The sequence below is a fragment of the Achromobacter sp. EG18 genome (genome assembly GCF_059759395.1).
This window is the reverse complement of the sequence record NZ_CM186213.1, coordinates 1116661-1340079: the sequence shown is the minus strand read 5'-3', so window position 1 is coordinate 1340079 and position 223419 is coordinate 1116661. Positions and strand designations below refer to the sequence as shown.

The 223419-nt window shown below is 69.1% G+C and carries 202 protein-coding genes and 1 pseudogene (2 of these 203 cut by a window edge); 111 read left to right on the top strand and 92 right to left on the bottom strand.

Going from position 1 to position 223419, the window contains the following annotated elements; translation table 11 throughout:
- The 6 genes from AC6CR5_RS06330 to AC6CR5_RS06305 all read right to left on the bottom strand — a co-directional run.
- Positions 1 to 2334, bottom strand: the 5' portion of a protein-coding gene (locus AC6CR5_RS06330; protein ID WP_498085363.1) for a PEP/pyruvate-binding domain-containing protein. Its footprint begins 264 nt before the window's first position; 2334 of the gene's 2598 nt are visible here — the first part of the coding sequence; its start codon is at positions 2332 to 2334; the stop codon falls past the left edge of the window.
- Entirely contained in the window at positions 2331 to 2972 is a 642-nt protein-coding gene (locus tag AC6CR5_RS06325) for a TetR/AcrR family transcriptional regulator (protein ID WP_020927871.1), read from the bottom strand. Before AC6CR5_RS06325 ends, AC6CR5_RS06330 begins: the two co-directional genes overlap by 4 nt.
- 92 nt (positions 2973 to 3064) lie before the next feature.
- A complete protein-coding gene (locus AC6CR5_RS06320) occupies positions 3065 to 4222 on the bottom strand; it encodes an NAD(P)H-dependent flavin oxidoreductase (RefSeq protein WP_020927870.1) in 1158 nt (385 codons plus the stop codon).
- Between the two features lie 182 nt (positions 4223 to 4404).
- Entirely contained in the window at positions 4405 to 5793 is a 1389-nt protein-coding gene (locus AC6CR5_RS06315; RefSeq protein ID WP_020927869.1) for a tripartite tricarboxylate transporter permease, read from the bottom strand.
- Complete coding sequence (locus AC6CR5_RS06310; RefSeq protein WP_047990889.1) at positions 5790 to 6263, bottom strand: hypothetical protein; 474 nt, start codon at positions 6261 to 6263, stop codon at positions 5790 to 5792. The genes AC6CR5_RS06315 and AC6CR5_RS06310 overlap by 4 nt, the downstream gene beginning before the upstream one ends.
- 94 nt (positions 6264 to 6357) lie before the next feature.
- The gene (locus tag AC6CR5_RS06305; RefSeq protein ID WP_020927867.1) at positions 6358 to 7647 is read right to left on the bottom strand and encodes a hydroxymethylglutaryl-CoA reductase, degradative; all 1290 of its coding nucleotides are present in this window, start codon (positions 7645 to 7647) and stop codon (positions 6358 to 6360) included.
- Between the two features lie 140 nt (positions 7648 to 7787).
- Between AC6CR5_RS06305 and AC6CR5_RS06300 the strand changes: the two genes are divergently transcribed.
- Positions 7788 to 9218: an aminotransferase-like domain-containing protein gene (locus AC6CR5_RS06300; protein WP_054444746.1), complete on the top strand. Its 1431-nt coding sequence runs from the start codon at positions 7788 to 7790 to the stop codon at positions 9216 to 9218.
- On the opposite strand, the gene AC6CR5_RS06295 is transcribed toward AC6CR5_RS06300, so the two are convergent.
- The 7 genes from AC6CR5_RS06295 to AC6CR5_RS06265 all read right to left on the bottom strand — a co-directional run bounded on the left by AC6CR5_RS06295 (position 9209) and on the right by AC6CR5_RS06265 (position 16922).
- The gene (locus AC6CR5_RS06295; RefSeq protein WP_207384454.1) at positions 9209 to 10000 is read right to left on the bottom strand and encodes an anaerobic ribonucleoside-triphosphate reductase activating protein; all 792 of its coding nucleotides are present in this window, start codon (positions 9998 to 10000) and stop codon (positions 9209 to 9211) included. The two genes, AC6CR5_RS06300 and AC6CR5_RS06295, sit on opposite strands and share 10 nt — an antisense overlap.
- Positions 9966 to 10148 carry an anaerobic ribonucleoside-triphosphate reductase gene (gene nrdD / locus AC6CR5_RS06290; protein WP_054444748.1) on the bottom strand — a complete coding sequence of 61 codons (183 nt, stop codon included), beginning with the start codon at positions 10146 to 10148 and terminating at the stop codon, positions 9966 to 9968. The genes AC6CR5_RS06295 and nrdD overlap by 35 nt, the downstream gene beginning before the upstream one ends.
- Before the next feature lie 64 nt (positions 10149 to 10212).
- A complete protein-coding gene (locus AC6CR5_RS06285) occupies positions 10213 to 12213 on the bottom strand; it encodes a ribonucleoside triphosphate reductase (protein WP_498085362.1) in 2001 nt (666 codons plus the stop codon).
- A 139-nt stretch (positions 12214 to 12352) separates the two neighbouring features.
- Positions 12353 to 12703, bottom strand: a complete 351-nt coding sequence (locus tag AC6CR5_RS06280) for a DUF3325 domain-containing protein (protein ID WP_054444749.1) — start codon at positions 12701 to 12703, stop codon at positions 12353 to 12355.
- Positions 12700 to 14310, bottom strand: a complete 1611-nt coding sequence (locus tag AC6CR5_RS06275; RefSeq protein ID WP_054444750.1) for a PepSY-associated TM helix domain-containing protein — start codon at positions 14308 to 14310, stop codon at positions 12700 to 12702. The genes AC6CR5_RS06280 and AC6CR5_RS06275 overlap by 4 nt, the downstream gene beginning before the upstream one ends.
- A 185-nt stretch (positions 14311 to 14495) precedes the next feature.
- On the bottom strand, positions 14496 to 15488 hold the full coding sequence (locus AC6CR5_RS06270) for a Bug family tripartite tricarboxylate transporter substrate binding protein (protein WP_054514405.1): 993 nt from the start codon (positions 15486 to 15488) through the stop codon (positions 14496 to 14498).
- 12 nt (positions 15489 to 15500) lie between these two features.
- Complete coding sequence (locus tag AC6CR5_RS06265; protein WP_238874401.1) at positions 15501 to 16922, bottom strand: M20 family metallopeptidase; 1422 nt, start codon at positions 16920 to 16922, stop codon at positions 15501 to 15503.
- Between the two features lie 114 nt (positions 16923 to 17036).
- Between AC6CR5_RS06265 and AC6CR5_RS06260 the strand changes: the two genes are divergently transcribed.
- Positions 17037 to 17963: a LysR family transcriptional regulator gene (locus AC6CR5_RS06260; protein ID WP_024068986.1), complete on the top strand. Its 927-nt coding sequence runs from the start codon at positions 17037 to 17039 to the stop codon at positions 17961 to 17963.
- Positions 17964 to 17993: 30 nt separating this feature from the next.
- Here AC6CR5_RS06260 and AC6CR5_RS06255 read toward each other — a convergent pair whose 3' ends face one another.
- The 4 genes from AC6CR5_RS06255 to AC6CR5_RS06240 form a co-directional block, all read right to left on the bottom strand.
- Positions 17994 to 21062, bottom strand: a complete 3069-nt coding sequence (locus tag AC6CR5_RS06255; RefSeq protein WP_498085361.1) for an efflux RND transporter permease subunit — start codon at positions 21060 to 21062, stop codon at positions 17994 to 17996.
- Positions 21059 to 24136: a multidrug efflux RND transporter permease subunit gene (locus AC6CR5_RS06250; RefSeq protein WP_498085360.1), complete on the bottom strand. Its 3078-nt coding sequence runs from the start codon at positions 24134 to 24136 to the stop codon at positions 21059 to 21061. The genes AC6CR5_RS06255 and AC6CR5_RS06250 overlap by 4 nt, the downstream gene beginning before the upstream one ends.
- Positions 24133 to 25305: an efflux RND transporter periplasmic adaptor subunit gene (locus AC6CR5_RS06245; RefSeq protein ID WP_058664536.1), complete on the bottom strand. Its 1173-nt coding sequence runs from the start codon at positions 25303 to 25305 to the stop codon at positions 24133 to 24135. Before AC6CR5_RS06245 ends, AC6CR5_RS06250 begins: the two co-directional genes overlap by 4 nt.
- 90 nt (positions 25306 to 25395) lie before the next feature.
- On the bottom strand, positions 25396 to 26340 hold the full coding sequence (locus AC6CR5_RS06240; RefSeq protein ID WP_498085359.1) for a LysR family transcriptional regulator: 945 nt from the start codon (positions 26338 to 26340) through the stop codon (positions 25396 to 25398).
- Positions 26341 to 26466: 126 nt separating this feature from the next.
- Here AC6CR5_RS06240 and AC6CR5_RS06235 point away from each other — a divergent pair, with 126 nt between their 5' ends.
- Both AC6CR5_RS06235 and AC6CR5_RS06230 read left to right on the top strand, forming a co-directional pair.
- Positions 26467 to 27648: an FAD-dependent oxidoreductase gene (locus AC6CR5_RS06235; protein ID WP_498085358.1), complete on the top strand. Its 1182-nt coding sequence runs from the start codon at positions 26467 to 26469 to the stop codon at positions 27646 to 27648.
- 61 nt (positions 27649 to 27709) lie between these two features.
- Positions 27710 to 28564 (top strand): hypothetical protein, encoded by an 855-nt coding sequence (locus tag AC6CR5_RS06230; protein WP_478220153.1) that lies wholly within the window; start codon positions 27710 to 27712, stop codon positions 28562 to 28564.
- Between the two features lie 19 nt (positions 28565 to 28583).
- On the opposite strand, the gene AC6CR5_RS06225 is transcribed toward AC6CR5_RS06230, so the two are convergent.
- On the bottom strand, positions 28584 to 29834 hold the full coding sequence (locus tag AC6CR5_RS06225) for an NnrS family protein (protein ID WP_054514479.1): 1251 nt from the start codon (positions 29832 to 29834) through the stop codon (positions 28584 to 28586).
- A gap of 241 nt (positions 29835 to 30075) precedes the next feature.
- Between AC6CR5_RS06225 and AC6CR5_RS06220 the strand changes: the two genes are divergently transcribed.
- The 17 genes from AC6CR5_RS06220 to AC6CR5_RS06140 all read left to right on the top strand — a co-directional run bounded on the left by AC6CR5_RS06220 (position 30076) and on the right by AC6CR5_RS06140 (position 50021).
- Positions 30076 to 31335, top strand: coding sequence for an MFS transporter (locus AC6CR5_RS06220; protein WP_498085357.1), 1260 nt, complete (start codon positions 30076 to 30078; stop codon positions 31333 to 31335).
- Positions 31336 to 31354: 19 nt separating this feature from the next.
- Positions 31355 to 32740 carry a NarK family nitrate/nitrite MFS transporter gene (locus AC6CR5_RS06215; protein ID WP_024068977.1) on the top strand — a complete coding sequence of 462 codons (1386 nt, stop codon included), beginning with the start codon at positions 31355 to 31357 and terminating at the stop codon, positions 32738 to 32740.
- A gap of 149 nt (positions 32741 to 32889) precedes the next feature.
- A complete protein-coding gene (locus AC6CR5_RS06210) occupies positions 32890 to 36645 on the top strand; it encodes a nitrate reductase subunit alpha (protein WP_498085356.1) in 3756 nt (1251 codons plus the stop codon).
- Positions 36642 to 38204, top strand: coding sequence for a nitrate reductase subunit beta (gene narH, locus AC6CR5_RS06205; RefSeq protein WP_498085355.1), 1563 nt, complete (start codon positions 36642 to 36644; stop codon positions 38202 to 38204). The genes AC6CR5_RS06210 and narH overlap by 4 nt, the downstream gene beginning before the upstream one ends.
- A gap of 14 nt (positions 38205 to 38218) precedes the next feature.
- Complete coding sequence (gene narJ, locus AC6CR5_RS06200) at positions 38219 to 38866, top strand: nitrate reductase molybdenum cofactor assembly chaperone (RefSeq protein ID WP_076468678.1); 648 nt, start codon at positions 38219 to 38221, stop codon at positions 38864 to 38866.
- Between the two features lie 17 nt (positions 38867 to 38883).
- Positions 38884 to 39567, top strand: a complete 684-nt coding sequence (gene narI / locus AC6CR5_RS06195; RefSeq protein WP_175204546.1) for a respiratory nitrate reductase subunit gamma — start codon at positions 38884 to 38886, stop codon at positions 39565 to 39567.
- Positions 39568 to 39582: 15 nt separating this feature from the next.
- On the top strand, positions 39583 to 40353 hold the full coding sequence (locus AC6CR5_RS06190; protein WP_116791124.1) for a peptidylprolyl isomerase: 771 nt from the start codon (positions 39583 to 39585) through the stop codon (positions 40351 to 40353).
- Positions 40350 to 41393: a GTP 3',8-cyclase MoaA gene (gene moaA, locus AC6CR5_RS06185; RefSeq protein WP_238919455.1), complete on the top strand. Its 1044-nt coding sequence runs from the start codon at positions 40350 to 40352 to the stop codon at positions 41391 to 41393. The genes AC6CR5_RS06190 and moaA overlap by 4 nt, the downstream gene beginning before the upstream one ends.
- 3 nt (positions 41394 to 41396) lie before the next feature.
- On the top strand, positions 41397 to 42056 hold the full coding sequence (locus tag AC6CR5_RS06180) for a carbonic anhydrase (RefSeq protein WP_054505875.1): 660 nt from the start codon (positions 41397 to 41399) through the stop codon (positions 42054 to 42056).
- Positions 42053 to 42550 (top strand): molybdopterin-guanine dinucleotide biosynthesis protein B, encoded by a 498-nt coding sequence (mobB, locus tag AC6CR5_RS06175; protein ID WP_498085354.1) that lies wholly within the window; start codon positions 42053 to 42055, stop codon positions 42548 to 42550. The genes AC6CR5_RS06180 and mobB overlap by 4 nt, the downstream gene beginning before the upstream one ends.
- A 100-nt stretch (positions 42551 to 42650) precedes the next feature.
- The gene (locus tag AC6CR5_RS06170) at positions 42651 to 44588 is read left to right on the top strand and encodes a type IV pili methyl-accepting chemotaxis transducer N-terminal domain-containing protein (protein WP_498085353.1); all 1938 of its coding nucleotides are present in this window, start codon (positions 42651 to 42653) and stop codon (positions 44586 to 44588) included.
- Between the two features lie 13 nt (positions 44589 to 44601).
- Positions 44602 to 45273, top strand: coding sequence for a response regulator (locus tag AC6CR5_RS06165; RefSeq protein ID WP_498085352.1), 672 nt, complete (start codon positions 44602 to 44604; stop codon positions 45271 to 45273).
- 83 nt (positions 45274 to 45356) lie between these two features.
- Entirely contained in the window at positions 45357 to 46373 is a 1017-nt protein-coding gene (ubiU, locus tag AC6CR5_RS06160; protein WP_047990868.1) for a ubiquinone anaerobic biosynthesis protein UbiU, read from the top strand.
- The gene (locus AC6CR5_RS06155) at positions 46370 to 47260 is read left to right on the top strand and encodes a U32 family peptidase (protein ID WP_047991615.1); all 891 of its coding nucleotides are present in this window, start codon (positions 46370 to 46372) and stop codon (positions 47258 to 47260) included. Before ubiU ends, AC6CR5_RS06155 begins: the two co-directional genes overlap by 4 nt.
- Positions 47257 to 47691 (top strand): ubiquinone anaerobic biosynthesis accessory factor UbiT, encoded by a 435-nt coding sequence (ubiT, locus tag AC6CR5_RS06150; RefSeq protein WP_150100468.1) that lies wholly within the window; start codon positions 47257 to 47259, stop codon positions 47689 to 47691. The genes AC6CR5_RS06155 and ubiT overlap by 4 nt, the downstream gene beginning before the upstream one ends.
- Before the next feature lie 174 nt (positions 47692 to 47865).
- The gene (locus AC6CR5_RS06145; protein WP_024068964.1) at positions 47866 to 49161 is read left to right on the top strand and encodes an O-acetylhomoserine aminocarboxypropyltransferase/cysteine synthase family protein; all 1296 of its coding nucleotides are present in this window, start codon (positions 47866 to 47868) and stop codon (positions 49159 to 49161) included.
- Between the two features lie 5 nt (positions 49162 to 49166).
- Positions 49167 to 50021 (top strand): alpha/beta fold hydrolase, encoded by an 855-nt coding sequence (locus tag AC6CR5_RS06140; protein WP_020927832.1) that lies wholly within the window; start codon positions 49167 to 49169, stop codon positions 50019 to 50021.
- Between the two features lie 51 nt (positions 50022 to 50072).
- On the opposite strand, the gene AC6CR5_RS06135 is transcribed toward AC6CR5_RS06140, so the two are convergent.
- On the bottom strand, positions 50073 to 51014 hold the full coding sequence (locus tag AC6CR5_RS06135; RefSeq protein WP_498085351.1) for an AraC family transcriptional regulator: 942 nt from the start codon (positions 51012 to 51014) through the stop codon (positions 50073 to 50075).
- Between the two features lie 203 nt (positions 51015 to 51217).
- Here AC6CR5_RS06135 and AC6CR5_RS06130 point away from each other — a divergent pair, with 203 nt between their 5' ends.
- The 5 genes from AC6CR5_RS06130 to AC6CR5_RS06110 are packed head-to-tail and all read left to right on the top strand — an operon-like array spanning position 51218 to position 55694.
- On the top strand, positions 51218 to 51775 hold the full coding sequence (locus AC6CR5_RS06130; protein ID WP_020927830.1) for a carboxymuconolactone decarboxylase family protein: 558 nt from the start codon (positions 51218 to 51220) through the stop codon (positions 51773 to 51775).
- On the top strand, positions 51772 to 52884 hold the full coding sequence (locus tag AC6CR5_RS06125; RefSeq protein ID WP_054444768.1) for an acyl-CoA dehydrogenase family protein: 1113 nt from the start codon (positions 51772 to 51774) through the stop codon (positions 52882 to 52884). Before AC6CR5_RS06130 ends, AC6CR5_RS06125 begins: the two co-directional genes overlap by 4 nt.
- On the top strand, positions 52881 to 53693 hold the full coding sequence (locus AC6CR5_RS06120; protein WP_053499269.1) for an ABC transporter ATP-binding protein: 813 nt from the start codon (positions 52881 to 52883) through the stop codon (positions 53691 to 53693). Before AC6CR5_RS06125 ends, AC6CR5_RS06120 begins: the two co-directional genes overlap by 4 nt.
- Complete coding sequence (locus AC6CR5_RS06115) at positions 53683 to 54873, top strand: ABC transporter substrate-binding protein (protein WP_047990864.1); 1191 nt, start codon at positions 53683 to 53685, stop codon at positions 54871 to 54873. Before AC6CR5_RS06120 ends, AC6CR5_RS06115 begins: the two co-directional genes overlap by 11 nt.
- The gene (locus AC6CR5_RS06110) at positions 54870 to 55694 is read left to right on the top strand and encodes an ABC transporter permease (RefSeq protein WP_498085350.1); all 825 of its coding nucleotides are present in this window, start codon (positions 54870 to 54872) and stop codon (positions 55692 to 55694) included. The genes AC6CR5_RS06115 and AC6CR5_RS06110 overlap by 4 nt, the downstream gene beginning before the upstream one ends.
- Before the next feature lie 77 nt (positions 55695 to 55771).
- Here AC6CR5_RS06110 and AC6CR5_RS06105 read toward each other — a convergent pair whose 3' ends face one another.
- On the bottom strand, positions 55772 to 56359 hold the full coding sequence (locus tag AC6CR5_RS06105) for a surface-adhesin E family protein (RefSeq protein ID WP_045953161.1): 588 nt from the start codon (positions 56357 to 56359) through the stop codon (positions 55772 to 55774).
- 168 nt (positions 56360 to 56527) lie between these two features.
- Between AC6CR5_RS06105 and AC6CR5_RS06100 the strand changes: the two genes are divergently transcribed.
- Positions 56528 to 57901 (top strand): hypothetical protein, encoded by a 1374-nt coding sequence (locus AC6CR5_RS06100; RefSeq protein WP_498085349.1) that lies wholly within the window; start codon positions 56528 to 56530, stop codon positions 57899 to 57901.
- Here AC6CR5_RS06100 and AC6CR5_RS06095 read toward each other — a convergent pair.
- On the bottom strand, positions 57886 to 58587 hold the full coding sequence (locus AC6CR5_RS06095) for a GntR family transcriptional regulator (protein WP_446650443.1): 702 nt from the start codon (positions 58585 to 58587) through the stop codon (positions 57886 to 57888). The two genes, AC6CR5_RS06100 and AC6CR5_RS06095, sit on opposite strands and share 16 nt — an antisense overlap.
- A gap of 193 nt (positions 58588 to 58780) precedes the next feature.
- Here AC6CR5_RS06095 and araD point away from each other — a divergent pair, with 193 nt between their 5' ends.
- From araD to AC6CR5_RS06080, 3 genes are all read left to right on the top strand, one after another.
- Positions 58781 to 60511 carry an L-arabinonate dehydratase gene (gene araD / locus AC6CR5_RS06090; RefSeq protein ID WP_006385339.1) on the top strand — a complete coding sequence of 577 codons (1731 nt, stop codon included), beginning with the start codon at positions 58781 to 58783 and terminating at the stop codon, positions 60509 to 60511.
- A gap of 47 nt (positions 60512 to 60558) precedes the next feature.
- On the top strand, positions 60559 to 61269 hold the full coding sequence (locus AC6CR5_RS06085) for a ribonuclease activity regulator RraA (RefSeq protein ID WP_026383117.1): 711 nt from the start codon (positions 60559 to 60561) through the stop codon (positions 61267 to 61269).
- A gap of 64 nt (positions 61270 to 61333) precedes the next feature.
- Entirely contained in the window at positions 61334 to 62323 is a 990-nt protein-coding gene (locus AC6CR5_RS06080; RefSeq protein WP_026383116.1) for a Bug family tripartite tricarboxylate transporter substrate binding protein, read from the top strand.
- A 101-nt stretch (positions 62324 to 62424) separates the two neighbouring features.
- Here AC6CR5_RS06080 and AC6CR5_RS06075 read toward each other — a convergent pair whose 3' ends face one another.
- On the bottom strand, positions 62425 to 63399 hold the full coding sequence (locus AC6CR5_RS06075; RefSeq protein ID WP_498085348.1) for a tripartite tricarboxylate transporter substrate binding protein: 975 nt from the start codon (positions 63397 to 63399) through the stop codon (positions 62425 to 62427).
- A gap of 13 nt (positions 63400 to 63412) precedes the next feature.
- Positions 63413 to 64315 carry a dihydrodipicolinate synthase family protein gene (locus AC6CR5_RS06070; RefSeq protein ID WP_054444774.1) on the bottom strand — a complete coding sequence of 301 codons (903 nt, stop codon included), beginning with the start codon at positions 64313 to 64315 and terminating at the stop codon, positions 63413 to 63415.
- Between the two features lie 277 nt (positions 64316 to 64592).
- On the opposite strand from AC6CR5_RS06070, the gene AC6CR5_RS06065 reads away from it, so the two are divergent.
- Entirely contained in the window at positions 64593 to 65315 is a 723-nt protein-coding gene (locus tag AC6CR5_RS06065) for a GntR family transcriptional regulator (protein ID WP_006385345.1), read from the top strand.
- Positions 65316 to 65408: 93 nt separating this feature from the next.
- Here the strand turns inward: AC6CR5_RS06065 and AC6CR5_RS06060 are convergent, their stop codons facing one another.
- Both AC6CR5_RS06060 and AC6CR5_RS06055 read right to left on the bottom strand, forming a co-directional pair.
- Positions 65409 to 66395, bottom strand: coding sequence for a tripartite tricarboxylate transporter substrate binding protein (locus tag AC6CR5_RS06060; protein ID WP_006385346.1), 987 nt, complete (start codon positions 66393 to 66395; stop codon positions 65409 to 65411).
- An 82-nt stretch (positions 66396 to 66477) separates the two neighbouring features.
- Positions 66478 to 67602 carry a muconate/chloromuconate family cycloisomerase gene (locus AC6CR5_RS06055; protein ID WP_020927815.1) on the bottom strand — a complete coding sequence of 375 codons (1125 nt, stop codon included), beginning with the start codon at positions 67600 to 67602 and terminating at the stop codon, positions 66478 to 66480.
- 106 nt (positions 67603 to 67708) lie between these two features.
- Here AC6CR5_RS06055 and AC6CR5_RS06050 point away from each other — a divergent pair, with 106 nt between their 5' ends.
- Complete coding sequence (locus AC6CR5_RS06050; RefSeq protein WP_020927814.1) at positions 67709 to 68593, top strand: LysR family transcriptional regulator; 885 nt, start codon at positions 67709 to 67711, stop codon at positions 68591 to 68593.
- A gap of 99 nt (positions 68594 to 68692) precedes the next feature.
- Complete coding sequence (locus AC6CR5_RS06045; protein WP_026383109.1) at positions 68693 to 69190, top strand: hypothetical protein; 498 nt, start codon at positions 68693 to 68695, stop codon at positions 69188 to 69190.
- A gap of 19 nt (positions 69191 to 69209) precedes the next feature.
- Here AC6CR5_RS06045 and AC6CR5_RS06040 read toward each other — a convergent pair whose 3' ends face one another.
- Both AC6CR5_RS06040 and AC6CR5_RS06035 read right to left on the bottom strand, forming a co-directional pair.
- The gene (locus tag AC6CR5_RS06040; protein WP_498085347.1) at positions 69210 to 69878 is read right to left on the bottom strand and encodes a class I SAM-dependent methyltransferase; all 669 of its coding nucleotides are present in this window, start codon (positions 69876 to 69878) and stop codon (positions 69210 to 69212) included.
- 101 nt (positions 69879 to 69979) lie between these two features.
- A complete protein-coding gene (locus AC6CR5_RS06035; protein WP_112958070.1) occupies positions 69980 to 71137 on the bottom strand; it encodes a TGL-type protein-glutamine gamma-glutamyltransferase in 1158 nt (385 codons plus the stop codon).
- A gap of 301 nt (positions 71138 to 71438) precedes the next feature.
- Between AC6CR5_RS06035 and AC6CR5_RS06030 the strand changes: the two genes are divergently transcribed.
- Positions 71439 to 72047: a class I SAM-dependent DNA methyltransferase gene (locus AC6CR5_RS06030; RefSeq protein ID WP_498085346.1), complete on the top strand. Its 609-nt coding sequence runs from the start codon at positions 71439 to 71441 to the stop codon at positions 72045 to 72047.
- Between the two features lie 26 nt (positions 72048 to 72073).
- Here the strand turns inward: AC6CR5_RS06030 and AC6CR5_RS06025 are convergent, their stop codons facing one another.
- Positions 72074 to 72649 carry a hypothetical protein gene (locus tag AC6CR5_RS06025; RefSeq protein ID WP_498085345.1) on the bottom strand — a complete coding sequence of 192 codons (576 nt, stop codon included), beginning with the start codon at positions 72647 to 72649 and terminating at the stop codon, positions 72074 to 72076.
- A gap of 249 nt (positions 72650 to 72898) precedes the next feature.
- Here AC6CR5_RS06025 and AC6CR5_RS06020 point away from each other — a divergent pair, with 249 nt between their 5' ends.
- Entirely contained in the window at positions 72899 to 73543 is a 645-nt protein-coding gene (locus tag AC6CR5_RS06020) for a hypothetical protein (protein ID WP_150100461.1), read from the top strand.
- A gap of 29 nt (positions 73544 to 73572) precedes the next feature.
- On the opposite strand, the gene AC6CR5_RS06015 is transcribed toward AC6CR5_RS06020, so the two are convergent.
- Positions 73573 to 74511 carry a LysR family transcriptional regulator gene (locus AC6CR5_RS06015; RefSeq protein ID WP_047990850.1) on the bottom strand — a complete coding sequence of 313 codons (939 nt, stop codon included), beginning with the start codon at positions 74509 to 74511 and terminating at the stop codon, positions 73573 to 73575.
- A 138-nt stretch (positions 74512 to 74649) separates the two neighbouring features.
- Here AC6CR5_RS06015 and AC6CR5_RS06010 point away from each other — a divergent pair, with 138 nt between their 5' ends.
- Positions 74650 to 75048: a RidA family protein gene (locus AC6CR5_RS06010; RefSeq protein ID WP_006385355.1), complete on the top strand. Its 399-nt coding sequence runs from the start codon at positions 74650 to 74652 to the stop codon at positions 75046 to 75048.
- An 81-nt stretch (positions 75049 to 75129) separates the two neighbouring features.
- Here the strand turns inward: AC6CR5_RS06010 and AC6CR5_RS06005 are convergent, their stop codons facing one another.
- Complete coding sequence (locus AC6CR5_RS06005) at positions 75130 to 76671, bottom strand: hypothetical protein (protein WP_047990849.1); 1542 nt, start codon at positions 76669 to 76671, stop codon at positions 75130 to 75132.
- Positions 76672 to 76919: 248 nt separating this feature from the next.
- Positions 76920 to 77486: a hypothetical protein gene (locus AC6CR5_RS06000; protein ID WP_498085344.1), complete on the bottom strand. Its 567-nt coding sequence runs from the start codon at positions 77484 to 77486 to the stop codon at positions 76920 to 76922.
- A gap of 305 nt (positions 77487 to 77791) precedes the next feature.
- Between AC6CR5_RS06000 and AC6CR5_RS05995 the strand changes: the two genes are divergently transcribed.
- Positions 77792 to 78625 carry a DUF4189 domain-containing protein gene (locus AC6CR5_RS05995; protein WP_498085343.1) on the top strand — a complete coding sequence of 278 codons (834 nt, stop codon included), beginning with the start codon at positions 77792 to 77794 and terminating at the stop codon, positions 78623 to 78625.
- Positions 78626 to 78708: 83 nt separating this feature from the next.
- On the opposite strand, the gene AC6CR5_RS05990 is transcribed toward AC6CR5_RS05995, so the two are convergent.
- Positions 78709 to 79635: a LysR family transcriptional regulator gene (locus AC6CR5_RS05990; RefSeq protein WP_498085342.1), complete on the bottom strand. Its 927-nt coding sequence runs from the start codon at positions 79633 to 79635 to the stop codon at positions 78709 to 78711.
- Positions 79636 to 79728: 93 nt separating this feature from the next.
- Between AC6CR5_RS05990 and pcp the strand changes: the two genes are divergently transcribed.
- The 12 genes from pcp to AC6CR5_RS05930 all read left to right on the top strand — a co-directional run bounded on the left by pcp (position 79729) and on the right by AC6CR5_RS05930 (position 91549).
- On the top strand, positions 79729 to 80376 hold the full coding sequence (gene pcp, locus AC6CR5_RS05985; RefSeq protein ID WP_498085341.1) for a pyroglutamyl-peptidase I: 648 nt from the start codon (positions 79729 to 79731) through the stop codon (positions 80374 to 80376).
- Positions 80377 to 80389: 13 nt separating this feature from the next.
- Positions 80390 to 81277 (top strand): alpha/beta fold hydrolase, encoded by an 888-nt coding sequence (locus tag AC6CR5_RS05980; protein WP_498085340.1) that lies wholly within the window; start codon positions 80390 to 80392, stop codon positions 81275 to 81277.
- Between the two features lie 197 nt (positions 81278 to 81474).
- A complete protein-coding gene (locus tag AC6CR5_RS05975) occupies positions 81475 to 82500 on the top strand; it encodes a Bug family tripartite tricarboxylate transporter substrate binding protein (RefSeq protein WP_498085339.1) in 1026 nt (341 codons plus the stop codon).
- A gap of 105 nt (positions 82501 to 82605) precedes the next feature.
- The gene (locus AC6CR5_RS05970; protein ID WP_006385363.1) at positions 82606 to 83445 is read left to right on the top strand and encodes a transporter substrate-binding domain-containing protein; all 840 of its coding nucleotides are present in this window, start codon (positions 82606 to 82608) and stop codon (positions 83443 to 83445) included.
- A gap of 70 nt (positions 83446 to 83515) precedes the next feature.
- The gene (locus AC6CR5_RS05965) at positions 83516 to 84253 is read left to right on the top strand and encodes an amino acid ABC transporter permease (RefSeq protein WP_053499380.1); all 738 of its coding nucleotides are present in this window, start codon (positions 83516 to 83518) and stop codon (positions 84251 to 84253) included.
- Positions 84243 to 85061, top strand: a complete 819-nt coding sequence (locus tag AC6CR5_RS05960) for an amino acid ABC transporter permease (RefSeq protein ID WP_498085338.1) — start codon at positions 84243 to 84245, stop codon at positions 85059 to 85061. Before AC6CR5_RS05965 ends, AC6CR5_RS05960 begins: the two co-directional genes overlap by 11 nt.
- Positions 85048 to 85896 carry an amino acid ABC transporter ATP-binding protein gene (locus AC6CR5_RS05955; RefSeq protein WP_498085337.1) on the top strand — a complete coding sequence of 283 codons (849 nt, stop codon included), beginning with the start codon at positions 85048 to 85050 and terminating at the stop codon, positions 85894 to 85896. The genes AC6CR5_RS05960 and AC6CR5_RS05955 overlap by 14 nt, the downstream gene beginning before the upstream one ends.
- Positions 85897 to 85921: 25 nt before the next feature.
- Positions 85922 to 86548: a cysteine dioxygenase family protein gene (locus tag AC6CR5_RS05950; RefSeq protein WP_047990843.1), complete on the top strand. Its 627-nt coding sequence runs from the start codon at positions 85922 to 85924 to the stop codon at positions 86546 to 86548.
- Complete coding sequence (gene metC / locus AC6CR5_RS05945) at positions 86545 to 87750, top strand: cystathionine beta-lyase (protein WP_053499374.1); 1206 nt, start codon at positions 86545 to 86547, stop codon at positions 87748 to 87750. The genes AC6CR5_RS05950 and metC (AC6CR5_RS05945) overlap by 4 nt, the downstream gene beginning before the upstream one ends.
- Before the next feature lie 122 nt (positions 87751 to 87872).
- A complete protein-coding gene (locus tag AC6CR5_RS05940) occupies positions 87873 to 88220 on the top strand; it encodes a VOC family protein (RefSeq protein ID WP_047991613.1) in 348 nt (115 codons plus the stop codon).
- 13 nt (positions 88221 to 88233) lie between these two features.
- Positions 88234 to 89163, top strand: coding sequence for a CysB family HTH-type transcriptional regulator (locus tag AC6CR5_RS05935; protein ID WP_110058875.1), 930 nt, complete (start codon positions 88234 to 88236; stop codon positions 89161 to 89163).
- 178 nt (positions 89164 to 89341) lie between these two features.
- A complete protein-coding gene (locus AC6CR5_RS05930; protein ID WP_498085336.1) occupies positions 89342 to 91549 on the top strand; it encodes a rhodanese-like domain-containing protein in 2208 nt (735 codons plus the stop codon).
- 221 nt (positions 91550 to 91770) lie between these two features.
- Here AC6CR5_RS05930 and AC6CR5_RS05925 read toward each other — a convergent pair whose 3' ends face one another.
- Together AC6CR5_RS05925 and AC6CR5_RS05920 are read right to left on the bottom strand one after the other, a co-directional pair.
- A complete protein-coding gene (locus AC6CR5_RS05925; protein ID WP_045953158.1) occupies positions 91771 to 92925 on the bottom strand; it encodes a hypothetical protein in 1155 nt (384 codons plus the stop codon).
- Positions 92926 to 92950: 25 nt separating this feature from the next.
- Complete coding sequence (locus AC6CR5_RS05920) at positions 92951 to 94141, bottom strand: TolB-like translocation protein (RefSeq protein ID WP_498085335.1); 1191 nt, start codon at positions 94139 to 94141, stop codon at positions 92951 to 92953.
- 179 nt (positions 94142 to 94320) lie between these two features.
- Between AC6CR5_RS05920 and AC6CR5_RS05915 the strand changes: the two genes are divergently transcribed.
- A complete protein-coding gene (locus tag AC6CR5_RS05915; protein WP_498085334.1) occupies positions 94321 to 95604 on the top strand; it encodes a TolB-like translocation protein in 1284 nt (427 codons plus the stop codon).
- A gap of 290 nt (positions 95605 to 95894) precedes the next feature.
- On the top strand, positions 95895 to 97118 hold the full coding sequence (locus tag AC6CR5_RS05910; protein WP_131727199.1) for a hypothetical protein: 1224 nt from the start codon (positions 95895 to 95897) through the stop codon (positions 97116 to 97118).
- A gap of 113 nt (positions 97119 to 97231) precedes the next feature.
- Here AC6CR5_RS05910 and AC6CR5_RS05905 read toward each other — a convergent pair whose 3' ends face one another.
- From AC6CR5_RS05905 to AC6CR5_RS05885, 5 genes are all read right to left on the bottom strand, one after another.
- Positions 97232 to 97720: a GlcG/HbpS family heme-binding protein gene (locus tag AC6CR5_RS05905; protein ID WP_047990838.1), complete on the bottom strand. Its 489-nt coding sequence runs from the start codon at positions 97718 to 97720 to the stop codon at positions 97232 to 97234.
- 122 nt (positions 97721 to 97842) lie between these two features.
- Positions 97843 to 98457, bottom strand: coding sequence for a response regulator transcription factor (locus tag AC6CR5_RS05900; RefSeq protein ID WP_006385379.1), 615 nt, complete (start codon positions 98455 to 98457; stop codon positions 97843 to 97845).
- Complete coding sequence (locus AC6CR5_RS05895) at positions 98454 to 99893, bottom strand: sensor histidine kinase (protein WP_498085333.1); 1440 nt, start codon at positions 99891 to 99893, stop codon at positions 98454 to 98456. The genes AC6CR5_RS05900 and AC6CR5_RS05895 overlap by 4 nt, the downstream gene beginning before the upstream one ends.
- 68 nt (positions 99894 to 99961) lie before the next feature.
- The gene (locus AC6CR5_RS05890; protein ID WP_020927788.1) at positions 99962 to 101128 is read right to left on the bottom strand and encodes an HPP family protein; all 1167 of its coding nucleotides are present in this window, start codon (positions 101126 to 101128) and stop codon (positions 99962 to 99964) included.
- Positions 101129 to 101234: 106 nt separating this feature from the next.
- Positions 101235 to 101687, bottom strand: coding sequence for a MarR family winged helix-turn-helix transcriptional regulator (locus AC6CR5_RS05885; protein WP_006385383.1), 453 nt, complete (start codon positions 101685 to 101687; stop codon positions 101235 to 101237).
- Between the two features lie 97 nt (positions 101688 to 101784).
- Here AC6CR5_RS05885 and AC6CR5_RS05880 point away from each other — a divergent pair, with 97 nt between their 5' ends.
- A complete protein-coding gene (locus AC6CR5_RS05880) occupies positions 101785 to 103569 on the top strand; it encodes a chloride channel protein (RefSeq protein WP_054507485.1) in 1785 nt (594 codons plus the stop codon).
- Between the two features lie 73 nt (positions 103570 to 103642).
- Here the strand turns inward: AC6CR5_RS05880 and AC6CR5_RS05875 are convergent, their stop codons facing one another.
- Positions 103643 to 104539, bottom strand: a complete 897-nt coding sequence (locus tag AC6CR5_RS05875) for a LysR family transcriptional regulator (RefSeq protein WP_054507622.1) — start codon at positions 104537 to 104539, stop codon at positions 103643 to 103645.
- 127 nt (positions 104540 to 104666) lie between these two features.
- On the opposite strand from AC6CR5_RS05875, the gene argC reads away from it, so the two are divergent.
- A complete protein-coding gene (argC, locus tag AC6CR5_RS05870) occupies positions 104667 to 105611 on the top strand; it encodes an N-acetyl-gamma-glutamyl-phosphate reductase (protein ID WP_498085332.1) in 945 nt (314 codons plus the stop codon).
- A 77-nt stretch (positions 105612 to 105688) separates the two neighbouring features.
- Here the strand turns inward: argC and AC6CR5_RS05865 are convergent, their stop codons facing one another.
- Both AC6CR5_RS05865 and AC6CR5_RS05860 read right to left on the bottom strand, forming a co-directional pair.
- On the bottom strand, positions 105689 to 106570 hold the full coding sequence (locus AC6CR5_RS05865; RefSeq protein WP_054481432.1) for an MBL fold metallo-hydrolase: 882 nt from the start codon (positions 106568 to 106570) through the stop codon (positions 105689 to 105691).
- A 96-nt stretch (positions 106571 to 106666) separates the two neighbouring features.
- Positions 106667 to 107590, bottom strand: coding sequence for a LysR family transcriptional regulator (locus tag AC6CR5_RS05860; RefSeq protein ID WP_006384462.1), 924 nt, complete (start codon positions 107588 to 107590; stop codon positions 106667 to 106669).
- Between the two features lie 126 nt (positions 107591 to 107716).
- Between AC6CR5_RS05860 and AC6CR5_RS05855 the strand changes: the two are divergent.
- From AC6CR5_RS05855 to AC6CR5_RS05840, 4 genes and pseudogenes are all read left to right on the top strand, one after another.
- Positions 107717 to 109312: pseudogene (locus tag AC6CR5_RS05855) on the top strand (ATP-dependent acyl-CoA ligase); the annotation flags it as partial.
- Between the two features lie 35 nt (positions 109313 to 109347).
- Positions 109348 to 110661: an MFS transporter gene (locus tag AC6CR5_RS05850; protein ID WP_020927781.1), complete on the top strand. Its 1314-nt coding sequence runs from the start codon at positions 109348 to 109350 to the stop codon at positions 110659 to 110661.
- Positions 110658 to 111800 carry a thiolase family protein gene (locus AC6CR5_RS05845; protein ID WP_038503588.1) on the top strand — a complete coding sequence of 381 codons (1143 nt, stop codon included), beginning with the start codon at positions 110658 to 110660 and terminating at the stop codon, positions 111798 to 111800. Before AC6CR5_RS05850 ends, AC6CR5_RS05845 begins: the two co-directional genes overlap by 4 nt.
- Complete coding sequence (locus AC6CR5_RS05840) at positions 111797 to 112138, top strand: PhlB family protein (RefSeq protein ID WP_047990831.1); 342 nt, start codon at positions 111797 to 111799, stop codon at positions 112136 to 112138. Before AC6CR5_RS05845 ends, AC6CR5_RS05840 begins: the two co-directional genes overlap by 4 nt.
- A gap of 51 nt (positions 112139 to 112189) precedes the next feature.
- Here the strand turns inward: AC6CR5_RS05840 and AC6CR5_RS05835 are convergent, their stop codons facing one another.
- A complete protein-coding gene (locus AC6CR5_RS05835) occupies positions 112190 to 113014 on the bottom strand; it encodes a TlpA family protein disulfide reductase (RefSeq protein WP_047990830.1) in 825 nt (274 codons plus the stop codon).
- A 142-nt stretch (positions 113015 to 113156) separates the two neighbouring features.
- Here AC6CR5_RS05835 and AC6CR5_RS05830 point away from each other — a divergent pair, with 142 nt between their 5' ends.
- The 4 genes from AC6CR5_RS05830 to AC6CR5_RS05815 all read left to right on the top strand — a co-directional run bounded on the left by AC6CR5_RS05830 (position 113157) and on the right by AC6CR5_RS05815 (position 116790).
- Positions 113157 to 114245: an NAD(P)H-dependent flavin oxidoreductase gene (locus AC6CR5_RS05830; protein WP_047990829.1), complete on the top strand. Its 1089-nt coding sequence runs from the start codon at positions 113157 to 113159 to the stop codon at positions 114243 to 114245.
- 205 nt (positions 114246 to 114450) lie between these two features.
- Positions 114451 to 115242: an amino acid ABC transporter substrate-binding protein gene (locus AC6CR5_RS05825; RefSeq protein ID WP_006384525.1), complete on the top strand. Its 792-nt coding sequence runs from the start codon at positions 114451 to 114453 to the stop codon at positions 115240 to 115242.
- A 116-nt stretch (positions 115243 to 115358) separates the two neighbouring features.
- Positions 115359 to 116012 carry an amino acid ABC transporter permease gene (locus AC6CR5_RS05820; protein ID WP_006384524.1) on the top strand — a complete coding sequence of 218 codons (654 nt, stop codon included), beginning with the start codon at positions 115359 to 115361 and terminating at the stop codon, positions 116010 to 116012.
- 25 nt (positions 116013 to 116037) lie between these two features.
- Entirely contained in the window at positions 116038 to 116790 is a 753-nt protein-coding gene (locus AC6CR5_RS05815; RefSeq protein WP_457956817.1) for an amino acid ABC transporter ATP-binding protein, read from the top strand.
- A gap of 73 nt (positions 116791 to 116863) precedes the next feature.
- Here AC6CR5_RS05815 and AC6CR5_RS05810 read toward each other — a convergent pair whose 3' ends face one another.
- The 12 genes from AC6CR5_RS05810 to AC6CR5_RS05755 all read right to left on the bottom strand — a co-directional run bounded on the left by AC6CR5_RS05810 (position 116864) and on the right by AC6CR5_RS05755 (position 131579).
- Positions 116864 to 117688 (bottom strand): ABC transporter ATP-binding protein, encoded by an 825-nt coding sequence (locus tag AC6CR5_RS05810; RefSeq protein ID WP_238919479.1) that lies wholly within the window; start codon positions 117686 to 117688, stop codon positions 116864 to 116866.
- A complete protein-coding gene (locus tag AC6CR5_RS05805; RefSeq protein WP_238919480.1) occupies positions 117667 to 118725 on the bottom strand; it encodes a FecCD family ABC transporter permease in 1059 nt (352 codons plus the stop codon). Before AC6CR5_RS05805 ends, AC6CR5_RS05810 begins: the two co-directional genes overlap by 22 nt.
- Complete coding sequence (locus AC6CR5_RS05800; protein ID WP_227739929.1) at positions 118722 to 119759, bottom strand: FecCD family ABC transporter permease; 1038 nt, start codon at positions 119757 to 119759, stop codon at positions 118722 to 118724. Before AC6CR5_RS05800 ends, AC6CR5_RS05805 begins: the two co-directional genes overlap by 4 nt.
- Positions 119759 to 120874, bottom strand: coding sequence for an ABC transporter substrate-binding protein (locus tag AC6CR5_RS05795; protein WP_498085331.1), 1116 nt, complete (start codon positions 120872 to 120874; stop codon positions 119759 to 119761). The genes AC6CR5_RS05800 and AC6CR5_RS05795 overlap by 1 nt, the downstream gene beginning before the upstream one ends.
- 39 nt (positions 120875 to 120913) lie before the next feature.
- Entirely contained in the window at positions 120914 to 123118 is a 2205-nt protein-coding gene (gene fauA, locus AC6CR5_RS05790) for a TonB-dependent alcaligin siderophore receptor FauA (RefSeq protein WP_498085733.1), read from the bottom strand.
- Positions 123119 to 123285: 167 nt separating this feature from the next.
- Entirely contained in the window at positions 123286 to 124515 is a 1230-nt protein-coding gene (locus tag AC6CR5_RS05785) for a multidrug effflux MFS transporter (protein WP_054445010.1), read from the bottom strand.
- A 130-nt stretch (positions 124516 to 124645) separates the two neighbouring features.
- Positions 124646 to 125560 carry a helix-turn-helix transcriptional regulator gene (locus AC6CR5_RS05780; protein ID WP_020927768.1) on the bottom strand — a complete coding sequence of 305 codons (915 nt, stop codon included), beginning with the start codon at positions 125558 to 125560 and terminating at the stop codon, positions 124646 to 124648.
- A 202-nt stretch (positions 125561 to 125762) separates the two neighbouring features.
- On the bottom strand, positions 125763 to 126929 hold the full coding sequence (locus tag AC6CR5_RS05775; protein WP_150100442.1) for an aromatic ring-hydroxylating oxygenase subunit alpha: 1167 nt from the start codon (positions 126927 to 126929) through the stop codon (positions 125763 to 125765).
- Positions 126930 to 126968: 39 nt separating this feature from the next.
- Positions 126969 to 127718 (bottom strand): siderophore ferric iron reductase, encoded by a 750-nt coding sequence (locus AC6CR5_RS05770; protein ID WP_498085330.1) that lies wholly within the window; start codon positions 127716 to 127718, stop codon positions 126969 to 126971.
- Positions 127715 to 129562 (bottom strand): IucA/IucC family protein, encoded by a 1848-nt coding sequence (locus AC6CR5_RS05765; RefSeq protein WP_498085329.1) that lies wholly within the window; start codon positions 129560 to 129562, stop codon positions 127715 to 127717. The genes AC6CR5_RS05770 and AC6CR5_RS05765 overlap by 4 nt, the downstream gene beginning before the upstream one ends.
- Positions 129559 to 130164 (bottom strand): GNAT family N-acetyltransferase, encoded by a 606-nt coding sequence (locus tag AC6CR5_RS05760; RefSeq protein ID WP_024068913.1) that lies wholly within the window; start codon positions 130162 to 130164, stop codon positions 129559 to 129561. The genes AC6CR5_RS05765 and AC6CR5_RS05760 overlap by 4 nt, the downstream gene beginning before the upstream one ends.
- Positions 130165 to 130181: 17 nt before the next feature.
- Positions 130182 to 131579 carry a lysine N(6)-hydroxylase/L-ornithine N(5)-oxygenase family protein gene (locus tag AC6CR5_RS05755; protein WP_498085328.1) on the bottom strand — a complete coding sequence of 466 codons (1398 nt, stop codon included), beginning with the start codon at positions 131577 to 131579 and terminating at the stop codon, positions 130182 to 130184.
- A gap of 392 nt (positions 131580 to 131971) precedes the next feature.
- Between AC6CR5_RS05755 and AC6CR5_RS05750 the strand changes: the two genes are divergently transcribed.
- The 3 genes from AC6CR5_RS05750 (at position 131972) to AC6CR5_RS05740 (ending at position 134152) form a co-directional block, all read left to right on the top strand.
- A complete protein-coding gene (locus AC6CR5_RS05750) occupies positions 131972 to 132586 on the top strand; it encodes an ABC transporter ATP-binding protein (RefSeq protein ID WP_235442292.1) in 615 nt (204 codons plus the stop codon).
- Complete coding sequence (locus AC6CR5_RS05745; protein ID WP_026383065.1) at positions 132577 to 133377, top strand: ABC transporter permease; 801 nt, start codon at positions 132577 to 132579, stop codon at positions 133375 to 133377. The genes AC6CR5_RS05750 and AC6CR5_RS05745 overlap by 10 nt, the downstream gene beginning before the upstream one ends.
- 133 nt (positions 133378 to 133510) lie before the next feature.
- Positions 133511 to 134152: a VTT domain-containing protein gene (locus AC6CR5_RS05740; RefSeq protein WP_269876965.1), complete on the top strand. Its 642-nt coding sequence runs from the start codon at positions 133511 to 133513 to the stop codon at positions 134150 to 134152.
- A 146-nt stretch (positions 134153 to 134298) separates the two neighbouring features.
- Here the strand turns inward: AC6CR5_RS05740 and AC6CR5_RS05735 are convergent, their stop codons facing one another.
- Complete coding sequence (locus tag AC6CR5_RS05735; protein WP_498085327.1) at positions 134299 to 136527, bottom strand: NADP-dependent isocitrate dehydrogenase; 2229 nt, start codon at positions 136525 to 136527, stop codon at positions 134299 to 134301.
- A gap of 445 nt (positions 136528 to 136972) precedes the next feature.
- Here AC6CR5_RS05735 and AC6CR5_RS05730 point away from each other — a divergent pair, with 445 nt between their 5' ends.
- Together AC6CR5_RS05730 and ilvA are read left to right on the top strand one after the other, a co-directional pair.
- Entirely contained in the window at positions 136973 to 138514 is a 1542-nt protein-coding gene (locus AC6CR5_RS05730) for a winged helix-turn-helix domain-containing protein (protein ID WP_054444805.1), read from the top strand.
- Between the two features lie 195 nt (positions 138515 to 138709).
- Positions 138710 to 140287 (top strand): threonine ammonia-lyase, biosynthetic, encoded by a 1578-nt coding sequence (gene ilvA / locus AC6CR5_RS05725; protein WP_020927761.1) that lies wholly within the window; start codon positions 138710 to 138712, stop codon positions 140285 to 140287.
- On the opposite strand, the gene AC6CR5_RS05720 is transcribed toward ilvA, so the two are convergent.
- The 4 genes from AC6CR5_RS05720 to AC6CR5_RS05705 are packed head-to-tail and all read right to left on the bottom strand — an operon-like array spanning position 140284 to position 143813.
- A complete protein-coding gene (locus AC6CR5_RS05720; RefSeq protein ID WP_060720226.1) occupies positions 140284 to 141111 on the bottom strand; it encodes an ABC transporter ATP-binding protein in 828 nt (275 codons plus the stop codon). The genes ilvA and AC6CR5_RS05720 overlap by 4 nt on opposite strands.
- A gap of 4 nt (positions 141112 to 141115) precedes the next feature.
- Positions 141116 to 141574, bottom strand: coding sequence for an azurin (azu, locus tag AC6CR5_RS05715; protein ID WP_498085326.1), 459 nt, complete (start codon positions 141572 to 141574; stop codon positions 141116 to 141118).
- Between the two features lie 28 nt (positions 141575 to 141602).
- Positions 141603 to 142679, bottom strand: coding sequence for a FecCD family ABC transporter permease (locus AC6CR5_RS05710; RefSeq protein WP_049055079.1), 1077 nt, complete (start codon positions 142677 to 142679; stop codon positions 141603 to 141605).
- A gap of 12 nt (positions 142680 to 142691) precedes the next feature.
- Positions 142692 to 143813, bottom strand: coding sequence for an ABC transporter substrate-binding protein (locus tag AC6CR5_RS05705; RefSeq protein WP_498085325.1), 1122 nt, complete (start codon positions 143811 to 143813; stop codon positions 142692 to 142694).
- 193 nt (positions 143814 to 144006) lie between these two features.
- Between AC6CR5_RS05705 and AC6CR5_RS05700 the strand changes: the two genes are divergently transcribed.
- Together AC6CR5_RS05700 and AC6CR5_RS05695 are read left to right on the top strand one after the other, a co-directional pair.
- Positions 144007 to 144690 (top strand): response regulator transcription factor, encoded by a 684-nt coding sequence (locus AC6CR5_RS05700; RefSeq protein ID WP_026383057.1) that lies wholly within the window; start codon positions 144007 to 144009, stop codon positions 144688 to 144690.
- Positions 144683 to 146053, top strand: coding sequence for a sensor histidine kinase (locus AC6CR5_RS05695; protein WP_498085324.1), 1371 nt, complete (start codon positions 144683 to 144685; stop codon positions 146051 to 146053). Before AC6CR5_RS05700 ends, AC6CR5_RS05695 begins: the two co-directional genes overlap by 8 nt.
- A gap of 60 nt (positions 146054 to 146113) precedes the next feature.
- Here the strand turns inward: AC6CR5_RS05695 and AC6CR5_RS05690 are convergent, their stop codons facing one another.
- Complete coding sequence (locus AC6CR5_RS05690; RefSeq protein ID WP_173011026.1) at positions 146114 to 147694, bottom strand: aldehyde dehydrogenase (NADP(+)); 1581 nt, start codon at positions 147692 to 147694, stop codon at positions 146114 to 146116.
- 59 nt (positions 147695 to 147753) lie between these two features.
- Entirely contained in the window at positions 147754 to 148668 is a 915-nt protein-coding gene (gene kdgD, locus AC6CR5_RS05685) for a 5-dehydro-4-deoxyglucarate dehydratase (RefSeq protein ID WP_047990814.1), read from the bottom strand.
- Between the two features lie 250 nt (positions 148669 to 148918).
- Between kdgD and garD the strand changes: the two genes are divergently transcribed.
- Genes garD through AC6CR5_RS05670 form a run of 3 tightly spaced genes read left to right on the top strand, consistent with a single transcriptional unit; the run spans position 148919 to position 152603 of the window.
- On the top strand, positions 148919 to 150493 hold the full coding sequence (gene garD / locus AC6CR5_RS05680; RefSeq protein ID WP_498085323.1) for a galactarate dehydratase: 1575 nt from the start codon (positions 148919 to 148921) through the stop codon (positions 150491 to 150493).
- A gap of 58 nt (positions 150494 to 150551) precedes the next feature.
- Positions 150552 to 151601 carry an SMP-30/gluconolactonase/LRE family protein gene (locus AC6CR5_RS05675; RefSeq protein ID WP_020927752.1) on the top strand — a complete coding sequence of 350 codons (1050 nt, stop codon included), beginning with the start codon at positions 150552 to 150554 and terminating at the stop codon, positions 151599 to 151601.
- Between the two features lie 24 nt (positions 151602 to 151625).
- Positions 151626 to 152603: a Bug family tripartite tricarboxylate transporter substrate binding protein gene (locus AC6CR5_RS05670; RefSeq protein WP_054444813.1), complete on the top strand. Its 978-nt coding sequence runs from the start codon at positions 151626 to 151628 to the stop codon at positions 152601 to 152603.
- A gap of 90 nt (positions 152604 to 152693) precedes the next feature.
- On the opposite strand, the gene AC6CR5_RS05665 is transcribed toward AC6CR5_RS05670, so the two are convergent.
- Positions 152694 to 153395: a ProQ/FinO family protein gene (locus AC6CR5_RS05665; RefSeq protein ID WP_020927750.1), complete on the bottom strand. Its 702-nt coding sequence runs from the start codon at positions 153393 to 153395 to the stop codon at positions 152694 to 152696.
- Between the two features lie 109 nt (positions 153396 to 153504).
- On the opposite strand from AC6CR5_RS05665, the gene AC6CR5_RS05660 reads away from it, so the two are divergent.
- From AC6CR5_RS05660 to copD, 3 genes are all read left to right on the top strand, one after another.
- The gene (locus AC6CR5_RS05660; RefSeq protein ID WP_498085322.1) at positions 153505 to 153963 is read left to right on the top strand and encodes a DUF2946 family protein; all 459 of its coding nucleotides are present in this window, start codon (positions 153505 to 153507) and stop codon (positions 153961 to 153963) included.
- 166 nt (positions 153964 to 154129) lie between these two features.
- A complete protein-coding gene (gene copC / locus AC6CR5_RS05655) occupies positions 154130 to 154486 on the top strand; it encodes a copper homeostasis periplasmic binding protein CopC (protein ID WP_020927748.1) in 357 nt (118 codons plus the stop codon).
- Between the two features lies 1 nt (position 154487).
- On the top strand, positions 154488 to 155375 hold the full coding sequence (gene copD / locus AC6CR5_RS05650; protein WP_131728045.1) for a copper homeostasis membrane protein CopD: 888 nt from the start codon (positions 154488 to 154490) through the stop codon (positions 155373 to 155375).
- A 57-nt stretch (positions 155376 to 155432) separates the two neighbouring features.
- Here the strand turns inward: copD and AC6CR5_RS05645 are convergent, their stop codons facing one another.
- The 11 genes from AC6CR5_RS05645 to AC6CR5_RS05595 form a co-directional block, all read right to left on the bottom strand.
- Positions 155433 to 156908, bottom strand: coding sequence for a hypothetical protein (locus AC6CR5_RS05645; RefSeq protein WP_498085321.1), 1476 nt, complete (start codon positions 156906 to 156908; stop codon positions 155433 to 155435).
- Positions 156909 to 156976: 68 nt separating this feature from the next.
- Positions 156977 to 157690, bottom strand: a complete 714-nt coding sequence (locus AC6CR5_RS05640) for a glutamine amidotransferase (RefSeq protein ID WP_045953152.1) — start codon at positions 157688 to 157690, stop codon at positions 156977 to 156979.
- A gap of 185 nt (positions 157691 to 157875) precedes the next feature.
- The gene (locus tag AC6CR5_RS05635) at positions 157876 to 159252 is read right to left on the bottom strand and encodes an LLM class flavin-dependent oxidoreductase (RefSeq protein WP_047990807.1); all 1377 of its coding nucleotides are present in this window, start codon (positions 159250 to 159252) and stop codon (positions 157876 to 157878) included.
- Positions 159253 to 159310: 58 nt separating this feature from the next.
- Positions 159311 to 160177 (bottom strand): ABC transporter ATP-binding protein, encoded by an 867-nt coding sequence (locus AC6CR5_RS05630; RefSeq protein ID WP_251200584.1) that lies wholly within the window; start codon positions 160175 to 160177, stop codon positions 159311 to 159313.
- A gap of 18 nt (positions 160178 to 160195) precedes the next feature.
- Positions 160196 to 161020: an ABC transporter permease gene (locus tag AC6CR5_RS05625; RefSeq protein ID WP_251200583.1), complete on the bottom strand. Its 825-nt coding sequence runs from the start codon at positions 161018 to 161020 to the stop codon at positions 160196 to 160198.
- Positions 161017 to 161847, bottom strand: coding sequence for an ABC transporter permease (locus AC6CR5_RS05620; RefSeq protein ID WP_020927740.1), 831 nt, complete (start codon positions 161845 to 161847; stop codon positions 161017 to 161019). The genes AC6CR5_RS05625 and AC6CR5_RS05620 overlap by 4 nt, the downstream gene beginning before the upstream one ends.
- A 13-nt stretch (positions 161848 to 161860) precedes the next feature.
- Entirely contained in the window at positions 161861 to 162955 is a 1095-nt protein-coding gene (locus AC6CR5_RS05615; protein ID WP_498085320.1) for an ABC transporter substrate-binding protein, read from the bottom strand.
- An 81-nt stretch (positions 162956 to 163036) separates the two neighbouring features.
- Positions 163037 to 164557 carry an amidohydrolase family protein gene (locus tag AC6CR5_RS05610; protein ID WP_498085319.1) on the bottom strand — a complete coding sequence of 507 codons (1521 nt, stop codon included), beginning with the start codon at positions 164555 to 164557 and terminating at the stop codon, positions 163037 to 163039.
- 142 nt (positions 164558 to 164699) lie between these two features.
- Positions 164700 to 166841, bottom strand: coding sequence for a LamG-like jellyroll fold domain-containing protein (locus tag AC6CR5_RS05605; protein ID WP_498085318.1), 2142 nt, complete (start codon positions 166839 to 166841; stop codon positions 164700 to 164702).
- 120 nt (positions 166842 to 166961) lie between these two features.
- Positions 166962 to 167642 (bottom strand): hydrolase, encoded by a 681-nt coding sequence (locus AC6CR5_RS05600; protein WP_006384344.1) that lies wholly within the window; start codon positions 167640 to 167642, stop codon positions 166962 to 166964.
- A 129-nt stretch (positions 167643 to 167771) separates the two neighbouring features.
- On the bottom strand, positions 167772 to 168716 hold the full coding sequence (locus AC6CR5_RS05595; protein ID WP_006384343.1) for a LysR family transcriptional regulator: 945 nt from the start codon (positions 168714 to 168716) through the stop codon (positions 167772 to 167774).
- Between the two features lie 181 nt (positions 168717 to 168897).
- Between AC6CR5_RS05595 and AC6CR5_RS05590 the strand changes: the two genes are divergently transcribed.
- From AC6CR5_RS05590 to AC6CR5_RS05555, 8 genes are all read left to right on the top strand, one after another.
- Complete coding sequence (locus tag AC6CR5_RS05590; protein WP_006384342.1) at positions 168898 to 170103, top strand: aminotransferase class V-fold PLP-dependent enzyme; 1206 nt, start codon at positions 168898 to 168900, stop codon at positions 170101 to 170103.
- Positions 170104 to 170147: 44 nt separating this feature from the next.
- Entirely contained in the window at positions 170148 to 171701 is a 1554-nt protein-coding gene (locus tag AC6CR5_RS05585; protein ID WP_006384341.1) for an ABC transporter substrate-binding protein, read from the top strand.
- 10 nt (positions 171702 to 171711) lie between these two features.
- Complete coding sequence (locus AC6CR5_RS05580) at positions 171712 to 172668, top strand: ABC transporter permease (RefSeq protein ID WP_020927733.1); 957 nt, start codon at positions 171712 to 171714, stop codon at positions 172666 to 172668.
- The gene (locus AC6CR5_RS05575) at positions 172665 to 173495 is read left to right on the top strand and encodes an ABC transporter permease (RefSeq protein WP_054443375.1); all 831 of its coding nucleotides are present in this window, start codon (positions 172665 to 172667) and stop codon (positions 173493 to 173495) included. Before AC6CR5_RS05580 ends, AC6CR5_RS05575 begins: the two co-directional genes overlap by 4 nt.
- Positions 173492 to 174358: an ABC transporter ATP-binding protein gene (locus AC6CR5_RS05570; protein WP_024068886.1), complete on the top strand. Its 867-nt coding sequence runs from the start codon at positions 173492 to 173494 to the stop codon at positions 174356 to 174358. The genes AC6CR5_RS05575 and AC6CR5_RS05570 overlap by 4 nt, the downstream gene beginning before the upstream one ends.
- Positions 174355 to 175194 carry an ABC transporter ATP-binding protein gene (locus tag AC6CR5_RS05565; protein ID WP_498085317.1) on the top strand — a complete coding sequence of 280 codons (840 nt, stop codon included), beginning with the start codon at positions 174355 to 174357 and terminating at the stop codon, positions 175192 to 175194. The genes AC6CR5_RS05570 and AC6CR5_RS05565 overlap by 4 nt, the downstream gene beginning before the upstream one ends.
- Before the next feature lie 122 nt (positions 175195 to 175316).
- Complete coding sequence (locus tag AC6CR5_RS05560) at positions 175317 to 175715, top strand: DUF2946 family protein (RefSeq protein ID WP_020927729.1); 399 nt, start codon at positions 175317 to 175319, stop codon at positions 175713 to 175715.
- A gap of 87 nt (positions 175716 to 175802) precedes the next feature.
- The gene (locus tag AC6CR5_RS05555; RefSeq protein ID WP_498085316.1) at positions 175803 to 177872 is read left to right on the top strand and encodes a TonB-dependent copper receptor; all 2070 of its coding nucleotides are present in this window, start codon (positions 175803 to 175805) and stop codon (positions 177870 to 177872) included.
- Here the strand turns inward: AC6CR5_RS05555 and AC6CR5_RS05550 are convergent.
- Positions 177862 to 178776 (bottom strand): LysR substrate-binding domain-containing protein, encoded by a 915-nt coding sequence (locus AC6CR5_RS05550; protein ID WP_006384141.1) that lies wholly within the window; start codon positions 178774 to 178776, stop codon positions 177862 to 177864. The genes AC6CR5_RS05555 and AC6CR5_RS05550 overlap by 11 nt on opposite strands.
- 108 nt (positions 178777 to 178884) lie before the next feature.
- Here AC6CR5_RS05550 and metC (AC6CR5_RS05545) point away from each other — a divergent pair, with 108 nt between their 5' ends.
- The 9 genes from metC (AC6CR5_RS05545) to AC6CR5_RS05505 all read left to right on the top strand — a co-directional run bounded on the left by metC (AC6CR5_RS05545) (position 178885) and on the right by AC6CR5_RS05505 (position 190175).
- Positions 178885 to 180033, top strand: a complete 1149-nt coding sequence (gene metC, locus AC6CR5_RS05545; protein ID WP_006384140.1) for a cystathionine beta-lyase — start codon at positions 178885 to 178887, stop codon at positions 180031 to 180033.
- Between the two features lie 133 nt (positions 180034 to 180166).
- The gene (locus tag AC6CR5_RS05540; protein ID WP_020927727.1) at positions 180167 to 181288 is read left to right on the top strand and encodes an amino acid ABC transporter substrate-binding protein; all 1122 of its coding nucleotides are present in this window, start codon (positions 180167 to 180169) and stop codon (positions 181286 to 181288) included.
- A gap of 19 nt (positions 181289 to 181307) precedes the next feature.
- Positions 181308 to 182456, top strand: coding sequence for an amino acid ABC transporter permease (locus AC6CR5_RS05535; protein WP_498085315.1), 1149 nt, complete (start codon positions 181308 to 181310; stop codon positions 182454 to 182456).
- The gene (locus AC6CR5_RS05530) at positions 182453 to 183550 is read left to right on the top strand and encodes an amino acid ABC transporter permease (protein WP_020927725.1); all 1098 of its coding nucleotides are present in this window, start codon (positions 182453 to 182455) and stop codon (positions 183548 to 183550) included. The genes AC6CR5_RS05535 and AC6CR5_RS05530 overlap by 4 nt, the downstream gene beginning before the upstream one ends.
- Positions 183547 to 184302 (top strand): amino acid ABC transporter ATP-binding protein, encoded by a 756-nt coding sequence (locus tag AC6CR5_RS05525; protein WP_053501404.1) that lies wholly within the window; start codon positions 183547 to 183549, stop codon positions 184300 to 184302. The genes AC6CR5_RS05530 and AC6CR5_RS05525 overlap by 4 nt, the downstream gene beginning before the upstream one ends.
- Before the next feature lie 88 nt (positions 184303 to 184390).
- The gene (locus AC6CR5_RS05520; RefSeq protein WP_173001331.1) at positions 184391 to 184894 is read left to right on the top strand and encodes a sigma-70 family RNA polymerase sigma factor; all 504 of its coding nucleotides are present in this window, start codon (positions 184391 to 184393) and stop codon (positions 184892 to 184894) included.
- Complete coding sequence (locus AC6CR5_RS05515; protein WP_498085314.1) at positions 184881 to 185867, top strand: FecR family protein; 987 nt, start codon at positions 184881 to 184883, stop codon at positions 185865 to 185867. Before AC6CR5_RS05520 ends, AC6CR5_RS05515 begins: the two co-directional genes overlap by 14 nt.
- 162 nt (positions 185868 to 186029) lie before the next feature.
- Positions 186030 to 188411, top strand: a complete 2382-nt coding sequence (locus tag AC6CR5_RS05510) for a TonB-dependent receptor (RefSeq protein ID WP_498085732.1) — start codon at positions 186030 to 186032, stop codon at positions 188409 to 188411.
- A 90-nt stretch (positions 188412 to 188501) separates the two neighbouring features.
- Complete coding sequence (locus tag AC6CR5_RS05505) at positions 188502 to 190175, top strand: NAD(P)/FAD-dependent oxidoreductase (protein ID WP_200221296.1); 1674 nt, start codon at positions 188502 to 188504, stop codon at positions 190173 to 190175.
- Here AC6CR5_RS05505 and AC6CR5_RS05500 read toward each other — a convergent pair.
- Positions 190169 to 190309 carry a hypothetical protein gene (locus AC6CR5_RS05500; protein WP_153228214.1) on the bottom strand — a complete coding sequence of 47 codons (141 nt, stop codon included), beginning with the start codon at positions 190307 to 190309 and terminating at the stop codon, positions 190169 to 190171. The two genes, AC6CR5_RS05505 and AC6CR5_RS05500, sit on opposite strands and share 7 nt — an antisense overlap.
- A 162-nt stretch (positions 190310 to 190471) precedes the next feature.
- Between AC6CR5_RS05500 and AC6CR5_RS05495 the strand changes: the two genes are divergently transcribed.
- From AC6CR5_RS05495 to arsH, 6 genes are all read left to right on the top strand, one after another.
- Complete coding sequence (locus tag AC6CR5_RS05495) at positions 190472 to 191062, top strand: YceI family protein (protein WP_053074712.1); 591 nt, start codon at positions 190472 to 190474, stop codon at positions 191060 to 191062.
- Positions 191063 to 191315: 253 nt separating this feature from the next.
- Positions 191316 to 191642: an ArsR/SmtB family transcription factor gene (locus AC6CR5_RS05490; RefSeq protein WP_035181149.1), complete on the top strand. Its 327-nt coding sequence runs from the start codon at positions 191316 to 191318 to the stop codon at positions 191640 to 191642.
- 44 nt (positions 191643 to 191686) lie between these two features.
- Entirely contained in the window at positions 191687 to 192187 is a 501-nt protein-coding gene (locus tag AC6CR5_RS05485; RefSeq protein WP_006384123.1) for an arsenate reductase ArsC, read from the top strand.
- A 3-nt stretch (positions 192188 to 192190) separates the two neighbouring features.
- Complete coding sequence (arsB, locus tag AC6CR5_RS05480) at positions 192191 to 193273, top strand: ACR3 family arsenite efflux transporter (protein WP_047990795.1); 1083 nt, start codon at positions 192191 to 192193, stop codon at positions 193271 to 193273.
- Between the two features lie 3 nt (positions 193274 to 193276).
- Positions 193277 to 194476 carry an MFS transporter gene (locus tag AC6CR5_RS05475; RefSeq protein ID WP_498085313.1) on the top strand — a complete coding sequence of 400 codons (1200 nt, stop codon included), beginning with the start codon at positions 193277 to 193279 and terminating at the stop codon, positions 194474 to 194476.
- Positions 194477 to 194507: 31 nt separating this feature from the next.
- On the top strand, positions 194508 to 195272 hold the full coding sequence (gene arsH, locus AC6CR5_RS05470) for an arsenical resistance protein ArsH (RefSeq protein ID WP_235442290.1): 765 nt from the start codon (positions 194508 to 194510) through the stop codon (positions 195270 to 195272).
- A gap of 30 nt (positions 195273 to 195302) precedes the next feature.
- Here the strand turns inward: arsH and AC6CR5_RS05465 are convergent, their stop codons facing one another.
- The 4 genes from AC6CR5_RS05465 to AC6CR5_RS05450 all read right to left on the bottom strand — a co-directional run bounded on the left by AC6CR5_RS05465 (position 195303) and on the right by AC6CR5_RS05450 (position 198309).
- Positions 195303 to 195608: a hypothetical protein gene (locus AC6CR5_RS05465; protein WP_498085312.1), complete on the bottom strand. Its 306-nt coding sequence runs from the start codon at positions 195606 to 195608 to the stop codon at positions 195303 to 195305.
- A gap of 68 nt (positions 195609 to 195676) precedes the next feature.
- On the bottom strand, positions 195677 to 196903 hold the full coding sequence (locus AC6CR5_RS05460) for a hypothetical protein (protein ID WP_498085311.1): 1227 nt from the start codon (positions 196901 to 196903) through the stop codon (positions 195677 to 195679).
- A gap of 106 nt (positions 196904 to 197009) precedes the next feature.
- Positions 197010 to 197639 carry a glutathione S-transferase family protein gene (locus AC6CR5_RS05455; RefSeq protein ID WP_047990794.1) on the bottom strand — a complete coding sequence of 210 codons (630 nt, stop codon included), beginning with the start codon at positions 197637 to 197639 and terminating at the stop codon, positions 197010 to 197012.
- A gap of 52 nt (positions 197640 to 197691) precedes the next feature.
- The gene (locus AC6CR5_RS05450; RefSeq protein WP_047990793.1) at positions 197692 to 198309 is read right to left on the bottom strand and encodes a TetR/AcrR family transcriptional regulator; all 618 of its coding nucleotides are present in this window, start codon (positions 198307 to 198309) and stop codon (positions 197692 to 197694) included.
- 94 nt (positions 198310 to 198403) lie between these two features.
- Here AC6CR5_RS05450 and AC6CR5_RS05445 point away from each other — a divergent pair, with 94 nt between their 5' ends.
- Positions 198404 to 199525 (top strand): MBL fold metallo-hydrolase, encoded by a 1122-nt coding sequence (locus tag AC6CR5_RS05445; protein WP_047990792.1) that lies wholly within the window; start codon positions 198404 to 198406, stop codon positions 199523 to 199525.
- A gap of 34 nt (positions 199526 to 199559) precedes the next feature.
- On the opposite strand, the gene AC6CR5_RS05440 is transcribed toward AC6CR5_RS05445, so the two are convergent.
- Entirely contained in the window at positions 199560 to 200645 is a 1086-nt protein-coding gene (locus AC6CR5_RS05440) for a hypothetical protein (RefSeq protein ID WP_047990791.1), read from the bottom strand.
- A gap of 451 nt (positions 200646 to 201096) precedes the next feature.
- On the opposite strand from AC6CR5_RS05440, the gene mqo reads away from it, so the two are divergent.
- The 9 genes from mqo (at position 201097) to AC6CR5_RS05395 (ending at position 210824) form a co-directional block, all read left to right on the top strand.
- A complete protein-coding gene (gene mqo, locus AC6CR5_RS05435; protein ID WP_047990790.1) occupies positions 201097 to 202797 on the top strand; it encodes a malate dehydrogenase (quinone) in 1701 nt (566 codons plus the stop codon).
- A gap of 128 nt (positions 202798 to 202925) precedes the next feature.
- Positions 202926 to 203891 carry a hypothetical protein gene (locus AC6CR5_RS05430; protein WP_047990789.1) on the top strand — a complete coding sequence of 322 codons (966 nt, stop codon included), beginning with the start codon at positions 202926 to 202928 and terminating at the stop codon, positions 203889 to 203891.
- Between the two features lie 248 nt (positions 203892 to 204139).
- A complete protein-coding gene (locus AC6CR5_RS05425) occupies positions 204140 to 205465 on the top strand; it encodes an MFS transporter (protein ID WP_035181302.1) in 1326 nt (441 codons plus the stop codon).
- Positions 205462 to 206481, top strand: coding sequence for a histone deacetylase family protein (locus tag AC6CR5_RS05420; RefSeq protein ID WP_006384365.1), 1020 nt, complete (start codon positions 205462 to 205464; stop codon positions 206479 to 206481). The genes AC6CR5_RS05425 and AC6CR5_RS05420 overlap by 4 nt, the downstream gene beginning before the upstream one ends.
- A 64-nt stretch (positions 206482 to 206545) precedes the next feature.
- Positions 206546 to 207517: a LysR family transcriptional regulator gene (locus tag AC6CR5_RS05415; protein WP_006384364.1), complete on the top strand. Its 972-nt coding sequence runs from the start codon at positions 206546 to 206548 to the stop codon at positions 207515 to 207517.
- A gap of 175 nt (positions 207518 to 207692) precedes the next feature.
- Positions 207693 to 208319 (top strand): glutathione S-transferase family protein, encoded by a 627-nt coding sequence (locus AC6CR5_RS05410; RefSeq protein WP_058664436.1) that lies wholly within the window; start codon positions 207693 to 207695, stop codon positions 208317 to 208319.
- 136 nt (positions 208320 to 208455) lie between these two features.
- Positions 208456 to 208986 (top strand): GbsR/MarR family transcriptional regulator, encoded by a 531-nt coding sequence (locus AC6CR5_RS05405; RefSeq protein WP_006384361.1) that lies wholly within the window; start codon positions 208456 to 208458, stop codon positions 208984 to 208986.
- A gap of 111 nt (positions 208987 to 209097) precedes the next feature.
- Complete coding sequence (locus AC6CR5_RS05400) at positions 209098 to 210354, top strand: SDR family oxidoreductase (protein ID WP_498085310.1); 1257 nt, start codon at positions 209098 to 209100, stop codon at positions 210352 to 210354.
- Positions 210351 to 210824 (top strand): DUF2269 family protein, encoded by a 474-nt coding sequence (locus tag AC6CR5_RS05395; protein ID WP_498085309.1) that lies wholly within the window; start codon positions 210351 to 210353, stop codon positions 210822 to 210824. Before AC6CR5_RS05400 ends, AC6CR5_RS05395 begins: the two co-directional genes overlap by 4 nt.
- A gap of 71 nt (positions 210825 to 210895) precedes the next feature.
- Here AC6CR5_RS05395 and AC6CR5_RS05390 read toward each other — a convergent pair whose 3' ends face one another.
- The 10 genes from AC6CR5_RS05390 to AC6CR5_RS05345 all read right to left on the bottom strand — a co-directional run bounded on the left by AC6CR5_RS05390 (position 210896) and on the right by AC6CR5_RS05345 (position 219645).
- Entirely contained in the window at positions 210896 to 211876 is a 981-nt protein-coding gene (locus AC6CR5_RS05390; protein WP_006384358.1) for a Bug family tripartite tricarboxylate transporter substrate binding protein, read from the bottom strand.
- A gap of 101 nt (positions 211877 to 211977) precedes the next feature.
- Positions 211978 to 212778 (bottom strand): 2-oxo-hept-4-ene-1,7-dioate hydratase, encoded by an 801-nt coding sequence (gene hpaH / locus AC6CR5_RS05385; protein WP_006384357.1) that lies wholly within the window; start codon positions 212776 to 212778, stop codon positions 211978 to 211980.
- Between the two features lie 49 nt (positions 212779 to 212827).
- A complete protein-coding gene (locus AC6CR5_RS05380) occupies positions 212828 to 213235 on the bottom strand; it encodes a nuclear transport factor 2 family protein (protein WP_223308471.1) in 408 nt (135 codons plus the stop codon).
- An 18-nt stretch (positions 213236 to 213253) separates the two neighbouring features.
- A complete protein-coding gene (locus tag AC6CR5_RS05375) occupies positions 213254 to 214480 on the bottom strand; it encodes an NAD(P)/FAD-dependent oxidoreductase (RefSeq protein WP_038503541.1) in 1227 nt (408 codons plus the stop codon).
- Positions 214477 to 214797, bottom strand: coding sequence for a non-heme iron oxygenase ferredoxin subunit (locus tag AC6CR5_RS05370; protein WP_047990780.1), 321 nt, complete (start codon positions 214795 to 214797; stop codon positions 214477 to 214479). The genes AC6CR5_RS05375 and AC6CR5_RS05370 overlap by 4 nt, the downstream gene beginning before the upstream one ends.
- A gap of 2 nt (positions 214798 to 214799) precedes the next feature.
- Entirely contained in the window at positions 214800 to 216068 is a 1269-nt protein-coding gene (locus AC6CR5_RS05365; protein WP_024068861.1) for an aromatic ring-hydroxylating dioxygenase subunit alpha, read from the bottom strand.
- Positions 216069 to 216090: 22 nt separating this feature from the next.
- On the bottom strand, positions 216091 to 216582 hold the full coding sequence (locus AC6CR5_RS05360) for an aromatic-ring-hydroxylating dioxygenase subunit beta (RefSeq protein WP_070781639.1): 492 nt from the start codon (positions 216580 to 216582) through the stop codon (positions 216091 to 216093).
- A gap of 28 nt (positions 216583 to 216610) precedes the next feature.
- Positions 216611 to 217711 carry a cupin domain-containing protein gene (locus AC6CR5_RS05355; protein WP_054481335.1) on the bottom strand — a complete coding sequence of 367 codons (1101 nt, stop codon included), beginning with the start codon at positions 217709 to 217711 and terminating at the stop codon, positions 216611 to 216613.
- Positions 217712 to 217778: 67 nt separating this feature from the next.
- Complete coding sequence (locus AC6CR5_RS05350) at positions 217779 to 218777, bottom strand: ornithine cyclodeaminase family protein (RefSeq protein ID WP_054481333.1); 999 nt, start codon at positions 218775 to 218777, stop codon at positions 217779 to 217781.
- Positions 218778 to 218793: 16 nt separating this feature from the next.
- On the bottom strand, positions 218794 to 219645 hold the full coding sequence (locus tag AC6CR5_RS05345) for a fumarylacetoacetate hydrolase family protein (protein WP_024068858.1): 852 nt from the start codon (positions 219643 to 219645) through the stop codon (positions 218794 to 218796).
- 218 nt (positions 219646 to 219863) lie between these two features.
- Here AC6CR5_RS05345 and AC6CR5_RS05340 point away from each other — a divergent pair, with 218 nt between their 5' ends.
- Entirely contained in the window at positions 219864 to 220598 is a 735-nt protein-coding gene (locus AC6CR5_RS05340) for a GntR family transcriptional regulator (RefSeq protein WP_047990776.1), read from the top strand.
- Positions 220599 to 220713: 115 nt separating this feature from the next.
- On the opposite strand, the gene AC6CR5_RS05335 is transcribed toward AC6CR5_RS05340, so the two are convergent.
- Positions 220714 to 221061, bottom strand: coding sequence for a hypothetical protein (locus AC6CR5_RS05335; RefSeq protein WP_047990775.1), 348 nt, complete (start codon positions 221059 to 221061; stop codon positions 220714 to 220716).
- Between the two features lie 119 nt (positions 221062 to 221180).
- On the opposite strand from AC6CR5_RS05335, the gene AC6CR5_RS05330 reads away from it, so the two are divergent.
- The 3 genes in view from AC6CR5_RS05330 to AC6CR5_RS05320 are tightly spaced (at most 29 nt apart) and all read left to right on the top strand, a layout consistent with a single transcriptional unit that may run on beyond the window.
- Positions 221181 to 222326 (top strand): NAD(P)/FAD-dependent oxidoreductase, encoded by a 1146-nt coding sequence (locus AC6CR5_RS05330; protein ID WP_498085308.1) that lies wholly within the window; start codon positions 221181 to 221183, stop codon positions 222324 to 222326.
- A gap of 11 nt (positions 222327 to 222337) precedes the next feature.
- Entirely contained in the window at positions 222338 to 222715 is a 378-nt protein-coding gene (locus AC6CR5_RS05325; protein WP_006384223.1) for a RidA family protein, read from the top strand.
- Positions 222716 to 222744: 29 nt separating this feature from the next.
- Positions 222745 to 223419: the 5' portion of a M81 family metallopeptidase gene (locus tag AC6CR5_RS05320; protein WP_498085307.1), read on the top strand. Its footprint extends 771 nt past the window's final position; only the first 675 of its 1446 coding nucleotides appear in the window; it begins with the start codon at positions 222745 to 222747; its stop codon lies off the right edge, out of view.

Here is a 223419-nt window from a genome sequence, read left to right as displayed (position 1 = left end):
CGCCACCAGGATGGCGCCGGCCGGCATCGCCAGCGCCGCGTGCGGATCCTGGGCGACGAAGGCGGGGCCCTGCGCCCGGCCGCTGGCGACCGGCGTGCCGCGCCAGGAGGCGTTGCCACCGACCGGCGCGGCGGACGCGACCACGGGGGGCGCCTCGCCGTATTCGACGATCACGTCGCGATCGGGCGCTTCGGCCCACGCCGCCAGACGCGCGCGCCGGTCGGCGGCGCGGCGCGCGGCGGCCGCGGGGGCGAGACGGCCCGCGGCGAGCGCGAAGATCTCTTCGGCGGTCAGGTGGAAGATGTCGTCGGCGGCCGCCAGGCCGTCCGCGCCGCGCATGCGCGTGCCCAGCTCCAGCGCGCTGCGGCGCGCCGCCGCCAGGTACGCCACCAGCACGCTGCGCGCGGCTTCGCGCTGGGCGCCTTCACGGCGCGCGGCCGCCAGCAGCTTCGCGGCCAGCGGACGTTGCCACCAGGGCAGGGCGGCGCGCACCGCCTGCCATGCCTCGCGCGCGGCCCGTTCCTGGCGGGCGCGCAGCGCCGCGGGGTCGGCGCCGATCAGGTTCAGCACGCTGTCCAGCAGGTAGTCGGGCGCTTCGCGCCAGCGCGGATTGCGCAGGTAGGTTTCGTACACCGCGCGATGGCCGTAGCGCCCCAGGAAATCCGCCAGCGCCTGGCGGAAGGCGCTGTCCGGCGGCAGGCGCCAGGCCCAGGCGGCGCCATCGCGGCCCGGCTCGCGCAGCCAGGCCAGGGTGTGCGGTTCGCGCGCCGCCCGTTGCGCCAGCGCCATCAGGTCATAGCTTTGGGCCGCCGTCACGCTGGCTTCGCCGCCGGCCATCAGCGCCGCGGTCAGCGCATGGCCTTCGCCGGGACGGGCGCGTTCCACCCATTCCAGCAGTTTGGACAGGGCGCCGCCGCCCGAGCCTTGCAGGAAGAACAGGTCGTCGGCGGCGGCCACGGTGCGGAATTGCTCCAGCAGGCGCGCGCCCAGCGCCGCGCTGTCGGCCGGCGGCGTTTCATCCAGCCAGGCCCGCGCCCGCGCGAACTGGCGCGGCAGGTCGGCGTCGGCGCGGCGCCGCAGCGGCCCGGCCCGGCGCAGGTAGCGCAGCATGCGCAGTGCGTGGCGCCAGCGCTGCGCCAGGCCGGGCGCGGGCACCTGGATCTCGGGCTGCGGGCCGCCCAGCAGCGCGTTCATGGCGCTCGGGGCGATGCCGAGCGCATCGTGGCCGACCCACTGGATCACGGAGGCGTCCAGGTAGACGCGGCCGTCGAACATTGCCGCCAGGCGCGCGCCCGGCAGCGTGCGGTAGCCGCTCAGTTCGAAGCCGCGAGTCAGCATGCGCTCGGCCATCAGGCGGCCGCCGTCCCATTCCAGCGCGGACATGGGCAAAGGCAGCACTTCGCGGGTATTGCCGCGCGACCAGTAGGAAGGTTGCGATTGCAGGCCGGGGTAGGTGTGGCGCGCCATGGCGGTGACGGGCCTGGCTTGCACGATCCAGAAATCCTGGCCGTCGTGGACCCATTCCAGGTCATAAGGGGCGCCGGAATAGTCCAGGGCGCGGGCGGCGTCGCGCGCCAGGGCGGCCAGCGCGTCCACCTGCGCGGGCGTCAGGACGGGCTGCGCTGCCCGCGCCGCCGACTGCTCCACCAGTTGTGTGCCGCCGCCGGCAGCGGGCAGGGTGGCGCGGCGTTTGGCGCCGATGCGTTGGCGGGCCAGGGGCCAGGCCAATTGACGGGCATCCGCGTGCAAGTGGTATTCGTCACCCTCGGCCTGGCCGCCCACCAGGGATTCGCCCAGGCCCCAGTTGGCGTGGATCACCATGCGATCGAGGCGGCCGCCGAGCGGGTCGCAGGTGAAGGCGATGCCGGAGGCCGTGGCGGGCAGCAGGGGCATGACCACCACGGCCATGGGGCGTTCTTCGGCTTGCAGGCCGAGACGCTGGCGGTAGGCGTCCGCCTGCGGCGACCATGCCGAGTCCCAGATGTGTCGCACGGCGTCGACGGCCGCCGCCGCGCCGCGCACGTTCAGGCACGACAGATGGATGCCGGCGAACGATGCGGTGCGCGCGTCTTCCTGGGGCGACGAGGAGCGCAGCGCCAGGGGCAGGTCGAGCCAGCCGCGCTGGCGCAGGGCCTCGTGCAGCGCCTGCGCCAGCGCGTCGGCCACGGGCTCGCCGGGGCGTCGCGCGAGGCTGGCGGACGCCGCCAGCACGAAGCCTGGCGGCACCGGAATCCCGAGTTGCGCCATGCGCGCCAACTGCCAGCCCTTACCGCCCGCGCCCGCGACGCCAGCCTCGCGGGCGGCGGCCCAGTCCAGGATGGCCGCGGTGGTCACGCGGCGCTCCCGGATGGCGCCGCGCCTTGCAGGAACAATGAAAGCAGCGCATCGAATTCGCGCCGCAGGCTGGCGCCGGGCAGGTCGAGCCAGCGCAGCAGCGCGCCCAGGTGCAGGAACTGCAGTTGGTGCGTGAGCAGGTCGGCAGGCAGGTCGGCGCGCAATTGACCCGCCTGCTGTCCTTGCGTGATGAGGCTGTGGAACAGCGTCTGCAGGCCGCTGCGCGGCGAGCGGCCGTCGCCCTGGGCGTCGGGGCGCAGGGTCGACAGGCGGTAGCGCAGGTAGGGCCCGAGATAGGCGCGGTTGGCTTCGGACCAATGCGCGGAGGCGTGCAGGACACGTCTGAGCCGCGCGGCAAAGCCGGGCACCGCGCGCAGCCTGGGCAGCAGGTCCACCATGCTGGCGGCCAGCTCGGCGTGGAAGCGGTGCGCCAGCAGGGCTTCCTTGACCGGGAAATGGTTGTACAGCGTGCCCTTGGAAACGTCCGCCTGGGCCGCGATCTGCTCCATGGTGACGACCTCGTAGCCCAGGGTCTCGAACAGGCGGTAGGCGGTCTGGGCCAGATGGTCCAGCGTCTGCTGGCGCTTGCGCTCGCGCAGGCCGGGGGCGGGGGAGTCGTGCGGATCGGCGAGGGACATGGGGCGGGAAATTATTGAACGAAAAATAATATTATACGACGTTTAATAATTTTCCCGGCCCCGTATGAAGGGGGCAGCCGCGGGCCGGCCGGTCAGGCCGCCGTCGGCATCCTGCCGTTCAGCAGGTAGTCCATCAGCTCGCGCACGCTGCGCATGGCGTCGCCGAACGGCAGCTTGGAGGCGCCCCGGAAGAACAGGCCGCGACTGACTTCGCCGCGCATGGCGGCGGCCAGCTTCAGGTCGATGCAGAACTGGCCGAAGCGCGCGATGCCGTCGCGCAGTCCGCACTGCGTCAGGCAGTCCATGCGCTGGCTGCAGCGGCGCGCGTCGCAGCGGGTGTTTTCCTGCAGCGTCTTTTCCTGGCGCAGGTAGCGCGTCAGCCAGGGCGTCGGCACGGCGCGGGCGGGCAGGCCGGCGACGCTGGTGAATTCGGCCAGCTTGTCGGGGTCGGCTTCCATCAGGACACGCTTGAAGTTCTCGTGCGCGTCGCCTTCCCGGGTCACGGCGAAGGCCGTGCCGACCTGCACGCCGTCGGCGCCGTTGCCGAGCCAGTGGCGTACCTGTTCATGGCTGCCGACGCCGCCGGCCACGATCAGGCGCGGGGCGTCGCGGCCCAGTTGCAGGTCCTGGAACAACTGGCGGCATTCGGCCAGCACGCGCTTGAAGTCGAAGCGTTCATCGTGGATGTCGTCCAGGCGGGCCGCGCCCAGGTGGCCGCCGGCGTAGCCGGGGTGCTCGATGACCACGGCGTCGGCCATGCGGCCTTTCTTCATCCATTTCTTCAGCACCGCCGCCACGCCGCGCGCTTCGGACAGGATCGGCACCAGGGCCACCTTGGGATAGTCGGCGGTCATGTCGGGCAGGTCCAGCGGCAGGCCGGCGCCCATCACGATGGCCTGGGCGCCGCTTTCGCAGGCCTGGCGCACCAGCGCGGGATGGTCGCGCACCGCCTTCATGACGTTCACGGCCACCACGCCGCGCCCCTGCGCGGTGTCGAGCGCGGCGCGCACTTCACGGTCCAGGGCCACCAGGTTGGCGTTGTCGATCTGCTCGCGGTCGCGGCAGTCCTCGGTCTGCTCGATCAGGTCCGGATGGTGATGGCGCAAGTCCACACTGGCAATGGTGCCGACCGCGTTCTGGCTGGCGACCGCGCCGGCCAGGCGATGGGCGGATACGCCGACGCCCATGCCGCCCTGGACGATGGGCAGCAATTCGCGTCCGGCGAGTGTGAGGGATTTGAACCACGTCATGAAATGGGAGCCTTTATTGGGAACAGTGGCTCCGAGGCTAGAGCAAGGCATGCCGCGCCGCCTTGCGCGGGATCAAGCGGGCGGGGGAAAGCGGGGGGGATGAAGGCGCCGCGCCAGACGCGGTCGCCGCGAAAGCAAAAAAGGGGCGGAGCACGGCGGCTCCGCCCCTTGCCGCCGGTGAATCACGCCACCAGCTTGACCAGCGCCGGCACCGTCAGCACGGCGGTGTAGTAGCCCATGAACTGCACGCCGGTGTTAAAGCCGAACAGGCGCGACAGCAGGCCGCCGAACAGGCCCATGGTCAGGATCACCAGCAGGCCCAGGAACTGGCCTTCCCACACGCTGATCACGATGATCAGGCCGACGAAGGTGGCGATGATGGCCTCGTGGCTGACCTTGCGCGACACGAACAGCGCGGCGCGGCGCGCGAAGTTCATGGCGAACGGATACGACACGATCGCCGCCAGCAGCACCGCCAGCATGCCGTAGCCCAGGAACTCCCAGTGGTTCAGCAGGTTGTGCAGGTTGTGGGTCTGGCCGCTGGCCGCGTCCACCGTGAAGCGCGGCGGGGCGTTGAACAGCGGCGCGGCCGGACCGGCGGCCACCGGGCTGAGCGGCAGGCCGAAAGCGATCAGCGGGATCAGGGCCTCGGCGATGTAGGTGGCCTCGGTGACGCCGTTGCGCGCGCTCAGCACCGTGGTCAGGCGGTGATAGGCGTGCTTGACGCGCGAGCCCACCAGTTCGCCCAGCACCACCGTCATCGCCACCGGGCTGAACACGAAGGTGGCGCTGGAGATGGTGGCAGTGGCCAGGGTCCAGCGGGTCTGGATGCGATCCATCACCTTGAGCGGGTTGGGGAAGTAGCCCGACCAGCCCTTGACGTCCGGCGCAAGCGAGAACGTGCGCACCTTGTCGCGCATCATTTTGGCGCGGCCCTGCGGCGCGATCACGGTGAACAGGTCGGCGATCAGCGGGCCGATGGCGATGCCCAGGAAGTAGCTGATGCTGAGCTTGACGCCGTACTTGGCGGTCAGGCTCTGCAGCGCCACGATCACCACCACGAAAGGCACCAGCAGCGCCACCGCGGCCCAGCGGCCGGCCGAGAAATAGGCGATCAGCACCGCCGCGGCCAGGAAGATCCACGGCGCCGACTTGGTGATGGCGCCGCCGAACGGCGCCAGCAGCACGGCGAACAGCACCGCCAGCGGCACCGCCACGAAGGCGGCGACGATGGCGCCCGACACCATCTTGCGCAGCGCGATGTGCGGCACGCCGAGCTTGCGCAGCATGTTGGCGTCCTGCAGCAGCGGCGTGGCGAGCGTGTCGCCGGGAATGCCCAGCAGCGCCGTCGGCACCGCGTGGGTCATGTGCTTGGCCACCGCGCCGGCCAGGAAGAAGGTGAAGACGCCGGCCGGCGGCACGCCCAGCAGCACCACCAGCAGCGTCAGCGGCGCCAGCGTGGTGGTCTCGTCGGTGCCGGACACCAGGCCGATGGCGGCGAACACCACCGCGCCCAGGAGGCCCATGCCGGCGGCCACCATGATCTGTTCAAGCAACACGGGATCGCTCATGCCGGCACCTCTTCACGCACGTTGCGCGGTTGGGCCTGCGGCGCCGGCGCCGCGGCGGGCGCGGCGAACAGCTCGTACAGGTCCAGTTCCTTCAGTTCTTTGACCACCGCCGGCGGCAGGTCCGCCAGCGTGCCCAGGCCGCCCGGTTGCGCGGCCAGTTCGGCCAGCACCTCGGCGCGCCAGGCCGGATCGTGCGAGGCGCTGTGCTCGACCACTTCGCGCTTGGGCGGGAACAGGCGGGCGCAGATCACGCCCGCCAGCACGCAGCCGGCCAGGCCGGCCAGCATGGCGTAGGCGTGCGCCAGCTCGGGCGAGGCGACCTTGTCGCGCAGCCAGCCGCTGGCGGCGTAGAAGCCCGCCACGCTGACGGCGATGCCGATGGCGATGGCCCACGCCAGGTGGCGCAGGTCGACCGTGTCGTTCCATACTTCGGCCAGGCGTCCGGCGGACGCCTTGCTGTCTCTTTCCATGTCTGTCTCCTTGATGGACGGGCGGCGCGGGCGATTCCCGGCGCCGCCTCTGTTCTTGTGCGGCCGGCGTGCGTGCGCCGGCCGTGCCGCGCCGTCAGGCCGGTTTCCGCAGTTCCTCCAGCAGCGCCAGCGCGCGGTCGGCGCGCACGTCCTTTTCCTCGGCCATGCGTTTGGCCAATTGGTCGACCTCGGCGCCCACCGCGCCCACCGTCAGCGCGATGTTGCGCGCGTGCAGCGCCATGTGGCCGCGCTGGATGCCTTCGGTGGCCAGCGCCCGCAGCGCGCCCAGGTTCTGTGCCAGGCCCACGGCCACGGCGATCTCGCCCAGCTCCTGGGCCGAGCGCACCGCCATGATCTTGAGCGCCAGCCGCGCCAGCGGATGGGTCTTGGTGGCGCCGCCCACCAGGCCCACCGGCATCGGCATTTCCAGCGTGCCGACCAGGGCGCCGCTGGCGTCCTTTTCCCAATGGGTCAGCGAGGTGTAGCGGCCGTCGCGGCAGGCGTAGGCATGGGCGCCGGCCTCGACCGCGCGCCAGTCGTTGCCGGTGGCGACGATGACCGGGTCGATGCCGTTCATGATGCCCTTGTTGTGGGTGGCGGCGCGGTACGGGTCGGTGGCGGCGAACACGTAGGCGTCCAGCACGCCCTCGATGATCTCGGCGCCGCTGCGGTCCTTGGTGTCGAGGGTCTGCGGCGTCAGGCGCACGCGGGCCCGCGACAGGCGCAGGTCGGCCAGGTTCGACAGGATGCGCAGCCGCACCGTGCCACCGGTGATCTCCTCGACCAGCGGCGCCACGGCCTCGGCCATGGTGTTGACGGTGTTGGCGCCCATGGCGTCGCGCACGTCGACGATCAGGTGCAGCACCAGCATCGGGCCGCGCGGCGTGTCGGCGAACACGTGCGCCTCGATGTCCTGGCAGCCGCCGCCCAGGCCGATCAGCACCTGGTCGCGGCTATTGGCCAGCTTGACGATGCGCTCGCGCTCGCGCAGCAGGGCGACGCGCGCGCCGCGCGGGTCGCTCAGGCCTAGCACCTGCACCTGGGCGCGCATCAGCGGCCGGGTGCTGGAGGTTTCGAAGCCGCCGTTCTCGCGCGCCAGCTTGGCCATGAACGAGGCCGCCGCCACCACCGACGGTTCTTCCACCGCCATCGGCACCAGCACGTCGCGGCCATTGACCTGGAAGTTGCCGGCCACGCCCAGCGGCAGCTCGAAGGCGCCGATGACGTTCTCGATCATGCCGTCGGCGCGGTCCAGGCCCAGCGCGCCCGGCTCGGCCAGTTGCTGGTGTTCCTCGGGCGTCAGGCCGGCCGCGTCGGCGATGGCGGCGAGGCGTTGGGCGGGGGTGAGGGCGCGGAAGTTGGGCAGGCGTGAATCGGCCACCATGGCATGTGTCTCCATCGGAAATCTAAGAATTGGGTGGCCAGATTCTAGGTAAACTGTACCGGCATTCAGAGGTACAGTTTGGGCGAACAGTACCATCGCACTGCACCAATTTTCGACTTTTTCCCGCTGGAAACCACGCCGTGGACGCCGATAATTCCCCGGGCCGCGCCCCGCGCGCCGCGCCCATCGCCGAAAGCCTGGCGCGCCTGATCGGGCGCCAGATCGCCGAGGGCGTCTACCGCCCGGGCGATAAATTGCCATCGCTGCGCGAGCTGGCGCAATTGCACCGCTACGCCAAGAACACCGTGGTGGTGGCGTTCGAGATGCTGGTGGCGCGCGGGCTGGTGGAACCGCGCCGCGGCTCGGGCTTCTACGTGCTCGATACCGGTCCGGCGCGGCGCGCCGCCGACGAGGAGTCGGGCCAGTTGAGCCGCGCCATGGACATCGTCTGGCTGATGCGCGAGCAGCTCAAGACCCAACCCGACGCCATCGCCGCCGGCGACGGTTTCCCGCCGGTGGAATGGCTGGCCGACATGCGCATGGACCGCTATCACCAGAAGGTGGTGCGCACCGGCCTGGGCACGCTGTTCCGCTATGGCAGCCGCTTCGGCTACGCGCCGCTGCGCGAGAGCCTGGTGCGCAAGCTGGGCGACGTCGGCATCAGCGCGGCGCCGTCGCAACTGGTGCTGACGCACGGCGCCAACGAGGCCATGGACCTGGTGATCCGCTATTTCCTGCCGCCGGGCGCGGCGGCGCTGGTGGACGATCCGGGCTACTACCCGCTGTTCGGCAAGCTCAAGCTGGCGGGCGTGCGCATGCTGGGCGTGCCGCGCCTGGCGGACGGGCCTGACCTGGCGGCGCTGGAGGCCTTGTTGCAGCGCGAGAAGCCGCGCCTCTTTTTCACCCAGTCGCTGGCGCACAATCCCACCGGTTCGGACATCTCGCCGGCCAAGGCCTACAAGCTGCTGCAGCTGTCCGAGCGCTACAACCTGATCGTGGTGGAGAACGACCCGCTGGCCGACTTCAAGCCGACCTCGGCGGTGCGGCTGTCGGCGCTGGATCAGCTGGAACGCACGGTCTACATTGGCAGTTTCTCGAAGTCGTTCTCGGCGGCCTTGCGGGTTGGCTTCATCGCCTGCGGCGCGGGCCTGGCCAGCGATCTGGCGGACCTGAAGGCGCTGGTGCACGTCAGCAGTTCGGAATACTGCGAGCGCATGGTCGACGTGATGCTGCGCGACGGCCACTACGAACGCCATCTGGTGCGCCTGCGCCAGCGGCTGGAGGCGGCCACCGGCGACGCGCTGCGGGCGCTCGATTCGCTGGGCGCGACGGTCTACACGCGGCCCACCCGCTCGCTCTATCTGTGGGCGGCGTTTCCCGGCATCGACAATTCGCTGGCGCTGGCCGAGGACCTGATGCCGGAGAAGGTCATCATGGCGCCGGGCCGGGTGTTCAGCGTCGACCCGACCGCCGTGTCACCGTGGTCGCGCTGCAATGTGGGCGCGGTGGCGTCGCCGCGCTTTCACGCGGCGCTGGCGGCGCGCCTGGGACGCGCCAGCGCTCAGCGGTAGGCGAATTCCTCGAACCAGCCGCGCAGCAAAGCCTGTGCCTGCGTGCCCAGCAGCCGCGCCGGCGGCGTGCTGGGGCAGCTGCGCGCGCCCTGCACCGCGAAGCGCTTGACGCCGCGCCGCGCCAGTTCGCGCGCCAATCCCAGCAACCGGGTCTCGTCGAGCCAGTCGGGATGCCAGGTGATGCGGCATTCGAAATCCACGCCGGCCGTCAGCAACTGCGTCAGGCAGGCCTGCGCCGGGCGGTGCGAATCGCGTCGGCCGGTGATGTCGTCATAGCCCTGCGCGTCGGCCTTGATGTCCAGGCCGACCCAGTCCAGGTAGCGCAGCACGTCGGCCAGCCGCAGCGGATAGATGCCGGCCGTGTGCAGGCCGATGCGATAGCCCATGCGCCGCGCCTTGCGGATCATCGACGGCAGGCGCGGTTCGCTCAGCGGTTCGCCGCCGGAGAACACCACGGCGTCCAGCAGCCCCTGGCGGTTGTCGAGGAAGGCGCGCACGTCGCGCCAGTCGTAGCGCGCGTTGCGCGTCTGCAGTTCGGGGTTGTGGCAGTAGTGGCAGCGCCACGGACAGCCGGCGATGAAGATGACGGCGGCCAGCGTGCCGGGCCAGTCCACGGTGGAAAACGGCGTCAGCCCTCCCACCGCCGGGGAATGGCGCGGCAGCGGCTGGGCCGCCGGCCGCGGCGGCGCGGCATAGGCCATGCGCGGCGGGTGGCGGGCGGGGGCGGCCTTGCGGCCGCCGGCCGCTTCAGGCACGTTGTTCGACGAAGAAGCGGCGTTCATTGAATTCGCCTTGTTTGCCGGTATTGAAGGAAGACACGGGGCGGTGGTAGCCCATGACGCGGGTCCAGACTTCGCAGCGCACGCGCTGGCTGTCGTCCAGGCGCAGCGCCCGCGGGGCGGCGGCTTCGGGAGAGATCACGGTTTGCATAATGGCTCCTTGGGGAAAGGCCGGGCGGGGATCGCCCGGGGAAAAAAGCGGTCGACAGCGGCGGTCAGGCCGGCGCGCAGCAAGACGCCTGCTTGGCCAGCAATTCGGCGTCGCACTTCGGGCAGAACTCGTGGTGCCCGGCCAGATAGCCGTGGTTCGGGCAGATCGAGAACGTCGGCGTGACGGTGATGTACGGCAGCCGGAAATTCGACAGCGCGCGCCGCACCAGTTCCTTGCACGCGCTGGCCGACGACACGGCCTCGTTCATGTACAGATGCAGCACGGTGCCGCCGGTGTACTTGCCCTGCAGCGACTCCTGCAGGGCCAGCGCCTCGAACGGATCGTCGGTGTGGCCCACCGGCAGCTGGCTGGAGTTGGTGTAGTAGGGCTGGGCCTCGGTGCCCGCCTGCAGGATGCCGGGGTAGCGCTTGCGGTCTTCGCGGGCGAAGCGGTAGGTGGTGCCTTCGGCCGGCGTGGCCTCCAGGTTGTAGAGGTGCCCGGTCTCTTCCTGGAACTCGGTCATGCGCGCCCGCACCCGGTCCAGCAGGCGCACCGCCAGCGCATGGCCGGCCGGCGTGGTGACGTCCTCGGCGTCGCCGCTGAAGTTGCGGATCATCTCGTTGATGCCGTTCACGCCCAGCGTGCTGAAGTGGTTGCGCAGCGTGCCGAGGTAGCGCCGCGTGTACGGGTACAGCCCCTGGTCGATGTAGCGCTGCACCACCTTGCGCTTGGTTTCCAGCACGTCGCGGCCCAGGCCCAGCAGGTGATCCAGGCGCGCCATCAGCGCTGCCTCGTCGCCGCGGCAGGTGTGGCCCAGGCGGGCGCAGTTGACGGTCACCACGCCCACCGACCCGGTCTGCTCGGCCGAGCCGAACAGGCCGTTGCCGCGCTTGAGCAGTTCGCGCAGGTCCAGCTGCAGGCGGCAGCACATGGAGCGCACCATGTGCGGCTCCAGGTCGGAATTGAGGAAGTTCTGGAAGTACGGCAGGCCGTAGCGCGCGGTCATCTCGAACAGGCGCTCGGTGTTGGGATGGTCCCAGTCGAAGTCAGGCGTGATGTTGTAGGTGGGAATCGGGAAGGTGAACACGCGCCCCTTGGCGTCGCCGGCCATCATCACCTCGATGTAGGCGCGGTTGATCATGTCCATCTCGGCCTGCAGGTCGCCATAGGCGAACGGCATTTCCTCGCCGCCGACGTAGGGGATCTGCTCCTTCAGGTCGGCCGGGCAGGTCCAGTCGAAGGTCAGGTTGGTGAACGGCGTCTGCGTGCCCCAGCGGCTCGGCACGTTCAGGTTGTAGATCAGTTCCTGCATGCTCTGCTTGACCTCGGCGTAGGTCATCGCGTCGCGCCGGATGAAGGGCGCCATGTAGGTGTCGAACGAGCTGAAGGCCTGGGCGCCGGCCCATTCGTTCTGCAGCGTGCCCAGGAAGTTGACGATCTGGCCGATGGCCGCCGACATGTGGCGCGGCGGCGTGGCCTCGATCTTGCCGGGGATGCCGTTGAAGCCTTCGGTCAGCAGCTGGCGCAGGGACCAGCCGGCGCAATAGCCGCTGAGCATGTCCAGGTCGTGGATGTGGATGTCGCCATCGCGGTGGGCCTGGCCGGCCTCGGGGGTGAAGACGCTGGACAGCCAGTAGTTGGCGGTGACCTTGCCGGCCACGTTCAGGATCAGCCCGCCCAGGCTGTAGCCCTGGTTGGCGTTGGCGTTGACGCGCCAGTCGCGCTGTTCCAGGTATTCCTCCATGGCGCTTTCCACGTCCACCAGGGTGTGGCGCAGCGCGCGCAGGCGGGCGTGTTGTTCGCGGTAGACGATGTAGGCGCGGGCGGTGCGCCAGTAGCCGGCCTTGACCAGCGTTTCCTCGACCTGGTTCTGGATGGTCTCCACGCCGGGGCAGACGTTGCCTTCGGCGGCCAGCGCCTCGATCACCGCGCCGGTCAGCGCCTGCGCGACGTCGGCGTCCAGTTCTCCGGTGCCGCGGCCGGCGGCGGCGATGGCCGCGGCGATCTTGTCGCGGTCGAATGCGACGACCCGGCCGTCGCGCTTGAGGATGTGTTGGAGTTGCATCGCTGACACCATATGTTGTGGGGTAGGGAAACTCTACCACCACCTATGGTGTCGAAAGCCCGGCTATCGAGGCGTTTGTCGGCTTGTCTTGATGCCGGTCAAACGGCGCCGGCTGGGCCGGCGCGGACGCAATGCGGCCCTAGAAACCCAAGCCGACCCCGGCCAGCGAGATCACCAGCGCCAGGGCGGCGGTGCCTATGGCCGGGCGCGGTGCCCACGACAGCATGCCGACCCACAGCAACGCGCCGGCCGACAGCCAGCCCAGCCAGGCCACCACGCCCACGGTGTTGCCCCACAGGCCGACGCAGGGCAGCAGCGCCAGCAGCAACAGCAGGATGCCCGCGCCGCGCAGCACGCGGGAATGGCCGGCCGAGGGATCGCGGCCCCAGACCTGGTCGTAATGGCGCGGCATCGCCAGGCTCAGGCAGGCCATGCCGGAATAGGTCAGCAGCAGCGCCATGGCGATGCCGAAGGCGTCGTTGAGATTCATGCCGTGGCCTCCCGCGAAGCGCGCGTATCGCGCGGCGGCGGCGCCGACAGCGGTTTGCGGCCCAGCCGCAGCGCGGCCCAGCCGGCCGCCAGGCCCATGGCCACGGCCGTCAGTTCGACCCCGGCGCTTTCCCAGTCGCCGCGCGCGATCTGCGCCAGCGGATGGTCGCCCAGCGTCAGCAGGGACAGCAGCGGCAGCAGCAGGCACAGCGCCGACAACAGGCCCAGCTGCCACAGCCAGGCGCGCCGCGGACTGCACAGCCAGGCATGGGCCAGCGTCAGCGCCCAGACGATGAAGAAGGCGCGCAGTTCCCAGCCGGCGCGCTGCGGCAGCGACACCGGCAGCAGCCGGTTGGCCCACAGGTAGGCGACGCAGGCGATCGCCAGGCCGGCCAGGGCGGCCACGTTCAGGCCTTCGATCAGGCGGTAGACGCGCGCGGTGGCGGCGCCGAATTCGTCGCCCATCCTGGCGCGGCGCTTGACCATGAACAACACCGCGCCGGTGCCCATCATGGCGGTGCCGGCCAGGCCGCACACGAAGTACAGCCATTTCATCGCCAGTCCGCCGAACTTGACCATGTGCAGGTCGGACATCACCTGGCGCGTCAACGGCGCGGCGCCACCCTCGACGCCGCCGGGGGCGCGCAGGCGCAGCAATTGGCCGGTGGCGGCGGAGAATTCCGCCATGCCGGTGGTGCTGCTGATATGGACGTTCTGGTCGGCCTCCTCGTTCCAGCCATAGACCGCGATCCGCATCGAGCCGTCTTCGGGGTTGTTGATGACGATGGCGCGCGCGGTCTGCCCGATCAACCGTTCGGCGCGCGCGACCAGCGGTTCCAGGGCCGGCACGGCGAGCGCGGTGCCGGTCAGCGGGGGCTGGTCTTCGCGCGCCAGTTCGGCCAGGTACAGGCGGGCGGCCTCGGCGCCGGGGCCATAGGTCGCCGCGATCGGCGCCGGCATCAGGGTGAAGGCCGAGATCACGATGCCGGTATAGGCGATCATGAACTGGAAGGGCAGGGTCAGCACCGCGGTGGCGTTGTGCGCGTCCAGCCACGAACGTTGGCCCTTGCTGGCGCGGAAGGTGAAGAAATCCTTGAAGATGCGCTTGTGCGTCACCACGCCGGAAACCATCGCCACCAGCATCGCCATGGCGGCGAAGGCCACGATCCACAGGCCCAGGGGCTGCGCGTGCAGGTTGTAATGGAAGTCGACGAAGTGGTCGCCGCCGAAGGTGGCGCGGCCTGCCTCGTGGTGGTCCTCGTCCAGTTCGCGGCCGGTCTCGGGGTCGAGTTCGGCGTCGGCGTATGCGCCGTTCGAGTCGAACCAGTAGGCCACCAGGCCGTTGTCGTGGTGCCGGTTGACCGGCCAGATCTCCCACATGCCGGCGCCGGCGTGATGCCGCGCCATGTACTGCACCGCCAGATCGAGCCGGCGCGCGCGATCCACCTTCACGGGCTCGCGCGCCGCCGCCTCGGCCTCGGCCGCATGGTGCTCCGGCGTCATCCAGTGGGTGATGGGTTCGGCGAACACCGCCAGCGTCCCGGTCAGGAAGACGGCGAACAGCAGCCAGGAAAACCACAGGCCGACCCAGGTGTGGAGCCAGGCCATGGACAAACGGAAACTGGGTTTCAGAACGCGCCTCTTTCTTCTATCGACGCCGCCGCGAGCCCTGCCGCGGGTCTTTTATTGAGAATGGTTCCGATTCTAGTCGAAATGGGGTCGGAATAGGACGATTCCCGACGCCATCGTGCCGGCGGACCGTGGCCCGCCGGCGCCCGCGCGGGGCGGGCGCTTCAGTCCAGCTTGATGTCGGCGCGCCGGCCCACTTCGCCGAAGGTCTTGAGTTCCTGTTCCATGCGCGCGGTGAAGGCGGCGCCGTCCAGGTAGACCGGCTCCAGCGCCAGGTCGGCGATGGCGCGGCGTACCTGCGGGTCGGCCATGATGTCCGCGACCGCGCGGTTCAACGTGTCCAGCACCGGCGGCGGCGTGCGCGCCGGCGCCACCAGCCCGTACCAGCCCACCATCGAGACGCCGGGCAGGCCGCTTTCGATGAAGGTCGGCACGTCCGGCAACTGCGGCACGCGGTGTTCGCCGGTGACGGCCAGCGCGCGCACCTTGCCCGCCTTGACCTGCGGCGCGGCCGACGACACGGTGTCGACGCCCAGCGCGATTTCGCCGCCGATCAGCGCGGTGATGAACTGCGCGCTGCCCTTGTAGGGCACCGGCGTCATTTTGGCGCCCGCGGCCTCGGCGAACATTTCACCCACCAGGTGCGGCGCCGACCCTGGACCGAAGGTGCCGTACATCAGGCCGCCGCCGGCGGTCTTGTCGCGCGCCAGCTCGGCCGCCTGTTGCGCGGTCTTGGCCGGCAGGCTGTTCTGCGCCAGCAGCACCACCGGCGCCAGCGCCACGATGGCGATGTGCTCGAAGCTGCCGCGCGGGTCGTAGGGCAGGTCGCGCTTGAGCGCCGGCAGCACGGTGTAGGTGGTGCTGCCCGACAGCATCAGCGTGTAGCCGTCGGGCTGGGCCTGCGCCACGGCGTTGGCGCCGATGACGGTCGAGGCGCCGGGCCGGTTCTCGACGATCACGGCCTGGCCCAGCTTGCCCGACAGCCGGTTGGCCAGCAGCCGGGCCACGGCGTCGGTGGCGCCGCCGGGCGTGAACGGCACCACCAGCTTGATGGCCTGTTCGGGATAGGCGGCGTGCGCGGCGGGGGCGGCCAGGGTGGCTTGCAGGGCAAGGGCCGAAAGGCAGGCCAGCGCGGCGGCGCGGAGTCGGGCGATCATGGAAGAGTCCGGTCAGGAGGGAGAGGAATCGGTTTCGGCGGCGGCCTGGCGCAGCGCGGCGCCCTGGTCGCCCAGGTCCCAGAACAGGCCCGCCATGATGGCCAGGCCCTCGCGCGCCACGCTGCCCAGCAGATGCTCGTTGGGCGCGTGCTGGGCGCAGGCGGGGTAGGAATGCGGCACCCACAGCGTGGGCAGGCCGAGCAGGTCGGCGAAGATGTCGTTGGGCAGCGAGCCCCCCAGGTTGGGCAGCAGCGCCGGGCGCTGGCCGGTGCTGCGCTCGATCGAGGCGGCGGCCCAGCGTACCCAGGGGTTGTCGGGCGACAGGCGGGTGGCGCCGGCCTGCATGCCGACGCGGACCCGCACGTCGGCAAAGCCGGCCGCGTCCAGATGGGCGCGCACGTGCTGCTCGAGCGCGCGCCAGTCGGTGCCGACCACGAAACGCAACTGGCACCAGGCCGTGGCGACGGGCGGAATGGCATTGACCGGCTTGGCCGGATCGCCGGCGCCGAAGGTCAGCACGTCCAGGCTGTTCCAGCCGAACACCTGCTCCGAGGGCGACAGGCCGGGCTCGCCCCAGTCGTGGTCGATCGCGGGATCGTCGGCGCCGCCACCCACTTCCAGGTCCGCCAGCGCCGCCGCCACCGGCGCCGGGATGGGCGGCGGCCGCAGGCCCGGCACCAGGATGCGGCCACGCGCGTCCACCAGGGAGGCGATGGCGTGCGACAGGACGATGGCGGGATTGGCCAGCAGCCCGCCCCAGTTGCCCGAGTGGTAGCCGCGTTCGCGGGCGCGCAGGCTCAATTCGAAGTTCACCGCGCCGCGCGAGCCCATGAACAGGGTGGGGCGGGCGGCGGCCAGGCGCGGGCCGTCGCTGGCAATGAAGACGTCGGCGGCCAGCGCCTCGCGCTGCGCTTCGCAGAAGGCGGCCAGGCCGGGCGAGCCCGCTTCCTCGCCGGTCTCGATCAGCCAGGTGGCGTTGAAGCCCAGCTTGCCGTCGCGCGCCCGCAGCACCTGGCGCAGCGCGGCCAGGTTGATGGTGTGTTGCCCCTTGTTGTCGGCGGTGCCGCGGCCGTACCAGCGGTCGCCCTCGACCCGCAGGCGCCATGGATCGCGGCCGGCTTCCCACTTGGCCGCATTGCCGCGCACCACGTCGCCATGGCCGTACAGCAGCACGCCCGGCAGCGCCGGCGCTTCGATGCGCCGCGCCACCATGATCGGCAGGTCGACGCCCGCCGGGTTGGGGTGCACATGACAGGTGAAGCCCAGCTGTTCCAGCTGCGGCGCCAGCTCGTCGTTCAGGTAGGCGTGCTGGCAGGCGGCCTGGCCGGGCTCCTCGCTTTCGGTCTGGTAGGCGACGCGGCGGGCCAGTTCGGCCTGCAAGGTGCCGTCGTCATAGGCTTGGGTGGCGTGGAGGATGGCTTGTTCGCGGATCACTGCGGTCTCGGGGTAGCGGCACAGGCACAAAGTTATTACGCTTATGCGCATGCCACAATTAGATAATTCGCATTTGATCGTTGCCATTTAGGCAATGGCTTGGGGAAGCTTGCCATGATTTCGCTGGGCCTGAGGTATTTCCTGGAGGTGGCGCGCTGCGGCTCCATCGCCGGCGCCGCCGCCGCGCAGCACGTGGCGGCCTCCGCCGTGAGCCGCCAGATCGCCAAGCTGGAGGACGAGCTGGGCATTGCGCTGTTCGAGCGCCAGGCGCGCGGCATGGCATTGAGCGAGGCCGGCCGCCAGCTGGCGGCATACGCCAACGCCGCCGCGCTGGAGGCCGAGCGCGTCACCACCGGCATCCGCCAGCGCAGCGCGCTGGGCGACGTGACCATCCGGCTGGCCTGCACCGAAGGCTTTGCCCATCGCTTCCTGCCGCAGTGCATGGCCGACTTCAAGCGTATCCGCCCCGAGGCGCGCTTCCACCTGCTGGTGGAGCGGCCGGAGGAGGTCAACCGGCTGGTGCTGGAAGGGTTGTCGCAGCTGGCGCTGCGCTACACGGTGGCGCCGGACGAGCGCCTCAAGACCGAATTGCAATGCCGCGCGCCGGTCTACGCCATCATGTGCCGGCGCCATCCGCTGGCCGCGCGCCGCAGCGTCGGCGTGCGCGATCTGGCGCAGGCGCCGCTGTCGCTGGGCGACCCCGGCACCACGGTGCGCGACCTGTTCGACGCGGCCTGCGCCAATGCCGGCGTGCATATCGAGCCTGCCTACGTCTCGAACCATTCGGCGGCCTTCCTGCCGATGCTGCCGGGCAGCCAGATCGTGGCGTTGACGGGCTACCTGACAGTGATCGGCCTGCTCGCCAGCGCCGGCCTGGTGGCGGTGCCGTTCAGCAATCCCGAAATGCGCCAGCGCAGCATCCAGGTCGTGACCTTGCGCGGCGCCAATCTGCCGCCGCTGGCGCGTGCCTTTCTGGCGCTGTTGGCCGAACGCCTGACCGTGGCGCCGCGCGCCCCGGAAGTGGAACGGGGCGCGGGCTGAGGCGTCGGGCGCGGCGCGGACGGGCGGGGATCAGGCGCGCCGCGCCCGCCAGCCCGCCATCTTCAGCCGCAGCCGTTCCAGCGCCAGATACACGATCGGCGTGGTGTATAGCGTCAGGAACTGGCTGATCATCAATCCGCCGACGATGGTCACGCCCAGCGGCCGGCGCAGTTCCGAACCTTCGCCCATGCCCAGCACCAGCGGCAGCGCGCCCAGCAGGCCGGCCAGGTTGGTCATGACGATGGGCCGCAGGCGCAGCATGGCGGCGCGGTGGATGGCCTGTTCCGGCGTCAGGCCCTCGCGCCGCTCCAGGCCGAGGGCGAAGTCGATCATCAGGATGGCGTTCTTCATCACCACCCCCACCAGCAGGAACAGGCCGAGCAGGGCGATCAGGCTGAACTCGATATCGGCCAGCCGCAGCGCCAGCAGCGCGCCGACGCCGGCCGAGGGCAGGGTCGACAGGATGGTCAGCGGATGCAGCGGGCTTTCGTACAGGATGCCCAGCACCAGGTAGATCGCCACCAGCACACCCAGGATCAGCCAGGGCTGGTCCTGCAGGCTTTGCTGGAAGCTGCGGGCGTCGCCGCCCAGCCGCGTCTGGATGTGGGCGGGCACCATCAGCCGCGCCATGGCGGCGTCGATGGCGGCCAGGCCCTGCTGCAGCGAGACGCCCTCGGCCAGCGAGAAGCCGACGCCGACGGCGGCGAACAGCCCGTCGTGGAAGACGCGGTCGTTGACCAGGCCGTGCTCGTAGGTGGAGAACGCCGACAGCGGCACGCGGTTGCCGTCGGCCGCCACCACCTGCACCCGTTCCAGCACCTCGGGGTCCTCGGTGTAGCGCGGGTCCAGCTCCAGCACCACGCGGTACTGGTTCATGGGGTCGTACAGCGTCGCCACCTGGCGCTGGCTGAAGGAATTGCCGAGCACGCTGGCGATGGTGCGCATGTCCACGCCCAGGCGCCGGGCGGCGGCGCGGTCGATGTTGATGACCACCTGCTGGGTGGCGGCATCGCCCACCGCATCGACGTCGCGCAGCTCGGGAATGTCCTGCATCGCGCGCGAGATCCTGCGTGACCATTGCCGCAGCGCCGGCACGTCGCTGGCCATGATGGCCAGCTCGTGGTCGCCGGAATTGCCGAAGCCGCCCGGCATGCGCAGGTCCTGGTCGACGTTCAGGAAGAACATGCCGCCCGGCACCGGCGGGGCGTTGGCGCGCAGCCAGTCGATCACCTGGGCCGAGGATTCGCGCCGCTCGGAAGCGGGTTTCAGGCGGATCAGGAACAGCGAATTGCTGATGCCCAGGCTGCCGCCGTTGTAGCCGATCACGTCCTGCACCGCGGGGTGCTTGAGCACCAGCTGGCGGTAGACGTCGATCTTGGGCTGCATCACCTGGAACGAGAAGCCGTCGTCGCCGCGCACGAACCCCATCAGCTGGCCGGTGTCCTGCTGCGGCAGAAACCCCTTGGGCGCTTGCGCATACAGATAGGCGTTCAGCGCCACCACGGCGGCCAGCAGCAGCAGGGTCAGGCGCGCGTGGCCCAGCACCCGCGCCAGCGACGCGCCATACCATTGGTGGACGCGGGCGAACACGGCGCGCAGCCGCGAGGGCCGCGTTTGCGCCTCGGCTGGCGGCCGCAGCCAGCGCGCGCACAGGCTGGGAATGATGGCGACCGACACCACCAGCGAAATCAGGATGGCCGCCACCAGCGTGATCGAGAACTCGCGGAACAGCCGTTCCACCAGCCCGCCCATGAACAGGATCGACACGAACACCACCGACAGCGCCAGCGTCATCGCCACCAGCGTGAAGCCGACCTCGCGCACGCCGCGCAGGGCCGCCTGGCGCGGCCCCAGCCCGCGTTCCAGGTGGCGCGAGATGTTCTCCAGCACCACGATGGCGTCGTCCACCACCAGGCCCGCGGCCACGATCAGCGCCATCAGCGACAGGTTGTTGAGCGAGAAGCCCCACAGGTACATGACGGCGAAGGTGGCCACCAGGCAGACCGGAATCGCCACGCTGGGAATGGCGGCGGCGCGGGCGCTGCCGAGGAATAGCCACACCACCAGGATCACCAGCCCGACCGCCAGCCCCAGCGTGACGTGGGCCTCGCGCAGCGTGGCGTGGATGCCGGGCGAGCGGTCCAGCACCACGGTCAGGTCGACGTCGGCCGGCATCAGCGCGCGCAGGCCGGGCAGGGCCTGGTTGATGGCGGCGATGGTCTCGATGATGTTGGCGCCCGGCTGGCGGCTGATGGTCAGCACCACCGCCGGGTCGTGGTTGTGAAAGCCGCTGCTGTAGCGGTTCTCGACCGAGTCGCTGACGCGCGCGATCTGCGCCAGCCGGATGGTGGCGCCATCTTGGTGGCGCACGATCAGGCCGTTGTAGTCGTCGGCCGTGCGCGGCTGGCCGGGCGTGCCGACCTCCCAGCGCTGGCCGGCCGAGTCCAGCTGGCCCTGCGGTCCCATCGGGGCGGCGTCGGCGATGGACTGGCGCAGGTCGTCCAGCGCCACGCCATAGTGCGCCAGCGCGTTGGGGTTGACCTGCACCCGCACCGCCGGCAGCGAGCTGCCGCCCAGCGTCACTTCGCCGACGCCGACGATCTGCGACAGTTTCTGCGCCAGCACCGTGGCGCCCAGGTCGTAGAGCCGGCCGGCGGGTCGGGTGGGCGAGCTGAGCGCCAGCGCCATGATGGGCGCCTGCGACGGATTGACCTTGCGGTAGGTGGGGTTGCCGGGCATGCCGGACGGCAGCTCGGCGCGGGCGGCGTTGATGGCGGCCTGCACGTCGCGCGCGGCGGCGTTGATGTCGCGGTCCAGCTCGAATTGCAGCAGCACGCGGGTGGCGCCTTGGTTGCTGGACGAGCTCATGGCGCTGACGCCGGCGATGCCGCCCAGCGCGCGTTCCAGCGGCGCGGCCACCGTGCTGGCCATGCTCTCGGGGCTGGCGCCGGGCAGTTCGGCGCGCACCTCGATGGTGGGGAAGTCCACCTGCGGCAGGGGCGCCACCGGCAGCAGGTGCCAGGCCACCGCGCCCAGCAGCGTCAGGGCCAGCGCCAGGAAGATGCAGGCGATGGGCCGGTGCAGCAGCGCGCGGATCATGGCGCCGGCCGGTCCGCGGGCGCGGGCAGGGCCTTGCGGCGGCCCGCGCCCAGTCGGTGGAAGAACAGGTAGACGGCGGGCGTGGTGAACAGCGTCAGCACCTGGCTGACCAGCAGGCCGCCCACCATCACCCAGCCCAGCGGCTGGCGCAGTTCTGCGCCCGAGCCGGTGGCCAGCATCAGCGGCAGGGCGCCGAACAGCGCCGCCAGCGTGGTCATCAGGATCGGCCGCAGCCGCAGCAGCGCGGCTTCGCGGATCGCCTCGCGCGGCGCCAGGCCGCGGCTGCGTTCGGCTTCCAGCGCGAAGTCGACCATCATGATGCCGTTCTTCTTGACCAGTCCGATCAGCAGGATGATGCCGATCACGGCGATCAGGTCCAGCGGCCGGCCGGTGAGCAGCAGCGCCAGCAGCGCGCCCACCGTGGCCGACGGCAGGGTCGACAGGATGGTGACGGGATGGATCGCGCTTTCATAAAGCATGCCCAGCACCAGGTACATGGTGACCACCGCCGCCAGCATCAACCACAGGGTATTGGACAACGACGCCTCGAAGGCCGCCGCCGCGCCCTGCAGGCGCAGTTCGACGCTGGGCGGCATGGCGATGTCCTGGCGCGCCGCCTCGATGGCGGCGATGGCCGCGCCCAGCGAGCCGCCCGGCGGCAGGTTGAACGAGAAATTGACGGCCGGGAACTGGGACAGGTGGTTCACCGCCAGCGGCACGGCGCGCTCGCTGACCGTGGCCAGCGCCGCCAGCGGAATCGGCTGGCCGTCCGCGGTTTTCAGGTGGATGCGCTCCAGCGCCTCGGGGCTGGCGGCCAGGCGCGGGTCCACTTCCAGCACCACGCGATACTGGTTCGACTGCGTGAACAGGGTGGCCACCTGGCGCTGGCCGAAGGCGTTGTAGAGCGCCTGGGCCACGTCGTCCATGGTCAGGCCGAGCCGCGCGGCGGCGTCGCGCGAGACCTCCAGGTAGGCCTGGCGGCCGCCGCCCTGCAGGTCCGACGAAATATCGGCCAGCTGCGGCGCGGCGTCCAGGCGCTGGGCCAGCGCGCGGCTCCAGCGCGCCAGCAGGGCGGCGTCGGGCGAGGTCAGGGTGAACTGGTACTGGCCGCGGCTGACGCGGTCTTCGATGTTCAATTCCTGCACCGGTTGCAGGTACAGCGAGATGCCCCGCACCTGGCGGGCGCGGGCATCGAGCCGCGCCATGATGTCGGCCAGCGGCGCGCCGCGTTCGCTCCAGGGCTTGAGGTTGACCAGCAGGCGGCCGGTATTCAACGTGGCGTTCATGCCGTCGATGCCGATGAAGGACGACAGGCTGGCGACGTCGGGATCTTGCAGCAGGCTTTGCGCCAGCGCCTGCTGGCGCCGCGACATGGCCTCGAACGAGGTGCTTTGCGCCGACTGGGTCACGCCTTGCAGCACGCCGCCGTCCTGCACCGGGAAGAAGCCCTTGGGCACCGCCAGGTACAGCAGCGCGGTCAGCGCCACGGTGGCCAGCATCGCCAGCAGCGTCAGGCGCTGGTGGCGCAGGGTCACGTCGAGCCAGCCGGCATAGCGCGCCTGCAGGCGGTCCAGCAGGCCGGGCGGGCGCTCGGCGTGCGGCGGCAGCAGGCGCGCGCACATCATGGGGGTGAGCGTCAGCGACACCGCCAGCGAGATCAGGATGGCCACCGCCAGCGTGATGGCGAATTCGCGGAACAGCCGGCCGACCACGTCTTCCATGAACAGCAGCGGGATCAGCACGGCGATCAGCGACAGCGTCAGCGACACCAGGGTGAAGCCGATCTGCCCGGCGCCCTTGAGCGCGGCCGCCATCGGGCTGTGGCCCTGTTCGCGGTAGCGGGCGATGTTCTCCAGCATGACGATGGCGTCGTCGACCACGAAGCCGGCGCCGATGGTCAGCGCCATCAACGTCAGGTTATTGGTCGAAAAGCCCGCCAGGTGCATCACGCCGAAGGTGCCGATCAAGGACAGCGGCACCGCCAGGCTGGGAATCAGCGTGGCCGGCAGGTTGCGCAGGAACAGGAAGGTCACCAGCACCACCAGCCCGACCGCGAAGGCCAGTTCCCACTGCACGCCGCGCACCGAAGCGCGGATGCTCTCGGTGCGGTCGGTCAGCACGCGCACCTGCACCGCCGCCGGCAGGCTGGCGGTCAGCTGCGGCAGCAGCGCCTTGACCTGGTCGGCCACGGCGATGACGTTGGCGCCCGGCTGGCGCTGGATGTTCACCAGCACCGCCGGCTGGCGGTCGACCCAGGCGGCCAGGTAGCGGTCCTCGGCGCCGTCCTCGACCGTGGCGACCTCGCCCAGCCGCACCGGCGCGCCATTGCGCCAGGCCACGATCAGGTCGCGGTACTCCTGCGCGCTCTGCAACTGGTCGTTGGCGTCCATGATGACCGAGCGCACCGGCCCATCGAAGCTGCCCTTGGGCTGGTTGGAGTTGGCCTTGGCGATGGCCTCCTGCAGGTCGGACAGTTGCAGTCCGCGCGCGGCCAGCGCCATGGGGTTGGCCTGCACCCGCACCGCGGGGCGCTGGCCGCCGGCCAGGCTTACCATGCCCACGCCCGACAGCTGCGCCAGGCGCTGTGTCATGCGGGTGTCGACCAGGTCGTAGACCTGCGGCAGCGGCAGCGAATCCGAGGTGACGGCCAGCGTCAGGATCGGCACGTCGGCCGGGTTGACCTTGCGGTACACCGGCGGCGTCGGCAGGTCGGACGGCAGCAGCGAGCCGCTGGCGCTGATGGCGGCCTGCACCTCCTGCTCGGCCACCCCCAGCGAGACGTCGAGCGAGAACTGCAGCGTGATCACCGAGATGCCGCTGCCGCTGGAGGACGACATCTGCTTGAGCCCCGGGATCTGGCCGAAGCGGCGCTCCAGCGGCGCGGTCACGGCGCGCGCGGTGACATCGGGGCTGGCGCCCGGATAGGGCGTGGTGACCTGGATGATGGGGTAGTCGACCTGCGGCAGCGCCGCCACCGGCAGCATGCGCCAGGCAAGGATGCCCGACAGCAGCAGTGCCAGCATCAGGAACGAGGTGGCGACCGGCCGCAGGATGAAGGGACGTGACAGGCTCATTGGGTTTCCACGATCAGCACGTCGCGGCCGTCGTGCAGTCGATCCACGCCCTCGACCACCACGCGTTCGGCCACGGCCAGGCCCGAGCGGACTTCGACGCGGCCGGCGTTGGCGCGGCCCAGCGTCAGTTCGCGCCGAGTGGCGCGTTGGTCGTCGCCGATGACGAAGACGAAGGCGCCGTCGGCGCCGTACTGCACCGCCGCCGTGGGAATCGACAGCACGTCTTCCTGGCGCGCCAGCGCCAGGCGGATATTGACGAACTGGTTCGGGAACAGCGCCTCGTCGGCATTCTCGAACAGGGCGCGCAGCTTGACCGTGCCGCTGGCGGCGTGGATCTGGTTGTCCAGCGCCTGCAGCGTGCCGAGCGCGATCAGGCGGCGTTCGTCGGCGTCCCAGGCCTGCACCTGCAGGGCGCCGTCGCCGGCCTGCGCCTGGCGCAGCAGGTCCAGGCGGGTTTCGGCAAGCGTGAACAGCGCCGAGATCGGCCGCGTCTGCACCAGCGTGGTCAGGCCGTCGGCGTCGCCGGCGCGCACGTGATTGCCGGCGTCCACGCGGCGCAGGCCGATGCGGCCGTCGTGCGGCGCGACGATGCGCGTCAGCGCCAGCAGCCGCCGGGCGTCGGCCACGGCCGCCGCCAGCCGCTGGCGCTGGGCCGCGTAGCTGCGCGCCTGGGCCTCGGCGGTGTCCAGCTGCTGGCCCGCCACCGCTTCCTGGCGCGCCAGTTGCCGGTAGCGGCGCAGGTCGATCTCGGCGTTGCCGAGCAGCGCCTCGACGCGCGCCAGTTCGCCTTCGGCCGCCGCCAGCGCGGCCTGGTAGGGGCGTGGATCGATCTCGGCCAGCAATTGCCCGCGCCGCACGGCCTGGCCCTCGGTGTAGTGCAGGCGTTGCAGCTGGCCATCGACCTGGCTGCGCAGCACCACGCGGGCCAACGGCGTGATGGTGCCCAGCGCATGCAGGTCGCGCGGCAAGGGGCCGCTGCGCGCGGCGGCAACGCTGACCGCCACCGGCTGTTGGGCGTAGCTGGGAATGGCGGCGGGGGCGGGGCCTGGCAGGACGTAGCGCCATACGGCCCACCCGGCCCAGGCGGCCAGCATGGCGACGGCCACAAGGCCGGCGAGCGCCAGACGCCGGCGCACGATGGCGGGGCCAGCGGAGAAAGGCAGGGGCATCTCGGTACTGCCAGGGGATAAGTTGGGGACAGTGCGGATTCTATCTGAATAATAATTATTAGCGTTTTGGAATCAGCTTGTAGTCAGGTTTTATGCGGCTTCTTCCGACGCGGTTCCGGGCGGCGTTCCCAGGCCCATTTCGGCCAGGCGCGCCTGGATCAGTTCGAGCAATGCCCGGGCGCGCGCGCTGACGGAATGCCGATGGCTGTAGACCCCCAGCAATTGCAGGGGCGCGGGGCGCAGGTCCAGCGGCACCTCGCGCAGTCGCCCGCTGGCCAGGTCCTCCTGGCACGAGCAGGCCGCCAGGATCGCGAAACCGATGCCCTGGCGCGCGCCCATCAGCGCCAGTTCGCCGCTGTTGACGCGGTAGCGGCTGCGCACCGGCACCTTGACGATCTCGCCCGCGGCGTCCACGAATTGCCAGGGCATGCCCTTCAATGCGCTCAGGGTGGTGATGCAGGGCAGGGCCTTGAGCTGGCGCGCCTGGCGCGGCACGCCGACACGCGCCAGCAGCGCCGGCGCGGCGACCACGATGCTGGGCAGCGTGGCCAGTTCGCGCGTGATGAGGCTGCTGTCGTCCTGGCGGCCCCGGTGAAAGACGATCGACAGATCGACGTCCTCGCGTAGCGCGTCGATGCCGTCGAGGCGGGTGTCGCAGGCCAGCTCAATGCCCGGATGGCGGTCGCAGAATTCCGCCAGGATCGGCGCCAGCAGCCGCGGCGCTTCACCTGGCATGCACAGCGTCAGCGGCCCGCGCAGCTCCCGCCGGACCGCGCCCAGTTCTTCTTCGGTGGCGGCAAGCGTGTCCAGCAGCGGCTTGGCCCGCTGGTACAGCAACTGGCCGGCCTCGGTCATGCGCAAATGGCGGGTGCTGCGCTCCAGCAAGCGCACGCCCAGCCGCCGTTCCAGTCCGGCGACATGGCGGCTGACGTTCGACGACGGCATCGCCAGGCGCCGCGCGGCGCCGGCGAAGCTCTGTTCATCCACGACGGCGGCGTAGACGCGCACGCTGTTCAGATCCAGCGCTTGGCCCATGATTATCCCGATTCAGATATGAAACAAACCCATTTTTCCATACTAGTTATCGGATCCGGTGGAATCTACGATGCGGTTCCCGGTTCCGGCGTGGGACCGGCGCGGGGTTTGATGGAAGGAATCAGCATGGATATCGGAATACTGGGCGGCGGCATCGCCGGCCTGAGCGTGGCGCTGGCATTGCATCGGACCGGCCATCGGCCGCGGGTCTACGAACGCGGGGCCGCGCCAGCCACCATGGGCGCCGGCGTGACGTTATGGCCCAACGCCGGCTTCGTGCTGGACGCGCTCGGCCTGCTGCCGGACGTCGCGGCAGCGGGTGGGCGGCCGCGGGCGATGCGCCGCTACGACAACGCGGGCCATGCCCTGGGCAGCCTCGACATCTCCGCGCTCGACCGATTGATGGGATATCCGACCCACACGATCCTGCGCCGCGACCTGCTGGCCGTGTTGCTGGCGCACGCGGCGCGGGCCGGCATCCCGGTCGAGTACGGCCACCGCGCCGTGGCGATCGAACCCGACGCCGACGGCCGCGCCGCCGCCAGGTTCGAGAACGGCGCCGTGGCGCGCGCGGACCTGCTCGTCGGCGCGGACGGCCGCATGGATTCGGTGGCGCGGCGGTTCGTCGTCGGCGACAACACGCCGGTCTACCAGGGCTTCGTGAACTGGATCGGCATCGCCTCCGGCCCCGGCCTGGCCGAGGACATGGCCATCCAGGACTATTGGGGCGTCGGCGAGCGTTTCGGCTGCGTCGCGGTGCGGCCCGACCTGGTCTATTGGGCGGGGGCCGAGGCCCGTCCGCTCGCCGCCGCGGTCCAGGGACCCGACCCGCGCGCGGAGGTCGCGGACCGGTTCGCCGGCTGGGCCGACCCGATCGCGCGTCTCGTCCAGGCCACGCCCGCCGACGCGGTGCGCCTGATCGCCGTGCACGACCTGGATACCCCGGCGGCCTGGCACCGCGCCAATGTGCTGCTGGTGGGGGACGCCGCGCACGCGCCGCTGCCGACCTCGGGCCAGGGCGCCTGCCAGGCGCTGGAGGACGCCTGGCACCTGGCGCGTTGCCTGGCGGGCGCGCCGCGCGACCTGGACGCGGCCCTAAGCGCCTTCACCGCGCTGCGCCAGCCCAAGACGGCGGCCCTGACCGAGCAGGCCCGCGTGTACGCGCGCGGCCTGTTCGAGCGGGATCCGCAGGCCTGCCGCCTGCGCGACCAGCAGATCAAGGCCGTCGATGCCGGAGCGGCGCTGCGGGCGATGGCGAGCGCCTGGGGGCAGGGATTGGCATGCGGCGGGGGCGGCGAACGGGGATAATGCGGTTTTCCGACCAGATTCCGGCGCGCTTCGCGCCGGGCCGCTCGATAGGGTTTCATCCATGCAAGAGAACACGTCCGCCGCGTCCCGACCGCCGGCGCCGGGCTCATCGTCGCCCCGCCAGACCTGCGCCGCGCTGATCGACGCGTTGCACACCGACCGCGCCGCGTTGCAGCTGTGGCAAACCGTGGCGCGCCAATACCAGGACAAGCATGCCGAGGTGCTGGCGCCGCTGGAGGTCACCGAGATCGAGCTCAAGGCCAAGTTGGTGTTCTGCTTCGACCATGCCGCCAAGCAGAAGGAGCTGACCAAGGCGGAACGCCAGCTGGTGTCCGAGATTGCCGCGCAATTGGGGCAGGAGACGCTGTTCTCGATCCTGCTGGACGGCACGCCGGCCGAATGCGACGTGGAGCGCCTGAAGGCGGTCTACCGCAAGCACAGCGATTCCGACATCGACGTCGAAGTGGCCGAGGAACGCGAGGCCGAGGCGGGCGACAGGGCTGCCTCGGCGCAGGCGCCGGCAGACGAACCGGCCACCGCCGTGACGTTCGCGCCTGACGCGCTGGCGCAGGCCGAGGCCTTGCTGGCCCTGGGGCCGGACGGGTTGGACGGCGTCGCCGAAGACAAGCTGGCGCTGGCCATCCCGGTGCTGCAGGAACGACTGGCCGCCTTGAATCGCGAGCTGGCCGCGTTCGAACGCGACTTCAAGGCCGAATACCGCTTCGACCCGGAACAGCCGATCGACCCGGCCGACCTGATGGAAGACCTGGATGCCGAAATCGCCGACGTCCAGGACTACATCGGCGAACTGGAGTTCGAGCTGTCGCAGTTCGTCGACATGCAGCAGCTCAAGGCCTGGCTCAAGGCCATGAAGAAGCAGCTGGAAGCGACCCGCCGGCGCGAGGCGCGCGGCTGAGGCCGGGGCCGCCCGTACTTCAGGGCGCCCGGCGCGGTCCGGCGGGCACGATCTTCATCATCGGCGCGGCGGGCTTGGCCACGGCGTCCGCGCGCGGCCGGATCATCCACGGGAAGAAGCGCCACAGGTACAGGCCGAATCCCAGCGCCCAGGCGCCGGCCGAGGCATGCAGCAGGCCCAGCGTGGCGCTGGTGGGCAGCAGGGCGGCCAGGCGCAGCAGCGCCGCCAGGATCACCAGCGCATAGCTCAACACCATGCTGCGGTCGGCGCGCAGCGGCCGGCCCAGGTGGCCCATGGCGGTGCGCGTGGCCATGCCGATGATCAGCACCGAGAACCCGGCTATGCCGATGACGTGCGCCGGCCAGGCGGGCCGCGCCACGTACCCGGCCAGTTGCGCCGCGCCCACTAGCAGGCCGAAGCCCAGGCCCAGATAACCCGCATACAGGATCCACAGCAAAGGCACGCGGCGCGCGGCCCACGGCTTCCAGGCCAGCCACTGCACCAGCGCCAGGATGCCGGTCACCGCGAGCAGCAGCGCCGCGGCGCGAGGCGCGCCGGCCAGCAGGCAGGCGATGGCCAGCACGCCGGCGCCCAACTGCCAATGGCCGCTGCGGGTGTGGGGCGGAATCTCCAGGCCGGCGACGGCGCGCTTGGCGAAGAACGGCAGCACGCGGCGCGCGATCAGCAGCGTCAGCACCGCCATCACCAAAAGGCCGGTGTTGAAGTAGCGCATCAGCGCCAGGTAATCGCCCGCCAGCGCGGCGCGCAGATACAGCGCGTGGGCCGCGGCCAGCGCCAGCAGCAGCAATGGCACGCCGTAGTTGCGGCGATTGCGCGTGATCCAGACGGCGCGCGCCAGGGCAATGGCGGCGCACAGGAAGAACAGCAGGTCGGCCACGGCGGCGACGGTGAACGCCGTCATGCCGGGCGCCAGGTAGGCGCCGCGCGCCACCAGCCAGACCACACACAGCGCCGCCAGGGGAGCGCCGCGCAACGGATTGCGGCCGGTCCAGTTGGCGCCGGCCGTCATCAGGAAACCGACCGCGATGGTGGCCACGAAGCCCCACAGCATCTCGTGCGCGTGCCAGGGCATGGCGCTCAGCACGCCCGTCAGCCGGGCTGGCGCGAACACCCATAGCAGCACCGAGGCCAGCGCCCAGAAACAGCCGGCCAGGTAGAGGGGGCGAAAGCCCATTTCGGTGAAGGCGCGCCAGTTGGGCCGCGCGGCGCCGTCGGCGGCGGGTTCTTCCAGGGTGAGCAGGGTGGACATGTTGGCCTTTGCGCGGATGGCCGGCGGAGCGGCCTTGAATGTGTATTTGAAATACATATTAACGCCGCCGGACGCTTTCGGCCCATCGCGCGGATTTGATCCCGCGCAAACGCGGCGGCTTTTCCGGGGTGACTAGTCACATCGGCGGCGCCGATATGGTCGGCCGGCGAATGGTGGCGGCGGGCGCGGATGCCTAGGCTTGGGGCTGTCGTATTCCGTGTGCAAAAAAGCGAGAACCACCATGGCATCAACCCACCCCTCGGCCAGCGCGCCCATGCGGGTCCTGGTATCCAGCACCTTCGCCTTCACCATCTGCTTCGCGGTATGGATGATCTTCGCGGTGCTGGGCATTCCCATCAAGACGCAGCTCGGCCTGTCCGAGACCGAATTCGGCCTGCTCGCCGCCATGCCGGTGCTGACCGGCTCCCTGGTGCGGGTGCCGCTGGGCATCTGGACCGACCGCTACGGCGGCCGTCCGGTGTTCTTCGTGCTGATGCTGCTGGCGGTGGTGCCGATCTGGCTGCTGTCCTACGCCACCGAGTACTGGCAATTCCTGGTGCTGGCGCTGTTCGTGGGCCTGACCGGCGGCTCGTTCTCGGTCGGCACGCCCTACGTGGCGCGCTGGTTCCAGCGCAACAAGCAGGGCCTGGCCATGGGCGTGTTCGGCGCCGGCAATTCGGGCTCGGCCATCACCAAGTTCGTGGCGCCGGCGCTGATCGCCGCCGCCGGCGGCGCCTGGGTGATCGTGCCGCAGGTGTACGCGGTGGCGCTCCTGGTGACGGCGATCCTGTTCTGGCTGTTCTCGGCCTCGGATCCGTCGCACCGGGTGGCCGGCGGCGCCAGCCTGAAGGCGCAATTCGCGATGCTGAAGGACCCGCGCGTGTGGCGCTACTGCCAGTACTACTCGGTGGTGTTCGGCGGCTACGTGGCGCTGGCGCTCTGGATGACCAAGTACTACATCGGCGAGTATGGCTTCGACATGAAGCTGGCGGCGCTGCTGGCCGCGTGCTTCTCGCTGCCGGGCGGCGTGCTGCGCGCCATGGGCGGCTGGATCTCGGACCGCTACGGCGCCTACAAGACCACCTGGTGGGTGATGTGGGTGTGCTGGGTGGCGTTCTTCATCCTGAGCTATCCGCAGACCCACTTCACGGTCATGACCACCGGCGGCCCGCGCCAGTTCGACATCGCCCTGGGGCCGGTCAGCTTCACCATCCTGCTGTTCATCGTCGGCATCGCCATGGCGATTGGCAAGGCCTCGGTCTTCAAGTTCATCTCGGATGAGTTCGGCCAGAACATCGGCGCGGTCTCGGGCATCGTCGGCCTGGCCGGCGGCCTCGGCGGCTTCATCCTGCCGATCCTGTTCGGCGTGCTGCTGGACCTGACCGGCGTGCGCTCCAGCGCCTTCATGCTGCTGTACGGCACGGTCTGCGTCTCGCTCATCTTCATGCATTTCAGCTTCCGGCCCGAAAGCGCCGCCACCGCGCGGCGCCAAGCCGCCTGACCCCAACCGGAGAACACCTATGACTTCCCATGTCCTGGCGCGCTGGGAGCCGGAAAACCCCGGCTTCTGGAAACAGACCGGCGCCCGCATCGCCAACCGCAACCTGTGGATTTCCATTCCCGCGCTGATGCTGGCGTTCAGCATCTGGATGCTGTGGAGCGTGGTGGTGGTCAACCTCGACCGCGCCGGCTTCATGCTGTCCAAGAACCAGATGTTCTGGCTGACCGCGCTGCCGGCGCTGTCGGGCGCCACGCTGCGCATCTTCTATTCGTTCCTGGTGCCGGTGTTCGGCGGCCGCAAGTGGACCGCGATCTCGACCGCCTCGCTGCTGATCCCGGCGCTGGGCATGGGCTTTGCGCTGCGCGACCCGACCACCTCGTTCCCGACGCTGCTGATCCTGGCGCTGCTGTGCGGCCTGGGCGGCGGCAACTTCAGCTCCAGCATGGCCAACATCAGCTTCTTCTTTCCCAAGGACAAGAAAGGCCTGGCCACCGGCCTTAATGCCGGCATCGGCAACCTGGGCGTGTCGCTGGTGCAGTTCGTGGTGCCGGTGGTGATCTCGATGGGCGTGTTCGGCGCCCTCGGCGGCGAGCCGCAGACGATTACCGCCGGCGACGCACAGCGCAGCCTGTGGCTGCAGAACGCCGGCTTCATCTGGGTCATTCCCATCGCGCTGGCTTCGCTGGCGGCATGGTTCGGCATGAACGACATCGCCGACGCGCGCGCCTCGTTCGCCGACCAGGCGGTGATCTTCAAGCGCAAGCACAACTGGCTGATGTGCTGGCTGTATGTCGGCACCTTCGGCTCGTTCATCGGCTTTTCGGCCGGCTTCGCCATGCTGACCAAGACGCTGTTCCCGCAGGTCGATCCGACCACCTACGCCTTCCTGGGGCCGCTGGTCGGCTCGCTGACGCGGCCGGTGGGCGGCTGGGTCTCGGACAAGCTGGGCGGGGCGCGCGTCACGCTGTTCACCTTCATCGGCATGATCGCCGCGGTGCTGGGCGTGGTGATGTTCCTGCCGCTGAACGGGCAGGGCGGCGACTTCAACGGCTTCCTGGCCATGTTCATCGTGCTCTTCGCGCTGACCGGCGTGGGCAACGGCTCGACCTTCCGCATGATTCCGGTGATCTTCCTGCGCGAGCGCACCCAGGCCGCGCACGGCAAGGGCGAGGCCGCGCAGAAGCAGGCCCTGACCGACGCGGCGCGCGAATCGGCCGCGGTGCTGGGCTTTTCCGGCGCGATCGGCGCCTATGGCGGCTTTTTCATCCCGCGCAGCTTCGGCACCTCGCTGGAGCTGACCGGCAGCGCCCAAGCGGCCCTGTATTGCTTCATCGGCTTCTACGCCACCTGCGTGCTGATCACCTGGTGGTACTACGCGCGCCGCAACGCGCCCGTGCCCTGCTGACGGCAGGGTTGGCCGGGGTGACTAGTCACTCTGCCGCGCCCGCCCTGTGCCACCGGCGAATGGTCGGCGGGGCGGGCGACCACTAAAGTGATTTTGACAGCACAGATTGCAGTACGCGCCGGCCGGGCCGGCGCTTTTGGAGAAACGCAATGAGTCATTTTCTGGACCGGTTGAAGTTCATGTCGCGGGTGAAATCCACCTACGCGGACGGTCACGGCGAAGTGGTCTTTGAGGACCGCAAGTGGGAAAACGCCTATCGCGCCCGCTGGCAGCACGACAAGGTGGTGCGCTCGACCCACGGGGTCAACTGCACCGGCTCTTGCTCGTGGAAGGTGTACGTCAAGAACGGCCTGATCACCTGGGAAACCCAGCAGACCGACTACCCGCGCACCCGCCCGGACCTGCCCAACCACGAGCCGCGCGGCTGTCCGCGTGGCGCGTCCTACAGCTGGTACGTCTATTCGGCGCAGCGCGTGAAGTACCCGATGATGCGCGGCCGCCTGATGGAAATGTGGCGCGAGGCGCGCAAGACCATGGACCCGATCGCGGCCTGGGAATGGATCAGCCAGGATCCGGCGCGCGCCAGGCGCTACAAGTCGGTGCGCGGCCTGGGCGGCTTCGTGCGCACGGACTGGGACACGGCGACCGAGATGATCGCCGCCGCCAACGCCTACACCATCAAGAAGTTCGGCCCCGACCGCCTCATCGGCTTTTCGCCGATTCCCGCCATGTCGATGGTCAGCTACGCCGCCGGCGCCCGCTACCTGAGCCTGCTGGGCGGCGCCTGCCTGAGCTTCTACGACTGGTACTGCGACCTGCCGCCGGCCAGCCCGCAGATCTGGGGCGAACAGACCGACGTGCCGGAATCGGCCGACTGGTACAACTCGACCTACCTGATGGTGTGGGGCTCGAACGTGCCCCAGACCCGCACCCCGGACGCCCACTTCTACACCGAGGTCCGCTACAAGGGCACCAAGACGGTGGCCGTGTCCAGCGACTTCGGCGAAATGGTCAAGTTCGGCGACATCTGGCTGGCGCCCAAGCAGGGCACCGACGCCGCGCTGGCGATGGCCATGGGCCACGTCATCCTCAAGGAATTCCACCTGTCGGGCGCCTCGGCCTATTTCCGCGACTACGTGCGGCGCTACACCGACATGCCGATGCTGGTGCTGCTCAAGGAGCGCGACGGCTTTTACGCGCCCGACCATTTCCTGCGCGCCTCGCAGCTGGACGGCGCGCTGGGCGAACAGAACAACCCCGACTGGAAGACGCTGGTGTTCGACGAAACCAGCGGCGACCTGGTGGCCCCCAACGGCAGCATCGGCTTTCGCTGGGGCGAGGGCGCGGTCAACGGCGGCGAGAAGGTCGGCCGCTGGAACCTGGAAGCGCGCGACGGCGGCAGCGGCCGCGCGATCAAGCCGCGTCTGAGCCTGGTCGACGGCGCCGACGCCGTGGTCGGCGTGGGTTTCCCGTACTTCGGCGCCGAGCACGATGAAGTGCTGGTGCGCAACGTGCCGGTGCGCCGCATCCGCCTGGCCGACGGCAGCGAGGCCCTGGCGGCCACGGTGTACGACCTGCAGATGGCCAACTACGGGCTGGATCGCGGCCTGGGCGGCGGCAACGTGGCCACGTCCTATGACGACGACGTGCCCTATACCCCGGCCTGGCAGGAAAAGCACACCGGCGTGCCGCGCGCGCAGGTGATCCAGGTGGCGCGCGAGTTCGCCCAGAACGCCCACGATACCGAAGGCAAGTCGATGGTCATCGTCGGCGCCGGCCTGAACCACTGGTATCACATGGACATGATCTACCGCGGCATCATCAACATGCTGATGATGTGCGGCTGCGTCGGCAAGAGCGGCGGCGGCTGGGCCCACTACGTGGGCCAGGAAAAGCTGCGGCCGCAGTTCGGCTGGGCGCCGCTGGCGTTCGCCTCCGACTGGGTGCGTCCGCCGCGCCAGATGAACGGCACCTCGTTCTTCTACGCCCATACCAGCCAGTGGCGCCATGAAAAGCTGAACGTGCAGGAAGTGCTGGGCCCGACCGCCGACCGCGGCCGCTATGGCGATCTCAGCATGATCGACCTGAACGCCCGCGCCGAGCGCATGGGCTGGCTGCCGTCGGCGCCGCAGCTGCGCACCAATCCGCTGGACCTGACCGCGCAGGCCGAAGCCGCCGGCAAGGACCCGGTGGCGCACGCCGTCGAGCAGCTCAAGTCCGGCGAGCTGCGCATGTCGTGCGAAGACCCGGACGATCCCGCCAACTTCCCGCGCAACATGTTCGTGTGGCGCTCGAATATCCTGGGCTCCAGCGGCAAGGGCCACGAGTACTTCCTGAAGTACCTGCTGGGCACGCAGAACGCGGTGTTTGGCGACGAGGCCGACGCCATCAAGCCGGTCGAAGTCAACTACCAGGAAGACGCGGCCGAGGGCAAGCTCGACCTGTTGACGGTGCTGGACTTCCGCATGAGCACCACCTGCCTGTACGGTGACATCGTGCTGCCGACGGCCACCTGGTACGAGAAGGACGACCTCAATACGTCCGACATGCACCCCTTCATCCATCCCTTGAGCGAAGCCGTGCAACCGCTCTGGGAAAGCAAGACCGACTGGGAGATCTACAAGCTGCTGGCCAGGAAGTTCAGCGACATCGGCGGCCCCTACCTGGGCAAGCGCCGCGACCTGGTGCTGACGCCGCTGATGCACGACACCCCGGGGGAACTGGGGCAGGCCTTCGAGCCCAAGGACTGGAAGCTGGGCGAATGCGACCTGGTGCCGGGCAAGACCGCGCCCAACATGACCGTGGTCGAGCGCGACTACAACGACATCTACCGCAAGTTCACCTCGGTCGGTCCGCTGCTGGACAAGCTGGGCAACGGCGGCAAGGGCATCAACTGGAACACCGAGCATGAAGTGGGCGAGCTGGCCGGCATCAACGAGCGCGTGGCCGAAGCGGGCGTGAGCCAGGGCCGGCCGCGGCTGGACAGCGCCATCGACGCCGCCGAAATGATCCTGACCTTCGCGCCCGAGACCAATGGCCACGTGTCGGTCAAGGCCTGGGAAGCGCTGGGCAAGATCACCGGCCGCGACCACACCCACCTGGCGGTGGGCCGCGAGCACGACAAGATCCGCTTCCGCGACATCCAGGCGCAGCCGCGCAAAATCATCTCGGCGCCGACCTGGTCGGGCCTGGAAAGCGAAGAGGTCAGCTACAACGCCGGCTACACCAACGTGCACGAGCTGATCCCGTGGCGCACCCTGACCGGCCGCCAGCAGTTCTACCAGGACCACCGCTGGATGCTGGACTTCGGCGAGGGTTCGTGCGTCTACAAGCCGGCGATCGACACCAAGACCGTGGCGCCGATGCTGGGCCGCTATCCCAACGGTGAAAAGGAACTGGTGCTGAACTGGCTGACGCCGCACCAGAAGTGGGGCATCCACAGCACCTATTCCGACAACCTGCGCATGCTGACCCTGAGCCGCGGCGGTCCCCACGTGTGGATCTCCGAGGCCGAGGCCAAGCAGGCCGGGCTGGTCGACAACGACTGGGTCGAGGTGTTCAACGTCAACGGCACGCTGACCGCGCGGGTGGTGGTGAGCCAGCGCGTGCCGGTCGGCATGTGCCTGATGTACCACGCCCAGGAAAAGATCGTGAACGTGCCGGGCGCGGAGACCAGCGGCAAGCGCGGCGGCATCCACAACTCGGTGACGCGCACCGTGCTCAAGCCGACCCACATGATCGGCGGCTACGCCCAGCAGGCCTACGGCTTCAACTACTACGGCACCGTGGGCGCCAACCGCGACGAGTTCGTGGTGCTGCGCAAGATGAAGAAAGTGGACTGGCTGGAAGGCCCGCTGGTCGAAGATCCCGCCGTCCAAACGCAACAGGAAGAGAAGCAATCATGAGGATACGCGCCCAAATCGGCATGGTGCTGAATCTGGACAAGTGCATCGGCTGCCACACTTGCTCGGTCACCTGCAAGAACGTCTGGACCAGCCGCGACGGCGTCGAGTACGCCTGGTTCAACAACGTCGAGACCAAGCCCGGCATCGGCTATCCCAAGGAATGGGAGAACCAGGAGAAATGGCAGGGCGGCTGGCGCCGCACGGCGGCGGGCAAGCTGGAACCGCGCCAGGGCGGCAAGCTGCGCATCCTGGCCAACCTGTTCGCCAACCCGAACCTGCCGCAGATCGACGACTACTACGAGCCGTTCACCTTCGACTACGAGCACCTGAAGAACGCGCCGCTGTCGCAGACGCCGCCCACCGCGCGCCCGGTGTCGGTGCTGACCGGCAAGAAGATGGACAAGATCGAATGGGGCCCCAACTGGGAAGACGACCTGGGCGGCGAATTCGCCGCGCGCAGCCGCGACGCCCTGTTCGAGGGCGTGCAGAAGGAGATGTACTCGACCTTCGAGAACACCTTCATGATGTACCTGCCGCGCCTGTGCGAACACTGCCTGAACCCGGCCTGTGTCGCCAGCTGCCCGTCGGGCTCGATCTACAAGCGCGAGGATGACGGCATCGTGCTGGTCGACCAGGACAAGTGCCGCGGCTGGCGCATGTGCATCTCCGGCTGCCCGTACAAGAAGATCTACTACAACTGGCACAGCGGCAAGGCCGAGAAGTGCACCTTCTGCTATCCGCGCATCGAGGCCGGCCAGCCGACCGTGTGCTCGGAAACCTGCGTGGGCCGCATCCGCTACCTGGGCGTGATGCTGTACGACGCCGACCAGATCGAGCGCGCCGCCGCCGTCGGCAACGAGCAGGACCTGTACGAATCGCAGCTGGACTTGTTTCTGGACCCGCATTCGCCCGAGGTGATCGCCGCGGCGCGCGAGCAGGGCATCCCGGAATCCTGGCTGGAAGCCGCGCGCCAGTCGCCGGTCTACAAGATGGCGGTGGAGTGGCGCGTCGCCTTCCCGCTGCATCCGGAATACCGCACGCTGCCGATGGTCTGGTACATCCCGCCGCTGTCGCCGATCCAGACCGCGGCCGAGGCCGGCAAGATGCCGCAGCGCACGCTCGGCACCAGCGCCATGATCCCGGACGTGGCCAGCCTGCGCATCCCGGTGCGCTACCTGGCCAACCTGCTGACCGCGGGCAAGGAAGCCCCGGTGCTGCAGGCGCTGGAGCGGATGCTGGCGATGCGCGCCTACAAGCGCGCCGAGACCGTGCACGGCGAACACGACACGGCCCTGCTGGAACAGGTCGGCCTGTCGGAAGAAACCGTGCAGGACATGTACCGCATCATGGCCATCGCCAACTACGAGGACCGCTTCGTGGTGCCCAGCAGCCACAAGGAAATCGTCGAGGACAGCTTCAACGAGAAGGGCAGCTGCGGCTTCACCTTCGGCAACGGCTGCTCGGGCGGCGTCTCGGAAGGCACGCTGTTCGGCCGCAAGCCGCAGGGCAGCGAGATCTTCATCGACATGCCGAAGTCGCGCAAGAAGGCCGCGGCCTGAGACCGGAGAACATCATGAGCCTTTATCGACTGCTTTCCGCGCTGCTCTGCTACCCCGAACAGGAGCTGCTCGACGCCCTGACCGAGGTCGAGGCCGCCCTGGCCGCCCATCCCGAGGCCGAGGAAACCCTGCAACCGCTGATCGGCCACCTGGCCAGCCAGGACCTGATCGCGCTGCAGGAAGCCTACGTCGCCACCTTCGACCGCAACCGCGCCCATTCGCTGCACCTGTTCGAGCACGTGCATGGCGAAAGCCGCGACCGTGGCCAGGCCATGGTCGACCTGCTCGAGACCTACCGCCAGCACGGCTTCGAGCCGGTGGTGTCGGAACTGCCGGACCACGTGCCGCTGTTCCTGGAGTTCCTGGGCGTGATCGACCCGGCCGTGGCGCGGGACCTGCTGGACGACGCCATCCACGTGCTGGCCGCCATCGGCTCGCGCCTGGCGCGCAACGAGAGCCCGTACGCCAGCGTCTTCGTCGTGCTGCGCGGCCTGTCGCGGGTTACGCCGCGCGAACAGACCGCGCCGCCGGTGCGCGACATGGACGAGGCCATGGAGACCTTCGGCGCCGGCGCCGACGGCGTCGAGCCGCTGCTGCGCCCGTTCTCAGGCGACGGCGCGCAGGCCGTGCGCTTCTATCCCCGCGCGCCGGTCACCCGCTAATTTCCAGGACACGCATCATGAATTCCCTGAACCAGTTCTTCTTCGGCATCTACCCCTACATTGCCCTGACGGTGTTCCTGCTGGGCAGCCTGGCGCGCTTCGAGCGCGAGCAGTACACCTGGAAGACCGACAGCTCGCAGCTGCTGCATCGCGGCCAGCTGCGGCTGGGCAACATCCTGTTCCACGTCGGCATCCTGGGACTGTTCTTCGGCCACCTGGCGGGCCTGTTGACCCCGGTGGCGGTGTGGGACACGCTGGGCGTGTCGCACACGCTCAAGCAGACCGTCGCCATGGTGGCCGGCGGCGTCATGGGCGGGCTGTGCCTGATCGGCCTCTTGATCCTGATCCACCGCCGCCTGAGCGACCCGCGCATCCGCAAGACCACCCGGCCCGGCGACAAGCTGTTGCTGCTGTGGATCCTGGTGACGCTGCTGCTGGGCCTGTCGACCATCGCGCTGTCGGCCGGCCACATGGACGGCGAGATGATGGTGCGCCTGATGCACTGGGCACAGCACATCGTCACCTTCCGCAGTGGGGCCGCCGACTTTGTGGCCGAGGTGCCGCCGCTGTTCAAGGCGCACCTGTTCATGGGTCTGACGCTGTTCGTGATCTTCCCGTTCACGCGCCTGGTGCACGTGTGGAGCGGCTTCGCCTCGGTCGGCTACCTGGGCCGCGCCTGGCAACTGGTGCGTCCGCGCTGACCCGAGGAGGCCGACATGCCTGTGACGATCAATGGCGTCGAACTGACCGACGCCGACATGGAGCAAGAACTGCCGCTGCACGCGGACGCGCCCAACCCGATGCGCGCCGCCACCACGGCGCTGGTGCTGCGGCGGGTGCTGCTGGACGAGGCGGCGCGGCTGGGGCTGGGGTCGGAATCGGAGCCCTTGTCCGAAGACGACGCCATCGGCGCCTTGCTGGCCCGCCAGGCCCAGGCGCCCGAGGCCGACGAGGCGGCCTGCCGCCGCTACTACCAGGCCAATCCGCAGCGCTTCATCGTGGGCGAGCTGATCGAGGCCGACCACATCCTGTTCCAGGTCACCCCCGGGGTCAACCTGGACATGCTGCGGGCCCACGCCAGCGCGGTGCTGGCGGACCTGCTGGCCGACCCCTCCGGCTTTGCCGAGGTGGCGCGGCGGCAGTCCAACTGCCCGTCGGCGGCGGTGGGAGGCAACCTGGGGCAGCTGGGGCGCGGCGACACCGTGCCCGAATTCGAGAAGGCGGTGTTCGCCTTGCCGGCGGGCGGCTTGCTGCCGCAGGTGCTGGAGACCCGACACGGGCTGCACATCGTGCGCGTGACGCGGCGCATCGAAGGGCGCCTGCTGCCGTTCGAGCAGGTGCGCGAATCGATCGCCTCGGCCCTGGCCGCCGCCAGCCGCGACACCGCCTGGCGCCAGTATGCCCGGCTGCTGGTGGAGCGCGCCGACGTGCGCGGCATCGACCTGGGCGGCGCCGAGGACGACCGGGTGTTCGGGAGCCCGTCATGACACCCGCGCCGGCCCTGGCGGCGGTCCCGGTGGCCAGCGGGACCGCGGCGCCCGCCGAGCCCCTGGGGCTGGTCGACAGCTTCGGCCGCCGCATCGACTACCTGCGGGTCTCGGTCACCGACCGTTGCGACCTGCGCTGCGGCTACTGCATGCCCAAGGGCTTCAAGGGCTTCGAGGAGCCCGCCAACTGGCTGCGCCATGACGAAATGGCGCGCCTGGCGGGCCTGTTCGCCGGCCTGGGCGTGCGCCGCTTGCGGCTGACCGGCGGCGAGCCGCTGCTGCGCCGCGGCGTGGCCGGCCTGGCCGCCGCCATCGCGGCGCTGCCGGGGGTGGATGACCTGTCGCTGTCGACCAACGGCACCCAGCTGGCGCGCCATGCCGCCGCCTTGCGGGCGGCGGGCGTGCACCGCCTGAACATCAGCCTGGACACCCTGGACGCGGCCGAGTTCGACCGCATCACCGGACGCGATTGCCTGGATGCCGTGCTGGCCGGGCTGCGGGCCGCGCGCGAGGCCGGTTTCGCGCCGATCAAGCTCAACAGCGTGGTGCATGCCGCCACGCCCGAGGCCGACGTGCGCCGGCTGCTGGACTACGCGCTGGCGCAAGGCTTCATCCTGCGCCTGATCGAGCCGATGCCGGTGGGCGATTGCGGCCGCCGCTATGCCCATGCCGACCTCGGCGAGTTGGGCGCGCGGCTGGCGGCCGACGCCGGCCTGGTGCCGGCGCTGGCGGGGCAGGGCGCGGGCCCGGCGCGCTACTGGAGCAGCGGCGGCGGCGCGCCGGTGCTGGGCGTCATCACGCCCATGTCGCGCCATTTCTGCGCCGCCTGCAACCGCGTGCGGCTGGGCGTGGACGGCACCCTCTACCTGTGCCTGGGCCAGGAAGACCAGGTGCCGCTGGGGCGGCTGCTGCGCGAGGGCGCCAGCGACGCCGACCTGGAACGGGCGATCCGCGCCGGCATCGCCGCCAAGCCGGAACGCCACGAATTCACCACCCGGCCCGAGCGCATCGTGCGTTTCATGTCGCAGACCGGAGGCTGAACCATGCGCGACATCGAACGGCTGGTGGACGGCTTCCAGCGCTTCCAGCATCAATACTACGAAGAGGCGCCGTCGCTGTACCGCAACCTGCGCGACGGCCAGCACCCCAGCACGCTGCTGGTGGGCTGCTGCGATTCGCGGGTCGATCCGGCCATGCTGCTGGGCTGCGATCCGGGCGACATCTTCACCGTGCGCAACGTCGCCAACCTGGTGCCGCCGCCCGACCGCGACCAGGGCCACCACGGCGTGCTGGCCGCTATCCAGTTCGCGGTCGAGCAACTGGCGGTCAGCCGCATCATCGTGCTGGGCCATGCCCAGTGCGGCGGCATCCGCGCGCTGATGGAGCGGCCGGCGCGCGCCGACGGCGAGCCGGACTACCTGGACCGCTGGATGGATATCGCCGAGCCGGCGCGCCTGCGCGTGTTGAGCGAGATGCCGACGGCGTCGCTGGCGGAACACCGGCGCGCCTGCGAGCAGGCCTCCATCCTGATCTCGCTGCGCAACCTGGAGCGCCTGCCGTGCGTGCAGCGGCGCCTGCAGGCCGGCGACCTGACCTTGCACGGCTGGTACTTCGACCTGGTGGCGGGCGCTTTGCTGGCATACTCGGCCCGGGCGGACGCTTTCCTGCCCATTGTCTGTCCCTTGTTCACGGAGCCCGCATGACCCCCGTTTTCGGCATTGCCGGCCGCTCAGGCAGCGGCAAGACCACCCTGATCGAGGCCATGCTGCCGCTGCTGCGCGCGCGCGGCCTGAAGGTCAGCGTCATCAAGCACAGCCACCACGACTTCGAGATGGAGCCGCCCGGCAAGGACAGCGCGCGCTTTCGCCAGGCCGGGGCGCAGGAGGTGATGGTGGCGTCGCCGTTCCGCTATGCCATCGTGCACGAGCTGCGCGGGGCGCCGGAACCGTCGCTGCAAGAGCAGTTGCTGCGCCTGGCGCCGGCCGACCTGGTGCTGGTGGAGGGTTTCAAGCAGGCGGCCATTTCCCGCATCGAGGTCTACCGTCCGGCGCTGGGCAAGCCGCCGCTGCATGCCGAGGACGCCGGCTTCCTGGCGATCGTGACCGACGCGGCGCTGGCCACGGACCTGCCTTGCCTGCCCCTGAACGACCCGGCCGCGGTGGCCGATTTCATCATCCGGGCGGTGCGGCAGGGTTGAGCGGAACGACTACACTGGAGTCTGCCAGCCGCGCGGCGTGCGCCTCACGGCTGGCAACCGCCCAACCCGCTTCAGGCACGCCCGCGCGCAAGCCCAGTTCATGACCACACCCGATTCCCCCTCCGACGCCCAGGGCCTGCCGTCGCCACGCCACCGGCTGTCGACGCGCATCGTCGCCAGTTCGCTGCTGGCGTTGATCGTGGTGCTCGGCATGATCGGCCTGACGCTGTGGCTGTCGTGGCAGCTGGAAGGCGCGGGCGCGGCCATCAACGACACCGGCAGCCTGCGCATGCGCGCCAACCGGGTCGCGGTGGAGCTGATGCGGCCCGAGGCCGGGCGCCAGGCGCGCACCGAAGAGCAGGTGCAACTGATGGACGACACCATCGCCCGCCTGGCGCGCGGCAACCCGGCCCGGCCGCTGTTCATTCCCAACGATCCGACCATCCGCCAGCATTGGCTGGGCGTGGCCGACTACTGGCGCGACATCATGCGGCCGGCGGCGTTGCGCGCCATCGCCCGCGAGGATGCGGCCGAATACCTGGAGACGCTGCCCGATTTCGTCGCCAAGGCCGACGGCCTCGTGCGCATGATCGAACAGGACAACGCCGGCAAGACCACCTCGCTGCGGCTGTCGCAGGGCGTGCTGGCGGCCATCGCCAGCGCCGGCACCCTGGCCATGATCTACCTGCTGTACCTGTGGATCATCGCGCCCGTGCTGCGCCTGCGCGACGGCCTGCAGCGCATGGCGGCGCGCGAGTTCAGCACCCGCCTGCCGGTCGAGAGCCAGGATGAATTCGGCGTGCTGGCGCGCGGTTTCAACCGCATGGCCGACGAATTGCAGAGCCTGTACACCGGCCTGGAACAGCGGGTGGGCGAAAAGACCGCCCAGCTCGCGGCGCAGAACCGCGACATCGGCGCGCTGTACGACATGGCGGCGTTCCTGAACCAGCCCAACGAGATCGAGGCAATGTGCCAGGGCTTCCTGCGCCGCGTCATGCTGCAGTTCGACGCCGAAGGCGGCAGCATCCGCGCGCTCGATCCCGACAACGAAAAGCTCAACCTAGTGGTGTCGGTGGGGCTGTCCGAGGAACTGGTCGAGTCCGAGCACTGCATGCGGGTCGACGACTGTTATTGCGGCGTGGCCACGCGCCAGGCCGGCGTCGTCGTGATCCAGGATTTTCGCCAGGCGCCGCCGCAGATGGACCTGAACTGCCAGCGCGACGGCTTCGCCAGCGTGGCGGTGTTTCGCATCGTCACGCGCGACGAGGTGCTGGGCTCGTACTCGCTGCATTTTCGCAGCCAGCGCAAGCTGGCGCCGTCCGACTCGCAACTGCTGGAAACCCTGGGGCAGCACCTGGGCGTGGCGCTGGACAACCGCCGCCTGGGCGCTCAGGCGCGCCAGCTGGCGGTGGTGCAGGAGCGCGGCCTGGTGGCGCAGGGGCTGCACGACAGCCTGGCGCAGGGCTTGAACTTCCTGAACCTGCAATTGCAGCTGCTGGACGCGGCCGTCAGGCGCGGCGACCAGGCCGAGGTCGAGGAAATCCTGCCGCTGCTGCGCACCGGCGTGGACGAAAGCTACAAGGACGTGCGCGAGCTGCTGACCAATTTCCGCGACAAGCTGGGCCAGGGCGACCTGAAGACCGCCATCCAGGACACGGTCGAACGTTTCCGCCGCCAGACCGGCACGCGCACCGAGCTGGCCTTCAGCCAGGGCGTCGGCGCGCCGCTGGCCCCGGAGCAGCAATTGCAGGTGCTGTTCATCCTGCAGGAAGCGCTGTCGAACGTGCGCAAGCATTCCGAGGCCGACCGCGTCGACGTGGTGGTGCGCAACGACCGCGATTTCAACCTGCTGATCGCCGACAACGGCCAGGGCTACGATCCGGACGAAGTGGCGCAGCGCGGCGAGGCCCACGTCGGCCTGCACATCATGCGCGAACGCGCCGCCCGGATGCATGCCTTGATTACAATGAAATCCCGGCCCGGCGGCGGCACGCGCATTGCCTTGACGTTGCCCGACGCCGAACGCCAGGCCGCCTGACCCTTTCAAGACCATGCCCATCCGTATCCTGCTCGTCGATGACCACACCCTGTTCCGTTCGGGCATGCGCCTGCTGTTGCAGCGCCAGCCCGATTTCGAGATCGTGGCCGAGGCCGGCGATGGCGTCGAAGGCCTGAAGCGCGCCAAGGAACTCAAGCCCGACGTGGTGCTGCTGGACCTGAACATGCCGGGCCTGTCGGGGCTGGAGACGCTGCAACTGCTGACGCAGGATCTGCCTTCCTGTGCGGTGATCATCCTTACCGTGTCGGAAGAAGCCGACGAGCTGGGCCAGGCGCTGCGCGACGGCGCCCGCGGCTATCTGCTCAAGAACATCGACGCCGAGGCCCTGACGTCGGCCATCCGCCGCGCCGCGGCCGGCGAACCCGTCATCGCCGAGAGCATGACGGCCAAGCTGGTCGAGCAGTTCCGCGGCCAGGCCAGCCTGGCCGCGCAGGCGCTGGCGGGACAGGCCGAACGCCATCGCCTGACGGCGCGTGAACGCCAGATCGTGCAGTGCCTGGCGCGCGGCGCCAGCAACAAGGTCATCGCGCGCGAACTCGACGTCAGCGAAAGCACGGTCAAGATCCACGTACAGAACGTGTTGAAGAAGCTGAACCTCACCAGCCGCGTGCAGGTCGCGGTCTACGCCGTCGAGCACGGCCTGCACGGCGACGATCCGGTCTGAAATCGCGCGGCGTGGCGCGCCGCCGCCGGACGGTTTGATCTGCGACAAGGCCACCCGCCGCGCCGGCCCCTAGACTGGCCGGCATGCAAACCCGAACCTCCCCCCTGGAACTCGTGGCGCCGGCCGGCAGCCTGGCCGCGCTGAAGGCGGCGATCGAGGCAGGCGCAGACACCGTCTACCTGGGCCTGAAGAACGCCACCAACGCCCGCAACTTCGCCGGGCTCAATTTCACCGAAAACGACATCCGCGCCGGCGTCGAACTGGCGCACAGCCGGCAACGCAAGGTGCTGTTCGCCATCAACACCTTCGTGCAGGCCGGCCGCGGCCATGAATGGCGCGAGGCGGTCGATGCCGCGCACGGGCTGGGCGCGGATGCGGTCATCATGGCCGATGCCGGCCTGCTGGCGTATGCCCGCGACCGCTATCCCGACCTGCGCCTGCACCTGTCGGTGCAGGGCTCGGCCACCCACACCGACGCCATCGAACTGATGAAGGAACAGTTCGGCATCCAGCGGGTGGTGCTGCCGCGCGTGCTGACCCTGGCCGAGATCGCCCGTATCTGCGCCAACGTCAGCGTCGAGGTCGAGGTGTTCGGCTTCGGCAGCCTGTGCGTCATGGCCGAAGGGCGCTGCCTGTTGTCGTCGTACGCCACGGGCGATTCGCCCAACAACAAGGGCGTCTGTTCGCCCGCCAGCGCGGTGCGCTGGGTCGAGCAGGACGGCCGCCTGGATGCGCGCCTGAACGGCATCCTGATCGACCGCTATGGGCCTGGCGAGGCCGCCGCCTATCCGACGCTGTGCAAGGGGCGCTTCGAGGTCGACGGCCATGCCGACCATGCGCTGGAGGAACCGACCAGCCTGAACGCCATCGGCCTCTTGCCCAAACTGGCCGAGATGGGCGTGGCGGCGATCAAGATAGAAGGACGCCAGCGCAGCCCGGCCTACGTCACGCAGGTGGTGTCCACGCTGCGCGCCGCGCTCGACAGCGCGCACGCCGATCCCAACCGCTATTCCCCCCGTCCCGAATGGAACGCCATGCTGGCGCGCCATGCCGAGGGATCCCAAGTCACGCAAGGCGCATTCGAACGTCCATGGAAATGAAACCCAAGGCTTTCCGCATCTCGGTCGGACCGTTGCTGTACTACTGGCCGCGCCAGCGCACGCTGGCGTTCTACGCTGAACTGGCCGACAGTCCGGCCGATATCCTTTACGTCGGCGAAACCGTCTGTAGCCGGCGCCACGAATTGCGCGCCGACGACTGGCTCGACCTGGCGCGCGACCTCGCCGCGACCGGCAAGGAAGTGGTGTTGTCCGGCCGCACCCTGATCGAGACAGGCGCCGAGGCTTCGGCGCTGAGACGCCTGTGCGAGCAGCGGGATTTCATGGTCGAGGCCGGCGAGGCCGGCGCCATGCGCCACCTGGGCGGCCGGCCGTTCGTAGCCGGTCCGCACATGAACGCCTACCACGGCGGCACGCTGGAATGGCTGGCCGCGCGCGGCGCGACCCGCTTCGTGGCGCCGCTGGAAATGCACGTCAATGCGCTGGCGCGGCTGCTGGCCGAGCGGCCGGCCGGTTTGCAGGCCGAGATCATGGTGTGGGGCCGCATGGCGCTGGCGTTCTCGGCGCGCTGCTTCACCGCGCGCCACTTCCGGTTGAAGAAGGACGAGTGCGGGTTCCGCTGCATCGAGCATCCCGATGGCCTGGACATGCGCACGCGTGAATCGCGTGAGTTCCTGGCGATCAACGGCATCCAGGTGCAGTCGGCCGCCTGCCTCGACCTGCTGGACCAGGCCGCGTACCTGGCCGACATGGGCGCCGACGTGCTGCGCGTCAGCCCGCAGTCGGCCGGCACGCTCGAAGCCATCGCGGCGCTGGACGCCGCGCGCGGCGGCCGCGCGCCGGAAACGGTGCAGCCGCCGGCCGGCATCGGCCGCTGCAATGGCTATTTCCATGGCCAGTCGGGGATCGCCTGGCAGGAGGGGCTATGAGCGACAGCCGATTCGCCGTGCCGGGTCTGGTCGCGCGCCTGGGGCGGCGGTTGCCCGCGCCGCTGGTGTCGCTGCACTTCGTCGCCGGGCTGGAGTTGGCGCGGCGCCTGAACTGGCTCAGCCCGCCACCGGAACTGGAGGGCCGTAGCTTCGCCATCACCATCGAGGACCTGGGCCTGTGCAGCCGCTTCACCGTGCGCGGCGGCGTCTTTCGACCAATGTGGAATCGCGAGGCCTGCGAACTGGAGCTGGGCGCGGGCGTGGCGGAACTGCTGGCCCTGATGCGCGGCGAGACTGATGCGGACACCTTGTTCTTCCAGCGTCGGCTGCGTATCTCCGGCGACACCGAACTGGGGTTGATCGTCAAGAACTGGCTGGATGCGGCGCCGCGTCCGGCGTGGCTGGAACGGCTGGGCGCGCGCGGGCACTAGGCCGTGTCGTCATATGGTTATAAGGACTTGGTTATTTCAAAATTCGCGTCATATACCTAGAATTGCCCAGGACTGATCCACATGATCGAAAAAGGTGCGCATGCCCGCCAGACGCCGCGCGCGGGCCCGCCATCTGGCTCGACCATCGACAACCTGCGTTCCAGGGAAAACCACATGACCGAACCGAAGAAGCCCGAGTGGCGGCTGGAAACCATTGCCGTGCATGGCGGCTACAAGCCCGACCCGACCACGCGCGCCGTGGCCGTGCCGATCTACCAGACCGTGGCCTACGCCTTTGACGACACCCAGCACGGCGCCGACCTGTTCGACCTGAAAGTGGCGGGCAACATCTACACCCGCATCATGAACCCGACCACCGACGTGCTGGAACAGCGCGTGGCGGCGCTGGAAGGCGGCATCGCCGCGCTGGCGCTGGCTTCGGGCCAGGCCGCGGTGACCTACGCCATCCTGACGATTGCCGAGGCGGGCGACAACATCGTCTCGTCCAGCACGCTGTACGGCGGCACCTACAACCTGTTCGCCCACACTCTGCCGCAATACGGTATCACCACGCGTTTCGCCAACCCGAGCGACCTGGCCGCCTTCGAGGCGCAGATCGACGAGCGCACCAAGGCCATCTTCGCCGAGTCGGTCGGCAACCCGCTGGGCAACATCACCGACATCGCCGCGCTGGCCGAGCTGGCCCACCGCCACGGCCTGCCGCTGATCGTCGACAACACCGTGCCCTCGCCGTACCTGCTGCGCCCGATCGAGCACGGCGCCGACATCGTGGTGCAGTCGCTGACCAAGTACCTGGGCGGCCACGGCACCAGCCTGGGCGGCGCCATCATCGACTCGGGCAAGTTTCCCTGGGCCGAGCACAAGGCCCGCTTCAAGCGCCTGAACGAGCCCGACGTCAGCTACCACGGCGTGGTCTACACCGAAGCCTTCGGCCCGGCCGCCTACATCGGCCGCGCCCGCGTGGTGCCGCTGCGCAACACCGGCGCGGCGATCTCGCCGTTCAATGCATTCCAGATCCTGCAAGGCATCGAGACGCTGGCGCTGCGGGTGGACCGCATCGTCGAGAATGCGGTCAAGGTGGCCGGCTACCTGCGCGAGCATCCCAAGGTCGAGTGGGTCAACTACGCCGGCCTGCCGGACCACCCGGATCACGCCCTGGTGCGCAAGTACCTGGGCGGCAAGGCGCCCGGCCTGTTCACCTTCGGCGTGAAGGGCGGCCGCGAAGCCGGCGCGCGCTTCCAGGATGCGCTGCAACTGTTCACGCGACTGGTCAACATCGGCGATGCCAAGTCGCTGGCCACGCATCCGGCGTCCACCACCCATCGCCAGCTCAATCCCGAAGAGCTGCAGAAGGCGGGCGTGCGCGAGGAAACGGTGCGCCTGTCGATCGGCATCGAGCATATCGACGATCTGCTGGCCGACCTGGACCAGGCCCTGGCACAGGTGTAAGCGGCATGAGCATGATTTCCCGCAGGACCTTGTTGCAACTGGCGGCGGGGCTGCCCGCCCTGGCGGCTGCGCCGGCCGGCGTGGCGCGGCCCGCCTCGGAATCCGCAGCCCAAGTTACAGCCCAACCCGCGTCCGGCCGCGCCAAGACCTACGTGCTGGCGCACGGCTCGTGGCACGGCGGCTGGTGCTGGCGTCCGGTGGCCGAGCGGCTGCGCGCGGCCGGCCATCGCGTCCACGCGCCCAGCTTCACCGGCATGGGCGACCGCGCCCACCTGCTGCACAAGGGCATCACCATCGACACCTTCGTCGAGGACCTGGTGCAGGTGATCGAGAGCGAAGAACTGAACGACGTGATCCTGGTGGGCCACAGCTTCGGCGGCATCCCGATCTCGGGCGTGGCCGACCGCATTCCCGAAAGACTGGCGCACCTCGTGTACTTCGATTCGATCGTGCTGCAAAGCGGCCAGAACGCGTTTTCGGTGTACCCGAAGGCCGAGGCCGACGCGCGCATCGCCGCGGCTTCCAAGGCCACCAACGGCCTGGCCGTGCCGATTCCCGAGCCCTTGCCGGCGGCCTGGGGATTCAAGCCCGGCAGCGCCGACGAGGCCTGGGTCAAGCGTCGCCTGACGCGGCATCCGCTGGCCAGCTACACCACGCCGCTCACCCTCCGGCATCCCGTGGGCAACGGCCGCCCGCGCACCTACATCCATTGCACCCAGCCGGAACTGGAAGTGCTGGAGGCCTCGCGCCAATGGGTGAAGTCGCAATCGGGCTGGAACTGGGTCGACATCGCCGCGCCGCACGAGGCGCACATCACCCACCCGCAGTTGCTGGCGGAACTGTTGCTGGGGCTGTCGTAAGGCGCCGCGAGCCGGGACGCGAGGGGTCGCAAGGCAGGGGCGCGGCGGCCTTCAGCCGGGCGCGCCCGGCAAAGGCGAGCCCTTGCGCCAGGCCGAAGGCGCCACGCCCTCGGTGCGCTGGAACACGCGGCTGAAGGCGGCTTGCGAGCGGTAGCCGACCTGTTCGGCGGCCTCGGCGATGGCCAGGCCTTGCGCGAGCAGGCGCCGCGCCACGCGCATGCGCAGCAGTTGCAGCAGTTGCGCGGGCGTGGTGCCGCTTTGCAGCGTGAAGCGGCGATGGAAGGTGGCCTTGGACATGTGCACGTGGCGTGCCATGTCGTCCATGCTCCAGGGGTCCGCCGGCCGCGCCAGGATCGCCTGCAGCAGGCCCGCCATGGCCGGGTCGCGCGCCAGCACGAACAGGCCGTGGGCCTGGCGGTCGTGGATCGCCAGGTGGCGTAGCATGAAAAAGACCAGCATGTCGGTGAGCCGTTCCAGCACCACCGTCGAGGCGCCGCCGTCGCGCCGGGTTTCGCCCAGGATCAGGTCGAACACGCCGCGCGCGCTGGCGTAGCGGGCATCGTCGGCGCGCAGCACCAGCACGTCGGGCAGCGTATCGGCCAGCAGATCGGCCAGGCCGGGGCGGAACTGGAAGAAGCCGCAGGCCAGCCCGGTGCCGTCGGGCTGGCGCGGCAGGAGCGGCCGCATCTCGCGACACACCGGCGCGACCGATCCGGGCGGATCCAGCGGCGTCAGCGCGTGCGGCAGGTCGCGCAGGAAGAACACGCCGTCGCCGGCCGCCAGCGTCAGCGGCGCCTGGCCCGGCCCCAGGTCGACGCGGCAACGGCCGTGCAGGATCAGGTGGAAACTGGCGCGGGCCCGGCCGCTGGTGCTGGCCGACCAATTGCCGCAGTACTGCCCCAGGTGATACAAGCTGGACTGCACCTCCAGGCTCGACAGCAGCAGGGCGTCGACGGCGGCTTGATCGGCGTTCGGGGCGGGCGAGGGCGGCATGGCAAGGGCAGGCGAGTGGCGGCCGCGCTGGTATGGCGGAACGACCGGATCAGTTTGGCGCGATGATGGCGATCGCGCCTGGTTATAAGCGCATAGCTGAAAGTCGATAGGATCGAGCATCAGCTTGCGATCCCCGTGCATTGTCGCGCGGGGCGGGGCGCCCGCACAATCGAGTTTTCGTTGACAGTCTTCTGGAGACCTTCATGGCCCGTCTGCCCGTCCATACCGCGCAAAGCGCCCCCGAACCCACCCGCGCCGCGCTGGCCGCCGCCGAACAGGGCGCGGGCTACCTGTCCAACCTGCTGGGCGTGCTGGCCAACGCGCCGGTGGCGCTGGAAGCCTACCAGACGCTGTCGCAGATCAACGCGCGCGCCGGGCTGACACTGCAGGAACGCGAGGTGGTGCAACTGGTGGCGGGTACCCGCCACGGCTGCACCTTCTGCGTGGCCGGCCACACCGCGCTGGCGCGCAACAAGGCCAAGCTTTCGCCCGAAGTGGTGGAGGCGCTGCGCGCGCAGGGCACGCTGCCCGATGCCCGCCTGCAGGCGCTGGCCGCGTTCACCGAAGCCGTGATCCGTACCCGCGGCCGCGTCAGCGACGCCGAGCTGCAAGCCTTGCGCGAGGCCGGCTACAGCGACGGCAACGCGCTCGAAGTGATCGTCGGCGTGGGGTTGGCGACCATCTGCAATTTCGGCAACAACCTGGCGCAGACGCCGCTGAACGAGCAGTTGGGCGCCTACGCCTGGAGCGGCGCGCAATGACGGCGCGGCAACCGGACCCGCGCCTGTCGCCCGGGCTGGCCGCCTGGCTCGACGCCCATGCCGGCGCGCTGGACGACGGCAGCCATGACGCCGCCGAGGTCCTGCCGCGATTGGCCGACGCGGGCGTGTTCCGCCTGGGCGTGCCGGCCGAGCAGGGCGGCGCGCCGGGCACCGATATCGGCGACGCCATCGAGGCAGTGTCGCAGGTGGCCGAGCATTCCGTGGCCGCGGCCTTCGTGGCCTGGGGCCAGCGCGTTTTCATCGAATACCTGCTGCGCAGCCCCAACGCGGCCTTGTCGCGGGCGTGGCTGGCGCCATTGCTGGCGGGCGAAACGGCCGGCGCCACGGCGCTGTCGAACGCCATGAAGTTCCTCAGCGGCATCGAATCGCTGCAGATCGGCGCGCGCCAGGACGGCACGGATTGGCGGCTGGACGGCCGCATGCCGTGGGTGACCAACCTGCGCAAGCAGGGCTTCCTGGTGGCCGCGGCCGTCTCGTCGCCGGACGGCACGCCGGCGGTGGTGGCCTTGCCGCACGACATCGACGGACTGACGCGCAGCGCCGACCTGAACCTGCTGGCCCTGCAGTCCAGCAACACGGCGGCGCTGGACGTGCGCGATGTACGCATCGGGCCCGAATGGCTGATCCATCCGGACGCGCGCCAGTATCTGCCTCGAGCGCGGCCGGCCTTCGCCGGGCTGCAATGCGGCCTGTCCATCGGCCTGGCGCGGCGCGCCTTGCGCGCGGCTGGCGAGGCCGGGCAGGGCCAGGCCTCGCGCGGCATCCTCGCCGAACCCCTGCAGGCGCTGGCGCGGCAGCTCGACGAAGTGACCGCGCGCCTGGTGGCCGGCGTGCGCAGCGAACGTTTCGTGGCCGAACCGTGGCTGCTGTTCGAGAGCCGCATCGCCCTGGCCGAGATCGCCAGCCAGGCAGTGCAGCTGGAACTGCAGGCCAGCGGCGGCGCGGCCTACCTGAGACCGGCTGGCGACGGTTTTGCGCGCCGCTGGCGCGAGGCGGCCTTCCTGCCCATCGTCACCCCCAGCCTGGTGCAGCTCAAGACCGAGCTGGCCAAGCGCCAGGCCCGGCTCGCGGCCGAGGGCGCCGCATGAGCGCGCCGCCGCGCCCCGTGTTGCAGGCCAGCGCGCTGGCGCTGCGCTACCCCGGCGCGCCCACCGCCGTGTTCCAGGACGTGGACCTGGCGCTGGATCGGGGCGAGGTGGTGGCGGTGCTGGGCGCCAGCGGCGCCGGCAAGTCCAGCCTGTTGCGGGTGCTGGCCGGCCTGCAACCGGCCAGCGCCGGCACGCTGTTGATGGAGGGCGCGCCGTTGACCGGCGTGCATCCGCGCGTGGCGGTGGCGTTCCAGGACCCCAGCCTGTTGCCGTGGCTGTCGCTGGAGCGCAATGTCGCGTTCGGCCTGGATTTCGTCCACCAGCCCGTGCTGGACGCGGCCGAACGGCGCCTGCGGATCGACCAGGCCATCGACGAGGTCGGCCTGTCGCATGCGCGCCACCTGCGGCCGGCGCAACTGTCCGGCGGCATGGCGCAGCGCACCGCGCTGGCGCGCTGCCTGGCGCGCCAGCCGGCGGTGCTGCTGCTGGACGAACCCTTCGGCGCGCTCGACGAGGTCACGCGCGGCGATATGCAGGCGCTGCTGCGCAAGGTGGTGGCCGACTTCCATACCGCCGCCGTCCTCATCACCCACGATATCGACGAAGCGCTGCTGCTGGCCGACCGCATCGTGCTGCTGGGCGGCGCGCCCGGACGCATCCTGGGCGTGTGGTCGGTGGACCTGCCGCAGCCGCGCGCCGATCTCTTGTCTGAAATGGGCGCGCTGCGCCTGGAAATCCTGACCCGCCTGCGCGATGCGCTGCGGGTTGCACGCGGCCAAGCCGCCAAGGAGTCTATCGATGTGCCTTGAACACATGTCGCGTCGCGACTGGTTGAAACTCTCGGCCCTGCTGACGGTGGGCGGCGCCGCGCCGCTGCTGTCGGCGTTCAACGCGCGGGCGCAGAGCGAGCCCGACGCCCCGGTGCGCATCGGCTACCTGCCGATCACCGACGCGGCGCCATTGCTGGTGGCGCATAACAACGGCCTGTTCGACAAGGCCGGGGTGAAGGCCGAAAAGCCGACGCTGCTGCGCAGTTGGGCGCAGGTGATCGAGGCGTTCATTTCGGGGCAGGTCAACGTGGTGCACCTGTTGTCGCCGATGACGGTGTGGGCGCGCTTCGGCAGCCAGGTGCCGGCCAAAGTGGTGGCCTGGAACCACGTCGGCGGCTCGGGCCTGACGGTGGCGCCGGCCATCAACGACGTCAAGCAGCTGGGCGGCAAGACCGTGGCGATCCCGTTCTGGTATTCCATCCACAACGTGGTGCTGCAATACCTGCTGCGCGAGAACGGCCTGGAGCCCGTGTCGCGCAAGGACGGCGCGCCAGCCGCCAACGAAGTCAACCTGGTGGTGATGGCGCCGGCCGACATGCCGCCGGCGCTGGCGCAGAACCGCATCGCCGGCTACATCGTGGCCGAACCCTTCAATGCCGTGGCCGAGACGCTGGGCGTGGGCAAGGTGCTGCGCTTTACCGGCGACGTCTGGCGCAACCACGCCTGCTGCGTGGTGTTCATGCACGAGCGCGACCTGCAGCAGCGCCCCGAGTGGTCGCAAAAGGTGGTCGACGCCATCGTCCAGGCGCAGCTGTGGATCCGCGACAACCGCGAAGAGACCGCCAGGCTGCTGTCCAAGGAAGGCATCAACCGCTACACCCCGCACGGCCTGCCGGCCTTGAGCAAGGTACTGGCGCCGCCGCCGTCCGACCGCGAGCAATACCTGGCCAGCGGCGCGATCCGCCACGCCGACTGGGATGAGCGCCGCATCGACTTCCAGCCATACCCGTTCCCCAGCTATACCGAGGAACTGGTGCGGCGCCTGCGCGGCACCGTGATCGAGGCCGATCGCGGCTTTCTGGCGAACCTGGATCCGGCGCGGGCGGCCGCCGAGCTGGTCGACGACCGCTACGTCAGGCGCGCCATCGAGGCGGCGGGCGGGTTGGGACGCTTCGGCTTTCCCGAGTCGTACAGCCGGGCCGAGATGGTGCGGGCGTGACGGCGCGCCAGTCGCTGGCCGCGGGCGGCGCGCAGCCCGTCGCCGTGCCTGCGCGCTCCCGCGCGCGGCGCGACGGCCCGGCCGCGCGCGCCGTGCTTGGGTTGGCCGGCCTGGCGGCGCTGCTGGCGCTGTGGTGGCTGGGCACCGAGGTACTGGCGCCCTCCGGCGGCATGGCGCGGCGCTTTGCGCCCGCCGCCACCTTCGCCAGCCTGTGGCGACTGCTGACCGGCTCGGACCTGCCGTTGCACGTGCTGGTGAGCCTGCGGCGCGTGGCCGTGGGCCTGGGGCTGGCGCTGGCCATCGGCGTGCCGCTCGGGCTGGCCATCGGCAGCTACCGGCGCCTGGAGGCGGCGTTGTCGCCGGCCATGCAGTTCCTGCGCATGATCTCGCCGCTGTCGTGGATGCCGATAGCGGTGATGGTGTTCGGCGTGGGCGACGACCCGGTGTATTTCCTGCTGGCCTTTGCCGCGGTGTGGCCCATCGTGCTGAATACGGCCGCAGGCGTGCAGCAGCTGGACGCGCGCTGGCTGCAGCTGGCGCAAAGCATGGCCGCGACCCGCTGGGAAACCCTGCGTCACGTGATCCTGCCTGGCGTCCTGGGCCACATCCTGACCGGGGTGCGGCTGGCCATCGGCATCCTCTGGATCGTGCTGGTGCCGTGCGAAATGCTGGGCGTATCGGCGGGGATGGGCTATTTCATCCTGGACACGCGCGACAGGCTGGCCTATTCGGAACTGATGGCCATGGTGCTGCTGATCGGGGCGCTCGGTTTCGCGCTGGACGCCGCGGCGCGCGCGCTCTACCGCTATTGGCGCGGCTAGGCCCTGTCCGTGCGACAGGCGCCTCGCATGGACATCCGGATGCGTGGCCGGGACGCGCGGCGCGGTCGCGGCAGGCCTTAGTCCTTGCCCGCCGCCGTGCCCTGGGGCGGCGCGCGGCGGCCGTCGGCCGGGCAGATCACGGTGCGCAGCGAGCGTTGCACCGGGTCGCGCACCACCGGCGCGCTCGACATGCCGGCCACGGGCAGCGATTCCACCAGGCTGCCGGTGGCGTTGGGGCCGGCGTAATGCTGGGTCTCGGTGACGGTGTAGGTATTGTTGCTGCAGTTCATGATCACGGCCTGCGTTACCGAGCCGTAGGGCTGGCCATTGGTTTCGGAGACCCGTGGCTGGGCGTAGAACCAGGCCACCGTGGCCAGCATCACCACCGGCCGTTCGGACAGCTGCGTGATGGAGGCGCCGTCATAGAACACCCCCGGCATGCTTTGCGGGGCCAGCGGCTGCCAGTCCGAGCCAGGGCTTGGCGCCAGACCGGTATTGTCCGCCTCGCGCGGCACGCTGGCGCCCGCGCAGGCGTCGGCCTGCGCTGCTTTGCCGCCACGCTGCGCCGCGGCGCAGGCGTCCGCCGCCGTGGCGGCCGGCTCGGCCCAGGCCGATCCCGCCAGCATGGCCAGGATCAGTGTGTGTAGCGCTTGCCTTGCTGTCATGAGGGCGTTTCCCGAGCGGCGTCCGTGTGAGTGGCCCCAGTATAGAGAAAGATCCGGCCACAGCCCGAGCGCGGCGCGGTGTGCGGCGCGGAGGTATAGTCTCGTCCGTCCGGATGGCGCTCATGGCGACGTCTGGCGCTGTCCCGCATCGCAGGAGTGACGAGCACGATGAATATCAGGGGGTTCGCGGGTGTGGCCGCGATCGCCGCGACCGGCCTGTTGGCCTACGGCCTGCACCAGCTGGTGCCGGAAGGCCAGCCGTTGACACGCAGCGAGGTCATTGGCGAACTCGACGGCCCGCCGCTGGCCGGCTATTCGCGCACGCGCCTGTACCGCTATGGCGATCGCCAGTACCTGACCGGTCAATTGATCTCGGGCGAGCGCGACCTGGCCGGGTTGGGCCGCGCGCCGGTGCTGGACGCGCTACTTCCGGCCGTGGCCGAGCGCCATGAACCCCGGCGCGCGTCGGCGCAGGGGACCGCGCCGGCATTGGCCGCCGGGCGGGCCGACCTGGCGCTGGATCTGTTGCGCGCCGGCGCGGCCTCGCGCGAGGTCCGCAACCTGGTCTATGGCGGCCGCGACAACGGCCGCTACGCGCTGCTGGGTTCGATTGCCGGCGACACCGGCGTGACGCTCATCGGCACGCCGGGCCAGACTCTGTATCTGGTGACCAGCACCTTGCGCCGTCCGGGCGACGGCGACCAACCGGCCGCGCGGGACGTCCTGCGTTCCGACGACCAGGGCGCCACATGGCGCTACGATCCGGAGGTCGCGCTGGGCGCGCCGCAACGGCACACCATGTTCCTGAGCGAGGCGCGCGCCGTGGCGCTGGAGGACGGCGCGGATGGCGAGCGCCTGCTGGTGAGCGAAGACGGCGCCCGGCGCTGGTCGGCGCTGCGGTTGCGCGAACAGGTCTGGCCCGATGCCGGCAGCTACGCCAAGGCCTTTCATGAGCAGGCGGGCGCGGGCGAGCAACTGGCCTACGGCTGGTCGCTGTACCCGGCGGCGGCCGACCGCGCGGTGGGCTGGAGCTGGCGCGAAGGCGTCACCGCCGACGGCGGCGCGCGGCGCATCGAGACGCGGCGCTTCGAGGTGCGGTTCCAGAGCGGCGCGTCGCCGGCATTCCGCATCACCCATGACGTGGCGCCGGTGCCGGCGCAGGACCCGCTATCGCGCCCGGTGCTGGGCCAGCCGGTGTATGCCACCCATGGCAACCGCATCTTTCGCTTGGAGCCGGACCAGGGCAACTGGCACGAACTGGCCGCCACACCCGACGTGCGGGGCCGGCCCACCTGGATCGGGCAGGCCTGGTTCGGCCGCAACGGCTGGGTGATCCAGACCTACGCCGACCACCTGTTTTCGTTTGGCGAATACACCCGCACGTATTTCCACACCCGCGACCAGGGGCGCAGTTGGCGGCCGTTCCAGCTGTCGCCCGACCAGGAGCGCGGGCTGCTCGGCCTGGACGCGGCGGGCGAGGGCCTGCTGGTGCATGCCGATCGAGACGGCAGGACCCTCATCGTGCGTTATGCGTTGGAGTAGGGCGCCAGCACGTAGTCCGGATAGCGCTTGCAGATCTCGGCCACCTGGCTGAGGGTGCCCGACAGGTGCTCGCGCAGCGCCTGCTGCGCCCGCGGCGCGTCGCCGGCGGCGATGGCGTCCAGCACCCGCTGGTGGTCGTCCATGATGCGTTCGGCCTTGCCGGCTTCCGGCAGGTGCAGGCGGCGCAGGCGGTCGACGTGGCCGCTGTAGCGCTGCTCCATGTCCCACAGCGCCGTGACGCCGGCGGCTGTGTGCATGTCACGATGGAAGGCCTGGTCGGCTTCCATGAACTGCTGGTATTGGCCGGCGGCGTGGCAGACGCGCTGGCGGTCGATGCTGGCCTGCAGACGCTGGATCAACAGGGGATCGGGCTTCTGCGCCAGGAGGTGCACGATTTCCAGTTCGATCGAACGCCGCAGGAAATGCGCCTGACGCGCCGCGGCGATGTCGATGCGGCTGACCACGGTGGTGTGCTGCGGATAGATCTCGACCAGCGCTTCCTCGGCCAGCTTCATGAGCGCATCGCGGATCGGCGTCTGGCTCAGGCCATAGGCCTCGGCCAGCGTCACGCGCGACAACGGCGCGCCCGGCGCCAGCGCCAGCGACATGATCTGTTCGCGCAGATGTTCGAAGACCTGGGGCGCGGCGTGCCGCGAGCGGTCCAGTCTGAGCTTGGGGCTGGGCATCGGAGCGGCATCCGGGAAATTTACGGAAGGTCGGTCGGAAGCGTCGGTCGTCAAGGTCGATCGTAAGGGGCAATCGTGGAAGCGGAGTGTAGCGGGTTTTCACCTAGCTGACGCACTAATGTATTAGTGTTTAAATGGTCCGGTCAACGATTTCTTCTCTTTCTCTTTTCGCATCCCTGGACCGCACTTGCCTATGAAACGCACCTACGAAAGCCTGCGCAGCGCCGCCTGGATGGCCAAGGACGACCTGCGCTCGTTTGGCCACCGCTCGCGCATGATGCAGATGGGCTATGGCCCCGACGACTGGGCCGGCCGCCCCATCATCGCCATCATCAATACGTGGTCCGACCTGAACCCCTGCCACAGCCACTTCAAGCAGCGGGTCGAGGACGTCAAGCGCGGCGTGTTCCAGGCCGGCGGCTTTCCGGTGGAACTGCCCGCCATCTCGGTGTCGGAATCGTTCGTCAAGCCCACCACCATGCTGTACCGGAACATGCTGGCGATGGAGGCCGAGGAACTGCTGCGCAGCCACCCGGTGGACGGCGCGGTGCTGCTGGGCGGCTGCGACAAGACCACGCCGGGCCTCTTGATGGGCGCCATCAGCGCCGGGCTGCCCTGTGTCTACGTGCCCGCCGGCCCGATGCTGCGCGGCAACTGGAAGGGCAAGATCCTCGGCTCCGGTTCGGATGCCTGGAAGCTGTGGGACGAGCGCCGCGCCGGCAAGATCACGCAGGAACAATGGACCGAAGTCGAAGGCGGCATCGCCCGCAGCTACGGCACCTGCATGACCATGGGCACGGCCAGCACCATGACCGCCATCGCCGAGGCCATCGGCATGACGCTGCCGGGGGCCTCGTCGATCCCGGCGGCCGACGTCAACCACATGCGCATGTCGGCCGAATGCGGCCGCCGCGTGGTCGAGATGGTGTGGGACGACCTGACGCCGCAGCGCATCCTGACGCTGGCCTCGTTCAAGAACGCCATCAACGTGGCCATGGCCATGGGCTGCTCCACCAACGCCATCATCCACCTGGTGGCCATGTCGCGCCGCGCCGGCCATCCGGTGGGCCTGGACGACTTCGACGCCGCCAGCCGCAAGGTGCCGGTCATCGCCAACATCCGGCCCAGCGGCGACAAGTACCTGATGGAAGACTTCTTCTACGCCGGCGGCCTGCCGGCGCTGATGTCGCGCCTGGAAGGCCACCTGGACCTGTCGGCCATGACCGTCACCGGCAAGACGCTGGGCGAGAACATCGCCGGCGCCGAGGTCTACAACGACGATGTCATCCGCAAGCTCGACACCGCCATCTACGACGAGGGCGCGCTGGCGGTCCTGCGCGGCAACATCGCGCCGGACGGCTGCGTCATCAAGCCCAGCGCCTGCGCCCCGCAGTACCTGCGACACACCGGCCCGGCGCTGGTGTTCGACGACTATCCCAGCATGAAGGCCGCGGTCGACGACGAGAACCTGGACGTCACCGCCGACCACATCATGATCCTGCGCAACGCCGGCCCGCAGGGCGGACCCGGCATGCCGGAGTGGGGCATGCTGCCGATCCCCACCAAGCTGGTCAAGCAGGGCGTGCGCGACATGCTGCGCCTGTCCGACGCCCGCATGAGCGGCACCAGCTACGGCGCCTGCATCCTGCACGCCGCGCCCGAAGCCTACATCGGCGGCCCGCTGGCGCTGGTCAAGACCGGCGACCTGATCACCGTCGACGTGCCGGCCCGCAGCATCCACCTGAACGTCAGCGACGAGGAACTGGCCGCGCGCCGCGCCGCCTGGACGCCGCCGCCCAAGCGCTACGAGCGCGGCTACGGCTGGATGTACTCGCAACACATCCTGCAGGCCGACGAGGGCTGCGACTTCGACTTCCTCGAGACCAGCTTCGGCGCGCCCGTGCCGGAACCGGAAATCTTCTGAACCCGCCATCCCCTGAATCGCTTTCCCTGGAGTTTTCCGTGTCAGACATGAATCCCGCCACCCGCGCCAAGCTGGCCGGCATCAGCACCGCCACGCTGTGCACCGCCTTGTTCAAGCGCGGCCTGCGCAACCAGTTCATCCAGGACGTGCGGCCGCTGAACGCGACGCTGCCCAACATGGTCGGCCCGGCCTTCACGCTGCGCTACATCCCGGCGCGCGAGGACCTGAACACCATCAAGGTGTTCGAGGACCGCGCCCATCCGCAGCGCGCCGCGGTCGAGACCTGCCCGCCGGGCGCGGTGCTGGTGATGGACAGCCGCAAGGACCCGCGCGCGGCCTCGGCCGGCTCGATCCTGGTGACCCGCCTGATGAAGCGCGGCGTGGCCGGCGTGGTCACCGACGGCGGTTTTCGCGACTCGCCCGAGATCGCCGAGCTCGGATTTCCCGCGTACCACAACCGGCCGTCCGCGCCGACCAACCTGACGCTGCACCAGGCGCTGGATATCAATGCGCCCATCGGCTGCGGCGATGTGGCCGTGTTTCCCGGCGACATCGTGGTGGGCGACCGCGAGGGCGTGGTGGTGATCCCCGCGCACCTGGCCGACGAGATCGCGGACGAAGCGGTGGAAATGACCGCGTTCGAGGACTTCGTCACCAGCCAGGTGCAGGCCGGCGCGTCGATCCTGGGCCTGTATCCGCCCACCGACCCGGCCACCAAGGACAAGTTCGCCGCCTGGCGCAAAGAACAGGGCCGTTGAGCCCTGGCGCCGGCCGTCCGGCCGGCGACCCATGCCTATAAAACACAGAGGGCAGGAGACAAGCATGAACAAGCAACGTCGCAGCGCGCTGGCCGCGCTGCTGGCAGGACCGCTGCTGGGCGCGTGGGCGCTGCCGGCTGCGGCCGCCGAGTGGCCGGCGCAGAAGCCGATTTCCTACGTGGTGCCGTTCACCGTGGGCGGCTCCACCGACGTGGTCGGCCGCGTGCTGGCGCAGAAGCTGGGCGACCGGCTGCACCAGAACGTCATCGTCGAGAACAAGCCGGGCGCCGCTGGCGGCATCGGCGCCACCTACGTGGCCAAGGCCGCGCCCGACGGCTACACGCTGTTCGGCGGCACCATCAGCACCCACGCCATCAACGCCAGCCTCTACAAGAACCTGAAGTACGACCCGGTCAAGGACTTCGAGCCGGTCTCGCTGATCGCCTACCTGCCCAACGTGCTGCTGGTCGACCCGAACCTGGGCGTGAACTCGGTGGCCGACCTGATCGCGCTGCTCAAGAAAGACCCGTCCAAGCGCACCTTCGCCTCGTCCGGCGCCGGCACCTCCACCCACCTGGCCGGCGAATTGTTTTCCAGCATGATCGGCGTGCCGCTCACGCACGTGCCCTACAAGGGCACGCCGCCCGCCATGGTCGACGTGTCCTCGGGCGCGGTGACGTTCATGTTCGACCAGATGACCGCCGCCTTGCCGCTCTTGCAGACCGGCAAGCTCAAGCTGCTGGCCGTCACCACCAAGGACCGCATCTCGCTGGCCCCGGACGTGCCGACCATGCAGGAGGCCGGCGTGCCCGGCTTCCAGATGGCCTCGTGGCAGGCGGTGTATGCGCCCAAGGGCACGCCCAAGCCGATCCTCGACAAGCTCGCCGCCGAGATCGCCGTGATCGTGAAGGAACCCGACGTGCAGGAAAAGCTCGGCAAGACCATGGGCATGGAACTGGTCGGCAGCACGCCCGAGGAACTGCGCGCCCTGATGGCCACGGAGATTCCGCGCTGGGCGGAGGTGGTGAAGAAATCAGGGGCGACGGTGGAGTGATGGCTGCCAATGGGCGCAAGCCTACGCCCCATCATGTAAGACCTGATTCCCACCCCGGCCTGGAGCCGGGGTTTTTGTTTTCCGCGTCCGGATTCGCCGCGTCAGGGTTTCAGGTTCAGCTTCGGCACCAGCGCGTTGAAGGCCTGTTCCTGCCGCGCCACGTCGGCCGCGAATTGCGGCTGGTCGGCGTATGACGGCGTCAGGTTCTGCTTGCGCATCAGGGCCTGGAAGTCCTGCGATTGCGCCACCTGGCGCGCGGCGGTGCGCCATTTCTCGATGGCGTCGGCCGGGGCCGACTTCGGCAGGCCGATGCCGCGCCAGACGCTGAACTGCAGATCGGCGCCGCGTTCCTTCATGGTCGGCACGTCCGGCAGGTTGTCGAGCCGTTTCGTCGCCATCACGGCCAGGGTGCGCAGCTTGCCGGTGTCCACGTGCTGCTGCAGTTCGGCATAGGCCACCGTGGTGGCCTGCACGTCGCCCGCCAGCAGGCCCATGATGGCCGGCGCCGATCCCTGGTAGGGCACGTGCACGAACTTCACGCCGGTCTGCTCGCCCAGCGCCGCGGCGGCCATGTGCGGCACGGTGCCGATGCCGGCGTTGGACACCGCCACCCGCTCGGGATTCTTTCGGGCGTAGTCCAGGAATTCCTCCACCGTCTTCCACGGCGCGTCGGCGCGCACCGTGACCGACGACGGATCATCGGTGAAGCGGGCGATGGGCTGGAAGTCCTTGACGGTGGTCTTGCCGATGCCCATCAGCGGCACCACCAGCATTTCCGGCGTCATCAGCACCAGCTTGTAGCCGTCGGGCTGGGCGTTGGCCACGTACGCCCAGCCTATCGAGCCGCTGGCGCCGGGCTTGTTGATGACCACGGTCGGTTGCGCCAGCAGCGGCGGGCGCACCGCCTCGGCGATGGCGCGGGCGGTGTTGTCGCTGCCGCCGCCGGGCTGGTAGGCGACCACCAGCTCCATCGAGCGGCTGGGATAGTCGGCCGCCATCGCGGCGGGGGCGGCCGCGACGCAGGCCAGGAAGGACAGGGCGCTGAAGGCCAGCGCGGGCAGGCGGGTGCGGGTCATGGTGGCTCCGGTGTCAGTAGCCCAGGGCTGAAAGATCCGCCAGTGTCTGGCGGGTGATGGCAAGGGTGCGTTCGCGTTCGGCGCCGGCCAGGTCCAGGCGCGGCGGCTTGACGGTTTCGGCGCTGCCGGTGATCAGGTGCTCGGCCAGCTTGATGTGCTGCACCAGCTTGACCACCGTGTCCAGGTGGAACAGCGGCGTGAGCGCCGCGTACAGCTTGCGGGCGCGCTTGAAGTCGCCTTCGACCGCCAGCCGCAGCAGGTCCACCGACGCTTTCGGCACGGCGTTGGCCATGCCCGAGACCCAGGCGGTCACGCCCAGCGCGGCGCTTTCCAGCACCAGGTCGTCGACGCCGCAGACCACCGCCAGGCGGTCGCCGAAGCGCGTGATCAGGTCGGTCACCCGGGTGGTGTCGTAGGACTCCTCCTTGATAGCGACGATGGTCGGTTCCTCCAGCAACTGCGCCACCAGGTCGGGCGTCAGGTCGACGCCGTAGCCGCGCGGGTTGTTGTACAGCAGGATGGGCAGGGGGCTGGCCTGCGCCACGCTGCGGTAGAACGCCACCGTTTCGCGCTCGTCCGACTTGTACGTCAGGCCGGGGAACACCATCAGCCCATCGACGCCGATCTGCGCCGCCTGGCGCGCGAAGGCCGCCGCGCGCGCGGTGCCGGTCTCGGCCACGCCCGACACCACCGGCACGCGGCCGCGCACGGTCTCGACCGCGATGCGCAGCACCTCCAGCTTTTCCTCGGGCGCGAGCTGGGCGTTTTCGCCCACCATGCCCATCATCACCACGCCGCCCACGCCATTGGCGATCAGGCGCTCCAGGCCCTGGCGGATGGCGTCCGCGTCCAGCGAGAAATCGGGCTTCAGTTTGGTGGTGACCGCGGGAAATACGCCTTGCCATTGAATGCTCATGCTGCCGCTCCTGTTGCGTGATCCGCCCGGCTTGTACTGTCGGGCTATTGATTGGATATTGGATCCAAAATAAAAGTGCCAGAAAAACGAGGCGCGCGGCCTCGAACCATCGCCCCGGCAAGGGCGTCGATTTTTGTTGGATCATGGATCCAATATACTCACATTAAACGGGTTCCGGACACCGGCTGTCTCTCGGGGTTTTCCTGGGCGTGGGGCAGGTGGAACGGATCCGCTGCCGTCCGGCGTCCGCCGGGCGGAATCTTCCACCGGATGTGACGTGTCCCAGAATTCCTCTCCCGCCAGCGCCACCCAACCCCGCGTCGCCGCCGGATCCGCCGGTCGCCTGGTGCGCAAGACCGCCGTCGACCTAGTGGTCGACGAACTGCGCGACCGCATCCTGTCTGGCGCGATCGCGCCGGGCTCCGCCCTGCGCCAGGAACTGCTGGCCGAGGAACTGGGGGTGAGCCGGCTGCCGGTGCGCGAGGCGATCCGCCAGCTCAGCGCCGAAGGGTTGGTGGACATGATCGCGCACCGCGGCGCCTACGTCTCGATGCTGTCGCGCGCCGAAGTGCAGGAATTCTTCGACATCCGCCTGCGGCTCGAACCCTGGCTGCTGCGCCTGGCGGTGTCGCAGCACACGCCCGAGGAACTGGACGAGGCGGCGCGCATCGTGGCTCGGATGGACAGCGCCGAACCGCAGCAGTGGGGCCGGCTCAATTGGCAACTGCACGAACTGCTGTACCGCGCCGCGCAGCGGCCGGCGGCGCTGGCCATGGTGCGCGCGCTGCATGAAAAATCCGAACGCTATTTCCGCTTCCAGATCGTCAACGCGCCGATCCGCCAGCAGGCCCACGACGAGCACAGCGCCCTGATCGCGTTCTGTCGCCAGGGCCGCGCCGGCGAGGCCGAGGCGGCGCTGGAACACCACATCGCCGAAGCCGCCGAGCAGATCCTGGCGATTGTCGATCACCTGCTCGATACGACCGCGGCGCCGGCGTAGCGGCACAGCCGACGCAACAACGCAGGCCGGGGAAACTCCCTCGGCCGGCGCACAGCGGGCGCGTGTCGCGCCCGCGCCGAGTCCGCGCGTGACTCAGTTGATCTTGATGTTGCGTTCCTTCACCAGCACCTTCCACTGCGCGGTTTCCTTGGCCAGGTAGTCGCGCAGTTCGTCGGGCGTGCCGCCGATGGATTCGGCGCCGATCGAATCCAGCGTCGCCTTGACCTTGGGCTCGTTCAGGGCCTGGCGCATGGCCGCGTTCAGTTTGGCCACGACCTCGGGCGGCGTGCCGGCCGGCGCGAAGGCGGCGAACCAGGGCATCAGCTCGTAGCCGGGCAGGCCGCTTTCGGCCACGGTGGGCACGTTGGGCAGCGCCGCAGAGCGCTTGGCGGTGGTCACCGCCAGCGCGCGCAGCTTGCCGGCCTCGATGTGCGGCTTGGCCGAGGTGATGCTGTCGAACATGTAGTCCACCTGGCCGCCCAGCAGGTCGGCGATGGCCGGGCCGCTGCCCTTGTAGGGCACGTGCAGCATGTCGATCTTGGCCATCGACACGAACAGCTCGCCCGCCAGGTGGATCGAGGTGCCGACGCCGGCCGAGGCGTAGGTGTAGTGGTTGGGCTGCGCCTTGGCTTTGGATATCACTTCGTCCACGCTCTTGACGTCATTGCGCGCGGGGTTGGTGACCAGCACGTTCGGCACCACCGCCAGCAGCGAGATCGGCGCGAAGTCCTTGATGGGATCGTAGTTCAGGTCGGCGTACAGCGCCGGGTTGACCGCCATGCCGTTGGCCACGATCAGGATGGTGTAGCCGTCCGGCTTGGAACGCGCCACGCTGGCCGCGCCGATGTTGCCGCCGGCGCCGGCGCGGTTCTCGACGATGAACGAGGTGTTCAGTTGCTTGCCCATCGATTCGCCCAGGGTGCGGGCGATGCTGTCCATCGCGCCGCCCGGCGGGAACGGCACGATCCACTTGACCGGCCGGTCGGGGTAGTTGTCGGCCAGGGCGGTGCCGGCGGCGCCGAGCAGGGCCAGGCCCATGCAGGCCCGGGCGAGGTGTTTGAAAGCGTGGCGCAAAACCATGTCGTGTCTCCGTGTGCTTGAATTATTTTTCCGCGCGCCGATGCGTGGCCGGCGCGCGGGAACAACCGTGGGGCAGGGCGCGTCAGCGGTCCCTGCGATAGAAAGCCAGTTTGTCTTCGTCCAGTTCCAGGCCCAGGCCCGGGCCGGTGGGGATCTCCATCTCGAAATCGGCGTAGCGCGGCGGGTTGGCGACGATGTCGTCCTTGAGCAGCAGCGGGCCGAACAGTTCGGTGCCCCACGACAGCCGCGGCAGGCAGGCAAAGCCGTGGGCCGATGCGATCGAGCCGACCGAGCCTTCCAGCATGGTGCCGCCGTACAGCGACATGCCGGCGGCGTCGCCGACGGCGGCGGTGCGCAGCATTTCGTGGATGCCGCCCGACTTGGCGATCTTCAGCGCCAGCACGTCGGCCGCGCCCAGGCGCGCGATGGCCAGCGCGTCCTCGGGGCCGTTGACGGCTTCGTCGGCCATGATGGGCACCACGAAGCGCGCCGCCAGCCTCGCCATGCCGGCCAGGTTGGCGCGCGGGATGGGTTGTTCGATCAGGTCGACGCCGGCCGCTTCCAGGCGCGCGATGGCGCCGGCCGCGTCGGCCTCGTTCCAGGCCTGGTTCACGTCCACCGTGACGCGGGCGCGCTCGCCCAGCGCCTGCTTGATGCGCGACACGTGGGCCACGTCGTCGGCCACGGCGCGGCGGCCGACCTTGAGCTTGAAGGTGTTGTGGCGGCGGCTGGCGAGCAGCGATTCGGCTTCCTCGATGTCGCGCGCGGTGTCGCCGCTGGCCAGGGTCCACAGCACCGGCAGGCTGGCGCGCACGGCGCCGCCCAGCAGGGTCGAGACCGACACGCCCAGGCGCTTGCCCTGGGCATCGAGCAGCGCGCTTTCCAGCGCCGACTTGGCGAAGCGGTTGCCGCGCGCCACGGTTTCCAGGCGCCGCATGGCGGCGTGGATGTTGGCCGCGTCCAGCCCGGCCAGCGCCGGCGCCAGGTAGGTGTCGATGGCCAGCTTGATGCCTTCCGGGCTTTCCTCGCCGTACGACAGGCCGCCGATGGTGGTGGCCTCGCCGATGCCCTCGATGCCGTCGCTGCAGCGCAGGCGCACGATCACCAGCGTCTGGCGCTGCATCACGGCCATGGCCAACTGGTGGGCGCGGATGGTCGGCAGATCCACCAGGATCGCCTCGACCGAATTTATCGTTACCGGATTCATACTTTCCAAAGCAGGTTCTTCAGGGCAAGCGCAGTATCGCTTGCGTTACGCCGCCAAGTCCAAGACTATATGGGTCTCCATTTATACCTATAGGGTTTGGATAGCCATGGAACTCAGGCACCTGCGGTATTTCCAGGCGGTGGCGCGCGAGGGCAGCTTCACCCGTGCCGCCGAAGCGCTGCACATGGCGCAGCCGCCGCTCAGCCGCCAGATCCGCCAGATGGAAGAGGAACTGGGTGTGGCGCTGTTCGAACGCACCACCCGCGCCCTGCGTCTGACCGAGGCCGGGCGCTTCCTGCTGGAGCAGTCGCGGCTGCTGACCGCAAGGCTGGACGAAGTGCTGGAGGGCACGCGGCGGCTGGGCCAGGCGCGGCGCCGCTGGTTCGGCATCGGCTTCGTGCCGTCGACGCTGTATGGCTTCGTGCCCGAGCTGATCCGGCAACTGCGCGGCGCCGACGCGCAGGTCGAGGTCGGCTTGATGGAGATGACTACGCTGCCTCAGCTGGAGGCGCTCAAGGCCGGCCGCATCGACCTGGGCATCGGCCGCATCCTGCTGGACGATCCGGCGATCGAGCGCCGCGTGCTGATGACCGAGCCGCTGATGGCCGCCGTGCCGCTGCGCCATCCGCTGGCCGGCTGCGACAGCGTGTCGGTCGACCGGCTGGCGCAGGAGCCGTTCCTGCTGTATCCGGCGCGGCCGCGGCCCAACTTCGCCGATCACGTGCTGGACCTGTTCCGCGCCGCCGGCCACGCGCCGCAGGTGGCGCAGGAGGCCAACGAATTGCAGACCGCCATCGGCTTGGTGGCGGCCGGACTGGGTGTGACGGTGGTGCCGGCCTCGGTGCAGCGCCTGCAGCGGCGCGACGTGGTCCACGTGCGCATCGACGCCGAGGCCTTCGTGTCGCCGGTGATCGCCAGCTACCGCAAGGACGACGCCTCGCCGTTCCTGGCGCAGGCGCTGGCCCTGGCGGCGCAATTGGCCAAGGGGTAACAAAGCGTAGACGGAACGGTTGCGGCGCGCCCGCTTGCGGCACACTACGCGCTTGCCATTCCCGTGCTTCCAATAACAACCGTCATAGGGACCCTCGCAATGCTGATCGTCAACATCCAGAACAAGGCCAAATGGCTGTTTTCCCAACTGGGACAACTGGTCATCGCCGTGGGCCTGCTGTCGCTGGTATTCAACTATGCCTATCGCTACACGGTCGACCGCGACATCAATACGCCGGGCTTCTATCTGGCCACCGTGGCGCTGGCGCTGGTCGTGTTCCTGGCGGTCCGCAAGGACTATGTGTTCGTGAACCGATACGCCTTCAGCGACAGCGAAATACAGGTCGGCACGCTGCTGGGCGTCAAGAAAACCTACCCCACGTCGCAATATGAATTCGTGCCGTCGCTGCACAAGGCGGTGAACGTGCCCGAGCAGAAGGCGTCGCTGTCCTTCTACGTGCGCGATGCGCAGAGCAGGAAGAACGTCCGCAACTACTCCTGGGCCGGCTTCTCGCCCGAGGATTTCCAGGCGGTTTCGCGCCTGTACGGGTATCGCGGCGATACCGATTTCAAGCAGAAGGATTTCGGCCGCGGCTGATGCGGCGCTGCGCGTGCCGTCAGGCCTTGCGGCAGACCCAGCCCTTGAACGTCAGCGCGGCGTAGAACAGCTCGATATCGGTAAAGCCGGCGTCGCGCAGGATGGCCTCGTCTGCCTGCGGATCCAGCACGGGCAGCTTGTCGCGCATCGCTTGCATGCCGTCGCGCGCCTGCGCGGCCGGCACGCCGGCGGCGGTGATGAAGGCGGCATTGCGCGTCAGCCACGCATCGCGCCGTTGCAGCGGAAAACTGTGGTGGGCGACGATGAATGGGGCGCCGGGGCGCAGGCGGCGGCTCACTTCACGCACCGTGCGCAGGCGTTCCTGGGGCGCCAGGAAGTGCAGCGTCAGCAGGCAGGTCGCGCCGTCGTAGGGGCCTTCGGGGGCATCGTCGATATAGCCTTGGCGCAAAGTGGCGCGCGGCGCCAGCTCGCCCAGCGTGGCGCGGGCCTGGCGCAGCATGTCCGCGGAGGGATCGACGCCGTCCAGGCGCCAGCGCGGGCCGTTTTCGGCCAGTGCTTTCAGTTCCAGGCCGCCGCCGGCGCCCAGCACCAGGAGATGGCCGTCGGCGGGCGTCTGCTCGGCCATCAGCACGCCGATCATGCGGTGCAGGTCGCGCAGGCCCGGCACATGGCGGGCGACGCGGTCGGCATAGTCGTCCGAGGCGCCGGGGGTTTGGGCAAAGGTCATGGGCGGCTCCGCGAGGACACTCGGAACAGTGTGTGCTTCATGAAACATATGATGTTTCATGAAACGCCGCGCGTCAAGCGATGCGCCGGCGTGATGCGGGGTCAGGCCGCGAAGGACCGTGACACCGCGGGGCGGGGAAAGTCGGGCAGCACGATATCGCTGTGGCCAGGACGCACCCAGCGCACCCGTTCGCGGGTAGCGTCGATGCAGCCGCCCTCGGCGTAGACGCCCTGCGGATCGCGGATCCGCATCATGCGCGCCAGGACGGCAGCGGTGGCCTCGGGGTCGGCCAGCGTCCGGTGCACATGTTCCTTGACGATGGCTTCGTCGATGAAGGGCTTGCCGGCCGCGTCGGCGCGCAGGCCATGGCGCCAGTGGAAGATCTCGACGCACTTGGAGGCCAGCGTGTAGGGCGCGCCGCGTTCCCAGAAATTGTTGAACAGGCCCCCGCCCAGGTAGAACACCCAGGAGCCTTCGTAGCCCTCGACGTCGGAGGACGCGGCGTCGGGATTGCGGAACCAGAGCCGGTCGCCCGGCACGTAGAAGCGCTGCGGCAGCGGCGCGTCCAGCGCGCCGTATTCCTGCAGGAAGGTCTCGTGAAAGCTGCCGGACATGACCGCGCGCGTTTCCCACTGGCGTTGCAGGCGCTGGCCCAATTCGGGATTGGCATCGCGCAGTTCCTGCGCGATGCCGAGCACGGTGACGTATTCGGTGGCGCGATAGCACGAGAACGCGTACAGCTGGCCCGAAGCCTCGGGTTGCGTGGCCTTGCGCAGGCCGTCGATCAGCGAGCGGCCCGGCAGCACAGTGAAGCCGCGCGCCTCGTCGTAGGTCCAGTAGTCTTCGGGCCGCTCGGCGTGTTCGGTGTCGAAGGCCAGCGCCGTTTTGGCGGCGGCGCGCACGATGTAGCGGCGGATGCGCACGGCCGATTCCAGTTCCGCGACCGTGGGAAAGGCGAAGGCGACCGGGCTGGCCAGCATCGCCAGCACGATCTCGCGATCGAGGTCGGCGTCGTTGGCGTCGGTGCGCAGGCTCAGTGCCCGCGCCACGCCCGTGGTGTCGTAGTCGGGCAGGTAGCTGGCGGCGAAACCCGGGGTGAGCGCGGCATGCGCGCCGGCGGCGCCGGGTTGCGCCTGGCAGTGGGCGGCGGCGAGCAGGCCCAGGTCGGACAGGAAATGTTGCGCCATCGCCAGCGCGCCGCTGGCGTGAATGACGATTCCGCCCGGATCGGGAAGGTGCTGCTGCGGGGTGGACGGCATGGGATACAAACCGGAAGGCAACGGACAGGATATGGATAGGCGCAAGCGGGGCCGGGTTCCCGCCGGGCGGCAAAGGCGCGTGAACATCTGTTTCAGGCCGCGCCCGCTCGTGGGGGCCGGCCCATGGGTCTGATAGATTGTAGGGGTGATGCCTTAATATCAGCTGTATGAATGCCGCACGCCGGGGGCATGATCGTCATGCCGCTGTCATGCGCGGGCGGGAGCCTCCGGCGCGTGGCATGATGGGCAAGGGCCGGCAGGTGCCGGTTCCAGGCCTGATCGACGCCAGGAGACGACGCACATGGCCCATCCCTTGTCCGCCGGTGTGATGGCCTTGTACCAGGCGCATGCGGCGGCGTTCGAGCGCGACCGCGGCAACACACTGATCGAGCGCGCGTGGCTGGCGGATTTCCTGGCGGCGCTGCCGGCGGACGCGCCGCGAGTGCTGGACATCGGTTGCGGCACCGGCATGCCGATCGCCGGCCACCTGATCGACATCGGCTGCCAGCTCACCGGCGTGGACAGCGCGCCCGCGCTGCTGGCTCGGGCCGCCGCGCGCTTTCCGCGGCACACCTGGATCGCCGCCGACATGCGCCGCCTGCCCTGCGCCGGACCGTTCGACGGCCTGATCGCCTGGCACAGCTTCTTTCACCTTGCCCCCGAAGACCAGCGGCCCATGTTCGCCCAGTTCCGACGCCTGGCGGCGCCGGGCGCGGCGCTGATGTTCACCAGCGGCACGACGCTGGGCGAGGCCATCGGCCAGCTCGACGGCCAGCCGCTTTATCACGGCAGCCTGGACAGCGCCGAATACCGCGAGCTGCTCGCGGCCAACGGCTTCGAGGTATTGCGCCACGTCGAATGGGACGCCGCTTGCGGCAACGCGACGGTGTGGCTGGCCACGCGGACCTGAGCCAGGCGGGGCGACGGGCCGTCAGGTCATAGATGCGGATCGCGCAGGATCGCCCGGATCCTGAGGAAGGCGTAGGCGGCGCAGCCCAGTGCGATCAGCACCACGAGCCAGGCATACGCCTTCTTGCGCTGCTTGTTGGACCAGGCGCTATCGTAGGTGGCCACCGGATCCCACAACACCTTGCCGTCCATCTGGCGCACCCCATGAACCCTGATGGGCACGTGCACGCTGAACATCTGGCCCTCGTAGACGTTCTTCAGGTCGTTCGGCTCGCGGTCGGTCAGCAGTTCCAAGGTCCGTGGCAGGACGAGGCCGGTCACAACGGCGCCCGCCTCGAACGCCACGTCGGGATAGTCGTTCGAGAAATAGCAAAGGGGCCTGTAGCCGCTGTTCTGCCGGGAACTGGCGGTCCGCGAGTAGGGGCATACGGCCAACCTGTCCACGCGCACGGTGATGGCGTGCAGCGTGGCGGGATCGGGCGGCAGGTACGCCTTGGCCGCGGCGTCGAAGAGATCGCGGGACAAAATCAGCAGCATCAGGCAGAGGAACAGCGCATTCAGCGGGCGCTTGAAGCGCGCCTTGATCTCGCTCCATTCGCTCATTGGCGTGGCCTCGCGGCGCGCGGCGCCAGCGCCGCCGGGGCGGGGCGGGACTTGGCGCGGCTGCGCATGCGGATGGCGTGTGTGTCCAGGTTCATGGCCCCTCGGTTCCCGGTATTGTTGCTGGCGGGTGAATGCTAGCGAATTTCCGAGGGCGCGGCGGGGCAAGGTTAAACATAACGTTGGTCGATGTTTCAAATTGCCTGGCGGCGGGCTACGATTTGCGGCCCGAAGCCATCGCTACAGGTTGCCATGCCACGAATCGACGCCCATCCCCGCCGCGCGCTCGTTGCCGTGGCGCTGCTGGTCCTGCTGCTGGCGGCGATCACGCCGCCCGGCGCCTGGGCGCCCGGGCAGTACGGACTGGTCATGCGAGTCGGCGCGCTGGTGCTGTTGGCCGGCTTGCTGTGGCGATATCACCGCTCGGCGCCACGCGCCGCCGCGGCCTCGGCCTTGTGGGCCGATATCGAGCGCCGCCGCGTGGCGCGCATGGGCCTGCACGTCCGCGAAGCGCTGGCGCAGGCCCGCAACCGTCATCTGGCGCAGCAGGCCGAGACACAGGCCCGCTGGCCGGTGCCGGGACAGGCGCCGGTGCCTGCCGTGCGCTACACCGCGGCCGATATCACGCTGGAGGACGCCGTACGGTCGGGAGACCGCATTCTCTACTTCCGAGCGCGCTGGCGCGATGACGGGCCGGGGCAGTTCGAAGGGCGCTATACCGAGCATGGCGATTGCGCCTATGACGGCCACGAGGTCGATCCTGCGACGGCCAGGCGGGCGCGGCTGGCATCGCTGGGCCTGGCGCTGCGGGAGCGCGCCACCTATGGATTGCTGGTCCCTTATGCGTTGGCCCTGTTGGCCATGGCCGCCTGCGCGCGGGGCCTGTTTGCCGCCTGATCCTGGCTGGATTGCGGCCGGAAACAGTATCAACCAGCAGCGCCCGCTCGGCCCGCGCCGCTCACCGGCGCATGCTCCGCCATCAGTTCCGCCACCCAGTCAATGAACACCCGCAGCTTGGCGCTGACGTGCCGGTTGGGCGGGAAGGCGATGTACAGCGGCATCGAATCAAGCCGCCAGTCCTCGAACAGCGGCACCAGTTCGCCGCGCGCGGCGTGGTCGCGGGCCATGTAGTCCGGCAGCCACAGAATGCCCATGCCGGCCAGCCCCGCCGCCAGGTAGGCGTTGCCGTCGTCCACCGCGACCACATAGCGTCCGTGCGCGTGGATGCTTTCGTCGCCGCGATGCATGGCGTAGGGCAGGGGCTTGCCGCTGCGTGACCAGAGGAAGCCGACGATGCGGTGGTGGCTGTCCTCGAGATCGCGCGGATGGCCGGGCGCGCCGGCCCGTTGCAGGTAGGCGGGCGCGGCATAGACGCGCAATTGCAGGTCGCCGACGCGCCGCGCCATCAGGGATTGGTCGGTCAGCTCGCCGCCGCGCACCACGCAGTCGACGTTCTCGCCGATCACGTCGACGATGCGGTCGCTCACGCCCATGTCGAGCTGGATGTCCGGGTAGCGCGCATGGAAGGCGGGCAGGGCGGGCACCAGGATCATGCGCGCCAGCGGACTGGGCACGTCGACCCGCAGCCGGCCGCGCGGCACGGACGCGGCGACGGAGAGGCTGGTCTCGGCGTCGTCCATGTCGGCCAGCAGGCGCAGCACACGTTCGTAGTAGACCGCGCCGTCGGCGGTGACGTTGACCTTGCGCGTGGTGCGGTTGAGCAGGCGCACGCGCAGGCGGGCCTCGAGCTGCTGCACCAGCTGGGTGACGCTGGTCTTGCTCATGTGCAGCGTCTCGGCCGCCTTGGTGAAGCTGCCGGTTTCCACCACGCGGGCGAAGGCCTGCATTGCGTCGAAACGATCCATCGCCACTCCAGGGATCAGGGGATTGTTTGCATTTTACAAACAGTGATGGACAGGCTTGCCCGTTTATCGGCGGCCGCGCCGTCCGTACAGTGCCTGCATCATCAATACGGGCTTGAGGCCCGGGACAGGAGAATGAGTATGGCAACGCGTGATGTGGTTTTTCCGGCCGGGCGCCAGGCGCTGTATGAACGCAACCGCTATTCGCCGGCAGTGCGGTCGAATGGCTTTCTGTTCGTGTCGGGCCAGGTGGGCAGCCGCGAGGACGGGTCGCCCGAACCCGACCTGCAGGCGCAGGTGCGGCAGGCGTTCGACAACCTGAACGCGATCCTGAAGGCAGCGGGCGCCAGCTTCGAGGACGTGATCGACGTGACGGTGTTCATGGTGGATCCGGCGTCCCGCTTCGAGACCATCTGGCAGGTGGTGCCCGAGTACTGGGGCCAGGCGCCGCATCCGACGCTGACGGCGGTGGGCGTGACCTGGCTGTACGGTTTCGATTTCGAGATCAAGGTGATCGCGAAGCTGCCGCGTGAGGCCTAGCCGCCGGGGGCGGCGGGGCAAAAGCGACGGGGCAGGCCGGCGCAATCGCCGGGCCTGCCCCGTTTCGGGTGCGTCGCCGTATCAGCCGCGCAGACGCGCCACGGCTTGCGCCAGGTCTTCCTGCTTGCGGATCAGGGCGGCCTCGACCTGGTCGCGCGGGGTGCGGGTGTCGTCGCGGTGGCTGGTCAGATCGGCCGCGCGCAGCAGGCCCATCAGGTCCTGGGTGCGGGTCTGGGTGGTGGGCGTGATGCGGCTCTGGTCGACCAGCTTGCCCTTGACGAACTTGCTCACCAGGGTCGACATCGTGCTGGACTCGGTGAAGGAGGCCTTGGCCAGTTCGCCGTCTTCGTAGGCGATGTCGGTGCGGTTGCTGTAATCGTCGCGGATCTGGTGGAACGCGTAGTTCTGCGACTCGGGGTCCTTGGTCAGGTTCAGCTTCTGATCGGGCGAGAGCGCGCGGTGGAAGCTGGCGTTCAGCGACGATTGCTGCTGTTGCGTGATCGCCAGGTCGAGCTGGGGCCGGCCGCTGGAGGTGGTGTTCTGCGAGGTCTCGTAGGAGAAGGTGTCGAATTCGCGCGGCTGCAGCGGATTGGACGCGACCGGCGCCTGGTTGATCGAGGCGGAGAAGTCGGCCAGGCCGGACAGCATGGTGCGATGCACTTCGGCCGGCATGCCCAGGCGCGTCGTGGCGGTGCCTTGCGGCGCCCAGTCGCCGTAGCTCTTGTGCAGGTCCGCGAAACCCGACTTGAACAGGGCCATCAGCGTGGCATCGCCTTCGCCGCGCTTCTGGGCGCTGTCGAACTTGCTCAGGTAGTTGTTGATGGCGGTCGTCTGCTGCTGGGCGCTGCCGTACTGGCTGGGCTGGCTGGCGTCGACGTTGATCTGGGCCGAGCCGGCCACGGTCTTGACCGTCAGCGAGCGTTGACCCGCATCGGCCTGGAAATTGAAGCTGACGCGGTCGGGGCCCTCGGCGCCGACCGTGGCTTCCAGCGACACCGACGACAGCACGCTGGTGTTGAACTTGGCCAGCGCGCCCAGCGCTAGCTTGGGCGGCACCGAGGCCAGGCCATCGACGGCGTCCTGGAACGATTTGGACAGGCCGGCGATGGCGCTGCGTTCTTCCTCGGTGAGCTTGGCATCGCCCACGTCGATCTGCACGCCCAGGCCCTTTTCATTGCTTTCCAGGGTAACCGTGACCTTGGCGCCGCTGGCGGTGGTGATGCGCAGCGCGACCGAGTTGTCGGCCACGGCCGCGCCCTGGGGCGCGGCGATGCCGTCCACCGGCGCGGCGGCGCGGGCCGGGGGAATCGTCAGCGCGTAGTTGCCGCCATCATTCTGCATGCGGCCCAGCAGGGCCGCGGCCAGGCCCTTGAACTGGCCGGTCAGCGAGGCGGCGCGGACGTTGTCGGACATCAGCGAGGAGAGCGCGTCGGGTTCCTGCACCTGCCCGGCGGCGACCGACTCGGGAGAATAGGTCAGCACGTTGGCCGGCTGGCCCAGCGTCACCGAGGTGGACGCGGGGATGTCGGGGCTGCGGTTGACGGTGGTGACGCGGGACACCCCGGTCGCCGGCGCCTGCGGGGCGATGACGAGCGGCGGGGTGTAGCTGGAGATCGTGGTCATGTCAGTGGTAGTCCTGGCGGGCAACAACTGCCCAATGAGGCTTGCCGGGGAGTATCACCATGACTAACGGCGGGCGCGGCGGAAAATTAATCTGCCGGTGATATTTATTTTTGCTTTTTTGAATGCATTTATATTCAGTTAAGTGACAGCTTTGGGGGATTCCCAAAATAATGTCGACAAAACAGATGCCACGCATCGCGAGATAATCGGTTCGCGCGGGCGACGCCTGTCATGCGCCGTCGCGGGCCTTATTTCACGACATAATTCTTCGCTTCATTTTCACCGGCCCATTTACGCAGCGCGGCGATGAATTCCGGGCAGACATTGCCGTCGACGGTGGAATCGACAATCACGCTGTCCTTCATGCGCATCAGCACCTTGCATTCATAAATGCGCGTGCGGCCCTGGTAATAACCGCTGCTGCTTTGCTGGAATACCGGCGTCGCGGCGGTCGTGTTGGTGGCCGGGATCATGCCGACGACCTGCTGGCTGGTGCCGGTCGTCACCCATTCCTGGTAAGGCGCGGCCTGGTAGTCGGACCACTCCAGTTCCATGGTGTTGCCGACTGCGCGTTTCCGGGACGGCTCGCCCAGCGCCGCGATGGCGTCGTTGATCGAGCGGCCCTGCATGTTGCGGGCGACGTTGACGCTGGGCGAGAACGACAGGCCTTCCGAGAAGACCCGGCTGAGCGAGGGCAACGAGGAGCTGCCGCCGGAGGGCATCGGGGCGCATCCGGCCAGGCTGGCGGCGGCGATCAGGCTGGCGGCCAGGCGCAGCATCGGACGGCGGGCGGAAAGGGGCAGGGGGAAGATCATGGCTTGTGGTCGGCGCTCCGTGTCGGTCGGGCGCGGCGGCTGCAATTGCGAGCCGGGCGCCAGGCGTTTTGTTTCTCTTCGTGACAGGCCGGGGCGGCCAGCCCTGCGACGGGAGAATGATTGCAGACTGACAGCCTGCTTACGAAATGTCCGCCATTTTTACCGATAAACGGGGCCAGCTTCCTTGCGCCAATGGTGAAATTTGTTACTCAATATGCCCGGGTCGTATCGGCAAAGGGGACGGACCGGCCGATCCGCTTTGCTAAGATCGTGGCCGCTGAATCCACCCGATCCGGACACCGACCATGCTATTTGCCCGATTTTCCCCGACTATCCGCGCGGCGCTCGGCGCGCTGGCGTTGATGGCCGGCCTGTTCGCGCCGCAGGCGCATGCCGACAAACTGTATGGCGGCATTGCGACGGATGGCAAGCACGCCAAGATCTATTGGGCGCTGCCCGAGGATTCGGAAAAGGCGGCCGAAGCGGCGGCGTTGGCGGCCTGCCGCCAGGGCGGCGGCAAGGACTGCAAATCGCTGAGCTGGTTTTCGGACAGTTGCATGACGTATGCCCGCAATACCTCGAACGACCTGTTCCCCGGCAACAGCGTGTCGCCGGAAATGGCGGCCAAGAAGGCGATCCGACGCTGCACCGCCGGCAGCCCCAACGGCAAATGCTGGCTGACCACGATGCCGCTGTGCGTCGGGCCGGGCTACAGTGCGCAGGACATGGAAGCGGCCAGAAGGGCCACGCCCGCCGAGCTGGAAGCTCTGTCCGCCAAGCTCAACGACCGCGAATACTGGGGCGCCGTCGCCGAGAAGGACTCGGGCGACCTGACCTACTCGGACGGCTACCCCAATGAGAAGGACGCCCTCAACCAACTGCTGGAATGGGATGAATGCACGGGCTGCACCAAGGTGCTGACCTACCGCGACACCTGCGTCGGCATGGCCTGGGCCAAGGGCGTGAAGGGGCGCGGCACCAGCTACACCGCGCTCGATCCGGATCCGAAGGCGGCGCGCGATGCGGCGCGCAACACCTGCAGCGCCAAGAGCGGCCTGCCCAATTGCGTGGCGATGGTGCGCTGCTCGGGCCGCCCCTACATCAGCGGCTATGCCGGCGAGGACGAAAAAGCCAATTGAGATCGCCGTGAGGCGGCAGCGCGCCGCCCGGCACGCCAAGCCGGCTCCCATACAGGGGGCCGGCTTTTTTCATGGGCGTCCGGTCAATCCGCCAGCCGCGCGGCGGCGTCGCGGACCACCTGTTGCAGCCACGCCAGCGCCGCGTCGCCGGGCGCGCGCCGGCTGCACACCATGTCGATATCGAAAGGGCCCGGGTCGACCTCGGGCGGCAGCGGCCGCAGCGTCAGTCCGGGGCCGGCCAGCCGCAAGGCGGCGCGCCGCGCCAGCGTGGCCACCAGGTCGGTGCCTTGCACCGCGTGCGGCAGCGCGACGATGTGGGCGAAGGTGCAGGCCACCCGGCGCCGCTGGCCCAGCCGCGCCAGGCTGGCGTCCACCACGCCGCGCGCCGAGCCGTCGTCGCTGGGCGTGAACAGCGCGTGCGGCAGCGCCACGTAGCGCGCCAGGTCCAGCTTGCGGCAGCGCAGCGCTGGATGCTGCCTGTCGGCGATGCAGACGAAGTGTTCCTGGTACAGCCGTTCGCGCAGCATGCGCTTGGGCGGCGCCAGGTGGCCGCCGATGGCCAGGTCGACGCTGCCGTTGTCCAGTTGCTCGTAGAGGGCGGCGCGGTCGAGCCGCGCGATGCGCAGGTCGATGCCGGGCGCGTCGCGCCGCAGCGCCGCGACGATGTGCGGCACGATCACCACGTCGGCGTAGTCGCTGGCCGCCACGGTGAAGCGGCGGCCGGCGGCGGCCTGGGGATCGAAGCCGGCGCCTTGCGCCAGCGCCTGGCGGATCTGGTCCAGCGCCGCGCTCACGGCCGGCATCAGCGCGACGGCCTTGGGCGTGGGCTGCATGCCGTCGGCGGTGCGCAGGAACAGCTCGTCCTGGAACAGCAGGCGCAGGCGGCCCAGCGCGCTGCTGACCGAGGGCTGGGCGCGGTTGATGCGCTGGCCGGCCAGGGTCACGTTGCGGGTGTCGTAGAGCGCCTCGAAGGCGACCAGCAGGTTCAGGTCGACGGCGGAAAGATTCATGCCATCAATAGTACGAATAGCAATTATGGATTTCAACAATTCCAGGGCGCGGTCCTACCATGGCTGGCAGCAATGGAATCGAAGGACTGCGCAATGACGACCGTACTGATTACCGGCATCGAACCGTTCGATGGCGAAACCCTGAATCCCTCCTGGGAAGCCGCGCGGCGGCTCGATGGCGCGCAAGTGGCCGGCGCCACCCTGGTGGCGCGCCAACTGCCGTGCGTGATCGGCAAAGTGGTGGGCGTGCTGCGCCAAGCCATCGATGACACGCAACCGGACCTGGTGATCTGCCTGGGCCAGGCGGGCGGCCGCGGCGACGTGTCGATCGAACGCGTCGCGATCAACGTGGTGGACGCGCGCATCCCCGACAACGAAGGCCGCCAGCCGATCGACGAACCGGTGGTGGCGGGCGGCCCGGCGGCCTATTTCTCGACCCTGCCGATCAAGGCCATCGTGCGCGACCTGCGGCGCGCGGGCGTGCCGGCGTCGGTGTCGTCGACGGCGGGCACCTACAACTGCAACACCATCTTCTACGGCCTGTCGCACTACATCGCCACCGAGCGTCCGGCGTTGCGCGGCGGCTTCGTGCACGTGCCGTACCTGCCGGAGATGGCGGTCCATCATCCTGGCCAGCCCAGCCTGGCGCTGGAGACGCTGATCGAAGGCGTGAAGGTGATGGTGGCGACTTCGCTGGCCGTCACGGCGGACGTCAAGGAAGGCGGCGGCGCGCTGCATTGAACGGAGACGGACGATGGATACCTTCAACGACGCCGACGCCTTCGCGCTGGACGGCGTGCCGTTCCGCCACCGGCAGGTGCGGGTGGACGGCCTGGGCTATCACGTGGTGGAAGGCGGCGCCGGGCCGACGCTGGTCCTGCTGGCGGGGTTTCCGCAGAGCTGGTACGCGTGGCGCCGGGTCATGCCCCTGCTGGCGCCGCACTTCCGCCTCTATGCGGTGGACCTGCCCGGGCAGGGCGACTCGGACAAGCCGCTGGACGGCTACGACACCGGCGCGGCGGGCGAGCGCCTGCGGGCGCTGTTCCACACGCTGGGCCTGACGCGCTACGCGCTGGCCGGGCACGACATCGGCGCCTGGATCGCCTATCCCTACGCGGCGCGCCACGCCGACGAGGTCGAGCGGCTGGTGCTGCTGGACGCGAACATCCCCGGCGTGACGCTGCCCGCCAGCTTCGAGTTGGGACCGGACAACTGGAAGCGCTGGCATTTCCTCTTCAACACCGTGCCCGACCTGCCCGAAGCGCTCTTGCAGGGACGCGAGCGGGTGCTGATCGAGTGGTTCTTCAGCCGCAAGACCGCCAACAAGCCCGGCGTGTTCAGCCGCGCCGACCTGGATGAGTACGAGCGCGTCTACCAGACGCTGGGCGGCTTGCGCGGCATGCTGGGCTATTACCGCGCGGCGCACCAGTCGGCCGAGCAGAACCGGGCGTTGCGCGAGACGCCGTTGACGCTGCCGGTGCTGGCGCTGGGCGGCGAACACGGCAGCGCGCCCGATCTGTACGAGGCGCTGGGGCCGCTGGCGCGCGACCTGCGCGGCGGGGTGCTGGCCGATTGCGGCCACTATTTGCCGGAGGAGCAGCCGCGCGAGCTGGCGCGGCGCATGCTGGCGTTCCTGGCGTAGCCGGGCGCGACCGCCGCGGCAGACGGCCGCCCCGGAAAACGGCGGCGCGGCAAGCGGCGGACACGGCAAGGGTCCGCCCCGGCGAAGGACCGCCCCGGCGGAGGGCCGCCCCGGCATTTCCACATTGCGCATCGGTATTTGTCCGGCGCGCGGCGCGCTCCTATCCTGGCCTGCTCCGAATTTCCGCAGGGAGCAGGATGATGGGCAATCGACGCAGATCCGTACTGAAGGCCGCGCTCGGCCTGGCCGGCGGCGTGGCGGTGGGCGCGGGCTTGTTGAGCAACATGACCGGCGCCGCGCCGGCCGCCACCGACGACGCCACGCGCTATCCGAGCCGGCCGGTCAAGCTGATCGTGCCGATCGCGGCCGGCGGCAGCGCCGACAAGCTGGCGCGCACCGTGGCGCAGAAGCTGAGCGAGAAGTGGGGGCAGAGCGTGGTGGTGGAGAACCAGCCCGGCGCCAGCAGCGCCATCGGCAATGCCGCGGTGGCGCATGCGCGCGGCGACGGCTACACGCTGCTGCTGGGCGGCGACGCCTTGTCGCTGAACGCGCTGCAACCCGGCAAGCCGTTGTACGACCCGTTGCGCGATCTGCGCGGCGTGACCAAGGCGGTGGTCAATCCGCAGTTGCTGGTGGTGCGCCCGGGCCTGGGCGTGAAGACCTTCCAGGAATTCGTGGCGCTGGTGCGCAGCCGGCCCGGCGAGATCTCGCTGGCGCTGCCCGGCGGCAACGGCAGCCTGCAGCACCTGGCGGTGGAACTGCTCAACGAACGCATCGGCGCCAAGACCAACCAGATTCCCTATCCGGGCGGGGGGCCGGCCACGCTGGATGTGCTGGGCGGCCACGTGGACGCCATGCTGATCACGCTGGCCGCCGCCACCGAGAACGTGCGCTCGGGCAAGCTGGTGGCGCTGGCGGTGACCACGCCGTACCGCTCCAAGGCGCTGCCCGAGGTGCCGACCATGCAGGAGGCGGGGCTGGCCGACTACGCGGTCGAGAGCTGGCAGGGCTTCGTGGTGCCGGCCTCGACCCCGGCGGCGTTGGTCGAGCGCATCCATCGCGACGTGGTGGCCGTGCTGCGCGAACCGGAGACCGCCACGCTGCTGGAGAACCTGGGCTTCGCCATCGCCGCCAGCACGCCGGAAGCCGTGGACCAGACCGTGCGCGACGACATCGCCACCTACCGGCGCGTGATCGCCACGGCCGACGTCAAGCTCCAGTAGACGCGCCGCAACAGCGGTTTCATATTCATATCTGAAAGTCTTCTTTGTGTTGTGCGGCGCCGGACCGCAGCATAGAACTTCGTTCAATGCCTACGACACAACAACATGAAGACTCGCAATATCTCCGGCCGTATCCTGCAGGCGGCCGTCGCGCTGGCCCTGGCGGCCGGCGCCACCGGCGCCCACGCCGACGCCACGCTGGACAAGATCAAGGAACGCGGCACCGTCACCATCGGCGTATTGGCCAACGGCGGCGTGTTCGGCTCGATCGACCCGGCCACGCAGCAGCTGGTCGGCTGGAACCCCGACCTGGCGCGTGAACTGGCCAAGGGCCTGGGCGTGAAGGCCGAGCTGGTGCAGGTGCAGACCGCCACCCGCACCCAGTTCCTGATCTCGGGCAAGGTCGATCTGCTGATCGCGTCGATGGAGCTGAATCCGGAGCGCGCCGAGATCCTGGGCTACGCGCCGACGCCGTTCTTCCGCGTGGGCGGCGCGGCCGCCACCCGCAAGGACAGCGGCATCGCCAAGTGGGAAGACCTGCGCGGCAAGCCGGTCTGCGTGTCGCAGGGCAGCAGTTTCGCGCGGCCCCTGCAGGCCGACTACGGCGCGGTGGTCAAGGGCTACAAGAGTTCTTCGGACTCGCTGCTGGCGCTGCGCGGCGGCCAGTGCGTGGCGGCGGTGCACGATTCGACCCTGATCCATCCGCTGCTGCGCACCAATCCCGAATGGGCCGACTACCACGCGCCCATCGCCACGGAAGTGCTGCCGGCCAATTCGGTGGTGTGGACCCGCAAGGGCGAGGCCGACACCATCGCCGCCGTCGACAAGGTGATCCAGGGCTGGCACCGCAGCGGCTGGCTGATCGCCACCGAGAAGCGCCTGGGCATCCAGCCGGCGCAGCCGCTGCTGCAGGAACTGCACGACAAGTACAAGCAGGGCAGCTGAGCCTGGCGAAAGAACCGATGAACAGACGAGCAATAAAGCGGGGCGCGGCGCTGGCGCTGGAGGCGGCCGCATGATCGAACAGGCATTGCAGGCCTGGGTGCATTTCTTCAAGCCCCTGGGCCTGAACTACGGCTTCGTGCTGGATCCGGGCGAGTTGTCCGCCTTCGGCCACGGCCTGCTGGTGACGCTGCAATTGTGCGCCTGGACCATTCCCGTCAGCCTGCTGTTCGGCGTGCTGATCGCGGCCGGGCTCACCAGCGGCCGGCCCTGGCTGGCGCGGCCGCTGCAGGCCTTCGTCGAACTGACCCGCAATACGCCGACGCTGGTGCAGCTGTATTGCGCCTTCCTGGTGCTGAACATGCTGATCACGCAGAAGCTGGGTGGCGGCAGCCCGATCACGCCGTTCATGTGGGTGGTGATCGTGGTGGCGCTGCACAAGGGCGTGTTCCATGCCGAGGCGCTGCGCGCCGGCATCGAGGCGGTGCCGGCGGTGACGCTGGAGGCGGCGCGTTCGCTGGCCTTCTCGCGCCGCCAGATCCTGGCGCAGGTGCAGCTGCCGCTGGCGCTGCGCTTCGCGCTGCCGGCGCTGGTCAACAATCTGGTGGACCTGGTGAAGATGACCGCGATCGCCTCGGCCATTGCGGTGGGCGACGTGACCTACGAGTCCATCATGATCTGGTCGCACCGCGACAACGTGCTGGAACTGCTGCTGCTGATCCTGCTGTATTTCGGCCTGCTGACCTGGCTGGTGAGTGTCGCCGGACGCTGGCTCGAAGCGCGCCTGAGGATGCCTGGCTATGGCCAATGAACTGGTATTGAATGCGGCCGCGGCGCGCCGGGCGGGTGGCGGATGGCTGGCATGGCTGCGCGATCCGTGGGTGGTGCTGCTGCTGGCCCTGGTGATCCTGGGCGTCGCCTGGGCGCTGACCGATACCGCCCCGCCCGCGGTGCGGCACCTGTGGCACTGGTCGCCGGCGCTGCTGCGTGGGCTGGGCATGAACGTGCAGATCAGCGTGCTGGCGATGGCGCTAGGCACGGCGCTGGGGTTGGTGGTGGGCGCGCTGTCGCTCTCGCCGTCCAGGCCGCTGCGGCGCCTGACGCGCGCCTATGTGCTGGCGTTCCGCAACGCGCCGATCCTGGTGCTGGTGTACTTCACCACCTACGTGTTCCCGTTCGAACTGAACCTGGGCGGCTGGAACCTGCCATTCCCGGACTGGATCAAGGTGGTGATCGGGCTGGGCCTGCCGGCCAGCGCCAACGTTGCCGAGATCTTCCGCGGCGCGATCCAGTCGATCCCCGAGGCGCAGTGGGAGGCGGCGCAATCGCTGGCGTTCCGGCGCGCGCAGATCTTCCGCATGATCGTGCTGCCGCAGTGCGTGCGGCGCATGCTGCCGTCGTGGATGAACCTGTACGCCAGCATCACCATGAGCACCTCGCTGGCCTCGCTGGTCGGCGTGCACGACCTGGTCGACACGGCCACGGTGGCCAGCAACACGGTGGCGCGCAGCGACTTCACCATCCTGGTCTATTTCACGCTATTGGCGCTGTTCTTCGCCTATTGCTATCCCATCGCGCGCTGGACGCGCCATCTGGAACGACGCTATGCGCATCATTGACAACGGCGCCCGCGCCGCCGAGATCCCGCTGGTCAGCCTGCGGGACGTGCACCTGGCCTTCGGGCAGACCGAGGTGCTCAAGGGGATCGACGTCGAGGTCCGTCCGGGCCAGGCTGTCTCCATCATCGGCCCGTCGGGCTCGGGCAAGTCCACCATCCTGCGCTGCATCACCGGCCTGCTGCGGCCGCAGCGCGGCGAGATCGAGGTCGGCGGCGTGCGGGTCGACGCGCTCAAGAGCGAGTCCGAACTGATCGCCTTGCGCAAGCGCGTGGGCTTCGTTTTCCAGCAATACAACCTGTTCCCGCACCTGAGCGTGCTGGAGAACCTGGTGATCTCGCCCATCAAGGTCAACGGCCAGCCGCGTGCCCAGGCCCAGGCGCTGGCGCGCGAACTGCTGGCCAAGGTGCGCATGGACCACAAGGAAAACGCCTATCCGGGCGAGCTGTCGGGCGGCCAGCAGCAGCGCGTGGCCATTGCCCGCGCGCTGGCCCTGCGGCCCGAACTGATCCTGTTCGACGAAGTGACCTCGGCGCTGGATCCGGAAATGGTGGGCGAAGTGCTGACCGTGATCCGCGACCTGGTGCAGGACGGCCTGACCTGCGTGCTGGTCACGCACGAAATGCGTTTCGCCCAGGAGGTGAGCGACACGGTGTACTTCACCGAGGCCGGCCGCATCGTCGAGCACGGGCCGCCGGCCCGCATTTTCGGCCGGCCCGACAGCGAGCGCACCCGCGCCTTCCTGCAACGCGCCTCGGCCGAGCCGCCGGTGAGGCGCGCCCAGGCCGATCCGATCGACGCCTACCTGACCTTTGACCCGCTGCGCCTCGCAGTGTGATGCCTTTCCGCAACCCGGAGCCGACATGACCACCGAATCTTCCGTTACTCTCGAACGCCGCCAGCAGGTGCAGGACGCCCTGGCCGACATCCGCGGCCTGCTGGCCGCCGCGCCGCTGACGCGCGACCTGCTGGCGCGGATTACCACGCGCCTGGAGCAACTGGCGCAACAGCGCGCGCTGTTTCCCGCCACCGAATTCGCGCCGCCCGCGCCGGGGCAGGGCGTGGGGGCCTCGACCCGTTACCGCCTCAATCCCGACGACGCCGCCGGCGAACCGGCGCTCTACCTGAACTCGATCAACCCGGGCAAGACCACCTTGCCGCACAACCACACCACCTGGGCGGTGATCGTGGCGCTGTCGGGCCAGGAGCTGAACCGCGTCTACCGCCGCAGCGACGACGGCTCGCAGGCCGGCCGCGCCACGCTGGAACAGGTGCGCGAAGTGGTGGTGCAGCCTGGACAGTCGGTGTCGTTCCTGCCGGACGACATCCACAGCATCCACGTCACCGGCGATGCGCCCACCCTGCATTTCCACCTGTATGGGCAGCCGCTGGAGACGCTGTCGGGCCGCATCGGCATCGACCTAGCCACCGGCGAGATCGTCAACTACAACGCCACCCAGATGAAGCCCGGCCAGGAGCAGCGCGCATGAGCCTCGACCACGCCCGTGTCCAGACCCGGCTGGTGCATGCCGGCAGCCCCGACCTGAAGCAGGGCGCCGGCCCGGTCAACGTGCCGGTGGTGCGCACCAGCACCGTGCGCTTTGCCGACACCGCCACCCATGCCGCGCTGAACGCGCAGCGCGCCGCCGGCGAACGCGTCGCCACCTATGGCCGCCATGGACTGGACACGCACCAGGCGCTGGAAGCGGCGGTCGCGTCGCTGGAAGGCGGCCACCGCAGCATCCTGGCTCCGTCCGGCCTGTCGGCCATTGTGCTGGTGCTGCTGGCCACCCTGACGCCGGGCGAGCATGCGCTGGTGTCGGACAGCGTCTATTCGCCGGTGCGGCGCGTCGACAAGGCGCTGCTGCAGCGCTACGGCATCGAGGTCGAATACTTCTCGCCCGGCCGCGACGATCTGGCCGAACGTTTCCGCCCCAACACGCGGCTGCTGTACCTGGAGTCGCCCAGCTCGCTGCTGTTCGAAGTGCTGGACCTGCCGGCGCTGGCCGCCCAGGCGCGCAGCCGCGGCGTGCTGGTTGCCACCGACAACACCTGGAGCGGCGGCCTCTACTACCAGCCGCTGGCGCTGGGCGCCAACATCTCGATCCAGGCCGCCACCAAGTACCTGGCGGGCCATTCCGACGTGATGATGGGCGTGGTCACGGTCGACAGCCCCGAGCTGGCGCGGCAGGTCGGCGCCACCTACGACGCGCTCGGCCTGGCGGTGGGCGCGGACGATGCCTACCTGACGCTGCGCGGCCTGCGCACGCTGGACGTGCGGCTGGCGCGCCACCACCAGAACGCGCTGAGCGTGGCCGAATACCTGTCGCGCCATGGCGATGTGGAGCGGGTCTTTTACCCGGCGTTGCCGCAGGATCCGGGCCATGCGCTGTGGCGGCGTGATTTCAGCGGCGCCAGCGGCCTGGTGTCGTTCGCGTTCAAGGCCGGCCAGCCGGGTGCCGCGGCCCGCTTCATCGACGCGCTGCGCTATTTCTCCATTGGCGCGTCCTGGGGCGGCTACGAGAGCCTGGCGCTGGAAGCGGCGCCGGAACGGCTGGCCGAGCACAGCGTGTGGCAGGGCGGCCATGAAGTGGTGCGCCTGCACATCGGCCTGGAGCATCCGCTGGACCTGGTCGAGGACCTCGACCGGGCCTTCGGCGCGGTCCGCGACGGCCTGCGCCGCAGCGCCTGACGCATATGCAAATGACCACATTTCTTTAGGGATTCTGATTATGTAGAAGCAATTACAACCTCTTTGTCCGGTTGTACCCTCGGGGTCTAGAATTTGCCTTGTTCCACGGTTGGCGGCAGGGCATGTCTTCTATTTCTTCGATCGGATCGGTACAGCTTTCCTTCGCGGCGCGGCAATTGGATGCCGTGCGCGAGTTCTACCGCGGCACCCTCGGGCTGGATGAAATGCCGGTCCCGGACGGGCGCCTGCTGTTCGCGCTGGGCGACGCGACCCTGTCGCTGTCGCCGGTGGCCGAGGTCAGCCGCGAGCTCAGGGCCGACTACCTGGCCATCCGCACCCGCGCCTACGACGATATCCTGCTGCGGCTGCGCGACGCCGGCTTTCATCCGGTCTGTTCGCTGCCCGACGCCTCGCCGCGCGTCATGTACGTCAAGGACCCCAGCGGCAATCAACTGGCATTTCTCGGCTAGGCGGCGGCATCCCATGAACTTCCAGCAACTGCGTTCCGTGCGCGAGGCCGTGCGCCGCGATTTCAACCTGACCGATGTGTCCGAAAGCCTGCATACCTCGCAGCCAGGCGTCAGCCGCCAGATCCGCGAGCTGGAGGAGGAGGTCGGCGTCGACATCTTCGTGCGCTCGGGCAAGCGCCTGATCGGCCTGACACCGCCGGGCGAGCAGATCCTGCCGCTGGTCGAGCAGATACTGCAATGCGCCGACAACATCCGTCATGCCGGCGCTGAGTACGCCGACAGCCGCAAGGGCGTGCTGTCGATCGCGGCCACGCATTCGCAGGCGCGCTACGCCTTGCCGCCGGTGATCAAGGAATTCCGCCAGCGCTATCCCGAGGTGGTGCTGCACCTGCACCAGGGTTCGCCCAAGCAGGTCTCCGAGATGTTGCTGGAAGGCGAGGCCGACATCGGCGTGGCGACCGAGGCGGTGGCCGACTATCCCGGCCTGCTGAACCTGCCGTGCTACCGCTGGAGCCACAGCGTCATCGTGCCCAAGGGGCATCCGCTCGCCGCGGTGGACGGCGGCATCAGCCTGTCGCAGCTATCGCGCTATCCCATCATCACCTACGGGCGCGGCTACACCGGCCGGGCCCATATCGACGAGGCCTTCGCCCGCGCCGGCATCACGCCCGACATCGTCATGACGGCGATGGACGCCGACGTCATCAAGACCTATGTCGAGCTCGAACTGGGCGTAGGCATCGTGGCCGCCGTCGCCTGGGACGCCGAGCGCGACACGCGGCTGTGCGCCATCGACGCCCGCCACCTGTTCGAGATCAACCTGACGCGCCTGGCGATCCGTCGCGGGGCCTGGCTGCGCGGGTATGCCTTCCACTTCATCGAGATGTTCGTGCCGACATTGACGCGCGCGGTGGTGGACCAGGCGCTCAAGGGCGAAGCCTGAGACCAGGCGCGGCCGCGCGGCTGCGTGGCCTGCGCGCCTGGCGCGATGCCGCGCCGTGCCGGCCGGCGGGCATGCGCGCATCGCCGTCCGCATAACCATAGACGCATTTCTACGTTGTCCGCGCCCGGTCGCGGACGTAGGCTGATCCGGTTCTTCAACCCCAGGAATGCCGGATCCCATGAGCACCCATCCCCACGCGGCCGCGGCCGCTTTCCGTCACGATACCGAACGCGCGCGCGCCGTGCGCGACTTCATCGCGCAGGTCAAGGCGCTGGTGCCGGACCCCGCGCGGGCCACGCCCGAACAGCTGGCGCCGGTGGCCCGCCTGCTCGAAGCGCTCGGACGCCGCGCGGAATTGTTTCCCGCCGAGGCCTTTGCGGTGGTGCCCGGGCGGCCCACCTCGATCTACCGCCTGGCCGAGGACGCCGACGGCGGCTACGCGCTGTATCTGTCGCTGGGCGAGCCCGGCAAGGCGCAGCCGCCGCATGACCACACAACCTGGGCCATCATCGCCGGCGTGGCGGGCAACGAGCGCAACGAGGTCTATGCGCGCAGTGCCGGCAATGAGCCGGGGCGCGACGTGCTGACCCACGTACGGCGGGTGGATGTGGCGGTGGGCGATTCCATCGTGCTGGGACCGGCCGACGTGCACACCATCGAACTGGTGGGCGACGCGCCCGGCGCGCACCTGCATTTCTACGGCCTGGCGCTCGACCGCCTGCACGGCCGCGTGGTGTTCGAGAGCACCGCCGGCGGCGCCTACCGCACCTTTTCGCCGCCCGCCGCGATCTACCATGCGCGCCTGTCGCCCGCCGGGTTGCAGGAGGCTTTGCGCGGCGAGGCCGAGATCGCCGTGCTGGACGTGCGCGAAGCAGGCCGCTACGCCCGCCGCCATCTGCTGTACGCGGTGCCGGCGCCGCTGTGGCGCCTGGAGGTGCTGGCTGACCGCCTGGTGCCGCGCCGCGACACCCGCATCGTGCTGGTGGACGACGACGAGACCCTGGCGCACCAGGCCGCCGCCAAGCTGACGCGCCTGGGCTGGACCGACATCTCGGTGCTGGCCGGCGGCACCGACGGCTGGGAGCGGGAAGGGCGCGAACTGTTCTCTGGCACCAACGTGCCCAGCAAGGCGTTCGGCGAAGTCATCGAACACGAAAAGCACACGCCGTGGATCGACGTCGACGACCTGCACGAGCGGGTCGCGCGCGGCGACGACATCGTGGTGGTCGACAGCCGCACGCCCGAGGAATTCCACAACTTCACGCTGCCGTTCTCGCACAGCCTGCCGGGCGCCGAGTTGGTCTACCGCATCCGCGAGCTGGCGCCGGATCCCAAGACCTTCGTGGTGGTGAACTGCGCCGGCCGCACGCGCAGCATTGTCGGCGCGCAGACGCTGATCGACGCCGGCATCCCGAACCGCGTCGCGTCGCTGCGCAACGGCACCATGGAATGGCTGCTGTCCGGCCGCGAGCTGGCCTATGGCCGCCAGGCGGCGCTGCCCGAACCGTCGGCCGACAGCGCCGCCGCCGCGCGCGAGCAGGCGCGCGGCGTGGCGCAGCGTGCCGGCATCGGCCATATCGACGCGGCCACGTTGCGCGCCTTCGAGGCCGAGCAGGGCACGCGCACGCTGTACAAGTTCGACGTGCGCACCCGCGAGGAATACGAGACCGGCCACCTGCCGGGCTGGCGCTGGGCCCCTGGCGGCCAGCTGGTGCAGGCCACCGACGAGTACCTGGCCACCCGGCGCGCGCGCGTAGTGCTGGCCGACTGGGACGGCGTGCGCGCCCAGACCACCGGCGCCTGGCTGGCGCAACTGGGCGCGGTCGAGGTCTACCTGTACCAGCCGCCGGCGCTGGCGCCGTTGGAACGCGGCGCCGAACCGCGGCGGGTGCTGCGGCACCGGCCCGACGTGCCGGCGCTGCGGCCGCAGGCCTTGCAGACGGCTATCGACGCGGGTTCGGCGGAGGTCTTCGACATCGAATCGCGCTTGGCCTACGAGCGCGGCCACCTGCCGGGCGCGCGCTACGCCGCGCCGGATCGCCTGCATGAGTTCCTGCCGGTCGACACGCAGCGCACGATCGTGCTGACCTCGCCCGACGGCGTGCTTGCCGCCGTGGCGGCGGCCGAACTGGCCTGGCGCACCGGCCGCCCGGTGCGCTACCTGCTCGGCGGCACCCGCGCCTGGCAGGCGCAGGGCCTGCCGCTGGCGCAAGGCGCCGATGGCGTGCTGACGGGCGACGACGACCAAAGCATCAGTCCGTACCTGTTCGACGATCTCTCGGCGCGCGACCAGGGCTTTCGCGACTACCTCGATTGGGAATTGGGGTTGGTCGCGCAGCTGGAGCGGGATGGCAGCGAGGATATCCGGCTGATTGCGGCGGCTTGAAGCCGACTCGACCACCTGTTTTCACGCTATCACGAGATATACGCGGGCAGCGAAATCTATCGGATACCTCGGAGGAGTGAAGTGGCGCCGACGCCGAATGTGTTCAACGGAATAAGCATGCCCAGACGCCATATCAGGTTGCGGAAAGCCAATCGCTTAGTTGCGCCATGACACTGTACTGCCCGTGCTCGCCGGATATCTTGATCGCAAGGGGATTTGTATCAGAGAAGGCTATCGCAAAAATCTGCCATATATTTGTCCAAGCCCGGTCTGTCACAATAGAACGAATCCCATGTTGCATTGGTCCACTCGTCCACGGGGTCCCCCTCGACCACGATAGACGGCGATGGCGACCCCATCAAGTCACCTGGACCCACGGGTTCTACTACCGTGGCAAAATAGTGGGGACTGGAGGCGTCGCCCCACGTATCCATCGCCTCTGTCGGAAAATCAGGGCCATCCACCAGGCCGAAATCCCCCGGAAATATTGGCCAATCATCTCCGACCCACGGCGCGATACTATCGGCCGAAGCGGGAGGCATTTTGTCCGTAAACTCGGACGGCGGCAGAGCGTCAGCAGCCCAGGGTGGCATCGTGACTGGGACGGATGCTCCAACTTGCACGAATACTGAACCATCTTCGAGGGTTGTAGTTATCGTTTCGCTCCCAGCAATGGCCGCCCCGTCGTGCAGAGAAGTAATGCTGTGGATCGCTGGATGAGCATCCTTGTAGTAAGTAACGGACACGCCCTGCCGGTTGGTTCCGGCGAGGGTCAGAGTGAACAACACATACGACATGGACTCGACATTTCCCTCACGATCAAGGCCCGTCACATTGCCGTGATAACTTGAACCACTCATGATCGTCCCGAACCGATCTGTGTAGATAAGGCGGTCGATACCTCCGAATCCCATTTCGATGGATGCCATCAGCTCGCCAAATGCGCTCTTCACCAATTGGTAGCCAAGGGCGGGAAGATCGAAATTCCAGATTTTTTCGGCGAAGGCGAAGACCATGAACTTGCTATAGGTCCGCTCAACCTCTGGCAGACTTTCCTGTTCCAGCTGAGAGAGCTTCGTCAAAAGATCGACGTCGGCCTTGAGCTTTTGCATGGCTTCATCCGGCCGGCCTTTGGCATCAAAATAGGCCAGATCGTGATCCTTGCACATCGCATCCAGCGGGCTGTCCTCCGTGATTCCATCGACTCCCGGGCGTTTGAGCACCGCTCCTCGAACAAGCTCGTCCCGACTCAGTTCTCCACCGCGCTGCCCCGCCGACCAATCGGGCCCGCACCAGTTGCCATATATAGGAACAAGACTGGCCAGCTCATCCCAATGCGGGTTGAGCAGCCTGATGTCGCCGTATTCGGAAGCCATCTTCGTTCACTCCAATCGTCAAGAACTACGGTTTCACTTCGCTATTGCCCAATGCAGATGAAGCTGCTACGGGGATGATCTCCGCATCTGCCCACGGGGGCAGGCGGATGGCGGACCATGTTGTGGTAGCGATATCCAGCAGAGCCATTCCTCCGAGCCTGTTGCCCCGCGTGGAGGGCTGATCCATGTAGATCGCCGCGATATAGTCGCCGCCGGGCGCGCATAGCAATTCGCGAGGCTCAAATACCGACCCTGAATTCCCAGGCATTAACTGCCACCCTTGCCGCACGCCTTGCGAGGACAGGCGGATCACACTCAATCCATGGCGACGCGTTTGTCCCTGGAGGCAAAGATGGCCAGCCCGGTCCTGCGACGGCAGTTCGGCATGCAAGATTCCATCAAAGGCACATGGGACCGGCACCCTGTCGTCTCCACGTCTCATTCGATAAATCTCGCTACGCCCATAGCGATCGTGGTAATCGGTGAAGAGCCCGGACGGGCCGTAGGACTGGAAGAGGATTTCGTCGTCCGAAACGTATTGCGCCTGTCCCCCTTCGACAAACTTGAACAAGCCCGAGAAAGGGCGTTCCGTGCCGCGCGAGAGGTCAAACTCCCACAGATCGAACTCCAGAAGGCGCACGCGCCGACCTGGTGGCAACAGGCGCGCACTGCGCCAGAATGCGATCCTCGTCTCGTCCAGAGACATGAAAGGGGATAACTTGTTTCCTCGCGCCGCCGGAATGATCGCCAGCACACCGCCTTCGCTGGGCATCAGCGCAATTTCAGATTCATCCAGCGAGCGGCGCTCTTCGTCTTCGGAGTCACCGGGAATCTTCCGACGAGACATTACGATGTAGCGTCCTTGCGGCGAATAGTGCGCGTACGTGTAGCGAAAGCCTTCAGGCAATCCGTAGCGATACAAACGGCCTGTCTTCAACTGGTAACGCATCACGTCACAGCGCTGATGAATCCGCTCAACGCACTCGACGAACAACCAGTCGCTGCCATTCGGATGAATGCTCAGCGAACGGATCTCACGGCCGCCATTGGGCGGCGAGAAGCGCGTCTGCGCGGTGGGCGTCGCCACCTCGGCCGCGGCCCTCGCTTTCACTTCGGTAGTCGAGGGCGGTGAGGCGAGGAAAGACCACCACAATGGCAAGACGCAAGCCGCCGTCAAAGCCGCGGCGAAGGCCCACCCTCGATTTCGTTTCATCATTGCGTCCGCTTGCCTTCAGACGCCCGCAGGACAGCGGGACGATGCCCAACAACGTATATCGATCGTCAAGGTGACGAAAGCGCCGATTCGGCTAAAGCGGACCAACCTCCGTCAAGCCGCCGTTGTCGTCGACGGGCGCCCGAACTCACGCGAGGCGCTATTAATAGGAGTTGTTCCTATTGTGGCCGTTCGAGTCTGGAGTTGTAGCGGGCATCGAGATACGTTGCCGAGGATTGTTCCGCCGCTTTGGCGGGCTTCTGACCTGTGCGAAGACGATGATGAAGCGAAATCGAGCGTGGATTTTCGCGGCAGGCGCGACGGTGGTCTGCGTGCTGCCCCTGTGGTGGTCGCTCTGGACTTCGGCTTCCCTGGGCGCGCACGAGAAAAAGGCACCTCTCGTGATGACGGACACACCGACCCTGCGCACGCCGTTCTCGCCGCCGAACGGGGGCAGGGACATCCGCTCCCTGAGTGTGCATCCGAACGGCGTGGATTGGCTGTTTGTCGAATGCGCCCAAAGCGGCGACAACCGTTGCGACGTCATGCGTTACCAACTCGATTCTGGCCGGCTGTATCGCTACGCGCTGCCGCCCGCTTATTCCTATACCTATGCGCGCTATTCGCCCAAAGGCAATTTCATTGTGATGTCGCGCATGCCCGTCTATGGAGATACCGAAGACGAGCTGCGCCGTTCGCTTCATGACCTGCAAATCGTACTGATGCGCGCGGACGGCAGCGCCTTCGAGGTTGTGCCGGTTGCGCCGGGCAATAAGTTGTCGCCGTTCATGTCTCCCGACGAGTCGCGGATCGCATTCTGGCGCAGCGAGCGCCTGGTTCCTCCGGGCCGGCGAGTGCGGCTGCTGGAGTTCGATATCTGGGAGTTCGACCGGCGCGGCATGCATGAACAGCCGTTCGCGGGCATCTTCAAATTTGTGGAAGGTGGCCAGGCGCAGTACATCTCGGACGATGAAATCCTGCTCGAATCCTTTGGTCCGTCCGACTTGTTTTCACGCTATCACGAGATATACGCGGGCAGCGCAATCTATCGGATGCGTCGGGGGAATGAGGTGGTGCCGATCCCCGTTGTGTTCGACGGAATAGAACATATCAGGATGCCTTCCATGGATCGCGCGGGAAATCTCTGCCTCTGGGGGCAGACGCCGCGCTATGGACTCACCGTCATCCGGATTTCCGCGGACGGGCGGCGCCAAGCCTGGCAAGACGGGCCATCGCAGCTCGGGCCATCGTTCGAACCTCGGGAAATGGTTTGCGATCAGGCAGGAAAGCACATCGTGTCGATCTATAGGGATCATCCTGTACGCCCGGGCGGCGGAACAGGGGGCATGGCCATGCTCGACATCGCAACTGATACATGGTCCACGCTTCCGCTTCCCTCAGCGTGGGAAGCGGAAGAAATCCCGGTCATTGTCTCGCGCGAAGAGATACGTCGTGCTGGGCATTGATCCTTCCAGACAGAGGAAACGCAATGGCATCCGATGACGGCAGTATTAGATTTCAAGATACGAGTTCGAATCCGACCAGCTGGCTTCCGGTATACGGACGATGGTGCGGGCCGGATTGGTCCGCGGGGGAACGGGGTACAACGAAGAGTGTGGCCGAGCTTGGTAACGAACCTGTTTTCCGGCGTATAGGTCCCGCAGGAGGGCTGGAGGTCGACAGTCCATTGGATTGGCTTTGCAAGCAGCATGACTTGGCCTATCTCAAAGCCGAGAGAAAGCCAGGCCTGGAGGCAATGCAGAAACTCACCGCGGATATTGATTTGCTCGGAAAAGTTGTCTCGCTCGACGAAACCTTGCTCACCAAAGATGAGAAAATCTACAGCAAGCTGATGGCGCTCGCTTTCGCCGAGAAGATCTTCCACGTCGATGTCCCCGCGCTTGGTTACGAGGCGGTCGTGACGGCCATGAAAGATCTGATTTACTCGCTGGATGACCTCTTCGAAAAAATCGGCGGACTTTCCTATGTGGATCAATTCGGAGCCATGATGTCAGGGGCGGTCAACGCCGGAGAGATCCTGGGCGTTGCCTACGATGGCGCGATCGAAGACATTCCCTTCAGGAGATTCACGCTGACCGCGACCGGTTCTGCGGGCGCCAGCGCGATAATTTCCTATTACGAAGACGAGTATCAGGCGGCCCATGGCATTGCCAGCATCGTCAATGGCAAGGTCATCGAAGACTCGGCGCGAACGATCACGATTGCGGATGACGGCTCCGTGTTCATGCAATCCGGCACGCAGGAACCGGTCGAACTCAACGGGCCGTCGACTGTGTTTTCGCCATGGATGTATTTCGATGATTTGCCGCTTTTCCCCGACGTGCCTGCCATGCCATCACCCGCGGGAACATCGATGCCGCCGTCAGACGATGTCGACTTGGTGACGGCGCCCATGCCTTCGATCAACGGCATTGGGCCGTCGATCTCGTATCCCTTGCCGGCACTGCCATGGCCGCCGACGATGGATCCCTCCGTAGGGGAGTCGCCGCCCAATGATGCCGACGGCGGTCCCTATTACGCGGAGCTGGTGGATCCTCCGTTTCCCGATGATGGGACTGGACCGAAAGGGCCGCCGTCTTCGCCGATCACGGTGTATGGCGATCCTCTCGATAATCCAAGTACGTTGGATGCCCTTTGGAGTTTGTATGGTTGCGACCAGGATTACGATTTTGTCTGCGCCATTCTCAACGATCACAGTACACCTCTCCCCCGCAGCATGGACATGCGTGGCGTCGTCCAAGCATTTGAGGTTCAACGTACTCCCGATCACCTAGCTGTCATCGACTCATTTGGTGCGTGGAAGACGCTTGATGACTGGAAGCAGGAGTCCGCCGATCCGGAGGGCCATGTCGCGGGCCAGTTCGTTGACGACCTGATGGAGATGGGTGTGCCGCCTGGCGCTAAGCCGGACGATGCGTTTATCCACGATTCGTATTGGACAGCCGTCGAGATATGGTAGGGTTTCAAGCACAAGTGCATCCGGTCAGGCCGCAGCCAAATTATCTTCGACGCTGATTGCGGACCTGATCCCGATCACCGGATCTCCGACGATCGGGATCAGGTCCGCAAGTTTCACTTGAACAACGCCGCGTTCTCTTCCAGCACCGCCTCCGCGCATTGCGCGTCCAGGTTGCCGCCCGGCGCGCCGGCCACGCCGATGGCGCCGATGACGTTGTTGCCGGCCTTGATGGGCACGCCGCCGCCCAGCAGCAGGTAGCCGGGGATGTCGGTCAGGTTGGCGGCGCCGGGGTTTTTCTGCGCGTTTTCCATGATGGCCAGGGTCGGCGCCTTGGCGGAGGCCGAGGTGAAGGCCTTGGCGCGGCTGGCTTCGATGGTGTGCGGGCCGGCGTTGTCGGCGCGCACGAAGGCCTTGAGCAGGCCGGCGCGGTCGACCACCGAGGCGCTGACGTTGTAGCCCTTGGCCTGGCAGGCGGCGACGGCGGCGCTGGCCAGCTTCTGGGCGTCGGCGGTCGAGATATTGCTTTCGGTGAGCACGGCGGCTTGGGCGGCGCCGCTGACGGCGAGCGTGGCAACCAGGGCGGCGAGCGGGTGGCGGGTCATGGTCTGCGTCCTTTTTTCGTGTGGGGATCAGGAGCAGTCAGTGTGGCCAAAAGGGCGGCGGCGCGGTATACGCCCGATTACCCACGCGCCTCCGTAGCGCTACGGAGGCGGCGGGCCGGGCTTCAGTCCAGCAGCGTGGCGTACTGGCGGATCAGCTGCGCCAGCGAGTCGGCTTCGAGCTTGGCGAAGACGTTGGCGCGATAGGTTTCGACGGTACGCGGCGACAGGTCGAACTCGCGCGCGATTTCCTTGTTGCTCATGCCCTGCACGATGCGCTCGAGCACTTCGTGCTCGCGCGTCGACAGGCGCGCCAGGCGGTCGGCGGCGGCCTGCGTCACGGCCAGCCGCTCGCGGCGGGCGATGTGGCCGCGCACGGCGGCCTGCACGGCGTCCAGGAACACGTCGTCGTCCACCGGCTTTTGCAGGAATTCCATGGCGCCACCCTTGAAGGCGCGGCGGCACAGGTCGACGTTGGCGTGGCCGGTCAGCATCACCACCGGCAGGTCGGACGTATCGGCCAGCCGCGCCAGCACGTCGAGCCCGCTGATGCCGGGCATGCGGATGTCCAGCACCACGCAGCCGATGGCCTGCGGCGCCAGCTGCGCCAGGAATTGCTGCGGGTCGGCATGGCTTTCGCTGCGCAGGCCGACGGTGCGCAGCAGCAGCGCCAGCGCGTCGCGCACGGCGTCGTCGTCATCGACCAGGTAGACCAGCGGCGATTGGGCGGACAGGTTCATGCGGCGTCTCCGGCCAGCGGCAGCGCCAGGGTGAAGCAGGCGCCCGCGGGTTGCAGGTTGCGCGCCGCGAGGCGGCCGTCCATGGCGCCGGCCAGCGTTTCGCAAAGCGCCAGGCCCAGTCCCATGCCCTGGGCGCGGGTGGTGTAAAACGGCGTGAACAGCCGGGGCAAGGCGTCGGCGGCGATGCCGGGGCCGTTGTCGCTGACGCTGAAGACGTAGGTGGCGCCCTCGGTGCGGCCTTCGAGCGCGATGTGGCGGGCGCCGGAGGCGCCGGCCAGCGCGTCGGCGGCATTCTGCACCAGGTTGTGCAGGATCTGTTCCAGCGCCACCCGGTCGGCCAGCGGCCGGGCCTGGGGGCTGGCGTTGCGCCAGCTCAGCTGGATGCCCTGGCGCGCCAGCTCGGGTTCACGCAGGAAACGCAGCGAGGCCACCAGCGCGTCCGGGTCCAGCGCTTCGCGCCGGCCCGGCGCGCTGGGCTGCACCAGGGCGCGCATGCGAGTGATGATGTCGGCGGCGCGCTTGGCCTGTTCGGCGCTGGCCAGCAAGGCGCGGCGCACCGTGGGGCGTTCCTCGTCGTCGTCCAGCAGGCGTTGCGCGGCGCGCGTCTGCGCCAGGATCGCGGTCAGCGGCTGGTTCAGCTCGTGGGCGATGCCGGCCGCCATTTCGCCCAGGGTACTCAGGCGCGCCATCGCGGCCACGCGCGCCTGTTCCTGCTGGCGTCTGGCCTCGGCGCGCGAGCGTCGGCCGGCCGCCACGCCCGCCACCAGCAGCGCGCTGGTCAGGGCCCACAGCAGCCACGGCAGCCAGGGCCAGGTGGCCGGCGTCAGCGTGCGCGCGCTGTGCAGCATGAAAGGCTGGCTGGCCGCGCCCAGCGGTTTGGCCAGCGCCAGCGGCCAGCCGGACGGGGCGGGTTCGGGCTGGCGTTGCAGCAGCGCCAGCGGCTGCGGGCCGATGGCAAGCGTCAGGTTGGCCAGGCCGGCGGGAAAGTCGGCCGCGGCGAGCAGGTCGCGCGCGTCCACCAGCAGGCTCCAGCTGGATGGCGACACCAGCCAGTAGCGGGCGGCGTCCAGCGGCAGCGTGACGGGGCGGCCCAGGCCGCGGGCCTGCTCCACGGCGGCGCGCAGGCCGGGCGGCTCCGGGGCGCTGCCGGCCCAGGCGCCGTCCGGCAGGTAGCCGAGCGCGCGCAATTGCGGCATGGCCGGGCGCAGGCTGGGAAACAGCCGTTCGGGCGCGGGCGGATGCGACAGCGCGGCCAGCGTGGCCAGCACGGCTTCGTGCTGCACGGTCTTCTGGCTCAGCATGCGTTGCGCCACGCTGGTGTCCTGGAAAAAACGGTCGTACTGGTCGACGTAGTGCTGGCGGCCGATCCAGAGGGCGCCAAGGCAGAACAGGACCAGCCAGTAGAGGAGGGCGCGGTGGCGCAAGGGGGGCTTCACGCTGGAATTATGCCCTGCGGGCGGCCCGCCCCGGAATCCGTAGGGCTACGGAGGCGGGCGCCGCCGCTTCAAGCGGCCAGGCGGTCGCTGTCGTCGGTGTCGGGCGCGGTCTGGGAAGCGGCCGACAGCGCCATCTGGTGCAGCGCGGCCACCAGGTCGGATTGGGTCACCAGGCCCACCAGCACGCGGTCCTCGCCCAGCACCGGCACGCAGTGCAGGCTGTCGGACATGGGGCGGGCCAGTTCGATCGCGGGCAGGTCGGGGTGGGCGAACGGCACTTCCGAGCGCATGCAGTCGGCCACCAGCAGGTCGGCGGGCGCGCCGCCGGCCGCGGCCACCTGGGCCGGCCGGCTCTTGCGCGCCAGCACGTCGCCCTGGGCCAGCATGCCGGCGTAGTGGCCGGCGGAATCAAGCACCGGCAGCCATTGCAGCCGGTGCTTGTCGAACAGGCGCACGGCGTAGTCCAGCGGATCCTGCTGCTGCACCGAGACCACGTCGCGCGACATGATGTCGGCGCAGCGCACGTCGCCAAAGCGGCGGCGGCTGGCGCGCAACTCGGCCGCCAGCACGATTTCCTCGAGGTCTTCCTTGCTGATGTCGAGCAGCTCGCCGCGCTGCGCCAGGGCCTGGTCGAGATCGGCGCGCGAGAAACCGAGCCGCGCGCTGGGCGCCGGATCGCGGGTCTGGTGATTGGTGGCCGGTTCGGCGTGGCGGCGCGGGTAGTTGCGCTTGAGCAGGCCGTTGAAGACCACGGCGATGCTGAGCAGGATGGCGGAATTCAAGGCCACCGGCCACAACGCGAAACCATAGCCCAGCGCCGCCACCTGCGGTCCGCCCAGCACCGCGGTCAGGGCCACGGCGCCGCTGGGCGGGTGCAGGCAGCGCAGCCAGAACATGGTGGCGATCGCCAACGCGGCGGCGGTAGCCGCGGCCACGCCGGGGTCGGCGATCGATTGGGCGCAGAACACGCCGATCAGGGCCGAGACGAAATTGCCCGCCATGATCGACCAGGGCTGGGCCAGCGGGCTGGCGGGCGCGGCGAACAGCAGCACGGCGGAAGCGCCCATGGGTGCGATGAACCACGGATTGGCGCTGCCCAGCGCATGGTGTCCGACCCATTCGGTGCAGAACAGCCCGACCAGCGCGCCTACCGCGCCATAGAGCTTCTCGCGTGTATTGACGCCGACCGGCGCTGGCGCGAACGCACCCAGCCAGCGCTTGATTGCCACACCCAAGACCTTCTCCTCGCCGTTCCAGATATATCGGGGGACGACAATTTATCACGCGGCGCGCCGGGCGGCGGCATGAGCTTATGCCTGCAAGTGATAAGAAACGCGGGAATCAGCGGTCGGCGGGATCGTCGCCGATGCGCGCCAGCAGCCGTGTCAGCAGCGGGCGCATGGCGCGCAATTCTTCCAGGTGGGAAGCCGACAGGCTGGCCAGGATGCGCTCGGCCTTGTCGGTCAGCACCACTTCGACGCGGCGGCCATCGGCGGCATCGGGTTCGCGGCTGACCAGGTCGAGCCGCTCCAGCCGGTTGACTAGTTCGGCGGCGGTGTGCGGTCGCACCAGCAGGCGTTCGGCGATCTCGCCCACGTACAGGCCGCGTCGGCCGGGCGCGCCGGGGCGGCTGCCCTTGATGGCCAGCAGCGCCTGGTGCTGCTGCGGCATCAGTTCAAGGCCGGCGGCGGCGTTTTCGCTGAAGGCGGCGAACTTGCGCAGCGCGTAGCGGAAATCGGCCAGCAGTTCGTAGTCCGAGGCGGAGGGCAGGGCGGGGGGCTTGGAACGTTTCACGGGCCGATTCTAATATATGTCGTGATACGATATATTTGATCTTTCGCAAATCTCCCTCCCGCCCGGCTTGCCGTTTTCTTCCCTTTCCCCTCGAATCATGCCTCCCGTTTCTTCTTCCGCCCGCGCCTTGCGGCTGGGCGACTTCACCACCGACAAACGTGTCGTGCTGCTGATGGCGCTGGCCGTGCCGACCGGCCTGGCCAGCGTGGCCGCCGCCTGGGCCCTGCTGCGCCTGATCGCGCTGTGCACCAACCTGGCCTACCACGGCCTGTTTTCGTTCGCGGACCTGCCCATCACCACCGGCCGGCTCGGGCCGGCGTCGGTGCTGATTCCCGTCGTCGGCTGCCTCATCATCGGCCTGATGGCCCGCTATGGATCCGAGAAGATCCGCGGCCACGGCATTCCCGAGGCGATGGAAGCCATCCTGATAGGCAAGAGCCGCATCGCGCCCAAGGTCGCGGTGCTCAAGCCGGTGTCGTCGGCCATTTCCATCGGCACCGGCGGCCCGTTCGGCGCCGAGGGGCCCATCATCATGACCGGCGGCGCCATCGGCTCGCTGCTGGCGCAGACCATCCACTTGAATGATGGCGAGCGCAAGACGCTGCTGGTGGCGGGCGCGGCCGCGGGCATGACGGCGATCTTCGCCACGCCGCTGGCCGCGGTGCTGCTGGCGGTGGAGCTGCTGCTGTTCGAATGGAAGCCGCGCAGCTTCCTGCCCGTGGCCACCGCCGCGCTGGTGGCCGCCGCCGCGCGCGCCTTCGTGCTGGATGCCGGGCCGGTCTTCAGCTACGCCGGCGCCATGTCGTTCACGCCGTGGCACTTGCTGGCGTGCGCCGCCGTGGGGGTGTTGGCGGGGCTGGGCTCGGGCGTGCTGACGTCGCTGGTGTACGCGGCCGAGGACCTGTTCGAGAAACTGCCGCTGCACTGGATGTGGTGCCCGGCCCTGGGCGGCCTGGCCATCGGCATCGGCGGCCTGATCGACCCGGCCGCGCTGGGCGTGGGCTATGACAACATCCGCCACCTGCTGGCCGGCGACCTGGCGCTGCAGGCGGTGTTGCTGCTGCTGGTGGTGAAAGTGGCGATCTGGTCGATCGCGCTGGGTTCGGGCACCTCGGGCGGGGTGCTGGCGCCCTTGCTGATCTTCGGCGGCGCCCTGGGCGCGTTGGCCACGCCGTGGCTGCCGCAGGCGGCGCCGGGCTTCTGGGCGCTGGTGGGCATGGCCGCGATGATGGGCGGCACCATGCGCGCGCCGCTGACGGCCACGCTGTTCGCGGTCGAGCTGACCGGCAACCTGGGCGCGTTGCTGCCGGTGCTGGCCGCCTGCGTGTTCGCCTACGGCGTCACGGTATTGCTGCTGCGCCGTTCCATCCTGACCGAGAAAATCGCGCGCCGCGGCCACCACATCAGCCGCGAATACCGGGTCGATCCATTCGACCTGCTGCGCGCCAGCCAGGTCATGACCACGCCGGTGCAGACCCTGCCGGACACCTTGACGGTGGCGCAGGCGATCGCGCATTTCACGATCGCGCAGCCGGTGCACACGAGCTATCCCGTCATCGATGCCGAGGGCGTGGCGGTGGGCGAGGTGACCCGCGCAGACAGCCTGGCCTGGGCGCTGGAGCCGGCGCGGCAGGAGCAGACCCTGGCGCAGGCGCTGCAAGGGCGCGAACTGGTCTACGGTTATCCCGAGGAACTGGCCAGCCAGATTGCCGACCGCATGGCGCTGTCCGGCGCCGGCCGCGTGCCGATCCTGGAGCGCGGCACCGGCCGGGTGCTGGGCATCGTCGGCCGCAAGGACCTGTTCCGCAGCCGCGCCCGGCGCCTGCGCGAGGAGAGCGAGCGCGCGGCATTCCTGCGGCGGGCGCCATCTTCCGGAGCCTGATGCGCCTGGCCCGCCAGCGGCTATTGCGCGAGCCGCGAAGGCCGGCGCGCGACGCCGTTCCCGACGGGCTGGATCAGGCGTGCCCGCCGGTCGCGCGCAACAGCCACAACGCATCGAGCACGTGCTGCGTGGCGCGCTCGACCTGGCCATCGCGATGCGCGATGCCCAGCGGCCGCCACAGTGCCGGACGCAAGGGCCGCATGACGATGCGCGGATCGGGTTGCGGCGCGGTGGCTTCGTGCGGCAGCAGGGTCGCGCCGTATCCGGCCGCCACCAGGCTCTTGATGGCGTCGTTGTAGTTCAGCTGGATGCGCGGGCGCGGGTTCAGGCCGGCGCCGGCGAACCATTCGCCGGTCTGGCGCGACAGCCGGGTGCTGGCGTCGTTCAGGATCAGCGGCCGTTCGCCGAGCCACGCGGGCGTGACGCGCGCCGGCGCGTCCCAGGCGGCGGGCAGGAAGGCCATGATGGGATCGCGCCGCCACGGGCGCAGCACCAGGCCGGGCACGGGCGGCTGCGGCAGCGCCACCAGGCCCACGTCGAGCGTGCCGTCGCGCAATTGCTGCAGCGTTTCCTGCGAGGTCAGGACCGCCACCTGCACGTCGATGCCGGGATGTTCGCGCCCCAGGGTTTCCAGCGCGCGCGGCAGCAGATGGGCGATGGCGCCGGTGGACGCGCCCAGCCGCACCCGGCCGCCCAGGCCCTGCACCTGCCGCTGCACGTCGTCGAGCGCCTGGTCGGCGTCGGCCAGCAGGCGGCGGGCGCGTTCCAGCAGGGTGTCGCCGATGGGCGTGGGCCGCACCTGGCCGCGGGTGCGCGTGAGCAGCGGCGCGCCGATGCGGGTTTCCAGGTCGGCCACGTGCAGGCTGACGGTGGGCGGCGCCAGGTGCAGCGCGCGGGCGGCCTCGGCGAACGAGCCCAGGTCGGCGATGGCGACCAGGGTGCGCAGGCGGTCAAGATTGATTTCACGCATGGCGGTCAGGAAATCTGAATTCAATCGTCATGATATTCGACTTTTCCTATGCCTGGCATTGCGCAATGATGGCATCCATCCCCGCAATCCTCCGGCAGCGCGCCGGTTCTTCCGCAAAGGCACGCACATGACGCATCCTCTTGTATTCATCGATGGCGACCAGGGCACCACCGGCCTGCAGATCCACGAACGGCTGCGCGGCCGCGCCGACCTGCGCCTGCTGACCTTGCCCGAGGCCGACCGCAAGGATGCGCGGCGCCGCGCCGAGGCCATCAATGCCGCCGACATCGCCATCCTGTGCCTGCCCGACGAACCGGCGCGCCAGGCGGTGGCGTCCATCGCCAACCCCGAGGTGCGGGTGATCGACGCCAGCTCGGCGCATCGCACCACGCCCGGCTGGGTCTATGGCTTCCCCGAAATGGAGTCGGCGCAGGCGCGGCGCATCGCCGAAGCCAAGCGGGTCAGCAACCCGGGCTGCTATCCCACCGGCACCATCGCCTTGCTGCGGCCGCTGGTGCGGGCCGGCCTGGTGCCGGCCGACTATCCGCTGGCGATCCACGCCGTGTCCGGCTATTCGGGCGGCGGGCGCGCCAGCGTCGACGCCTACGAGGCGCCGGGCGCCAAGGGCGGGCTGGCCTTCCAGGTCTACGGATTGGGCCTGGCGCACAAGCACACGCCCGAAATCGAGCGCCACGCCGGTCTGTCGCAACGGCCGGTGTTCGTGCCGTCGTACGGCGCGTTCCGGCAGGGCATCGTGCTGACCGTGCCGTTGCAACTGCGCCTGCTGCCGGCCGGCGTCACGGCCGCGCAATTGCACCAATGCCTGGCCCGGCACTATGACGGCAGCCGCCACGTGCAGGTGGCGGCGCCGCAGGAGGCCGCCGCGCAGACCCATCTGGATCCGCAGGCGCTCAATGGCACCAACGACCTGCGGCTGGCGGTGCATGGCAATGAAGCGCAGGGCCAGGTGCTGCTGAGCGCCGTGTTCGACAACCTGGGCAAGGGCGCGTCGGGCGCGGCGGTGCAGAACCTGGACCTGATGCTGGAGGCGCTGGCGCTGGCCGAGGCCTGAACGCAATTGGGGCGCGCCATCGGACGCGCCCCTTGGCGCCGGCCAGCACGGCCGGCGCCGTTTCCCCTTTCAGTGCTTCACCACTTCATTTCGCCCTTGGCCACCTTGGCGCTGATCTCCAGCGAAGCGGCGGCGCCGGCTTGCGGGTAGCGCGCGCGCATCGCCTGGATCAGCGCGGCGCCGTCCTTGGCCTGGGCCGCTTCGGCCTCGAAGGCGCGCAGGTAGCCCTGGGTGTAGTGCACCGAATCCAGCGTCAACGGCGCGCCGGGAGCGTAATGGCCCGGCACCACGGTGGTGGGCTTGAGGCCCTCGATGCGGGCCAGCGTTGCCAGCCAATCGGCGCGCGATTGCGGCGTCTGCGTGTCGGCGGTCCACACGTGCAGGTTGCCGAACACCACGACGCCGCCGACCACCGCCTTGCGCGACGGGATCCAGACGAAGCTGCGGTCGGGCTGCGGGCCGTCCAGCCCGGTGATCCGCAGCGTTTCGCCTTCCAGCGTCAGGGTGTCGCCTTCCAACACTTGCGGAATGACCGCCTTGCGCGGCGCGTCGGCGCCCAGCTTCGGACCCCAGAACGCCAGCTTGGCGTCCACGGTGTCGCGGATATGGCGCACGGTGGGGGCGGTGGCCACGACCTTGGCCTGCGGAAACGCCGCCAGGACGGTGTCGAGCCCGAAGTAGAAGTCCGGGTCGCCGTGGCTGATGTAGATGGTGGTCAGCGTCTTGCCGCTGGCGCGCACCAGCGCCACCAACTGTTCGGCCTGCGACTTGCCGAACTGGGCATCGATCAGGATCGCCTCGCGTTGGCCGCTGACGAGCACGGACGAAACCTGGAAGATGGCGTCGTTGCCGGGGTTGTAGGGCGTGAGGGTCAGTTCGGTGGCGGCGGCCAGGCCGGGAGTGGACAGGGCCAGCGCCAGGGCGGGCAGCAGGCGGCGCAGGGTGGGCAGGGGAGACATGGCGGTTTCCTGGAAAGAGAGGGAATGACGGCAGTCTAGTTGCGCCATTCGGTCAGATAAACCGCGATGCCTGCGCGAGTCTGTTGCGTTGATCGGTCAAATAGTGGCGGGCGGGGCGTCGCTGGCCGGATCCGCCAGGGTCTGCACCACCAGCGTGCGCAGCCAGCGCGTGCCGGGGTCGCTTTCGAAGCGCGCGTGCCAGTGCACGGTGACGCTCAGGGGCGGCAGCGCCAGCGGCAGCGGCCGGATCTCGAAGGCGCCGTCGCGGTTGAACCACACCGCCGCGCGATACGGCAGCGTGACCGTCAGGTCGGTGCGCCGCACGATTTCGGCGGCGGCCGAGAAATGTGGCAGTGTCAGGTAGGGCTGGCGGTGCAGCCCGGCCTCGCCGAGCACGTCGTCCAGCAGGCGGTGGGCGCTGGCGCGCGAGGCCACCAGGATGTGGTCCAGGCGCTTGAACTGGCCGCGGGTCAGGCCGGCCGCCAGCACGGGATGGCCGCGACGGCCCATGCAGGCGTAGCGCTCGCTGAACAGGTCGGCATGGCGCGTGTGGCGGCCCAGGCCGGCCAGGTTGCCGATGGCCAGGTCGATTTCGCCGTCCTTGAGCGCCTGCGGCAGTTGTTCCAGCGGCACCTCCACCACCTCGACCTGCAGGCGCGGCGCCAGGGCATGCACGCGCTCCATCAGGCTGGGCAGGAACACCATTTCGCCGATGTCCGACATCGACAGACGAAAGCGCCGCGTGCTGCTGCCAGGCTCGAAATGCTGCCGCAGGCTGACGGCCTCGGCAAAGCTGTGCATGCCGCGTTCGATTGGATCGGCCAGGGCGAAGGCCACCGGCGTGGGCCGCATGCCGGCGGGCGTGCGCACGAACAGCGGATCGTCGAATTTCTCGCGCAGCCGCGCCAGGGCATAACTGACCGCGGGCTGCGTCAGCTGCAGGCGCTGGGCCGCGCGCGTGACGCTGCGTTCGTGCATCACGGTCAGGAAAACCCGCATGAGATTCAAGTCGAAGTCCATGCCCGCCCTTGTTATCAGTCAGTCTTATGCAATGAATAATACCCATAAATTTGACACATAAATAGTTGATTCCTAGACTAATTTTCACGAGCCGCGGCACCGACCGCCGGCCGCCGACAACAAGGGGAAAAGCACGCCATGCAAGCGTTGACATTGCCGTCGCTGTTGCGCGACCAGGCCGCCCGCCAGGGCCGGCGTCCATGGGTCCAGGCGCCGGGTGGGGCGTTGAGCTATGCCGAGGCGCCGCAGCACGCGGCGCGCTGGGCAGCGCTGCTGGCCGCGGCCGGAGTGGCGCGCGGCGACCGCGTCGGGCTGATGGCGGGCAACCGCATCGAGTTCCTGTCGGTGGTGCTGGGCTGCGGCTGGCTGGGCGCGGTGGTCGTGCCCATCAACACCGCGTCGCGCGGCATGCAGTTGCAGCACATCCTGGCCAACAGCGGCTGTGTGCTGCTGGTGGCGGACACGGCCTCCTGTCCGGCGCTCGCCGGGCTGGACGCGGCGGGCCTGGCGTTGCGGCGCATCTGGCTGCTGGACGACGTCCCGCCCAGAGAAGCCGGCGCCGACGCCGGCCTGCCGGCGTCCGCCACCCCCGTGCCGCCGTTGCCCGGCGCGCCCATCCCGGCGGCCGAACTGGGGCCAGGCGACACGCTGGCGATCCTCTACACGTCCGGCACGTCGGGCCTGTCCAAAGGCGTGTGCTGCCCGCATGCCCAGTTCCATTGGTGGGGCGTCATCGCCGCCCGCAACCTCGGGATCGGCGCAGACGACGTCCTCTACACCAGCCTGCCGCTGTTCCACACCAACGCGCTCAACGCCTGCTTCCAGGCGCTGGCGACGGGCGCCGCCATCGTCTGCGACGAGCGCTTCTCGGTCAGCCGTTATTTCGAGCGGCTGGCGGCCACCGGCGCGACCGTGACCTATCTGCTGGGCGCCATGGTGCCGATGCTGCTGGCACGCGAACCGTCCGCCGCCGAAAGCGGCCACCGCGCCCGCATCGCGCTGGCGCCGGGCGTGCCGGAACGCTTCCATGCCACCTTCACGGGCCGCACCGGCATCGCGCTGCTGGAAGGCTATGGCTCCACCGAGACCAATTTCGCGCTGGGCGGCACGCTGGCCGAGCAGCGTCCCGGCACCATGGGGCGCGTGGCGCCCGAGTTCGAGGCCATCGTGGCCGATGAGCACGACGCGCCGCTGCCCGATGGCCAGGCCGGCGAACTGCTGCTGCGCGCGCGGCCGCCGTTCGCCATCGCCACCGGCTATTTCGGCATGGCCGACAAGACGGTCGAGGCCTGGCGCAACCTGTGGTTCCACACCGGCGACCGCGTGGTGCGCGACGCCGACGGTTATTTCCGTTTCCTGGACCGCATGAAGGACGCGATCCGCCGGCGCGGCGAGAACATCTCGTCGTACGAGGTCGAGCAGGTGCTGCTGGCGCATCCGTCGGTGGCGGTGGCGGCGGTCTACGCGGTGCGCTCGGAACTGGCCGAGGACGAGGTCATGGCGGCGCTGGTGTGCAAGCCGGGCTGCGCGCTCACGCCCGAAGCATTGCTGGACTTCTGCCAGCCGCGCATGCCTTATTTCGCCGTGCCGCGCTATCTGCGCGTGCTGGACGACCTGCCGCGCACCGAGAACGGCAAGGTTCGCAAGTTCCGGTTGCGCGATGAGGGCGTGACGGGCGACACCTGGGATCGCGACGCCGCCGGCTACCGCGTGGCGCGCTGAATCCCGTCCATATATATAAAACAAGGGGTAAGACCATGACGTTGGCATACCAGGGCGCGGCGCAGAGCGCCGACGAGCAGGCCCGCAGGAAGCGCACGCGGCGGGTGGTGATGGCGTCCGTCGCCGGCAACGCGATGGAGTGGTACGACTTTTTCATCTACGGCACGGCGGCGGCGCTGGTGTTCGGCGAGCTGTTCTTTCCCAAGGGCACCGATCCGCTGCTGGGCACCATGGGCGCCTTCGCCGGCTTTGCGGTGGGCTTCCTGGCGCGGCCGCTGGGCGGCGTGGTGTTCGGCCACATCGGCGACCGCTACGGCCGCAAGCTGGCGCTGGAATGGACGCTGGGCATCATGGGCGCGGCCACTTTCCTGATCGGGCTGTTGCCCACCTACGAGCAGGTCGGCATCTGGGCGCCGGTGGCGATGGTGGTGCTGCGCGTGTTGCAGGGCGCGGCGGCCGGCGGCGAATGGGGCGGCGGCGTGCTGCTCATCAGCGAGGCGGTGGGCGGCAGGCGCCGCGGCTATTTCTCGTCGTTCAGCCAATTGGGCGTGGCTGGCGGCTTCGTGCTGTCATCGGGCGTCTTCATGCTGGCGCAGCAGCTGCCGCAGGACGCCTTCATGAGCTGGGGCTGGCGCCTGCCGTTCCTGTTGAGCGTGCTGATCTTCGGCATCGGCCTCTACATCCGCAAGCACATCCCGGAAAGCGACGAATTCGTGCAGGCCAAGAAGACCGCCAAGCGCGGCATGCCGGCGGTGGAGGTGTTCCGCCGCTATCCGCGCCAGGTGTTCACCGCCATGGGGCTGCGGGTGGCGGAGAACGGCGGCTCATACATCTTCCTGGCGTTCGCGCTGGCCTACGGCAAGTTCCTGGGGATTCCCAACGACGTGATGCTGGGCGGGGTGCTGGCGTCCATGTTCATCGAATTGGGCACGCTGGTGTGGTTCGGCCACCTGTCGGACCGGATCGGCCGGCGCACCGTCTACCTGATCGGCTCGGCCGGGCTGATGCTGGCGGCGTTTCCGTTCTTCTGGCTGGTGCAGACCAGGGAGCCGGTGTGGATCTTCCTGGCGTTCTTCCTGGGCAACACGGTTTGCCACGCCGCCATGATCGGCACCCAGCCGGCCTATTTCGCCGAGCTGTTCCCGCCCGAGGTGCGCTACACCGGCCTGGCGCTGGGCCACGAACTGGCCTCGGTGTTCGCCGGCGGCCTGTCGCCGCTGATCGCCATGGCGCTGCTGCGCAAGTATGAATCGGCCACGCCGGTGGCGTGGTTCCTGGTGGGCATGGCGGCAATCACGGTCATCACGCTGTTGCTGACGCGCGAGCCCGCGCGACAGGAATCGGCATGAACGCCGGCCCCGGCATCGTCGGCGTGGGCGAGACGCCCGCGCTGCGCCATCCCGAGCCCGGCTGCGACACGGCCACGCTGATCGCGCAGGCGCTGCGCCTGGCGCTGGACGATGCCGGGCTGCGCCCGGCCGACGTCGACGGCCTGGGGCTGGCCTCGTTCACGCTGCGCCCCGATCGCGCCATCGACATGGCGTGGCGGCTGGGCCTGACGCTGAACTGGTGCATGCAGGACGAGATGGGCGGCGCCAGCGCCATCAACATGCTGCGGCATGCCTGGCTGGCGCTGCGGGCCGGGCAGGCGCGCACCATCGTGCTGGTGGCTGGCGACCATTTCAGCGGCGCGGATTTCGCCGAACTGGTGGGGCGCTACAACCGCAGCGCGCAGGATTACCTGAGCCCGCTGGGCTGCGCCGGGCCGAATCCCTTGTTCGCCATGCTGACGCAGCGGCAGATGGCGCAAACCGGCCTGCGGCGCGAGGACTATGGCGCGCTGTGCGTGGCGCAGCGCGCCTGGGCGGCGGGCAATCCCAACGCCGCCTATCGCCAGCCGCTGACGCTGGCGCAGTACCTGGAGGCGCCGATGGTGGCCGAGCCGCTGGGCCGGCTCGATTGCGTGCCGGTGGTCAGCGGCGCCTGCGCGCTGGTGCTGCAAGCGCGGCCGCAGGGCGTGCGCGTCACGCTACGGGCCAGCGGCGCGCGCTACAACGCCGACCAGCAGGAGGGCGACGGCCTGGTGACCGGCATTGCCGGGTTCGCGCCCGCGCTGTGGGCCGAGGCCGGCCTGGGGCCGGACGAGATGGACGTGATCGGCGTGTACGACGATTATCCGGCGATGGCCGTGGCCCAGCTGTGCGACCTGGGCCTGGCGCCGGCGGATGACCTGCCGGGCTTCATCGCGCGCCGCATCGCCACGCGGGACCTGCCCGTGAACACCGCGGGCGGGCAGCTGTCGGCGGGGCAGGCGGGCACGGCCGGGGGCATGCATGGGTTGGCGGAAGTGGCGCGCCAGCTGCTGGGCCGGGCCGGCGCGCGCCAGGTGGCGGGCGCGCGCCATGGCGTGGCGACCGGCTACGGCATGGTGCAGTTGCGCTACGGCATGTGCGCCAACGCGGCGGTGCTGGCCAGGGAGGACGCATGAGTTTCAGCGTGATGGAATGCGGGCAATGCGGGCACCGGGTCTACCCGGCGCGGCTGTGGTGCCCGGCCTGCGGGCACGACCGGGCCCGCGAGGTGGCGGTGGAGCAAGCCGAGCTGCTGGCGTGGACGCGCGTGTCCGGCAAGGCGGGCGAGGGCGGCAGCGTCTTCGCCACCGTCAATGCGCTGCCGCGCGGGCCGCTGCTGGTGGTGCGCCTGCCGCAGGCGCCGCGGCACGGCGCGGGCCAACGCCTGCGCCTCTTTGGGCGAACCGAGCAGGGAGTGGCGCTGCCCTGGGCGCAGGCGTTGCCCGGGATCGAAGCCGCCCCGGGCAAGGACTGACGTCCCGGGATGCTGCTGGCGGGGCCGGCTGGAACCTGCCGGCCCCGCGGCTCACTGGCCGGGGTCGGCCGTCCGGATCGCTTCCAACCGTTGCGCCAGCGTGGCGCTCGACAGTTCGCCGACGCGCAGGTCCATCAGCCGGCCCTGGGCGTCGAGGAACAGCGTCGCGGGCAAGCCGCGGTTGCTCATCTGGCGCGAGGCGTCGCCGGCCGGATCGAGCAGGGCGTTGGCCAGGGACGGCGCGTGTTCGTCCAGGTACTGGCGCACGGTGCTTGCCGCTTCGCCCTGATTCAGAAAGACGAAATGGATGTCGGGGTTGGCCGCCTGGGCCTGCTCGAAGGCCGGCATCTCGCGGCGGCATGGCGGGCACCAGCTGGCCCACAGGTTCACGACCGTGGGCTTGCCCTGGAAGGCGGCCAGCGTAGCGGGCTTGCCGTCGAGCTGTTGCAGCGACAGGGCCGCCAGTTGGGGCTGCGGCTGCGCCGATGGCGCCAGCAGGCGGCCGCCGCCCAGCCAGACGGCCGCGCCCAGCGCCATCGCGGCCAGCACGGCGCGGCGCGGGGCGCGGTCGCGCAGCACGGCGTAGGCGCCATAGAGCAGCGCCGCGGCCAGGCCGGCCGGGCCGGTCCAGCCGCCGTCGCGCAGGTCCAGGATCTTGATTGGATCCTGCAGGAAGTGATCGCGGTATTGCCAGACGAAGGCCAGCCGGGCCACCAGCAGGCCCAGCAGCAGGCAGCGCCACAATGCGCGGCCGGCGTCCTCGGCGCGCGCGCCGGCCAGCAGGCGGCCGGTGACCAGGCCGACGACGACGGTGGCCGCCAGCAGCGCCAGTTCGATGGGAAATACCAGGGGGCCAAGACGGAGGGCGGGGCTCATGTGGCGCGCTCCCGGCGCGCGGCCAGGGCGGAGCGGCCGTTGCTGCGAAATTCCATGGCGTGATGTGAGTAGGGGGAAGGCCCAAGCCTAGCATGTCGTTGCGATATGCTCTGACGTCCTCCATTGCCGTCGTGTGCCCCAGATGAAACCGCTGCCTTCGCTGTTGCCCCTGATCCAAGCGCCGATGGTCGGCTCCTTCAGCCCGCTGGCGATTGCCGCCTGCCGCGCCGGCGCGCTCGGGTCGCTGGCCTGTGCCGCGCTCGGTCCGGACGCGCTGCGCGAGCAGATCGCCGCCATCCGCGCCGAGACCGACGCGCCGTTCAACCTGAATTTCTTCAGCCACACCCCGCCGGCCACCGACGAGGCGGCCCAGGCCCGCTGGCGCGAGATGCTGGCGCCGTACTACCGCGAGGCCGGGCTGGACCTGTCGGCCGCCGGCAGCGGCCCGGGCCGCGCGCCGTTCGACGAGGCCATGTGCCAGGTGGTCGAGGAACTGCGGCCGGCGGTGGTCAGCTTCCATTTCGGCTTGCCGGACGAGGCGCTGCTCGAGCGGGTGCGGCGCGCCGGGGCCATGGTGCTGTCGTCCGCCACCACGGTCGAAGAGGCGCGCTGGCTCGACGCCCGTGGCGTGGATGCCATCATCGCCCAGGGCGTGGAGGCCGGCGGCCATCGCGGCATGTTCCTGACCGATGACATCGGCGCGCAACCCGGCCTGTACGCCTTGCTGCCGCAGGTGGTGGACGCGGTGGGCGTGCCGGTGATCGCGGCCGGCGGCATCGCCGATGGGCGCGGGATCGCCGCGGCCTTCGCGCTCGGCGCGGCGGCGGCACAGCTGGGCACCGCCTATCTGCTGACGCCGCAGGCGGGCCGCTCGGCCATCCACCGCCAGGCGGTGCGCGCGGCGCGCGACGACGCCACGCGCCTGACCAATCTGTATACCGGCCGCCCGGCGCGCGGGCTGTTGACGCGCTTCATGCGCGAACAGGGGCCGATGAGCGCGGTGGCGCCCGCGTTTCCACTGGCGACCGGGGCGGTCGATCCGCTGCGGGCGGCGGTGGAAAAGCGCGGCAGCGGCGATTTTTCGCTGCTCTGGTCGGGCGAAGCCGCCGCGCTGGCGCGCGAGACCGACGCCGAGGCCCTGACCCGCCAGTTGTGGGACGACGCGCTCGACTGCGCCGCCGGCCTGCGCGCGGGCATGGCGGCGCGGGCACACCGGGTCGTCAAGGCGTAGCCCGGACGCCGGCCCCGGGCGGGGGCCGCGCCGGCGTCGGCGGGCCGGTCGCGCCGCCTTTCGCCCGGCTCTTCGACCCTGGCGCTTGGCCCTATATATGGCCGAGATGAAACACATATTTCCAGGAACGCTAAAATAACCGGCTCGCGGCTTTCGTCGAGCCCCCCGGCCTTCTTCATTCCTGCGCCTCGCGCCCTCGATAAACATGAAAAAACTGACTGCTGTTCTTCTCGTGTCCGCCACCACGATGCTGACCGCTTGCGGCCCATCCGACAACGCCCCGGCCGCCAGCGCGCAGGCCCCGGCCGCCGCCCGCAAGGTCGTCGTCGGCCTGGACGACAACTTCCCGCCCATGGGTTTCCGCGACGCCAACAACCAGATCGTCGGCTTTGACGTGGACATGGCCAAGGAAGCCAGCAAGCGCCTGGGCCTGGAAGTCGAATTCAAGCCGATCGACTGGAGCGCCAAGGAAGCCGAACTGAACGGCAAGCGCGTCGACGTGCTCTGGAACGGCCTGACCATCACCGAAGAGCGCAAGAAGAACATCAGCTTCACCGCGCCCTACATGGCCAACCACCAGATCATCATCGTCGGCAACGCCTCGCCGGTGAAGGCCAAGGCCGATCTGGCCGGCAAGGTGGTCGGCGCCCAGGACGGCAGCAGCGCCACCGACGCCATCGCCAAGGACCCGGTCGCCGGCAGCATCAAGGAAGTCAAGAAGTTCGGCGACAACGTCACCGCGCTGATGGACCTGGCCGCCGGCCGCCTCGACGCCATCGTGGTCGACGAAGTCGTGGGCCGCTACCTGATCAGCAAGCGCGCCGGCGAATACCGCGTGCTGGACGACAACTTCGGCACCGAAGACTACGGCGTCGGCGTGCGCAAGGACGACACCGAACTGCTGGGCAAGCTCGACAAGACGCTGGATTCGATGAAGCAGGACGGCACCGCCGGCCGCATCGCGACCCAATGGTTCGGCGCCAACATCGTCAAGTAATCTCCCGGGAAACGCCCGGACCGCGCCGCGGTCCGGGCGTTTTTCAGTCCGGCGTTTCCCCGCGCCGCCTCTCGCGCTCCTGACTCCTCCCGCCGGCAAGGCGCCCACCCATCCGCATGGACTACGTACTCTCCCTCCTGGGACCCCTGGCGCAAGGCGCGAAAGTGACCTTGACGCTGTTCTTCATCACGCTGGCGCTGGCCGTGCCGCTGGGCCTGGTGCTGGCGCTGCTGCGGATCTCCAAGTGGGGCTTCGTCAGCCAGCTGGTCAACGGCTACATCTGGCTGATGCGCGGCACGCCGCTGATGCTGCAGATGCTGTTCATCTACTTCGCGCTGCCGTTCGTGCCGGTGGTGGGGGTGCGCCTGCCCGACTTCCCGGCGGCGGTGGTGGCGTTCGCGCTGAATTACGCGGCCTATTTCGCCGAGATCTTCCGCGCCGGCATTCAGTCGGTCGATCGCGGCCAGTACGAAGGCAGCAAGGTGCTGGGCATGACCTACCTGCAGACGCTGCGCCGCATCGTGCTGCCGCAGATGGTGCAGCGGGTGCTGCCGCCCATGAGCAACGAGACCATCACGCTGGTCAAGGACACCTCCCTGATCTACGTGCTGGCGCTCAACGACATCCTGCGCACCGCGCGCGGCATCGTGCAGCGCGACTTCACGACCACGCCGTTCCTGGTCGCGGCCGCCTTCTATCTCATCATGACGCTGGTGTTGACGTGGTTCTTCCAGCGTATGGAAAAGCGCTATGCCAAATACGACCAGTAATCCGTCCGCCGGCGGTCGCGGCGCCATGATCTCGGCGCGCGGCATCGTCAAGTCGTTCGGCGCCAACCGCGTGCTGGACCAGGTTTCGCTGGAACTGGGCAAGGGCGAGGTGGTGGCGGTGATCGGCCCGTCGGGCTCGGGCAAGAGCACCTTCCTGCGCTGCCTGAACCACCTGGAGACCATCGACGACGGCACCATCGAGATCGAGGGCGAAGCCCTGGCCACGGCGGTGCCGGGCGGCCACAGCCGCTACGCCAGCGACGGGGACGTGCGCCGCATCTGCCGCAAGATGGGCATGGTGTTCCAGTCGTTCAACCTGTTCCCGCACATGACCGTGCTGCAGAACATCATCGAAGCGCCCATGATCGTCAAGGGCATGCCGCGCGCCGCCATCGTGCCCAAGGCCGAGGAACTGCTGCGCAAGGTCGGCCTGCTGAACAAGCGCGACAACTATCCCACACGCCTGTCCGGCGGCCAGAAGCAGCGCGTGGCCATCGCCCGCGCGCTGGCGATGGAGCCGGACATCATGCTGTTCGACGAGCCGACCTCGGCGCTCGACCCCGAGCTGACCGGCGAAGTGCTGCGCACCATGCGCCAGTTGGCCGACGAGCACATGACCATGCTGGTGGTGACCCACGAAATGGGCTTCGCCCGCGAAGTGGCGCACCGCGTCATCTTCATGGACGAGGGCCGCATCGTCGAAGAGGCGCCGTCGGCCGACTTCTTCCGCGCCCCGCAGCATCCGCGCAGCCGCGAGTTCCTGGCGCACATGCTGTAAGGGCGGTACCGGCTTCGTTCCCCCGGCCATCCCGCCGCCAGCGCACCGGCCTTGAGGCGGCGCGCAGCCGGATTCAGCCCTGGCCGCCGCGCCGTGGCACGACCATCGGGCTGCCGGTCTCCGGATCCGGCAGCACCCGGCAATCCAGGTCGAACACCCGCCGCATGGCGTCCTCCGTCACCACCTGGCGCACCTCGCCCTGCGCCGCGATGGCGCCGGCCCGCATCATGACGACGCGATCGGCGTAGCGGAACGCCAGGTTCAGGTCGTGCAACACCACCACCAGCGTACGCCCGGCCCGGTGCAGGCGCGCGCACAGCTCCAGCAGGTCGATCTGGTGGCGGATGTCGAGGAAGGTGGTGGGCTCGTCCAGCAGCATGATGCCGGCGTCCTGCGCCAGCACCAGCGCCAGCCAGGCGCGCTGCCGCTGGCCGCCGGACAGCGTGTGCACGGGATGGTCGGCCAGCTCCGCCAGGTCGGTGTCGGCCAGCGCCGCCTCGACCGCCCGGGCGTCCTGCGGCGACCACTGCCGCAGCAGGGTCTGGTGCGGATAGCGGCCGCGCGCCACCAGATCGCGCACCGTGATCATTTCCGGCGCCACCGGGTTCTGCGGCAGGTACGCCAGGCGCCGCGCCACCGCCTTGCGCCGCAGGCTGGCCAGATTGACGCCATCCAGGAACGCCTGGCCCTGGCTGGGCGCCAGCGCGCCGCCGAGCACCCGCAGGAGCGTGGACTTGCCGCAGCCGTTGGGGCCGACCACCGCCGTGAACGCGCCCGGGGCCACCGTGAGCGACAGGTCGCGCAGCACGGGCCTGTCGCCGTAGGCCAGGTGGACTTGCCGCAGTTGCAGCGCGGACGCGCCGGGGGAAGGGGGGGTCACGTGGAGGTCTTGCGCCATTCGAGTACCAGCAGGAAAGCAAGATAGACGCCGCCGATGCCGGCGGTCAGGACGCCGACCGGCAGCCCGTTGGGGCCAGCCAGGCGGGTCAGCAGGTCGGCGCCGGCCAGCAGTACGGCGCCGGTCAGGGCCGCCAGCAGCGGTTGCGGGCCGCTCGCGGGCACGCAGCGGCGGGCGATCTGCGGCGCCGCCAGGGCGATGAAGGCGATCGGCCCGGCCACCGCGACCGCGGCGGCCGCGGCCAGTACCGCCACCAGTGTGGCCGCCAGGCGGCTGCGGGCCGGCGGCGCGCCCAGGGCCTGGGCCAGGTCATCGCCCATCTCCAGCAGGCGCAGGTGGGCGCACAGCGCCAGCGCCAGCGGCAGCAGCACGGCGCAGGCCGATCCGATCAGGGCAACGTCGTGCCAGGTCCTGCCGGCCAGGCTGCCGTTGAGCCAGGTGGCCGCCAGATAGGCCTGTTCTCGCCGCAGGTTGGACAGGCCGTATTGCACGAAGGCGAAGGCGATCGCGCCCACGGCGATGCCGGCGATGACCATGCGCTGCGGCGCGGCGAAGCCGGCGCCGGAGCCGAACCAGACGCCGGCCGTGGCCAGCAGCGCGCCCGCCGCCGCGCCCCAGGCCACCGGCATCAGGCCCGGCCAGACCATGGCCACCGCCACGGCGCCGGCGGAGGCGCCAGCCGTCAGGCCGATGACGTCGGGGCTGCCCAGCGGATTGCGCGTCAGGCTCTGGAACAGCGCGCCCGACAGGCCCAGCGCGGCGCCCGCCCCCAGCGCCGACAGGGCGCGCGGCAGGCGCACCGTTTGCACCAGCCATTGCTCCACGGCGCCGCCGCTGCCTCGCAGCGCCTGCCACAGCGCGGCCCAGGACAAGCCGGGGTCGCCGGCGCGCAAAGCGGTGACGAACAGGACGCCGGCCATCGTCAGCAGCAGCGCGGCGCAGGCCAGTGAGCGCGGCGCGACAGGCCAGGCCAGCCACGCCCCGATGCGCAGCAGCGGGCGGCGGCGAGCGGCCATGGCCGGCGCGGCGCGGGTCATGCCGGGCTCCGCGCGCGGCTGCGCAACGCCGCCAACAGGAAGGGCGCGCCGATGAAGGCCACCACTACGCCGGTGAGCAGCTCCGCGGGCGCGCGCAGCAGCCGCGCCAGAATGTCGGCCACCAGCATCAGCAGCGGGCCCAGCACCACGCAGTACGCCAGCAGCCAGCGCAGGTCCGGGCCCGCGTGGCGGCGGGCGATATGCGGCACGGCCAGGCCCACGAAGGCGATGGGGCCGGCGGCCGCGGTGGCGGCCGCGGCCAGCACCGCCACGCACAGCAGGCCCAGCGCGCGATACAGGCCGGCGCGCAGGCCCAGCGCCTGCGCCAGCGCGTGGCCCAGCGCCAGCAGATTGAGCGGCCGCGCCAGGGCCGCGGCCAGCAGCAGGCCAAAACCGATGTAGGGCGCGGCGCGCCATGCCGCGTCGAGCGATTGGCCCGCCAGCGATCCCACGGCCCAGAAGCGGTAGGCATCGAAAATGTCGTCGCGCAGCAGCGCCACCGCCTGCACATAGGCGAACAGCACCGCGTTGACGGCGGCGCCGGCCAGGATCAGCCGCACCGGTTGCAGCCCGCGGCCGCCGGCGCCGATCAGGTACACCGCCGCCGCGGCGCCCAGCGCGCCGGGCAGCGCGGCCCAGAATGGATGCGCCGGCAGGCCGCCCAGGACCAGCGCGGCGGTCACGATGGACGCGGCCGCGCCGGCATTCACCCCGAGCAGGCCCGGCTCGGCCAGCGGATTGCGGGTCAGCGCCTGGATCAGCGCCCCAGCGACCGCCAGGGCCGCGCCGGTCAGCACGGCCAGCAGGGTGCGTGGAATGCGCGAGGCCACTACCAGCGCCGCGTGGCTGTCGTCGGGCTGCAGCAGCGCGCGCCAGACCGTGGCCGCCGACAGGCCGCGCGAGCCGAGCCACAGGCTTGCCAGCGCGGCGGCGGCCAACAGCATACAGGCGCCCAGCAGCAGTGGCGCGCGCAGGCGTGGGCTGCGGGAGGGCGTGCTATCGACGCGCGCCGCGCGGGGCTGGCGCGGCGGCATCAGGGCGCGGCTCCGCCGGCCTGGGCATGACGCGCGGCCTGCGCCAGTTGCGGCGCCAGCCGGTCGAGCATCCAGGCCACCGCCAGCGGCGTGCCGGATGACGAGGCCATGACCAGCGCCGGGTCGCTCAGCGCCACGTAGGCGCCGCGCCGCACCGCGGCAATCGAGGCATACAGGGGCAGGGCCGCGGCGCGGTCGCGCTCTTCCGGGGTGTAGAACCAGGACACCAGGATGTCGGCGTCGCCGAGCGCATCGGCGTGCTCGAAGCCCAGGTAGTGGGCGAAATGCTCGGCGCTGGCATGCAGGCCGCGCACCGACGGCGCCAGGGTCAGGCCCATGGCCGTGAGCGTATCGACGCGCGGATCGCCGGCGACGTAGGCAGCGAAATTGCCCGAGCCCAGGTCGGCGCGCACATAGGCGAAGGTCTTGCCCGCCAGTTCGGGGTAGCGGCGCGCGGCCTGCGCCAGCGCGTCGTGGATGCGCGCCTTGAGCGGCCCGGCGGCCTCGCGCCTGCCGAGCGCCGTGGCGATCAGGTCGATCTGCGTGTCGACGGGCGTCAGGAACGGCTGGCCGGGATAGGCCACCACCGGCACCAGCCGCGACAGTTGCGCGTAGGCCTCGGGCGTGACGCCGGAGAACGGCGCCAGCACCACGTCCGGGCGCAAGGCGATGATCTTTTCGATATCCAGTTCGGGGTACACCGTGATGCGCTCGGGCAGAGGCTGGCCGGTGGCCTCGATGGCGGCGCGCACCCAGGGCCAGTAATGGTCGGCGTCGCCGCCCCAGTCGGCGCGGCCCACGCCCACCGGCACCACGCCCAGCGCCAGCGCCAGGTCGTCGGCGCCCAGGCCCAGGGTGACGACGCGCCGGGGCAGGGCCGTGATGACCGCCTTGCCAAGCGCGCTGTCAAGCGTCACCGGAAAACCGGCAGCCGGCGCATCGGCGCCGTCGCGTGGCGCGGGGCCGGCCGTGTTCGTAGCGGTGGTGGGCGTCGCCGTGGCGGCGGGCGGCGCGGGCCGGTCGCACGCCGACAGGGTGCAGGCCATGGCCAACGCCGCCGCGCACTGGGCGGCGCGGCGGCGCCAGGGCACCGCGGTGAATCGATGCAAACGCATTGTGCCGGGAAGCTCCTTGGTGGGTTGTCGGCCGCCGCTTCAGTACTGCGCGCGCAGCGTCAGCATGACGTTGCGCGGCGCGCCATACCAGCCCTGGCTGTAGAAGCCGATCTGGTCGTAGTACTTGCGGTCGAACACGTTGTTCAGGTTGAGGGTGGCCGAGACCTGCTTGCTGAAGTCGAAGCGGGCCATCAGGTTGACCAGGGCGTAGCTGCCTTGTTCCACGTCCACGTTGCCGCGGGGGCTGGCCGCGGACCGGTAGATGCGGCTTTGCCAGTCGACACCGCCGCCCACGGTCAGACGGTGCAGATCGCCCGGCAGGCGGTAGGTGGTGTACACCTTGAACAGGCTGCGCGGATGGCTGGTGTTGATCGGCTTGCCGTCGGCGTCCTTGGCGGTGAAGTGGGTGTAGCTGGCGCCGAGGTTCCAGCCGGGCATGAGCTGGCCGCTGGTCTCCAGTTCGAAGCCTTCGACCTTGGCGCCGGAGACGGCGCGGTACGCCTGGGTGCCGGGCATGCCGATGACCGACTCGCCCGGGATGGCCTGTGCCAGGTTGTTCTGGCGGGTCTGGTACAGCGATGCGGAGGCGTTCAGCAAGCCGTCCAGGTAGGCCGCCTTCAGGCCGACCTCGTAGCTCTTGCCGTCGATCGGCGGCAGGATCGAGCCGCTGGGCGAACGGGCGTTCTGCGGCTGGAAGATCTCCGTATAGCTGGCGTATGCGGTGTAGGTGCTGTTGATGTCGTACAGCAGTCCGGCGTAGGGTGTGAACTGGTCGTTGATCTTGTACTGGCGCTTGCTGCCGAAGTAGGTCTGGTTGGTTTCCCAGTTGCTCCAGCGTCCGCCCAGGATCAGGTGCAACGGATCGGCCAGCGAGAAGCGGCCCACCGCGTAGGCGCCGGTCTGCTTGACGCGAAGGTCGTCAGCGGGCGTCTTGTTGGCGGCCCAGGTGGGTTCGGCGACATGATCCTGGCGCCAGTCGAAGAAGCTGCCCAGCGCGGGCTTGGCGCCGGTCTGCAGGTACTGGCCGATATTACTGTGGTCGTTGACGCTCATCCAGCCCAGCGCCAGTTCGTGCTTGCGCCCGAACAACTGGAACGGACCCGACACCGTCAGGTGGATGTCATCGCGCGAGCGGTCGCCATCATAGTTGTTGTACGCGCTGGTCATGCCGGCGCCGGTGACGCGGTCGGGGTAGCCGCCGCGGAACAACTGCTTCATGCGGTAGTCGCCATCGTTGTGGCTATAGGCCGCGCGCACCTTCCAGTCATTGGCGAAGCGATGCGTCAGGTCGACGAAGGTGGTGGTGGACTCGGTGTCGATGCGGGCCCAGCGGGTGTTGTTGGCCACCGAGCGGTTGAAGTCGGTGCGCGAGCCGTCGCTGTAGAACAGCGGAAAGCCGCTGCCGAAGCCGTTGCTCTGGTTGCGGGAATACTCGATGCCGGCGGTCAGCACCGTGTCCGGCGTGAGGTCGGCGCTGATGACCCCATAGAAGGTGCGCTTGCGCGAATCCAGGAAGGTCACATAGCTGTCGCCCTGGTCATAGGCGGCGACGAAGCGCGAGCGGATGCGGCCGCCTTCGGTGACGGGCACCGACAGGTCCAGGTTGCCGCCAACCTGATCCCAACTGCCGGCGCTGGCGCTGCCAGACAAGGCGAACTCGCGCAGCGGCTTCTTGCGGATGAAGTTGACGGCGGCCGACGGATTGCCCGAACCGGTCATCAGGCCGGTGGCGCCGCGCACGATCTCGACGCGGTCGTAGATGGCCGAGTCGATGTCGGTGGCGCCGTAGTTCCACAGGCTGAGGATGGGGGAGTTCAGGCCGTCGAACTGGAAGTTGTCGATATCGAAGCCGCGCGACGAGAACGCAAACCGGTTGCTGTCGCTGCGCGTGACCGAAATGCCTGGCGCGCTCGCCAGGATCGAACCGGTGTCGCGCAGGCCCTGGTCCTCGATCTGCTGGCGCGTGACCACGCTGACGGACTGCGGCGTCTCGCGGGGCGACAGCGTCAATCCCGTGGCCGTGTTCATGGCGTCGGTGGTATAGGAGCGGGTGCCTTCCGTGGTGCCGGGGATGCCCGCGCCGCTGACGGTGACGGCGGGCAATTGCGCCACCTCGCCGGCTTCGGCGCCGGCGGCGTCCCGGGCGAAGGCCTGCTGGTGGGTCAGGGCAGAGCAGAACAGGGCCGTCTGGATCGCGTAGACAAGAGGGCGCACCCGGCGCGATTGCGCGGCGGGCGGGGGCAGGACGGACGGCATGAGGACAAGCTCCAACGGAAAAATTTGGTAATGAGAATTATTGATTTTTACCGTTGGGCTGATGTATGCCGGACGACGCAATGCATATGGAAAACGCCGCCGGGCTGCTGCGCTGTCGCGCGCATGTGCCCGCACCAAACCCATGGGGCGGCACGCTACCCCAGCCCGGCCTCGGTCTTGGCCACGGGCGCGGCGCAGCGATGCAGCCAGGCCCAACCGGCGGCGCTGGCCGCCACGCAGGCCAGCATGGCCACGGCCAGCCGCAGTGGCTGGCCGTAGACCAGCGGCACGCCCCAGCCGCTGGCCACGGAGAACGTCAGCATCTGCATGAAGCCGAGCACGGACGCGGCGGTGCCCGACAGATCCGGCACATGCCCCAGGATGCGCAGCGTCATGGCCGGCACGCCCATGGCCAGTCCGCAGGTGAACAGGCCCGGCAGCAGCACCGCCCAGGGCAGGCGCGGCGGCTCGGCGGCGGCCATGTACAGCACGTAGGCCAGGCAACTGCCTCCCATCAGCAGGTAGGCCAGCAACGTGATGCGCCCGTCCGACCAGCGGCCGGCCTTGCGCGCCGCCAGCAGCGCGCCGGCCATGGCGCCCACCACCAGCGGCACGAACAGGTAGGCGAAATCGGTTTCCGGCAGCCCCAGCACATTGGTGATGAAGTCGGGCGCGGCCCCGATCAGGAACCCCTGCGCGGCGAACAGCAGGCTGAACGCCAGGCCCAGCGCGGCGTAGCGCCGGTTGCCCAGCACGCGCGCGTAGTTGCCGCCCAGTGTGCGCCAGGCCAGCGGCTGGCGTCGATCGGGCGGCAGCGTTTCGGGCAGGCGCCGCGCGCACAGCAGCCAGGCCGCGGCGGCCAGCGCTGTCAGCAGCAGGAATATGGACCGCCAGCCCTGGTGCGCGGCCAGGTAGCCGCCCAGGATCGGCGCCAGCGCCGGCGACAGATTGAACACCAGGATCAGGTAGGACATGGCGCGGCGCGCCACGGCGCCGTCGTAGCAATCGCGGATGATGGCCTGGCCGACCACGATGCCGGCGCCCGCCGACAGGCCCTGCACCGCGCGTCCGGCCAGCAGCCAGCCGAAGCCGGGCGCCAGCGCCGCCATCAGCGCGCCGCACACGTACACCCCCAGCGCCGCCAGCACCACGCGACGCCGCCCCAGCGAGTCGGACAGCGTGCCATGCAGCAGCAGCATGGAGGCATAGCAGGCCATGTAGACGCCCAGCGTCAGCTGCACGGTTTCCTGCGGCACGGCGAATTCCCGGCCCAGCGCGCCGAAGGCGGGCAGGTAGGCGTCGATGGTGGCGGGGGCGACACAGGACAGCAGGCCCAGCATCAGCACCATCATGGGAAAGGAAGGCAGGGGTTCGCGGCGTGACACGACGGCATCCATGGCGGGGGCCTCCCGGGCTGGGAAGCGCAACCGCATGGTCGCCTGTCATCGTGGGTTGCAGGAATGGTGAACGCCGCAAGAGCAATGGGCGCCGCCGTAAGCCGTGCACGGCCGGCGCTCAGTTCAGTTCGCTGGGAGCGATGCCGTAGCGCTCGCGGAACGCCGTGGCGAAGTTGGTGGCGTGGCGGTAACCGACGAAATGCGCCGCCTGTTGCACGCTGCACCCCTGGGCCAGTTGTTCGCGCGCCACTTCCAGCCGCCGTTCGCGCAGCCAGCTGAAGACCGAGCGTTGGTAGGTCGCCTGGAATTTGGCGCGCAGCGTGCTCGGGCTCATGCAGGCCAGCCGCGCCAGCTCGTCCAGCGTGTGTTCCTCGCCCGGCGCGCTGTACAGGCGTTCGCGCACCCGTTCCAGCAACTGGCGGTCGCGTTCCGAAACCGTGCTGTCGGCCGGCGCGCGCTGTTCCAGCGTCGCCAACGCATGCGCCAGCAACTGCGTCCCCACGCCTTCGCGCAGCATGGCCTGCAGCGGGCCGTCCCAGCCGCAGTCGAGCAGGTGCTCGATGGCCTGCAGCAGATGGCCCTGGACCTGCCAGCGGCGCAGCCGCAGCGACGGCGAACGCAGCGCTTTCCAGATCATCTCGCTGGTCTGGTCGTCGCCGGCGCCGTCGGGGTCGGACAGCGACAGGTTGATGCTGCGCAGGCGTTGGCCCGGCGCGTGGATGCCGGTCATGGCGACGGTGTCGCCGTAAAGCGCGCTGACGCCGCTGTGCGCGGCCAGCCTGACGTCGTCGTGGCGATCGATGCGGGTCTGGGCGTGGCCCTGCAGCATGACGATGGCGGAAAAGCGCGGCGACATCATCGAGGTGGCCTCGTAGTGCTGGTGCACGCGCACGTCGGACAGCACCAGGGTCAGGCCCGGTCGGATCGCGTGGGTCTCGACGCGGCCTTCGGCAATGCAGAGGGTCTCGGGGTCGCCGCGCAACGCGCCGTTCAATTGCGGCAGGCGGTAGCGGAAACCGCTCTGGCTGCCCATGCGGTTGAAGTCGGCGACGGTGAATTGGGCGGGGGAGGGTGCTGGGTTCAAGATCGTCACTCGCGATACGGGTTGAGCCCCTGTAGCGGTGTTCGGCACACCGTCAAATGTGAGAATGAGAATAGCATATGTTCGCATTGTTGCAGCTATTCTCACCGCTCCGGCACCGTTTTAATTACGGCGCGCCCGTCCCCTGCGTCCCCTACGGCGCGGCGCAGTCGCCCAGTTCCTCGCCCATGATGTCGCGATACCACTCGTGGAAATGCAGCATGCCATCCTCCATCGGCGACTGGTATGGGCCGCTTTCGGAGGTGCCGCGGCGCAGCAGCGCCAGCCGGCCGGCGTCCATGCGCTCGCCGATCTCGTCGTCCTCGACCGCGGTTTCCATGTAGGCCGCGCGCTGCGCCTCGACGAATTCGCGCTCGAACAGCGCGATTTCCTCGGGGTAGTAGAACTCGGCGATGTTGATGGTTTCCTGCGGGCTCTTGGGGTAGAGCGTGGAGAGCACCAGCACGTGCGGGTACAGCTCGATCATGTGGGTGGGGAAGTAGGTCACCCAGATCGCGCCGAAGTCGGGCGCCGAGCCGCCGCGGTAGCGCATCAGCGTGTCGTGCCAGTCGCGGTAGACGTCGGAACCGGGCTTTTCCAGCGAGTCATGCACGCCCACGCGTTGCAGGCTGTGGTGGCGGCCGAACTCCCAGCTCAGGTCCTCGCAGGTGACGAAGCGGCCCAGGCCGGGGTGGAAGGGCCCCACGTGGTAGTCCTCCAGATAGACTTCGATGAAGGTCTTCCAGTTGTAGTTGCACTGGTGCACCTCGACGTGGTCGAGCACGTAGTCGGAGAAGTCGAACTCGGGCCGCTCGAACAGATGGCCCAGGTCGGCGCGCGGATCGCGCGGGCCCTCGAACAGCAGGCCATGGCAATTCTTCAGCGGAAAACGCGGCAGGTTCAGGCAGGGCGTGCTGGGGAACTGCGGCGCGCCCAGGATCTGGCCGCGGTTGTCGTAGGTCCAGCGGTGCAGCGGGCAGACGATGTTGCCGCCGCTGGCCGACAGGTTGCCGGCGGGGTTGCCGGGTCCGGTCACCGCGCCCGTCTCGCCGCCCAGGATCAGCGCCTGCCGGTGGCGGCAGACGTTGGAGACGAGCTCGACGCCATGGGCGTTGCGCACAAGCACCCGGCCGCCGTCCTCGTGCGGCAGGCGGCGCCAGTCGCCCGGTTCGGGCACGACTTTCTCGTGGCCCACGTAGATGGGCGATTGCTTGAATATCCGTTCCTGTTCGCGGGCGAACAGGGCTTCGTCGAAATAGGCCCGAACGTGCAGCGGGCTCAACGCCTCGCGCACATGCTCAAGGCGGCCAATGTCCGTCATTTCCGACTCCTTGTGCCGTCCCGCAAGGCCCGGCCGCCTTCAGGCGGGCACGGCGCTCTCGGCGTCGATCCGGGTCATGCGTTCGGCAAGATCCAATTTGGGGCAGGTGCTGCAGTAGTCGCCGTCGCGCCTGCGGAAGTAGTGGCAGCAGACCTGCCGATCAACGGCGATGACCGGCAGGTCCGCGCGCCGCCAGGTCAGGTAGCCGCTGCGCCCGCGCAGGCCGAGCAGGTCCATCCATTCGATGGCCTGCCGCTGGGCCCAGTCGTTGGCGGCGGCGCCGTCGTCGTGACGCGCGGCCAGCAGGGCATACAGCACGCAATCGGCCTGCATGCTCTCGGCGGCGCGCGGACTCACCCGCAGCACCTGGGTCAGTTCGCGGTAGAAGGTGGCGCAGATATTGCGCAGTTGCGCGGCGGCGGCCTGCATGCGGTGGCGCAGGCCGCCGCGCAAGGGTTCATGGCGCTCCAGGGTGTAGCCGATGATGAAACCGTCGTCCGGCACCGGCTGGATCATGCCCGACAGGTCGGGCACGATCGCGCTGCGATGCGCGGCGATCACGCTCAGGTAGACGGGCTGCCAGATCAGCAACCCCCAGCAGCGCAAAGCCAGGTAGTGTGGCCCGGCCTCCGGATAGCGCTGCCCCCAGACATCGCGCAGCCGCGCGATGGCCTGGGCGTTGTCGGCGCCCGGGCGGATGCCCGGCCCGGGCGCCGCCGCGACCTGGCCCGACAGCCCGGGCACCAGGCGGCCGGTCAGCGCCAGCAGGTCGTCCAGGTCGTGGTTCACGCAAGCGCTCGCACGGTGTCGGCCTGGCCCAGCCACTGGGGCCGGTGGCGGGCAATCGGGTTGGCCAGGTTGGGCGCCATCTGGAAGCTGCCGATGGGGTCGGCCAGGTTGACCATCTGCAGGTTGTTGGCCAGCTGCAGGCGGTTCAGGCACGAATGGATCATCTCCGGCGCGAACAGGTCGTACTGGCGGTACTTTTCCAGGCGTTCGGGATGGGCCTCCTGATAGGCGATGATGCGGCCGGCCACCAGTTTCCAGAAAGCGTCCTCGTCCATCACGCCGTTGTCGACCAGCACCTGGGACAGATGGCGGAAGTAGCCTTCGAACACGTCCACGAAGATGGTCAGCAGCTTGTATTCCTCGGGCACGTCGGCGGCCAGGCGGCGGGCGTTCTCGGGCAGGGCGGCGTTGGGGTCGAGGATCGACGATTCCTCGGCGATGTCCTTCATGAAGGCGCGCACCGGCACGTGGTCCTGGACCACCAGGATGACGTTCTCGCCATGTGGCATGAACACCAGGTCGTGGGCATAGAAGCAGTGCACCAGCGGCGTAAGGTAGGCGTCGACGTAGCGCTCCAGCCATGCGGCGGCATCCAGCCCCGAGGCGCGGATCAGTTCCGGCAGCAGCGCGCGGCCCTGCGGATCGACGTGCAGCAGCGCGGCCATGGTCATCAGGCGCTGGTTGGCGCCGATCAGCGCGGTGGGGTTCTCGCGCCACAGCGCCGAAAACATCTTCTTGTAGGGCGTGTCGACCGAGATGGCCGCTTCGTAGTAGTAGTTGCGGAACCCCAGCGAGGCCGCTTCGCGCAGGATGGTGAAGCCGTTCTCCCGCAGCCACGGATCGGCGTTGATCAGGCCGTGGATGTACTCGTTGATCGCCGGCGTGCCGGACATGTAGTAAGGCGACAGTCCGCGCATGAAGCCCATGTTCAGGATCGACAGCGAGGTCTTCACGTAGTGCTTGCCCGGCTGGCTGATGTTGTAGAAGGTGCGGATCGACTGCTGCGCCAGGTAGTCATCGTCGCCGTAGCCCAGGCACACGATCTTGCGCGAGGCCACGTAGGGCGCGAACGCCAGCGACAATTTGTTGAACCACTGCCACGGGTGCGACGGCATGAGGAAGTAGTCCGCCGGGTCCAGCCCCTGATCGCGCAGGGTCTGGGTGTGGCGGGCGACGGTGTCGGCGCCCAGCTCGTCGCGCAGCAGGCTGTCGTAGTCCATGGTCGACAGGCAGGCGAAGTGGGCATTGTCCTTGTGCACCGCGAGCCACATCACGCGGATCGGGCTGGCGCATTCCGGGGCGTAGACGTGGTAGTCCTCGGCGTTGAAGCCCAGGCGGCCGTTGTTGGCCACGAAGCTGGGGTGGCCCTCGATCATCGAGGTCTCGATGGTCTGGTAATCGGCCAGCGCCAATTCGGCGGCCGCGGGCGCGCCGCGGGTGTGCTTGTAGGCGCTGCCGTGCAGCGTGCTGGTGATCTCGTCCAGGTAGATCGGCAGGCGGTCCTCGGGCATGCCGAGCTTGTCGCGGATCTCGATGACGAACTGCAGCGCGTCCAGCGGCGCGGGCGTGCCGGCCATGGTCTTGCTGATGGACTCGGGCGGGATGCGCCAGTGGCGCATGGCCATCAGCTGCGCGTCGAACTGGTATTCGGCATGGCCGTCGGCCAGCACCAGGCGGTAGCGGTCAAAGCCGGGCGCCTTGGCGGGGCCGAGCCGTTCGGGCTCCAGCAGCCATTCGTGGGCATATTCCGAGATGGCCTTCTTCACCAGCAGGCGGTTCACTTTGTCCCAGACCTCGGGAGCGAGGTGGCTGGCGATCTGGGCGGGATGGGGCTGGGTGCTCATAGGGAAGACTCCTGGAGTTGGGCCTGTTCAAATTGCTGCCGGGTGCAGAAGGCGATGCTGGCGGTCTTCTCGCGAAAACGCGCCTGGCCGGCGTAGACAAAACCCATGGCCAAGTTGAGCGCATGGATCTTGCTGTTGTTGCTGTCGGGTTCCACCACCACGCGCCGGGCCTGGAGGCGGTCGAACATGAAGCGCATCACGAAGGCCAGCACGTTGCGGCTGAAATTCGGGATGCGCACGCGCGGCGGGCCGATGAAGATGTGCATGCCGAGGTCGCCGGGGCGCACCGGGTAGTGCTCGCCGACCTGGTCGTGGGCGGGGTCGTAGCACTCGACCAGGAAAGCGGGGCGGCCGTCGTGGCTGCCCAGCCAGGCGCCGGCGTGGCCGCTGTCGGTCAGCGCTTCGTAGAACTCGCGCACCTGCGCTTCGGTGAAGGTCTGCATCGACCAGAAACGGGCGTAGTCCATCGCGAACCACTGGCGCAGCAGCGCGGCATCGGCGGCGGGATCGAGCGGCCGCAGCGCCAGGCCCGCGCCCTCGTCATAGTGGCTGCGCGCCTGGCGGTCGATCTCGCCCAGGAAGGCGGCGGTCATGGTGATCATGGCGGGCTCCCGGGGTATCAGACCGTGGCGGCGCGATGGCCGTCCAGCAGGGGCATCAGTTCCGGCGCCACGCCGCCGCGGCACGCCGGCGCCGCTTGCGCCGCGCGATGCGCCAGCACGCCGCCGGCCGGCGGACGGAAATCCTGCAAGGCGGTGCGCGGTTCGATGGCGTAATGCTCGTGGCCGGTCAGTTCGCGCAGGATCTGCGAGTTGCGGTAGCAGCAGAAGCCCAGGTCCGGATTGGTGACGCCATGGCTGAGCAGGCCGCTGTTCTGCACAAAGATCTCGTTGCCGCCATGGTCGATGGTGTAGTTGCGCGCGATGCGGTAGCCGCCATCGTCGGCCCAGGCGATGCGGTCGTGGATGGGATTGACGCAGCTGGGGATGCTGCGCGCATAGCCGGTGGCCAGCACCAGGCCATCGGTCGAATGCGAGAACGGCTGGCCGGTATCGACGTGGCGGAATTCCAGCTGGTAGCGGCCGGTGCCGCGGTCATGGCGGCTGGCGCGCAATTCGGCATTGGTCAGCAGCGTGTAGCGGTTGTCGCCGTTGTGGATCCTTTCATCGAGCAGGTCGTAGATCTGGTTGATCAGCGACGCGTTGATGCCCTTGTACAGGCTGCTCTGCTCGGCCAGGATCTGGCGGCGGCGAGCCTCGGGCAGGTCGTAGAAATAATTGGTGTAGTCGGGGGAAATCAGTTCCAGCGTGAGCTTGGTGTTCTCCATCTGGAAAAAGCGCGGCGAACGGGTGATCCAGGCCAGGCTGTAGTCGTGTTCGTCGCTGTCGCGCAGCAGGTCGTGGAACACCTCGGCCGCGCTCTGGCCGCTACCCACGATGGTGATGGACGTCCGTCGTTGCAGCTGTTCCTTGTGCCGCAGATAGTCGGCGCTGTGGATGTAGGGCGCTTCGCGCCGGTCGCAGCAGGCCGGCAGCACCGGCTGCGACCCCAGGCCCAGCACCAGCTTGCGGCAGCGGACCATGAAGCGTTCGCCATTGACGCTGTGCTGGCCGGTGACCAGGTAGGTGTCGGTCTCGGGATCGTGCAGCACGCTCTGCACGTCGCTGTTGAAGCGCAGGTTCGGCAGGCGCGCGGCCACCCATTTGCAGTAGCGGTTGTACTCGGCGCGCGTCAGGTAGTGGTTCTCGCGCATGTAGTACGAGTAGATGCGGCCGGTCTGCTTGCAGTAGTTCAGGTAGCTGAATTCGCTGCGCGGATCGGCCAGGCTGACCAGGTCCGCCAGGAACGGGTTCTGCAGCGTGGAGGCCTCGATCAGCATGCCCGGATGCCAGTCGAAGCCGGGCTTCTTGTCGAGGAACAGGGCGCGCACGCCGGGCAAGGGCGCCGACAGGCAGGCCAGGCTGAGGTTGAAAGGGCCTAGGCCGATCGCGACGAAGTCATAGATTTCACGGTTCATGATGGTTACGCCTTTTGCGGAGTCTCTCGTTGCACGGACGATGCCCGGGGCAGGGCATACTCGGAACAGGGCCGGCTAATCAGGCGGAACGGGACGCGAGCGGCTCGTCGGTCCGTCGGTCCACTGCAACAACAAAGAATTTCCATCGCCGGTATTGCATGAATTGAACATCTGTTTAGGTATGATTTTCATTTGCAATACAGACACTCTAGCAAATGGTTTTTTGCGGCGAAGCATTGCCACAGCCACCGAGGCGGCGCCCATATGCAGGGTGGCAAAGCGCATAGGGACATGGCCGAAACGCATAAGCTCATGCATGGACCCGAGAGGGCATCGAGGGCGCGCCGCGGCGCCACGCATATGCCTGGCGCGCGCGGGTTATGCTTGCCGCCATGTCACAGAAACCTCCCGTGCTCAGGCTGCGCGGCGTCTACAGCGAACGCCTGGCGCCCGTCAGCCTGGATCTGGCGGCGGGCGAATGCGCCGCCATCACCGGCCCTTCGGGGTCGGGCAAGTCGCTGCTGTTGCGCCAGGTCGCCGATCTCGATCCGGGTCATGGCGAAGTCGAATTGGACGGCGCGCCGCGTTCCGGCATGCGCGGTTGGCAATGGCGCCGCCAGGTGACCTATTGCCAGGCCGAGGCCGGCTGGTGGGACGACCGCGTCGCGCGGCATTTCGCCGACCGGACCCTGGCCACCGAACTGTTGCAGCGCCTGGGCCTGGCGCCGGAAAAAATGGACTCCCTGGTGCAGGAGCTGTCCACCGGCGAACGCCAGCGCGCCGCCCTTGCGCGGGCCTTGGCGCAGGCGCCGCGGGCTTTGCTGCTGGACGAGCCCACGGCGGCGCTGGATCCCGAGGCCACGGCGCGCGTCGAGGCCGAACTGCGCCGCTATCTCGAGGGTGGCGCGGCCATCCTCATGGTCACCCACAATCCCGAGCAGGCGCGCCGCATGGGAAGGCGCGGCTGGCGCATGGAGCAGGGCAAGCTGGAGCCGCAATGGACGTGATCAAGCTGCAGACGCTGGACCTGGTCATCGCCTCGCTGCTGGTGCTGCTGTCGGCCGGCATTTCGTTCGCGTTGCGCTTGAACCTTCAGCGCCAGGTGCTGTGGGCGGCGCTGCGCACCGTGGTGCAGCTGCTGCTGGTCGGCCACATACTGCGCATCGTGTTCGCGCACGCGGCGCCCTGGCTGACCGCGCTGGTGGTGGCGGTGATGATGGCGCTGGCGGCGCGCGAGGTCGCGGCCCGGCCCAAGGGGCGGCTGGCCGGCCATGGCAACGGGCACGTGGGCACGATGGCGGTGGTGGCCACCACGGTGGTCACCGCGCTGTTCATCCTCAGTACCGCGCTGCGCCCGGAACCCTGGTACGACCCGCGCTATACCATTGCGCTGGTCGGCATCGTGCTGGGCAGCGTGCTCAATGCCGCCAGCCTGGCGCTGGACGGAGTGCTGTCGGGCGTGCGCCGCGACAAGCTGGCGATCGAGGCGCGCCTGTCGCTGGGCGCGACCGCGCACCAGGCCTTCGCGGCGTTGCTGCGCGAATCGGTGCGGCGCGGCATCGTGCCCAGCATCAACCAGATGTCGGCGGCCGGCATCATCACGCTGCCTGGCATCATGACCGGCCAGATCATCGCCGGCATGGACCCGATCGATGCGGCCAAGTACCAGATCCTGCTGATGTTCCTGCTGTGCGGCGCCAGCGGCATGGCGGCCATGGGCGCGGCCTATGGCGCCATGCGGCGGCTGACGGACGAGCGCGGCCGGCTGCGGCTCGATCGGTTGATGGCCGAGCGCTGAGCGGCGCCCGCCGCTGTCTCGTCGGCGGCGCCCGGATTTGATGAAATATCGACGCGGCCCGCTGCATACTGCGACCCTTCATCCATGACGCGGCCGGCGCCACCGGCCATGAAAAAAGAAGGGCGGGATCCGTATGAGCATTACCGAGATGTTTGCGTGGTTGACCAGCGAGCAGGGCCTGATGGCGCTGCTGGCGCAGAACTGGGTGCTGGGCACCTGCATCATCGCCGCCATCGTGTTTATCGAGACCGGCTTGGTGGTGATGCCGTTCCTGCCGGGCGATTCGCTGCTGTTCGCGGCTGGCGCGTTCCTGGGGCTGGCGGGCATCGACCCGCTGTCGTCGTTGGCGGCCATCACGGCGGCCGCCATTGCCGGCGACGCGCTCAACTATGCCATTGCCTCGTCGCGCTGGGGCCAGAAGCTGGCGCATAGCCGCTGGGTCAAGCCGGATCACCTGAAACGGGCGCGCGATTATTTCGCCCGCTACGGCGCCATGACCATCACGGTGGCGCGCTTCGTGCCCATCGTGCGTACCCTGGCGCCATTCGTGGCGGGGCTGTCGCAGATGCCGCGCCGCACTTTCTTCATCTACAACGTGGTCGGCGCCATTGCCTGGTGCGGCTCGATGCTGCTGGCGGGCTACTGGCTCGGCTCCATCGCCTGGGTGCGCGCCAACCTGCATTGGGTGTCGGTCATCATCATCGGGCTGTCGCTGGTTCCGGTGGCGCTGCAGTGGTTGCAGATCCGCCGGGCGCGCGGGGTATCGCGGGCCTGAGCGGCGCGGGTCGACGGCGCGATGCCGCGTCGGGCCCTTGCCCGCGGTCTGGCGGACAACCCTGGCGCAAAGAAAAAGCCGGCGGCTCCTTGCGGAACCGCCGGCTTTTTTGCGCTCGCGGGCCAGACGGCCCGGGACGACGGGGCTTAGCCGATGTTGGCCAGCACCTGGTTCAGCGTGGCGCTGGGGCGCATGGCGCGGCTGGCCTTGTCTTCGTTCGGCTGGTAGTAGCCGCCGATGTCGACCGGCTTGCCCTGGGCGGCCTTGAGTTCTTCCAGGATCTTGGCTTCGCCTTGCGCGAACGCGGCCGCGGCCGGGGCGAACAGCGCGGCCAGCGCGCGGTCGTCGGTCTGCTCGGCCAGGGCCTGGGCCCAGTACATCGCCAGGTAGAAGTGGCTGCCGCGGTTGTCCAGGCCGCCGACCTTGCGGTCGGGCGACTTGTTCTCGTTCAGGAACTTGGCGGTGGCCAGGTCCAGCGTCTTGGCCAGCACTTGGGCGCGGGCGTTGTCGTAGGCGCGGCCCAGGTGATCCAGCGAAGCGGCCAGGGCCATGAACTCACCCAGCGAGTCCCAGCGCAGGAAGCCTTCTTCCAGGAACTGCTGCACGTGCTTGGGCGCCGAACCGCCGGCGCCGGTTTCGAACAGGCCGCCGCCGGCGACCAGCGGCACGATCGACAGCATCTTGGCGCTGGTGCCCAGTTCCATGATGGGGAACAGGTCGGTCAGGTAGTCGCGCAGTACGTTGCCGGTGACGGAGATGGTGTCCAGGCCTTCGCGGATGCGCTTGAGCGAGAACTTGGTGGCCTCGACCGGCGCCAGGATGCGCAGATCCAGGCCATTGGTGTCGTGGTCGTTCAGGTACTGCTTGACCTTGGCGATGACCTGGGCGTCGTGGGCGCGCTTTTCGTCCAGCCAGAACACGGCCGGCGTCTGGCTGACGCGGGCGCGGGTGACGGCCAGCTTGACCCAGTCCTGGATGGCGGCGTCCTTGGTCTGGCACATGCGCCAGAGGTCGCCGGCCTCGACGGCCTGCTCCAGCAGCACCTTGCCCGAGGCGTCGGTGACGCGCACGGTGCCGGCGGCGGGGATGACGAAGGTCTTGTTGTGCGAGCCGTATTCCTCGGCGGCCTGGGCCATCAGGCCGACGTTGGGCACGCTGCCCATCGTGACCGGATTGAAGGCGCCGTGCTGCTTGCAGTCGTCGATGACGGCCTGGTAGACGCCGGCGTAGCAACGGTCGGGGATGACGGCCTTGGCGTCCTGCAGCTTGCCTTCGGCGTTCCACATCTTGCCCGAGTCGCGGATCATGGCAGGCATGGAGGCGTCGACGATGACGTCGCTGGGCACGTGCAGGTTGGTGATGCCCTTGTCGGAGTTCACCATGGCCAGTTGCGGCAGCGTCTTGTAGGCGGCGTCGATGTCGGCGGTGATCGCGGCCTGCTGGTCGGCGGGCAGCGATTGGATCTTGGCGTACAGGTCGCCGATGCCGTTGTTGGGATCGAAGCCGGCCTGCTTGAGGACGGCGGCGTGCTTGGCCAGCACGTCCTTGTAGAACACGGACACCACGTGGCCGAAGATGACGGGGTCGGAGACCTTCATCATGGTGGCCTTCAGGTGCACCGAGAACAGCACGCCCTGGGCGCGCGCGTCGTCGATCTGGGCCTGCAGGAAGGTCTTGAGCTTGGCGGTCGACAGCACGGCGGCGTCGATGATCTCGCCGGCCTTGACCGGGGTCTTTTCCTTCAGCACGGTCTTGGTGCCGTCGACGGCGGTCAGCTCGATCTTGACGTCGCCGGCTTCGGCGATCAGGGCCGACTTTTCGGTGCCGTAGAAGTCGCCGCTGTCCATGTGCGCGACGTGCGACTTGGAGTCAGCCGTCCAGGCGCCCATCTTGTGCGGGTGCTTGCGGGCGTAGTTCTTGACCGACAGCGGCGCGCGGCGGTCGGAGTTGCCTTCGCGCAGCACGGGGTTGACGGCGCTGCCCTTGACCTTGTCGTAGCGCGCCTTGACGTCGCGCTCGGTGTCGTTGGCCGGAGCGTCAGGGTAGTCGGGCAGCTTGTAGCCCTGGTCCTGCAGTTCCTTGATGGCGGCTTTCAGCTGCGGCATCGAGGCGCTGATGTTGGGCAGCTTGATGATGTTGGCTTCGGGCTGGACCGCCAGGGCGCCCAGTTCGGACAGGGCATCGCCCAGCTTCTGGCTGTCGTCGAGGTAGTCGGGGAACAGGGCGATGATGCGGCCCGCCAGGGAGATGTCGCGGGTTTCGACGGTAATGCCAGCGGACTTCGCGAAGGTCTGGACGATCGGCAGCAGGGAACGGGTTGCAAGCGCCGGAGCTTCGTCGGTGAGGGTATAGATAATCTTCGGAGTAAGAGACATGATCCTTGAATCTGTTCGGCGGTGGCGCTAGGCGCAAACCCGAACATGCTATGCGGCGTCAGCCGGTAGATGTTGTCGAGAGTGGGTTCGTTTGAACCGGCACAGGCGGGCCCGGGTCGGCTCAACATGGCGCCGCCCGCCCTTTATTTGCTGGTCCAAAAGCCCGACCGCCTGGAAGGTGCGACTGCCACGAATCGAACATTGTAATACCGTGACCCGCGCGGCGTGCGCGGAAATGGGCGCCAATCGTCCGCCGGGCGTGCGCCAGTGGCCGGATGGACGGTTTTTTGCGTCCAGGAATGGCGCCAAAGATCGACAACCTCTGGTAACGGCGTGCAAGTATTGGCTAATATGCCGCAACTGTCGCGCCAAAGCGCGCGGGCGGGTGAGAGCGGGGCGCCGGATGACGATGGGCGTTGTGAGAGGCCCGGCGCGGAGAGAGGCAATGCGGTTTGGCAATCTGTTGTTCGATCCGAAGTTCCGCTATGCCAGCGGTACCGATGGCAGGACGGTGCACTTCACGCCCGTCGAAAGTGCCGCGCTGGCCTTATTGACCGGACACGTGGGCCAGATCCTGCCGCGCCAGCGCCTGCTGGACGTGACCCAGCGCGGTGACGGCGACGCCCTCGAGCGCAGCGTCGACCTGTTGATCAATCGCCTGCGCGCCAAGCTCGGCGATTCCGCGCGCGCGCCCCGTTTCATCGCCACCAGCTACGGCGAAGGCTACAGCTGGATCGCCGCGGCCGAGCCGGGGCCGGGCGGCGACGTCTATGTCGCCATCGGGCCGGCGGCCGGCCCCGAGGCCTTGCGCGCCGAGCCGCGGGTGCGAGCCTTCCTGACGGACCTGGCCGCGGCATTGCGGGCGCGCCTGCCGAGCGAGCGGGGCGTCAGCCTGTTGTCGCTGGCGGCCGCCGCCGAAGCGCGCGCGCCATTCCGGGTGGAGGTTGGTTTGCGCCAGGACGAGGCCGGCGTGCATTGCGCGGTGGTTTTGCGCGAAGCGGCCAGCGGGGCGGCGTTGCGCGCCGAGCGCTGGACCATCGCGCCCGGGGACGGTCCCGACGTCGGCCGGACCGCCGCCGCGACTTTCGCGGCTTGCCTGAAAAGCGAAATCTGGCGCAGCCTGGCACGGGCTCGCGGCGACGTGGCCGGCCCCTCCGACGAGCCGATCGAGTTGCGCTTGCACAGTGCCGCGGTGCTGCTGTCGCGCACCCCGCAAAGCTGGCTGGAGTCGGAGGCCGAACTGGAGAAACTGCGCGCCGAGAATCCCGACGATCCGCAGACCGCGCTGATGTGGGCCTCGCATCTGTACGCGCGGCTGGTGCTGGACCTGTCCAGCGTCCCGGCCGAGCTCGAGCCGCAGATCGAGGCGCTGGTGTTCCAGGCGCTGCCGCACGTGCGGGCCAATCCGATGCTGGCGCTGGCGGCGGCCAAGCTGCTGTGCTTCGTCAGCCACGGCCACCTGGCGCTGGCCGAGGCGTTGGCCGAAGAGGCCTTCGCGCGCAGCACCGCGTTCGCGTCCGCTTTTGCGGTGCTGGGCCAGTTGCGATTGAACCGCGGCCGCCTGCGGGAAGCCATCGAGCATTTCGACCAGGGCATCGGCCTGGCCGAACCCGGTTCCGAATTCCAGGTGTTCCTGATGGTCTTGAAATGCACCACCTTGCTGGCCCTGGATGATCGCCAGGCATGCCTGGCGGCCAGCGAGGCCCTGTACCGCGCCAAGCCCTTGACGCGCATGCAGATGGGCCTGTTCCTGTGCTCGCCCGACGAGGTGCTGCCCGACGACCTGCGCCAGATCCTGCTGGCGCTGGACGCCGACATGCTGCGCCGCTTGCTGGCGCATTTCGAATACCTGTTCGTGCGGCGGGTGCCCGACGCCGCGGGCAGGAGGAACATGTTCCGCGGCGTGCTGGCGCAGTTGGCGCGGCACCGGCCGCTGGACGAGCTGCCAGCGCCCGTGCGGCCCTATGCCCAAGGCGGGCCGATTTGACAAACCGCCGCGCTTGCGGGAAGCTACGCCCCATGACTTCCCGCGCCGTCCGCATTTCGCTGATTATTACCATCATTCCTGGAATGGTGGGTTAACGCGCGACCGCAGTCAGTCAAACAAACCCGCCCCACGAGGCGGGTTTTTTGTTGCCGCCTCTGCCGGGCCCAGCCCCCGAAAAAGCCGCAGAGAGTTCCCATGCAACAACCGCAAGCCACCCCCACCGACACCGATGCATTCACCGCGGGCCGCGCCGCGCCCATGGAATACCTGCGCCAGATCCTGACCGCGCGCGTCTACGACATCGCCCGCGAAACCGAACTGGACCCGGCCCACGGCCTGTCGCGCCGGCTGGGCAACCGCGTGCATCTCAAGCGCGAGGACAACCAGCCGGTGTTTTCGTTCAAGGTGCGCGGCGCCTACAACAAGATGCGCAACACGCCGCAGGCGGCGCTGGAGCGCGGCGTGATCACCGCGTCGGCCGGCAACCACGCCCAGGGCGTGGCGATCTCCGCCGCCCGGCTCGGCGTGCGCGCCACCATCGTGGTGCCGCAGACCGCGCCGCAGGTGAAGGTAGACGCGGTGCGCGCCTTCGGCGGGCCGACGGTGCAGGTGGTGCTGGCGGGCGACTCCTACAGCGATGCCTACGCCTACGCGCAGACGCTGGCGCGCGATCAGGATCTGACTTTCATTCCGGCGTTCGACGATCCCTACGTGATCGCCGGGCAGGGCACGGTCGGCATGGAGATCCTGCGCCAGCATCCGGGGCGGCTGGACGCGGTGTTCGTGCCGATCGGCGGCGGCAGCCTGGCGGCGGGCGTGTCGGTGTACATGAAGGCGGTGGATCCGTCCGTCAAGGTGATCGGGGTGCAGACGGTCGATTCCAGCGCCATGGCGCAGTCGATCCAGGTGGGCGAGCGCGTCAGCCTGGCCGAGGTGGGGCTGTTCTCGGATGGCACCGCGGTCAAGCTGGTGGGCGAAGAGACCTTCCGCCTGTGCCGCCAGTTCCTCGACGAAGTGATCCTGGTGGACACCGACGCGGTCTGCGCGGCGATCAAGGACGTTTTCCTGGACACGCGCAGCGTGCTGGAGCCGGCGGGCGCGCTGGCGCTGGCCGGACTCAAGCAATACGTGGAGCGCGAGGGCGTGAGCGGCCAGTCGCTGGTGGCGATCACCTCGGGCGCCAACATGAACTTCGACCGCATGCGCTTCGTTGCCGACCGCGCCGAGGTGGGCGAGGCGCGCGAGGCGGTGTTCGCCGTCACCTTGCCCGAGGAGCGCGGCAGCTTCCGCCGCTTCTGCGCGGTGATGGGCCAGCGCAGCGTGACCGAATTCAACTACCGCATCGCCGACGCCCGCACCGCCCGCATCTTCGTCAGCGTGCAGATCGCGCGGCGCGGCGAGGGCGCGGACATCATGCGCGGCTTGCAGGAGCAGGGCTTCGCGGTCAGCGACCTGACGCACAACGAGGTTTCCAAGCAGCACATCCGCTACATGGTCGGCGGGCGTTCGCCGCTGGCGGGCGGCGAGCGCCTGTTCCGCTTCGAATTTCCGGAACGTCCGGGCGCGCTGATGAAGTTCCTGACAGCCATGGCGCCGAACTGGAACATCAGCCTGTTCCACTACCGCAACCAGGGCGCCGACTTCAGTTCGGTGCTGGTGGGCATCCAGGCGCCGGTGGCCGACGACGCGGCGCTCGACCGCTTCCTGGCGCAGCTGGGCTACGCCCATTCAGAAGAGACGGCGAACGAAGCCTACCGGCAGTTCCTGATCTAGGCGATATGGGCCAGCCCGATATGGGCCAATCCGTCCACATGCACTTGCGGTTGGCCCTGCGGACACCGTTCGACCCGGGCCAGCACGCCATAGGCGCGGCGCAGCGTATCGGGCGTGACCACCTCGCGCGGCGGGCCTTCGGCCAGCAGCGCGCCGCCGTGCAGCAGCAGGGCATGGTCGGCGTGGCGCAGGGCGATGTTCAGGTCGTGCAGCACCACCAGCGTGATGAGGCGATGGCTTGCGGTCTGCCGGCGCAGCACGTCCATGACGTGGAACTGGTAATTCAGGTCCAGCGCCGACAGCGGCTCGTCCAGCAATAGCAGGCGCGGCCGCCGCACCAGGGCCTGGGCCAGCGAGGCCAACTGCTTCTGGCCGCCGGACAGCTCGTCCAGGCAACGGCTGGCGAGGGCGCCGATGCCCAGCTCTGACAGCACCCGCATTGCCTCGCCCATGAGCACGTCGCCGGGCTGGCGCGCGCGGCCAGAGCGGGCCGCCACCAGCACCGATTCCAGCACCGTCATGTGCACGCCCCTGGGCAGGGCCTGCGGCATGTACATGGCATGTTGCGCGCGCCGCGCCGGCGGCAGCCGGCCGAAATCGGCGCCGTCCAGCCGCAGTTCGCCGGCCTGCATGGGGTTCAGGCCGGCCAGGGTCTTGAGCAGCGTCGATTTGCCGCTGCCGTTCGGACCCAATAGCGCGGTCAGCGTGCCTTCGCGCAGCGGGGCCGCCCGCAGGCCCCGCAGCACCGGGCGCGCGCCATAGCCGGCGTCGAGCGCGCGGATCTCCAGCGCGGCCGGGGTGTCGGGGCTCTGCCGCGAGGCCATGGCGTCAGGGCCGCTGCACGGCCAGCGTGCCGCGCATGTGCTGGGCGTGCGCCGGGAACGAGCAATAGAAGGTGTACGACTGCCCGGCCGCCAGGCGGCTGACGGGGAAGGTGACGCTGGCGGTCTCGCCGCCGCCCAGCATCGGCGTGCGGGCCAGGATGCGGCCATCGCCCGGGGCCAGGAAATCATGCGCCGCGCCCGCCTTCATGCCGTCGACCATCACCGCGTCGATGTCTTCGGTCCGGGTCAGCACCCAGTTGTGGCCGGCCTTTTCCTTGCCGTTCTTGCCGGTATGGATCAGGCGCACCGTGAAGTCCTGGCAGGTGGCGGGCACCACGATGTGGGCGGGCGCGAACTTCTTGCCGGGCTGGCCTTCGACGTCGATGCTGCAGGCGGGCGTGGCGGCGTGGACGGCGCCGGCGGCCAGCAGGGCGGCGAGGGCGAACGGGTAGCGGGTGAGCATGGGAAGGCGTCTCCGGTGAAGGTAGGAGTCAGCTGCGCTTGAGGGCGCGGATGACGATGGTGAGAAAGAAGGGAATGCCGACCAGCGAGGTCACGATGCCGACCGGCACCAGCGCGCCGGGCAGCACGGTCTTGGAGGCGACGGAGGCCAGCGACAGGATCAGCGCGCCGGCCAGCGCGCTGCCGGGCAGGTAGTGGCGATGGTCCTCGCCCAGCAGCAGCCGGGCGATGTGAGGCGCCACCAGGCCGACGAAACCGATGGTGCCGACGAACGACACCGCCAGGGCCGCCAGCGCGCTGACGCGCAGCAGGCTCACCAGCCGCAGGCGCTTGACGTCGATGCCGAAACTGGCGGCGCGTTCCTCGCCCAGCCGCACCGCCGTCAGCTTCCAGGCATCGCGCAGGGAATAGGGAAGCGCCAGGGCCAGCGCCACGGCCATCGCGCCGACGCTGGTCCAATTGGCGCGCGCCAGGCTGCCCATGGTCCAGAAGACGATGCCTTGCAGCGCTTCCTCGCTGGCGATGAATTGCAGCAGCATCACCAGGGCCTGGAAGGCATACACCAGGGCAATGCCGAACAGCACCACGCCCAGCGTCGACCCGCCGCGCCAGCGCGCCACGCGTTCCAGCACCAGCACCGACACCAGCGTGCTGGCGAAGGCGGACAGCGACACCACCATGCCCGGCGGCAAAGCCGGCAGGTGCCAGTCCAGCGTGATCGCCAGCGAGGCGCCGAACGCGGCGGCGGCCGACACGCCAAGCGTGTAGGGACTGGCCAGCGGGTTGTCGAGCATGGTCTGCATCTCGGCGCCGCCCAGCCCCAGCGCCACGCCCACCAGCAATGCCATCAGCGCGTAGGGCAGGCGGAACTGCCAGACGATGACGCGGGTGCCGGCGTCGGCGCCGTCGGGATGCAGCAGTGTGCGCAGCAGATCGGCCGGCGCCAGGCCGGCCGGGCCGGTGGCGAGGTCGGCCAGCAGGCTGGCGACGATGAGCACGGCCAGCGCCAGCGCCAGCAGCAGGCGCCGCCTGCGGGTGCGGCGATAGTGGGCGACGGGATCGTCAGGCATGCCGTCGGCGGCCAGGATGGTGGCGGGGGTCTGCATGGGAAGAGCCGGTCAGCGGGCGGCGGGCGCGGTCCAGTAGGTGCCGGCGCCGTCCAGGTCGAGGAAGTCGCGGTACAGCGTGTCGAGCGTGGCGCGCGGATCGAGCGCGGCGGCGCGTGCCGGATACAGCCATTTGGCCATGGCTTCCACCGCCGCCACGTTGTAGGGCGAGTTGTAGAACGCGTGCCAGATGCCGAAGGCGCGGCCGCGCTTGACCGCCTCCAGGTCGCGGATGCCGTCGCGTTGCAGCAAGGCGGACAGGCTGGCGGCGGAGACATCGGCGGCGGCGCCCGGTCCGACCAGCAGGCCCGGGCGGCCGGGTTCGGAGCGGCTGCCGGTGGCGATGTAGACCCGCGGCTGTGACTGCAGCAGGAATTCCATGCTGACGTCGCCGATCGCGCCCGGCAGCACCGGCGCCGCCACGTTCACGCCGCCGGCGGCCTGCAGCAGGTCGCCGAAGCTGCCGTTGCCGGTGGTGTGGCAGCACGCCGGCCAGACGCCGGCCAGCATTTCCACGAACACGCGCGGCCGCTCGGCCTGCGGCACGGGTTGCACCAGGTCGCGCACCTTGGCCATGTGCGATTCATAGAATGCAATGTAGCGCTCGGCCTGTTCCTGGCGGTCGAGCGCCTGGCCCAGGATGCGCAGGCTGGGAACGGTGTTTTGCACCGGATGCTGGCGGAAGTCGATGAAGACGATGGGAATGCCGGCCTGCTGCAACGACGCGATCATGGGATTGTTGCGGCCCGGGCCGTGGCCGCTCAGGCTGAATACCGCCACGTCGGGACTGAGCGCGACGATTTTTTCGGGACTGACGCTGGCTTCCGAGGTGGTGCCGATCAGCGGCACCTCGGCAGCCTTCGGGAAGCGCTTGACCAGTTGTTGCCAGGAGTAGGGGTCCTGCTGCTTGAGTTCGCCCTGCCAGCCGACCACGCGGGCCACCGGGTCGGCGCGGTCCAGCAAGGCCATGGCGAAGACGAAGCGGCCTTCGCCCAGCAGCACCCGCCGCGGATGGTCGGGCACGGTCACGACGCGCCCGGCCAGGTCGGTCACCTGGCGGGCCTGGGCGCCGGCGACGGCGCAGAGCAGGGCGGCGCCAGCCAGCGCCGCGCGGAACACGAATTTCAAACGCATGGAGAATCCCGATCCAGTGACCCTGGACGCGCCCGCGGGCTTGCGGGTAACGCGAACCATTCACATCGGCGGACAGTCTCCGCCATCGGGGTTCAAGATTTCGTTAAGACGCGGCGGCCCGTGGCCGCGGCCGCTGCCGGGCGCCGGCCGCGCTTACAATCTGAGATTGATTTCCATTCCCGCCCGATCCGACATGCGCGTTCTTGTCATCGAAGACGATCCCGATATCCTGGCCAACATCACGCATCACCTGACGCGCCGCGGCTATATCGTCGATTGCGCGGAGGACGGGCTGCGCGGCTATGCGATGGCCGCTGAAGGCGGCTTCGACCTGATCGTGCTCGACCTGATGCTGCCGCGGCTGGACGGCTACGACCTGTGCCGCCAACTGCGCGCCGAAGCCGGCTGCGGCACGCCGATCATCATGGTCACCGCGCGCGACACGCTCGACAACCGCTTGGCCGGCTTCGACGCGGGCGCCGACGACTACCTGGTCAAGCCCTTCGCGCTGGCCGAATTGGCGGCGCGCGTCAAGGCGCTGCTGCACCGCGCCAGCGGCGCCGGCGCAGCGCGCGTGTTGCGGGTGGGCGACCTGACGCTGGATACCGGCACCCTGGCGCTGGCGCGCGCCGGGCAGGCGCTGCGCCTGCCGCCGTCGCCACTGCAGCTGTTGATGCTGTTGATGCGCGCCAGCCCCGCGGTGGTCCATCGTGGCCGGCTCGAAGAGGCCCTGTGGCGCGATTCCCCGCCCGATAGCGACAGCCTGCGCACCCATATCCACCAGATCCGCCAGGTGGTCGACAAGCCGTTCGACGCGCCGCTGCTGCACACGGTGCACGGCATCGGCTACCAATTGCGGGCGGCTGGCGATGCGTAGCGCGCGGCGCGGCCTGGCGCGCTACCTGGTGCGCACGTACCTGTTGCTGGCGCTGCTGGTCGGCGGCGTGCTGACCTGGGTGTCGATCTGGAGCGTGAACACGCTCGAGGTCCACTTGCAGCGCATCGACATGGGCATGGCGGTGGAACGGGTGCGCGGCGACTTCCTGGCGGGCATCGACCCGGGCCGGCCGCATCGGTTCTTCCATGGCGAACCGGGCGGATCGGCGTTCCCGCAATGGCTGCGGGGCCTGGCGCCGGGCTTCCACAAGATCGAGCGCGAGGGCCGAATCTGGCACGTCATGGTGGACGACAAGGATGGCCAGCGCTACATGCTGCTGCGCGACTACACCGAGTACGAACACAACCAGTCCGCGTCGCACTGGACCGTGGTCAGCGGCCTGGCCGGCGGGTTGGCGCTGGCCTTCGTGCTGGGCACCCTGGCCACGCGGCGCATGCTGCGGCCCTTGGCCAGGCTGGCGGCGCAGGTCACGGCGCGCGGCGCGCAGCCGCCGCAGACCCGCCTGGCCGAGGACTACCCCCCTGACGAAATCGGCCGGTTGGCGGCCGCCTTCGACGCCACCTACAACCAGCTCGAGCAGGCGCTGCGGCGCGAACAGCTGTTCACCGCCGACGTCGGCCACGAATTGCGCACGCCGCTGATGGTGATTTCCAGTTCCTGCGAGCTGCTGTTGGAAGAGCGGGGACTGGATGCCAGCGGCACCGAGCGCCTGCAGCGCATCGCGGCGGCCGCGACCGACATCGGGGAACGGCTCGATACCTACCTGATGCTGGCGCGCGGACGCGACGACGCAGGCCAGTTCGCGCGCGCCAGCGCCGATGAGGCCGCGCGCGAGCAACTCGCCGCCTGGAGCGCGGTGGCGCGGCGGCGCGGCATGTCGCTGACGCTGCAGGCCGCGGCGGGGCCGAGCCCGTCGAACGCGGCGGCCGACGCGCCCGCCGATGTCTTCGACAGGGCCGCCGCCCCGGGCCCGAGCGGCGCCGACGGGATGACGCCGGCAATGGATCCGCCGCGCTTTCCGGCGCCGTTGCTGCGCGCGTTGCTGTCCAACCTGATCCGCAATTCGCTGCAATACGCCGGACCCGGCGCGCGCGTCACGATCAGCGCCGGCGCCCAATACCTGCAGGTGGCCGACGACGGTCCGGGCATTCCGGCGGAGCGGCAGCAGGCGGTCTTCAGCCCCTTTGTGCGCGGCACGCAGCCTGCCGCCGGCAATCTCGGGCTGGGCCTGTCCCTGGTCCAGCGCATCTGCGAGCACCAGGGTTGGCGGGTCTCGCTGCAATCGGCGCCGGGGCGGGGCAGCGTGTTCCGCGTCGACCTTGGCACCACGGCTCGCTCCTGAAGATCACGGCGCGGCCCGCGGCCGGACGGCGTGGCAATGTCCGGCCGGGCGGGTGTGGCGTCAGGCGCCGAGCACGCCGTCGGTCATGCGCGGCAGCCCTAGCGGATTGCCGCGCTTGAGACCATCGGGCAGCAGCGCGTCCGGCAGGTCCTGGTAGCAGACCGGACGCAGGAAGCGGCGGATGGCGGTGGCGCCGACCGAGGTCGAGGCGGGGCGCGAGGTGGCCGGGAAGGGGCCGCCGTGCACCATCGCGTGGCTCACCTCGACGCCGGTGGGATAGCCGTTGGCCAGGATCCGGCCGGCCTTGCGTTCCAGCACCGGCAGCAGGGCGCGCGCGGCTTCGATGTCGGCCTCGTCCACGAACAGGGTCGCGGTCAACTGGCCTTCCAGGTGTTCGGCCACCTGGCGCATCTGCGCGGCGTCGCGGCACGCCACCACCAGCGAGGCCGGGCCGAAGACTTCGGCCTCCAGTTCGGGCGAGGCCAGAAAGCGCGCGGCATCGGTGCCGAACACGGCGGGGCCGGCGGCATTGGCGGCCGGCCGCGAGGCTTCGCCGCGTCCCAGCGTGGCGACGCTGGCGTGGCCGGCCAGCGCCTGCTCGCCCTGCGAATAGGCGGCGAAGATGCCGGGGGTCAGCATGGTGGCGGCGCCCTTGGCCTGCACCGCCTGGCCGGCGGCCTGGCGGAAGCGTTCCAGCGCCGGGCCTTCGATGCCGACCACCAGGCCGGGATTGGTGCAGAACTGGCCCACGCCCAGCACCAGCGATTCGACGAAGCCCTTGGCGATGGTCTCGGCGCGCGCCTCCAGGGCGGCGGGCAGCAGGAACACCGGATTGATGCTGGACATCTCGGCATACACCGGGATCGGCACCGGCCGCGCGTTGGCGGCGGCCACCAGCGCCAGGCCGCCCCGGCGCGAACCGGTGAAGCCGATCGCGGTGATGGCGGGGTGGGTCGCCAGCGCCGTGCCGATCTCGTTGCCGGCGCCGAACAGCAGCGAGAACACGCCTTCGGGCAGGCCGTGCCTGGCCACCGCCTGCTGGATCACGCGGCCCACCATTTCGGCGGTGCCGGGGTGGGCGTTGTGGGCCTTGACGATGACCGGGCAGCCCGCCGCCAGCGCCGAGGCGGTATCGCCACCCGCCACCGAGAACGCCAGCGGGAAGTTGCTGGCGCCGAATACGGCCACCGGCCCCAGCGGCACCTGGGCCAGGCGCAGGTCGGCGCGCGGCAGCGGCTGGCGCTCGGGCTGGGCGGGGTCGATGGTGGCGTCCAGGAAGTAGCCGTCGCGCACCACCCGCGCGAACAGGCGCAATTGGCCCACGGTGCGGCCGCGCTCGCCTTGCAGGCGGGCCAGCGGCAGGCCGGTTTCGAGATGGGTGCGCTCGATCAGCGCGTCGCCCAGCGCCAGGATGCCTTCGGCGATGCTCTCCAGGAATTGCGCGCGGGTTTCGAGCGGCGCGGCGCGGTAGGGGTCGAACGCGGCGGCGGCCAGTTCGGCGGCGCGCGCCACGTCCTCGGCGTCGCCTGCGTGGAACGCCGGTTGCAGCGGTTCGCCGCGGGCCGGGTCGATGGCGTGCAGCGGCGCGCCCGCGCCTTTTACGGCCTGGGCGCCGATCAACATGTTGCCGGTCAAAGTCATGCAGTGTCTCCGAATGAAAACGCCCCCAGCGGGGGCGGGCAGGCGGCGCCGCGCCTGGTCTATTGGGGGCCCAGCTTGCGGATCAGCGCGTCGAGCATGGTCATTTCGTCGGGATGCAGGTCGGTCAGCGGCGCGCGCACCGGGCCGGCATCGTGGCCAACCAGCCGGGCGCCGGCCTTGACGATGCTGACCGCATAGCCGGCGCAGCGGTTGCGGATCTCGAGATACGGCAGGAAGAACTCGTCCAGCAGGCGATTGGTTGTGTCGTGGTCGTGCGCGGCGACGGCGCGGTAGAACTGCATCGCGGTCCTGGGCACGAAGTTGAAGACGGCCGACGAGTAGACCGGCACGCCCAGCGCCTTGTAGGCCGCGGCGTAGACCTCGGCGGTGGGCAGGCCGCCCAGGTACGAGAAGCGGTCGCCGAGCTTGCGGCGGATGCGCACCATGGCCTCGATATCGCCAACGCCGTCCTTGAAGCCGACCAGGTTGGGGCAGCGCTCGGCCAGTTGGGCCAGGCTGTCGGCCGACAGGCGCGATTGGGCGCGGTTGTAGACGATGACGCCGATCTTGACGGCCTTGCAGACCTGCTCGACGTGGTTGGCGATGCCCTGTTGCGAGGCCTCTGTCAGGTAGTGTGGCAGCAGCAGCACGCCCTTGGCGCCGAGGCGCTCGGCCTCGCGGGCATAGGCGATGGCGACGCGGGTGGGGCCGCCTGCGCCGGCCAGGATCGGCACCTTGCCGGCGCAGGTGTCCACGGCGGTGCGGATGACATCCGAGTATTCGTCCGGCGCCAGCGAGAAGAATTCGCCGGTGCCGCCGGCGGCGAACAGGGCGGTGGCGCCGTAGGGCGCAAGCCATTCCAGGCGCTCGGCATAAGAGCGGGCGTTGAAATTGCCTTGCGCGTCGAAGTCGGTCACGGGGAAGGAGAGCAGGCCTTCCGAAACGATGGCCTTGAGTTCCTGCGGCGTGGTCATGGGCGGTATCCGTTGGTGGCGGACGCGCGGCAGAGGGGCTGCCGGGCTGTCATGTGTTGAATAGGTACGTCATCGTACAACATGATTTTCTCCGGCTCAAGCAAGATCAGGCGGAATCGCTGAGGGCAGTGGTGGCGGATACCTGGGGAAATCCGCAATGCGTGCCGTCCTCAGTCCATGGATAATCTCTCTAGTTGTACGATAACGTATGGGATGCCGCAGCCCGCGGCATCGTTTTCGAGGATGCTCCATGTCGTTCGCGCCCGCCCCAGCGCCCGTGCTGATCAAGATTCACCCACAGGACAACGTCGCCATCGTCGCCAACGACGGCGGGCTGCCGGCGGGCACGGCGCTGCCGGACGGCCTGGTCCTGGCCGAAGCCGTGCCGCAGGGCCACAAGGTGGCGCTGCGCGACCTGGCGCCTGGCGAGCCGGTGCGCCGCTATGGCGTCGTGGTCGGCTACGCGGCCCGGCATCTGCCGCGCGGCAGCTGGGTCAACGAACGGGTGACCACCATGCCCGCGGCCCGCGCGCTCGACGACCTGCCGGTGGGCACGCGCAGGATCGCGCCGCCGCCGCCGCTCGAGGGCTACACCTTCGAGGGCTACCGCAACGCCGACGGCACGGTGGGCACGCGCAACATCCTGGCCATCAGCACCACCGTGCAATGCGTGCAGGGCGTGGTGGAACACGCGGTCGAGCGCATCCGCCGCGAGCTGCTGCCGCGCTATCCCAATGTCGACGGGGTGGTGGGCATCGAGCACACCTACGGCTGCGGCGTCGCCATCGACGCGCCGGGCGCGGCGGTGCCGGTGCGCACACTGCACAACATTGCCCGCAATCCCAATTTCGGCGGCACCGCCATGGTGGTCAGCCTGGGCTGCGAGAAGCTGCAGCCCGAGCGCCTGTTGGCGCCGGGCGCGATCCCGATCCGCGCCGGGCGGGGGATGGCTGGCGGCGAAGGCGTCGACACCATCGTGCTGCAGGACGACGAACACGTCGGCTTCGAGTCCATGATCGCCAACATCATGCGCACCGCCGAGCGCCATCTGGAAAAGTTGGACCGCCGCCGCCGCGAGACCTGTCCCGTATCCGATCTGGTGGTGGGCGTGCAGTGCGGCGGCAGCGACGCTTTCTCGGGCGTCACGGCCAATCCCGCGGTGGGCTTTGCGGCGGACCTGCTGGTGCGTGCCGGAGGCACCGTCATGTTCTCGGAAAACACCGAAGTGCGCGATGGCATCGACCAGTTGACCGCGCGCGCCGCCACCCCCGAAGTGGCCGAGGCGCTGGTGCGCGAGATGGCCTGGTACGACGATTACCTGCGGCGCGGCGGCGCCGACCGCAGCGCCAACACCAGCCCCGGCAACAAGAAGGGCGGCCTGTCCAACATCGTCGAAAAGGCCATGGGCTCGATCGTCAAGTCCGGCACCTGCAACATCGACGGCGTGCTGGCGCCGGGCGAGCGGCTGACCCGCAAGGGGCTGATCTTCGCGGCGACCCCGGCTAGCGACTTCATCTGCGGCACGCTGCAACTGGCGGCCGGCATGAACCTGCACATCTTCACCACCGGCCGCGGCACGCCCTACGGGCTGGCGCAGGTGCCGGTGATCAAGGTCGCCACCCGCAGCGACCTGGCGCGGCGCTGGCACGACCTGATGGACGTGGACGCCGGCCGCATCGCCACCGGCCAGGCCAGCATCGAAGAGGTGGGCTGGGAACTGTTCCGGCTGATGCTCGACGTGGCCAGCGGACGGCGCCAGAGCTGCGCGGAAAAACTCAAGCTGCACAACGCATTGGCGCTGTTCAATCCCGGTCCCGTGACCTGATTGCCGTCGCCGCTTTCAACGCAAGGCCATCGCCGAACATACCAAGAGGAGACCATCGATGGACCACAGCCCCCTGATTCAGGCCGGCCGGCGCCGGCTGCTGGGCGCCGCCCTGGCGCTGGCGCCCGCCGGCCTGGCGCAGGCGCAATCTTTCGCCTTCACGCCGCAGCAACGCTACCCCGACCCGTCAGTGCGCATCCTGGACCCGGAGTTCTCGAAGTACCGCATCTACAGCAGCAGCGTGGAGCAACTGGCCACCGGCTTTCGCTGGCTGGAGGGACCGGTGTGGGTGGGGGACGGGCGCTATCTGCTGTGTTCGGACATCCCCAATGACCGCATCATCCGCTGGGACGAGACCACCGGCGCCACCAGCGTGTTCCGCCAGCCCGCCAATTTCAGCAACGGGCTGGCGCGCGATCGCCAGGGGCGCCTGCTGGCCTGCGAACACCTGACGCGCCGCGTCACGCGCACCGAGTACGACGGCGGCATCACGGTGCTGGCGGACCGCTACGCGGGCAAGCGCTTCAATTCGCCCAACGACATCGTGTGCCAGCGCAATGGCGCCATCTGGTTCACCGATCCGCCCTTCGGCATCGGCGGCCACTGGGAGGGCGACAAGGCCGAGCCCGAACTGCCGCATTCGGTGTATCGCATCGACGCGGACAGCGGCCGCGTCGAGCTGGCGCTGGACGACCTGGCCGGGCCCAACGGCCTGTGCTTTTCGCCGGACGAGCGCGTGCTCTACATCGTCGAATCGCGCCACCAGCCGGCGCGCGTGGTGTGGGCGTATGACGTCGGCGCGGACGGCAAGCTGTCGGGCAAGCGCAAGTTCATCGACGCGCAAGGTCCCGGCGCCATCGACGGCATCAAGTGCGACGAGCACGGCAACCTGTGGTGCGGCTGGGGCAGCAATGGCGCCGCCGACGCCAAGCCGGAGGAACTCGATGGCGTGATGGTCTTCAATCCGGGCGGCAAGCCGATCGGCCACATCCGCCTGCCCGAGCGCTGCGCCAACCTGTGCTTCGGCGGCGCCAAGCGCAACCGGCTGTTCATGGCGAGCAGCCATTCGCTCTACGCGCTCTACGTCGAGACGCGGGGGGCCATCTGACACAAATACCACAACGGAGACAACATGGATTCGAACCGAAGGCAGTTATTGCTGGGCGCGGCGGCGCTGGGCGCGTCGCACTGGGCGCCGGCCTGGGCCCAGGCCGACGCATGGCCGACCCGGCCCGTGCGCATCGTGGTGCCATACCCGCCGGGCGGCTCCTCGGACATCATCGCGCGCGTGATTGCGCCGCGCCTGGCCGAGGCGCTCAAGCAGACGGTGGTGGTCGAGAACAAGCCGGGCGCCAACGGCAACCTGGGCGCGGGCATCGTGGTGCAATCGGCGCAGGAAGGCCATACGGTGCTGTTGTGCGACGTAGGCGCGCTGGCGATCAGCCCGTCGGTCTACACCAAGCTGTCGTTCGATCCGTCCAAGGACCTGCGCGCGGTCGGCATGCTGGCGTATTCGCCGCATGTGCTGGCGGTGCATCCCGACGTGCCGGCAAAGACCGTGCCGGAGCTGGTGGCGCTGTCGAAGAAACAGCGCCTGAATTTCGCCGTCACCGCGATCGGCAGCGCGCCGCACCTGGCGGCCGTGGCGGTGCAGCAGGCCACCGGCGCGCAATGGGAGTACGTGCCCTACAAGGGCGGTTCGCAGGCGGTCACCGACACCATAGGCGGCCAGACCCAGGTCATCATGAACGGGCTGCTGGCGACGCTGCCGCACATCAAGGGCGGCAAGCTGCGCGCGATCGCGATCTCCAAGAAGGAACGCATGCAGCTGGTGGCCGACATTCCGACCATCTCCGAGCAAGGCGTGGCCGGCTTCGAATCCGGAACCTGGCAGGGCGTGATGGCCCCCGCCGCCACGACCGACAAGACGGCCAACCTGCTGGCGACGCTGATGGGCCAGATCGTCAATCAGCCCGACGTGAAGTCACAGCTGAACGAGCAGGGCGCCGAGATCGTGGTGCGCGATCCGGCGCAACTGGCGCAGTTCTTCAACAGCGAACGGGCGCGCTGGGCCAAGGTGGTGCAGAGCGCCGACATCCGGCTGGATTGATCCGGGCGGCCGGCGCGGCTGGCCCCCAAAAGACCGCGGACCGTGCGGCGCCTGGCGCCGCACGGTCCGTTTTTTTCCTGATGGGAAGTTTCAGTCGGCGCTCTGGGGGTCCGACGGCGCCTGGGCCGGCGTGTCCACCGACGTATCGACCGAGGTGTCCACCGGCGTGTCCACGACCGCATCGGCGGGCGCGGCAGCCTCGGCCTGCGCCGGCTTGGCGCCTTCGGCGGCCGGCTTGCCCTTGGCGGCATTGCCCTTGCCGCCACGGCCACCGCCCGCCTTGGCGTGACGGCGCGAGGCCATGCGCTTGGCGTGCTGCGCTTCGTTGGCGGTCACGGCGCCGTTGGGTTCGCCGTTCAGGTCGACGCGCGCGGCGGATTCGACCATGCAATCCCAGTAGCGGCGGCCGTCACACCAGGTCTTGACGGCCTGCTTGATCTCGTCGGCGCTGAGCTGCAGGGTCTTGGCGTGTTGCACCAGGTCCTCCAGCACCCCCAGCTTGAGCGGCACCTTGGGCGCCGGCTTCTTCGGAAAGGCCTTGGGAAATTGCCGCTGCAGTCGCGAAATGGCGATCAGCACCGGATCGACCGCCGGCGCCTCGCGTCGTTCGCCGGCCGGCGCGCGCGCGGGCTTTTTCCGGGCGGCAGCCGCATCGCCGGACGGACGCGCGGAGGGCTTGCGCGACCCCGCTTCGTTGGCGGCCGGACGGGCGGGTTTCTTCTTGGAAGCCGCCTCTTCGGGAGCCTGCTTCAACAGCAGTTCTCGGATTGCGGCGAGCTGTTCTAGACCCATGGTGTGCTGCGAATTCAAATGTTGAAACCGTGGAGCATAACAGTTGTGGCGTGTGGGATTGAAGTTGCGGGCGTCCGGCGGCCGTCGTAAGCTCGTCGGCACCATGGGGATGCACACGCCGGTTACGTTTACGCGCAGGTCTGCCGCCGCCCGCCGCGCGCTGGCGTGGCTGGCGGCGGGGCTGCTGGTTTTCCAGTCGCTGGTGGCCGCCACGGCGCTCGGCGCGGCCCTGCCGGCGGCAGCCGGGCAGGGGGCCTCGTCTGTCATCCTCTGCACCGCCACCGGCCCACGGGTGGTGGCGCTGGACGACGTGGACGCCGCAGCGGCCACGCCGGCCCAGGCCGCTGGCCACGTCTCCCCCCACGCCGCCGGCGGCACCTTGCCGCACTGCTGCGCCGCCAGTTGCGCCATGCTTGCCGGCGCCGGCCCGCCCGCGTTCGCGGGGCTGGTCTGGCGCCTGCCACTGGAGCCGCCGGCCCTGCCGCGCGCCGCGCAAGCCGGGCCGTGCCCGCGTGGCGCCACGGCCTGGCTGCCGCAGCAATCGCGCGCGCCGCCGCGCGCGGCCTGATCCTTTGCGCCGGTCCCCGCGCACGCCCATTCCTGTGGCGGGCGACGCGGGCGCGCACCGGTCGTCGATACCCAAACCGTTCTTTTCGCGCGCGTCCGATCCGCTTTCGGCGCCCGCGCCATTCTTTTCGCGCGGCCGCGCGCCGCCGTCACTTTGGAGTCCGATCATGTTCAAACCCGCATTCATCGCCGCCGCGCTCGTGCTCGCCCCGCAATGGGCCTGGGCCCACGCCCACCTGCAACGCGCCACGCCGGCCGACAAGGCCGAGGTGGCCGCGCCGTCTTCGGTGACGGCCACTTTCTCCGAAGGGTTGGAGCCCGCCTTTTCGTCGCTGACCGTGCTGGACACGGCTGGCAAGCAGGCCGTCGCGGCCAAGGCCGCGCCGGCGCCGGGTGATGACAAGACGCTGGTGTTGCCCGTGGCCACGCCCTTGCCGGCGGGCGCCTACACCGTGAAATGGCAGGCCTTGTCCAAGGACGGCCACAAGACCAACGGGGCCTGGACGTTCACGGTCAAGCCCTGAAATGGACACGTTGTGGGTCGTGTTCGCGCTGTGCCGGGCCGTCAGCGCCGGCGCGGCGGCGGTGCTGTTCGGCGCCAGCGCGATGCTGGCGCTGGGCGGCTCGCCGCGCCTGGGGGTGGCCGCCGAGACCGCGCTGCGGCCGGCCCTGCTGCGCATCGGCGCGGCGGGACTGGTGGCCACCCTGTGCCTGTTGCCGTTGCAGGCCGCCAGCATCGCCGGCGACTGGCGGGCGATGCTGGACGGCGAGATGCTGGACACGGTCACCCTGCAGACCGGCTACGGCCAGGCCTGGGTGGTGCGCGCCCTGTGCGCGGCCGCCGTGCTGGGCATCGCGCTGGGGCTGCGGCCGGGCCGGCCATCGTGGCTGGCGGGGCCGGCGGCCGTGGCATTGGCGCCGCTGGCATTCAGCGGCCACGCCGCGATGCACGAAGGCGGCTGGGGCCTGGCGCACACGGCCAGCGACTATCTGCACCTGTTGGCGGCCGCGTTCTGGCTGGGATCGCTGCCGGTGTTCCTGTCGTGGCTGGCGGCCTGGCAACGTCCGCGGGATCGCGCCGAGGCCGCCCGCGCGCTGCTGCGCTTTTCCGCCTGGGGGCATGTCGCCGTGGCGGCCTTGCTGTTCAGCGGCGTGGCCAATGCGGCGCTGATCCTGGGGCCGGCATTGCCGGATGCGGGGTGGGACTACGTGCGCGTGCTGTTGCTCAAGATCGCGCTGGCGCTGGCGATGACCGGGCTGGCGCTGGCCAATCGCTATCGCTGGATCGCGCGCATCCGGGCCGAGCCGGCCCTGGCCCTGCATGCCATCCGGCGCAATACGATCCGGGAAATGCTGCTGGGCGCCGCGGTGCTGGTCATCGTGGGCGGGTTGGGGTTGATGTCGCCGTCGTAGAGGGTGTCGTGAAAGGCGTCTTAAGGGCGTCTTGAAGGCCGTTCGCGCTGGCCGCCGTCATCCCGCCAGCACCAGCAACAGCGCCAGCGCCAGCAGCAGGCCGAAGGCGGCCAGCGCGAACGGCAGCAGCTGCACGTACACGGGCCGCTCCTGGCCATGGCCGCGCGCCAGGCCGGCGGCGATGGACATGCGCACCGGCGAGAAGAACCCCATCGACGTGCCGGACACGTGCAGCAGCGCCGCCGCCGCGGGCAGGCTCAGGCCGGCGTGCAGCGCCAGCGACAGCTGCGATGGCATGAAGAGGCTGTTGGGCGCGTTGCCGCTGTTGGCCAGGATGCCGAACGCGCCGGCCATGAGCGGCGTGATCAGCAGGGTCCAGTCGCCGAGGGCGCGGAACAGGCCGTCGGCGTAGGCCTGCGAAATGCCGGCGCCCGCCAGCACTTCGGCCATCATCGCGAACAGGAATACCGAAAGCACCGCATGCCTGCCGGTGCGCCAGGCATGGCGCGCGTTGGCGGCCAGCAGGCCCGGCCGGCGGCGCATGGCCGCCATCAGCAGCGCGCCGCCGATCAGCCAACTGCCGGCATGCAGGAACGGCGTCCAGGCGGGCAGGTCGGCGTAGGGACTGAAACGCGCCAGCGAGGCCAGGCCCTGGTTCAGCGCCGGCACCAGGCGCGTGGCGACCAGGCAGGCGATCAGCACGATATACGGCAGCGCGCCGCGGGCGGCGGCCCGCAATTGCGCGCGGCCGGGCCGCCGGTCCAGCGCGAAGCGCAGCACGATCAGGGGGCCATAGGCGGCCAGCAAGGCGGTCTCAGGGCCCAGCAGCGCGGTGGCGGCCGTCAGCAGGGCCAGGCTGGCCAGCATCCAGGCCGTCTCGCGCCCGCGTTCGGCCATCGTCGCCGGCAGGCCGGCGCGCCGCGCCGTGGTCCAGAACAGCGCCAGCCACACGCCCATCAACAGGGCCACGGGCACCATGCCGTACAGGGCCAGCTGGGCCGGCGGCACGCGCGCATAGGCGGAGGCCAGCAACGTGCCGCTGCCCATCGCGCCCCAGGGAATCAGGGTCTGGCTCAGCAGCGCGAAGACCATCAGTTCGCGCGGCTTGAAACCGAGCGGACGGATCAGTAGCACGGTGCCCAGCATGCCGACGCCGAAGCCGGTGGCCGATTCGGCGAACGGCCCCACCAGAAAACAGGCAAAGAACAGCAGGCGGCGGCGGGCCAGGGGATCGGCCGGCACGCCGGCCGCGTCGGTGCCGGATGCGGCGCCAGCGGGCGTGGCGTCCCGCGCCGCCATCTGCCAGAACAGCAGGCCGCCCAGGATGTAGGGCGTGATGACCCCGCCGATCCAGAGGCCGCGCGACAGGGCCTGGCCCAGCGCGCCCGCGCCGAAGGCGCCGGGGGCCGCGAACAGCGCCACCGCAATGGCCGCCAGCAGCCCCAGCACGGCGGCCAGGGTGGTGTTGAGGCGGCCGCTGGCGATGGCGCCAATGACCACCAGCGCAGGCAGGGACCACAGCAGGTACATCATGGCGCGAGGCCCGCCTGGTCGGATGCGCGGCGGGCGCGGTGCGAGCCGGTTGCGTTGCGCGCCACGGCTCAGCAGGCCGCCGCGAAAGCGCGCAGGATGCCCAGCGCGTGCGGCGTGGGCGCCAGGGCGGCGCGCAGCGCGGTCACGTCATGGCCTTCGGCCGCCAGGAAGTCCTGGCGCCGCGCCAGGCACGCGTCCATCAGCCCGGCGGTGAATTCCGGATGGAACTGCACCGACAGCGCGCGCGGGCCGTAGCGCAGGATCTGGTGCGGATCGTGGGCGGTGCCGGCGAGCACGGTGGCGCCGGCCGGCGGCCGCAGCACGCTCTGCTCGTGCGTGAGATGGGCGGGAAAGCGCTCGGGCAATCCCGCCAGCAGGGGATCGGCCGCGGCGGCGGGCAGGCGCGCAACGGCGTGCAGCCCGATCTCGCGGCCGCGCGGGTGGTAATCGACCTCGCCGCCGAAAGCGTGAGCCATGAGCTGGTGGCCGTAACAGATGCCCAGCAGCGGCAACTGCGCCGCCATGGCATCGCGCAGCCATTGCGCGGTGCGCTCGCTCCAGGGCTCGCGGTCGGTGACCATGGCCCACGAGCCCGTCAGCACCGCGCCGCGCAGCGTGGCCGGATCGGGCAGGTCCTCGCCGGCGGCCGGATGGATGACCGCCAGCGGCGTGCCGACGCCCGCCAGGGCCGCCGTGATCCAGTCGGCCTGTTCGCCATGGATGGCGCGCAGGTCTTCGGGCGGTCGGCCCATTTGCAGGATGGCTAGCGGTCGGTGAGGCATGGCGGTGGCGGAATCGGCGGCGCCCGAGTGGGGCCCCGCGCAATGATGAGGCCGCCGCGCCCATTCATCAATAGCCCGGGCCGGCTATCTGCTATGAGCGGGAATGATATCGGCCCGGGGCCGGCTGCCCGACGCCGGGCCATGGACGCGGCCGTGGCCCTGTCCCGCATGGCCGGCCCGTCGTCTCACAGCGTGGCCGCCTCGCGCTCGCGGCGGGATGCGGACGCCGCCGCCACGGCGCGATGCGACGGCCGCGCCAGGCCCAGATGCTGGCGCAGCGTGGCGCCGCTGTATTCGGTGCGGAACAGACCGCGGCGGCGCAGTTCCGGCAGCGCCAGCTCGATGAAGTCGTCCAGCCCGCCGGGCAGCCACGGCGACATGATGTTGAAGCCGTCCGCGCCGTCTTCCTCGAACCATTGCTGCAACTGATCGGCCACGCTTTGCGGCGTGCCGACCACCTGCTGGTGGCCGCGCGCCCCGGCGATGCGCAGGTAGAGCTGGCGGATCGTCAGGTTGTCGCGCCGCGCCAGGTCGATCAGCAATTGCTGGCGGCTCTTGCCGCCGTTGGTCTCCGGAATGTCGGGCAGGGGGCCGTCTACCGGGTAGCCCGACAGGTCGAAGCCGCCGATCATGTTGGACAGCAACTGCACCCCGACGACCGGATGGATCAGGTCCTGCAGGCGCGCGAACTTGTCCTCGGCTTCGGCCTGGCTGCGGCCGATCACGGGGAAGATGCCGGGCATGATCTTGATGTCGTCGGGATCGCGGCCGTATTCGACGGCGCGGCCCTTGATGTCGCGGTAGAAGGCCCGGGCCTCGTCGAAGGTCTGGTGCGCCACGAAGATGACCTCGGCGGTGCGCGCTGCCAGGTCGCGCCCGGCTGGCGAGGCGCCAGCCTGCACCACCACCGGGCGGCCCTGCGGCGAACGCGACACGTTCAACGGCCCGCGCACCGAGAAATGCTCGCCGCGATGGTGCAGCGGATGCAGCTTGGCCGGGTCGAAATACTGGCCGCTGTGCTTGTCGCGCAGGAAGGCGTCGTCCTCCCAGCTGTCCCACAGGCCCAGCACCACGTCGTGGAACTCGGCGGCGCGGGCATAGCGGCGGGCGTGCTCGACGTGCTCGTCCAGGTTGAAGTTCTGCGCCTCGCCCTGGCCGCTGGAAGTGACCAGGTTCCAGCCCGAGCGGCCGCCGCTGATGTGATCGAGCGAGGCGAACTTGCGCGCCACGTGGTACGGCTCGTTGTAGGTAGTCGAAACCGTGGCGATCAGGCCGATTTTCTCGGTCACGGCGGCCAGCGCCGACAGCAGCGTCAGCGGCTCGAAGTGGTCGCTGCGCGCGGTGCGCGACAGCGACGCCAGGTCGGTGTTGCGCACGCCGACCGAGTCGGCCAGGAAGATGGCGTCGAACTTGGCGGCCTCGGCGCGCCGCGCCAGCTCGGCGTAATGGCGGAAATTGACCGGCGCGTCGGCCTGGGCGTCGGGATGGCGCCAGGCGGCGATGTGATGGCCGGTCTGCATCAGGAAGGCGCCGAGCTTGATCTGGCGCGTGGAACGGGTCATGGGGATGACTCCAGCAATGGGGTGGACGGCAACGTAGCCGGGAAGCGGAACGGGGATCTCACCAGGCCATGCGCAGCGAGGCCAGCGACGGCAGCGCGGGCACGCCGGCGGCCGCGTCGGCGCCCAGCGGCGGGCTGTCGTCGGCCGGCGCGCCGTCCGGCTCCAGGAAGTCGGACAGCACGTCGTCGCGCAGGCGGATGAAGCGCGGGTCGCTGCGGTTGCGGGCATGCGGCAGCGGCACGTCGACGACGCGGCGGATGCGCCCCGGGCGCGGCTGCATGATGACCACCCGGTCTCCCAGGTAGACCGCTTCCTCGACGTCGTGCGTCACCAGGATCATGGTGATGCGCTCTTTCTGCCAGATGCGCTGCAACTCGGTCTGCAGCCGGGCGCGGGTCAGCGCGTCGAGCGCGCCAAAGGGTTCGTCCAGCAGCAGCACGCGCGGCCGGTTGACCAGGCCGCGGGCGATCGCCACGCGCTGCGCCATGCCGCCGGAGATCTGGTGCGGGTACGACTGCTCGAACCCCTCCAGTCCCACCAGGGCAACGTGCTCGGCCACGCGGTCGCGCTTTTCGCTGGTGGAGATGGCGGCGTTGCGCAGCCCCACGGCGATGTTCTGCGCCACCGTCAGCCACGGGAACAGGCGGTGGTCCTGGAACACGATGCCGCGCTCCGGGCCGGTGCCGCGCACCGGTTCGCCGCCCAGGGTGATGGTGCCCTCATAGGTGTCGTCCAGCCCCAGGATCAGGCGCAGCAGGGTGGACTTGCCGCAGCCGCTGGCGCCGACGATGGAAACGAACTGGCCGGCGGGGATCTCCAGGTCCACGCCCGTGAGCACCTGCAGCACGCCGCCTTCGGCCTGGGCGCTGGGATAGCGCTTGCCGACCGCCTGTAGCGACAGGTCCAGCGAAGTATGTTGAGTCATGCCTGAGTCTTCCTGCGGTTATTGGTCCTGCCCGCGCAAGCGCGCGAGCCGGCGTTCGGCCACGCGGGCCAGGGCGTTCATGAGCCAGCCGATCACCCCGACCACGAACATGCCGAAGATCACCAGGTCCATCTGGAAATGTTCGCTGCCCTCGATCAGCAGGTTGCCGATGCCGACGCCCGCCACCAGCAGGTATTCGGCGCCGATGGTGGCCAGCCAGGAGTAGATCAGCGCCAGGTAGACGCCGGTGAAGATGGCGGGCGCGGCGGCCGGCAGCACCACCTGGGCGAAGGTCTGCCAGCGGCTGTAGCCGTACACCCGCGCCACCTCCAGCAGCTTGGGCGGGGTGTTGCGCACGCCGTCGCAGGTGTTGACCACCACCGGCACCAGCGCCGCCAGCGACAGGAACACTACCTTGGCGGTGTCGCCCAGCCCGAACCACACCGAGATCAGCGGGATCCAGGCGAACAGCGAGATCTGCTTGAAGGTGTTGAAGCTGGGGCCGACCAGCCGGTTGAAGGCGGGCGACAGGCCCAGCAGCACGCCCAGCAGCAGGCCCGCGACCGTGCCGATGGCAAAGCCGGTCAGCTCGCGGCCCAGGCTGGCGCCGAGCGCGCGCCACAGCTTGCCGCCCAGGATCTGGTCGGTGGCGGTGGCCAGCACTTTTTCGGGCGACACCAGCAGGGCCGAATTCACCAGGTCGATGCGCGCCAGCAACCACCACAACGCGATGGCGGCCAGCGGCAGCACCAGGCCGCGCCAGCGGCCGCCGGCGCGCACGGCCAGCGGTTGCGACAGCGCCAGCTCGGCGGCATCGCGGGAGGCGGAAGTGGCGGCGTTCATGGGCGTGCCTGCGCGGTGAGGGTGGGGCGGCCCTGGATCAGGCGCGTCTCGGCCCAGTCCAGCAGCCGGTCGATGGCATAGCCGATGGCGCCCACCACGATCACCGCGGCCATCACCAGGTCCAGCTGGAACAACTGCCGGCCATAGACGATCAGGTAGCCCAGGCCTTCGCTGGACGCCACCAGCTCCACCACCACCAGCGACAGCCAGGCCTTGGTGAAGCCCAGCCGCAGCCCGGTGAAGAGCGTCGGCAGCGCCAGCGGCACGACCACCTCCAGCACCTCCTGGCGCCGGCTATAGCCATAAACCCGCGCCACTTCGCGCAGCGCCGGGCTGGCCTGGCGAAAGCCCTGCAAGGTATTGAGCGTGACCGGCACCAGCGCCGCCTTGGCGATCAGGATGTACTTGAGCGGTTCGCCGATGCCGACGATCAGCAGCACGAACGGCAGCCAGGCCAGCACCGGGATCTGCACCAGCGCGTTGAAGGTCGGCAGCACGTAGGCCTCGAGCCGGCGAGACAAGCCCATCGCCGTGCCCAGCAGCAGCCCCAGCAGGCTGCCCAGGGCAAAGCCGACCAGCACCCGTTGCAGGCTGGCGCGGGTGTTCAGCCACAGGTCGCCGCTGGTCGCCAGGTCGCGCAGGGTGTCCCAGACGAAGGCGGGCGGCGGCAGCACCTGCGGCGAGATCCAGCCCTGGCTGGCGCCGGTCTGCCACAGCGTCAGCAGCGCCAGCGGCAGCAGCCACGGCGCGGCGGTCCAGGCCGCCTGGCGCGCCCAGGCTGGCGCCGGGGCCGGGCGCGGCAGGGCAATAGGGGAAAGCGAGGACATGGCGGCGCTCCGGTCAGCGTGCCGCGGCCTGCGCCGGGCCGGACACCGGCTTGCCGGCGGCGTCGAACGCGGTCCAGTAGCGCTCCAGCCCCTGGGCCTTGAGCGCATTCTGCAGGTAGCGCGGATCGAACCAGCCGTCCAGCGAGACCTCGCGGCGGATCAGCTTGAGCTTGACGGCGTCGGCCACCACCGCCTTGTAGCGGGCGATGATGAAGTCGTCGATCAGCGGCGAGTTGCGCGCGGCCAGGTCCTGCTTGTCGAATTCGGCCTGCCACGAGGCGTAGGGCACGCCGCTCTTTTCCCAGATCTTGAAGAGGGCGTCGCGGTTTTTCTCGTCGGACGACCACTGCGCGGCGCGCACGAACACGTCCACCACCTTCTGCACCTGGGCGGGATTCTCGCGCTCGAAGTCCTCGCGCACCAGCAGCGAGGCCTGGCGGGTGTAGGCCGGGTCCTGGCCCTGGGTGCTGTAGATGACCTTGGCCAGGCCCTGGTCGCGCACCTTGAACCATTCGTAGCCGCCAAAGGCCGCGTCCACGCCGTTGGACACCAGCGCCGCCTGGGCGCTGCCGGCATCCAGGTTGACGCCCTTGATGTCGCGCTCGGCCAGGCCATGCGCGGCCAGCACGTTGATTGCCACCAGGTGGCCGTTGGTGCCGCGGAAGATCGACACCTTGCGGTCCTTCAGGTCCTCGATGGACTTGAGCGGGGAATTCGGCGGCGCCACCAGGTACAGGTTGTTGCGCGCGCCGCTGACCAGCAGCAGCTTGGTCTTCAGGCCGTTGGCGCGGCCCACCACCTGCGGCAGGTCGCCCTGGTAGGCGAAGTCGATCTGCTTGTTGGACAGCGCTTCGTTGACGGCCGGGCCGGCGCCCTTGAAGAACAGCCACTCGACCTTGACGCCGTCCGCGGCGAAGGCCTGTTCCAGCCATTGGTTGACGCGCACCACGCCGCCGGGCGAACCGCCCCAGGTGACCGGATCGCCGCCGCCGGCGGTGGCCACGCCGACGCGGATGACGTCGGCTGCCCGGGCGCTGCCGCCCCACGCCGCCAGGGCCGCCAGGCCCAGCGCGGCGATGCGTTTACTCAGGATCATCAATGACTTCATGGAATGACTCGTTCAGGAAAGGATCGGGCAGCCGGCCGGCATCACGCCGTCCGGCGGTCAGGCAGACAACGGCGGGCGGGGTCAGGCGGCCGCGCGCGCTGGCGCGGCCAGCTTGCGCTCGATGGCGGTGCCCTGGAAGAAGGCCGGATTGGCCTCGGTATAGAAGCGGTAGGGGTTGCCGAACACCAGCGCCTTGAAGTCCTGCGCGCTGATCACGCCCTGTTCGACCAGGTCCCAGCTTTCGGCCAGCGGCGCGGTCAGGTCGGGCACGTCCCAGTGGCCGATATCCGAGGACCAGATGGCGTTGATCTTCACGCCCAGCGGGTTGACCTTGTCGTTGAAGGCCGCCGCCACGGTGCGGTCGTCGGATTCCGAGCCGAAGTAGAAGCTGTCGACCCAGCGCTTGCGGATGTCCTCGACCGATTCGATGCCGGCGGCGGCGAAGTCGTCCAGCTCGTCCGGGTGCGGGTCGCGGCTGTGCGGCAGGGCCGAGATGCCCAGGCTGTCGCGCAGCAGCTGCTGCGGGTCGATGTCGCGGCCGCGGATGAAGTCGGCGCCGTAGCGCTGGAACAGTTCGTGCAGCAGCGCCACGTCGGCGTTGGCCGGGTTGTAGTTCTGCACCGCGGCGCGGTTGCGCTTTTCCCAGCGGTCCACCAGGTGCGTGTAGACGTGCGAGCCCCAGTCGGCGCCGCCTTCCAGCAGCGCCACGCGCAGGTTCGGGAAGCGCCGCGTGACGCCGCCGAAGAACAGCGCCTTGGCGAAGGCCTGCGAGCCATCGGCGAAGTGGCCGATGTGGTTGAACATGTAGTTGCTGATGGAATGGCGCCCGGTCCAGCCCTGGCTGCCGTAGTGCGTGGTGACCGGCACGCCCAGCTCGACCACCTTGGCCCAGAACGGGTCGTAGTCGTACTCGCTGTCGATGCCGTAGAAGTCGATGTAACTGGCGTGCCGGGCGATCTCGGGATGGTCGGCGGCGGGATACTTGCGCGCGATCGCCTTGATCGGCCGCTTGACGCCGCCGGCGATGTTGATGACCTTCAGCCCCAGCGTCTTGACCGCGAATTCCAGTTCCTCGATGCCTTCCTGCGGCGTGTTCAGCGGAATGCCGGCCACCGGCGTCAGGCGGTCGCTGTACTTGCGGTACTGGTCGGCATGGAAGTGGTTGATGGCGCGGTGCAGCGGCTGGCGGAACTCATCGCCGGCACCCAGCGGCGCCAGCACGTCGTTGGGAAACAGCACGGAATAGTCCGCGCCTTGCTCGGCCAGGCGTTCGTTGAGCAGCTCTGGCAGGGTGTAGGTGGCCAGGTCCAGCGTGTTGCGCGTGACCCGCGCCCACCAGGGCGAGCGCAGGGTGCGGTTGTCCTGGCGCTCGGCCGGGCTCTGCTGGTACCAGTCCTTGCCGCCGCTCCTGGTGGCAAAGCGCGAACCGAGGGCCTTGCGCAAGGCATCCACCAGCTTGCCGCCGCCGTAGTGCTGGACGTAGTCCTCCAGGACCGGCGCGTAGTCGTTGACGTGCACGTCGGTGTCGATCACCGGGTAGTCCAGCGTCGCCTTGACGGCGGCGGATCGTGACGCTTGGCTCGGGTGCAAAGGCTGGTTCATGCTGGCGCTCTCCGTAGTTCATGTCGCGAGGCGCAGGGGAATTCCCTGCTTGCCTGGCAAACATTACGGGAGCGCCGCGCGGCGCCCAACGAAGGATTGGTTGTTTAGTTGTGCGTCATGACTAAATAACCAGGCCGCCCGATCAGCCGCCGCGGCGCGCCGTCAGCCACTGCGCCGGCTTGAGCGCCTGGTTGACGATGCGGATTTCGCCGATGCTGCCGAAGAAGCCGTCGGCGCGCGCGCCGTCCCACGACCCGGCGCCGATGATCCACGGCATGTTGGCGGCCAGCGTCGCCAGGCCCGGGGCGTCGGCCACGTTGCGCAGCACCGGGGCGCCTTCGACGTACAGGATGGTCTCGTGCGTGGCGCCGTCGTTGACGATGGCCACGTGCATCCATTTGTCGGCGATGATCTCGCCGGACCAGTTGGCCTTGGCTTCGCGCGCGCCGCTGCGCTCGGGCACCACCTCCCATTGCACTTCGCGCAGGCTGGAGATGGCGAACAACAGGGGCGGCGATTCCGGGTCGCCGCCGCTGTAGCCGGGCAGGTCGCCGCGCTTGCCGTCGCGCGTCATGATGTTCATCCAGGCATTTTTCTGCGAGGTCCAATCGCGGTCGATCTTGATGAAGGCTTCCACCGTGTAGCCGTTGAGCACGGTCTCGGCGTTCAGCACCGCCGAGGTGGCGGTGCTGAAATAGCTCATGCGGCCGGTGTTCTTGTCGGTGTTGAGAAAGCGCACCGAGCCGGGCGCCGCCGACAGGTAGTGATGGTCGCTGGACCACAGCAGGTCGCCCAGCTGGGCGCCGGCCACGCCGTCGATGTTGAGCGCGGCGCGGCTGATGGGATTGAGGCCGGCCCGGTCCTGGATCACCTGGCCCACCGGCACCGGCTGGCCATCGGCGCCGCCGAAGAAGCGCCAGTGCGCCAGCGTGCCCGGCACCTGCGGGTAGTCGTCGCTGTCGACCGCGGGCTTCTGCGCGTTGGCGGCGGGGTCGGTGTAGTTGGCCAGGATCAGTGCGCGGGCCTGGTCCACCAGCGAGGTGTGCGTCGGCGCGGCGGCCTGGAACGTCTTGTTGAAGCCGCCAAAGCGCCTGGCGAAATCCATCTTGATGGTGAATTGCTCATTGGCGCCCGTCAGCACCGCCTGGTCGAAGGCGTTGAGCGTGTCCTTGGGCTTCTGCGGCACCCAGGGCGAGAACGACAGCACCCGGATCTCGTTGTTGCTCAGGTCGAATTCATACAGCCGCATCAGGCCGTTGCCACCCTGGTAGGCCATCTGGTAGTCCACCACCATTTCCTCGACCGCATTGCCGAAGGCATTCATCTTGGTCAGGCGCGCGGCGCCATGGTAGTGGCCGTTCAGGGTCATGAAGATCTGGTCGTTGTCGCGGATCAGCTTGTCCCACAGCATCAGGCCGTACGGCACTTCGAGCGGGCTGACGCCGTCCTTGTCGATGTTGAGCAGTTGGTGGTTGACGAGGATCACCGGCAGCGTCGGATTCGCGCGGATGACCTGGTTGGCCCAGGCCAGGGCGCCATCGGAAATGCGCCATGACAGCGACAACACCATGAACTTCTGGCCCTCGGCCTCGAACACGTGGTATTCATGAAAGCCGCTGGGATCGCGGCCGCCGAAGGTGGCCTGCTTGCGGGCGCGGTCGGTGCCGAAGGTCTTCAGGTAGGGCTCGTTGGCCAGCGTGCGCTGCGCATCGGTGGCGCTGGCCTGGCTGCTGGGGTCCACGTAGTCGCGATCCAGGATCACATCATGATTGCCCGCCAGGATCGAATACGGCACCTTGGCGTCTTCCAGGATCTTCATGGCCGAGCTGGCCACGGTCCACTGGTCCGGCTTGCCCTGCTGGTCGACCACGTCGCCCAGGTGGATCAGGAAGGGGATGCCCAGCGACCTGGCATGGTCCGCGACCCACTGCGTCTGGGCCTTGTACGGCTCGCTGCCGTACTTGCGCATGAACTGCTGGTTCTCGGCGTCGGTGGCGTAGCGCGAGTAGAACTGCGTGTCCGGCAGCACGGCCACGGCGAAGCTGGAGATGTTCTTCGGTTGCGGCGCGGGCGTGCCGGTCGACGGGCTGTCCTCATCGTCGTCGTCATCGCTGGAGCAGGCCGAAAGCAGCAGCGAGCCGCCCACCGGCAGCAGCGTGGCGCCAAAGCCGGCTTTCAGCAGGCTGCGCCGGCGCGGATCGGCCGCCGTCGGCAGGTTGTTGGAAATCGTGGCAATGCCGTGCTTGCTGTCTTGCGTGTCGTGCGCCATCTGTGTGCTGCCCATTCAGAAAAAGTGGGAAGCTTAGGAACGCCGAATGACGAACGTGTTAAGCGCGCATGAATATTGTGCGCGGCAGGCCGACGGCGGGCGCGGGCACGGCGCCCGGGCCCGCGCCGTTGCGCATCAGGCGCGTTGCGAGTCCAGCGCTTCCTGGTTGCGTTCGACGTCCTGCGCCTTGGCGTAGCTTTCGGCCAGCAACTGGTACGACGGGAAAATGCCGCCGTAGATTTCCGCCCATTGCGCCGCGTCGTCGCGGTGCCAGGTGCGTTGCAGTTCCGACGCCACCGCGGCGGTGTCCATCGGCACCACGCCGGCCTGGACCACGCGCGCCAGCGTGATTTCCTGCGCCATCTTCGAATAGGTGCCCGAGGCGTCGATCACGGCGAACACCTGGTAGCCGTCGGCCACCGCGGCAATGCTGGGAAAGGCCATGCAGACGCTGGTGATGGTGCCGGCGATGATCAGCTGCTTGCGGCCCGTGGCCTTGACCGCGGCAACGAAGTCGGGATTGTCCCAGGCGTTGATCTCGCCACGGCGCGCGACGTACTTGGCATGCGGCGCGTTCTGGTGGATTTCGGGGATCAGCGGACCATTGGGACCTTGCGGCACCGAGGCGGTGGTGATCACCGGCATCTTGGTCAGCGTGGCCATCCTGGCCAGCGCCGAGGCGTGGGCGCGCACGGTGGTGAAGGGCAGGTCGCCGATGGTCTGGAACAGGCCGCTCTGATGGTCGATCAGCAGCATCGCGGCCTGGTCCGGAACGATGACCGGACGGGCGCCATTGAAGTTCGCGGGTTGGCTCATGACGGGACTCCTTGGGGGTGGGTAAGCAGAGTCGTCACGATAATTTGCGGACGATGACGGCACTAGTAGGCCAAATTTGCCATCAGCGTTCCAAAAACAGGACGATAGCGCGGTCCGCGCGACGGCGCGCTAGGGAAAGGCCATCAACCCGTCCGCCTCGCCCGCGCCCGGATCGACCAGGTCGACCCGGTCCGGCGCCATCTCGCGCACCAGCCGCGTCAGCACGCGCGCGAACTCGCGCGCCTGTTCCGATGGCGCATAGGAACTGGGCAGCAGGAAGCCATACGGCATGGTCAGGCGTGGCTCGAAGTCGCGCAGTACGATGCCGGGCACGTTGGCCGCCAGGATCGGATCGGCCAGCGCGATGCCCATGCCCAGCGCCGCCAGTTGGCAGGCGGACTGGCCCGACGAGGTTTCCATCACCAGCCGCAGGCGCAGGCCGCGTTTTTCCATCAGGTCGTCGATGTGCTGGCGCAGCAGGGTGAAGGGACGCAGGGCGATGAAGGGTTCGTCCTCGATGTCGTCGACCGTGACGACGCGCCGGGCCGCCAGCCGGTGGCCTTCCGGCATGGCGATCACCAGGCGCACCTGGGCAAAGGTGCGCGAACGGATGCCGGGAAAGTCGATCGGCAGCGCGGCCACGCCCAGGTCGAACTGCTGCCCCGACATCCACAGGCCGACGTCCACCCGCGAGCGCACTTCCAGCGACACCCTGACCTTGGGATGGCTGCGCGCGAAATCGGCGATGGCGCGCGGCGTGACGCTGTAGGCGAAGTAGGGCTGGGTCAGGATGCGCAGCCAGGCGTCCTGCTGGGTGCGGATCGAGTCGGCGATGCGCGAGACTTCTTCGAAACCGGCCAGGATGTGGCGCGTGCCTTCGTAGAAGCGCAGGCATTCCTGGGTCGGGATCAGGCCGCGCCCCTGGCGCAGGAACAGCGGAAAGCCGACTTCATCCTCCAGCGCCGAGATCAGGCGGCTGATCTGCGGCTGCGTGCGGTGGATGCGGTGCGAGGCTTCGGTGACGCTGCCGGTCTCGAGCACGGCGCGCAGCGCCTGCAGGCGGTTCAGGCGCATAGGGACAAACCCCGACAGGCGGCGCGAGGCGGGCGGGCACGGACCGGCGCCTGCCCCAGGGCAGGGCGGCCTGGCGGCGGCAACACATTACAAAAGCGCATGAATCAATACTCCAAACGAAATTGACGCATGAATTCACGCAATCTTAGGATCATCCCACCTTCAACGAAAGAGGCGCGGCGTGAATATCCTGGACAGACCGGTTTCCGTGGGCGGACCCGCGGCACTTTTTCCCGATGACCGCAATGGCATCGAGCAGCTCGACTGGAGCAATGTCGGCGACGCGTTCCCGATCAAGCAACGGCGGGCCTACCTGAACAACGCGTCGATCGGCGCGCTGAGCCTGCCGGTGGTGGCGGCCGTGAACCGCTTCATGGAGGACGTGCGCGACAACGGCCGCAACGCCTATCCCGAGTGGTGCCGCTACGCCGAGGAGACCATCAAGGCCCGCATCGGCCGTCTGATCGGCGCGCACCGCGACGAGATCGCCTACGTCAAGAACACCACCGAAGGCCTGGTGCACGTGGCCAACGGCTTTCCCTGGCGCGATGGCGACAACCTGATCCTGGCCGACATCGAATACCCGTCCAACGTGTATTGCTGGATGAAGCTGGCCGCGCGCGGGGTTACCATCCGCTGGGTGAAGAACCGCAACGGCCGCATCCTGGTGGACGATATCCGCAAGCTGATGGACGACCGCACCCGCCTGGTGTCGCTGAGCGCGGTGCAGTTCTCCAATGGCTTTCGCCAGGACCTGGAGGCCACCTCCAACCTGTGCCACGAACGCGGCGTGTACTTGAACCTGGACGCGATCCAGTGGGCCGGCGCGCTGGAGCTGGACGTGGAGCGGCTGGGCATCCACTTCCTGTCGGTGGGCGGCCACAAGTGGATGCTGGCGCCGATCGGCACCGGCTATTTCTATTGCCGCAAGAGCGTGCTGGGGCTGCTGGACCCGCCCAGCGTGGGCTATCACAGCGTCGACAGCACCGAAGACCACATGCATTACCTGCTGGAGTACCGGCCCAATGCTGGTCGCTTCGAAGAGGCGCTGGCCAACTTCACCGGCATCTGGGGGCTGGATGCCGCGGTGCGGGTGCAATTGGCGTTGACGCCGGCCCGCATCGAAACCCACATCCTGGAGCTGACGGACCATGCCGGCGCCGCCCTGCAGCGCAAGGGCTACCAGATCGTCAGTTCGCGGGCGCCGGGCGAGGCGTCGGGCAACCTGTCGTTCAAGCATCCGGGCCATGACGCGCAGGAACTGGCGCAGCGCCTGCGCGACGCCGGCGTCGACCTGGCGGTGCGCGGCGGCAACTTGCGCATTTCGCCGAGCTACTACAACGATTCCAGTGAAATCGACCGGCTGGTCGAGGCGCTGCCGTCCTGACGGCGCGCCCGGCACGGACCGGCATTGTGTACAAGGGGTAAAACATGACGATGATGCATACCTGGCGCCGCCTGGCGCACCTGTTGAGCGCCTGCGCCCTGGCGGCTGGCGCCGCGGCCGCACAGGCCGCCGAGACGCCCAAGCAGGGCGGCACGCTGCGCTATGGCACGGTGTCCGAGATCGTGTCGCTCGATCCGCACGTTTATGGCGGCAGCGCCTGGAAGGTGCTGATCGAGGCGCTCTACAGCCCGCTGGCGGGCTATGACAAGAGCGGCGCGATCGTGCCGCGGCTGGCGCAAAGCTGGGAACAGCCCGACGCCCGCACCATCGTGTTCCACCTGCGGCCCGACGTGGCCTTCCAGGACGGCTCGCCGGTGACCGCCGACGACGTCAAATTCTCGCTCGACCGCATCCTGGACCCGGCCACCGGGGCCACGCTGCGCTCGAACCTGCAGGGCGCCACCGTCACCGTGGTCGATGCGGCCACCGTCAAGGTGGAAAAGCCCTCGGCCGACGCCACCATGCTGAGCGTGCTGGCCTTGCCCGAGGCCGCCATCGTCTCGCGCAAGTGGGTCGAGGGCGGCGCCAACCTGAAGCTGTCGGCCAACGGCACCGGTCCGTTCCAGCTAAAGAGCTACGAACCGGCCGTGCGCGCCAGCCTGACGCGCAACCCGCGCTACTTCGTCAGTGGCCAACCGTATCTGGACGGCGTCGACTTCCGCATGATCAAGAGCGACGACGCGCGCGTCAACGCCTTGCGCAGCCAGTCGCTGGACATGATCGACTTCGTGCCGTGGAAGGACATCGACGTGCTGCGCCGCAATGCCGGCACCCGAATCGACACCGCCGGCGGCGCTTTCATGAGCGTCTGGTTCAACACCGGCAAGAAGCCGTTCGACGACGCCCGCGTGCGCCGCGCGGTGTCCTACGCCATCGACCGCGAGGCCGTGTCCAAGGCCGCCTTCTTCGGCTACGGCAAGCCGATCTACGGCGCGCCCACGCCCGAGGATTCGCCGTACTACGACAAGTCGCTGGACGGCACCTACAAGCGCGACACCGCCAAGGCCCGCGCCCTGCTGGCCGAGGCCGGCTACGGCAACGGCGTGGACGCGTCCATGGTGGTGTTCCAGGGCCTGGGCATCTACACCACAATGGCACAGGTGGTGCAGGCCAACCTGAAGGAAGTCGGCATCAACCTGAAGCTGGAACCGGTCGAATGGGCCACGCTGGTCGAGCGCAAGAACCGCGGCGACTACGAGTCGATGATCTACGGCGTGTCGGTCAAGCTGCCCGACCCGGACGCCTACGCCTATTACCTGGGCGGCGACTCCAGCTACTGGGCCAAGCCGATAGGCTACCGCGATCCCGAGCTGGAAAAGCTGCTGGCCCAGGGCCGCGCGCTGACCGATCCCAAGGCGCGCCAGCCGATCTACCAGCAGGCGGAAAAGCGCATCCTGGAGACCAGCCCATGGGTCTTCGTGAGCTGGCGCGAGCAGGCCCAGGGCTACCTGCGCAAGGTGCAGGGCTACACCCAGCTGGGCGGGGCGCTGAGCGAAAGCAGCCCGGGCATCTCGCTGCCCACCATGTGGCTCAAGTGAGCGCGCCGGCATGCTGCCCTTTCTGCTGAGGCGCCTGGGGTCGGCCGCCATCACGCTGGCGCTGGCCACGGGCGTGGTGTTCATCGCCATCCACCTGCTGCCCGGCGATCCGGTCGCCATCATGCTGGGCGACCAGGCCGGCAGCGATCCGGTGGCCGTGGCGCGGGTGCGGGCGCAACTCGGCCTGGACCTGCCGCTGGGCACGCAGTTCACGCACTGGGCAGGCGCGCTGGCGCGCGGCGACCTGGGGGTTTCGCTACGCACCGGCGAACCGGTGGCCGACGAACTGGCGCGGCGCATTCCGCGCAGCCTGGAGCTGATCGGCGCCGGGCTGTTGATCGCCGTGCTGCTCGGCGTGCCGCTGGGCGTGGTCGCGGCGCGCTCGCGCGGCCGGCTGGCGGGCGCCCTGGCCGCGGTGATCGCGGTGGCGGGATTCTCGGCGCCGGTGTTCGTGCTGGGCATCCTGCTGGTGCTGCTGTTCAGCCTGGCGCTGGGCTGGCTGCCGTCGTCGGGCTTCGTGCCGTTCTCGGACGACCCGCTGCAGCACTGCCTGGCGCTGATCCTGCCGTCGCTCACCATCGGCCTGAACTTCATGGGCGTGGTGGCGCGCATGACGCGCGCCAGCCTGGCGGACGTGATGGGCCGCGACTACGTCAAGCTGGCCCGCGCCAAGGGCATGCCGCGCGGCCGGGCGATCCTGCGGCACGCGCTGCCGAACGCGCTGGTGCCGGTCATCGCCATCGTCGGCGTGCGCGCCGGCAACCTGCTGGGCGGCACCGTCATCATCGAGGCGCTGTTCGATTGGCCGGGCCTGAGTTCGCTGCTGGTGAGCGCGGCATTCTCGCGCGACTACCCCGTGATCCAGGGTTCGCTCCTGGCCATCTTCGCCTTGTTCATCCTGATCAGCCTGGTCATCGACCTGGCGCAGGGCTTCGTCGACCCCCGTATCCGCAGGCCTTCCGCATGATCGCATCGCTTCGTATCCCCAAGACCGGCGTGGCGGTCCGGCTGGCGCTCGGCTTCCTGGCCGTGGTGGTGCTGGCCGCCATCCTGGGCCCGGCGCTGGGCCTGGCCGATCCGTACCGCATCGACGCCGCCAACCTGCTGTCCTCGCCGTCCTGGCGGCACTGGCTGGGCACCGACGAACTGGGCCGCGACCTGCTGGCGCGGGCGGTCCACGGCGCCCGGGTGTCGCTGTCGGTGGCCGCGGCGGCGGTGATCCTGGCGGGCGTGCTGGGCGTGGCGCTCGGCGTCGGCGTGGCCTTCCTGGGCCGGCGCGCCGAGGCCGCCGCGATCCGCGTGGTCGACGTCTTCGTGTCGCTGCCGGAGATCTTCGTGGCGCTGGTGGTGCTGGCCTTCATCGGCGGCAATCTGCCGACGCTGGTGGGCACCATCGGCATCCTGTACGCGCCCCAGTTCGCCCGCGTTGCCTGGGGCGTGGCGCGCGGCATCCGGGCGCGTGAACACGTGCTGGCGGCCAGTTCGCTGGGCGCGGGCAGCGGCTGGATCATCTGGCACGAGGTGCTGCCCAATATGCGCTCGATCATCGCGGTGCAGGCTTCGTTCACGTTCTCGTTCGCCATGCTGCTGGAGGCCGGCCTGAGCTTTCTCGGCCTGGGCGTGCGGCCGCCGGTGCCTTCCTGGGGGCAGATGGTGGGATCGCTCAAGGATTACCTGTTCACCAATCCGTGGCCGGTGCTGGTGCCGGCGCTGGCGCTGTTCTTCACCGTGCTGGCCGTCAACGTGCTCGGCGACTGGCTGCAGGACGCGCTCAATCCGGAGTTGCAACGATGAGCCACGACGCCGACGTGCTGCTGGCGGTCAGGAACCTGACCGTCGATTTCGACACCCCGCAAGGGCCGTTCGCCGCGGTCAAGGGCGTGGACCTGACGCTGCGGCGCGGCGAGGTGGTGTGCCTGGTGGGCGAATCCGGCTCCGGCAAATCCGTCACGGGCTTTTCCCTGATGGGCCTGGTGGACCCGCCCGGGCGGGTGGCGGCCGATTCGCTGCGCTTTGACGGCCGCGACCTGCTGCGCGCGACCGAGAGCGAGCGGGATGCCCTGCGCGGCAAGGAGATGGCGATGGTGTTCCAGGAACCGATGACCGCGCTCAATCCCGGCCGAACCGTGGGCAGCCAGATCGCCGAGGTCATCCGCCTGCACGGCCAGGCGGGCCGCAAGGCGGCCTGGGAGCGCGCCGTGGCGCTGCTGGAGCGGGTCGGCATCCGCGAGCCGGCGCAACGCGCCAAGGCCTATCCGCATGAGCTTTCGGGCGGAATGCGGCAGCGGGTCATGATCGCGATCGCCTGCGCGCTGTCGCCCAAGCTCATCATCGCCGACGAGCCGACCACCGCGCTGGACGTGACGGTGCAGGCCCAGGTGCTGGAACTGCTATTCTCGATCCAGGCCGAAACCGGCGCCGCCGTGCTGTTCATCACCCATGACCTGGGCGTGGTGGCCGAGATCGCCGATCGGGTGGTGGTGTTGCGGGCGGGCGAAGTGGTGGAGGAGGGCATGGTGCAGCAGATCTTCGCGCGCCCGGCGCATCCCTACACCCAGGCGCTGCTGGCCGCCGTGCCGGACGTGGACGCGCCGCGCGACCGCGCCCGCCGCCTGGCGCCACCGGCGCGGGCCGCCGTCCGGGGAGCCACGCCATGACCGATTTCATCCTGCGCGCCGAAGGCGTCACCAAAGACTATGTCGCCGCCCGCGGCCTGCTGGGCCGGCCGACCCGCGTGGTGCACGCGGTCAAGGGCGTCAGCCTGGCGATGGCCGCCGGCACCACGCTGGCCCTGGTGGGCGAGTCGGGCTCGGGCAAGAGCACGCTGGGCCGCTGCATCGCCGGCCTGCTGCGGCCCAGCGCGGGCCGCATCCATCTGGCCGGCCATGACGTCGGCCAACTGGCCGGTCCCGCGCTGCGCGCCTTCCGGCGCCAGGTGCAGACCATCTTCCAGGACCCGTACTCCAGCCTGAATCCGCGCCGCACGGCAGGGGACGCCATCATGGACGGCATGGTGATCCACCGGCTGCACACGCCCGACGAACGCCGCGCGCGCATGCTCGCGCTGCTGCAACGGGTGGGGCTGCGGCCCGAACACGCGCAGCGTTTTCCGCACCAGTTCTCGGGCGGCCAGCGCCAGCGCATCGCGATCGCCCGGGCGCTGGCGCTGGAACCGCGCTTCATCATCGCCGACGAGGCGGTGTCGGCGCTGGACGTGTCGGTCAAGGCGCAGGTGCTGGATCTGCTGGCCGACCTGCAGGCCGAGCATGGACTGACCTACCTGTTCATCTCGCACGACCTGGGCGTGGTGCGGCACTTCGCCGACCGCGTGGCCATCATGGCCGCGGGCGAGCTGGTGGAAGAGGGCGAGTGCGACCGCATCTTCGAGGCGCCGGCGCACGACTACACCCGCAAGCTGATCACCGCGGTGCCGCGGCCCGATCCGACGCGCAGGCGCCTTCGTCCGCCGGCGGGGCAGGGCCGGCCGGCTTGATCCACGTCAAGGCAAGGGGCTGATCGCCGCGCGATTGGCCTTTCCGTGCGTCCTACAGCGACCCGCGGGGCCTTTTTCACGGTGCCCTGCGTGCTACCATCCGCGACTTCAAGAGGATGCGAATGCACACAGGCGCCGTTGCCCGAAGACGCTGCACCGCGCTGGTCGCGGTGTTCCTGTTCGTCTTCCAGGCGCTGATCGCTTCCGCCGCATTGGCCGGGCCCAGCACCGCGCCCGGCGCCACCACCATCATCTGCACCGCCAGCGGACCGCGTGTGGTCACGCTGGACGCTGGCGGCGGCCTCGCGCAGGACGTGCAGCAGCATAGCGGCGCATTGCCGCATTGCTGTTTCGCCGGGTGCGCCATGCTGGGCGGCGCGGCGCTGCCCGGGCTGGCGTTGCTGGCCTGGCTGTTGCCCAGCGCGCCGCTGGCGCTGCCGGCGCCCACCATCGATATCCATTTCTCCAGCGCGCAGGCGCGGTTGCCACGGCAGCCGCGCGCGCCCCCTCTGTTGGCCTGAACCCCGTCCTTTCCATTTTTTGCTGGCGCGCACCGATGCGGCCCGCGTGGTCGCGCGCGTCCAGCCTGTTCAGATCCAGAGAATCCCATGCGCAAGAAAAAGGAAATCCTGCGGGCCAGCTGCCTGGCCACCGCGTTGGCGGCGGCATTGCCCGCCTGGTCGAACACCGTCGACAGCGACGGCATCACGATGACCGACCCGGTGGTCATCACCGGCGTGGCGCCAAGCGCCCCGCTGACCGTCACCACCGATCCAAAGATCCCGCGCCAGCCGCTGCCGGCCAGCGACGGCACCGACTATCTCAAGACCATCCCGGGCTTCTCGGCCGTGCGCAACGGCGGGACCAACGGCGATCCGGTGCTGCGCGGCATGTTCGGTTCACGCCTGAACATACTGACCGATGGCACCTCGATGCCGGGCGCCTGCCCGGCGCGCATGGACGCGCCCAGTTCGTACATTTCGCCCGAGAACTTCGACAAGCTCACCGTCATCAAGGGTCCGCAGACGGTGCTGTGGGGGCCGGGCGCCTCGGCCGGCACCATCAAGTTCGACCGCGACTCGCCGCATTTCACCGAGCCCGGCGTCCGCTTCGATGGCAGCCTGCAGGGCGGATCAAACGGCCGCAACGACCAGGCCGCCGACCTGACGGTGGGCAACGACAAGGTCTACACCCGCTTCACGGCCAATCACTCGCATTCGCAGGACTACAAGGATGGCGACGGCAACACCGTGCCGTCGCGCTGGGACAAATGGAATGCCGACGTGACGCTGGGCTTCACGCCCGACGCCGATACGGTCTATGAATTGACGGCGGGCACCGGCGACGGCCAGGCGCGCTATGCCGGCCGCGGCATGGACGGCTCGCAGTTCAAGCGCGAGAGCTTCGGGCTGCGCGCCGAGAAGCGCAACCTGGGCGGCATGCTGGACAAGCTGGAGGCGCAGCTCTACTACAACTACGCCGACCACGTGATGGACAACTACACCCTGCGCAAGCCGGACCCGCACGGCATGATGCCGATGGCGATGGCCTCCAACGTGGACCGCGCCACCTGGGGCGGCCGCATCGCCGGCACCTGGAACCTGGCGCCCGACCTGAGCCTGGTGACGGGCCTGGACTTCCAGCAAAGCCGCCATCGCTCGCGCAAGGGCAGCGCCAAGGTTTCGTACCGCGCCAACAGCTGGATCAAGGACGCGAGCTTCGCCAACACCGGGGTATTCGGTGAACTGACCTGGCATGCCGCCGACGACAGCCGCGTCATCGGCGGCGCGCGCGTGGACTGGGCCTCGGCCAAGGACTTCCGGCGCGAGACCGGCTCCAGGATGATGCTCAGGCCCAACCCCACGGCCGGCGAGCGCCGCAACGACACGCTGCCCAGCGGCTTCCTGCGCTATGAACGCGATCTGGCCGCGCTGCCGGCCACCGTCTACATCGGCCTGGGCCACGCGGAGCGCTTCCCCGACTACTGGGAGCTGTTTTCGCCGACCAAGGGGCCGGACGGTTCGGTCAACGCGTTCCGCGGCGTCAAGCCGGAAAAGACCACGCAACTGGACCTGGGCGCGCAATACAAGACCGATACGCTCGACGCCTGGGTGTCGGGCTATGCGGGCTACGTGGACGACTTCATCCTGTTCGACTATGGCAAGGGCGGCATGGGAGGCATGGGCGCGACCGCCCAGGCGCGCAATGTCGACGCGCGCATTGCCGGCGGCGAGCTGGGCGTGTCGTACCAGGTCGCGCCGCGCTGGAAACTGGGCGGCACCTTGGCGTATGCGTGGGGCCAGAACCGCAGCGACGGCCGCCCCATGCCGCAGATGCCGCCGCTCGAAGCCCGGCTCAGCGCCGCTTACGACGATGGCACCTGGTCCGCGGGCGCCCTGTGGCGCGTGGTGGCCGCGCAGCGCCGCTACGCCCTCGAGCAGGGCAACGTCGTCAGCAAGGACTTCGGCCCGAGCGCCGGCTTCGGCGTGTTTTCGCTCAACGGCGGCTACGCGTTCAGCAAGCAGGTGCAACTGTCGCTGGGCGTGGACAACCTGTTCGACAAGACCTATGCCGAGCACTTGAACCTGGCGGGCGACGCCGGTTTCGGCTTTGCCGCCAACACGGCCTTCAATGAACCCGGGCGCACCTTCTGGGCGCGCCTGAGCTTCAAGTACTGAGCGCCGTCCGGATCCGCTTGAGATCCCGGTCCAGTTCGATGCGCATCGCTTTCAGCAACGCCCGCGCGTTCTCTGAAAGCGGTGTGCCGGGCCGGAACACCAGCAGGCAGGCAAAGCCGATGTCCAGTTCCAGCGGCTTGATGGTCAGCCCGCGCGCCAGGTAGTCCAGCGCCATGACCGGATGCACCAGGCCGATGCCGACGCCGTGCAGCGCGAACTCGCAGACGGAATTGGAATAGGGCGTCTCCAGCACCGGCCGCAGCGCCAGGCCCTGGTCGTGCAGCGCCGTTTCCAGGCGCCGGCGGCTGGCGTCCTCGGGGTTGAGCGCGATGAAGGGATGCTCGGTCAGGTCGCGCAGCGTGATGCGCGGCCGCGCCGCCAGCGGATGGCGGCTGTGCATGGCGATCACGCCCGGCACCCGCAGGAATTCCGAGTGTTCCAGGCCGGCCACCGACAGTTCGTCGGCCATCAGGCCGAAATCGAGTTGCCCGGCCGTGACCTGCTGCAGCACCTCGCGCGAACTCATGATCTGGAACGACATCTGGATGCGGCGGTCCTGCAGGCCGAACGCGGCGATCGCGCGCGGCATGAAGCCGGTGCCCAGCGCCGGCAGCGACCCCACCGCCAGGCGCCCGACGCCGAACGATTTGAGGCTGCGGATGCGGTGCTCGATCAGCTCGAAGCCGGCGAAGCAGCGGTCCACTTCCTCCATCAGCGCGCCGGCCTCCTGGGTCGGCACCAGCCGCCCGCGCACGCGCTCGAACAGGCGCAGTTCCGATGAGGTTTCCAGCTTGCGGATGGCCTGGCTCACCGCCGGCTGCGAAATGCCCAGCAGGGTGGCGGCCTTGCTGGTGGTGCCGGCCTGCATCACGGCCCGGAAGACCTGGATCTCGCGCATGTCCATCTATAAGTCCCGCTTATTGACTAAGTTTCTTCGATTGTTGAGGCAATGGTAGGAAAGGCAGACACTGGCGCTGTTCCCGATCACTCCTAAGCCCAGCAAATAGATTAGATGAAAGCTATCAATCAGACTAATAGAGATTTCGCCAGTCTCTCGCCCGCCGTGCAGCGCGCCTCGACCGTGGTGTTCGACTCGCTCGACGCCTTCGTCAACCGCAAGCACCGCCAGCCCGACGGCTTCAGCTACGGCGTCACCGGCACGCCCACGGCGCGCCTGCTGGAAGACCGCATCGCCGCGCTCGAAGGCGGCCGCCACTGCGTCATCACGCCGTCCGGCGCGGCGGCGCTGATGACGGTGGTGATGGGCTTCGTGCGCGGCGGCGACCACCTGCTGCTGTCGGCCGCCTGCTATGGCGCGCTCAAGACCTTCGGCGAGAAGTGGCTGGCGCACATGGGCGTGGACGTGGAACTGTACGACCCGTCGATCGGCGCCGGCATCGAGGCGCTGATCCGCCCGGCCACCCGCATGATCTGCATCGAGGCGCCCGGCACCGTCACCATGGAAATGGCCGACGTGCCCGCCATCGCCGCCGCCGCGCGGCGCCACGGCGTGCTGACCATGATGGACAACACCTGGGCCAGCCCGCTGGGCTTCCAGCCGCTGGCGCACGGCGTCGACTTCAGCGTCGAGGCCGCCACCAAGTTCTTCGGCGGCCATTCCGACGTGCTGATGGGCAGCATCAGCATGAACGACGCCGACCACTACGCCGTGCTGCGCGAGACCCAGAGCATCCTCGGCCAGCAGGTCAGCCCGGACGACTGCTTCCTGGTGCTGCGCGGCCTGGAGACGCTGGCGCTGCGGCTGCGCGCGCAGAGCGACGCGACCCTGCGCGTGGCCGAGTGGCTGCAGGCGCAGCCGCAGGTCGAGCGCCTGTTGTATCCGCCGCTGCCCTCCGACCCGGGCCATGGCCTGTGGCAGCGCGACTTCCGCACCAACGGCTGCCTGTTCTCGATGGTGCTGGCGCCGGCGCCCGAGGCGGCCTTCAACGGTTTCTTCGACTCACTGCGGCATTTCGCCATCGGCGCCAGCTGGGGCGGGGTGCACAGCCTTGCCGCCTATTACCCGGCGGGGCTGCAGGCCGGCCGTGCCTTCCCGGCGACCGACCGGCCCATCGTGCGCCTGTCGATCGGCCTGGAGGAGGTCGACACGCTCAAGGACGACCTGCGCGGCGCGCTGGCGGCCTACCAGGCGCAACGCTGAACGCGCGGCGGGCGCCGTCGCTCGCCCGCGCGGCCGGAGCCTTCCGGCGCACCTGTTCAACACCGGCCGGCCTCGCATGGCCGACCGGCTCGAAGCGCCCCGAGGCGCTCACCACATAGCAAGGGGAATTGCCATGTTCAGCTTCAAGCAGACTTACCGTTGTCTCGCCCTGGCCATCGCGGCCTGCGCCCCGGCCGCCGTGCCGCTCCCGGCACAGGCCCAGGCCGCCGCCCAACCCGCGGCGCAACCCACGGCGCCCGCGACCGGCGCCTCGCCGGTGGCGGCCGCGGTCACCCAGACCAACAGTCCCACGGTGGACCAGATCCGCGCCCGCGGCTACGTCATCTGCGGTTCCGGCCATGGCACCACCGGCTTTTCGGCGCCCGACAAGGACGGCAACTGGAAGGGCCTGGACGTCGACACCTGCCGCGCCATCGCGATCGCGGTGCTGGGCGACGCCAGCAAGACGCGCTTCGTGCCGCTGACGGGCCAGCAACGCCTGACCGCCTTGCAGACCGGCCAGATCGACGTCCTGCCGCGCACCACCTCGTGGACCCTGCGGCGCGATGCCAACGGCATCAACTTCACCTACCCGAATTACTACGAGTACGACGCCTTCATGGTGCGCAAGGACCTGGGCATCACCCAGACCAAGGACATGAACGGCGCCACCATCTGCGTGCAGACCGGCTCGACCAACGAGGTCACGGTGGCCGACCTGTCGCGCAAGTTCAAGCTGGGCCTGAAGACCGTGCTGTTCGACAACGTCGCGGCCTCGCGCCAGGCGTTCTTCTCCGGGCGCTGCGACGGCCTGATCACCGACGCCTCGGCGCTGGCGGCGGTGCGCGCGACCCAGGCGCAGAACCCGGACGACTACGTGATCTTCCCGGCCAGCGGCCACAGCGAGGCGCTGACGCCGTCGGTGCGCCACGGCGACGACCGCTGGTTCGACATCGTCAAGTGGGTCATCCAGGTGCCGATCGCGGCCGAGGACATGGGCATCACCCAGGCCAACGTCGACGACATGCTCAAGTCCGACGATCCGCGCATCGCCCGCTTCCTGGGCAAGGAGCCGGGCAACGGCAAGGCGCTGGGGCTGGATGAGCGCTGGGCCTACAACATCGTCAAGCAGCTGGGCAACTACGGCGAGATCTTCGAGCGCAACGTCGGCAAGAACAGCCCGATGAAGCTCGAGCGCGGCATGAACCGCCTGTATCGCGACGGCGGCCTGATGTACCCGTACGTCTTCAACTGATCGGCGGCCGAGTCTCATCATGTTCAAGCGACTCTGGTTCGACGGCCGCGCCCGGTCCGTCCTGGCGCAGCTGCTGATCGCCGGCGCCTTCGTCGGCGGCGTGGGCTGGCTGGCCTGGAACGCCCACGCCAACCTGACCCAGCGCGGCATCGCCATGGGGTTCGACTACCTTGGCGAGGCGGCCCGTTTTCCCATCGCCGAAAGCCTGCTGGCGTACCAGCCGACCGACAGCTACGGCCGCGCCTTCCTGGTGGGGCTGGCCAACACGCTGTACATCTCGGCGCTGGTGATCGTGGCCTCGACGCTGCTGGGCTTCGGCCTGGCGCTGGCGCGCCGCAGCCGCCATCCGCTGGTGACGGGCCTGGCCACGGCCTACCTGGAAGCCGTGCGCAACACGCCGCTGGTGGTGCAATTGCTGTTCTGGTACAGCCTGGTGACGATCAACCTGCCGCCGGCGCGGCAGGCGCTGCAACCGCTGCCGGGCGTGTTCCTGTCGGTGCGCGGGCTGTTCTTTCCCAGCCTGTCGCTGCAGGGCGACACGCAGCCGCTGTGGTGGGCGCTGGGCGCGGCGGCGCTGCTGCTGTGGGGCGCGTGGCGCCTGGTGCGACGGTCCGTGGGCGGACGCGTGCCGTGGCGCGGCCTGGGCCTGCTCGCGGCGGTCGCGCTGGTGGCGGCCGCGGCGGGGTGGGGCGGGGCGTCGCTGCACGCCGACGTGCCGGCGCTACGCGGCCTGAACTTCGCCGGCGGCAGCGCCTTCACGCCGGAATTCACCGCCTTGCTGGTGGGGCTGACGATCTATTCGGCCGCGTTTTCCGGCGAGATCATCCGCGGCGGCATCGACGCGGTGCCCGCCGGGCAATGGGAAGCGGCCCATTCGCTGGGCCTGAAGCCCGCCGCCGCGCTGCGCTGGATCGTGGTGCCGCAGGCGCTGCGCGTGATCATCCCGCCGATGACCAGCCAGTACCTGTCCATCATCAAGAACACCACGCTGGCGCTGGCGGTGGGCTACCCGGACCTGTCCTTCGTCATCACCACCACCATCAACCAGACCGGCCAGGCCATCGAGGGCGTGGCGGTGCTGATGGCGGTGTACCTGAGCATCAGCCTGAGCGTGTCGCTCTTCATGAACCTGTACAACCGCCGCATCCTGAGGACGCAACGCGCATGAGCCTGTCCCATCCTTCCTCCCTGCCGCCGCAGGCCCTGCGGCCGCCGCGCGAGCGCCGCGACAGCGCCTGGCACCGCCTGTTCGGCAGCGCCGCCAGCGCGCTCGCCACGGTGGCCACGCTGGCGCTGGTGCTGGCCGCTGCCGGCAAATTACTGAACTGGGCGGTGCTCGATGCCGTCTGGCCAGGCGCCACGGGCGATGTCTGCCGTCAGGCCAGCGGCGCCTGCTGGGCCTTCCTGGGCGAAAAGATGCGCCAGATCCTGTTCGGCATCTATCCGCCCGGCGAGCAATGGCGGCCCACCGTGGTCTGCCTGTTCATCCTGGCGATGACGGTGTTCTCGCTCAGCCCGCGCCAATGGCGCGCGCGCACGGCGGTCATCTGGATCGCGGGGCTGCTGGCGGGCCTGGCGCTGATGCAGGGCGGCATGTTCGGCCTGGCGCGGGTGCCGACCTCGTCGTGGGGCGGCCTGCCGATCACGCTGCTGCTGGCGGTATGCGCCTTGGGCGCCGGACTGCCGCTGGGCGTGCTGCTGGCGCTGGGACGCCGCGGCAGCCTGCCGACGGCGCGCTTCATCAGCATCGGCGTGATCGAACTGATCCGGGGGCTGCCGCTGGTCAGCCTGCTGTTCATGGCGTCTATCGTGTTGCCCATCATGCTGCCGGCCGGCATGACCATCGACAGCCTGCTGCGCGCCGGCATCGCGCTGACGGTGTTCTCGGCCGCGTATCTGGCCGAGGTGATCCGCGGCGGCCTGCAGGCGATCCCGCCCGGGCAGGCCGAGGCCTCGCGCGCGCTGGGGCTGTCGTGGTGGCAGATGACGCGGCTGGTGGTGCTGCCGCAGGCGCTGCGCAAGGTGATCGCGCCGCTCACCAATACCGCCATCGTGATGATCAAGAACACCAGCCTGGTGCTGATCGTGGGCCTGTTCGACCTGCTCAGCTCGGGGCGCGCGGCGCTGACCGATCCGGCCTGGCCCACCCCCTACGTCGAGACCTATCTCTTCATTGCATCGATCTATTTCTGCATCTGCTTCGGCCTGTCGCGCTATTCGATGTGGCTGGAGCATCGCTATAAAAAAGGGGAACTCCGATGACCACGCCTTCCGCCGCCACGCCGCCCGCCATCGCCATCGCCGGCATGCACAAGTGGTATGGCGAATTCCATGTGCTGCAGGACATCAACCTGCAGGTCCGGGCAGGCGAGCGCCTGGTGATCTGCGGGCCGTCCGGTTCCGGCAAGTCCACCATGATCCGCTGCATCAACCGGCTCGAACGCCATCAGCAGGGCTCCATCGTGGTCAACGGCGTCGAGCTGACCGACGACCTGCGCGCCGTGGACGGCGTGCGCACCGATGCCGGCATGGTGTTCCAGCACTTCAACCTGTTCCCGCACCTGACGGTGCTGGAGAACTGCATCCTGGCGCCGACCCAGGTGCGGCGCATGGCGCGCGCCCAGGCGGTGGATCTGGCCATGCGCTACCTGGAGCGGGTGCGCATTCCCGACCAGGCCGGCAAGTATCCCGGCCAGCTGTCGGGCGGGCAGCAGCAGCGCGTGGCCATCGCCCGTTCGCTCTGCATGCAGCCGCGCATCATGCTGTTCGACGAGCCGACCTCGGCGCTGGACCCCGAGATGGTCAAGGAGGTGTTGGACACCATGACCTCCCTGGCCGAGGACGGCATGACCATGCTGTGCGTGACCCACGAGATGGGTTTTGCCCGCAACGTCGCCGACCGGGTGGTGTTCATGGACGGCGGCCGCATCATCGAGATGGGCGAGCCGGGCGATTTCTTCGACAACCCGAGGCACGAGCGCACGCGGGCGTTCCTGGAGCGCATCCTGCATTGAGGGCAGGGCGGCGGACGCGGTCGGAGCGCGGGGGTTTGTTTATGAAAATGGAAACCATTATCATGCATGCCTCTGTTGATTGCGCGCCATGTCCTTGCGTCCGTCCCGCCCATCCGGCTTTCTGGCCTATTACGAAGAACTGCTCGCGGTCTGGACCCGCAAGCTGGGCTGCCGTGACGCCGCGCGCGACCTGGCCCACGACGCGCTGGTGAAGTGCCTGGAAACCGATCCGGCGCAGGTGGAGCAACCGCGCGCCTACCTGCACCAGGCCGCGCGCAACATGGCCGTGGACCAATTCCGCCGCGATGCCGGGCAGGAATGGGTGCCGCTTGATACCATTGCCCACCACGCCAGTCCGCTGGGCGACCCGATGGCCCAGGCGCGCACCGGCCAGCTGGGCCAGGCGCTGGAAGCGGCGCTGGCGGAATTGCCGCTCAAGTGCCGCCAGGTGTTCGTCTGGCAGCGGCTGGAAGGCCTGACGCAGGCCGAGATCGCCGAGCGCATGGGATTGAGCAAGAACATGGTCGAGAAATACATGATCCGTACCGCCCTGCATCTGCGCGAACGGCTGGGGGCGTATGCGCCCAGCTGACGCCGCATCGCCCGCAAACGCCGGCCACGACGCCGGCCGCGACGTCGTCCGCGCCGAAGCGGCGCGTTGGTTCGCGCGCGCCCATTCCGGCGAATGGGACGCGGCGCGGGAACAGGCGCGCGCCGACTGGCTGGCCGCCGATCCGCGCCATGCCTACGAATACCGCCTGCTGGAATCGATCTGGCAGGCGGCCGGCGCCGTCGCGCCAGAACGCCTGCGCGCCCTGGCCGAAGCGCCGCGCCGGACGGCCCGTTCCGGACGGCGAGCCGCGCTGGCCTTGAGCCTGGGCGCCGCGATCATCGCCGTGGGCGGCTGGGCGCTGTGGCCGCGCGGCGCGGGCTGGACCGAATACCGGACACAGGTTGGCGAACTGCGCAGCGTGGCGCTGCCGGACGGCTCGCGCGCCGAATTGAACAGCCGCAGCCACATCCGCGTGCGCTTCGGCGAGGCCGAGCGGCGCGTCGAGCTGGTGGCGGGGGAGGCGCTGTTCTCGGTCGAAAAGAACACCGGCCGCCCCTTCGTGGTGGACGCCGGCCTGGGCACCGCGGTGGTGACCGGCACGCGCTTCGACGTGCGCCGTGACGCCGAACAGGTACGGGTGCTGGTGGAGTCCGGCTCGGTCAAGGTGGCCGGCGCGCGCGATGCCGCGGCCGTGCCCGTGGGGCCGGGCCAGGGCGTCCACATCGACGCGGCGGGCCAGGCCGACCGGCCCGCGCCCGCCGACCTGGCCGCGACGCTGGCCTGGCGCGGCGGCCAGATCCGCTTCAGCGATACCGACCTGGCCAGCGCGGCGCGGGAAGTGTCGCGCTATCGGCAGCATCCGATCGTGCTGGCGCCGGGGGTGGAGCACCTGACCGTGACCAGCGTGTTCCAGACCCGCGACACCGACGCCTTCCTGACCGCCTTGCCGCACATCCTGCCGGTACGGGTGCGCCAGCTGCCCGACGGCCGCAGCGAAATCGTGGCGCGCTGACGCTGTTACAAAATAGTTCGGCGACGCATTCAGGTTTTTCAGCCGTATTGCGTCTTCTTCTTGATTCCGTGGGGCATGGGGCCCATCGAGCACGGAGCAGGAGCAGAAGCTGTGGTTCACAAGAAAACAGGACAAGGCGCGCCGGTGGGTGCGCGCCTGACGATGGCAGCGATCGCGGTATTGCTGGCATGCGGCGCGGGGGCCGCCCACGCGCAGGCGACGGCGCCGGTCGCCATCGACATGCCGGCGCAATCGCTGGACCAGGCCCTCAAGCGCCTGGCCGAGACGCATGGCCTGCAGATCTTCTACGCGCCGCAAACCGTGGCCGGCATGCAGGCGCCGGCGCTGTCCGGGGCGATGACGCCGCAACAGGCGCTGGCGGCGCTGCTGCAGGGCAAGCCGCTGCGGCTGCGGCAGGAGGGTTCGGCCACCATCATCGAACCCGAGGCGGCCAGCGGCGGCGCCACCGTGATGGCGCCGATCGAGGTCAGCGCATCGCGCACGTCCAGCAACCTGGTCAGCCCGGTGCAGCAGACCATCGTGCTGGAACGCGATGCCTTGCAGGAATTGCGGACCGGTTCGGACAGCCTGGCCACGGTGCTGGCCAAGACGGTGCCGGGCATGGCCGATTCCAGCCGCACCATGACCGACTACGGCCAGACCTTGCGGGGACGCGGCGTGTTGGTGCTGGTCGATGGCATTCCGCTGAACACCAACCGCGATTCCTCGCGCAATCTCGCCAACATCGATCCGGCCAGCATCGAGCGCGTCGAAGTGCTGCGCGGCAGCAGTTCGATCTATGGCGCCGGGGCCACCGGCGGCATCGTCTCGATCACCACCCGGCCCGCCGGCGGCGAACCGGTGGCCGAAACCACCGTGACCGCCGTCAGCCCGCTGAGCCGCTTGAACGCGGACGGCCTGGGCGGCCAGCTGCAACAGCATTTCGCCGGCAGCCAGGGCATGCTGGACTACGCGCTGGACCTGGGCGCGCGCCACAATGGCGCATCCTATGACGCGCACGGACGGCGCATCGCGCCCGAGCCCAGCCAGGGCGACCTGTTCGATTCCAACATCTACAGCCTGGGCGGCAAGCTGGGACTGCGCCTGGACGACAAGCAACGCCTGCAGCTGTCGGCCAGCTACTACAACGCCGACCAGAATTCCGACTACACCTCCGATCCGTCGGTCGGGCGCCTGCCGCCGGGCACGGCGCGCGCGCTGCCGCTCAGCGGCCTGGACCTGGCCGACCAGAACCAGATCCGCAATACGCTGGTGAACCTGGAATACCAGCACCTGGACCTGCTGGGCAGCAAGCTCACGGCGCAGATGTACTACCGCGATTACTACACCCGCTTCACGCCGTTCGACGCGCGCGCGGTGGTGACGCGGGGCGGCAACGTCGACCAGGTCATGCAGAACAGCAAGGTGTTCGGCAGCCGCCTGACCATCGATACGCCGCTGGGCGAGCAGTCGAAGGTGCTGTGGGGCGCGGACTTCAACCAGGAACGCAGCGACATGCCGATCGACGTGTTCGACGCGGCCGCCTACGACGCCAGCGGCGGCCGGGTGTTCCGCAAGACCGGGCGCCTGACCTACATGCCCGAGCTGACCTCGCGCAGCACCGGCATTTTCGGCCAGCTGGAGCATCGCTTCGACGAGCAATGGTCGGTGCAGGGCGGGGCGCGCTACGAGTATGCCACCGCCCGTTTCGGCGACTTCGTGCCGCTGTCGCAGTCGCGCGTGGCGTCGCCGGCCTCGGTGCAGGGCGGCTCGGTCAGCTACGACGCCTTCCTGTTCAACGCCGGCCTGACCTACGCGCCGGTCCGCGGCCAGGAGCTGTACGCCAACTTCAGCCAGGGCTTCCAGCTGCCGGACATCGGCGTGCAGATGCGCAATGCGCGGCCAGGCTTCGACATCGGTTCGTCGGACCTGCAGCCGGTCAAGACCAACAACTACGAAATCGGCTGGCGCGGCGGAGTGGGCAACACCACGGCCTCGCTGGCGCTGTTCTACACCACCTCCAAGCTGGGCGATGTGCAGAGCTTCAACAACGGCCTGATCCTGACGCGCACCGAAGAGCGCATCCACGGCATCGAGGCGACGGTGGACTACCTGACCGACGACGAGAAGTGGGGCACGGGCGGCACGTTCACGTGGATGAAGGGGCGCGAGCGGCCCGACAACGGCCAATGGCGCGACATGACCGGCTACCGCATCCCGCCGCTCAAGCTCACCGCCTACCTGCAGTACCGGCCGAACGAGCGCTGGAACAACCGCATCCAGGCCAACTACTTCGGCGGCAAGGACTACCGGCTGGATGGCGTCGAAAGCTTCGGGCGCCGCGACGTGGGCAGCTATTTCACGGTGGACCTGATGAGCCGCTACCAGTTCACGCCCAAGGACACCCTGATCGTCGGCGTCGAAAACCTGTTCAATCGCGACTACTACCCGCTCTACAGCCAGTTGATGCGCACCAGCACCAACACCAGCCGCCTGCCGGCGCCGGGCACGGTCTTGACGCTGACCTACCAGCACCGCTGGTAGGGACTCGGGAAGGGGCAAGGGCAAGGGCCGCCGGCGTGTTTTAATACGCGCTTTACGAGCCCTTGAACCCTGACACGGTTCCGCTGCCTCATGTTGCGCCTGACCGAAATCATCCTGCCCCTGTCGACCTCCCAAGCGGATATCGACGACACCCTGCGCGCCGCGGCCTGTAGCCGCCTGGGAATCGCCCCCGATGCCCTGCGCGCGCTGACCATCTTCCGGCGCAGCTACGACGCGCGCAAGCGCAGCGCGATCACGCTGACCTATTCCGTGGACGTCGAGGTGGCCGACGAGGCCGCCGTGCTCAAGCGCGTCGCCGGCCTGCGCACGGTGATGCCGACGCCGCCCATGGAATACCAGTACGTCGGCCAGGCGCCGGCCGATCTGCCCGAGGGCAGTCGCCCGGTCGTGATCGGCTTCGGTCCCTGCGGCCTGTTCGCGGCGCTGATCCTGGCCCAGATGGGGTTCCGGCCCATCATCCTGGAACGCGGCCGGGTGGTGCGCGAGCGCACCAAGGACACCTGGGGGCTGTGGCGCAAGAACACGCTGCAGCCCGAGTCGAACGTGCAGTTCGGCGAGGGCGGGGCGGGCACGTTCTCGGACGGCAAGCTGTCGACCCAGGTCAAGGATCCCAAGCACTACGGCCGCAAGGTGCTGCAGGAGTTCGTCGCCGCCGATGCGCCGCCGGAAATCCTGTACGTCAGCAAGCCGCACATCGGCACCTTCCGCCTGGTCAAGATGATCGAGCAGATGCGCGCGCAGATCGCGACGCTGGGCGGCGAGTTCCGTTTCGAAAGCCGCGTCGACGACATCGAAATCGAAGACGGCCGGGTGCGCGGCGTGCGCCTGGCGGGCGGGGAGTTCATCGCCGCCAGCCACGTGGTGCTGGCCGTGGGCCACAGCGCGCGCGACACCTTCCGCATGCTGCACAAGCGCGGCGTGTTCATCGAACCCAAGCCGTTCTCGCTGGGCTTTCGCATCGAGCATCCGCAGTCCGTGATCGACCGGGCCCGCTTCGGCCCGAGCGCCGGCCACCCGGTGCTGGGCGCGGCCGACTACAAGCTGGTGCACCATGCCGGCAACGGCCGCGCCGTCTACAGCTTCTGCATGTGCCCGGGCGGCACGGTGGTGGCCGCCGCGTCGGAACCCGGCGGAGTCGTGACCAACGGCATGAGCCAGTATTCGCGCAACGAGCGCAACGCCAACGCGGGCATCGTGGTGGGCATCGAACCCAAGGACTTCCCGGGCATCGAAGACTCGCCGCTGGCGGGCATCGACTTCCAGCGCCATTGGGAGGCGCGCGCCTACGAGCTGGGCGGCGGCGACTACAGCGCACCGGCGCAGCTGGTGGGCGACTTTCTTGCCGGCCGGCCGTCGACCGCGCTGGGCAGCGTGACGCCCTCGTACAAGCCCGGCGTCAAATTGACCGACCTGTCGGCCAGCCTGCCGGACTACGTCATCGCCGCCATCCGCGAAGCCTTGCCCGCGTTCGAGCGGCAGATCAAGGGTTTTTCCATGCACGATGCCGTCCTCACCGGCGTCGAGACGCGCACCTCGTCACCGCTGCGCATCACGCGCCGCGACGATTTCCAGAGCATGAACACGCTGGGCCTGTTTCCGGCGGGCGAGGGCGCAGGCTACGCGGGCGGCATCATGTCGGCCGCCATCGACGGCATGAAGGTCGCCGAGGCCGTGGCGCTGCACTTGCTGGGCCGCGACGACATCACCGGCGGCAACCGCCGCGGCGCCAGCGACGACTATTGACCGGCTTCGGCGCGGCGGCGCGCCCCGCGCGCCATGCCAGCCGGCTCAGGCCGCTTTTCCATCGCGGCTGTCTGCCGCGCCGCATCGCTGCCCGCCACCAGGGTCTTGCGGAAGATCTCGATGGCGCTGGTCAAGGCGCGCACCGGGCGCGCGGATCAGGCGCGGGCGTCGCTCGCGCCTTCAAGGAACAGCTTCTGGCCATCACCAGCGCCTACCTGTCCAGAGCGAAGGGGAGCAAGGGAGAGATAATTCCATCCGCAGGACACTGATCGGCCTTTCCGTCAAACAGGAACCCCATGAAAATCCATCTGAATCGACTCCTGCTCGCGGCCGCGCTGGCCGGCGGCGCCGTCCCGGTCCATGCCGCGGGCGTGGACTACCGCATCGACCCCGAACACACGCAGGTGGTGGTGACCTGGAACCACCTGGGCTTCTCGAAGCCTTCGGCGCACGCCGGCGACATCCAGGGCGTGATCCGCTACGACGCGGCCAACGTTTCGGCCTCGTCGGTCAAGCTGGACGTGCCGCTGGCGAGCTTCACCTCGCATGTGCCGAAGCTGGACGAGATGCTGCGCGGCCCCGAATTCTTCGCCGCCGGCAAATATCCCGCCATCGGCTTCGAAAGCACCTCCGTCGAGGACAAGGGCAGCGGACGGCTGCTGATCCACGGCAAGCTGCGCATCAAGGACCACGAGAAAGCCATCGTGCTGGAAGCCAGGCAGAACAAGGCCGGCGTGCATCCGATGGCGCAGCGGCCGGCAATCGGCTTCGACGCGGCCACGGTCCTCAAGCGCAGCGATTTCGGCGTCCAGGCGTACGCGCCCGACGTCAGCGACGAGGTCACGCTGCGCATCACGGTCGAAGCGTTGGCCGACGCGGCGCGCTGAGCATAGCGGTGACGAACGGCTCGTCTAAGCCTGGCGAGCCGTTGTTGTCGGCGCACGGTTATCGGTGGGCCGGCAACAGGCAACGTGTCGGGAAGATGCGGATAGTCGAGCCACGGCGGGACGCGCGCCTGGATCGACATAAAATACGCATAATGTATATTATGTAAAGTAACGAATGGGTCCGGGCCCACGGATCGCTGGGATCGGCACGGCCATCTATTCAATGATTCTCGAATCATTGTATTATTCCGCCATGAATGAAGATCAAACCGTTCTCGCCCTTGGCGCCCTGGCCCACACCCAGCGGCTTCGCGTTTTTCGCGCCCTCGTGGTGGCTGGCCTCGGCGGCCTCACGCCCAGCGTGCTGGCCGACCAGCTGGACGTCGCCCGCAATACCTTGTCCTTCCATCTGAAAGAGCTGTCCCACGCCGGCCTGGTCACCATCGAGCAGCAAGGCCGCAATCTGATCTACCGGGCCGACTTCTCGCGGATGAACGGGCTGCTGGGCTATCTCACCGAACACTGCTGCCAAGGGGCTCCCTGCGAAATCTCCGACTCCAGCGGTTGCACAACCTGCTGATCCCCGAATATCCGATCCTCCACTCGTTGCCGCCAGGAATTTGCATGTCACGTTCTCCTTTCAAGGTACTGTTTCTCTGCACGGGCAATTCCGCGCGCTCCATCCTGGCCGAAGGCCTGCTCAACGGGCTGGGTGGCGACCGCTTCCAGGCCTATTCCGCTGGCAGTACGCCCAAGGGCGAAGTTCACCCGCTGGCGCTCTCCACGCTGAGCTCCTTTTCGCTGCCGACCGACGGCTATCGAAGCAAGAGTTGGGACGAGTTCGCGGCGCCCGAGGCGCCACGGATGGACTTCATCATCACTGTCTGCGACAACGCCGCCGGCGAGGTATGCCCGATCTGGCCAGGTCAGCCCATGACGGCGCATTGGGGCGTTCCCGACCCCGCGGCCCACGAAGGAACCGAGCAAGCGCGCCGCAAGGCGTTCCAGGATGCCGCGCGCGTACTGAAGCGCCGCATCGAGCTGTTCCTTTCCCTGCCCATGGAACGCCTGGACGCGATGTCGCTCCAGGCCGAATTGCGTGGTATCGGCAAGGCCCGGGAGTAAGTCATGTCATCCAATGCACAGGCAGCCGCGAGCGCCCCGCGGACGCGGGGCGGGATGAGCCTCTTCGAGCGTTACCTGACGCTCTGGGTGTTTCTCTGTATCGTCCTGGGCGTGGTCCTTGGCCAGCTCATGCCGGCCTTGTTCCAGGCGATCGGGCATCTCGAAGTCGCGCAGGTCAATCTTCCCGTCGGCCTGCTGATCTGGGTAATGATCATCCCGATGCTGCTCAAAGTCGATTTCGGCGCGCTCGGCCAGGTCCGGCAGCATTGGCGCGGCATCGGCGTGACGCTGTTCATCAATTGGGCGGTCAAGCCGTTCTCGATGGCATTCCTGGGATGGCTGTTCATCCGCCAGGTCTTTTCCCCCTGGCTGCCCGCCGACCAGCTGGATAGCTACATCGCGGGCCTGATCCTGCTCGCCGCCGCGCCGTGTACCGCAATGGTGTTCGTCTGGAGCCGGCTGACGGGCGGCGATCCGGTATTCACGCTATCGCAGGTCGCGCTGAACGACACGATCATGGTGTTCGCATTCGCGCCCATCGTGGGATTGCTGCTCGGCCTGTCGGCCATCTCCGTACCCTGGGACACCCTGCTTGTGTCAGTCGGGCTGTACATCGTCATCCCGGTCATCATCGCCCAGCTCTGGCGCCACGCGTTGCTGCGTCGCGGGCAGCAGGCGTTCGAGGCGGCCCTGGCCCGGATCGGGCCGTTCTCGATGGCCGCCCTGCTCCTGACGCTGGTGCTGTTGTTTGCGTTCCAGGGCGAAGCGATCATCGGGCAGCCGCTGGTGATCGCCATGCTGGCGGTGCCGATCCTGATCCAGGTGCTGTTCAATTCGGGGCTGGCGTACTGGCTCAATCGTCGCCTGGGCGAAAAGCACGACATTGCCTGCCCGTCGGCGCTGATCGGAGCCTCCAACTTCTTCGAGCTCGCCGTCGCCGCCGCGATCAGCCTGTTCGGATTCCAGTCCGGCGCCGCGCTGGCGACCGTGGTGGGCGTGCTGATCGAGGTGCCGTTGATGTTGCTGGTCGTACGTGTGGTGAACCGGTCCAGGGACTGGTATGACGCGGGCGCCAAGCGGAGCTGACCGGTGACGGGCGCCCCCGTCCGGGTCGTCGGCGCCCTGGGCACCGCCCAGACGCTGGCCTGGGCCTCATCCTACTATCTGCCCGCCATGCTGGCGGCGCCGATGGCGGCTGATCTGGGCGTTGCGACGCCTACCGTCTTCGCGGCCTTTTCCGGCGCGATGGTGGTGTCGGCCCTGGTCGGCCCGTGGGCGGGGCTGGCGATCGACCGCCACGGTGGCCGCGTGGTGCTGGCCGGCACCAGCCTGGTATTCGCGCTCGGATTGGGCATGCTGGGTTTTGCCCAGGGTCTTTGGACGATGGTCATCGCCTGGCTCGTCATTGGCGCAGCGATGGGCGCCGGCCTGTACGAAGCGGCGTTCTCCAGCCTGGTCCGCCTGTATGGACAGCACGCCCGCGGCGCGATCACGGGCATTACGCTGCTCGCGGGATTTGCCAGCACCGTCGGCTGGCCGCTGTCGGCCTGGATGGAAGCTCGGTTCGGGTGGCGCAACGCGTGCCTCGGGTGGGCCGGCATACATTTGCTGATCGGCTTGCCGCTGAACGCCTGGCTGCCCACGCTGCCGTCCCCGGCGCAGCCCGAACGGACTGCCGCCGCGGACCCCGCGCAGGCGATTGCGTCGGCATCCCCTTCCCCCGTTGCCGCGGCCGGGGGGGCTGGATACGCGACCGCCCTGCTCGCCTTCGTGTTCGCCGCAACCTGGTTCATCAGCACCGCGATGGCCACGCATTTGCCGCGGATGCTGGAGGCTGCCGGCGCCACGCTCGCCGCCGCGGTCGCGGTGGGCGCCCTCGTCGGTCCCGCGCAGGTGGCCGGCCGCGTGCTGGAGTTCGGGTTCCTGCGGCGCGTCCACCCATTGCTGTCGGCGCGCCTGGCCGCGTTGGCACACCCCGCCGGCGTGACCGTGCTGTTGATGGCGGGGCCGGTGGCGGCCCCCCTTTTCGCGATCCTGCATGGGGCGGGCAACGGCATCCTCACCATCGCGAAGGGCACCTTGCCGCTGGCGCTGTTTGGCGCCCAGGGCTATGGCGCGCGCCAGGGCTGGCTGATGCTGCCGGCCCGCATCGCCCAGGCGCTTGCCCCGCTGCTTTTCGGGCTGGCGCTGGACGCCTGGGGGGCCAACGCTTTGTGGCTGTCCGGCGTCATCGGCCTGGCCGCCTGTGGCGCGTTGATGCTGCTACGCGGCCCGCCCCACTCACATTGAAATTCCCGTCTTGCATCAAGAGAGGCATTGCATGAGTTCCACTCCCATTCATCACGACCATATGGAAGGCATGACGCCGGCAGCGTTCACCGACCTGCCCAACATCGATCCATCCCGGTTCAGCCGGCCGTCCCCCGGGGAATTGTTCTCTCCCCGGCGCGCCACGCACGCGCCGCGCTTCCTGCTGCTGTATGGCTCGTTGCGCGAGCGTTCCTACAGCCGCCTGGTCGCCGAGGAATCCGCGCGGCTGCTTCAAGCGCTGGGAGGCGAAACCCGCATTTTCAACCCGTCCGGGCTGCCGCTGGTCGACGATGCCAGCGATGATCACCCCAAAGTCCGCGAGCTTCACGAGCTGGTCCAGTGGTCGGAAGGCATGGTGTGGAGTTCGCCGGAGCGCCACGGCGCCATGACCGGCCTGATGAAGACGCAGATCGACTGGATTCCGCTGTCGGTGGGCGCGGTGCGCCCGACCCAGGGCAAGACACTGGCCGTCATGCAGGTGTCCGGCGGCTCGCAGTCGTTCAATGCCGTGAACCAGATGCGGGTGCTGGGCCGCTGGATGCGGATGCTGACGATACCCAACCAATCCTCGGTCGCCAAGGCCTACCAGGAGTTCGACGATGCCGGGCGGATGAAGCCCTCGCCCTACTATGACCGCATCGTTGACGTCGTCGAGGAACTGATGAAATTCACCTTGCTCACGCGTGACGTCGCGCCCTACCTCGTGGACCGCTACAGCGAACGCAAGGAAGCCGCCGCGGCGCTGTCGCGCCGGGTGCGGCAAGCCTCCATCTAGACGGCCCCTGGCGTCCCCCCTTCGCGGCACTCAGCCCGGATGGAACTTGTACAGCGCATACGCCAGAAAACCCGCGCCCAGCGCCAGGTGGATGGCAATCCCCTGCCGCCCTTGCAGGATCGATGCCGGTTGCCTCGCGCGCACCAGGCAGGCGAGCAAGCCGGAATGCGCCAGCAGCAGCCCGACCGGCCACAGCGACAGGTACAGCAGCACCCCGAGCGGATCGGGACCGTAGCCGTCGCCGTGGCGCGGCGCTTCGTAGACGGCGACGATGATTGCCCAGACCGCCAGCGCCAGCAGGCTCGCCACGAAACTGATCCGGTAGTACAGAAACAAGGCCCCCCCTTTGCTTTTTCCGGGGCGCCATCGGCCCCGGTTGTGGCATTCATGCAAACGTTCCCGGCTCAATTTCCCAGCAGTCGCACCGTCTGCGGGTTGTAGCCGGAATAGGCGCCGGCGCCGCAGGCCACGACCGCTTGCGCCTGCGGCGGCACGCCCGTGGCGCGCACGGCCAGGTCACCTCCGCGCAGGCGCATTTCTCGGAACCGTTCCGCAGCCACCGACCCGTCGGACAGGAAATACAGCCGCACGCGTGGCAGGCCCTTGTCGGGATCGGCCTGGCTCGCGGCGCTGAAGGCGGGCACCACCACCCTCGCCTCCTGCCAACGCGACGGATCCTGCAGCGTCTGCCAGCGCACGCGCAGCGGCTGTTCCAGGTCCAGCATCGCGGGGCTGCCGCCGCGCGCCGGGTCGCAAGGCTGGCCAGCCTGGCTGCGCGCGGGATCGCCGCCCAGGTCCAGCGTCTGGCCGTTGATCTCCAGGCGGGCGATGGCGTGCGGGCTGTGGTTGTCCAGGCTGACGATGGCCAGCCCGGCAACGCGGGCCGCGGTCATGGCGTCCTCGGTGCTGGCGGCAAAGCGGCCGAGGCTGGGCGCCACCTCGACGTGATCGGGGTAATGGAAGTATTGATAGACCAGCAGCGCCGCTTCGCCGTAGGCGAATGCCGGCAGCAGCTTGCCCAGGTCGGGCGCGGGCAAGCGTCGCAGCGGCAGAGAATCGCCGGCCTGGCCGTCCTGCGAGGAATACGCATAGCGTTCGACGTCCGGCTTCAGGTGCGCGCCAGCGTAGGGAAACGTGCCGGCGGCAACCAGGTCCGGACCGGGATAGCGGCGAAAACGCGAGAAGCGGTCGTTTGTCGCTGAAGCAGGTTCCATATAGGGCTGGCCGCCGCCGTCGGTCGAGGATCCGGCGCGATAGTCCAGCCAGAGCGTGCGTCCGCTGAAGTTGACGTGGTTCTCGGTGATCGCCGGGTTGGCGCCGCGGAAGCGGTCGGCGCCGGCCCGCCGGATCTGGTCGTCGATCGGCACGATCATCAACGCCACCAAAGACGGCAGGAACAACAGCCCGTGCACCCGCGCGGGCACCTGGCCGCGATCCCGCACCAGGTACACGATCCAGGTCAGCACCAGCACGATGGCCAGCGGTCCGCCGAACAGGACGCCATATGACAACAGCGCCGCCATGCCCCAGCCGAGGTTGTCGCTGGAGACGGCCACCAGCCCCAGGAATGCCAGGAGCGTTGCCAGCACCAGCGACACGATGATGCCAAACAGATAGTTCTTGATCTTCAAATCGATAAGGCCTCGTCGGATGCCCGATGCGGGCGGCGGGGTCTTGCGCGGCGGACACGGCGGTCCGGCCGCGCCCACGATAACAGAGACGAGGGTTCAGGCGCGATCAGGCGGGGTCGGCGCGTCCGTCCGGCCAGGGATCGGCCCACGCCGGCAGCCGCATCAGGCCGTCGAGCCAGGCCACGATGCGCGGATACGGCGCCATCGGCATGCCGGCGGCCTTCCAGTACGCCGCCATCGACGCCAGCTGGAAGTCGGCGATGGTCAGCCGGCCACAGGCGACCTGTTCGCGGTCGCGCAGATGGGTATCGAGGACCGCGGCATAGCGGTCGAAGGCTTTTTCCTTGCCGGCCAGCTCGCCGGCGTCCGGCGGGCCGATGCCAAAGGTCGATTTGACGATGTGCTCGAAATAATACGGAGCGACCGCCGGGGCCCAATGACAGTCGTTCCATGACAGCCAGCGCAGCACCTCGATCTGTTCCCGCGTATCGACGGGCCACATGTCCGAGCCGGCCTTGACGCACAGGTACGCCATGATCGCGGACGACTCCCACAGATGGTAATCGCCGTCGACCAGGGTGGGCACCTTCATGTTGGGATTGATGGCGGCGTACTCCGGCCGCCGCAGCGCGCCCGCCATCAGGTCCATTTCGATGAATTCGGCCTTGATGCCCAGGTGCTTGACGAGCGCGAGGACGCGCCGCGGCGCCTGCGCCTGGATCCAGTAGATCTGCATGGGTTGCTCCTGCGGGGTGTCGATATGGTTGCCACTTGCGGAACACGATACTTCACTCGCCGCGGCCGTAGCACCCCAGGAACATCGCCACCGCCGAATCCACCACGCGGTCGCGCTCGGCCGGTCCCAGGGGTGGCTGTCCCAGCGTCACCTGCGGCCAGAAGGCGAAACTCTTGACCAGCCCCTGCAACTGATGGCCGGCGAACTCCGGATCGACCTTGGCCAGCCGGCCGTCGGCGATGGCGGCACGGATCCAGGCGGTCTCGCCGCCCTCCTTCGCGCCCATGCGGCAGACGATGGCCTGGGCCCGTTCCGGCGTGTGGATGATCTCCGCCATGGCGACGCGCGCCAGGTCGATGAAATTCGGATCGCCCAGCAGTTCCAGCTTCTGCATCAGCAGCTGGCGCAACTGCGCGGCCAGCGACTGGTCGGCGCGATACACGACCGTGGCGTTGGCAATGCTGCGGTTCCACAGCTGTTCCAGCATCAGCCCGAACAGTTCGTCCTTGCTGGGGAAATGGTTGTAGACCGTGCGCTTGGACACGCCGGCCGCGGCGGCGATGCGGTCCATGCTGGTGGCCTCGTAGCCCGCCGTGCGGAACTCCTCCACCGCGGCGCGGAGGATGGCTTCGCGCTTTCTGTCGGTGAGCCGCTGCGATACTTCTGCCATGGGAAATGTCCTGATAGAGGGATAGCGAAAATTTTACACTCATCGGTGTACTTTCATAAAAAAGGAAACTACACTGCTCGGTATACTTTTGGCCATGCCGGCCGTCTCCCTTCTTCCCTGGAATCGTGCCGTGACTGCTCCAACGCCCGCCTCCCCCGCCCTGCCCTCCACTCACGCCGTCCCGCCGCATCACCGCGACGGCCGCTTCCACAATGCCCGCCCGCGCCCCTCCATGGGCTTTTGGCAGGGGCTGAAGCTGACCTGGGCCTTCCTGTTTGGCAAGCCGGCGGGCACCGTGCCCGGCCAGCCGATCCCGGTGCGGCCGCTTACCCCCGCCGCGCTCGGCGCCGCGCCCGACCGCAGCCTGTTCCGGCTGGGCCATTCGACCATCCTGCTGAAGCTGCGCGGCCGCTACTGGCTGACCGATCCGGTGTTCTCCGAGCGGGCGTCGCCGGTGCAGTGGGCCGGCCCGGCGCGTTTCCACGCGCCGCCCATCGCGCTGGACGACCTGCCGCCGATCGCCGGCGTGATCCTGTCGCACAACCACTACGACCACCTCGACCGCGCCGCCGTGACCCGGCTGGCGGCCCGCACCGGCCGCTTCGTCGCGCCGCTGGGCGTGGGCGACCAGTTGATCGCCTGGGGCGTCGATCCGGCCAAGGTCGAGCAATTGGACTGGTGGCAGTCGACCGAGGTCGAAGGCCTGCGCCTGACGGCCACCCCGGCCCAGCATTTCTCCGGCCGCGGCCTGACCGACGGCGATCGCAGCCTGTGGGCCTCCTGGGTCATCGACGACGCCGGGATGCGGATCTTCTTCAGCGGCGACAGCGGCTATTTCGATGGCTTCAAGGCCATCGGCGACGCCTTCGGTCCGTTCGACCTGACGCTGATGGAAACCGGCGCCTATGACAAGCGCTGGGCTTTCGTCCACATGCAGCCCGAGGAAACGCTGCAGGCCCACCTGGACCTGCGCGGCCGCTGGCTGCTGCCGATCCACAACGGCACCTTCGACCTGGCCATGCACCCCTGGCAGGAACCGTTCGAGCGCATCGCCGCGCTTGCCGCGGAGCGCGGGGTGGCGCTGGCCACGCCGGAGATAGGCGAACGGCTGGACCTGGCCGCGCCACATCCGGGATCGCCGTGGTGGCGCGAGGTTGCGGCGCGCCAGCCAGCGTCCGGCGAGTGCCGCCTGCTGGCGCCTTGCCGGGCCCGGTGAGCCGGCAAGGCCGGTCCCCGCGGCCGGTCCGGTATCAGTCGAAACGCCCGAAGATGTGGCTGCAGTGGGTATACGGGTCGTTGGGCGTGCGGCGATCCTTGGTGAAGTAGTCGATGATCACGCCGTCCTGCAACTCGAAACTCAGCGTGCATTCATAGGTGTACCGATAGCTCTGGGCGCCGGCCGACGGGGCGCATCGCGGCGGCGCATTGGGGCCGTGCGTCTGCTGCAGGGTCTGGCCGGCCGGGCAGCCGCCGCTGCTGCTGGCCGCGGTCGAGCGCGCTTCCCGGCGGTAGTACTGCAGCATGCGGTTGCCGCTCTTTTCCGTGGCGCCGGTGGGCGGCCCCCAGACCCGCAGCAGCTCGGCCTCGGGCTGGCCGATCCAGGCATCCATCGTGCGCCGCACGGCAGACATTTCCCGCTTGCGGCGGGCATCGGCGCGCGCCAGCGGTTCCTGGGTACTGGCGATCTGGCGGCTGGCCTGCTTGTCCTGTTCCACACTCTTGTCGGCCTGGGCGCCCGCCTCGGCCAGGGCCTTCTTGCGGCGGGCCTCCAGGTCCCTCATCTCGCGTTCCAGTTCGGCGTCCGAACGCGGCTTGCTGGCGGGCCGGGTGCCGTCGGTCCACACCGTCTTCCAGACCAGGTCGCCGACATCTCCTGTGGTGAGCGGGCCCAGGTAGAGCCAGCCGCCCTCGGCGTTGCCGGCCTTGCGCGCCGCCGCGCGCTGAGCGCTGCTCTTGGGGCCCATGTCGCAGGCGAAGTCGATCAGCGCCTGCCCCACCGCATTCTTGGGCGGGCGCGCCGGCTGGTCCGGGGCGGTCGCCAGCTTGCCCCCGCGCGGCGACAGCTGGATCAGTTTTTCCTCGAGCGTTTGCCGCCCGCAATCGATGATCATGTTGGACGAGACCCAGTCCGGCGACTTGGCGTTCTCCAGGATCGTCAGCGTTTCGAGCTTGTAGGTCTTGGCGGCCTGGGGAACGGCGTCGAGGTAACTTTCGTCGACAGTGACGAAGATGCGGTCGGGTTTTGCGCCGCCGGCGTAGACGACCCAGCGCTCGTCCGCCAGCGCGGGCGACGTGGTCAGGATGGCGAGGAAAGTGGTGGCGAGCAGTCGATTCAAGGACGGGCTCCTGGTGGCCGTCATGGATGCGCGCATATTAATGGAACCTGAATGGGAAACACCACCTTCCTGGCCGCCCTCCCAGCCCCGTTGCCCGCCGGCCTCGCAACCGCAATTTGTTTACAATCGCAACGCAACGCGTATTGCGCCCAAGCCAATGCCCGCGACCCGGGTATTGCGGCTTGATGAGCCCGCTTCGGCTAGGCTTTGGCCTGCGCGCATGACCTGACCCCCGCGCGCCCGTCGACAGACGCGTCGCCCCGGCCGCGTGCCGGACCGGTCAGGCTCCCATTCCATGATGTTCCCCGCAATCGCCCCGTCCCGGCCTGACGCCCTGGACGGCCGGGAAGCCGTTTGCGTATTTTTTCCGCCCGGAGGTGCCTACGTCCTTTTCCCAGAAGTGCCGATAACTACAACAACATAATCCTTTGAACCGTAAGGTCTAATACCCATGAGAAAGTTTCTCAAGATCCTGGGCAGCCTGGTGGTGACGGTGGTGATCGCGGTCGCCCTGTTCCTGTACTGGCCGCTGCACCAACGTTCGGTCCCGGCGCCGGACAACGACAAGCCCCTGGACGCCGTGCTCGTCGGCGGCGGCATCATGAGCGTGACGCTCGCCACCTACCTGCAGGAATTGCAGCCGGACTGGCACGTCGAGCTCTTCGAACGCCTGGACGGCGTGGCGCTCGAAAGCTCCAATGGCTGGAACAACGCGGGCACCGGCCACTCCGGCTTCGCCGAGCTGAACTACACCCCCGAGATGCCCGACGGTTCGGTCGACATCAAGCGGGCCATCAACATCGCCGAACAGTTCGAGATCTCGCGCCAGTTCTGGGCGCACCAGGTCAAGACCGGCCGCCTCGGCCAGCCGTCGGACTTCATCAACCCGACCGGCCACATGAGCTTCGTCTGGGGCGATGACCGCATCGAGTACCTGCGCAAGCGCCGCGATGCCCTGGTCAAGAGCCCGCTGTTCTACGGCATGGAGTATTCCACCGACCCGGCGCGGATCCGCCAGTGGGCGCCGCTGCTGATGGAAGGCCGCGACGCCAGCCAGAAGGTCGCCGCCACCTACATGCCGCTGGGCACCGACGTGAACTTCGGCGTCATCACCAACCAGCTGACCCAGGGCCTGCAGCGCAACCCCAACTTCAAGCTGCAACTGCAGCATGAGGTCACCGCGCTGCGCCAGAACGGCGACAAGACCTGGAACGTCACGGTCAAGGACCTCAAGACCAACCAGGAGCGCACGGTGAAGTCGCGCTTCGTCTTCATCGGCGCGGGCGGCGCCTCGCTCAAGGTGCTGCAGTTGTCCGGCATTCCCGAGTCGAAGAACTACGCCGGCTTCCCGGTGGGCGGGCAGTTCCTGGCCTTCGACGCGCCGGCCATCGCCGGCCGCCACGAGGTCAAGGCCTACGGCATGGCCGATACCGATTCGCCGCCGATGTCGGTGCCGCACCTGGATGCGCGCAAGCTCGACGGCAAGCCGGTGGTGCTGTTCGGCCCGTTCGCGCTGGCCACGACCAAGTTCCTCAAGCAGGGCTCGGCCTTCGACCTGTTCTCGTCCGTGAGCCACAACAACGTCGCCAGCATGGTGGACGTGGGCCTGGAGAACCTGGACCTGGTCAAATACCTGGTGGACCAGGCGCAACTGACCGACGCGGACCGCCACGCCCAACTGCTCAAGTACTTCCCGCAGGCCAAGCGCGAAGACTGGCGCCTGGTGACGGCCGGTGAACGGGTGCAGGTCATCAAGCGCGATCCGGAGAAAGGCGCGATCCTGCAATTCGGCACCGAAGTCGTGACCGACAAGGACAACACCATCGCCGCGCTGCTGGGCGCCTCGCCCGGCGCCTCGACCTCGCCGCCCATCATGCTGAATCTGCTGGCCAAGGCCTTCCCGCAGCAGATGGAAGCGGGCTGGAAGGCGCGCCTGAAGGAGATCATTCCGTCGTATGGCCAGAAGCTCAATGACAGTCCGGCGCTGACCAACCAGATCCGCGCCATGACGAGCCAGGTGCTGCACCTGCCGTACGTGGAAGTGCCGGTGCCGGGCGCGGCGCCCGCCTCCGCGCCCACGGCCCCGGCCACCAACGCGCCGGCCCAGCCGGCACCGGGGCGCAATGCCAACACCGAGATGCAGGCGCTGTAGCGGCCTGCCCCGCCCTCCCTCTCCGGGAGGGCTTTTTTTTTGCGCGTCGGTCGACGGCATTCGCACCTGCGGCCGCCCCGGTCACTGTGCTAAGGTGCCCCATCGGCTATCGGATGATGACAAGAGACATGCTCAATCCCCTGGCTTGCCTGCGGCCGCCCATGGCCGCCGCCCTGATGTCGCTGGCCCTGGCCGCGCTGGCCGGCCCGCTGCAGGCCCGCACCCTCTACAACGACAAGGGGCTGCGGGTCGAAGAGACCGACATCGGCTTCCAGGACTACCAGGAAGGCAGGCGGCGCAACGCCAGCCAATACACCCTGGCCTACCAGCGCCAGCCGCTCTGCGGCAAGGGCGTCAAGCTGGGCGAGCGTTTCCTGCCGGCGGGCGACCCGCGCCGCGCGCGCGACTACTTCTGCGGCCCCGCCAAGCCGATCAACCCGCACGGGGTGCTGGCCTTCGTCACCCGCACCTCCGGCCACGGCAACCTGCTGTACCTGGATGTCGGCGGCGGAGATCTGCGCATCACCGACATCCCGGTGCAGAAGGAAGGCGACGGCGACAGCATCGGCGGTCAGGTGTTCCTGGACGCTGGCGAGCCGGGATGGACGCGCTACGAAAACGGCTGGTACGAGACCACGCTGATCCGCCACGAACCATTCCAGGCCGTGAGGCTGGGACCCGGCCGCCTGCTGGATATCGACAATGGCGTGGCGTTCCTGCTGGTGCCGCGCGGCCAGGAGGTGCAGACCGTCAAGCCGGCCAGCCTGGGCCAGACGGCCAACGGCACGCCGGTGGTGATCGCCGCCGAGCTGCGCCAGCGGCCGACGCCCGTGCGCTTTCGCGCGGTGGACCTGGCCACTGGCCGCGAGCTGGCCAGCGTGGCCGCGGGCGATGCCTGCCTGGATGCGCCGAGCATGGATTTCTGGGGTACCGGCCGCGCTTCGTCGGCGCAGGTGCCGTATGCCGAGCTGGCCGTGTGGCGGTCGCGCAATCTGGTCTACGTGGCCGGGGCCAAGCCGTCCTTGCGCCTGGCGGCGGCCAACGAACTGCGTCCGCTGGCCAATTGCCGGCGCGACTGGCAGCCGGCGCGCTGAGGCGCGTCCATGCCTGCCGCCCGCTTTACCGGGCGTACGGGGCGCTCCACGATCCCGCTGAACCGCTGCGCCAATCTCGGAGCGCGAGACGGACGCGGGCGGTTCTGCGCGCATCGTCGCTCAATACTAGGGTTTCCACTCATAAATTCGCTGAATTTCGCGGATAAGAATTCAGAATTTTTCTTATGGCGAGGGCACGCGTATAACGGTCTACGCAGCAACCTCGATTTACCTACAGAGAGAAAACCATGAGGGGAAATTCCAGGACGGGCCACCAGCCGGTGCGCGCGTCGACCGCCGCATTCATCGGCACGATGATCGAGTGGTACGACTTCTACATCTACGCCACCGCCGCCGCGCTGGTGTTCGGCAAACTGTTCTTTCCATCGGCCACGGGCTTCTACGGCACGCTGGCGGCTTTTGGCACCTTTGCCGTGGGCTTTTTCGCGCGGCCGTTGGGCGGCGCGCTGTTCGGCCATATCGGCGACCGCATCGGCCGCAAGAAATCGCTGGTCATCACGCTGTTGATGATGGGCAGCGTGACAGTCCTGATCGGCCTGTTGCCGACCTACGCCTCGATCGGCGTCTGGGCGCCGGTGCTGCTGGTGCTGCTGCGCATCGTGCAGGGCGTGGCGGTCGGCGGCGAATGGGGCGGCGCGGTGCTGATGGCGGGCGAACACTCGCCCGACAAGAGCAAGCGCACCTTCTTTGCCTCGTTCGCGCAGCTGGGCAGCCCGGCCGGCCTGATCCTGTCGATGCTGATGTTCAAGCTGGTGACCGGCCTGGACGACGCCGCTTTCCTGACCTGGGGCTGGCGCGTGCCGTTCCTGTTCTCGGCGGTGTTGCTGGTGGTGGGTTTCGTGATCCGCCTGAGCGTCAATGAATCGCCCGACTTCCTGGAAGAAAAGCAGGCCCAGGCGCAGCGCGCCAAGCCGGCCCGCGCGCCGCTGGCGCAAGTGCTGACGGGCGCGCCCGGGCTACTGGCGCTGGCCGTGGGCGCCAACGTGCTGGGCATCGCCGGGTTCTACTTCACCAGCACCTTCATGATCGCCTACACCACGCAGTACGTCGGCCTGAACCGCGCGGTGATCCTGGACTGCCTGCTGGTGGTGTCGATCATGCAGTTCTTCATCACGCCGCTGGCGGCCTATATCGCCAGCCGCGTCGGCAACCTGCGCTTTCTGGCGACGATGGCGCTGGTGTCGGTATTCACGCCATACGCCATGTTCAACCTGGTGGACCTGGGCTCGCTGTCCGCGATCACGCTGGGCATCGGCGTGGCGGTGCTGTTCATGGGCGCCTATTATGCAGTGATCGCCGGCTTCGTCAGCGACAGCTTTCCCACCGCGATCCGCTACACCGGGATTTCCATGGCCTACCAGTTGTCGGGCGCCATCTTCGGCGGCCTGACGCCGATGCTGGGCACGGTGCTGGCCGAGAACTTCAAGGGCCAGTGGTGGCCGCTGGCCGTGCTGTTCTCGGTGATTTCGCTGCTTTCCCTGGTATCCGTGCTGGCGCTGGGCGCCCATGGCCGGCGCCATGTCCAATTCCAACCCGAGGGCCATCGAGCATGAAGGCGTATTTCCACGACGATCAGAAATTGCACCATCCGCAGACCTATTTCTCGCGTGGCAAGATGCGCACGCCGCAGGAAGTGCCGTCGCGCCTGGACGCGTTGGCGCAGGCGGCGCGCAACCTGGGCTTCGACGTGCAGGCGCCGCCCGACCACGGCCAGGCCCCGCTCGAAGCGGTGCACACGCCGGCCTATCTGCGCTTCTTGCGCGAGGCGCACGCCGAATGGAAGAAGCTGCCCGATGACTGGGGCGACGAGGTGGTCTCCAATGTCTTCGTGCGCGAGCCCAACGCCTTGCGCGGCGTGCTGGCGCAGGCCGCGCGCTACCTGGCCGACGGCAGCTGCCCGGTGGGCCCGAACACCTGGCAATCGGCGTACTGGTCGGCGCAGTGCGCCATCGCCGGCGCCGACCGCATCGCGGCCGGCGACCGCCATGCCTATGCCCTGTGCCGTCCGCCCGGCCACCACGCGCGCCGCGACGCGGCCGGCGGCTTCTGTTACCTGAACAACGCCGCCATCGCCGCGCAGCGCCTGCGCGGCACCTATGGGCGCGTCGCCATCCTGGACACGGACATGCACCATGGCCAGGGCATCCAGGACATCTTCTACGAGCGCAGCGACGTGCTGTACGTGTCGATCCACGGCGATCCCGAGAACTTCTATCCGGTGGTCGCCGGCTTCGAGGACGAGCGCGGCGCGGGCGAAGGCGAAGGCTACAACCTCAACCTGCCGATGCCGCATGGTTCGCCCGAGTCGGTATTCTTCGACCGCCTGCGCGAGGCACGCGCCGCGATCGAGCAATTCCAGCCGGACGCGCTGGTGCTGTCGCTGGGCTTCGACATCTTCGAGAAGGATCCGCAGGCCATGGTGGCGGTGTCGGAAGACGGCTTCGAACGGCTCGGGCGCGAAGTCGCCGGACTCAAGCTGCCGACCTTGATCGTGCAGGAAGGCGGCTACTATATCGAGGGCTTGGAATCGAACGCCGCGCGCTTCTTCGCGGGGCTGGCCGGAACCTGATCACGGGGCCGGCACGGCGGACGGAAACCGGCCCTGTCCTTTCGCCGGAATCCGCCACGCCGCCATGTGCCCTGCCCCCGTCCGCCCCGCCCACGCCCTGTCGCTCGCGCCCGAGCGCATGGACTGGAACCTGCTGCGCACCTTCATGTTCGTGGTGCAGGCGCGCGGCGTGGGCCGGGCGGCGCAGGCGCTGCACCTGAGCCAGCCGGCGGTCAGCCAGGCCTTGAAACGGCTGGAGGATGCGGTCGGCGGTATGCTGCTGCACCGCCGCAACGGCGAATTCCGCCTGACCGGGCTGGGCGAAGAAATCTACGCCATCGCCCGCGACATGTACGGCGCCATGGCGCGCATCGAGACCGCCGCGCTGCAGGACCGGCACGAGGTCGCCGGCACGCTGCGGCTGCTGGTCATGAGCCGTATCCAGAGCGCGGCCTACGACGACTTCCTGGCCGACTTCCACCAGCGCCATCCCCGCATCGAATTCCACATCGAGGTGCTGCCCAGCGCCGACATCCTCGACGCCCTTTCCAAGCGGGTGCCCGCGCTCGGGCTGTGCCTGTGCCGCAAGCCGGTCGAGGCGCTGGAGCGCCGGCTGTTCCTGCGCCACCATTACGCGGTGGTCTGTGGCCGGCGCCATCCGCTGTTCTCGCGGCCGCGGGTGGGCATCGAAGACCTGATGGACCAGAACTTCGTCTGTTTCGCCAGCGACCAGATCGGCGACACGCTGTCGCCGCTGACCATCTTCCGCGACCAGCAGGGCTTCACCGGCCGCATCGTCGGCACCTCGCCGCACATCGAGGAAGTGCGGCGCATGGTGGTGGCGGGCATCGGCCTGAGCTTCCTGCCGGAACACCTGATCGTGCCCGACGTGGTCAACGGCGAACTGCGCCGCCTGCCGCCCAACGAGAGCGTGGCCGAGATCGACGTGTACCTGGCCTGGCACCGGCAGCGCAAGCTGAGCGCGGCCGAGACGGCCTACCTGGAGGCGTTCGAGCGCTTCCTGGCGCGCACGCCGCTGGCCGCGCGGGCGCGCTGACGGCGCTGACCGCGCCCTGAATCGGCGGCCGCATTTGACCCGGGATCGGGCAATCCGTCCGACCTTGCCGCCCGCGCACGGCACGAACCGTAGGCGGCGGCGGGGGTTCTGGCGATAATGGCCGCCTGGCTTTGCGCTTCACCCTTCCTTCACCTCCCTTCACCAAGAGGACGCCATGTCTCGTTGGACCTTCTATACCGCGCCGGGCACCTGCGCCCTGGCCACCCACATCGCCTTGCAGGAAGCCGGCGCCGAATTCGACGTCGTCAAGCTGGATTTCGGCGCGGGGCAGCAGCAGAGCCCGGAATTCCTGCGCGTCAATCCCAAGGGGCGGGTGCCGGCGCTGGCCACCGAGCATGGCGTGCTGACCGAGACCCCGGCGCTGCTGGCGTTCGTCGCGCAGCGCTTCCCGGCGGCCGGGCTGGCGCCGCTGGACGATCCGTTCGCGTTCGCGCGCCTGCAGGAACTGAACAGCTACCTGGCGTCCACCGCCCACGTGGCGCATGCGCACAAGCGGCGCGGCGCGCGCTGGGCCGACGACCCGGCGGCGCACGAGGCGATGCGCGCCAAAGTGCCGGAAACCATGACGGCCGTGGCCGCCTACCTGGAATCGCAGATCGCCGGGCCGTGGGCGCTGGGCGAACGCTTCAGCGTGGCCGACGCCTATCTCTACACCATCGGCAGCTGGCTGGAGGGCGACGGCGTGGATATGGCGCGCTTCCCGGCGCTGACCGCCTACCTGGCGCGGGTCGCGGCGCGCCCGGCGGTGCAGCGCGCGCTGGCGCAAGCCAAGGCCGAATAAGGCAGGTCCGCACAAGGCGGGTCCGAACGGGTCGCGTCCCAATAGGGCGCGTCCCAATGCCGCGTGCTTAGCGGATCGCGTCCATTTCTGTTATTTCTGTCTTGACAGAAATAACAGAAATACCTACAGTGGCCGCATGAAACTGACTCCGATCGCCGAACGCTTCATCCTCCACTGGGGCGAAATGGGCTCGCGCTGGGGCGTGAACCGCACCGTGGCGCAGATCCACGCCCTGCTCTACCTGCTGGGCCGGCCCGCGCCCGCCGAGGAAATCGCCGAAACGCTGGGCGTGGCGCGCTCGAACGTCAGCAACAGCCTCAAGGAACTGCAGGCGTGGCGGCTGGCCAAGGTGGTGCATGTCATGGACGACCGCCGCGACCATTTCGAGACCTCCACCGACATCTGGGAATTGTTCAAGCTGATCGTCGAAGGCCGGCGCCAGCGCGAGATCGACCCCACCCTGTCGATGCTGCGCGACACCCTCGCCAGCCCCGAGATGGCCGACGAAACCCCGCTGACCGCGCAGCGCGTGCGCGAGACGCTGGCGTTCCTGGAAATCCTCACCACCTGGTCCGATGAAATGCTGCGCATGAAACCCGAGACGCTGATGAAGACGCTGGGCATGGGGGCCAAGATCAGCAAGACCATGCGCCGCACCAAGGCGTGAGGGCGTGGCGGGACCGCGTGTCCCGCCATTTTTTTGGCCTGTTATTTCTGTTTATACAGAAATAACAGAAATAAAAGAACCAAGCGGTCGATACGGCCGGAGGCGGGTCACATGAACATTCTGGTATGCGGTGCCAATGGCTTTATTGGCCACGCGTTGTGCCAGGCGCTGGCGCGCGACGGGCATCGGGTCCTCAAGGGCGTGCGGCGGGCGCGGCATGCCGACGAGATCGCAGTGGACTATCGCGTCGATACGACGCCGGCCGCCTGGGTCGACCGCCTGCGCGGCATCCACGTTGTCATCAACGCGGTCGGCATCCTGCGCGAAGGCGACCGCGGCGATTTCGACCGGCTTCATCACCTTGCCCCGGTGGCGCTGTTCGAGGCGGCCGCGCAGGCCGGCGTCAGGCAGGTGCTGCAAGTGTCGGCGCTGGGCGCCGAGGGCGGCGACACCGCCTACTTCCGCAGCAAGCGCGCCGCCGACGACCATCTGCGCACGCTGCCCATTGCCCACCACATCCTGAGGCCGGCGCTGGTGTACGGCGCCCAAGGCGAGTCGGCGCGCTTTTTTCGCGCATTGGCGTCGCTGCCGCTGCATGCCCTGCCCGCCGGCGGCTGCCAGCCGCTGCGTCCGATCCACATCGACGACCTGGCCGAGATCGTGGTCCGCCTGGTCAACGGCGCGGTCGACGCGCCTGCGGTGCTCGATCTGGTGGGCGACACCGAGGTCACCTTCAAGCGCATGCTGGCGGTCTATCGCACATCAATGGGCTTTGCGCCAGCGTGGACGCTGACCGTGCCGGGTGCGCTGGTCGCCGGGACCGCGGCGCTGTGCGACCGTCTGCCCGGCTCGATCCTGACGCGCGATACCTGGCGCATGCTGCGCGCCGGCAACAGCGGCGATCCGGCGGCCACGGCGCGGGCGCTGGGACGCCCGCCCGCCGGCATCGACGCCTTCATCGGCCCGGACGAAGCGTCCGCCCTGCGCCAGCAGGCCCTGGCGGCCTGGCGCCCCGCCCTGCTGCGCGGCGCGCTGGCGCTGATCTGGTTGTGGACCGCGCTGTGCAGCGCCTTCATCTACCCGACCGGCGACAGCCTGGCGCTGCTGGCGCGGGTCGGCCTGCACGGCCCGGGGGCCGTGGCGGCGCTGTACCTGGCCGCCGCGCTGGACGCCGTGTTCGGCGTCGCCACGCTCTGGCGACCCGGCCGGCGGCTGTGGGCCGCTCAGCTTGCCCTGGTGCTGGGCTATTCCGCGGTGATCGCGGTGGCTTTGTCGGAATTCCTGTGGCATCCGTTCGGCCCGCTCCTGAAGAACGTCGCCGTCATCGCGCTCCTGTTCATCCTGTTCAGCGAGGAAACCCAATCATGAACGCCTATCTCACGATCAAGACCCTGCATATCCTGTCGTCCGTCCTGCTGGTGGGAACCGGTTTCGGCACCGCGTTCTACCTGTTCTTCGCCAACCGCACCGGCTCGGTGCCGGCCATCGCGGTGGTCTCGAAGCTGGTGGTGCGGGCCGACCTGTGGTTCACCACGCCCGCCGTGGTGGCGCAGCCGCTGACCGGATTGTGGCTGGCGCATGCCGCCGGCTGGAACTGGACCACGCCGTGGATCGCCGTGTCGATCGGGCTATACCTGCTGGCTGGCACCTGCTGGCTGCCGGTGGTGTGGCTGCAGTACGAAATGGCGAAGATGGCGGACGGCGCCCACACGGCCGGCGCCACGGCGCTGCCGGCGCGCTACTGGCGCTTTGCGCGCTGTTGGGAATGGCTGGGCTACCCGGCGTTCCTGGCGATGGTGGCGGTGTATTTCCTGATGGTGGTCAAGCCGGCGTTGTGAGGACGGGGCCGCCTTGCCCCCTTTACGGCATGGGAACCCGCGCCCTGCCGGCGCGGATTCCCGACGGCGCGTCAGTCGATGGCGGCGCCGGCCGTTTTCACGACCTTGCCGAGCCGCGTGTATTCCTCGGCGCCGAACTCGGCCAGCGACTGGCGCGAGGTCGGCGACGGGATCGCGCCGCGCGATTCCAGCGCCTGCTTCACTTCGGGCCGTTGCAGCGCGCGGTTCACGGCGGCGTTCAGCTTGTCGAGAATAGCGGCGGGCGTGCCCTTGGGCGCATACAGCCCGTCCCAGGCGAAGAACTCGTAGCCCTTGACGCCGGCCTCGCTCAAGGTCGGGATGTCGGGATTCGACGCAACGCGCTGCGGCGTGGTCACGCCCAGCGCGCGCAGCTTGCCCGCGGCGATCTGCCCCGACACGTTCGGCATGACGTCGATCAGCAGCGAAATGCGCCCGCCCAGCAGGTCGGTCATGGCGGCGCTGCCGCCCTTGTACGGGATGTGCATGATCTTGACCCCGGCCATCTGGTTCAGCAGTTCACAGGCCAGGTGCGACGAGGTGCCGTTGCCGGCCGAGCCACAGGTCAGTTCGCCCGGGTGCGACTTGGCGTAGGCCAGCAGCTGCGCCAGCGACTTGAAGCGCTCGTCGGTGGCGTTGACCACCAGCGCGGCCGCGATGACGGTGAAGCGCGAGACCGGCTCGAAGTCGCCCGGCGCGTATCCCGGCGACTTGTAGAGCCAGTGGTTGGTGGCCTGGGTGCCGTTGGTGCCGTAGGACAGCGTATAGCCGTCCGGGTTGGCGCGCGCCGCGATGGCGGTGCCGATGTTGCCGCCGGCGCCCGGGCGGTTCTCGACGATGATGGACTGTCCGAGTTCGCGCGACAGCGGCTCGGCCACCAGCCGAGCCAGGGTATCGCCGCCGCCGCCGGCGGCGAACGGCACCACCAGGGTGATGGCATGGGTGGGCCAGTCGGCGGCCTGCGCCGGCGCGGGGCCGGCCGCCAGCGCCATGCAGGCGGCGGCGATGCCGATCGAGGTCTTGAGGGGGATCATGGTTTGTCTCCTTGGGGGTGCGGGGCGCGCGGCCGCTGGTTTTGATGTATCGGACGCGCGTGGAACGAAAAATGGAATGGCGCGACGGGCTCCCGGCGGCGTCACACGAAGCGGCAGCTGACCGCGCCGAGCACGCCGTAGTCCACGTGGAAGGTGTCGCCGCGCTGGGCGAACACCGGCCGCGTGAACGAGCCGCTCAGGATGATCTGGCCGGGTTCCAGCGCGACGTCGTAGCCGGCCAGCTTGTTGGCCAGCCACACCACGCCGTTGGCGGGATGGTTCAGCACGCCCGCCGCCAGGCCGGTTTCCTCGATCACGGCATTGCGCGACATCATGGCGCCGACCCAGCGCAGATCCACCTCACCGACCCGCACCGGCCGGCCGCCCATCACCACGCCGGCGTTGGCGGCGTTGTCGGCGATGGTGTCGAAGACCTTGCGCGGCCGCTTGCTGTCGGGGTCGATCTGGTGCGAACGCGCGTCGATGATTTCCAGCGCCGGGATCACGTAGCGCACCGCGTCCAGCACGTCGAACAGCGTCACGCCCGGGCCTTGCAGGCGGCGCTCCAGGATGAAGGCCAGCTCGACCTCGACCCGCGGCACGATGAAGCGGTCGTGCGGGATCTCGGCGCCGTCCTCGAACAGCATGTCATCCAGCAAGGCGCCGTAGTCGGGCTCGTCGATCTGCGAGGACAGCTGCATGGCGCGCGAGGTCAGGCCGATCTTGTGGCCGACCAGCCGGCGGCCGCCGGCGATCTTGGCCGCCACCCATTCGCGCTGGATGGCGTAGGCGTCGGCGATGGTGATGTCGGGATGTTCCAGCGACAGCTGGCGCACCTGGGTACGGCTGCGTTCGGCCTGGTCCAGTCGCTGGGCCAGCGCCTTGATGGTCGCGGCGTCCATGGAGGTTCCTTGGGGTGTCATGGGATTTTCGGGCACGGTTTGGGGGATGTCATTCGGGCGGCAGATGGCGCCGGCTGCGTTTTTCCGCCAGCAGCCAGTCCTGGCCATGGACGGCCAGGCGGTCCTGGCAGTCGCGGATGGCGACCAGCCGCGGCGCCCCGCCCTGCACTTGCGGATCGCTGTCGTAGGCGGTGAGGAAATAGCCGACCATCGCCCGCGACCCGTCGTATTCGAGCAGGCGCAGGTTGGTGATGACATGGCAGGTGGTGCGCTGCGGCGGCCGTGCCTCCAGGGCCGCCAGCACTTCGCGCGGTCCCGTCAATAGCTGGCCCTGGCGCAGCCAGGTGCCATCCGGCGCGATGAGCGAGGCGGCGGCCTCGTGGCGCCGGGTATCCAGCGCGTGGAAAAAGGCCAGGACGACCGCCTCGCAGGCGGCCTTGGCGTGTTCGGTCTGCATTCGGTTCTCCATCGTGGGTCAGCCGATCCGGGCGCTGGACAGCGGCGCGTCGGCGCGCGCCAGTTGCGCGGGATCCACCTGGGTGCCCTGGGCGATCCACTGGCGCAGCTGGCGCAGTTCGCGCGCCGCGTTCACCGCCACGGCGCCAACCACGCGTCCGCCCTCGTCCAGCGCCACCGACAGCAGCGCCCGCGCGTCCGCCAGGGGCCGCAGGACTTCGCGCCCGCCCCGCGCCGGGAAGCCGGCGATCTGCACCATGGCGTCGTACTGTTCCGACCAGACCGCGCCGCTGGGCAGGTAGGGCTGGCCCGCATCCAGCGCCGACAAGGCCGCCGCCGCGCCCTGGTCCTGCGCGTTCTGCCAGGATTCGAGGCGGATGGGTCCGCCGCCGGCGGGCGTGGCTACCGCCACGTCGCCCGCGGCCAGCACATCGGGCGCCGACGTGCGGCAGTATTCGTCGACCAGCACGCCGCGTTCGCAGGCGATGCCGGCCTCGCGCGCCAGGGCGTCGTTGGCCTGCATGCCGACGCCCAGCACCACGGCGTCCGCCTCCAGGCGGCTGCCGTCCGCCAGTTCGGCCACGCAGCCGCCCTCGGGCCGCGCATGCACCGCGCGCAGGCTGGCATTCAAGCGCAACGAAACGCCCTGCGCGGCGTGCAACGCCGCCAGGTGGGCCGAGACGCCGGGCGGCACGCTGCGGGCGCACAGGCGCGGCGCCTGTTCCAGCACCGTGGTGGCGCAGCCCGCCAGGCGCGCGGTGGCGGCCACTTCCAGGCCGATCCAGCCGCCGCCTGCGATGACGATGCGGCGGCCGGGGCCCAGGCGGGCCCGCAGGCGCAAGGCATCGTCGCGGGTGCGCAGCACATGGACGGCGGGGCCGTCGGCGCCGGGCAAGGCCGGCACGATGGGACGGCCGCCGGTGCACAGGATCAGTTTGTCGTAGCTGAGCATGGCGCCGTCGGACGTCTCGACCTGATGGCGCTCGGGCCACAGCCGCGTCGCCGCGACGCCGGGCCGGAACGTGATATCCAGTTCCGCCAGGCGTTCTTGGGAAAACAGCTCGGTGCTCTCGGGCGCGGCCTGGCCGCCCAGCACCGCCTTGCTCAGGGGCGGCCGCTCGTACGGCGGGTGCGGCTCATCGCCCAGCAGCACGATGCGGCCGCGGTAGCCACGGCCGCGCAGCGTGGCCGCGGCCCAGCCGCCGGCCTGCCCCGCGCCGACGATGACGATGGCGCCGGCGCTCACGCGGCCTCCGGGCTCAGGTAGATGGTGCCGGCCTCGACCCGCACCGCGTAGCGCCGCAGGTCGGTGGTGACGGGCGGACATTGCGGTTTGCCGCTGCGGACGTCGAACACGCCCTGGTGCAAGGGGCATTCGATCGTGCCGTTCTCCAGGTAGCCGTCGGCCAGGCTGGCATTGCCGTGCGGGCAGCGGTCCTGGGTGGCGCAGATCTCGCCCTGCAGGTCGTACAGGCACACGGCCTCGCCCTCCAGCGCGACGCGCAGCGTGCCGGTGTCGGGGGAAATATCGCCCACCTGGGCGACCGGAGTCCAGGTCGTCATGGTCACAGCCCCATCGCGTTGCGGTAGTAGTCGTAGAACGAGCGGATCAGCACTTCGGTCACCATGTAGTCGGCCGGCTCGGTGTCGCGCCCGCCCATCTCGACGATGCCGCGCGCCTCGGGGTAGCCGGTGACGCCGATCTGCACCTGGTTCAGCATCTCGCTGTCGTCCATCGAGACGAAGCCGGCCGGGCCCAGCAGATTGGCGTGCTTCAGGCGCAGGCGGGTCATTTCCTCGTCATCGTCCTCGTAGCCGTAGTAGGTGAAGACGAGTTCGTGCTCGGTCGGGCTGCGCGGAATCACGTGGCGGGTCTTGAGCGAATTGGCCTGGATGCCGAACTGCGCGGCGGGAAAGACCCAGGCGCCGCCGACCCGGCCGCGGTTGAATTCGGCGCGCGGGGTCACGGTTTCCAGGTCGAGCAGCTCCAGGTCGTCGCGAAAGCGGCTCATTTCGCTGGTGGCCTCGGTCTTCTTCTTGCCCTCGTTGTGCGACACCATCACGCTGTGCGCGCCGCCGCCGGTGGGAATGCACTCGGACTTGGAGTCCGCGCGCCACAGGCCGAAGGTGATGTAGAAGGTGTGCAGCAAGGTGGCGTGGTATGGGTCCTTCAGGTTCTCCAGGTACATCTTCCAGTTGCTGGGAATGAGCTGGCGGCTGTAGCCCAGCAGCTTGAGCTTCTTGCCCGGCAGCATGTGGTCGATCTCGGCCAGCACCTCGGGGCCGCAGTAGTCCTCGAAACTGGGCGCATCGTCGGCGAACGTCGCCCAGATCGAGCCGCCGCGGTTGACGCTGCGCAGCTTGCGGATGCCGTTCTGCTTGGGATCGAAATCGCGCGGCATGCCGCCCTTGCCCATGGCGCCGCGGCGGAACGGCACGCCCTGCAGGTTGCCATCCAGGTCGTAGTTCCACTGGTGATACGGGCAGGTGAAGTCGCTCACCTGGCCGGTGTTCTTCCAGCAGATCTGCGCGCCGCGGTGGGCGCAGCGGTTCTCCAGCACGTTGATCTCGCCGCTCTCGGTGCGCACCATGATGACCGGGCGGTTGCCGATCCAGTTGCGCTTGTAGCAGCCGGTCTCGGGCACCTCGCACTCCAGGCCGACGTAGTTCCAGGTGCGGCCACCGAAGAAGACGTCCATCTCCTTTTGGAAAATGGCCGGGTCGGTGTAGACCCAGTTGGGAATGCGCGTGTAGCCCTCCTTGGGCCAGCGGCGCTCGATATGGATGGGGGCCGCGGCGGGAGTTTCCAGCACGGCGGAATCGGAACAGGTCATGGCGGGTTTCCTGGCAGCGGGATCAGAGGGGAACGATGAGCGAGGTGCGCACGCGGTAGTTGTCGTAGACGCAGTCGCGGCGGGTCAGCAATGGGCCCTGCGGCGTCAGGCGCAGCTCGTCCAGGTAGCGGCCCACCATGTTCAGCGTGGGTTCGCGGTCGGACAGCGACTCCATCACGGCGAAGTTGGCCTGGGCCACGATGCGCTCGCCCTGCGCCTGGATGACGCGCAGGCCGCTGATGAAGTGGCGCAGCGAGCGCGGCTCGAACATGGTGGTCTCGCGCAGCGCGGTGACGCGGTCGCGCAGCATGTTCTTGTTCATGCAATAGATCAGGCCGAGCGGCAGGCCGGCGTCATGGTTCTCGCGCGACAGCACGCGGTAATGGCAGTCCTCGGTGAAGAAGTCCGGCCACTCCTCCAGCCGGTCTTCGTCCAGGCAGTAGGCGTAGTCGTCGTAGAAGTCGCGCAGGCGGGCGCGCAGCGAGGTGTCGTCGGGCAGTTGGATCTGGGTCATGGGAATTTCCGGGATGCGGCGGGCGCGTTCAGGACGCGGCGGCCAGTTGCGCCAGGTTGCTTTCGAAGCCGCCCTGGCTGCCGAGCGCCAGGATCGGTTCCTGCATGCGCTCCTGCCAGATCAGCGATTCCATGGCGATCTGCAAGGGATGGTCCTGCACCGTCAGGGCCGAGGTGGTCTCGGTGCCCGAGTGGTGCGAATGCATGGCCCAGCCGGGCGCCGACAGGATCAGGTCGCCGGCCTTCCAGTCCAGCCGCACGCCGTTGACCTTGCTGTAGCCGTTGCCGCGCAGGTAGTAGTTGATGGCCGACGAGCTGTGGCGGTGCGGCACGTGGTGGTTGTCCGGCGGCGACGACGAGATGGTGGCGAAGAAGCTGTGGGTGGTGCCGATGCGGCGCTCGGTGGCCGGGTTGTACAGCACGAACAGGCGCCGGCCGTTGTAGCCGCGCGCCATGTCCTCGACGCTGGGCAGGTGGCGCGAGACCGCCGCCCAGGGCCAGTGCAGCGCCTTCGATTCGAGCACGTCGATGTCGATCAGCCACTCGTAGCCCATCAGCCAGGCGCCTTCCGGCGTGATCTGTTCGCGCAGCGCCAGGTCACGCGCGCGGACCGACTCGGGCGAGCGCGCGGGCGCCGGGCGGGTGTTGGCGTCGGCCGGCGGCACGTCGCCCTCGAATTCCTCGACGTAGTGGATCTCCAGCTTTTCCAGCAGGGGCGCGTTCGAGTACGACAGCCGCACCCAGGGAGTATTGCCTTCGTTGCGGTACGAATGCACCTGCATCGCAGGCGTGTTCCACACGTCCCAGCGGCTCACCGCGATGTCGCGGCCGGCCACCGTGGCCACGCCTTCGCCGCTGATACAGATCTCCAGCATGTTGGAGTTCTTGCGCAGGTTGAAGGTGCGTTCGCCGGGATTGACGACGTTGATGGTGACATCCGTGCCGGGAGCCAGGCCCAGGCCGGGCGCCGTCGCCTGCGGATGCACGATGAGGGACGCACGGCGGCCGTTGTCGGGGCGCGGCGCGTCGATCAGGCGGGCGATCTCCAGGTCGATCGCTTCCTTGGGGATCACGATCGATGGCCATTTGTTCTGTTCGCGGGGCGCGGCCCCGCTGACGTCGACGAACATGTCTGTCTCCTGTGGCCGGCGGGCGGTGCGCGCCGGCGTCATGATGCTTTGAAGGGGGTAATCGAAATCAGGGCTGCGCCAGCAGCAGGTTGTCGCGGGTCTGCGGCGGCAAGGCAACGCCCAGGCCATGGTCGCGGGCGTGTTCGTACGCCACCTGCGCCATCGCCAGGTCCGACAGGCCCATGCCCATGCCCTTGAACAGCGTCAGCCGCGCATCCGGCGCGCGCGTTTCGCCGCGTGCCAGCAGCTCGCCCAACACCGCCACGCCGTCCCAGGGCGCGCCGTCCGCGCCATAGCGTTCGCGCAACTCGCGCGAACCGCGCCGGGCGTTTTCCAGGTCGTCCACCACCACGCGGTCGGCGCGCTCGAACACGTCCTGGGCGAACTCGGCCTTGGCCGGCAGGATCGCGCCCACCGCGTTCAGGTGGCGGCAGTCGGCCAGTTGGGCCGCGTCGACGAACGGTTCGACGGCACGCGTGATCAGCGTGACGATCTCGGCGCCGGCCAGCGCGTGTTCCAGCGTGGGCGATTCCTCGATCGTGAAGGCGTACTTGCCGGACACGGCATCGACGAAGGCGCGGCGCTTTGCCGGCGTCGGGCTGTAGACCCGCACGCGCCGCAGCTTGCGCACCGCGGCCAATGCGGCCAGTTGCGTCACTGCCTGCGGGCCGGTGCCGATCAGGGCGGCCTGCGTAGCGCTCTCGGGCGCCAGGGCGCGGGTGGCCACGCCGCTGATGGCGGCGGTGCGCAACATGCCCAGCGCGCGCGCTTCGATCACCGCCCGCAACAGGCCGGTGTCGGCGTCGAACAGGCTGAACAGCGACCCGCCGCCCGCCTTGGTGTGGACCCAGGTCTTGAAGCCGGCATAACCGCCGGGGCCGGGCTGCACCGAGCCCAATGCATGCATCGAGCTGCCGTCGCCCCAGGTGGCCAGCGCCTTGGGCACGTTGCGCGCGCCGTCGCGCGCCTGGGCCACCAGCATGCGTTGCAGCGCCTCGATGGCGCGCGGGATGGTCAGCGCCGCCACCACGTCTTTTTCGGTGAGATACCGCAGTGCTTCGGTCATGCCTGTGTCCTTCGTTTCATTGAGGGTGGACGGGTTCGTCCGCCACCGTGTTGCGCAGCGTGCCGACGCCCGGCACCTCGATCTCCAGCGTGTCGCCGGCCGCCAAAAAGCGCGGCGGCTGGCGGCTGGCGCCGACGCCTTCGGGCGTGCCGGTGGCGATCACGTCGCCGGGGGCCAGCGGGGTGAACGCGCTGATGTAGGCGATCAGTTCTGGAATGGGGAAGATCAGGTCGGCCAGCTCGCCCTGCTGCACGGGCTCGCCGTTCAGGCGCGTCTCGATCCGCAGGCGCGCGGGGTCGCCGATCTCGTCGGCGGTGACCAGCCAGGGGCCGATCGCGCCGCTGCGCTCGAAGTTCTTGCCGGGCGTGACCTGGGCGTTGTGCTTCTGGAAGTCGCGCACCGAGTTTTCGGCCATGCAGGTGTAGCCGGCCACGTGGGCCAGGGCGTCGCGCGCCGCGATGTGGCGCCCTGCCCGCCCGATCACCACCGCCAGTTCGCCCTCGTAGTCGAAGCGCTCGGAGGCGCGCGGCTTCCAGACCGGCGCGCCGTGGCCGACGAAGCTGTCGGGATAGCGGGCGAACAGCGAGGGATGGCGCGGCAGCTCGCGCCCGGCCTCGGCTACGTGGCGGCCGTAGTTCAGGCCGACGCAGAGGATCTTGCGCGGCGCCGGCACCGGCGGCAGCCATTGCAGGTCCGCCAGCGCGATGCCGGGGCCTTCGTGCCGCGCGGCCGCTTGCGCGATCTGCGCCACCCCCGCCGCCAGGGCCGTGGCCAGGTCGGGCCAGTACCGCGTCAACGGCACGACCTCGGCGTCGCGCAGCATGCCCCAGGCCGGCTGGCCCGCGTGCTCGAAGCTGATCAGCTTCATCTTGTCTCCTGTCCTGTGGGCGGTGCTACTGGCATGCAATTGAGTGACGCATTGCATGCATTCAGTGGCTTTTAAGTGCCGTGACCGCTGTTTTTCCGAATTATTGCATGCAATTTTGATAAATCGCAAGGTCGTATTGTTTTTTTGATGCGCAATTGCATGCAATTTTGTAGGTACACTGGAGGCCCCTTCAGATACGTTTCAGCCGACGATCCGCTATGGCCGCTCAGATCGACAAAGTGATTTCCGAACTCCGGGACATGGTGCTTTCCGGCGCCCTGCAACCCGGCGAACGCGTGGTGGAACTGCAGTTCTCGGCGCGCCTGGGCGTGTCACGCACGCCGCTGCGCATCGCCCTGACCGAGCTGGAAAAGGAAGGCCTGCTGGAGCGCCTGCCCTCGCGCGGCTTTCGCGTGCGGGCCTTCACCGTCGACGAAATCGGCGACGCGGTCGAAGTGCGTGGGGTGCTGGAAGGCATGGCGGCGCGGCTGCTGGCCGAGCGCGGCGCCAGCGCCGAGGTGCTGGAACAGTTGTCGCAGGCGGTGGAGGAAGGCCGCGCCCTGCTGGCGCCGGCGCGGCGCGACCCCAAGACCACGGTGGATGCGCGCGCCTGGGGCCAGATCAACCGCCGCTTCCACGAGATCCTGTGCGAAGCGGCCGGCAACCGCGCCCTGCTGTCGGCGCTGGAACACAACAACAAGACGCCGCTGGCCGGCCCCGCCGCGCTGACGCTGCCGTCCACCCCTTCCCTGCTGGAGACGCCCTTCGTGCTGCGGGCGCAATCGGACCACGAGGACCTGCTGCGGGCGATTACGCGGCGCGAAGCCGCGCGCGCCGAGAACCTGATGCGCGAACACGCCTACCGCAGCCGCGAGAACAAGCGCGTGCTGCTGGAATCGCTGCGCGGTGGCGTGTCGGGGCCGGCGCTGCCGGCCGACAGCGCGGCGGCCTAGGGCCGCGCCGCCGGTTTGAAAGCGCGAGGCCTGGGGGCTGCCCGCCGGCCTGATGCGGGCCGGGGCGACGCATCCAAACGGCGGCCCGATGCGGCCGCCACAGGCAAGACTGCGTTCAGAACAGTCGGCGCACGCGCTCGCGGATGGCGCCGGCGTAGGCCCAGCACCATACCGCCAGCGCCAGCATCGCCACCGTGAAGTAGGCGCGCGCCCCGAGCGGCACCGGATTCAGGCGCGACAGCGTGGGAAACGGCTCGTAGCCGATGAAGTCGCTGGCGGCCAGCGCGCTGAACAGCAGCGCCAGCACCGGACCGGTGAAATGCGGGCGTTCGCCGCGGGTCTGCGGATCGGCCCGGAAACGCCAGTGGAACAGGCGCAGCAGCTGGATCACGACGGCGACCAGCGGAACGACCAGGGCAAGCTGCAGCACGAGCAGCGCAACGATGACTTGAGTGGGAAGCATGGCCGCGATTTTACGCGGCCCGGGGACCGGCCCTCGGGACAACCCCTATTACCCGCCCCATGCCAAACAACTATCGTATTCGAGAATTATCAAATAAGAGAATTCTCGCTTCCGACAAAATGGCCGCAGACCCCCAATACGATTACGCCGTCATCGGCGCCGGCATCGCCGGCGCATCCGTGGCCTACCGCCTGAGCGCGTCCGCCTCCGTCGTGGTGCTGGAGCGCGAAGCCCAGCCCGGCTACCACTCCACCGGCCGCTCGGCCGCCATGTTCATGGAGACCTACGGCACCGCCCAGATCAAGGCGCTGACCCGCGCCAGCCGCGATTTCTACGAACATCCGCCGCAAGGCTTCTGCGAGCATCCCCTGCTGAGCCCGCGCGGCGTGCTGTACATCGCCGCGCCGGGCCAGCAGGACCTGCTGCGCGAGGTCTATGACGATTTCCGCAGCCAGTCGCCCAACGTCACGCTGATCGACGCCGAACAGGCGCTGGCGCGGGTGCCCTGCCTGCGCCCCGACCAGCTTTGCGGCGCGATAGAGGAACCGGATGCGCGCGACATCGACGTGCATGCGCTGCACCAGGGCTTCCTGCGCGGCATGACGCGCCAGGGCGCGGCGCTGCGCAACAACGCCGAACTCGTTACCGCCACGTTCGAGGACGGCGCCTGGACCCTGACGCTGGCCGGCGGCGAGTCGCTGCGGGCGCGCGTGCTGGTGAACGCCGCCGGCGCCTGGGCCGACCACACCGCCGAACTGTGCGGCGTGCGGCCCGTGGGCCTGCAACCGTGCCGCCGCACCGCCTTCACCTTCACCGGGCCGGACGACGTCGATTTCGCGCACTGGCCCGCCGTGGTGGGCGTGGACGAGAGCTTCTATTTCAAGCCCGACGCAGGCCAACTGCTCGGCTCGCCCGCCAATGCCGACCCGGTCCCGGCGCATGACGTGGTGCCCGAGGAACTGGACGTGGCCACCGGCATCTACCGCATCGAAGCGGCCACCTCGCTGACCATCCGCCGTCCGCGCCACACCTGGGCCGGATTGCGCTCGTTCGTGGCCGATGGCGATTTCGTGATCGGCTGGGACAGCGCCACCCCCGCCTTCTTCTGGCTGGCGGCGCAGGGCGGCTACGGCATCCAGTCCGCCGCGGGCGTCTCGCAGCTGGCGGCCGACCTGTTGCTCGACCTGCCGTTGAACGCCAGCCTGACCGCGCAGGGCGTCGACCCCGCGCGCCTGTCGCCGGCCCGTTTCTCCCCTTCCCGATAGGAGCCCGTTCCATGAGCCAAGCCATCCAGCGTCTGCCCAGCAGCCTGCCGTTCCCGTTTTCGCGGGCCGTGAAGGCCGGCGGCTTCCTGTTCCTTTCGGGCCAGGTGCCGATGAGCGCCGCCGGCGAGGTGGTGCGCGGCGACATCCAGACCCAGACCCGCGCGGCCTGCGAGCGCATCGTCGAAAGCCTGGCGGCCGGCGGCGCGCGCCTGGACCAGGTGGTCAAGGCCACGGTGTGGCTGTCGGACATGGGCCACTTCGCGGGTTTCAACGAGGTCTACAAGGAGTTCTTCGGCGCGGCGCTGCCGGTGCGTTCGACGGTGGCGTCGGCGCTGGCCCTGAACGTCGACGTGGAGATCGAAGTGCAGGCGTATATCGGAAACGACTGAAGGGCAACCATCCAGAACGGAGCGAGCGCATGAAGATTTTTTCCGGGTCCCTGGCGACCGAGACCAATACCTTTTCCCCCATCCCGACCGGCCTGTCGGCCTATCGGGCGCGCGGCTACTACCCGGCCGGCCAGCACCCGGACCGCATGCAGATGTTCTCCGGCCCGCTGTGGGCCGCGCGCCAGCGCGCCCAGGGCAAGGACTGGACGCTGATCGAGGGCATGACGGCGGGCGCGACGCCGGCCGGCCTGACCACGCGCCACGCCTACGAGACCCTGCGCGACGAGTTGCTCGACGACCTGCGGCGCGCCGGCAAGGTCGACATCGCGCTGTTCGGCCTGCACGGCGCCATGGTGGCTGACGGCTATGACGACTGCGAAGGCGACCTGCTGCGGCGGGCGCGCGAGATCGTCGGCCCCGACACGGTGATCGGCGCCGAGCTGGATCCGCACTGCCACCTGACCGACGCCATGGTGAACAGCGCCGATTTCCTGGTCTGTTTCAAGGAATATCCGCACACCGACATCCTGGACCGCGCCTACGACCTGGTCGACCTGTGCGTGGCGCGCGCCGAGGGCCGCATCAAGCCGACGCGCGCGGTCTTCGACTGCGAGATGATCTCCATCATGCACACCAGCCGCGAGCCGATGCGCAGCTTCGTCGACCGCCTGCTGGCGATGGAAGGCAAGGAAGGCGTGCTGTCG

Bases quoted from the DNA above. Each gene is read 5' to 3' on its own strand.
- AC6CR5_RS05365 (WP_024068861.1), bottom strand. From the start codon at position 216,068: ATGACCTGTTCCGATTCCGCCGTGCTGGAAACTCCCGCCGCGGCCCCC.
- AC6CR5_RS06015 (WP_047990850.1), bottom strand. From the start codon at position 74,511: ATGGATCGTTTCGACGCAATGCAGGCCTTCGCCCGCGTGGTGGAAACC.
- AC6CR5_RS05930 (WP_498085336.1), top strand. From the start codon at position 89,342: ATGAGCACCCATCCCCACGCGGCCGCGGCCGCTTTCCGTCACGATACC.
- AC6CR5_RS06055 (WP_020927815.1), bottom strand. From the start codon at position 67,602: ATGAATCCGGTAACGATAAATTCGGTCGAGGCGATCCTGGTGGATCTG.
- AC6CR5_RS06140 (WP_020927832.1), top strand. From the start codon at position 49,167: ATGAGCATGATTTCCCGCAGGACCTTGTTGCAACTGGCGGCGGGGCTG.
- AC6CR5_RS06320 (WP_020927870.1), bottom strand. From the start codon at position 4,222: ATGACGTGGTTCAAATCCCTCACACTCGCCGGACGCGAATTGCTGCCC.
- AC6CR5_RS06215 (WP_024068977.1), top strand. From the start codon at position 31,355: ATGACTTCCCATGTCCTGGCGCGCTGGGAGCCGGAAAACCCCGGCTTC.
- AC6CR5_RS06095 (WP_446650443.1), bottom strand. From the start codon at position 58,587: ATGCCCAGCCCCAAGCTCAGACTGGACCGCTCGCGGCACGCCGCGCCC.
- AC6CR5_RS06045 (WP_026383109.1), top strand. From the start codon at position 68,693: ATGCTGATCGTCAACATCCAGAACAAGGCCAAATGGCTGTTTTCCCAA.
- AC6CR5_RS05625 (WP_251200583.1), bottom strand. From the start codon at position 161,020: ATGAACGCCGCCACTTCCGCCTCCCGCGATGCCGCCGAGCTGGCGCTG.
- AC6CR5_RS06040 (WP_498085347.1), bottom strand. From the start codon at position 69,878: ATGACCTTTGCCCAAACCCCCGGCGCCTCGGACGACTATGCCGACCGC.
- arsB (WP_047990795.1), top strand. From the start codon at position 192,191: ATGTCATCCAATGCACAGGCAGCCGCGAGCGCCCCGCGGACGCGGGGC.
- AC6CR5_RS05620 (WP_020927740.1), bottom strand. From the start codon at position 161,847: ATGTCCTCGCTTTCCCCTATTGCCCTGCCGCGCCCGGCCCCGGCGCCA.
- AC6CR5_RS06060 (WP_006385346.1), bottom strand. From the start codon at position 66,395: ATGGTTTTGCGCCACGCTTTCAAACACCTCGCCCGGGCCTGCATGGGC.
- AC6CR5_RS05755 (WP_498085328.1), bottom strand. From the start codon at position 131,579: ATGAACCGTGAAATCTATGACTTCGTCGCGATCGGCCTAGGCCCTTTC.
- AC6CR5_RS06275 (WP_054444750.1), bottom strand. From the start codon at position 14,310: ATGGCCTGGCTCCACACCTGGGTCGGCCTGTGGTTTTCCTGGCTGCTG.
- AC6CR5_RS05400 (WP_498085310.1), top strand. From the start codon at position 209,098: ATGAACATTCTGGTATGCGGTGCCAATGGCTTTATTGGCCACGCGTTG.
- AC6CR5_RS05525 (WP_053501404.1), top strand. From the start codon at position 183,547: ATGACCACGCCTTCCGCCGCCACGCCGCCCGCCATCGCCATCGCCGGC.
- AC6CR5_RS06115 (WP_047990864.1), top strand. From the start codon at position 53,683: ATGTGCCTTGAACACATGTCGCGTCGCGACTGGTTGAAACTCTCGGCC.
- AC6CR5_RS05860 (WP_006384462.1), bottom strand. From the start codon at position 107,590: ATGGACTTCGACTTGAATCTCATGCGGGTTTTCCTGACCGTGATGCAC.
- narH (WP_498085355.1), top strand. From the start codon at position 36,642: ATGAGGATACGCGCCCAAATCGGCATGGTGCTGAATCTGGACAAGTGC.
- AC6CR5_RS05880 (WP_054507485.1), top strand. From the start codon at position 101,785: ATGCCTCCCGTTTCTTCTTCCGCCCGCGCCTTGCGGCTGGGCGACTTC.
- AC6CR5_RS05535 (WP_498085315.1), top strand. From the start codon at position 181,308: ATGTTCAAGCGACTCTGGTTCGACGGCCGCGCCCGGTCCGTCCTGGCG.
- AC6CR5_RS06210 (WP_498085356.1), top strand. From the start codon at position 32,890: ATGAGTCATTTTCTGGACCGGTTGAAGTTCATGTCGCGGGTGAAATCC.
- AC6CR5_RS05485 (WP_006384123.1), top strand. From the start codon at position 191,687: ATGTCACGTTCTCCTTTCAAGGTACTGTTTCTCTGCACGGGCAATTCC.
- AC6CR5_RS05345 (WP_024068858.1), bottom strand. From the start codon at position 219,645: ATGAAGCTGATCAGCTTCGAGCACGCGGGCCAGCCGGCCTGGGGCATG.
- AC6CR5_RS06080 (WP_026383116.1), top strand. From the start codon at position 61,334: ATGAACAAGCAACGTCGCAGCGCGCTGGCCGCGCTGCTGGCAGGACCG.
- AC6CR5_RS05695 (WP_498085324.1), top strand. From the start codon at position 144,683: ATGCGTAGCGCGCGGCGCGGCCTGGCGCGCTACCTGGTGCGCACGTAC.
- AC6CR5_RS05325 (WP_006384223.1), top strand. From the start codon at position 222,338: ATGAGCCAAGCCATCCAGCGTCTGCCCAGCAGCCTGCCGTTCCCGTTT.
- kdgD (WP_047990814.1), bottom strand. From the start codon at position 148,668: ATGACCACGCCGCAGGAACTCAAGGCCATCGTTTCGGAAGGCCTGCTC.
- mobB (WP_498085354.1), top strand. From the start codon at position 42,053: ATGACCCCCGTTTTCGGCATTGCCGGCCGCTCAGGCAGCGGCAAGACC.
- AC6CR5_RS05615 (WP_498085320.1), bottom strand. From the start codon at position 162,955: ATGAAGTCATTGATGATCCTGAGTAAACGCATCGCCGCGCTGGGCCTG.
- AC6CR5_RS05575 (WP_054443375.1), top strand. From the start codon at position 172,665: ATGATCGCATCGCTTCGTATCCCCAAGACCGGCGTGGCGGTCCGGCTG.
- AC6CR5_RS06035 (WP_112958070.1), bottom strand. From the start codon at position 71,137: ATGCCGTCCACCCCGCAGCAGCACCTTCCCGATCCGGGCGGAATCGTC.
- AC6CR5_RS05410 (WP_058664436.1), top strand. From the start codon at position 207,693: ATGTCTCGTTGGACCTTCTATACCGCGCCGGGCACCTGCGCCCTGGCC.
- AC6CR5_RS06030 (WP_498085346.1), top strand. From the start codon at position 71,439: ATGGCCCATCCCTTGTCCGCCGGTGTGATGGCCTTGTACCAGGCGCAT.
- AC6CR5_RS05730 (WP_054444805.1), top strand. From the start codon at position 136,973: ATGCGGTTTGGCAATCTGTTGTTCGATCCGAAGTTCCGCTATGCCAGC.
- AC6CR5_RS05810 (WP_238919479.1), bottom strand. From the start codon at position 117,688: ATGGCGCAAGACCTCCACGTGACCCCCCCTTCCCCCGGCGCGTCCGCG.
- AC6CR5_RS06285 (WP_498085362.1), bottom strand. From the start codon at position 12,213: ATGCAACTCCAACACATCCTCAAGCGCGACGGCCGGGTCGTCGCATTC.
- AC6CR5_RS05595 (WP_006384343.1), bottom strand. From the start codon at position 168,716: ATGCGCCTGAACCGCCTGCAGGCGCTGCGCGCCGTGCTCGAGACCGGC.
- AC6CR5_RS05710 (WP_049055079.1), bottom strand. From the start codon at position 142,679: ATGCAGACCCCCGCCACCATCCTGGCCGCCGACGGCATGCCTGACGAT.
- AC6CR5_RS05390 (WP_006384358.1), bottom strand. From the start codon at position 211,876: ATGATCCCCCTCAAGACCTCGATCGGCATCGCCGCCGCCTGCATGGCG.
- AC6CR5_RS05490 (WP_035181149.1), top strand. From the start codon at position 191,316: ATGAATGAAGATCAAACCGTTCTCGCCCTTGGCGCCCTGGCCCACACC.
- AC6CR5_RS05630 (WP_251200584.1), bottom strand. From the start codon at position 160,177: ATGACTCAACATACTTCGCTGGACCTGTCGCTACAGGCGGTCGGCAAG.
- AC6CR5_RS05675 (WP_020927752.1), top strand. From the start codon at position 150,552: ATGGACCACAGCCCCCTGATTCAGGCCGGCCGGCGCCGGCTGCTGGGC.
- narI (WP_175204546.1), top strand. From the start codon at position 38,884: ATGAATTCCCTGAACCAGTTCTTCTTCGGCATCTACCCCTACATTGCC.
- moaA (WP_238919455.1), top strand. From the start codon at position 40,350: ATGACACCCGCGCCGGCCCTGGCGGCGGTCCCGGTGGCCAGCGGGACC.
- AC6CR5_RS05765 (WP_498085329.1), bottom strand. From the start codon at position 129,562: ATGAGCACCCAGCCCCATCCCGCCCAGATCGCCAGCCACCTCGCTCCC.
- AC6CR5_RS06165 (WP_498085352.1), top strand. From the start codon at position 44,602: ATGCCCATCCGTATCCTGCTCGTCGATGACCACACCCTGTTCCGTTCG.
- AC6CR5_RS06125 (WP_054444768.1), top strand. From the start codon at position 51,772: ATGACGGCGCGGCAACCGGACCCGCGCCTGTCGCCCGGGCTGGCCGCC.
- AC6CR5_RS06130 (WP_020927830.1), top strand. From the start codon at position 51,218: ATGGCCCGTCTGCCCGTCCATACCGCGCAAAGCGCCCCCGAACCCACC.
- nrdD (WP_054444748.1), bottom strand. From the start codon at position 10,148: ATGCAAACCGTGATCTCTCCCGAAGCCGCCGCCCCGCGGGCGCTGCGC.
- AC6CR5_RS05640 (WP_045953152.1), bottom strand. From the start codon at position 157,690: ATGCCTCACCGACCGCTAGCCATCCTGCAAATGGGCCGACCGCCCGAA.
- AC6CR5_RS05580 (WP_020927733.1), top strand. From the start codon at position 171,712: ATGCTGCCCTTTCTGCTGAGGCGCCTGGGGTCGGCCGCCATCACGCTG.
- AC6CR5_RS05495 (WP_053074712.1), top strand. From the start codon at position 190,472: ATGAAAATCCATCTGAATCGACTCCTGCTCGCGGCCGCGCTGGCCGGC.
- copC (WP_020927748.1), top strand. From the start codon at position 154,130: ATGTTCAAACCCGCATTCATCGCCGCCGCGCTCGTGCTCGCCCCGCAA.
- AC6CR5_RS05850 (WP_020927781.1), top strand. From the start codon at position 109,348: ATGACGTTGGCATACCAGGGCGCGGCGCAGAGCGCCGACGAGCAGGCC.
- AC6CR5_RS05775 (WP_150100442.1), bottom strand. From the start codon at position 126,929: ATGACGGACATTGGCCGCCTTGAGCATGTGCGCGAGGCGTTGAGCCCG.
- AC6CR5_RS06070 (WP_054444774.1), bottom strand. From the start codon at position 64,315: ATGAGCATTCAATGGCAAGGCGTATTTCCCGCGGTCACCACCAAACTG.
- AC6CR5_RS05420 (WP_006384365.1), top strand. From the start codon at position 205,462: ATGAAGGCGTATTTCCACGACGATCAGAAATTGCACCATCCGCAGACC.
- metC (WP_006384140.1), top strand. From the start codon at position 178,885: ATGAAAGCTATCAATCAGACTAATAGAGATTTCGCCAGTCTCTCGCCC.
- AC6CR5_RS05925 (WP_045953158.1), bottom strand. From the start codon at position 92,925: ATGGCTTCCGAATACGGCGACATCAGGCTGCTCAACCCGCATTGGGAT.
- AC6CR5_RS05910 (WP_131727199.1), top strand. From the start codon at position 95,895: ATGCAGAAACTCACCGCGGATATTGATTTGCTCGGAAAAGTTGTCTCG.
- AC6CR5_RS06020 (WP_150100461.1), top strand. From the start codon at position 72,899: ATGCCACGAATCGACGCCCATCCCCGCCGCGCGCTCGTTGCCGTGGCG.
- AC6CR5_RS06145 (WP_024068964.1), top strand. From the start codon at position 47,866: ATGACCGAACCGAAGAAGCCCGAGTGGCGGCTGGAAACCATTGCCGTG.
- AC6CR5_RS05825 (WP_006384525.1), top strand. From the start codon at position 114,451: ATGAAAAAACTGACTGCTGTTCTTCTCGTGTCCGCCACCACGATGCTG.
- AC6CR5_RS05970 (WP_006385363.1), top strand. From the start codon at position 82,606: ATGAAGACTCGCAATATCTCCGGCCGTATCCTGCAGGCGGCCGTCGCG.
- AC6CR5_RS06155 (WP_047991615.1), top strand. From the start codon at position 46,370: ATGAAACCCAAGGCTTTCCGCATCTCGGTCGGACCGTTGCTGTACTAC.
- AC6CR5_RS05405 (WP_006384361.1), top strand. From the start codon at position 208,456: ATGAAACTGACTCCGATCGCCGAACGCTTCATCCTCCACTGGGGCGAA.
- AC6CR5_RS05505 (WP_200221296.1), top strand. From the start codon at position 188,502: ATGTTGCGCCTGACCGAAATCATCCTGCCCCTGTCGACCTCCCAAGCG.
- AC6CR5_RS05990 (WP_498085342.1), bottom strand. From the start codon at position 79,635: ATGAATCTTTCCGCCGTCGACCTGAACCTGCTGGTCGCCTTCGAGGCG.
- AC6CR5_RS06270 (WP_054514405.1), bottom strand. From the start codon at position 15,488: ATGATCGCCCGACTCCGCGCCGCCGCGCTGGCCTGCCTTTCGGCCCTT.
- AC6CR5_RS06135 (WP_498085351.1), bottom strand. From the start codon at position 51,014: ATGCCGCCCTCGCCCGCCCCGAACGCCGATCAAGCCGCCGTCGACGCC.
- AC6CR5_RS05980 (WP_498085340.1), top strand. From the start codon at position 80,390: ATGGATACCTTCAACGACGCCGACGCCTTCGCGCTGGACGGCGTGCCG.
- ilvA (WP_020927761.1), top strand. From the start codon at position 138,710: ATGCAACAACCGCAAGCCACCCCCACCGACACCGATGCATTCACCGCG.
- ubiT (WP_150100468.1), top strand. From the start codon at position 47,257: ATGAGCGACAGCCGATTCGCCGTGCCGGGTCTGGTCGCGCGCCTGGGG.
- AC6CR5_RS05395 (WP_498085309.1), top strand. From the start codon at position 210,351: ATGAACGCCTATCTCACGATCAAGACCCTGCATATCCTGTCGTCCGTC.
- azu (WP_498085326.1), bottom strand. From the start codon at position 141,574: ATGCTCACCCGCTACCCGTTCGCCCTCGCCGCCCTGCTGGCCGCCGGC.
- AC6CR5_RS06310 (WP_047990889.1), bottom strand. From the start codon at position 6,263: ATGGAAAGAGACAGCAAGGCGTCCGCCGGACGCCTGGCCGAAGTATGG.
- AC6CR5_RS05780 (WP_020927768.1), bottom strand. From the start codon at position 125,560: ATGGGCAGCCAGAGCGGTTTCCGCTACCGCCTGCCGCAATTGAACGGC.
- AC6CR5_RS05635 (WP_047990807.1), bottom strand. From the start codon at position 159,252: ATGACCCGTTCCACGCGCCAGATCAAGCTCGGCGCCTTCCTGATGCAG.
- ubiU (WP_047990868.1), top strand. From the start codon at position 45,357: ATGCAAACCCGAACCTCCCCCCTGGAACTCGTGGCGCCGGCCGGCAGC.
- AC6CR5_RS05540 (WP_020927727.1), top strand. From the start codon at position 180,167: ATGTTCAGCTTCAAGCAGACTTACCGTTGTCTCGCCCTGGCCATCGCG.
- AC6CR5_RS05530 (WP_020927725.1), top strand. From the start codon at position 182,453: ATGAGCCTGTCCCATCCTTCCTCCCTGCCGCCGCAGGCCCTGCGGCCG.
- AC6CR5_RS06010 (WP_006385355.1), top strand. From the start codon at position 74,650: ATGGCAACGCGTGATGTGGTTTTTCCGGCCGGGCGCCAGGCGCTGTAT.
- AC6CR5_RS05720 (WP_060720226.1), bottom strand. From the start codon at position 141,111: ATGGCCTCGCGGCAGAGCCCCGACACCCCGGCCGCGCTGGAGATCCGC.
- AC6CR5_RS05665 (WP_020927750.1), bottom strand. From the start codon at position 153,395: ATGGGTCTAGAACAGCTCGCCGCAATCCGAGAACTGCTGTTGAAGCAG.
- AC6CR5_RS05965 (WP_053499380.1), top strand. From the start codon at position 83,516: ATGATCGAACAGGCATTGCAGGCCTGGGTGCATTTCTTCAAGCCCCTG.
- AC6CR5_RS06305 (WP_020927867.1), bottom strand. From the start codon at position 7,647: ATGGTGGCCGATTCACGCCTGCCCAACTTCCGCGCCCTCACCCCCGCC.
- AC6CR5_RS05960 (WP_498085338.1), top strand. From the start codon at position 84,243: ATGGCCAATGAACTGGTATTGAATGCGGCCGCGGCGCGCCGGGCGGGT.
- AC6CR5_RS05380 (WP_223308471.1), bottom strand. From the start codon at position 213,235: ATGCAGACCGAACACGCCAAGGCCGCCTGCGAGGCGGTCGTCCTGGCC.
- AC6CR5_RS05670 (WP_054444813.1), top strand. From the start codon at position 151,626: ATGGATTCGAACCGAAGGCAGTTATTGCTGGGCGCGGCGGCGCTGGGC.
- AC6CR5_RS05865 (WP_054481432.1), bottom strand. From the start codon at position 106,570: ATGTCTCCCCTGCCCACCCTGCGCCGCCTGCTGCCCGCCCTGGCGCTG.
- AC6CR5_RS06050 (WP_020927814.1), top strand. From the start codon at position 67,709: ATGGAACTCAGGCACCTGCGGTATTTCCAGGCGGTGGCGCGCGAGGGC.
- AC6CR5_RS05800 (WP_227739929.1), bottom strand. From the start codon at position 119,759: ATGCCGCCGCGCCAGCCCCGCGCGGCGCGCGTCGATAGCACGCCCTCC.
- AC6CR5_RS05845 (WP_038503588.1), top strand. From the start codon at position 110,658: ATGAACGCCGGCCCCGGCATCGTCGGCGTGGGCGAGACGCCCGCGCTG.
- AC6CR5_RS05940 (WP_047991613.1), top strand. From the start codon at position 87,873: ATGTCTTCTATTTCTTCGATCGGATCGGTACAGCTTTCCTTCGCGGCG.
- AC6CR5_RS06260 (WP_024068986.1), top strand. From the start codon at position 17,037: ATGATTTCGCTGGGCCTGAGGTATTTCCTGGAGGTGGCGCGCTGCGGC.
- AC6CR5_RS05430 (WP_047990789.1), top strand. From the start codon at position 202,926: ATGCTCAATCCCCTGGCTTGCCTGCGGCCGCCCATGGCCGCCGCCCTG.
- AC6CR5_RS05820 (WP_006384524.1), top strand. From the start codon at position 115,359: ATGGACTACGTACTCTCCCTCCTGGGACCCCTGGCGCAAGGCGCGAAA.
- AC6CR5_RS05760 (WP_024068913.1), bottom strand. From the start codon at position 130,164: ATGATCACCATGACCGCCGCCTTCCTGGGCGAGATCGACCGCCAGGCG.
- arsH (WP_235442290.1), top strand. From the start codon at position 194,508: ATGAGTTCCACTCCCATTCATCACGACCATATGGAAGGCATGACGCCG.
- AC6CR5_RS06295 (WP_207384454.1), bottom strand. From the start codon at position 10,000: ATGAACGCCGCTTCTTCGTCGAACAACGTGCCTGAAGCGGCCGGCGGC.
- AC6CR5_RS05975 (WP_498085339.1), top strand. From the start codon at position 81,475: ATGATGGGCAATCGACGCAGATCCGTACTGAAGGCCGCGCTCGGCCTG.
- garD (WP_498085323.1), top strand. From the start codon at position 148,919: ATGTCGTTCGCGCCCGCCCCAGCGCCCGTGCTGATCAAGATTCACCCA.
- AC6CR5_RS06255 (WP_498085361.1), bottom strand. From the start codon at position 21,062: ATGATCCGCGCGCTGCTGCACCGGCCCATCGCCTGCATCTTCCTGGCG.
- AC6CR5_RS05840 (WP_047990831.1), top strand. From the start codon at position 111,797: ATGAGTTTCAGCGTGATGGAATGCGGGCAATGCGGGCACCGGGTCTAC.
- AC6CR5_RS05700 (WP_026383057.1), top strand. From the start codon at position 144,007: ATGCGCGTTCTTGTCATCGAAGACGATCCCGATATCCTGGCCAACATC.
- AC6CR5_RS06230 (WP_478220153.1), top strand. From the start codon at position 27,710: ATGCAAGAGAACACGTCCGCCGCGTCCCGACCGCCGGCGCCGGGCTCA.
- AC6CR5_RS06025 (WP_498085345.1), bottom strand. From the start codon at position 72,649: ATGAGCGAATGGAGCGAGATCAAGGCGCGCTTCAAGCGCCCGCTGAAT.
- AC6CR5_RS05560 (WP_020927729.1), top strand. From the start codon at position 175,317: ATGCACACAGGCGCCGTTGCCCGAAGACGCTGCACCGCGCTGGTCGCG.
- metC (WP_053499374.1), top strand. From the start codon at position 86,545: ATGAGCCTCGACCACGCCCGTGTCCAGACCCGGCTGGTGCATGCCGGC.
- AC6CR5_RS05455 (WP_047990794.1), bottom strand. From the start codon at position 197,639: ATGCAGATCTACTGGATCCAGGCGCAGGCGCCGCGGCGCGTCCTCGCG.
- AC6CR5_RS05935 (WP_110058875.1), top strand. From the start codon at position 88,234: ATGAACTTCCAGCAACTGCGTTCCGTGCGCGAGGCCGTGCGCCGCGAT.
- AC6CR5_RS05515 (WP_498085314.1), top strand. From the start codon at position 184,881: ATGCGCCCAGCTGACGCCGCATCGCCCGCAAACGCCGGCCACGACGCC.
- AC6CR5_RS05335 (WP_047990775.1), bottom strand. From the start codon at position 221,061: ATGCTTCCCACTCAAGTCATCGTTGCGCTGCTCGTGCTGCAGCTTGCC.
- AC6CR5_RS05360 (WP_070781639.1), bottom strand. From the start codon at position 216,582: ATGACCCAGATCCAACTGCCCGACGACACCTCGCTGCGCGCCCGCCTG.
- AC6CR5_RS05510 (WP_498085732.1), top strand. From the start codon at position 186,030: ATGGCAGCGATCGCGGTATTGCTGGCATGCGGCGCGGGGGCCGCCCAC.
- narJ (WP_076468678.1), top strand. From the start codon at position 38,219: ATGAGCCTTTATCGACTGCTTTCCGCGCTGCTCTGCTACCCCGAACAG.
- AC6CR5_RS05445 (WP_047990792.1), top strand. From the start codon at position 198,404: ATGCCGGCCGTCTCCCTTCTTCCCTGGAATCGTGCCGTGACTGCTCCA.
- AC6CR5_RS06220 (WP_498085357.1), top strand. From the start codon at position 30,076: ATGGCATCAACCCACCCCTCGGCCAGCGCGCCCATGCGGGTCCTGGTA.
- AC6CR5_RS05370 (WP_047990780.1), bottom strand. From the start codon at position 214,797: ATGACGACCTGGACTCCGGTCGCCCAGGTGGGCGATATTTCCCCCGAC.
- AC6CR5_RS05645 (WP_498085321.1), bottom strand. From the start codon at position 156,908: ATGATGTACCTGCTGTGGTCCCTGCCTGCGCTGGTGGTCATTGGCGCC.
- AC6CR5_RS05875 (WP_054507622.1), bottom strand. From the start codon at position 104,539: ATGCGTGAAATCAATCTTGACCGCCTGCGCACCCTGGTCGCCATCGCC.
- AC6CR5_RS05690 (WP_173011026.1), bottom strand. From the start codon at position 147,694: ATGACTTTGACCGGCAACATGTTGATCGGCGCCCAGGCCGTAAAAGGC.
- AC6CR5_RS05425 (WP_035181302.1), top strand. From the start codon at position 204,140: ATGAGGGGAAATTCCAGGACGGGCCACCAGCCGGTGCGCGCGTCGACC.
- AC6CR5_RS05330 (WP_498085308.1), top strand. From the start codon at position 221,181: ATGGCCGCAGACCCCCAATACGATTACGCCGTCATCGGCGCCGGCATC.
- AC6CR5_RS06100 (WP_498085349.1), top strand. From the start codon at position 56,528: ATGAATATCAGGGGGTTCGCGGGTGTGGCCGCGATCGCCGCGACCGGC.
- AC6CR5_RS06240 (WP_498085359.1), bottom strand. From the start codon at position 26,340: ATGGGCCAAGCGCTGGATCTGAACAGCGTGCGCGTCTACGCCGCCGTC.
- AC6CR5_RS05660 (WP_498085322.1), top strand. From the start codon at position 153,505: ATGCACACGCCGGTTACGTTTACGCGCAGGTCTGCCGCCGCCCGCCGC.
- AC6CR5_RS05450 (WP_047990793.1), bottom strand. From the start codon at position 198,309: ATGGCAGAAGTATCGCAGCGGCTCACCGACAGAAAGCGCGAAGCCATC.
- AC6CR5_RS05570 (WP_024068886.1), top strand. From the start codon at position 173,492: ATGAGCCACGACGCCGACGTGCTGCTGGCGGTCAGGAACCTGACCGTC.
- AC6CR5_RS05340 (WP_047990776.1), top strand. From the start codon at position 219,864: ATGGCCGCTCAGATCGACAAAGTGATTTCCGAACTCCGGGACATGGTG.
- hpaH (WP_006384357.1), bottom strand. From the start codon at position 212,778: ATGGACGCCGCGACCATCAAGGCGCTGGCCCAGCGACTGGACCAGGCC.
- AC6CR5_RS05835 (WP_047990830.1), bottom strand. From the start codon at position 113,014: ATGAGCCCCGCCCTCCGTCTTGGCCCCCTGGTATTTCCCATCGAACTG.
- AC6CR5_RS06085 (WP_026383117.1), top strand. From the start codon at position 60,559: ATGAATCCCGCCACCCGCGCCAAGCTGGCCGGCATCAGCACCGCCACG.
- AC6CR5_RS05805 (WP_238919480.1), bottom strand. From the start codon at position 118,725: ATGACCCGCGCCGCGCCGGCCATGGCCGCTCGCCGCCGCCCGCTGCTG.
- AC6CR5_RS05905 (WP_047990838.1), bottom strand. From the start codon at position 97,720: ATGACCCGCCACCCGCTCGCCGCCCTGGTTGCCACGCTCGCCGTCAGC.
- AC6CR5_RS06075 (WP_498085348.1), bottom strand. From the start codon at position 63,399: ATGACCCGCACCCGCCTGCCCGCGCTGGCCTTCAGCGCCCTGTCCTTC.
- AC6CR5_RS05750 (WP_235442292.1), top strand. From the start codon at position 131,972: ATGTCACAGAAACCTCCCGTGCTCAGGCTGCGCGGCGTCTACAGCGAA.
- AC6CR5_RS05745 (WP_026383065.1), top strand. From the start codon at position 132,577: ATGGACGTGATCAAGCTGCAGACGCTGGACCTGGTCATCGCCTCGCTG.
- AC6CR5_RS05795 (WP_498085331.1), bottom strand. From the start codon at position 120,874: ATGCGTTTGCATCGATTCACCGCGGTGCCCTGGCGCCGCCGCGCCGCC.
- AC6CR5_RS05830 (WP_047990829.1), top strand. From the start codon at position 113,157: ATGAAACCGCTGCCTTCGCTGTTGCCCCTGATCCAAGCGCCGATGGTC.
- AC6CR5_RS05815 (WP_457956817.1), top strand. From the start codon at position 116,038: ATGATCTCGGCGCGCGGCATCGTCAAGTCGTTCGGCGCCAACCGCGTG.
- AC6CR5_RS06000 (WP_498085344.1), bottom strand. From the start codon at position 77,486: ATGATCTTCCCCCTGCCCCTTTCCGCCCGCCGTCCGATGCTGCGCCTG.
- mqo (WP_047990790.1), top strand. From the start codon at position 201,097: ATGAGAAAGTTTCTCAAGATCCTGGGCAGCCTGGTGGTGACGGTGGTG.
- AC6CR5_RS06315 (WP_020927869.1), bottom strand. From the start codon at position 5,793: ATGAGCGATCCCGTGTTGCTTGAACAGATCATGGTGGCCGCCGGCATG.
- AC6CR5_RS05350 (WP_054481333.1), bottom strand. From the start codon at position 218,777: ATGACCGAAGCACTGCGGTATCTCACCGAAAAAGACGTGGTGGCGGCG.
- argC (WP_498085332.1), top strand. From the start codon at position 104,667: ATGACGCATCCTCTTGTATTCATCGATGGCGACCAGGGCACCACCGGC.
- AC6CR5_RS06170 (WP_498085353.1), top strand. From the start codon at position 42,651: ATGACCACACCCGATTCCCCCTCCGACGCCCAGGGCCTGCCGTCGCCA.
- AC6CR5_RS05735 (WP_498085327.1), bottom strand. From the start codon at position 136,527: ATGTCTCTTACTCCGAAGATTATCTATACCCTCACCGACGAAGCTCCG.
- AC6CR5_RS06280 (WP_054444749.1), bottom strand. From the start codon at position 12,703: ATGAATCTCAACGACGCCTTCGGCATCGCCATGGCGCTGCTGCTGACC.
- AC6CR5_RS06225 (WP_054514479.1), bottom strand. From the start codon at position 29,834: ATGTCCACCCTGCTCACCCTGGAAGAACCCGCCGCCGACGGCGCCGCG.
- AC6CR5_RS05555 (WP_498085316.1), top strand. From the start codon at position 175,803: ATGCGCAAGAAAAAGGAAATCCTGCGGGCCAGCTGCCTGGCCACCGCG.
- AC6CR5_RS05920 (WP_498085335.1), bottom strand. From the start codon at position 94,141: ATGATGAAACGAAATCGAGGGTGGGCCTTCGCCGCGGCTTTGACGGCG.
- pcp (WP_498085341.1), top strand. From the start codon at position 79,729: ATGACGACCGTACTGATTACCGGCATCGAACCGTTCGATGGCGAAACC.
- AC6CR5_RS05600 (WP_006384344.1), bottom strand. From the start codon at position 167,642: ATGAGCCAACCCGCGAACTTCAATGGCGCCCGTCCGGTCATCGTTCCG.
- AC6CR5_RS06245 (WP_058664536.1), bottom strand. From the start codon at position 25,305: ATGCCCCTGCCTTTCTCCGCTGGCCCCGCCATCGTGCGCCGGCGTCTG.
- AC6CR5_RS05585 (WP_006384341.1), top strand. From the start codon at position 170,148: ATGACGATGATGCATACCTGGCGCCGCCTGGCGCACCTGTTGAGCGCC.
- AC6CR5_RS05415 (WP_006384364.1), top strand. From the start codon at position 206,546: ATGTGCCCTGCCCCCGTCCGCCCCGCCCACGCCCTGTCGCTCGCGCCC.
- AC6CR5_RS05520 (WP_173001331.1), top strand. From the start codon at position 184,391: ATGTCCTTGCGTCCGTCCCGCCCATCCGGCTTTCTGGCCTATTACGAA.
- AC6CR5_RS06005 (WP_047990849.1), bottom strand. From the start codon at position 76,671: ATGACCACGATCTCCAGCTACACCCCGCCGCTCGTCATCGCCCCGCAG.
- AC6CR5_RS05955 (WP_498085337.1), top strand. From the start codon at position 85,048: ATGCGCATCATTGACAACGGCGCCCGCGCCGCCGAGATCCCGCTGGTC.
- AC6CR5_RS05950 (WP_047990843.1), top strand. From the start codon at position 85,922: ATGACCACCGAATCTTCCGTTACTCTCGAACGCCGCCAGCAGGTGCAG.
- AC6CR5_RS06190 (WP_116791124.1), top strand. From the start codon at position 39,583: ATGCCTGTGACGATCAATGGCGTCGAACTGACCGACGCCGACATGGAG.
- AC6CR5_RS05900 (WP_006385379.1), bottom strand. From the start codon at position 98,457: ATGAACCTGTCCGCCCAATCGCCGCTGGTCTACCTGGTCGATGACGAC.
- AC6CR5_RS05605 (WP_498085318.1), bottom strand. From the start codon at position 166,841: ATGGGCAGCACACAGATGGCGCACGACACGCAAGACAGCAAGCACGGC.
- AC6CR5_RS05705 (WP_498085325.1), bottom strand. From the start codon at position 143,813: ATGCGTTTGAAATTCGTGTTCCGCGCGGCGCTGGCTGGCGCCGCCCTG.
- AC6CR5_RS06250 (WP_498085360.1), bottom strand. From the start codon at position 24,136: ATGAGCCTGTCACGTCCCTTCATCCTGCGGCCGGTCGCCACCTCGTTC.
- AC6CR5_RS06180 (WP_054505875.1), top strand. From the start codon at position 41,397: ATGCGCGACATCGAACGGCTGGTGGACGGCTTCCAGCGCTTCCAGCAT.
- AC6CR5_RS06325 (WP_020927871.1), bottom strand. From the start codon at position 2,972: ATGTCCCTCGCCGATCCGCACGACTCCCCCGCCCCCGGCCTGCGCGAG.
- AC6CR5_RS06235 (WP_498085358.1), top strand. From the start codon at position 26,467: ATGGATATCGGAATACTGGGCGGCGGCATCGCCGGCCTGAGCGTGGCG.
- AC6CR5_RS05740 (WP_269876965.1), top strand. From the start codon at position 133,511: ATGAGCATTACCGAGATGTTTGCGTGGTTGACCAGCGAGCAGGGCCTG.
- AC6CR5_RS05550 (WP_006384141.1), bottom strand. From the start codon at position 178,776: ATGGACATGCGCGAGATCCAGGTCTTCCGGGCCGTGATGCAGGCCGGC.
- copD (WP_131728045.1), top strand. From the start codon at position 154,488: ATGGACACGTTGTGGGTCGTGTTCGCGCTGTGCCGGGCCGTCAGCGCC.
- AC6CR5_RS05610 (WP_498085319.1), bottom strand. From the start codon at position 164,557: ATGAACCAGCCTTTGCACCCGAGCCAAGCGTCACGATCCGCCGCCGTC.
- AC6CR5_RS05355 (WP_054481335.1), bottom strand. From the start codon at position 217,711: ATGTTCGTCGACGTCAGCGGGGCCGCGCCCCGCGAACAGAACAAATGG.
- AC6CR5_RS06120 (WP_053499269.1), top strand. From the start codon at position 52,881: ATGAGCGCGCCGCCGCGCCCCGTGTTGCAGGCCAGCGCGCTGGCGCTG.
- AC6CR5_RS05995 (WP_498085343.1), top strand. From the start codon at position 77,792: ATGCTATTTGCCCGATTTTCCCCGACTATCCGCGCGGCGCTCGGCGCG.
- AC6CR5_RS05565 (WP_498085317.1), top strand. From the start codon at position 174,355: ATGACCGATTTCATCCTGCGCGCCGAAGGCGTCACCAAAGACTATGTC.
- AC6CR5_RS06105 (WP_045953161.1), bottom strand. From the start codon at position 56,359: ATGACAGCAAGGCAAGCGCTACACACACTGATCCTGGCCATGCTGGCG.
- araD (WP_006385339.1), top strand. From the start codon at position 58,781: ATGAAACGCACCTACGAAAGCCTGCGCAGCGCCGCCTGGATGGCCAAG.